Below are 230,686 nucleotides of genomic sequence, written 5' to 3' on the forward strand. Positions count from 1 at the left end.
ACATACGGCTTGCGTTCAGACGAGCGGTGAGAGCACCTTGCAAATCGTCAATAAGCGGTTGCCAGGAAAGACGTTGCGGCGCAATGATCAAGCCAGCGAAAATCGTTGCGAGGGTCTAAATTCAAAGTGTTCACGTTGATTTTTTCAGGGCAGAAAAGGGGCTGCCCGTTGCGGGTCTTATTGTGCGAACGTTTCTTTCATTCAAGGGATAAACAGAGCCCGTATGGATGGCTCGATTGCAACCGAGTCAGATGGAGCGCCCAGGCATGGGCTTGGGCAGACAGCGACACAAGGGGTGTCGCGGCACCGGCGATTGTTTGGTCGGGCCGAGGGTTCTGTGCAGAAGGAGAAGTTGAATGCCTTACCAACCGAATGACCTCCTGAGCCGTCATTTTCAAGAAAGCGGCCACGACCTCACCAGCAAGGTCGAAGAACAACTCAACCTGGTTTCACCCAACAGCCCCAACATCCCGATTTACCGCGACATGATCCTGACCGTGCTGCGCATGGCCCAGGAAGATCACAACCGCTGGAATGCCAAGATCACCCTGCAAACCTTGCGCGAACTCGAGCATGCCTTCCGTGTGTTGGAGCAGTTCAAGGGGCGACGCAAAGTCACTGTTTTCGGCTCGGCCCGCACCCCCATAGAACACCCGCTGTATGGTCTGGCCCGAGAACTGGGCGCCGCTCTGGCGCGCTCGGACATGATGGTCATCACCGGTGCCGGTGGCGGCATCATGGCGGCGGCCCATGAGGGTGCCGGCCTGGAACACAGCCTGGGATTCAATATCACCCTGCCCTTCGAGCAACACGCCAATCCCACGGTCAATGGCACCGCCAACCTGCTGCCCTTCCACTTTTTCTTTACCCGCAAGCTGTTCTTCGTCAAGGAAGCCGACGCACTGGTCCTGTGCCCAGGCGGTTTTGGCACGCTGGATGAAGCGCTGGAAGTACTGACCCTGATCCAGACCGGCAAAAGCCCGCTGGTACCCGTGGTGCTACTGGATGCGCCGGGCGGCACGTTCTGGCAAGGCGCGCTGGATTTCATTCACCATCAACTGGAGGAAAATCGCTACATCCTGCCGAGCGACATGAAGCTGTTGAGCATGGTCTACAGTGCCGAAGAAGCGGTGGAGCAGATCAACCAGTTTTACAGCAACTTCCACTCCAGCCGCTGGCTCAAGCATCAGTTCGTGATTCGCATGAACCACAAGCTCAGCGACCCGGCACTCGAACACATGCAGCAAGCATTCGCCGACCTGTGCCTGAGCGATCATTTCCATCAACACACCTACAGCGGCGAGGAGCACGACGAAGCGCAGTTCAGCCATCTGGCGCGACTGTCCTTCACCTTCAACGCCCGTGATCACGGCCGTCTGCGGGAATTGGTGGATTACATCAACCTGCCGGAAAACTGGGCCCAGTCCAAACCCCAGGCGCAACAACGCACACGGAAACCGTCCAAGGTAACGTGAGGCAAAAAAAACGGCCCGCTATCGAAATAGCGAGCCGCTTCAGTCAATCGTCCATCCCTCGGCCGCTGAACAAGCGGCTGATCATTTCCATGGAATATCCCCGATAACTCAGGAACCTGCCCTGTTTGGCGCGTTCCCGGGCGTCTATCGGTAAATGCCCGGCAAACTTGCGGCGCCAGGTGTCTTCCAGTTGTTCCTGCCAGTCGATACCACTCTCGCGCAAGGCAAGTTCGATGTCGGTACGTTGCAGGCCGCGCTGGCTCAACTCTTCGCGAATTCGCAAAGGGCCATAGCCGGAACGGGCACGGTAGGAAACGAAGCTCTCGAGGTAACGGGATTCAGACAACAGGCCCTCTTCCGTCAAGCGGTCGAGTGCTGTGTCGATCATTTCAGGGAGGGCGCCGCGCTGACGCAGTTTACGCGTCAGCTCGACTCGACCGTGCTCGCGTCGCGCGAGCAGGTCCATTGCGGTTCGCCGCACCGCGACGAGTGTATCGAGTACGGCGGTCATCGGATCGATCAGATATCAGCGTCAGCCAGGTCGTCAGCAGTCTCTTTGACCGGCGATGCTTTGACATCCGGTGCTGGAGACAGCAATTTGTCGCGCAGCTGCTTCTCAAGTTTCGCGGCGATCTCCGGGTTGTCCGCCAGGAACTTGGCCGAGTTGGCCTTGCCCTGACCGATCTTGGTGCCTTCGTAGGCATACCATGCACCGGATTTCTCGACGAAACCGTGCAGAACACCCAAGTCGATCATCTCACCGTTGAGGTAGATGCCCTTGCCGTAAAGAATCTGGAACTCGGCCTGACGGAACGGCGAAGCCACCTTGTTCTTCACAACCTTGACGCGGGTTTCGCTACCAACGACTTCATCACCTTCTTTCACCGCGCCAGTACGGCGGATGTCCAGACGAACCGAGGCGTAGAACTTCAGCGCGTTACCACCGGTGGTGGTTTCCGGGCTACCGAACATCACGCCGATCTTCATGCGGATCTGGTTGATGAAGATTACCAGGCAGTTGGCGTTCTTGATGTTACCGGTGATTTTACGCAGCGCCTGAGACATCAGACGGGCTTGCAGGCCCACGTGCATGTCGCCCATTTCGCCTTCGATTTCAGCCTTTGGCACCAGAGCGGCCACGGAGTCGACGATGATCACGTCAACCGCGTTGGAACGCACCAGCATGTCGGTGATTTCCAGGGCCTGTTCACCGGTGTCCGGCTGGGAAACCAGCAGGTCATCGACGTTGACGCCCAGTTTGCCAGCGTACTCAGGGTCGAGGGCGTGTTCGGCGTCGACGAAGGCGCAGGTCGCGCCGGCTTTTTGAGCCTGGGCGATCACCGACAGTGTCAGGGTGGTTTTACCGGAGGATTCAGGACCGTAGATTTCAACGATACGGCCTTTTGGCAGGCCGCCAATGCCGAGCGCGATGTCCAGACCCAGAGAGCCCGTGGAAATGGCCGGGATCGCCTGACGGTCCTGATCGCCCATACGCATTACGGCACCCTTGCCGAATTGACGTTCGATCTGACCCAGGGCCGCAGCCAAGGCTTTCTTCTTGTTGTCGTCCATTAAAGTCCTCACGTAATCAATAAGGCCTGACGGCCAACACCTGTATAAGTAGCCAGTATTATTCCACAGCGTTTCAGGATCGCCTACCCCTGATTTGAGATTTCTCCAGCGGCATGCCGCAGCAGCCCCTCTAGCGCGGCCTTCACCGTTTGTCGGCGGACCTCGTCACGGTTACCGGCAAAGTACTGGACCTCGCTGAACACCTGCTCACCGACGCCCCAGGCCAGCCACACCGTACCCACCGGCTTGCCCGGCGAGCCGCCATCCGGCCCCGCCACACCGCTGACCGCCACGGCAAAACGCGCCCGGTTTTTTTCCTGCGCGCCGCGAACCATGGCCTCGACCACCTCGCGACTGACCGCCCCGACGGTTGAAAACAACTCGGCCGGGACATTCAATTGCTGGGTTTTCTGGCGGTTGGAGTAGGTGACATAACCGGCCTCGAACCACGCCGAACTGCCCGGAATGCGGGTAATCGCCTCGCAAATCCCGCCTCCGGTGCAGGACTCGGCGGCAGTGACGTGGGCATTGAGAACCTGCAAGCGCCTGCCAAGTTCAGCGGCCAGCTGAGTGATATCTTTCACGACTCTCTCCTGATCGAGCGGAATGAGGCCTACCGTACACGAGCGGATCGCGCTTGCAAGGTTCGGGATCGATCAAAATGTTAGCGAGCGAGTGCCCTGACATAGGCCTGACAGGCCTGCAAGGCAATCAGTCCGCTGTCGCCGGCGTCGGTGATGGCGATAATTCGTTGAGCATGCGCCGGGTCAAGTCGGGCTCGCGGGGCGCCATGATCCATGCCGCCGGCGCCGGAGGCGGCTGGCACTGCACAGGTTGAGGCAGCGTCATGGGCATCGAGGAGGACTGACAGGCGCACATCAGCAGTGGCAAGACGATCGCGCAGGCGACCTTGATCACGTTCGGCATCGCTAAGCGCTCGATAATGGGTTTGTTCACTGACCGAAAGCCGTTGCTCCAGGGCCAGACGCTTGTCCTGTTCGGCCTGTTGCTCGGTGGCGGCGGCCAGGGTCAGTTGATTAAGGGTCTCGGCGTGCAGCCTGGCCTGCTCCGCCAGTTGCCGGCCGAAGCGCCAATCCTGAAACTGCCAGGCCAGAGCCGCCGAGCAACCGGCCAGCACCAGCATGCCGATCACTCGCCAGGAAATCAGGCCGAAGGCTGGCATAACACCGCCCTCGCCCGCGCCCAGAGTTCCAGGCGATCCTGCAAGCCGTTAAGCCCGCCGTTGATACGGCGAGTGATGCTGTTGAACTGGTCGCGGTCGGCCAGTTCATTCAGGCCGTTCTGCTCCCAGAACCACGCGGCGGACTCAGCCGCCCATTGCGGTTGCTCCAGCAGTTCAGGCAAGGCCAACAGGCGTTCATCGCCGAACAGGCCGAGGCTGCATTGGCGATAATTGTTGCGACCGGTGATCTGGATCAGGCCGCGGCCACGGTATTTTTGACCGTCGCCGTCCGGTTCCGGAGTGTTGCCCAAGCGGGCGGCCAGGGCGCCGGTGTCGTATTTGCTCAGGTATTGAGTGCCGCCCAGTTCACGTACGTACTGCAACTGCCCCGATTCGTGACCGACTTGCGCGAGGAAGGCGGCGATGCGTTTGGGGGTGCTGATGTTGCGGTGAGACATGGCGGTGTTCAGGGCGGAAATGAAAACGCCCGCTTGAGAGCGGGCGTCAGGGAATATGTGTTGCAACTGCGCTGAAGTGAGAGACATGGGTCATGTTCCATTTGCCGTTGTTTTAAACCAGACCGGCGCCAGGGGTTTGCTGAAGTCTTTTGGAAAGTTGGCTAGCGAGGGCCAGTCGCGCAGATCCTGCCGGTAATCCAACAGTTCATGATATTGATCGCTGCTCAAAGTCAACGGAGTGCCGGCAGCTTGCTCATCGCGATCACGGTCGACCAGCCATTGGCTGACGGCCAGTTCCTGGTTCCGCCACGCTCGGGCAACTGTGGCTGGTTCAGGTTCTGCCTCCGGAGCGTCTTCCAGCATGGCGAGCAGTGGCACACCACCACTCGCCAGCCATTGTTGGTATTCATCCCAGAAACGGTGATGCCGAGGCACGGTTGCTCCGTCAGGCAGACGAATGACAGTGGCCGGGTCTTTAGTGAGTTGATAGTGCATAGGGAAAACCTCCTTAAAGCTCGGCATCGGCGGTGGCGTGGATGTAATAAGTCTGAGTAACCAACCCGATATCGGAGTTATCTACCCAGGTGCCGCGAGTCGACACCCCAAGAGGTCGAGCATTAGCCGATGAAACTTCATCGCTCCCCGAACGCCATTGCCCAGCGACCCCCTTCGAAGTAGTGGTAAATAAACTGAGACTTGGAATAGCTCTCTTCTCAACCTTGAAGGTCCACTGAGCCAAGGGCTGTGAGGCAAAGCCCGTTTGCCCCTGTTTCACTGTGGATAACAGTGCACCGTAGGGACCTGTCATGCTTCCAGGCGGCAGATCCTGGCTATAGGTTTTTTCGTAATAACGCTGGCACAACATCAACTCATCGCCAGGGCTACGGAGTTCGAACGGCGTCGACACCCGCCCCTCTTCCAACTGGATCTGTGCCAGGTCTATCACCTGCAAAACATTCAAAGGCAGGTCGAAGGAGAGCCGCAGAAAGTCATTGCCGCTACTTCCCAACGTTTTGCCTGCCAGGGACGGTATTTGAATCGTCGCGCTGTATCGGGTCCAGGAAGTTTTGAGTTGAAAGCTGCCAACCGGCGTCACGGTATCCACACTACCGCCCGCTCCGAAATACTGCGCGACAGTCACATTGATCTGACGCGCCGTGTCGGCCTTGGCCCAGAACGTCAGCGTCGCGGTTTTCCCCGCCAAGGTCCTGACCGACTCGATAGCCTGGGAAATTTTATGCACGCTGGCGCCAACGCCCGCGGTGATTTGTTGCCAACGCAAAAAGTAACGGGGCTCATTGGGTACGTCGACCTGACCTAATGCGAAGTTCTGCCGGGAAATATTCACCCCGGCGTTCCCATTCCAGTCGCAACGAAAACGGTCAGCGATATAGGCACCGGTGTAAGGCCCCAAGTTGACCGTACCGCGCTGCCAGATATCGAAGTTGCCGTTAATCATCAGGTTCTTGCGATAAACCTGCACCGGAAAACTCTGTTGCGGGTCGAGTTTGGCCAACTCTTTAATGGCCAGGCTCAGTTGATCAGTTTGGTTCTCGGAAGGCATCAGCCCCGCGGCGGTGATGGCGTTGAGAATTTCCTGGGTGACGCTATTACCCCAGCTGGCTGGAATCAGGGAGCCAGGAGTTCCTGCTACCGGGTTTTCATCGGCAAATCTACCGTTGACCAGTCCTGCACTGGGGACGCTTTTTGGATAGTCCATTTGATCTACTCAAGTTGAAGGGCATCAACACAGGCAATGTAGTTACTCGGTCGAGCCTGGAACCTGAGGCCAGTCGATCTCTGCAGGAAAGGTTGCTTGCCGCTCAAGGCGATTTAACTCAACGCTGTAGAGTTTCCATTCCATCAATGCCAGTTGCTCATCGTGAGTGGCGTCGCCGATATCTTCGGCGTATTGAAGCGGGGCTATACGCAGGACTGCGTCACGAAGTAGCGCGTCTCGTTTGGTGAACACCTGATTCCTGACATCCGCCAACCGCGCCTGGTCGTCCAACTCCCAGGTGTTATCACGCCAGACATAATACTCACCCGGCCATGGAACCGTGGTAAAGGCGTCAGGCAATTCCCCAAGTTCACTCCAGATCTGCTGAGCCCCGCCCTCTTTGCGATACACCAGACCGCGCCGGTCGATGACTTCGCGCGGGACATTGTTGACCAGTACCCAAGTACGGCCCTGTTCCGGAGGCGGCAATTCAAATGAAAGTTCAACGGCATTACTGGGCAGTTGAATACCGATTCCCGGCGTCACGAAGAACTCCACCGGCCCCGACAAGGCGCCCGAGTTATCAATCAGATAATTAAACATGGACACCTCAGATAAGTTTGATACGGCCGGGATAGGCAATGTTGCGTCCGCGAGTCTCTGATCCGCCGGAAAATCCGGTAGCACCGGCTTGCCAAAGTGAGTAGTTGTTGGAGCCGCCGCCCATCATCTGTGTGCCGTAGGAACCGGCACCCGGCGTTGAGTGGTTGTGAGACTCGATTTGGCCGGCCTGCCAGCTACCCGCCGCACGGCTTGCATCCACCCCACGCGACTCATCAAGAACTCGCACAAACTCACCACGGGCCTCTGGGCTACGGAAGGTCGTGGCGCCGTCGCCCGAGGTCCACATACCCTCCTTACCCGCGCGCAACGCTTCGGTGGTGAGCATCCCCGACGCCTGCGCGTGATCCCAAACCCACGGCCACTCGGTACGATTGAGCAGAGATCCATTGAGCGCACCATATCCACCCGGCATCACCGTCGTAGAGGTCTCAAAAACTGCCCGTCCCAGCGTCGTACCGTCATACCGCCCAACAGGCCACCAGTTACCCAAGGCATCACTGCGCAGATGCCACCAATCGCCCGCCCCCATCAACACCAAAAACGGATAGCCACCCGCTCTCAGATGGGTGTGAAACTTGATGGAATCTGTTTCCGAACAGCGAACGACCAACCGATTACCAGTGTTATCCACCCGTCGCACGATCACATCACGAATCCCCAAACCGGTGTTGGCCACTGGCAGGGTAACGGTGGTGGCCCCAGGGTTTGCATCAATCAGCACCAGACCGAGCTCTTCCGGCGCCAGCAGCTTCGATGCCGCTAGCCGGGTCACCACCGAACGCGTCGGACTGCTCACACCGATAATCGCCTGAATCGCCTTCAACAACTGCCCCGTGTCCGCCTCCAACGGCGCCATCCCGGCGCCAGCCACCACACTCAAGATCTCCTGCGTAACGGCATTGCCCCACACCGCCGGAATCAACGACCCAGGCGAACCGGCGACGGGGTTTTCATCGACAAACTGGCCATTCACCAATCCGACGCTGGGGACGCTTTTTGGATAATCCATACGTCTATCGCTCCTCTGAAATAACAAATGAACCGTGTCGATGCGGTTGTCGGTGCAACCTCACCCACGTTTTTTTTCTGGAAATAAAAAGCCCACATTTAAGCGGGCTTGGGTCAAGCAGAACGAAGGGCTAGCGGCTAGCCGGCCTGACCGCTGGCGAGGTCTCGAATAGCCATCAAGGCCTCATCGCCGACGCTACGGGCCAGATCGATCTTGCCCTTGGCCGCGTGCACGCGGATTTGCGTTTTAGCCTTGAGGCGCAATGTGCGCAGGGTCAGCAGGTTGTCACTCAGCTGTGCGGCATTGCTCAGGATCTGCTCGGCGGCCTGCTTGGCCGTCCGGCCTTTAACGACCCATGCGGATACAGCCAGCGGCACGTCCTTTTTCGGGTAGCCCGCGTCCTGAAAGGCTTGGGCGTCAACGGCGGCCTGGGCATATTCCATGGCTTTGAGTGGATCACCGGCCAGAGCAGCGCGTGCGCTGTCTGCCGCGGCATCAACTTTGGCGCACAGGCGTTCGGTTTCCTGTTGCTCCAGCAGGGCGACTTTCGTGGCGTCCAGTACCCATTGTTCACCGTCCCAGTCATGGATGGCGGAAGGTTGTGCGGGACGCAGACCGTCCTCGAACTGATGAAGCTCTTGAATAACGTTCATCGAATCAACTCCCAGGAAAAACTGACATTGACTGCCGCCACGAAGTTGACCGCGATTCCAGTGACGTAATCAGACACGGGGTGGTTCTTGATCCCCATACTGAACAGCAATTCATCGCTGGCGGCGCTGGTAGAACCGAGCAGGTGCTCGGCCTGGTAGGACTGCCACAGCGAACGTACCTGGTTATGGTCAAAACTGGCGGTCAGCGTCGTGACCGTGACGTCGTTGACAAAGTTGTTGGTGAAGATCACGCACGGCAGCGGAGTCGTCCAACCCGTATCGTGATTGGAGCTGGTGGTCACCGCCGGTGATAGATAGCAATAGTTGCCACCAACCCAACCTGTTGGCGCAAACGCCACCGAGGAAATTTCCGTCGCCGAAGGTGTCGGGTTCCCCACCACCAGACGTGCCGCACGGGCATGGGGATCCAGAGGCAGGTAAACCACACCGTTGCCATTGACGGTTTGCGTCCACGCCAACCGGTTGCGGTTGTAGATCGGCCTGATGACCGGAACGGAACCCGGTGCTCCCGTCATCACCCAGGCAATGCAGATGTCCAGCGGCGTGGACTGAAAACCGCCCCCCGCCCCGCCATTGACAGTGCCCTTCAAACCTTCGGGCGCCGCGTCATAGATCGTTCCTCGCTGCATGTAGAACGTCAGCACACCACCGATCACTTGCGCCCTCAGGAAGTAGCCCGAGCTGGGCAACAGATCCACGCTGCTCCAGGCCGTGGTCATAAATGTACGGGAGCGCCCCAACTGCCCGGCCACGACTTCCTGACCGATACTGATGTACACGCCTGCCGGAATCGAAACCTTGCCACCGTTGGTCGAAACGGCGGCCGGGGTTACCGGCAGACGGGCATCGGCTGTTGCCACCGTCGGCAATGGCAAGGCCGTGAGGGGCAACGCCAGGTCCTGGTTCCAGCCCTTGGCGGTGACCGTCTGAATCGCTTGCAGCAACTGATCGCTTTTCGCCTCATCCGGCGTCAATTCCCCGGCCTTGATGACGTTCACAATCTCCTGCGTCACCCCATTCCCCCAGTCCGCCGGAATCAACGACCCCGGCGTCCCGGTCAACGGGTTTTCATCCACAAACTTCCCATTCACCAACCCGGCGCTGGGCACACTCTTCGGATAATCCATCCCTCTACTCCCTAGTCATAATTGATGTGCACCTTGGTATGCGCCGGTGCGCTGCGGTGGATCAGGCACTCCAGTGCCGAGCCCGGATTCACGCCGAAGCGCTCGCCCCAGTAACTGGCGCCAAAACGCCGCCCTAGCAGCAACCGCCCACCGGTATTGAGCGTCCACATGAACTGTGCTTCCCAGGTGCCCCAGTGCGCCGCACCGAAACGCGAGCGCCCCATGCGCGGGGCTTCCAGTTCGGTGATGGTGGCATTCGGGTAACCCTGGCTTTTGGCGATATCGAGGTAGTAGCCGACGGCCTGGCTGCCGACCGCGAGCAGGCGACGACGTACAGCAAGGCGGCGGTCGTCGAACAGTGGCGTGGCGCCCAGGCACGGGTCGGGCAGGTTCATTACCCGCTCCCAGTCCGGCACCAGTTCGCTGACACCGGCCGGGTCCATTTCATTGAGCAGGTCGGCGGCACGGGCATCGAGGCGCGCCAGTTCCTGGGCGACGCCTTCGAGCACTTCTTCAAGCTCAGGAACTTGTTCAGGGTCCCAGGCCGGCCCGCTGGGCAGCAGGCTGCGCAGTTGGGCGTGGTATTGCGCGGCGGTTCTTATGCCCCCCATACGCAACCTCCGAAGGTCAGCAGTTCGCTTTTGTTGGCGGGGACATCGGCGACGGGCGATGTGAGTGTGTGGTCGTATTCACCACTGGCGCTGCTGATCGCTTCACGGATGTGACTGATCAACAACTTCTGGCCGAGGTCGGCTTCACGGTTATGCAGGTCACGCAATTGCGCTTCGACCGCAGCACGCACCGCCGTGGTGTCGGGGTTCACGGTTAGGCGATAGACGACGGGGACCTGAACCGGCCGCTGCACATGCACCTCGGCGGTGACCGGGCGCAGAGGCTCGATGTAGGCCTGGACTTCAGCCAGTTGTTCGTCGTTCGGCACCGGTTGCAGATCGTCATCACGCATGATGAAAAGGCTGACTGTACCCGGCCCCAACAAACCGCCACGGCACCAGACGCGGGTCACGCCGGGGCACTCCAGAGCCCAGGTTTCATAGTCCTGGGCCGAACCGCCGTGAGGGATGACGCGGTAGGAGCGGATCACCCGCGCACGCAGCGATTCCAGGCTTTCCCTCGCCACACCGCCGCTGAGGCCCGACGCCAGCACGGTGAAGCTATTGCCGACGATACCCGCAATCGGCTGCACCGGAATCAGCGCCAGACCAGCCTCGGCATTGCCCAGGCTGCCAGCCTCGAGCGCGGCGATGGTGGTGGTGTTGAGGCCGTTGCTGGTGGTGCGCGCGGCGGTCACTTTGTAGGTGCGACCGTCGCTCGATTGCAGCAGGGTGTCGACGTCCAGCACGGCACCAGCGCTGGCGGTAAAGCTGACGCTGCCGCTGGCCGCTTGTGCGGCTTTGCGAGGCTGGTTCAGGCGCAGTGCGGCGATCCGTTCCAGGGTCGATTCATCGGCCTTGTCCGGGAGGATCTGCTCGGCGATCCAGTCCAGATAGCCATACAGGCCATAGGCGGCGCCACCGAGGGTGCGGGCCAGCACTTGCGCATCGGACTGGCGCAGCGAATCGCTGGCCAGGTCGCTTTGGGTGCGTTTGATCAGCACCGGCAGCGAAGGGGTTTCAAACGGCATAGATCACCTGCCAACTGTTATCAGGGTTGATGTCCAGGCGCTCGCCGTCGGCCAGGGTCAGGACCGTGCGCAGGTTCAGGCGCTGGGCGTCGAGGCGTTCGCTGATGATGTCGATGGCGCTGCAATGGCCGTCGTCGATCAGCCATTGCAGGGCTTCGCGGGCATAGAATTCGGCGTCCATCTGGGTTTGTCGGGTCAGCTTGACCCGGCGCAGCAGCCACAGCCGCGAACCGATGCGGTCGTCGGCCACCGTCGGAAAGGTGTCGCCCCACCAGCCGAAACGTTCTTCGTCATCGAGGGCATCGTCATCGGCGGCACGGCGCCAGGTGAACAGGCTGATCAGCACTGAACGGGTCAGGGCGGCGTGGAGGTTTTGGCTGATCAACATCACTGCCCTCCTGCCGGTACGCCGGTCTGGCCGTTGCCCGCTTGTACGCCGCTATGCACATGTTTGATCTGGCTGATGCCGCCGGCAATCTGATCGCCCTGGGAGACGATCTTGCCGGTCTGGGTCAGGGTCGGTGTGTCGATGTTCACCGCGCTGCTGGCGCGGATGTTCAGGGTGGAGGTTTCGATGTCGATGATCCGCCCGCGCTTGAAGTGGATTTTGTCGCCTTCATCGGTGTAGATCGCCACTTCGCCAGCGGCCAGGGACTGGAGGCGATAGCGACGGTCGGCGACCACCAGCACGATGGCGTGAGAGCGATCACCGCCCAGGAAGGTGGCGATACCTTCGGCGCCGGCCAGCGGATTGCTGGTGAAACCGTAGGGTTCGAAGTGCTCCATGTCGTCGTTCACTTCACCGGCGGTGAGGCGCATTTGCAGCGATTGAAGTTTGGTGGCCGAGTTGGCGAGCACGACAGTGCCGCGCGCCAGAAGGCGTGTCAGTAGGCTCATGGGTTGTTCTCAAGAGTCGGCGAAACACAGACAAACCTGTGGGAGCGGGCTTGCCCGCGATGGCGGTATGTCAGGCAAAGGAGCGTTGCAGCGAACACCGCTTTCGCGGGCAAGCCCGCTCCCACAGGGTTCGGCGTTGTTCACAGCATTGGCATTCCAGATGCCATTTAGGGTAAGTGTCGAGCTCAGGTTTTCTTCGGGGGCTCGGGATTAGCGTCGAAGGTATGCGGCGGTGCGACTTGCAGGGTGGTGACCGAGCCTTGCGCCGATAGCGAATACGTCACTTTGGAGATCAGCATGTCGTCATCGAACCCCAGCACCGGGTCCTTGACCCTGACCTGCGTGTTATGGCGCCACAGATCGCCGTTCGATTGCCGCCAGCCCTGCACCTGATAGGTGGTGGTTTTGGCCTTGCCCACGCGGGTGGCGCTTTCCCAGTTGGCCCGCTGCAAGGCGAGATCGGGATTGATCTGCATGCCTTCGTTGATCACCGTGACCCGCCGACGCTTGTAGCTCAGGTCGGCGGACACCGATTCAACCTCGCTGACCGCTGCCCCGCTCTTCTTGTCCGTGCCCTTGTGCTGGCCGATGACCCGGTATTCGGAGAACACCTGGCTGTAATCCATCGGCGCGTTAGCCGACAGTATATTTTTCCCCAGCTCCAGCGCATCACTGGCCCGGCCACCGCTACCAGGCTTGGCCAGCACCAACCGGCCCTGGGCATCATCGGTAGAAAACACCCGGAACAATGTCAGCAAGCGGTCGATGGATTGAAACACCGTTTCCCCCGGCACGATGGTGTGACTGCTGAGCCGGGCGGTCTCGGGAATTTCACTGACCACAAAGACCTTGTAGGTGATCGCCAGCGCTTCGACGATGCTCAACAGCGATTGCTCATGCCATTGGTTCGGGCGGTTGGTCGCGGCGCAATCCACCAGGTCCTGGGTACAGGAACTGCCTTCGATGTTCAGGCTGATCTGCCGCCCGTCATAACTGATCGGGGCCTTGAACACATACCCGGTCAGCACCAGATCCTGGCCGATGTGCACTTCACAGGCGTCACCGGGCTGGATCCGTTTGTCCACGGTCTGCCCCGGCCATTGCCAGGTGATATTGAGTTTAAAGGTGCGGAACTGGCGCTCCAGATCCGCAGTGATTTCCACGCTTTTCCAGCCGCCGTATTCCAGGCCGCCGACGGTCAGGGTGACCCGGTTATCCATGTCGTTCATGGCTCACTCCCCGGAGACTTTCACATCGTTCGGCGGCAGGAACAACGGATGGGCAACACCGTTGCGCTGAGTCACTTCCGTGACCCGCGTGGCATCGGCAAATTGCCGATAGGCCACGACGACGGCAGGCAAACTCTCCTGAAAGGATTTACTGACCAGCCGCACGCCGGATGACGCCACCGCCTTGAGGTGCGCATTCAACGCCTGCTTCACATCATTGATGGCCTGGTAGTGCGAGGGATTGGCCTTGTTCAATGCCAGTTGGAGCGCTTCGTTCAACTCCTTTTGCAACAACTGCAAATCGTCGGTGACCGGCACTTCCTGACGGGTGACCGGCTGCAGCGTCTGATGATCCAGCGACGGCCGCGAGACCAGTTTCACCGGTGTCGACGCCACTGGCATCGAGGCGACCCATTGCGCCACTTTGACCAGCAACGTGTCCTGCACCAGATCGGCCATGGCTTGCGCCGCGGCCGTGGTGTCCTTGCCGGTGGTGAGCTTCGGCGCATCGGCCTTGCGGATGGCTTCGAGCTGCTGGGACACGTCGGCAATCACGCCACGATAGCCCTCCTTCGCGAAGTCCTTGAGCGATTTGATATCGCCGAGCAATCCCTTGAATTCCGCCGCCACTTCCTTGGGCAATTCCTTGACCGCCTTGACCAGCTCGGTGATCTGCCGGTACTGCTCGATCAACGGTTTGAGCTGTTCCTTGATGACGTCATACACCCCGGTCAGGCTGTTGCGCAGATTGGCGATGCCGATTCGCGCGGCCTTGATCAGGGTCATGGCCTGTTCGAACCGCGCCACTGCCGAGCCCAGCAAGGTGTCGGCCTTGGCCAGCAGCACCTTCTGCGTGCTGACCGTGGCCGTCGGAAACGGCAGCGGTTCATCGGGGTAAAACTTCAGCGCAAAGGTCACCAGCCCGCCGTCCTGGCGGGTGTGGGTCATGTCGCATTCGCCAACCTTGACTTGTAGCCGCCCCAGCCACGGGTGCACCAGTTCGCCGCTGCCCGCCTCCAGCGCCTTGAGCAGCTTGTCGCGCTGCTCCAGGCAATCGGGACCGACGATGAACGCCGTCAGATCGTGGGTCTTCGCCTGCTGGCCAAGGCCCTCGAAAAACGGCAGGTCCCGCTGCGGGTACTCGTGCAACTGGCCCTTTTTACCGACCGGGGTTTTCGCCTGATCGACCCAGAAACCGACACCGCGAAAAGATGCCGGCAACAAACGGTCACGCCAGTTCATTGGAACCTCCCATAGACAGCGAGCGATAGCCGATGCGCGAATTGAGCGACAGCCCCGGTTGATTGGTTTGCGGTTGATCGGTGCGCAGGCCGGCCGGCGCGTTTTCGAAGCGCACGGTCAGGCCGCCTTCGAGTTGCGTGCGGTTGTTGGCGGCGCTTTGCTGGATCAGGGTGTTGGAGTTTTGGGTCAGAGAACCGGGCTGCATCGACGACTTGAGCGGCAAACTGCCGGGAGTCGCCAACGCGTTTGAGGGTTGCTCGGTAGCGGCATTAATGAACGCCGCCGCCGGCGCAAACTCACCCTTGCCATCGGCATTGGTTTTCTTTTGCACCTCGGTGAAGTCTTCGACCTTCCCGGTAATTTTGGCGATAAAGCCACCAACGCTGCCGCCCAGCATCTCCTGGATCGGCGCCAGAATGGCCCGGAGCTGTTCCGCTTTTTCACTGAAAAACTGAACCACAGATGCCCATGTTTCGCTCAGTGCGTCCAAGGGCGACCAAGTGAACAGGCCGCTGAGGTAGGAAAAGAACGCCTGCGCCCCAAGCTTGATTGACTCCCAGTACCCCGAGAACACGGCAGGCACCTGACCCCAAGCCGCGGCAATGGCGTCCAGCGGGACCCAGTCGAACAGGCTGCGCAGTTTCTCCTTCACCGGCACGGTCAGTGCCATGAGCAGATCCCAGATGGCCGCAAACAAACCGACAATGGCCCCCCAGTTGTTCAGGATCATTCCGTAAGGCGTCCAGGCAAACCACGCCTTGAGGAAATCGAATCCCGCACTCACGACTGCTTTGACTTGATCAAAAATGGCCGAGAAAACGCCGCTGATCGGCGCCCAGTAACTGACGACCTTTTGCCAGAGCCCGGCGAAGAACGTCGAAATCGGTTCCCAGTTGGCAATGATCAAACCGGCCGCCAGGGCAATGCCCATGGCAACCAACATGATCGGATTGGTCTTGAGCACCATGCTCATCAGATCGAACACCTGAGTGGCGCCGGTCACGGCGGTTTGCATCGCAGAGAACGCAATGGCCCCTGCCGCCAGGCCTTCGACCAGTTTCGGGTTGTCGTTGAGCAGACTGCCGACACCGGTCAGCAACGGCTCAAGACCGACCACTACCGCTCCGACCGCCGGCAACAGCGCGGCATCCACGGCGGCGGAGACTTTTTCCATCGACGCGCTGAACACATTCAGGTTCTGCGTGGCGGTTTTCGGCGCAGCGGGCATGTCGACCGTTTTGGCCGTCTCACTGACCTCGGCCAATTTGCCCTGGAACGCAGCAGACGCCTTGATCCCGTCCACGAACGGCGTGATCACGCTGCCGCCCTTGAACAGACCGCTGATGTCCAGTTTGCCGAGGCCGGTCTGCTCCAGGTTTTTCTTGAAGCTTTCGACTTTTGCCCGCAGGGCGCCGAGTTTGGGTGACAGTTCGTCGATGCCCGTGAGCAGCACCGAGGTTTTCTCTTTCGTTTGTGTGTCTGCCATCACTGCACCTGCTGCATCGCATTGATCCGTTGCGCGTGCTCCAGCGATTCGCGGAGCACATCCAGTGGCCTGGCCATCATCTGTTCGGGGTCAACCTTCCAGAACCAGGCCAGGTCATAGGCGACTGCGATCAGGTCGGTGATGGCGCCGACGCCGCACTCATGAAAAAACTCGCGACGGCCCAACTCAGCGCGTTGAGGTCAGCCAGGTCCAGCTGGTTGACCGACGACGGCGGGATGCCGGCGCACACGGCGATGTATTTGGCCGCGACGTCCATGTCGAGGCTGACCTCTTCGCTCTTGTCGATCTTGTACGGCAGCGCCTTGATCGCCCGCACTTCCTGCACCGTCGGGCGGCGCAGGTTGAGTTCGGTCAAGGGCTCGCCGTGGGCTTCGATCGCAACTTGAAGCTTCACGGCGTTGCTCATTGCCAGGTCCCCTTGATGCCTTCGAATTTCAGTTCGATGGTGGCGTCATCGCCTTTGGATACCGGCTCTTCCACCAGGTAGGCGCCGGCCAGCACGTAGACTTTGCCGTTGCTGAATTCGCAGGTGACGGTCATGTCGGAGCCTGCGATCAGTTGCTTGAGCGGGAAGTCCGCGGTGTGCAGCGCCGTCACTTTGAACGACGGCGCGATGTCGGTTTCCTTGTAGAAACCCGGCACGACGGTTTCCCGTTTAACGGCCATCAAGGGCGCTTCGCAGCCGCCATTGATGGTCAATTGAGCGCCGTCCACTTTGACGTAGCAGGTGCCCGCAATCAGTTGACCCATGGTGTTTCTCCCTTCAAATAAAAAGCCCACGCGGGGTGGGCTGAATTCACACAGTCAAGCGCAGCGATCAGGCGGCGGCGTCGTACTGCAGACGGAACTGGTTAAGCAGCGCGAACACGCGCAGGCCATTGATGTAATCCGGCGGGAACAGCACGTTGACCCGGCTCGGGTCCTGAACATCGCGCTCGACGATCAGGTGTTCGGCGAACAGCTCGGCGTTTTCCACGTGGCCTTCCAGTTCGAGCTTGGCGTACTGGGCGATCAGCTCACCGCGAAGGGTGCTCGGGGTGACGATGGGCTGGCCGGCACCGAAACGGGTGCCGTCGGAGGCCAGTTTGTGGCGACCGTATTTGCTGGTGATCACGCTTTGCAGGCGACGCACGATGAACGCCGACTGGTGCATGGTTTCACTGTCCAGGTAGGAGTTGTCTGCCTGGCCATAGGCGTTCTTCTGATAGGTGGTGATCGAACGCTGAATGCGCACGTAGCCGCCTTCGTAGTACGCGGTGGCGATGCCGTAGTTGAGCAACGACTGACGCTCGGTCAGGGTGAAACGCTCGCTCGCCGGTGCCGGGTCGAGACCTGGCAGGCTGCCGCTTTGGGTCGGACGGCTGGCGTCGGCCGAGATAAACACCGAGGTGCGCGCGGCCAGTGCGGCGGCCTGCACCCAGAACGGCTGCGGGACGCCCGGTTCCAGCGCCTGGATGGTCATGTGCTGGTCGTTACGCGCTTGCCCTGCCGCCACCAGAGTACCGATGGTGCCGCGCTTGGCGCTGTAGACGTGACCGAACAATTGCTTGGCCCAGGACCACCGACCGGTGCTGTCATCCATGACGGCTTGCCAGGTGTTGAGGGTCGACAGATCCGACCACGGCATGCAGATGAACTCGAACGGTTCATCGCCCAGCGCCGCCACGGCGGCCACTTGATCCGGCACACCGGCGCCGCCGGTCATGGCGGTGATGGCCGAGGTCAGGCCCGCCGGGGTTTCTTCGCCGTTGCTCTTGCCCAGGCGATTGAATTGCAGGCTGATGTCGTTGCCGCTGTCGCCAGTCCATTTGGCGCTCAGGGTGACCACACCTTCGACTGCCGCAGCAGTGACAGGCAGATCGGCGCTGGCGTTGATTTTCAGTGCCAGGGCCGTGGCCGCTTGCGCCGCGGTGGCGCCGTTGACGATGGCCGCCTGAACACGAACGCCACCGACGTACAGGTTGAGCACGCCGCTTTGGGTCGCTGCACCCGTCAGGGTCAGCACGCCTTTGGCAATGCTGCCCTCAGTGTTGTGCAACGGCAGGCACCAGATCTCGCCGATCGGGTCGGTCTTGCGCCAGGTTTCGTACATCGAGGCGAGCATCGAGCCCTGGCCGCCAATGCTTTTGGCCAGCGCCACGCTGGACACCAGCACCAGTTTGCCGGTGTCGGCCGGCGCAATGTTGTCGTTGACCTGAGCGACGATCAGGCGGCGCATGGCCGACGACGCGCTATTGGCAGCCGAGTTGTCCATTTCGGCATAGAACAACGGAACACGAATGTCCGCGGGGATGTTACTGAATCCGATCGCCATTATTTGGCTCCCTGTGGTTTCGCCGCTTTCACGGCTTTGGTAGTGATATCGCCATCGGCCAGACGTCGACGCCACCAGGCGTTGTCCGGCACTTCACGGCCCTCGAGGGGCAACAGATCGCCCGCTTCCGGGTCCGGCACGGCACGGCCCGGGGCCGGCAGCACGGTGATGCGTTTGCTCATGGGTTTACGTCTCCAGAGAAAGTCAGTTCCAGGCGCCCGTCGGGGCCTGGGCGTTGCAGATTGGGGTCCGCCGGATCGATCGCATCGACCCGCACGGTGACCCCGGTAAAGGACGACAAGCCGTCCAGTTCACGCTCGTGCCAGCTTTCTGCCGGTTGACCCGGCAGATTGCGGCCGAGCTGGAATTCGGTAAAAAAGCGCAGGCGGTAGAGCACGCGGCTGCTGTTGATGGAAACCAGTTCGCCGCCGTCATAGGCGATGGCGTCGTAGCCATTGCCGGGCTTGAAACCCACCAGTGCGCGCCACAGTTCGGCACGTAAGTCATGCAGTAGATCCAGCGCGTTTGTGGCGTCCGTGGTGTCGAGCACCAGGGTCACTTCGAAGCGGTCACGGATCGGTTGCAGCATCAGGTTTTGCGCCACGCTCTTGCTCGCCAGATCGGCAATCGGCACCACATAGGCGCAAGGTGTTTGCAGCGGGGTGTTGGCTTGCAGCGTGGCGAGATCGATGCCAGCGGCCACGCGATTGGCCAGGGTTGGGCATTGCTCACGCAACTGCGTGAGGATCGGGGTGATCTTCATGGAGGTGCTCCAGACTCGAATGAAAGGTGCCGCAGGAACGTGTGGGAGCGAGCCTGCTCGCGATAGCGGCGGGTCTGGCGCCATCGATGTTGAATGAGCGGCCATCTTCGCGAGCAGGCTCGCTCTCACAGGGCTCTGCGCGTTGGCTACAGGTTTGGATCAGGCGACGGTGTCAGCGCCTGGATCGAGGCAAGTCGCCTCGATCATGCAGCGATAGCTGTTGGTGCGATCACCGTTGGCGGTGACTTTGTCGATCGACCAGCGACCACGCATAAAGTCCGGCCACGTGTCGTCCAGCACTACCAGCCCTTCAGCCGAGAAGTCAGGATTGCCCGGACAGCTGATTTTCACCTTGAGCTTTTCACGGCCCATTTTGCGCACTTCACCTTCGCCGACCGCCTGCGCTTCTTCCGCGCTTTGGCAGCTCTGGCGCACGGTCTTGAACGGCGCGAGCCCGGTTTCAACCACCTGCAGCAAACCGGCTGCGGCATCCCACCAACTGATCTTGCAGCCCTGGCTTTTGCCCCGGGCGGAGTCATCGAGGGTGGCGGTGATGAACCCATGATCGCCGGGGCGATTGTTGTGGGTGACCGACAGTTTCACGTCCGGCAAAACTTTGCCCGACAACGATTTGACCTGGCCTGGCCGAGCCAGCACATACAGCTCATTGACCGGTTTGGCGATGGCGCCGTACTTGGTCGCCAAACGTGTGATGAAGCCCATGTCGGTTTCATTCGACTGGTCGATGTGTTCGACCTTTTTCAGCGCCAATGCCGGGTCCACCCTCGGCGAAAAGCCGTGCCTGGCCGTCAGCTCGCGAAACAATGCACCGAGGGTAGTCGGGCCATGACTGGCCGAACGACGCTGCTGAAATCCGCTCTCGTCCGCTGCACTGAACGGTGCGGCGGTAGCCACCAGTGACACACGAAACGGGAACAGCGTCGGCGTGCGTCGAGTCACCAGAAACTGGCCTTTATCCACCAGCCCGGACTCCAGATAACCCACGCGCAAGCCGACTTTCCCGCCCAGGCTCGGCAGCCCTTCAAGGCCTTCCAGGTCGAGTAGCAGGGTCAGTTGATCGGACTCGATACCGGCGGCATCGATGTGCTCCCAACTGATCAGACGCTGATTGATCAGGGCCGCATTGGCCCCGTAAATTTCTACCGCAGGCGTGAACCCCAGTGCCATGTAACCTCCTCAATCCCACGCTGTTACCGGTGTGGTCGCTACGAGTCTGGATTCAAGTTCCGGAAGCACCACCCAGATGCCGGCGGGCAGTACCGGACCTTGCTCGGCCAGCGTCGGGTTGAGACGCCACAGCGCCTCTTCGGCCAAATCGTCACAACGTTCAAGCTCTCGGTAGAGCAACAGATTCACCGAATCACCGGCCACCGTTCGTACCTTACGCATTGACGAATTCCTCCAATGTAATCGACCAACTGATCAACATCGCCGTGCCGTCATCAATCACGTCGCTTTGGGTTTCCGTCACATCGTTGATCCGCCATAAACCCCAGTTACGGCCAATGCCATCGACCAACGGCAGCGGTACTCTCATTGCTTGCAAGGCGCGCAATTCATCGAGCCGGTCCATCGCCACCGCGTACATCGCCTTGCCGGTTATCGTCAGGCTTTGCAGGCCTTGACCGGTCTGGCTGGACTTGGGCTTGCTGGTCAGAATATCCACCTTCACCCAGCCACCGTCCGACTTGCGCACCAGACCGCTGTAGGCGAAGTTGCGCGACAAGCCGAAAATGAACGTACCGAGTGCCATTTGCTGCCTCATCAAGCCACCCCGTCAGTCAGGGCCGTGTCACGTCGCACGGCGAGTTGGTTGGTCGTTGTCATCAGTCCGAATTGCCCGGAAATGTGCTGCACCACCAGGTTTGCCAGTTGAGTGGCGCTGGCTTGATCCTGACCATTGATATAAATGTTCGCGGTCAGTGCGTTTTGCTGACTGGCTGCCTGGGTGTTGGTCAGGTCTTTGCTGACCTGATCTGGAGCGGCGAGCTTGTCGGCGGGCGCGGCGAGTTTGTCACCCAACCAGGAACCCGATTCTCTCCCCATCCAGCTTCCCGCCAGTCCGCCGATGACCGCGCCGACCGCCCCGCCAATGGCAGTGCCTAAGACAGGGCCGAAAAAGCTACCCACGGTGGCGCCCATGGCAACACCTGCCGAAGCCCCCGCCCAACCGCCGCCAGCGGCTCCCAGGCCAGCGCCTGCCATCCGGGCATCGCCGTTCATCGCGCCTTCAACCACCTGGGGGGCGGCACTTAACGCGAATGCTCCAGGTATAAAACGGGTAACCGAGCCCAATGAAGCGCTCATGCCTGTCAGGGCACCGCTGGCACTAGCCCCGGCCTCAGCTTTCGCAGCGTTCGCAGGATCCGCTACAGCCTTGAACAACGTCCCCATCAGCGGTTTGATCGCCGCTGCAACCAGTACAACTGCTGCGGTGGCTTTAGGTGAGGTTTCAACCAATTCACTCAAGCCATCAACCAGCGAACCAAGGGAGTGGAGCGAGATTTCCGTCACCGGCGCCAGAGCATTACCCGTGGCCACCGACAGACGATCATTGCGCGCGCTCAAGATGTTCAACTGGCCTTGCTGGGTTTTCGACTGCGCGAGTGCGTCTTGCCTCACCGAGCCTTTGTCACCCAACTCCGATGTGGCGTACTGGGCTTTGTCTCTTACCTGCCAGAAAGCGCCATTCACATCGGCAAGGTTTTGCGCCATGCGCAGCGCCGCCTCATCACCATTGCCAAATAGCGTGGAGGCAAGCGTCGAGCGTTTCTCGGCAGGTTGCGCGTTCAAGGCCGCAAGCACCGACATCACCGTGCCAGGCGCCGCGTCCTTGTCACGCAAGCCGCTCGCCACCGCCTTCGGCTCCAGACCCAGCTGCTTCCAGGCCGCTTGCTCGGTTGCCGAGGCCTGATCACCCTTGCCCATCACAGTGGTGATGCTTTTTAGCGCTTCGCCGGCATCAGCCTTTTGCGTACCGGTTTTCAGCAGTGCCGCCGTCAACGCTGCGGCTTGCGCAGGGGACAGGCCCGCCGCCGTAGCAGCAGCACCGTCACGCTGCAAGACGGCACCGATGTCAGCCGCTTTTGCACCACCGGGTATCTTGCCCAGATGGTTGGTTGCATCCGCCAGGTCAAAGGCTTGAGCACCGTTGAGCTTCATGGAGGTGCGCCAGCCGACCATCATCTCGGCGACATCCATGGCCGGCATTTTGAACGCCGACGCGGCGACGCCAGCATCACTGGCAAAGCGCAGCAGCTCAAACTGTCGGTCCGAAGCATTGGGCAGATCGCTAGCGATTCCTGCCTTGGCAGCCAGACTTCCAATCCTCACCAAATCAACCGCCCTGGTCCCCCCGGCCGCCACCAGTGGAGCGATGGCGATGTGCTGGGTTGACTGCGCCATCTCTTCGCTCTGGCGCGGGGTAAATTGGGCGTCCCGCTTCAGATCGGCCCTGGCCGAATCCATCGCTATCGCGGGTTTAAGCAGGTCAGGCGGCTCGATACCGCCACCCGACTTGCCCGCACTCTTTTGCTCGCTGGCCGGCTCACTCTTGGCGCCGCCTCCCGTTGCCTGAGATAACAAACGTTGCGACGAAAGTTTCAAGGTCAACGACTCAATAGCCGTTGTCAGCAGACCGAGCTTGAGCCCGACGTCTTTCAGCGCCAGACCGAGGCCGGGCATCTGATCCCTGGCGGACGCGCCCGTACCTTGTGCTGACACAACGCTGGTGACTGCCGTGGTCAGGCTGGTATTACCGAACGCCAACCCACTGTCGTCGAGGGCTGCGAATTTGAGCGAATATCTATCGTCCGCCATCCCGCTCTACTCCTGTTTCACGCCAAGGCGAGTGATCGCGATGTCGTAGCGGCGCAATGCCTTGCCGGCGTCCCACTCCAGAATTTCCGCCTCACTTACCGAGTAAATGAGCGGCACCACATCGAGGATTACTTCGATGTCGCGCTCCGAAAGAAGTCCGCCGGTTTGTTTAAAAAATCGTCGATGCGCACCTGAAGCTGTGTCCAGTCGGGCACGGTCAGCAGGTCCAGATCGGGAAGCATCAGCCCGGTGCAATGGGCGGTGATGAACTCGGCGCGTTCTTTGGCCGTCTTGAGTTTTTTCATCGCCTTGGTGGCGCGCAGTACCGGTATTTCCAGGGTCAGCGAGGTCATGCTGCGGCCCGCTGCATTGAGCGGTTGCAGCAGTTGCACCTGGTCTGGGTCTACCGACTGTTCGCCCTGCGCTTGCTGCTCAAGAAAGTACGAAGCTGGGCGAGTCGACATCTCATGCACGTACTGCGCGATGCTCACGTAGTCCGGGCGTTTGAACTGATCGAGCTCCTTGACCGACAAACCGGTGGCCAGCCTGGCCAGTTCGAAAAACTGATCGTCCTCATCATCGCCGGCACGGGCCAGGGCCTCTTTCTGCGCGGCGTAGTACAACGGTTTGAGTTGGATCTGCTCGATTTCGGATCCGTCATCACCGGTAATCGGCGACAACAGTTCATGTTTGGGTGGCATCCAGGACATGTAGGAAATTCCTTGGTGATTCAAGAATGGGTGCTGCCACAATCCTTGTGGGAGCGAGCCTGCTCGCGATAACGTCAGGGCAGTCAACAATGATGTTGAATGTGATTCCCTCATCGCGAGCAGGCTCGCTCCCACAGGTTGTGCGCCTTGGCTGGCCTTGGTGTTACGGCAGCAACACGGCGCGGCGGGCGTCGCCGAGGATGTCGACGCCGTTGAGCACGAACTTTTGGGTGCGCACGTCGATGTCGATTACCGGGATGCCGTTTTCCAGACGGTTGTAGGTGCGGCAGGACAGCTCGAGGGTGGTCTTGGGTTTTTCGCCCATTTTCAGCGCGGCTTCCCCAAGAGACTTCAGCTTGCCGCCGACGGTGTGGTAAGTGAACCAGGTATTGCCGTCCTGATCCTGGCCGGCTTCACGTACGTTCAGCAGAATGTCGTCGCCTAGTTTTACACCCAGAGCGAGCATGATTTCCGGACCGGCGCCTTGCAGGATGAGGGTGGCGCCCAACACTTTGCCGCTCTTGGCCATTTCCTCGGCGATGAAGCGTCCGCCGGCCATCGGTTCCATGTCGAACTCGATCTTCGGCGGGGTGAATTCTTCCACCGTTGCCGACAACGGCAGGCCTTGCAGGGTGGCCGCGATGGCCTGTCTTACGCGGTTGGTAAACATTAGAGAACGTCCTCCAGGAACTGCTCGATGATTTCATCGCGGGCGTTGAGTTGATAAATCATGTGTTCGTTCGGCGCGTAGCGGCCGTAGTCGATGACCACGTACCAGGTGCCGTTTTTGTACTTCTCGACGCTGTTCAATTCCGGGTGCAGGTACACGCTGCCGCCGGGAATGGTTTCGTCGGCGACCAGGGTTTGCAGCCAGTCGTTGATGCGCTTGACCTCCTGATCCATGAACGACTTGGTCAAGTTCTTGGCCATGGCCTTCTGGCCGGCTTTCACCAGCTTGCGGCTGATCGCATCTTCAAGGCCGACGTAGCTGATGAACTTGCCGGTGATGGAACGGTTACCCAGCAGCGAGAAGCCGCCGAGGATCGTGCGAGCGTAGTAGCTGACGCCGTAGCGGTTGAGCAGATCGCCCTCGGTGGAGGTGTCGAGAATGTTGTATTCCACGACTCGCGAAACGTCTTCGGCGTAGGTCACCTGGTTGCCTGGGCTTTCCCACTGTTTGACCTTGGCCAATGCAGCGATGGCCAGGCTCGATGGCGCCAGGAACACGTTTTTCTTCGCCGCTTTGGAGTAAACCGCCGGCATGTTGTGCACCACCAGGCAACGGTCGAAACCGAGGTCCGCGCCGCCCAGTTCCTGGCTGTAAGTCACTTGATCGGCGACCGAGGCGTCCTTGCCGTCGAGTACCACCCGAGCCTTGATGCGTTTGCCGAACGAGGCGAACTCACTGGCCACCGCTTTGGTGCCGGTGAAACCCGGTGCGCCGATGATGGTCAAGTCTTCCGGCACACCGCCAAGTGCGGCCAGACCCAGTTTGCGACCAGTCGACGGCTCGATACCGCCGATCACGTTGTTCACGGTGTCGGCCGGGGTTGCGCCCTCTTCGACGATGACCACGTAGACCGGCACCTTGACCACTTTCAGGATCTGGAACACCGCGTGGAACAGCGTGCCCGACTCGGTGCCGGTCGGGTCCAGCAGTGCCTGGGTGGTGAAGCTGTTGATGCGGAACGGGGCGTTACGCGGGATCAACAGATCCGCTTTCGGCGCAGTGCCGACCAGACCGATGACGTTGTCACCCAGGCCACCCATGGCCTCGGGAGATTCAGTGGCATTGACGGTAATGCCGTTGTGCTCGAAGTTCAAAACCTCAGCCATGGTTATTCAGCCTTCTTGGCAGCGGCCTTTTTGGCCGGGTTGGATGTAGAGGCCGACTCTGCAGCCTCGGTTTTTTTCAGCTCCAGACGACCAGCGCTGCACAACGCACTGGCCTCCACATCGAGCAGGTCGAGCTCTTGGCCGACGCTCGACCAGTGGCCACCCCCGGTGGGGAATGGGAGGAGCACGGTGTAGGTTTGGCGTTGTGCCATTTGGGTTTCTCCAGATACGAAAAAGCCCCTTTGGAGGAAGGGGCTGTCGGGTGTTGTTTGATGTTTGGCGGATAAAAAAACGCCCCGTGAGTGCGGGGCGTTTATTGAGCAGCTGTGTTCGTTGTGGGTAGCGAAGAATCCGGCCAGCCTTCATCGAGCATTTCATTCGTGTAGGTGCCGGATTCAACGGTACGAAGCAAGATCAGCTCGCGGTCGAAACAAGCCTGGACGTGCTTCCGGACTGCCATGGCAATCGTGATGATCTGCGGCGCAACAATTTCGACAAATCCATTGGCCGTTTTGAAGTTGCAGCGATACTCCGGATCAAGGATCGCGGAAAGTCCGGTTCCGGCAATCAGTGCCTGGCTGTCGCGCGTTGTTTCGATTGCCAGGCCATCGACGGTGATGCCCGAAGCCTCACGCCTGTAGCGCTCATTGGCAATTAGTGCGGGGTAATCTGGACTAGCCTCAAGCGGCGGTACTTGGACGACCTCACCGTCGAGCAAAGCCCAAATGCCGCCACCATCGCTAATGGTCTGGTAAAACAGCTCGTCGCTTAACCGAATGGCGTTAGCCGGAACATTGTCACCGTGGATAGCTGAGTCATAACGACCGACAAGATGGCCGGCCTCATTGAACGTTGCATATTTCGCCATTTTTACTACCAGCCTATGCCGATCACAGTTGTAGGCGCCTGAGAACCCAGCGCCCCAGAAAGACCCATATTGGCAAGTTGCGCACCAGTAAGAGCACGGTTTCCTATTGAAAGGCTGTTATAGCCAAAGGTACTTACCGAGTAATTGGGCGCCAATGAGCAAGCGGCCAAGACAGTAGGAAAAGCGAGAGGCCAACTAAAGTTTGTATAGCCACCTTGCGTTGAGGGCATACCAATCGACACCCATTGAATAATGAAGCCCCCCAGCCAACTGGGGAAAACGATATATCCCGAACTGGCTTTGAGAATCGAAAAGCCCCAGCGCATTTTCTTCGGAGTGACGATTGTCACGTCATCCGTTCCGGCGTTAGCCTCGGCTTGCGTTGCGATCTTCGCAGTGCCCTGAGTGATTTCTGTGGCTTGCACGGACAAGGCTGCGAGCGCTGCAATATCAATATTCCCTTGATTGATCGGCGCGCTCCAAGCCTTGATGCACCACATAACCGCCAAGTTGCGCGGCCGAGCCTCCGCCCCTCCAGAACTATTGAAGCCTGGACCGAAGTTGAGGGTTACGGCCAAGTTGCCGTTGTCCACAACAACCGCGCCCGGATTGCTCCCCGACGCATTAGCGAAGGCCGGCATCCGGGTTACGGTATGGGAGTGCGCCTTGTTGTCATCAGCCTGCCAACTGCCGATTGCACGACCGGCATCGACACCGCGACCATGATCCCAGCCGCGCAAGAACTCGCCACGCGATTCAGGCAAACGGAAATTACCGCCCCCCTCATCCCCCTTGTTGAATACCGTGCCGAGGAACGCCGCGAGATCCGGATAGACCGCAATGCTCTTCACACTGCCATCAATCTCGAGAAATCCCGGCGGGACCTTATCCAAAGGAAACGGCACCATCGCGCCGACCGGCAGCGCCGAAGCCTCGGCAATCATCGCCTCGATTTCAGGCTTGGTGTACGTGTCCTTGATGCCAAACCCGGCCAGCGTTTCAGGATTCGTACCACCGGTAGCCCGACCGTACTTATCCACGGTCAGACTCTTATAAGTCCCCGGCTGAATCCCCGTCCGCCCGGCCAACATCTCAAATGTCAGCGCCGTCGTGCCCAGGGTTATCGGCCCGTTGGTAGTCAGGTGCCACAGCGAATCGCCGTTGGCGGTGCCCTCTTCGACCATCACGGTCAGGCCCGGCGTTACTTTGGCACTGGTATTGGCATCGTTCGCACGGGTCCAGGCACCATTGCCCACAACCCACAGGCCGTTGTCTTTCGCCAACGTCTGGTACGCCAGCAACACCCGATCACCCGCTACCGCCGCCACACCATCAATCTGCTGCGCGCCGTTCAACACCACATTGCCCGTGGCCGCGACACGAACCGACTGTTTACCATCGAGCTTACCCAGCTCTTCAGCGAGATAACTCATCACCCATGCACGAGTCGCTTTAACAACCGTGTCGTCAATCAACAACGTCACCAACGCCGCATTACTGGTCTCGAAAATCGAGCGAATGTAGAACTCTTTCCCCGACCCCGAAGTCGCCAACACCGGCTTGAACGACTCCGGATACTTGACGATGGCATACAGAATGCCGGTATCAGTCCACAGCCCAGCCTCACGCACATACCAGCCGCCTACTTCAGGCGGGATAGTCACTTCGGCCAACAACCAACTCGGATTTTTCTCATCCTGGAACAGTGCGTTTAGCGGCCCGCGCCACACTTCGCGTTTCAGTGCGGTGGCGGTTGCGGCCGGGTTATAAACCGCGCCGCCGCCGTCGCCGACGGAAATCTGCGACAGCTTGATCGGTGTGCCCGCCGCCTTGCAGGCGGTTTCGTAGGCGATCCCCGCATTGGTGAGCAGGGTGTAATAGTCGGCCATTTAGGACCCCTGTGGATAAATAGTGGAGGTTTCGACGGTGTAGAACCCGGCGGCCATAAAGGCCTGACCCGAGGCTTCAAGCCCTTCGATGACAAGCGGATAAACCGTGGTCAGCTCGCCGCACACCGTCGCGGCACCGATGACGTGAGTGCCGAATGCGCTCAAGCCGACAGAAACCTTCAAGGTGTCGCGTTCGCTTTTCGCATCCGCCAGGCGTCGGTCGAGACGGGCGTCGATTGCTTCGCTGTAGGGCTGCTCGGTAAAGGCCCTGACGGAAAAGCTGTAAGCCGGCCCGGGCGGCGTTTGCTCGTACCAGGCACGAATCTCCGGTGTCAGCCGCAAACCCTTGGCTGCGTTTTCCAGCGCCTTTCGTGTTCCGGCTTGCCGTGCGGTGGGCCAGGCGAGTTCTACTGTCAGGCGTTTTTCCGCCTCGGCCGCCTCGGAGCTCCACTCACTGACGCCGCGGTCCGCCGCGAGATACGGCAGAAATGCCAAGGGTGTTGCAACCGGATTCATCAGCTCGGGGAACGGCGGCGCGATGCGATCGAGCAATGTGCCGAAACCGAGATCAAGTGCCTTTTCCAGCGGTGAGCTGTTGGCCGGCAACAGGCTCGGGCGAGGTGTATCGTCACTCATAACGTATCCACCTCGACCTCGACGCCCGTGCAATACGGCGCTTGAAAAGCGCTCGTCACAATCGGCGTTACCGGCTCAAGGATTTGCAGCTGAACCGCACCGGCGCTGTGCAGCGTGTAGTCGATCCAGCTCGGATCCACCCGCCCTTCCAGCCGGTGACAAGAATCGGCATACGCCTGCAACTGCTGTTGCGCGGCGACCTTGGTCAGCCCCGAATCGGGACCTGCGTTGATCTTGGCCACGACCCGGATTTTGTAGGTCTTGATTTGCGCGGCCTGCACGATGACGAGATCCGTTTCCGGTCGTACATCTGGCCGGGCGAAATGCTGGCGAACACCGTCGAGCAGCGCTTGGGATGGCGTGCCATCACCCTCCCGGGAAAGCACCGTGACCGTGACTTCGCCTGGCGCGGTCCGGCGTCCATTACCGTCCTTGATCTGCGCGACATAGCCGTCCGGGTCGAAGGTGTAAGTGACCGTCACCACACCCGCCGCGGTGGTTTCCACCTTCACGACAGGCCGTTCGCCAAGGGTGAAGATCTCGCGCCGATACTGCATGCGAGAGCCAGCCGCCGGGGCATGGGGCGCCAGGTAATAACGCAACCGGGCGTCGTCGTCGCTCTCAAAAACCGGATCGATCGGCGGGAATGCCGCCGGGTCGCCCGGATCGAGCAGCTGACGTTCAAGTCCCATGTCCGCAAGGCGCGCATCGAGGTTGGTCCCGGTGGCCCACCACGCCAGCATCTGTTTGATGCGGGCGTTGTATTTACGCTCGTGGGTTTGCAGCCGCACACAAAACGCCTCAAGGGCCAGGGTCAGCAACTCGCTTTCGTTTTCAAGGCTAGCTGCAAGCTTGGCCGCGCTCTCGGGAGCACGGGCTCCGACGTACTCGACGACGAAGGTCTTGAACTCTGCGAGCAGATCCTCGAACGCTTCGACCGTGACGATGGCCGGTTCGGCCAACTGGTTCTGGCCAGGTATCAACATGCTCATGCCACCACCTCGAAGGTCTGATTGCGGTTTTTCCAGGTGCCGGCGAAGCGCAGCAACAACCCGGCACCGTAGCGGCTGGCCACAATGACCTGCGGCTCGAAATCGTCGATACCGTTGTGCTTGTTGTAGAACGCTTGGGCCGCATGGCTCTGGGCCAGAATCAGCAGGTCATCGCCGAGGTTCCTCCCCAGCAACTCAGTGAGTGCGCAGCCATACAAAGGGCGCTTCTGACGCGTGCCCAAAGGCGTGGTCAACGCCCGGGTGGCACGCTGCACAAATTGCAGCCAGTCATCGACCGTTGCGCCGGTGTTTCTATCGATTCCGATCATGGGAAGCTCTTTATGCGGTACTGATGACGCGACCCTGGTGATCCACCAACGGGCCGCTCAGGTGCACACCGGAAGCGTCGAGCCGCAGGCCGACGGCGCCCAGTTGCAATTCGATGGCCTCAGGCGTCATCGCCAGCCGCGCCGGGCCGATGCTCAACTCTAGGGATTCACGGGAGCCGGTGAACGCCGCCGGGCCGTTTTGCCAGCGCAGAACATGGCTGGCGTGGTCGTAACCGTTTTCCGTGCCGTCCTGATAGAGGCGACGCGTCAGCGATGCCTGTGTCGAGACGGGCGGAAACTGACCACCGTTGAGGCCGAACAACGCCACCGACTGCCCGCCGCCCTCGCCACCGCCATGGTTCAGCAGCAAACACTGCTCGCCCACGGAGGGGATCCGCGACTCGCTCTGTGCGCCGGCACTCGGGTTGAAAAACCGGATCGCCGGGGTGAGCAGCTCCCCATGGCTGACCTTGCAGGTGTTGCTGGCCGCATCGACCTCCTGGCACACACCGATGCGACAGAAACTGTCGGCACGCCGGTGCAGGTCTTCCATCTCGGTTTCCATTTCGGCCAGACGCTCGATGATCGGGCCCAGCTGCAGACGTAAAAGCGCATCAAACATGGGTCAGCCCTCGAGTGCGGTGTATTGATCCGGGTCGTCGATGTTCGACACCTCCCAGGTACGGGCAAATTTCGGGATGCCCAGCGGATCCTCGAGCAGCGTCGGGCCGAGGTACAGGGTTTGGGTAAATGAAACGGTCCAGGCGGTGTACTCCCGTGTTTCGCTGATGAACGTGGACGGGACACCCTCAATGTTCATGGGCGGATCGCATTGCTCGCCCGGCAGTGTCCAGCGGTTATCGACAACCAGGTTTTTCAACTCACTGGCCAGATCGCAAGCCGCCAACCCTGTGCCGGGCACCACGGCTTGCAGGGAAATGGTCAAGACGTGAGCAATGCGTCCGTCATTGGCACGGCTGCCTGGCGCATCACGTTCGATGGCGATCAGCACCCAGGGCTGATCGCCGGTGCCGTCGAAGTCTTGATGACTCCCGACCTTCAAGCCGGGAACGGTGCTGCGCAATGTCTCGGCAATGGCGGAAAACAGCTGCGACGGTTTTTCGATGACGGCGGGCATTCATGGCCTCCTGTTCCTGTAGCAACGCGAAGATCAGCGACGCCGGTTTACTGTTGGTCGGGACGAGAATCCCGCGGTGGCACTTCGCAAACGCCAATCCGCTTGGCGGCCCAGCGTTCGTAAAGCCCGATGGCCACGTCCGCCCCGGCCATCGCCGTGAGGCAACCAAAGGCACCGGCGGCCCAGATCGACACGCCGGCGGCGTACAGCAGCATGATTGCCGAGACGCCGCAGATCATGCAGGCCCCGGACCGCAGCGCCAGGCGCCGCAACAGCGACCAGCCACGGGCGCCCTCCTTGTCGGCACGCCACATTTCGCCGGATACCCCGCCCGCCACGGCGAGGAGGATGACTAGCCAGATCGGCATGTCCAGCAACGCTTGTTGCTCGTTTGTCATGTCACGCCTCCTGGGGGTGATTGATGAGTGATGGGGTGGTGTGTTTCGGATGCAGCCTTGGTGATCGACAGCCGACTACCAGTTCTGTTGATGTCAGGGGTTTTAAATAGGCTCAACGATTACGTTGTCGATAAAGGCAAAGTTGGCGTACGGGTTCTGTTCGTTGGAGAAGGCCAGGGTCGTTTGAGCCGTGGTAGCAGTGAAGTCGTAAGTGATGGTGCTCCACTCGACTGTTACACCGTTAGCGGACGGGGTGTTGAAGGTGACGGTTTGCCCAGCCACTTTCACCTGGATGACACCGTCGCCGGAGCGACCGGCGTAGCGCGAATTACCCGCGCTGAAGGTCAATCGGTACTGGGCGCCGACCGTGGTGGCAAAGTTCTGTTGAATGCCGCCGCCGTTTTCATAAACGTAGTTGGCCAGGTCGACAATCGCAACGCCATCCGCGGCGGTCGTACTGAAGTACTCGACACCGGACAGAAACGTCGTCCAACCCGTGATGAAGTTGGCTTGCTCCGTGGTATCCAGTGTGCAACTACCACCGCAACCTGGCTGTTCAAAGCTGCCGTTGACCAAAAGATTGGCGGCAACAGCGTTGCCCCCAGCGCCGAGCAGAGCAGCGGACAGCAACAGCGGGGCAACATATTTCTGGAAAACGTTCATGGTTCACCTATTGAGTTAATTGAGTTATTTGCACTGCTGATGCAGCGCTCATGTCGCTCATAGGCGATCGCTCGAGGCTCGCGGCCTTCACATGATTCAGCGTCCCGCATCGGGAACATTTGATCTGGAGCTCGGTGTACTCACCCATTCGGGCGAGAAGCTTTTTGCAATATCCACATCTGCAATCTTTCAACATCTGCAATGCCTTTTGTTTTCTGCCGGATCCTTCCTGTTGCTCTGGCGATGCCGAGACGAGGCTTGATGTGCCTGACGGTAAGCAGGCATTCCAAAAAGCCCGGTCGCCCAGGCTTTTCAGTAATGCACTTGTGTGATCTTTCGGCGCTACTGGCGCGGTACGGATCGATTCAAATTGTTTTTCCGACCGCGGTCCCTGCCCGCCGGATAACTGCTTCTGGTGCTTTACGCTGCACACCCGGGTCAGTTGCCAACCCTCTGAACCGTTGAGGCCGGTTCATCGCTGCCTTTGTTGTGGAACTAAAGAGCTTCGTTTCGAGCCGCCTTGTTGAGCGGCTTGAGACAAAGAATATGCATGTATGCATATACAGTCAATGCATAAATGCATTTATTTATGCACTGAAAATGCACGAACGCATGAAAGCCCCGCAGACAAAGGCGTTGGCGGTTTACGGCAGGCGAAAAAAAACCCGCCGGGGGGCGGGTTTTATCTGACAGCGGTGAGGTTAGCGGGCGTACATGCCCCACCAGAAGACGTGACCGAGGATGACAATTTGCTCTTCCTGGATTTCCTGGAAGCTGTAGTCCTCGTCCGGATGCTCATCGCGATTGAAGCTGCGCAGGCGAATCCCGGTCGGCAGGCGATAAAGCTGTTTCACCCGCAATTGGCCGTTGTGGTTGATGGCGTACAGGTCGCCGTCGACGATGTCGCCAATCCCGCATTTGCCAGCATTCACACCAACGGTGGCGCCATCGCGCAGCACCGGCAACATGCTGTTGCCACGCACGGTCACGCATTTGGCCTGGTCGAACTGCACACCGTTGTGGCGCAAACTGCGCTTGCCGAAGCGCAGGCTAGAGCGCTCGCTCTCTTCGATGACGAATCTTCCTGATCCAGCAGCCAATTCAACCTCGCGAAGAAAGGGGACCGACACCTCGTCGTCATCGACGGGTGTATCGTCGTCCCACAGGCTTATGTCCTTGAGTTCCGAATGCAATTCATCGCGCCCGGCGCTGGCAGCCGGCGCGACATCCGCGCGGCCCCGCAACTGATCGGTGCTCACGGAGAAGTATTCGGCAATCTTCGAAATGTGTTTATCCGAAGGATCGACGATCTTCCCGCTGAGGATGCGCGAGAGAGTGGATTGAGGCACGCCGGTGCGACGGTGAAGCTCCGTGGGGGAGATCCCGTGTTGGTCGAGCAGCGCTCTTAAGACGGTAGAAACATTGCGTTTTTGCATAACGCGCATAGTGCTTGATCTTTTTTCGGAAGACAAATGCTGATTTGCATAGATCGTGCATAGCCAGCGGAAATGTACTGCGGGGGTTTCATGCCTGCGTAGGTCGGACTGCTCATGTTAACCTTGCGCCCATCGCGGAAAAGCCGGGCCAACGCCCCTCCTTTGCCCCACACCTTTCAACGAATTTGCCTATATCCGATGAATAAAGCGCTCTCCGATCTATCCTCCCACACGCCGATGATGCAGCAATACTGGCGCCTTAAGAACCAGCACCCTGACCAGCTGATGTTCTATCGCATGGGCGACTTCTACGAAATCTTCTATGAAGACGCGAAGAAGGCCGCCAAGTTGCTGGACATCACGCTAACAGCTCGCGGGCAATCGGCGGGTCAGGCGATTCCGATGTGTGGGATTCCTTACCACGCCGCAGAAGGTTACCTGGCGAAACTGGTGAAGCTCGGCGAATCGGTGGTGATTTGTGAGCAGGTCGGCGACCCGGCCACCAGCAAAGGCCCGGTGGATCGTCAGGTGGTGCGGATCATCACGCCCGGCACGGTCAGCGATGAAGCGCTGCTGGATGAACGCCGGGACAACCTGATCGCGGCGGTACTGGGTGACGAGCGTCTGTTCGGCCTGGCGGTGCTGGACATCACCAGCGGCAACTTCACCGTGCTGGAGATCAAAGGCTGGGAAAACCTGCTGGCGGAACTTGAGCGGGTCAATCCAGTAGAGCTGATGATCCCGGACGACTGGCCGAAGGATCTGCCGGCGGAGAAACGTCGTGGGGTTCGTCGCCGTGCGCCGTGGGATTTCGAGCGCGACTCGGCTCTGAAAAGTCTTTGCCAGCAGTTTTCCACCCAGGACCTGAAAGGTTTCGGCTGCGAGAACCTGACCCTGGCGATTGGCGCCGCCGGTTGCCTGCTCAGCTACGCCAAGGAAACCCAGCGCACCGCCCTGCCGCACTTGCGCAGCCTGCGTCATGAACGCCTGGACGACACCGTGGTGCTGGACGGCGCGAGCCGTCGCAACCTGGAACTGGACACCAACCTGGCCGGCGGTCGCGACAACACCTTGCAATCGGTGGTCGACCGCTGCCAGACCGCCATGGGCAGCCGTCTGCTGACCCGCTGGTTGAACCGTCCGCTGCGGGATTTGACCGTATTGCTGGCACGCCAGACCTCGATCGCCTGCCTGCTCGACGGCTACCGCTTCGAAAAGCTGCAACCGCAGCTCAAGGAAATCGGTGACATCGAGCGGATTCTGGCGCGGATCGGCCTGCGTAATGCCCGTCCTCGTGACCTGGCGCGTCTGCGCGATGCTCTCGGTGCACTGCCAGCGTTGCAGGTGGCGATGGCCGAGCTTGAAGCCCCGCACATCATGCAACTGGCGATGACCACCAGCACCTACCCGGAACTGGCAGCGCTGCTGGAAAAGGCCATTATCGACAACCCGCCCGCTGTCATCCGTGACGGCGGCGTGTTGAAAACCGGTTACGACAGCGAACTCGACGAACTGCAATCGCTGAGCGAAAACGCCGGTCAGTTCCTGATCGATCTTGAAGCCCGGGAGAAGGCCCGCACTGGCCTGGCCAACCTGAAGGTCGGCTACAACCGCATTCACGGCTACTTCATCGAACTGCCGAGCAAGCAGGCCGAATCGGCGCCGGCCGACTATATCCGTCGCCAGACGCTCAAGGGCGCCGAGCGCTTCATCACCCCGGAACTGAAAGCGTTCGAAGACAAGGCGCTGTCGGCCAAGAGCCGCGCCCTGGCTCGCGAGAAGATGCTCTACGAAACGCTGCTCGAAGACCTGATCGCCCAGTTGCCGCCCTTGCAAGACACCGCCGCCGCACTGGCCGAACTGGACGTGCTGAGCAACCTCGCCGAGCGCGCACTGAACCTGGACCTGAACTGCCCGCGCTTCGTCAGCGAACCGTGCATGCGCATCAGCCAGGGTCGTCACCCGGTGGTCGAGCAAGTACTCACCACGCCGTTCGTGGCCAACGACCTGAGCCTCGACGACAACACCCGCATGCTGGTGATCACCGGCCCGAACATGGGCGGTAAATCCACCTACATGCGTCAGACCGCGTTGATCGTGTTGCTGGCACACATCGGCAGCTTCGTGCCGGCGGCCAGTTGCGAATTGTCCTTGGTCGACCGGATCTTCACCCGAATCGGTTCCAGCGATGACCTGGCCGGCGGGCGTTCGACCTTCATGGTCGAAATGAGCGAAACCGCGAACATCCTGCACAACGCCACCGAGCGCAGTCTGGTGCTGATGGACGAAGTCGGACGCGGTACCAGCACCTTCGACGGCCTGTCCCTGGCCTGGGCCGCCGCCGAGCGCCTGGCGCACCTGCGGGCCTACACACTGTTTGCCACCCACTATTTCGAGCTGACGGTGCTGCCGGAAGCCCAACCGCTGGTGGCCAACGTGCACCTCAATGCCACCGAGCACAACGAACGCATCGTGTTCCTGCACCACGTGCTGCCTGGCCCTGCCAGCCAGAGCTATGGCCTGGCGGTTGCGCAGTTGGCCGGTGTGCCGAGCGAAGTGATCGTGCGTGCTCGTGAACACCTGAGCCGGCTGGAATCCACAGCGTTGCCTCATGAAATGCCAGCGCCGGCCAAAGGCAAAACCGTGGCGCCACAGCAGAGCGACATGTTCGCCAGCCTGCCGCACCCGGTGCTGGATGAACTGGCCAAGCTCGACCTGGATGACCTGACACCGCGCAGGGCTTTGGAAATGCTCTATACATTAAAGACACGGATCTAACGCACTTGCCTGCAAGCTGTTAGAATCTCGCGCGGTTTGGGATGCTGCAGGCTAACAGCCTGGCCTGCAGACTATCGCTCCCGAACCTGGCGACCCCGTCCTGAAGGGGCTCCGCTGCCGCCGCCTGAGGAGAAAATTAGAAATGACCTTCGTCGTCACCGACAACTGCATCAAGTGCAAGTACACCGACTGCGTAGAAGTCTGTCCGGTGGACTGCTTTTACGAAGGCCCGAACTTCCTGGTGATTCACCCGGATGAGTGCATCGACTGCGCACTGTGCGAGCCAGAATGCCCTGCCGTGGCCATCTTCTCCGAAGATGAAGTTCCGGAAGATATGCAGGAATTCATTCAGCTGAACGTTGAGCTGGCGGAAATCTGGCCCAACATCACCGAGAAGAAAGAATCGCTGCCTGATGCCGAAGAGTGGGATGGCGTCAAAGGCAAGATCAAAGACCTCGAACGCTGATTACTCCCCGCGTTCTCGAAAAGGCCCTTTGCGGGCCTTTTTGCTTTTTCAAAGATCAAAAGAAAGATCAAAAGATCGCAGCCTGCGGCAGCTCCTACAGAGATTGCTCATGTTCGCGAAATCACGGGTGTACGTGGTTTGTGTAGGAGCTGCCGCAGGCTGCGATCTTTTGATATTTTGCTTTTCTGCAGGCAAAAAAAAGGGGCGGTTTGACCCGCCCACATTTCTTCCCTATTCCCTGTGTTCCTTTTCATCGTCCTGATGAATCGCATCCTGCGATATCCATTCCCCTCATCCTTGAAGGGCGTGTCTATCCGTCGACACAGTTCAAATACTAAAGCGTTCCCCACCAAGCGCAATCGGCCTTTATGGCTGAAACTACCTGTAATATGTCGTTAACCTAAAAAAATAATCATATAAATCAACTAGATAAACCGTGAGCACACGTTGAATAGACAACTGCCAGGGTGTAAAAATAGTGAACACTTACGAAAGAGTAAGCAAAGACTTACACCACAAGACTACAAACCTGAGGCGGCGCCAAAAACAATGCACCTCTCATATCCCAGACAGCAAAAAGCCCCGAACCAGTCAAACCAGTCGGGGCTTTTTGTTACCAGTTGAGCGAATGGCTTATTGGAACAGCGACTCACTCGACAGGCCGTTTTTCTCAAGAATCTCCCGAAGACGCTTGAGGCCTTCAACCTGGATTTGCCTGACCCGCTCCCGGGTCAGGCCGATTTCCAGGCCGACGTCTTCAAGGGTGCTGCTCTCGTGACCTCGCAAGCCGAAGCGGCGTATGACCACCTCGCGTTGTTTGTCGGTCAGTTCCGAGAGCCATTGATCGATGCTCTGCGACAGGTCGTCGTCCTGTAACAATTCGCACGGATCGGTTGGGCGGTCGTCGGTAAGGGTGTCCAGCAGGGTTTTATCCGAATCCGGACCCAGCGAGACGTCGACCGAAGAAACCCGCTCGTTCAGGCCGAGCATGCGCTTGACCTCGCCTACCGGTTTCTCCAGCAGGTTGGCGATTTCTTCGGGTGAGGGTTCGTGGTCGAGCTTTTGAGTCAGCTCCCGTGCAGCCCGCAGGTACACGTTGAGCTCTTTGACCACATGGATCGGCAACCGGATGGTCCGGGTCTGATTCATGATCGCGCGCTCGATGGTCTGACGAATCCACCAGGTGGCGTAGGTCGAAAAGCGGAAGCCGCGTTCGGGATCGAACTTTTCCACTGCCCGGATCAGGCCGAGGTTGCCCTCTTCGATCAGGTCCAGCAGCGACAGCCCACGATTGACGTAACGCCGGGCGATTTTCACCACCAGCCGCAGGTTGCTTTCAATCATGCGCTTGCGCCCGGCCGGGTCGCCACTTTGCGACAAGCGCGCAAAATGAACTTCTTCTTCCGGAGAGAGCAATGGGGAAAAGCCGATTTCGTTGAGGTACAGCTGCGTGGCATCGAGTGCCCGGGTGTAGTCGATGTACTTGTGTTGCTTTAGCGAAGCGGAGTGTCTGGATTTGGCACGAACGGAAGGTGGTGCATCCCCTTCATCATTCGACATCGAATCCGTAGCGATGCCGGTCTCCATCAGGAGAACCTCATCGTCGATGTCAAACTCCGGCACTTCTTTACTGAGAGCCATTGTTATAGTCCTTTGGTGAGTTCGACCTCAAGCTCAAGCGGCGCCTTTATCCCTGGCAACGCTGGAGCCTGTTCCCTCTACGTGACGGAACAGGCTGGCGCACAAATCAACGACGTGGCAGGAATTGCAGCGGATCTACAGGCTTACCTTGTCGGCGAATCTCAAAATGCAGTTTCACCCGGTCTGTACCCGTTGACCCCATTTCGGCAATTGTCTGTCCGACTTTGACCTGCTGCCCCTCCCGAACCAAAAGCCTGCGGTTATGACCGTAGGCACTGACGTAGGTATCGCTGTGTTTGATGATGACTAATTCGCCGTAGCCCCTTAAGCCACTCCCGGCGTATACCACCGTCCCATCAGACGCAGCTAAAACAGGCTGTCCCAAATCTCCGGCGATATCAATTCCTTTATTCAAACTACCGTTTGAAGAGAATTTTCCAATGAGAATGCCACTAGAAGGCCACCCCCAGCCCGTCGGGGCCGGACCGGCAGGAGGCAGTGGCGCGGGTGCCGGCTTGCTGGCGACGGACGGTGCAAGCACCGTTGTACTGGTCGTTTCGCCATTTGCCTGGCGTCGGATTACCGTGGTTTTACTCGACGAAGAAGGCGAGGAACTGGACGAACTCACGACTGCCGTTGGCGTTGAACCGCTGCGACCGTCAAAGCGAATCGTCTGACCCGGATGAATCGTATAAGGCGTAGGAATATTGTTCCTTGCCGCGAGGGCTTTGTAGTCCCAACCGTAGCGAAAGGCGATGGAGAACAAGGTGTCTTTGGGTCGAACAACGTACTGGCCGGTGGTCACGACCGGACGCTGGGCGACCGCGTTGTTACGTTCGACAACTCCCACACTACTCGATTTGGTACTGGAGCAACCGACCAGCAAGGTACTCAAGACAAGGCCAGTCACCAGACGCTGAAAGCTCGTTATACCCATTCGCTGCGCAACGACTGTGAGACTCACCCGCCGCTCCCTTTGTGGTGGCTGAAAATATGAATTGCCGTGTTCCGGCACAAAATGTCGCAAGTATAACGGGCCGAACAGGCTTTACCTTTAATGAAGCGATTTGCTTGGCGCACACGTTTGCTGCCTGACGATGAAACGTTTAACCAATCGATGCCGCTGTAAGACCCAGGCAATCGAAGAGAATTCAGCGCGCCAAAATAAATGCTCAGGCCAGCGGCCCGTTGAGCAATGGCACAAAGCGTACCGCCCCCAGAACACGCCTGGAAAAGCCCTGCTCTTCACGGATGATCAGCATCAATTGCTGCACCTCACCGGAGCCAACCGGAATCACCAGTCGCCCGCCCGGCGCCAACTGATCGAGCAGTGCCTGAGGCACGTCGGTGGCCACGGCGGTGACGATGATGCCGTTGTAAGGCGCCAGCGCCGGCCAGCCTTCCCAACCATCGCCCCAGCGAAATACCACGTTGCGCAAATTCAGTTCCACCAGGCGCTCCTTGGCCCGGTCTTGCAAAACCTTGATGCGCTCCACGGAAAAAACCCGCTCGACCAGCTGCGACAACACCGCCGTCTGGTAACCCGAACCGGTACCGATTTCCAGTACCTTGTCCAGCGGACCGGCCTCCAGCAGCAGCTCGCTCATGCGCGCCACCATATAAGGCTGGGAAATGGTCTGGTTATGCCCGATCGGCAACGCGGTATCTTCATAGGCGCGGTGTGCCAGCGCCTCGTCGACGAACAGGTGACGCGGCGTGCGGCGGATGACTTCCAGCACCTTGGCGTTGGACACCCCTTCTTCATAGAGACGCTGAATCAGGCGCTCGCGGGTTCGCTGAGAGGTCATTCCGATGCCGCGACGCAGAATGTCGTCTTGTTCACGAGTCATTTGCGCAGCCCCTCCAGCCAGCCATCGAGACAACTGAAGGCATCATTGAAGGTGCGATCCAGTTGCAGTGGCGTGATTGAAACATAGCCTTGCATCACCGCATGGAAATCGGTGCCCGGGCCGCCATCTTCAGCGTCCCCCGCTGCGGCGATCCAGTAACCCGACTTGCCGCGCGGATCAACCACTTTCATCGGCGCAGCCGCTCGGGCGCGATGACCGAGACGGGTCAGCTGGATACCGCGAATGTGATCCAGCGGCAAGTTGGGAATGTTCACGTTCAGTACCGTGCGCGGTGGCAGATCCAGGTCCGCGTGAGCCTCCACCAGTTTGCGCGCAAAATAGGCGGCGGTGGGAAGGTTCTCTACTTGCCGTGAGACGAACGAAAAAGCAAACGAAGGACGCTCCAGAAAACGCCCCTCAAGGGCCGCCGCCACGGTGCCGGAATACAGCACATCATCTCCCAGGTTCGCCCCCAGGTTGATACCGGAAACCACCATGTCCGGCTCGAACTCCAGCAAACCATTAAGGCCCAGGTGTACGCAGTCGGTGGGTGTGCCGTTGAGGCTGATAAAGCCGTTGGCCAGGGTTTGCGGGTGCAACGGACGGTCGAGCGTCAGCGAGCTGCTGGCGCCACTTTTGTCCTGGTCAGGGGCAATAACCACGCATTCGGTGTAATCCGCCAGCGCAGCATAAAGCGCGGCGAGACCGGGTGCGGCTACCCCATCGTCGTTAGAAATCAGAATACGCATGGGCTGTCCGTCTGCCCCACCGGCACCAGATCGACGAGTTCACGCACCAATACGGTGGCGAAGCATCCGGCCGGCAGGACGAATTCCAGTTGTAGAATGTCCAGCGAGGGATAATGCCACGTCAACCCGCCAATGGGCAGCCGCAGGATGCGACGTTCGTGGCTCATTCCGGCGTTGATCAACCAATCGCGCAGATCCGCTTCGCGCGCGGCGATCGCCTGTTCCAATTCATGGACAGCGCCCGCTGCGGGCGAGTCACCTTCGCCCCACTGCGGGCCGGTCGGGTGCAGGTCGAGAATCGCCAAACGCGGGTCGCTGCACTCGGCTTCACCCGCCGGGAAGAAGCTGCGGCTGTCGGTGAACGCCAACAGATCGCCCACCTGAGCTCGCTGCCAGGTGCCATCGGCGACGCGCGCCGCCAACACTTGATTGAACAGAAAACTGCGCGCAGTGGAAAGCAGCCGCGAACGCACATTGCGTTGCTCCGGCAGGGCCTTGCGCGCCGCCCAGGCACGGGCATCGACGACGTTGCCGCCGTCAAAGCCGAACCGCTGGGCGCCGAAATAATTGGGAATACCTTTCGTGGCGATCAGTTGCAGACGCTCTTCGATCGCCGCCTTGTCACCGCTGAACTGGGTCAAACGCAAGGTGAAACCGTTGGCCGAATGGGCTCCGCGTTGCAGTTTGCGTTTATGCCGACCGGTCTTGAGGATTTTCAGCGTATCGTTTTCCGCCGCCGACAGATCTGGATCGGCCTTGCCCGGCAGTTGCACGCTGAACCACTGGCGAGTCAGCGCCTGACGGTCCTTGAGCCCCGCATAGCTGACGGTACGCAACGGCACGCCCGCCGCCTTGGCGATCCGCCGCGCCGCTTCTTCGGTATTCAGACCGCGCTTTTCCACCCAGATCCACAGGTGTTCGCCGTCGCCGCTCAGGGGAATATCGAGGACTTCGTCGACCTGGAAATCTTCCGCCGTGGCTTTCAGAACCGCGCTGCCGAGGGCTTGACCATAGGCCCGCGGGCCGAGCAATTGCGCCTCGTTCATGCGCGCAGCAACAAGGCAACGGAGTGCACGGCAATGCCCTCTTCGCGACCGACAAAGCCAAGCTTTTCGGTGGTGGTAGCTTTCACATTCACTTGATCCAACTCAACTTGAAGATCTGCGGCAATCAGCGCGCGCATCGATTCGATATGCGGGGCCATTTTCGGGGCCTGGGCGACGATGGTGTTATCGACGTTGCCGACTTTCCAGCCCTTGGCGTGGATCAGTGCGACGACATGACGCAACAGCGCACGGCTGTCGGCGCCCTTGAATTGCGGGTCGGTGTCCGGGAAGTGCTTACCGATATCACCCAATGCGGCAGCACCGAGCAAGGCATCGCTCAAGGCGTGCAGCAGGACATCACCGTCGGAATGGGCAAGCAGCCCGAAGCTGTGTGCAATCCGCACACCGCCCAGCGTGATGAAATCGCCTTCACCGAAACGGTGCACATCATAGCCGTGGCCAATACGCATAAAAAAACGCCCCGATTTTTGTCAGGGCGTGATTCTACCTGCTTTGTCGGACATTAGGGTCTGTTGACGTTTGGTGGCGAGCCGCATTGCAGTGCCAAGTTGTGCGAGGCAAGGCGCGGGATGCAGCCAATGGTTGTTCCCTTGGCAAATCCCGCAACGCAGCATCGCGCAACTTGGCGCGCAACGCGGCCGTCACCGAACGTCAACAGCCCCTACGCGCTTAGCGCGCGCCCATGATGTTGCAAGTGGTCCTCGACAAAGCTGGCAATGAAGAAATAGCTATGGTCGTAGCCGGGTTGCAAGCGCAACGTCAGCGGATGACCAGCCAGTTTGGCCGTCTGTTGCAAGGCCTCAGGCTTTAGCTGGGTAGCCAGGAAATCGTCTCGATCACCTTGGTCGACCAACAGCGGCAGCTTCTCGTCAGCCTCGGCGATCAGCGCGCAGGCATCCCATTCTCGCCATTTCGAACGGTCTTCCCCCAGGTACCGGGAAAAGGCTTTCTGACCCCATGGGCAATCCATCGGATTGTTGATTGGCGAAAACGCCGACACCGACAGATAACGCCCCGGATTGCGCAACGCGCAGACCAGCGCGCCGTGGCCGCCCATGGAATGGCCGCTGATGCCACGCTTGTCCGATGCCGGGAAATGCGCTTCGACCAATGCCGGCAATTCCTGCACGACATAGTCATGCATCCGATAGTGCCGGGACCACGGTTCCTGCGTGGCATTCAGATAAAACCCGGCACCGAGACCGAAGTCCCAGGCGCCGTCCGGATCACCCGGCACGTCGGGACCGCGTGGGCTGGTGTCCGGTGCGACGATGATCAGCCCAAGCTCGGCGGCCATGCGCATGGCGCCGGCCTTCTGCATGAAGTTCTCGTCGGTGCAGGTCAGGCCGGACAACCAGTACAGCACCGGCAATTTGCCGCCCTGCTCCGCTTGCGGCGGCAGGTACACGGCAAACACCATGTCGCAGCCAAGTACATCGGAGCGGTGCCGGTAGCGTTTGTGCCAGCCGCCGAAGCTTTTCTGGCAGGAGATATTTTCCAGGCTCATGACCGACCTCAGAAATGGATGACGCTACGGATGCTTTTGCCTTCATGCATCAGGTCGAATGCCTTGTTGATATCTTCCAGCCCCATGGTGTGGGTAATGAAGGTATCCAGCGGGATCTCGCCGGTCTGGGCCATTTCAACATAGCTTGGCAACTCGGTACGACCGCGCACGCCACCGAATGCCGAACCGCGCCAGACACGACCGGTCACCAGCTGGAATGGACGGGTGGAGATTTCCTGACCGGCGCCGGCCACGCCGATGATCACCGACTCCCCCCAACCCTTGTGGCAGCACTCAAGTGCAGCACGCATCAATTGGACGTTGCCGATGCATTCGAAGGAAAAGTCGACGCCGCCATCGGTCATGTCGACGATCACTTCCTGAATCGGACGATCGAAATCTTTCGGGTTTACACAATCGGTAGCACCCAACTGCCTGGCGATCTCGAACTTGGCCGGGTTGATATCGATAGCGATGATCCGCCCGGCCTTGGCTTTGACCGCACCGATCACAGCCGACAGACCGATGCCGCCCAGGCCGAAGATGGCGACGGTGTCACCTGGTTTGACTTTGGCGGTGTTGATTACCGCGCCGATACCAGTGGTGACGCCACAACCCAGCAGGCAGACTTTTTCCAAGGGTGCTTCTTTAGGAATTTTGGCGACGGAGATTTCCGGCAGCACGGTGTACTCGGAGAAAGTCGAGGTGCCCATGTAGTGGAAAATCGTTTCGCCCTTGTAGGAAAAACGCGAAGTGCCATCCGGCATCAGGCCTTTACCCTGAGTCGCGCGAATCGCCTGACAGAGGTTGGTTTTGCCCGACAGACAGAATTTGCACTTGCCACATTCCGGGGTGTACAGCGGGATCACATGGTCACCGACCGCGACCGACGTCACGCCCTCGCCGATCGCTTCAACCACCGCGCCACCTTCATGCCCCAGGATCGAAGGAAAAATGCCTTCCGGATCCGCGCCCGAGAGGGTGTAGGCATCGGTATGGCAGACACCGGAAGCAACCACGCGCAGCAGAACTTCACCGGCCTTGGGCATGGCGACATCGACTTCAACGATCTCGAGGGGTTTCTTGGCCTCGAAGGCTACGGCGGCGCGCGACTTGATCATGCTGAATCTCCAGTGAATAAAAACGAGACAGGGAGTGTAATACAGCTGCTTGCGATGAATAATCAGTACAAAAGCAAAACATTATTGCCATACAGGGATAATCCTGATGTCCGAAAACCGCTGGGAAGGTATCGACGAGTTCGTCGCCGTCGCCGAATGCAGCCAATTCACTGCCGCGGCTGAACGCCTTGGGGTGTCTTCCTCCCACATCAGTCGCCAAATCGTACGGCTGGAAGAGCGCCTGCAAACCCGTTTGCTCTATCGCAGCACCCGTCGGGTCACGCTGACCGAGGCCGGGCAAACCTTTCTGCAACACTGCCAGCGCTTGCAGGACGGTCGCGAAGAAGCGTTGCGAGCCGTCGGTGATTTGACCAGCGAACCCAAAGGTATGTTGCGCATGACCTGCGCCGTGGCTTACGGCGAGCGATTCATCGTGCCTCTGGTCACTCGTTTCATGGGGCTGTATCCGCAACTGCGCGTTGACATCGAACTGAGCAATCATCCGCTCGATCTGGTGCATGAAGGCCTGGACCTGGCCATCCGCCTCGGCCGTCTGCAGGATTCAAGATTGGTCGCGACACGTCTGGCACCACGACGCATGTACCTGTGCGCCTCGCCGTCTTACCTGGAGCGGTATGGTCGCCCACACAGTTTGTCGGAACTGAGCCGCCATAACTGCCTCATCGGCAGCTCGGATATCTGGCAACTGGAACAGAACGGGCGGGAATTTTCCCAGCGAGTACAGGGAAACTGGCGCTGCAACAGTGGGCAAGCAGTGCTGGATGCGGCGCTACAAGGGGTTGGTTTGTGTCAGCTGCCGGATTATTACGTCCTGGAGCACTTGAAAAACGGCGAATTGATTTCGCTGCTGGAAGCCCACCAACCGCCGAATACAGCCGTGTGGGCGCTTTACCCACAGCAACGGCATCTGTCGCCGAAGGTGCGCAAGTTGGTGGATTACTTGAAGGCGGGGTTGGCCGAACGGCCGGAGTATCGAACTTAAGATAAAAAGATCGCAGCCTGCGGCAGCTCCTACAGGTATCGAGTACACCCGTTAATCCGAGGCGCACACGATCAATATAGAAGCTGCCGAAGGCTGCGATCTTTTAACGGCGGTTAGCCCAACGCTGCCGCAACCACTCAAGGTCTTCGGGGCGAGTGACCTTGATGTTATCGGATCGACCTTCGATCAGGCGCGGCGCCTGGCCCGACCACTCCATGGCCGAAGCTTCATCGGTGATGACAACGTCCGCCACCAGACTGTCTGCCAATGCCCGATGCAACGCGCCAAGGCGAAACATTTGCGGCGTATAGGCCTGCCAGATAACACTGCGATCCACCGTTTCCAGCACACGCCCATGCTTATCGACCCGCTTGAGGGTATCGCGCGCAGGCACCGCCAACAGACCACCCACCGGATCGTCGACCAGCTCACTGAGCAATTTATCGAGATCATCACGCGCCAGATTCGGTCGCGCAGCATCGTGAACCAACACCCAATCCTCATCGTCAGCGCCTTGGGCATGCAGATGCAGCAAGGCATTGAGCACCGACCCGGAACGCTCGGCGCCACCTTCAACCCGCTGAATACGCGGATCGGCAGCACACGCCAGGTTCGGCCAGTAAGGATCGTCGATAGCAAGACTGACCACCAACCCCTTCAGGGAAGGATGATCGAGAAAACAGCCAAGACTGTGTTCCAGAATAGTGCGCCCGCCCAGCTGCAAGTATTGCTTGGGACGGTCCGCGGCCATACGGGCACCGACACCCGCGGCAGGAATCACGGCCCAGAAGGCCGGTAACGACTCCATCATTGGGCCAACTGGTAAAGGGTTTCACCGTCCTTGACCATGCCCAACTCATGGCGAGCCCGCTCTTCAACGGTCTCCATGCCCTTTTTCAATTCGCTGACTTCGGCATCCATCACCCGATTGCGTTCCAGCAGCGCCTCGTTCTCGGCATGTTGGTCCGCAATCTGCTGCTTCAGCTCGGCCACTTGCGCCAGACTGCCATTACCCACCCACAGGCGGTACTGCAGGCCAGCCAGCAGCAAGAGCAAGACGAGGAACAACCAATTGGGACTGCGCATCGAATATCAGGTATCCAGTGAAAAAAGACAGCCATGCCAAAACTTTGAAGCTTCTGATAGCACGAAGCCTGGAAGAACCAGGCTTGTGCTCTTAAGGCATCAGATTAGTGGCAAATCCATCGCTGCTGCGATTTTTCCGACACAATCCGGTGTCTTTTTATCGTTTACCACTCAGCCGCGGAACTCGCTACGGCCGTTGTACTTGGCTTTGCCATTCAACTGCTCTTCGATACGCAGCAGTTGGTTGTACTTGGAAACGCGGTCGGAACGGCACAGAGAACCGGTTTTGATCTGGCCAGCCGAGGTGCCCACGGCCAGGTCGGCAATGGTCGAATCTTCGGTTTCGCCGGAGCGGTGCGAGATCACGGCGGTGTAACCAGCGGCCTTGGCCATCTGGATGGCTTCCAGGGTTTCGGTCAGAGTGCCGATCTGGTTGAACTTGATCAGGATCGAGTTGGCGATCTTTTTGTCGATGCCTTCTTTCAGGATCTTGGTGTTGGTCACGAACAGGTCGTCGCCAACCAGCTGAGTCTTCTCGCCGATCTTGTCGGTGAGGATTTTCCAGCCAGCCCAGTCGGACTCGTCCAGACCGTCTTCGATGGAGATGATCGGATAACGCTCGGTCAGACCTTTCAGGTAGTCGGCGAAACCTTCAGCGGTGAACACCTGGCCTTCACCGGACAGGTTGTACTTGCCGTCTTCGTAGAATTCGCTGGCCGCGCAGTCCAGCGCCAGGGTCACGTCGGTGCCCAGCTTGTAACCGGCGTTGGCCACGGCTTCGGAGATCACTTTCAAAGCGTCTTCGTTGGAGGCCAGGTTCGGCGCGAAACCACCTTCGTCACCAACGGCAGTGCTCAGGCCACGAGCCTTCAGAACGGCTTTGAGGTGATGGAAAATCTCGGTGCCCATGCGCAGACCTTCCGAGAAAGACTTGGCGCCAACCGGCTGAACCATGAATTCCTGGATGTCGACGTTGTTATCGGCGTGCTCGCCACCGTTGATGATGTTCATCATCGGAACCGGCATCGAGTAGACGCCTGGGGTGCCGTTCAGGTTGGCAATGTGTGCGTACAGCGGCAGGTCCTGGTCCTGTGCTGCTGCCTTGGCCGCGGCCAGGGAAACGGCGAGGATCGCGTTGGCGCCCAGGGTCGCTTTGTTTTCGGTGCCGTCGAGCTTGATCATCGCGTGATCCAGCGCTTTCTGGTCGCTTGGGTCTGTACCCAGCAACAGGTCGCGAATCGGACCGTTGATATTGGCTACAGCCTTGAGCACGCCCTTGCCCAGGTAACGGCTCTTGTCGCCATCACGCAGCTCGAGCGCTTCACGCGAGCCAGTGGAAGCACCGGACGGCGCGCAAGCGCTGCCGATGATGCCGTTATCGAGAAGCACGTCTGCTTCCACAGTGGGATTGCCACGGGAGTCGAGAACTTCACGACCTTTGATGTCGACGATTTTTGCCATTGTTGTAAACACTCCAAAGTTGACGAAAACGACACAGCTGAAGGAAATCTTTTATCGTCGGCAAGCGACAGACAGCGGGCAGGCTTGCGGACGATAAGGCTCAAGCCCGAGGGCCTGAGCATTAAACCGTGCGGTACTTTACCGGAGAATCGAGGTTTACGCGGTTTCTACCGTCGGAAAACTCTTCACCAGTTCGTCCAGTGCTTTGAGCTGGGCCAGGAAGGGTTCCAGTTTGTCCAGACGCAAGGCGCAAGGGCCGTCGCATTTGGCGTTGTCCGGGTCCGGGTGGGCTTCGAGGAACAGCCCGGCCAGCGACTGGCTCATGCCGGCCTTGGCCAGGTCGGTGACCTGGGCACGACGACCGCCAGCGGAATCGGAGCGACCACCAGGCATTTGCAGCGCGTGGGTCACGTCGAAGAACACCGGGTATTCGAACTGCTTCATGATGCCGAAGCCGAGCATGTCGACGACCAGGTTGTTGTAGCCGAAGCTCGAACCACGCTCGCAGAGGATCAACTGATCGTTACCGGCTTCTACGCATTTGTTCAGGATGTGTTTCATTTCCTGAGGCGCGAGGAACTGGGCTTTCTTGATGTTGATCACCGCGCCGGTCTTGGCCATCGCAACCACGAGGTCGGTCTGACGCGAAAGGAAGGCCGGCAGCTGGATGATGTCGCAGACTTCAGCCACGACCGCAGCCTGATCAGGCTCGTGGACGTCGGTGATGATCGGCACGCCGAAGGCTTGCTTGATGTCCTGGAAAATTCGCATGCCCTCTTCCAGGCCAGGGCCACGGTAAGAGGTCACAGAGGAACGGTTGGCCTTGTCGAAACTGGCCTTGAACACGTAAGGGATACCGAGTTTCTCGGTCACCTTTACGTACTCTTCGCAGACCTGCATCGCCATGTCGCGGCTTTCCAGTACGTTCATGCCACCGAACAGCACCATCGGCTTGTCGTTAGCGATCTCGATGTTGCCTACACGGATGATTTTCTGCGCCATGAAGTTCAAGCCTTCTTCTGATGTTGAGCCAAAGCGGCTTTGACGAAACCGCTGAACAACGGGTGACCGTCGCGTGGAGTAGAGGTGAACTCAGGGTGGAACTGGCAAGCGACGAACCATGGGTGATCCGGTGCTTCGACCACTTCAACCAACGCGCCATCACCGGAGCGACCGGAGATTTTCAGACCGGCTTCCATGATTTGCGGCAGCAGGTTGTTGTTCACTTCGTAGCGATGACGGTGACGCTCGACGATCACGTCCTTGGCGTAGCAATCGTGCACCAGGGAACCTGGCTCAAGCAGGCAATCCTGAGCGCCGAGGCGCATGGTGCCGCCCAGATCGGACGCTTCGGTACGGATTTCGACTGCGCCGGTGGCGTCTTCCCATTCGGTGATCAGACCCACGACCGGGTGACCGCTGGTGCGATCGAACTCGGTGGAGTTGGCGTCTTTCCAGCCCATGACGTTACGAGCGAACTCGATGACGGCCACTTGCATGCCCAGGCAGATGCCCAGGTACGGAACCTTGTTTTCGCGAGCGTATTGAACGGCAGTGATCTTGCCTTCGACACCACGCAGACCGAAGCCGCCTGGTACCAGAATCGCGTCGACGCCTTCCAGCAGCGCGGTGCCCTGGTTTTCGATGTCTTCGGAATCGATATAGCGCAGGTTGACCTTGGTGCGGTTGCTGATGCCGGCGTGACTCATCGCTTCGATCAGCGACTTGTAGGCGTCCAGCAGTTCCATGTACTTGCCGACCATGGCGATGGTGACTTCGTGCTCCGGGTTCAGCTTGGCGTCAACCACCGCTTCCCACTCGGACAGATCGGCGCTGTCGCATTGCAGGCCGAAACGCTCGACGACGAAATCATCCAGGCCCTGGGAGTGCAGAATGCCCGGGATCTTGTAGATGGTGTCGGCGTCTTCCAGCGCGATCACCGCACGTTCTTCAACGTTGGTGAACTGCGCGATCTTGCGACGCGAAGAGATATCGATCGGGTGATCGGAGCGGCATACCAGCACGTCTGGTTGCAGGCCAATGGAACGCAGTTCCTTGACCGAGTGCTGGGTCGGCTTGGTTTTGGTTTCGCCGGCAGTGGCGATGTACGGCACCAGCGTCAGGTGCATCAGCATCGCGCGCTTGGCGCCCACTTCGAAACGCAATTGACGGATCGCTTCGAGGAACGGTTGCGACTCGATGTCACCCACGGTGCCACCGATCTCGACCATGGCCACGTCGGCATCGCCGGCGCCCTTGATGATCCGGCGCTTGATTTCGTCGGTGATGTGCGGGATCACCTGAATGGTTGCGCCAAGGTAATCACCACGGCGCTCTTTGCGCAGGACGTGTTCGTAGACACGGCCGGTAGTGAAGTTGTTGTTCTGGGTCATGGTCGTGCGGATGAACCGCTCGTAGTGGCCCAGGTCCAGGTCGGTCTCGGCGCCGTCGTGGGTGACGAACACTTCACCGTGCTGGAACGGGCTCATGGTGCCCGGGTCAACGTTGATGTACGGGTCCAGCTTCAGCATGGTGACCTTAAGTCCCCGCGCCTCCAGGATGGCCGCCAATGAAGCCGAGGCAATGCCTTTCCCCAATGAAGAAACAACACCGCCCGTGACGAATATGTAGCGCGTCATGAAAAACCCTAGAAGTCTGCGTTAAAGCGGTCCGAGCCGCCGGGGAAAGCGAAGGAAGGCCGAAGCCCCCGATCACCTGCATTAATCACAGTGCACCTTTCAAAAAAACCGCCGCGTTGGGACAGACCGGCAGATGAAACACCGGTAGGTTGCTCGCTACACATTTTTTGGAATCGCCCAGCAAAGACTGCTTGGTAATCGGCAACTCCTGCGATTCAGGCGAATCCACAGAAGTTGTATCAAGAAGGGAGCGTAGTCTACCGGAAAGCCCCTTTCAGCTCAAACCTAGATCTTCGATCAGCGGCTGCCAATGCAAATACCAGCCACCCTGTACATCGCCATTTAGCCCCCGCAGGTTCGCCACCGCCAGCAATTGCTCGCCTCTGTAGACCAGCGGCAATCTGCCACGGGCGAAGCTCGGCAGGCCGCTTTCGTTGAGCAAACGCTTCAAGTCACGGTGGCCGCGATCGGGCAGATTCATGACCTCGCCGCCCTCACGATAGCGAATCTGCAACGGGCCATCGGGGATCTGACCGGTGAGTGTGAGCACACCGTTATCCGGCAACGCCAGTGATACCGAGGGATCAGCCCAGGATACCGGAGAGGATAGCGTACGCAGCCAACCACCTGACAACCACCAGAGACGCCCACCGGCCCGATGCAGCTCACCCGTCGCCAGCCGCCAGACGGGACGCGCATCACCGGTCGCATCGCGCAAACTCTCCCAACCCGACCAATGGTCACTGTCTGGCAAAGATGTCAGCGGTTTGAGCCAATGACTTAACGCGTTGCGCTGGCGCGCATCAGAGAGTGTTTCCAGTGGCGCCAGCTCCAGCGATGGCAAACCCAGCCAATCGAAATCACTGACGGTACTGGCGTGGGCCAGATCGATTTGTGCCAAGTCGTCGAGCAAGCCCTGGGCTTCACTCAGATGCGCGGCGCTGCGAGCCATGGTCGCCACCGCTTGCGGCCAGCGTGCGGTCAACACGGGGAACACCTGATGGCGCAGGTAATTGCGCGAGAACTGTCGGTCCTGGTTCGAAGGATCTTCGATCCAGCTCAACTGATGTTCAGTCGCGTAGGCCTCAAGCTCGGCGCGAGTGACATCAAGCAGCGGCCGCAGCAGATGCCCCCGCCCCAACGGACGCTCGCTCGGCATTCCCGACAAACCTCTCACTCCAGCCCCACGCAACAGCCGAAACAACAGGGTTTCCGCCTGATCGTCACGGTGCTGGCCAGTGAGCAGCACTTCACCGGCGCAAGTTGCCGCGATGAAGGCGCCATAACGCGCATCCCGCGCCGCACGCTCAAGGCTTGCGCCAGGCTCAACCTGAACGCGCACAACCTCCAGCGGCACTCCCAACGCATCACAGACCGACTGACAATGATCCGGCCACGCATCAGCCGCAGCCTGAAGGCCGTGGTGGACATGAATGGCGGTCAGCGCCGGCAGGGATTGGGCTTTCGCAAGGTGCGCGAGAAGGTGCAGCAGGACGGTGGAATCAAGACCACCGGAGAAAGCGACGCGCCAGGTTGTAGCATTGCGCCAAGGCGTGAGGTTGCGCAGGAGCCTGGCAGGCAGATCAATCGTGGGCTGACTCATATCGATCACTTCGCACAAATCAAATGTGGGAGCGGGCTTGCCCGCGAAGGCGGCGTAACAGCCAACACATTCGTTGAATGTTACATCGCTTTCGCGGGCAAGCCCGCTCCCACAGTTTTTTCTATGGTCAGCCGAATCTGCGTCAGATCAGAGACCGTAGCTCATCAGACGCTCGTAACGGCGGGCCAGCAGCGCGTCGTTGTCGAACTTCTTCAGCATCGCCAGTTGCGAGCTCAGCTCGGCACGGATCGAGGCAGCGGCAGCGGCCGGATCACGATGAGCGCCACCCAACGGCTCGCTGATCACTTTATCGACAATGCCCAGGCCTTTCAGGCGCTCGGCAGTGATGCCCATGGCTTCAGCGGCATCCGGAGCTTTCTCGGAAGTTTTCCACAGAATCGAGGCACAACCTTCCGGCGAAATCACCGCGTAGGTCGAGTATTGCAGCATGTTCAGCTGATCGCAGACGCCGATTGCCAGTGCACCACCGGAACCACCCTCACCGATCACGGTGGCGATGATTGGGGTTTTCAGGCGAGCCATGACGCGCAGGTTCCAGGCAATCGCTTCGCTCTGGTTGCGTTCTTCGGCATCGATGCCCGGGTAAGCGCCCGGGGTGTCGATGAAGGTCAGGATCGGCATTTTGAAACGCTCGGCCATTTCCATCAGGCGGCACGCCTTGCGGTAGCCCTCAGGGCGCGGCATGCCGAAGTTGCGGCGAACTTTCTCGCGCACTTCACGGCCTTTCTGGTGACCGATGATCATCACCGGCTGGTCGTCCAGACGGGCAACACCGCCAACAATGGCAGCGTCGTCGGAGAAGTGACGGTCGCCATGCAGTTCATCGAACTCAGTGAAGATGTGTTCGATGTAGTCCAGGGTGTACGGACGTTTCGGGTGACGCGCCAGGCGCGCGATCTGCCAGCTGGTCAGCTTGCCGAAGATGTCTTCGGTCAGCGTGTTGCTCTTGTCCTGCAGGCGGGAAATCTCATCGCCGATATTCAGCGAATTGTCATTACCGACCAAGCGCAACTCTTCGATCTTGGCTTGCAGGTCGGCGATCGGCTGTTCGAAATCCAGGAAATTCGGGTTCATAGGCGTCCGTCTTGGGTCGACGTCCAAGAGAGCTTGGGCCGGCCGGTTGTCTATTCGCGCCCTACCTTAAGGGACAGGCGCGTTCAGGTCGAGATTAAAAATTCGGGTCGGGATCAGGCGCGTTCCAATGGTAAAGAATGGCACCTGACCGTCAACGGTATTGGAGGAAGACGTTGTCTCGCCCAAACTGGTCACGCAGGGCTTGAATCAAGGCATCCGCCGGGTCGATCCGCCAGGTCTCGCCGAACTGCAACAAGGCCTTCGCATCGGGACTGGTGTACTCCATGGTGATCGGACACGCGCCGCGGTGACGCTTGAACAGCTCCCCCAGCCAGCGTAGCTGATCGCCTTTCAAATCCTTGGTGTGCAATTTCAGGCGCAGGCTTTCGGCCAGGTTGGTGCGCGCATCTTCCATGCTCATCACCCGCTTGACCCGCAGCCGCAGGCCGCCAGAGAAGTCGTCGTTGCTGACTTCACCTTCCACTACCACCATCGCATCGGTCTGCAACAGCGACTGCGCGGAATGGAAGGCGTCGGCAAACAACGAAGCTTCAATCCGCCCGGAGCGGTCGTCGAGGGTGATAAAGCCCATCTTGTCGCCCTTTTTGTTCTTCATCACTCGCAGGGCGATGATCATGCCCGCGACCGTCTGGGTATCGCGAGCCGGCTTCAGGTCGACGATGCGTTGACGGGCGAAGCGACGAATCTCGCCTTCGTATTCGTCGATCGGGTGGCCGGTGAGGTACAGGCCCAAGGTGTCTTTCTCGCCTTTCAGACGTTCCTTGAGGGTCAGTTCCTTGGCCTTGCGGTGATTGGCGTAGACATCGGCGTCTTCTTCAACGAACAGACCGCCAAACAGATCGGCATGACCACTGTCGTGAGTGCGAGCGGTTTGTTCGGCTGCCTTGATCGCTTCTTCCATGGCCGTCAACAAGACCGCGCGGTTACGATCGATGTTGGCCTGATAGGCTTTCTGCTCATCGTGAAAATACGGGCCAAGGCGGTCCAGGGCACCACTGCGGATCAAGCCGTCGAGGGTTCGTTTATTGATGCGTTTGAGGTCGACCCGCGCGCAGAAATCGAACAGGTCCTTGAACGGCCCGTCCTGCCGCGCCTCGGTAATCGCTTCGACCGGCCCCTCGCCCACCCCCTTGATAGCGCCCAGACCGTAAATGATGCGGCCTTCGTCGTTCACCGTGAACTTGAACTCCGAGGTGTTCACGTCCGGTGCGTCGAGGCGCAGCTTCATGGTCCGCACTTCTTCGATCAAGGTCACGACCTTGTCGGTGTTGTGCATATCCGCCGAGAGCACCGCGGCCATGAACGGCGCCGGGTAGTGGGCTTTCAGCCACGCGGTCTGGTACGACACCAGGCCGTAGGCGGCGGAGTGGGATTTGTTGAAGCCGTAACCGGCGAATTTTTCCACCAGGTCGAAAATGTTACCGGCCAGGTCAGCGTCGATATTGTTGGTGGCGCAACCTTCAATGAAACCGCCGCGCTGTTTGGCCATTTCTTCGGGTTTTTTCTTACCCATGGCTCGACGCAGCATGTCCGCGCCGCCGAGGGTGTAACCGGCCATGACCTGGGCAATCTGCATCACCTGTTCCTGATACAGGATGATGCCGTACGTCGGCGCCAGGACGGGCTTGAGGCCTTCGTACTGGTAGTCCGAGTGCGGGTACGCGAGCTCCGCGCGACCGTGCTTACGGTTGATGAAGTCGTCCACCATGCCCGATTGCAACGGGCCCGGACGGAACAGGGCCACCAGTGCGATCAAGTCTTCCAGGCAGTCGGGCTTGAGCTTTTTGATCAGCTCTTTCATGCCGCGCGACTCGAGCTGGAACACCGCGGTGGTTTCGGCTTTTTGCAGCAACGTGTAAGTCGGTTTGTCGTCCAGCGGAATAAAGGCGATATCCAGCGGCGGTTCGTTGACCTTGGCGCGCTCGCGGTTGATGGTTTTCAGCGCCCAGTCAATGATCGTCAGGGTCCGAAGCCCCAGGAAGTCGAACTTCACCAGACCGGCAGCCTCGACGTCGTCCTTGTCGAACTGGGTCACCAGACCGTCGCCCGCTTCGTCGCAATAGATCGGCGAGAAGTCGGTCAGCTTGGTCGGCGCGATTACCACACCACCGGCGTGTTTACCGACGTTACGCACAACGCCTTCGAGCTTGCGCGCCATTTCCCAGATTTCCGCGGCTTCTTCATCGACCTTGATGAAGTCGCGCAGGATTTCTTCCTGCTCGTAGGCTTTTTCCAGGGTCATGCCGACTTCGAACGGAATCATCTTCGACAGACGATCCGCCAGGCCGTAGGACTTGCCCTGCACTCGCGCCACGTCACGGACCACAGCCTTGGCCGCCATGGAACCGAAGGTGATGATCTGGCTTACCGCGTTACGGCCGTACTTCTCGGCCACGTAATCGATCACGCGGTCGCGACCGTCCATACAGAAGTCGACGTCGAAGTCGGGCATGGAAACCCGTTCCGGGTTAAGGAATCGTTCGAACAGCAGGTCATATTCCAGCGGGTCGAGGTCGGTGATCTTCTGCACGTAGGCCACCAGCGACCCGGCACCCGACCCACGGCCAGGACCGACCGGCACGCCGTTGTTCTTGGCCCACTGGATAAAGTCCATCACGATCAGGAAGTAACCGGGGAAGCCCATCTGGATGATGATATCCAGCTCGAAATTCAATCGGTCGACATAGACCTGACGCTTGGCTTCGTAGTCTTCGGTGGTGTCTTTGGGCAGTAGAACGGTGAGGCGCTCTTCCAGACCGTCGAACGAAACCTTGCGGAAATACTCATCGATGGTCATGCCATCGGGAATCGGGAAGTTGGGCAGGAAGTGCTTGCCCAGTTTCACTTCGATGTTGCAGCGCTTGGCGATCTCGACCGTGTTCTCCAGCGCGTCGGGCAGGTCGCTGAACAGCTCGGCCATTTCCTCTGCGCTTTTGAGGTATTGCTGATCGCTGTAATTTTTCGAACGTCGCGGATCGTCGAGGGCGCGGCCCTCACCGATGCAAACGCGGGTTTCGTGGGCTTCGAAGTCTTCCTGCTTGATGAAGCGCACGTCGTTGGTCGCTACCAGTGGCGCGCCGATTTTCTCGGCCAGGGCCACGGCGCCGTGCAGTTGTTCTTCATCATTGGGGCGGTTGGTGCGCTGGACTTCCAGATAGAAACGATCCGGGAACACCGACATCCATTCGCGAGCCAGGGTTTCGGCTTCGTCCGGGTTGCCACCGAGCATGGCCAGACCGATTTCGCCCTCTTTCGCCGCCGACAGCATGATCAAGCCTTCGCTGGCTTCGGCCACCCACTCGCGCTCGATGATGATCGAGCCATTGCGCTGGCCGTCGATGAAGCCGCGGGAGATCAGTTCGGTGAGGTTGCGATAACCCGTGGCGTTCATCGCCAGCAGGCTGATCCGGCTCAAGGGGTTGTCCGGATCCTTGTTCGACAGCCACAGGTCGGCGCCGCAGATCGGCTTGATCCCGGCGCCCATGGCGGCTTTATAGAATTTGACCAGGGAACACATGTTGTTCTGGTCGGTGACCGCCACGGCAGGCATGTTCATGCCGACCAGGGTCTTGACCAGCGGTTTGATCCGCACCAGACCGTCGACCAGGGAATATTCAGTGTGCAGGCGTAGATGAACGAATGATGCCGGCATAGTGATCCTGTCTAGAAACTAGAAACGTGAAGACAACAAGGCCCGGATTGTACCGGGCCTTGAGTAAAACATCAGCCTGCGACTAACCCTCGATCAGGTTTTCCCGCGCTTCATACGCCAAGCGTACCGGGGCGAACGAGCGCCGATGAATCGGTGTCGGCCCCAGACGCGTCAGCGCTTCCAGATGAACGGGCGTCGGGTAGCCTTTGTGGCCACCGATGCCGTAACCCGGGTAAATCAGTTCGAACGCCGCCATTTCACGATCACGGCTGACCTTGGCCAGAATCGACGCCGCGGCGATGGCTGGCACTTTGCCGTCACCCTGCACCACCGCTTCGGCACGCATCGAGAGTTTCGGGCACCGGTTGCCGTCGATCATCGCCAGTTTCGGCTGAATGTGCAGGCCTTCGACCGCGCGCTGCATGGCCAGCATCGTGGCATGGAGAATGTTCAGCTCGTCGATTTCTTCAACTTCGGCACGAGCGATGCACCAGCTCAGAGCTTTTTCGCAGATTTCGTCGTAGAGCTTTTCGCGGCGGGCTTCGGTGAGTTTCTTCGAATCGTTGAGGCCGAGAATCGGCCGGCTCGGATCGAGGATCACCGCCGCCGTCACCACGGCACCACACAGCGGGCCACGACCGACTTCATCAACACCCGCCACCAGATCTTCAACTTCATCGACCAGCATAAAATCCAGGCCCAGCTGCTTGCTTGCTTTGCTCATTATGCTCCGCCAATCAGGTTCAGCACCGCGTCCGCTGCCTGATTGGAGGCGTCCAGGCGCAGGGTTCGGTGGATTTCGTCGAAGCCTCGGGTCTGCTCCTGGCCACCTTCGATCAGTGGCGACAGGGTCTGGGCCAAGGCTTCGACCGTCGCATCGTCCTGCAACAACTCCGGCACCAGCAGACGCTGGGCCAGCAGGTTCGGCAAGGACACGTAAGGACTCTTCACCATCCGCTTGAGAATCCAGAACGTCAGCGGTGCCAAGCGATAAGCGACCACCATCGGCCGCTTGTACAGCAGTGCTTCCAGCGTTGCCGTTCCTGAAGCGATCAATACCGCATCGCACGCCGCCAATGCCTGGTGGGATTTGCCGTCGAGCAAGGTCAACGGCAAGTCGCGACCGACCAGCAGCTCTTCAAGCTGGGCCCGGCGTTCCGGGCTGGCGCACGGCATGACGAACCGCACGCCTGGACGCATGGCCCGCAGGCGCTGGGCGGTATCAAGGAACAGCGCGCCGAGGCGCCCGACCTCACCGCCACGACTGCCCGGCATCAGGGCGACCAACGGCCCGCCCGGCAAACCGAGTTCGGCCCGCGCAGCGGCGCGATCGGCCTCAAGCGGGATTGCATCGGCCAGGGAATGCCCGACAAACCGCACCGGCACGCCCTTCTCTTGATAAAATTTAGCTTCGAACGGGAACAGCGTCAGCATCAGGTCGCAACCTTCGCGAATCTTCAGCACCCGTTTTTGCCGCCAGGCCCAGACCGACGGGCTGACGTAATGCACCGTCTTGATCCCGGCCTGATGCAGCTTGAGTTCGATATTGAGATTGAAGTCCGGGGCATCGATACCGATGAACACGTCCGGCTTCTCGGCAATCAGGTCCGCAACCAATTTCTTGCGACGTGCCAACAGCTCGCGCAAACGGCCCAGCACTTCCACCAGCCCCATGACAGAAAGGCGTTCCATCGGGAAATAGGAGGTCAGGCCTTCGGCCTGCATCAGCGGACCGCCGACACCCATGAACTCGACCGCAGGATGCTGTGCCTTGAGCGCACGCATCAAACCCGCGCCCAGAATGTCACCGGAAGCCTCACCCGCCACCAGCGCAATACGCAGATTGGCCATGATTAGCGGGTGATGCCACGGGTCGAAGACTGGATGGAATCACGGAATACCGCGACTTCCGGGAACTGCAGCGAAGGTTCCGCCAGCTCGGCAAGCGCTTGCTCGACCGTCAGGCCCTGGCGGTAAACCACCTTGTAGGCACGACGCAGCGCGTGGATCGCGTCTTCGCTGAAACCGCGACGGCGCATGCCTTCGAAGTTCATGCTGCGGGCTTCGGCCGGGTTGCCGAATACCGTGACGTAGGCTGGAACGTCCTTGCCAATGGCGGTGCCCATGCCGGAAAAGCTGTGGGCACCAATGTGGCAATACTGGTGAACCAGGGTAAAACCGGACAGGATCGCCCAGTCCTCGACATGCACATGGCCCGCCAACGCGGTGTTGTTGACCAGAATGCAGTGATTACCGATGACGCTGTCATGGCCGATGTGGGCATAGGCCATGATCAGGTTGTGATCGCCGAGGGTCGTTTCCGAACGGTCCTGAATGGTCCCACGGTGAATCGTCACGCCTTCGCGGATGACGTTGTGATCACCGATGACCAGACGGGTTTCTTCGCCTTTGTATTTCAAATCGGGCGTGTCCTCGCCTACCGAAGAAAACTGGTAGATGCGGTTGTGCTTACCGATTCGGGTCGGGCCCTTGAGAATCACATGCGGCCCGATCACTGTTCCCTCGCCGATTTCCACACCTGCGCCGATGATCGACCAAGGGCCGACTTCGACGTCGTCGGCCAGAACGGCCGTCGGATCGATGATTGCGCGAGGGTCAATCAAACTCATAGCTTGCGTTCCGCGCAGATGATTTCAGCGGAGCAGACGGGTTTGCCATCGACCGAAGCCTGGCATTCGAATTTCCAGATCTGACGCTTGCAGCTGATGAACTTGGCTTCAAGGATCAGTTGGTCGCCCGGCAGCACTGGCTGACGAAAGCGCAATTTGTCGGAGCCGACGAAATAGTAAAGGGTGCCGTCGGCCGGTTTCACGTCGAGCATTTTGAAACCAAGGATCCCGGCAGCCTGAGCCATCGCTTCGATGATCAATACGCCCGGCATGATTGGATGCGCAGGGAAGTGACCATTGAAGAACGGCTCGTTGATGCTGACATTCTTGTAGGCGCGAATGCGCTTGTCTTCCACATCCAGATCCACGACCCGATCCACCAGCAGGAACGGGTAACGGTGAGGCAGGTATTCGCGAATCTCGTTGATGTCCATCATTTCGGGGGGAAGCCTATGTAAAGATTGGGAGCGCGCGACTGACGCGCACTCCTCTAGCAAATCAAGGAGGCAGTCTAGTGGCTGTGCACACTTGATATGGAAATGGTATCAGCCATCTGATGAAGCATTACCGTCAGGGGTCACGTCCCCTACACGCTTTTCCAGCTGTCGCAGACGTCGCGCGATGTCATCGAGCTGACGGATACGTGCCGCGCTTTTGCGCCATTCGGCTGCCGGTTGCATCGCCGTACCGGAAGAATAAGAGCCCGGCTCGGTAATCGAGTGGGTCACCATGGTCATCCCGGTCAGGAAAACGTTATCGCAAATGTCGATATGCCCCACCAGCCCTACGCCACCGGCGAGCATGCAATGCTTGCCGATTTTGGTGCTGCCGGAAATCCCCACACATGCGGCCATGGCAGTGTGGTCACCGACCTGGACGTTGTGGGCGATCTGAATCTGGTTGTCGAGCTTCACACCATTGCCGATGACGGTATCGGCCAACGCACCGCGATCGATAGCGGTATTTACACCTATTTCAACGTCGTCACCAATCGAGACGCCGCCGATCTGGGCGATTTTCTGCCAGACACCTTTCTCATTGGCAAAACCGAAGCCTTCACCGCCGAGCACGGCACCGGATTGAATCACGACCCGTTTGCCGACGCGCACGTCGTGATACAGCGTAACGCGCGGGGCCAGCCAGCCGCCCTCGCCGATTTCGCTGCGAGCGCCAATGAAGCAATGAGCCCCAACGGTCACACCAGCACCAATTCGCGCTGCGCTTTCGATCACCGCAAAGGCACCGATGCTCGCTGCCGGATCAACCACCGCATCCGCTGCCACCACGGCTGTCGGATGAATACCGGCAGGTGCCTTGGGCTTGGGATCGAACAAATGGGAAATGCGCGCGTAGGCCAGATACGGATCAGGCACCACCAGGGCATCACCGGCAAAACCTTCAGCGTCGGCGGCCTTCAGCAATACAGCTGCGGCCTGACTGCCAGTCAGGTATTTACGATATTGGGGGTTTGCCAGAAAGCTCAACTGAGCTGGGCCAGCCTCTTGCAAAGTGGCTAGCCCAGTAATTTCCTTCTTCGGGTCGCCACGTAAGGTGGCGCCGAGGAACTCGGCCAGCTGGCCGAGCTTGATAGTCGCTGTCATGGGTTACTTCAGCTGATTCATGCGCTCGATAACCTGGCGAGTGATGTCGTACTGAGGTTTGACATCAATCACTGCGCCACGCTCGAAGACCAGGTCAAAAGCACCTTTCTTGATGACTTCTTCCACAGCGCTGTCCAGTTTCGGCTTGAGCTGCTTCAGCATTTCACGGTCGGCAACGGCTTTGGCTTCGTTCAGCTCCTTGGACTGGAACTGGAAATCACGGGCCTTTTGCTTGAACTCAAGCTCCAGGCGCTCACGCTCGCCTTGCTGCATTTTGTCGCCACCGGCCATCAGACGGTCCTGGATACCCTTGGCGCTGCTTTCCAGGCTCTTGAGCTTGGTCAGTTGCGGGCCGAACTTCTTCTCGGCATCCACGGCGTATTTCTTCGCCGCGTCGGATTCCAGCAGCGCCATTTGATAGTTCAGAACGGCGATTTTCATGTCGGCAAAAGCCGGTCCTGCGACCAGTACGGTCGCCAGGAGAACCAATTGAGTCAACTTACGCACGATGCACTCCTACAAAATCCATTGTCGTTATCTTGGGTCAGACGCTTAGAACGTCTGGCCGAGGGAGAATTGGAACACTTGGGTTTCAGCCTCATCCGGTTTCTTGATCGGCATGGCCAACGCGAAACTCAGAGGCCCCAGTGCGGTAACCCAGGTCACACCTACACCGACAGAACTGGCCATGTTGCTCAGGCTGATGTCGTTGCACGCTGTTTGAGAGGTTGAACCGACATTTGCGTTTGTCGTTTTTTCGCACTTGGAGTCGAATACGTTACCCACATCCCAGAATACCGAAGTACGCAAGGAACGCTGATCCTTGACGAATGGCAGTGGGAAAAGCACTTCGACACCACCCTGGATCAGCACGTTACCACCGAACGGCAGCGGATCCTGATCCGGGTCGGCAAGTGTGCCGGTGTTACCCGTCACAGCCACGCCGCGGCTAGGGGTACTGCGAGGCCCCAGGGTACTGTCCTTGAAGCCACGCACCGAGTTGAAACCACCCGCGTAGTAATTTTCATAGAACGGCAAGCCATCGGTCGAACCGTAACCATCGCCATAGCCCAGCTCGGTGTGCAGGCGCATGGTGTAATTTTCGGTCAACGGCTGGAACAACTGGCCACGGTAATCGAGCTTGAAGAACGACAGGTCACTGCCAGGCGTCGTGGTTTCCAGGGTCAGACTCTGGGAATGACCGCGGGTCGCCAGTACGCCCTTGTTCAGGGTGGACTCGGACCAACCGGCCGAAGCCTTGAAGTTCAGGTAGCTGTCGCCTTCGCGGTTAACGAAGTCGAAAATCTCGTCAACGGTATACTGGCCAGTCTTGATCTTGTCCTGTTGCGCAGACAGACCGAAGGTCAGACGCGAAGTCTCGCTGATCGGGTAACCGACGCTCACGCCCGCACCCAGGCTGTCTACGGCATAGCTGGCCACGTCGGCATCGAGCTCATCGTAGTCGGTGGTGCGGTAGAAAGCGTTGTAACCCAGGCTCACACCGTCAGCAGTCCAGTAGGGGTCGACATAACCGAAGTTATAACGGCTCTGGTATTGGCTGCGGGTCAAACCGATACTGACCTTGTTACCGGTACCCAGGAAGTTGTTCTGGGTGATCGAACCACCGAGGATCAGGCCGGCGCTCTGGGCGAAACCGACGCTGGCGGTAATCGAACCGGAGGCCTGTTCTTCAACGCTGTAGTTCACGTCAACCTGGTCATCGACACCGGGTACGGCTGGTGTTTCGACGTTGACTTCCTTGAAGAAGCCCAGGCGTTCCAGGCGCGTCTTGGATTGATCGATCAGGTAGGTCGAAGCCCAGCCGCCTTCCATCTGACGCATTTCACGGCGCAGCACTTCGTCTTCTGACTTGGTGTTGCCACGGAAGTTGATGCGGTTCACATAAGCACGCTTGCCTGGATCGACAGCGAACGTGATATCGACCGTGTGGTCTTCATCGTGAGGCTGAGGCACGCCGTTGACGTTGGCGAAGGTGTAACCCTCGTTACCCAGGCGGCGGGTGATCAGTTCGGAGGTGGTGGTCATCAGCTTGCGCGAGAACACCTGGCCTTTCTGCACCAGCAGCAGGGACTTGACCTGGTCTTCAGGGACTTTCAGGTCACCGCTGAGCTTCACGTCACGAACGGTGTACTTCTCGCCTTCGTTGACGTTGACGGTGATATAGACGTGTTTCTTGTCCGGGGTGATGGACACCTGGGTCGAAGCGATATCCATATTGATATAGCCGCGGTCCAGATAGTAGGAACGCAGACGCTCCAGGTCACCGGAGAGTTTTTCACGGGCGTACTTGTCATCGTTCTTGAAAAACGACAGCCAGTTGCTGGTCTTGAGTTCGAACAGGTCGATCAGATCTTCATCAGGGAAGACGGTGTTGCCCACCACGTTGATGTGCTGGATCGCCGCAACGGTGCCCTCGTTGATATTGACCTTCAGGGCAACGCGGTTACGCGGCTGCGGCACCACTTCGGTGTCGACGGTAGCCGAGTAGCGGCCCTGAGCGACGTATTGACGCTGCAGCTCGTTACGCACACCTTCGAGGGTGGCGCGCTGGAAGATCTCGCCTTCGGCCAGACCGGATTGCTTGAGGCCCTTCATCAGGTCTTCAGTGGAGATCGCCTTGTTGCCTTCGATCTCGATACTGGCGACCGACGGCCGCTCGACTACCGTGATGACCAGGACGTTGCCTTCACGGCCCAGCTGGATATCTTGAAAGAACCCGGTTTTGAACAGCGCACGAGTGGATTCCACCAGGCGACGATCATCCGCCTGTTCGCCGACGTTCAACGGCAAGGCACCAAAGACACTACCCGCGGAGACCCGCTGGAGGCCATTGACGCGAATATCAGAGATAGTGAAGGACTCGGCGTGAACTTCGGCGATCATCAATACGGTGAGAACCGCAGTTAGCAGCAGACGTTTCATGAAGTCCTTTCTTATTCCAACTGGCAATAAAAACTGCCGCAAAATGCGGCAGATTCGCAATTCAGCGAAGCGTTACAGTCGACCCAGATCATTGACCAGAGCAAGCAACATCACCCCGACCACCAAACTGATACCGATCTGTATCCCCCAACCTTGCACCCGATCCGACAAGGGACGACCACGCGCCCACTCGATCAGATAAAACAACAAATGCCCCCCATCCAGCACAGGAATGGGCAGCAAATTCAGAACCCCCAGGCTAATACTCAGATAAGCAAGGAAATTCAGGAAATCAGCGAAGCCCGACTGGGCAGAAGCGCCCGCCACTTTAGCAATGGTTATCGGTCCACTCAAGTTTTTTACCGAGAGCTCGCCGAACAACATTTTCTTGAGCGAATCGAGGGTCAGTACGCTCATGGTCCAGGTGCGTCGGGCACCCTCCCCAATCGCAGCTACCGGACCGTAACTGACTTCGCGAATCATCTCTGGTGGCCAATCGACCGCTTTCACCCCCGCGCCCAGATAACCACTGGGTGCCTTGCTCTCGCCGCGAGCAGCCAGTGTCACAGGGACATCGATTTGAGCACCATCGCGCTCGACGCGCAGCATGATTTTGGTATCCGGATGCAGGCGGACGATGTCGACCACCTGCTGCCAGTCATCCAGCGCCTTGCCATCGAGGGCCAACAAGCGGTCGCCGGCTTTCAGGCCCGCAGCCTTCGCCGGCCCTTTCGGATCGAACTCGGCCAGGACCGGCGGCAACGCCGGACGCCAAGGTCGAATACCCAGCGAACGAATCGGATCCGGCTCATCAGCGCCCTTGAGCCACTTTTCCAATACCAGCTCACGAGGCGAATCCACCGTGGAGCCCTGTTCGCGGACCAACAATTGAAGGGAACCGCTTTCCCCCAGGCGACGGACCAGCTGCAAATTCACTGCGCCCCAGCCGGAGGTTGGCTCGCCATCGATGGCAACAATTTCCTGACCCGGACTCAAACCGGCCTTGGCGGCAATACTGCCGGACTCAACCGCGCCGATAACCGGGCGCACCTGCTCGCTGCCGAGCATTGCCAACGCCCAGAAAAACACCATCGCCAATAGAAAGTTGGCGATCGGACCGGCTGCCACGATAGCAATGCGCTGGCGGACGGACTTGCGATTGAAGGCTTGATCGAGCTGATCGGCCGGGACCTCGCCCTCGCGCTCGTCGAGCATTTTCACGTAGCCACCCAGCGGAATGGCGGCGACCACGAACTCAGTGCCCTTGCTGTCGTGCCAGCGCAGCAGCGGCATGCCGAAGCCCACAGAGAAACGCAGCACTTTGACCCCGCAGCGACGCGCGACCCAGAAATGGCCGAACTCGTGGAAGGTGACCAGCACGCCCAGCGCTACCAGGGTGCCGACAATCATATAGAGCGCGCTCATCTACTTTCTCCGCAATCCTATCAGTGCTGCATGGGGCGACGTATTGCAGCACTTATCGCCCGTGACGACTCAGCCATTGCCCGGCCAGTACCCGTGCCTTCGCATCGGCCGTAAACACTGCCTCGAGATCATCTACCGCAACCACAGGCTCGAGGCTCAACACTTCCTCGATGATACTCGCGATTTCCAGATAGCGAACCCGTCCGTCGAGAAAGGCCGCCACAGCCACTTCATTCGCCGCATTGAGCATGGCCGGCGCACTGTTGCCGGCCTCGGCGGCCTGACGCGCAAGGCGCAGGCAAGGGAAACGCTCTTCATCGGGCGCCTGGAAGTCCAGGCGAGCGATGGCGAACAGGTCCAGGGGTGCAACACCCGAGTCGATCCGCTCTGGCCAGGCCAGGGCATTGGCGATCGGCGTGCGCATGTCCGGATTGCCCAACTGCGCCAGTACCGAACCATCGATGTAGTCGACCAGCGAATGAATCACGCTCTGCGGGTGAATCACCACTTCGACCTGAGAAGGCGTAGCGTCGAACAGCCAGCAGGCTTCTATCAGCTCGAGCCCCTTGTTCATCATGCTGGCCGAATCCACCGATATCTTGCGCCCCATGGACCAGTTCGGGTGGGCACACGCTTGCTCAGGGGAAACATGCGCCAGTTCGGCCATGGGTGTCTGTCGGAACGGGCCGCCAGAGGCTGTCAGTAAAATCCGGCGTACACCGACCGCACCCAGTCCACGGGCGAAATCCTGCGGCATGCACTGGAAAATCGCGTTGTGCTCGCTATCAATCGGCAGCAACACCGAACCGCTTTTACGCACGGCCTGCATAAACAACGCACCGGACATCACCAGTGCTTCTTTATTGGCCAGAAGAATCTTCTTGCCGGCTTCGACCGCCGCCAGAGTCGGACGCAAGCCTGCCGCACCGACGATGGCCGCCATCACCGCATCGACTTCCGGATCGGAGGCGATCTGGCACAACCCTTCCTCCCCCACCAGAACGCGGGTCGACAGACCGGCCGCGCGCAAGTCGTCCTGCAAGCCTCGGGCAGCGCCAGCTTCCGGCACGACCGCGAAGCGCGGTGCATGACGCACACACAGCGCCAGCAAATCACTCAAGCGAGTGAAACCGCTCAAGGCAAAAACCTGATAGCGCTCGGGATGACGGGCGATGACGTCGAGGGTGCTCAGACCAATCGAACCGGTCGCCCCCAGCACGGTAATCTGCTGCGGGCGGCTCACGGCGCCGCCATCCACAGCAGCACGGCGAACACCGGAATCGCCGCCGTCAGGCTGTCGATGCGGTCCAGCACGCCGCCGTGGCCGGGTAGCAGATTACTGCTGTCCTTGATCCCCGACTGGCGCTTGAACATGCTTTCAGTGAGGTCGCCGACCACTGAAATGAATACGATAATTGCGGCACCGAACAGCCCCATCAGCATCTGAGCGAAACTCCAGTCCCGCACAAAACCGACGATTGCCGTGACCACCAGACTCAGCAGCAAGCCGCCGTAAACGCCTTCCCAGCTCTTGCCTGGGCTGACCTGTGGCGCCAGCTTGCGTTTGCCGAAGGCCCGGCCGGAGAAGTACGCGCCGATATCAGCACCCCAGACCAGCACCATCACCGCCATGATCTGCCAGTTACCCAGGGCGCCTTGCTTGATCCAGATCAGCCCTTGCCAGGCCGGCAACAGAATCAACAAACCGATCACCAGTTTGCAAGCTGCACTGGCCCAGTGCTCGCTAGACCGTGGATAGGTCAGCACCAGGTACGTGGCCACGCCCCACCAGAGCACCGAAGCGCCCAATACCCAAGGCGCGAGCCCCGGCAGGATGTGCATGACAAACAGAATCAACGCGACCACAGCCGCATAGGCGACACGGATCGACTGGGCAGCGAAACCTGCCAGGCGCGCCCATTCCCACGCACCAAGCGTCACCACCAGCCCGATGAACAGCGCAAAACCGGAGCCTTCGAGCAGGAAAAACCCGCACAGGGCAATCGGCAGCAGGATCAGCGCCGTGATGATTCGTTGTTTAAGCATTAAACCCGGGCCCCAGCCTCGACCTGCTCGCTCGTTTTACCGAAGCGACGCTGGCGAGAAGCGAAATCGGCTAGCGCGTTGCGCATGGCGTCGTGTTTGAAGTCCGGCCAGAACAGGTCGGAGAAGTACAACTCGGCGTAAGCCAGTTGCCACAGCAGGAAGTTACTGATGCGATGCTCACCACCGGTACGGATGCACAAGTCCGGCAACGGCAGATCACCGGTCGCCAGGCAGGTTTGCAAAAGTTCGGGGGTAATGTCTTCCGGACGCAGATGCCCGGCCTGAACTTCGCGCGCAAGACGCTGCGCGGCTTGCGCGATATCCCACTGGCCGCCGTAGTTGGCGGCGATCTGCAGAACAAAGCGGTTGGCGCCGACGGTCATCGCCTCGGCTTCGCGCATGGCGGCCTGAAGCTCCGGGTGAAAACGCGAACGATCGCCAATGATGCGCAAACTGATGTTGTTGTCGTTGAGGCGCTTGGCCTCACGACGCAGAGCCTTGAAGAACAGATCCATCAAGGCGCTGACCTCATCGGCAGGGCGCTGCCAGTTCTCGCTGGAAAAGGCGAACAAGGTGAGTACTTCGACCTTGGCCTCGGCACACACCTCAATCACCGCGCGCACCGCATCCACGCCCGCTTTATGCCCGGCGACACCCGGCATAAAGCGTTTCTTCGCCCAGCGATTATTGCCATCCATGATGATCGCGACATGGCGCGGCACCGCGGACGGCGCAGTCTGCTTGGTCTTATCCATGAAAAAACGACCCTTATACGGCCATCAGGTCTTTTTCTTTCTGCTTCACAGCCACTTCGATGTCTGCAATGAACTTGTCGGTCAGCTTCTGGATATCGTCAGCCGCACGACGCTCTTCGTCTTCACTGATCTCTTTCTCTTTGACCAGATCCTTGTACTGACCCAGTGCATCACGACGGATGTTGCGCACGGCAACACGGGCGTCTTCAGCGGCATCACGAGCTTGCTTGGTGAAGCCCTTGCGGGTTTCTTCGGTCAGGGCCGGCATGCTGATCAGCAGCAGTTCACCGAGGTTGGTCGGATTGAGGTTCAGGCCAGCGCTGCCGATCGCTTTATCCACAGCCCCCAACATGTTGCGCTCAAAGGCAACGACTTGCAGGGTACGAGCATCTTTAACAGTGATGTTGGCCACTTGCTTGATTGGGGTGTCGGAACCGTAATACGGCACCATCACGCCTTCCAGAATGCTTGGGTGCGCCTGGCCGGTACGGATACGACCGAAGTTGTGCGCCAGCGATTCCAGGGATTTCTGCATGCGCTCTTGAGCGTCTTTCTTGATTTCGTTGATCATTGTTGGCCTTCCTCGATCAGGGTCCCTTCAGCGCCGCCATGCACGATGTTCAGCAGGGCGCCGGGCTTGTTCATGTTAAATACGCGCAGCGGCATTTTGTGGTCGCGGCACAGACAAATGGCCGTCAGATCCATTACACCCAGCTTGCGATCCAGCACTTCATCGTAAGTCAGATGATCGAACTTCTCGGCATGCGGGTCTTTGAACGGGTCAGCGGTGTAGACGCCATCGACCTTGGTCGCCTTGAGCACGACATCGGCATCGATCTCGATCGCTCGCAGGCAGGCCGCCGAATCCGTAGTAAAGAACGGATTACCGGTACCGGCGGCGAAAATCACGACTTCCTTGGCGTTCAGGTGGCGCATGGCTTTGCGGCGATCGTAGTGATCGGTCACACCGACCATGGAAATGGCCGACATCACGATGGCCGAGATATTGGCACGTTCCAGCGCATCGCGCATCGCCAGGGCGTTCATCACAGTGGCCAGCATGCCCATGTGGTCGCCAGTCACCCGATCCATGCCCGCCGCACTGAGCGCCGCGCCACGGAACAGGTTGCCGCCGCCGATCACCAGACCGACCTGAACACCGATGCCGACCAGTTGGCCAACTTCCAGTGCCATGCGATCCAGAACTTTGGGGTCGATCCCGAACTCTTCCGAGCCCATCAGGGCCTCGCCGCTAAGCTTGAGTAGAATGCGTTTATAGCGAGCCTGATAACCACTGCCCTGCTGAGCCATTGCGAATCTCTCCTGCGGCGTATTTTAAAAATTCTTTGCGAGCTGTTTACAGCTGGCGCTCACTCTAGCTTGGCGCTGCTTCAGCGCCATCGGAACATGGCTTTGTAAGCCAGTTCCAAAAGGAAACCAAATAAAATTGGCAACCCCATCTGAAAAGAGGCTGCGCGCGTAAGCGGGCAGCCTCTTCAGGGCGACAGTTAAAAAACTGTCTTATTGCTTGGCGGCAGCCAGCTGTGCAGCAACTTCTTCGGCGAAGTTGTCAACTGGCTTCTCGATGCCTTCGCCAACCTTGAAGTAGGTGAAGGAAACGATTTCAGCGCCGGCTTTCTTGGCCAGAGCACCTACGGTGACTTCCGGGTTCATGACGAAAGCCTGCTCGACCAGACTGGCTTCAGCCAGGAACTTGGTGATACGACCGGCGATCATCTTCTCGACGATTTCAGCTGGCTTGCCTTTCATCTTGCCTTCGTTCAGAGACAGGAAGACGCCCTTCTCACGCTCGATGGCTTCTGGCGAAACCTGCGATGGCAGCAGGAACTCAGGATTGCTTGCCGCCACGTGCATGGCGATCTCTTTGGCGAGCTGAACATCACCACCCTTGAGAACAACAGCAACACCGATCTTGTTACCGTGCAGGTAGGTGCCGACAACGTCACCCTCTACGCGCGCCAGGCGACGGATGTTGACGTTTTCGCCAACCTTGGCCACCAGGGCTTCACGAGCCGATTCTTGAGCGGCGATCAGCGGAGCTGCGTCGGTCAGTTTTTCAGCGAAGGCTTTGTCTACGCTGGCAGCAACGAAGTTCTTGAAGTCATCTTGCAGAGCCAGGAAGTCGGTCTGCGAGTTGACTTCCAGCAGCACGGCTGATTTGTCGTCGGCCTTGATAGCGATCGCGCCTTCAGCAGCAACGTTGCCTGCTTTTTTGGCGGCCTTGATGGCGCCCGAAGCACGCATGTCATCAATGGCTTTTTCGATGTCGCCGCCAGCCTTGGTCAAGGCCTTTTTGCAATCCATCATGCCTTCGCCAGTACGCTCGCGCAGTTCTTTGACCAACGCTGCAGTAATCTCTGCCATTTTCAAATTCCTCTTGGATAGGTTTTCAACCATTCCACCCGATCGAACGGGCGTTCAATTCTTCCCGAACCACCCTTGTTAGCCGCTGCACGTTACAGATGCTGTAGCTGCGCTGCTCACAAATGGTTTTCGAGGTGGCAAAAAGGGGGCCAAGCCCCCTTTTTGCTTACTGAGTCAACGCCAGGGCGTCAATTACTCAGCTGCTGCTACCGGAGCTTCTTCAACGAACTGCTCGGTGCCGCCAGCAACGTGGTTGCGACCGCGGATTACAGCGTCAGCCATCGAACCCATGTACAGCTGGATAGCGCGGATTGCGTCATCGTTGCCTGGGATGATGTAGTCAACGCCTTCCGGGCTGCTGTTGGTATCGACTACGCCGATAACCGGGATGCCCAGCTTGTTGGCTTCGGTGATCGCGATGCGCTCGTGATCAACGTCGATAACGAACAGAGCGTCTGGCAGACCGCCCATGTCCTTGATACCACCCAGGGAACGATCCAGCTTCTCAAGATCGCGAGTGCGCATCAGCGCTTCTTTCTTGGTCAGCTTGGCGAAAGTACCGTCTTCGGCTTGCACTTCAAGGTCACGCAGACGCTTGATGGAAGCACGGATGGTTTTGAAGTTGGTCAGCATGCCGCCCAACCAGCGGTGATCGACGTACGGCGAACCGCAACGTGCTGCTTCTTCAGCAACGATCTTGCCAGCGGAACGCTTGGTGCCGACGAACAGAATCTTGTTTTTGCCCTGGGCCAGACGCTCTACGAAAGTCAGAGCTTCGTTGAACATTGGCAGGGTTTTTTCAAGGTTGATGATGTGGATCTTGTTACGCGCGCCGAAAATGTACTTACCCATTTTCGGGTTCCAGTAACGGGTCTGGTGACCGAAGTGCACACCGGCCTTCAGCATATCGCGCATGTTGACTTGGGACATGATAGTTCCTTAATAAGTCGGGTTTGGCCTCCACGTATCCCAATGACCAACCAGCAGCATCAGCTGAAGGCACCCAGGTCATCGTGTCGACACGTGTGTGGATTTAAGCTTTCCAGGGTATCCCCGGAAAGCGGCGCATTTTATATCACAAGGCAGAAAAAAACGGAACCCGGATTCTGAAAAGCCGGTGAATGCTTTTGCCCCCCGCCTTGGAATCTCCCCAGAATGCGCCATCCTATAGAGAGAAGCGATACACAGAGGCTCAGATTTGCGCTGATCGTCTGGTAGAATCGCGTTTTTCAGGGCTGCGACATTTGTCTGCGCAATGCCCATTTCGTTTTAGAAGGCGCCATTGAGCGCAGAGAGAGCCTGTATGACCGTCACCCTCAAAACCCCAGAGGACATCGCAAAAATGCGGATCGCCGGCAAATTGGCCGCCGACGTGCTGGAAATGATTGCCGATTATGTCAAACCGGGTGTCACCACCGAAGAGCTGGACCGCATCTGCCACGACTATATCGTCAATGAGCAGAAAGCCATCCCTGCCCCGCTCAACTACAAGGGCTTCCCGAAGTCGATCTGCACCTCGATCAACCACGTGGTCTGCCACGGCATCCCGAACGAGAAGCCATTGAAAGATGGCGACACCGTGAACATCGACGTCACCGTGATCAAGGACGGTTACCACGGCGATACCAGCCGCATGTTCCACGTCGGCACCGTGCCGGTCTGGGCCGAGCGTCTGTCCCAGGTGACTCAGGAATGCATGTACAAGGCCATCGAACTGGTCAAACCCGGCTGCCGCCTGGGCGATATCGGTGAAGTGATCCAGAAGCACGCGGAAAAGAACGGCTTCTCGGTGGTTCGCGAGTTCTGCGGCCATGGCATCGGCAAAGTGTTCCACGAAGAGCCGCAGATCCTGCACTACGGCCGCGCCGGCACCGGCATGGAACTGAAAGCCGGCATGACCTTTACCATCGAACCGATGATCAACCAGGGCAAGGCCGACACCAAGGTGCTGGGCGACGGCTGGACCGCCATCACCAAGGACCGCAAGCTGTCGGCGCAGTGGGAACACACCCTGCTGGTGACCGAAACCGGCTACGAGATCTTCACCCTGCGCAGCGACGACACCATCGCGCGCGTTTCGGCCTGATCCCGCCAGTTCCGTTCCCAGCCTTATAGAAAGGAAAGTCAATCGATGCCGCAGGTGGATCCCGAACTCTTCGACCGCGGCCAGTTCCAGGCTGAACTGGCCCTGAAGGCAAGCCCTATCGCTGCTTTCAAGAAGGCGATCCGTCAAGCCCGCGAGGTGCTCGACGAGCGGTTTCGCAGCGGCCGGGACATTCGCCGGCTGATCGAGGATCGTGCCTGGTTCGTCGATAACATCCTGCAAAAGGCCTGGGAACAATTCAACTGGAACTTCGATGCCGACATCGCGCTGGTCGCGGTCGGCGGCTACGGTCGTGGCGAGCTGCACCCCTACTCCGACATCGACCTGTTGATCCTGCTGGACAGCGCCGATCACGAAATTTTTCGTGATTCCATCGAGCGTTTTCTGACGTTGTTGTGGGACATTGGCCTGGAAGTCGGCCAGAGCGTGCGCTCGGTAGACGAATGCGCCGAGGAAGCCCGCGCCGACCTGACGGTGATCACCAACCTGATGGAAAGCCGCACCATTGCCGGCCCCGAGCGCCTGCGCCAGCGCATGCTGGACGTGACCAGCACCGCGCATATGTGGCCCAGTAAGGACTTCTTCCTGGCCAAGCGCGCCGAGCAGAAGGCCCGCCACCACAAGTACAACGACACCGAATACAACCTGGAACCCAACGTCAAGGGCTCCCCCGGCGGCTTGCGGGATATTCAGACGATCCTGTGGGTCGCCCGTCGCGAGTACGGCACTTTGAACCTGCGGGCTCTGGCGGGTGAAGGTTTCCTGGTAGAGAGCGAAAACGCCCTGCTGGCCTCGTCCCAGGAGTTTTTGTGGAAAGTGCGTTACGCCCTGCACATGCTCGCCGGCCGTTCCGAAGACCGCCTGCTGCTCGATCACCAGCGCACGATTGCCGGGCTGCTTGGATTCAACGGCGATGACGCCAAGCACGCCATCGAAAACTTCATGCAGCAGTACTACCGGGTGGTGATGAGCATCGCCCAACTCAGCGACCTGATCATCCAGCACTTCGAAGAAGTGATCCTGGCCCCCGAAGACGAAGCACCGCCACAGCCTATCAACTCGCGGTTCCAGCTGCACGACGGCTACATCGAGGCGCGTAGCGACAACGTTTTCCGCCGCACGCCGTTCGCCATGCTTGAGATATTCGTGCTGATGGCCCAGCAGCCGGAGATCAAGGGCGTGCGCGCCGACACCATCCGTCTGCTGCGCGAGAACCGCCATTTGATCGATGACGACTTCCGCAATGACATCCGCAACACCAGCCTGTTCATCGAGCTGTTCAAGTGCAAGATCGGCATCCACCGCAACCTGCGGCGGATGAACCGTTACGGCATCCTTGGGCGTTATCTGCCGGAGTTCGGCTTCATTGTCGGGCAGATGCAGCACGACCTGTTTCACATCTATACGGTCGACGCCCACACCCTGAATCTGATCAAGCATCTGCGTAAATTGCAGTACACCCAGGTGTCGGAAAAATTCCCGCTGGCCAGCAAGCTCATGGCCAAGCTGCCCAAACCCGAGCTGATCTATCTGGCCGGTCTGTATCACGACATCGGCAAGGGTCGGCATGGCGATCACTCGGAAATCGGCGCAGTGGATGCCGAAGCCTTTTGCCAGCGCCACCAGTTGCCGGTCTGGGACAGCCGCCTGATCGTCTGGCTGGTGCAGAACCACCTGATGATGTCGACCACCGCCCAGCGCAAGGACTTGTCCGACCCGCATGTGATCCACGATTTCGCGCAGATCGTCGGCGATGAAACCCGCCTTGATTATCTGTATGTGCTGACCGTTGCCGACATCAACGCGACCAACCCGTCGCTGTGGAATTCCTGGCGCGCGAGTCTGTTGCGCCAGCTTTACACCGAGACCAAGCGCGCCTTGCGTCGCGGCCTGGAAAATCCGGTGGATCGCGAAGAGCAGATCCGTCAGACCCAGAGCGCGGCGCTGGACATCCTGGTACGCGGCGGCACCGACCCGGACGACGTCGAGCAGCTCTGGGCGCAATTGGGCGATGACTACTTCCTGCGCCACACCGCTGGCGATGTGGCCTGGCACACCGAGGCAATCCTGCAGCAACCGGCCGACGGTGGTCCACTGGTGCTGATCAAGGAAACCACCCAGCGCGAGTTCGAGGGCGGCACACAGATTTTCATTTACGCACCGGATCAACACGACTTCTTCGCCGTGACCGTGGCCGCGATGGACCAGCTCAACCTGAACATTCACGACGCCCGGGTCATCACCTCCAGCAGCCAGTTCACCCTCGACACCTATATCGTGCTCGACACCGATGGCGACTCGATCGGCGACAACCCGGCGCGGGTCAAGCAGATCCGCGAAGGTCTGACCGAAGCCCTGCGCAATCCGGACGACTACCCAACGATTATTCAGCGCCGAGTACCGCGCCAACTCAAGCATTTTGCCTTTGCACCACAGGTAACGATCCACAACGACGCCCAGCGTCCGGTGACCGTGCTGGAACTCAGTGCGCCCGACCGTCCTGGCCTGCTGGCGCGAATCGGCACGATCTTCCTCGAGTTCGACCTGTCGTTGCAGAACGCCAAGATCGCCACCTTGGGTGAACGCGTGGAAGACGTGTTCTTCATCACCGACGCGAACAATCAGCCGCTGTCCGACCCGTTGCTGTGCAGCCGCTTGCAGGATGCAATCGTCGAACAGCTGAGCGTCAGCCAGGAACCCGATATCAAACTGTCGCGCATCAACATCTGAACCAACAATTTTCCCTGTGGGAGCGGGCTTGTGTGGCGAGGGAGCTTGCTCCCGCTGGGTCGCGAAGCGGCCCCAAAAGCTTTGCGACTGCTGCGCAGTCGAACGGGAGCAAGCTCCCTCACCACAAGCCCGCTCCCACATAAATAGAGGCCCCCATGAACAACGCTCTGAACCAGTTGCAGCCCTACCCGTTCGAAAAGCTCCGCGCCTTGCTCGGCAGCGTCACGCCAAATCCGGACAAACGCGCCATCGCGCTGTCCATTGGCGAACCGAAGCACCGCTCGCCAGGCTTTGTCGCCGAAGCCCTGGCAAGCAATCTGGATCAGATGGCCGTGTACCCGACCACCCTCGGCATCCCGGCCTTGCGCGAAGCTATCGCCGCCTGGTGCGAACGCCGTTTCAGCGTTCCTGCCGGCTGGCTCGACCCGGCGCGTAACGTGCTGCCGGTCAACGGCACCCGCGAAGCGCTGTTCGCCTTCACCCAGACCGTGGTCAACCGTGGGGACGATGCGCTGGTGGTCAGCCCGAACCCGTTCTATCAGATCTACGAAGGCGCGGCGTTCCTGGCCGGAGCCAAGCCACATTACCTGCCATGCCTGGACGAAAACGGCTTCAACCCGGATTTCGACGCCGTTTCGCCAGACATCTGGAAGCGCTGCCAGATCCTGTTCCTGTGCTCGCCGGGCAACCCGACCGGCGCGCTGATCCCGGTTGAAACCCTGAAAAAACTGATCGCCCTGGCCGACGAATACGACTTCGTGATCGCCGCCGACGAGTGCTACAGCGAACTGTACTTCGACGAACAGACCCCGCCGCCGGGCCTGCTCAGCGCCTGCGTGGAACTTGGCCGCAAGGATTTCAAACGCTGCGTGGTATTCCACAGCCTGTCCAAGCGCTCCAACCTGCCGGGCCTGCGCTCGGGGTTTGTCGCCGGTGATGCCGACATCCTCAAGGGTTTCCTGCTGTATCGCACTTACCACGGTTGCGCGATGCCAGTGCAGACGCAATTGGCCAGCGCTGCCGCGTGGAACGACGAAGTGCATGTGCGCGCCAACCGTGCGCTGTATCGCGAGAAATACGATGCGGTACTGGAAATCCTCAGCCCGGTAATGGATGTGCAGCGCCCGGATGGCGGTTTCTACCTGTGGCCGAACGTACAAGGCGACGACGCGACATTCTGCCGGGATCTGTTTGCCGAAGAGCATGTGACCGTGGTGCCGGGTTCCTACCTCTCCCGCGAAGTGGATGGTGTCAACCCGGGCGCCGGACGCGTGCGCATGGCGCTGGTCGCGCCGCTAGCGGAGTGCGTGGAAGCGGCTGAACGGATTCGCGCTTTCATTACTCGCCACAAGTAACCCGTGTATGCCCGTGCCAGGCAATCTGGCGCGGGCATTTTTCATATCAAGTTACAGTTCATATAACTTTATACCTCACCTGCCTGCTGACCGGACATTAGTCTTGTTGCAGCGCACCTTGCTGCGCCTGAATAACTCTTTACTCTGAACTTCACGGAAGAAGTCAACGATGAACGACCTTCAACACTGCAGGCTTATACAGTGGCCGGACGATCAAGCGGCTTATGACGCTGCCATTAACGAGAACCCTGCCAATGCCGGTTTCACCGGTACAACTCGCCGCAAACGCTCGGTGGTCAACTACTCGAAACTGTGGGCCAACGGTCGCACGTTGAAAATCGCCTTCATGGACAGTCCTGAGGCCGACCATAAGCAGAAGATCATCGGCGCAGCCAGCCAGTGGTTGCCGTATATCAACTTGAGCTTTGATTTTGTCGATGGCTTGCAAGGCGACATTCGGATCGCCACCAAGAACAACGACAACAGCTCAATGCTGGGCACCGATGCGCTATTGATTCACCCCGACTGGCCCACCATGAACCTGGGCGTCAAACCCGACCATGAAGACTTCGAGGTGATTGTGACTCACGAATTCGGCCATGCACTGGGGGCGATGCATGAACACCAGCATCCACAGGCAAACATCCCTTGGGACAAGCCGAAAGTGTATGAGTTTTACCAGAACCGCGAGATGAACCCACTCACTCGGGAAGAAGTGGACAGAAACCTGTTCGCGCCATTCAACACGGTGGATGCGATTTATACCTCCTACGACAGAAGATCCATCATGCACCACCCGGTGGCGAATACGTTGACGCTGGGCGACTGGGAAGTCTCGATCAACCGCAAGATCAGTAAAAAAGACAAGCGTTTGATGAAACTACTCTACCCAAAATAAACCAATCGACTCCCTCGCCCTTATCGAGCTTCATTAACAGTGTCCGCACGGCGCAATGCTCTGCGGGCAGCATTGAAGTGCCATATTAGCCCCTTAGACTGCTGGCTGACCGTCGCACCCATGTCGCACGGAACATCTGATGGCCAAGTCAAAAAGACAAACCCGACCACAGCCGACGCGAAACCGTCCGGTCATGGCATAATCCTTCACCTTTTATTTCCAGCACCTGCAAAGGGGGCAATTCCTTGACCGTTTCAAGCAAAACGTTGCACCTTTTCGGCATCAAAGCTTGCGACACCATGAAAAAGGCGCGCACCTGGCTTGATGAACACGCTGTCAGCTATGACTTCCATGATTACAAAGCAGTCGGAATCGACCGTGAACACCTGACTCAGTGGTGCGACGAGCACAGCTGGCAAGTGGTGTTGAACCGTGCAGGCACGACCTTTCGCAAGCTCGACGACGAACGCAAAGCCGATCTCGACCAGCCGAAAGCCATCGAACTGATGCTCGCACAACCTTCGATGATCAAGCGCCCGGTGCTTGATCTCGGTGACCGAACCCTGATTGGCTTCAAGCCAGATATCTACGCGGCAGCGCTCAAGTGAGGCCGCCCGTTCCATTTTGTTAGAGGTATCAACATGTCCACTACCCTGTTCAGCCTGGCCTTTGGTGTCGGCACTCAAAACCGTCAAGGCGCATGGCTGGAAGTGTTTTACGCGCAGCCACTGCTCAACCCGTCGGCCGAACTGGTCGCTGCCATTGCGCCGGTTCTGGGCTACACCGAAGGCAATCAGGCCATCGCGTTCAGCACCGCTCAGGCTTCGCAACTGGCTGAAGCCCTGAAAAGCGTCGACGCTGCACAAGCGGCACTGCTGACCCGTCTGGCCGAGAGCCACAAGCCGCTGGTCGCCACACTGCTGGCCGAAGACGCGCAACTGACCTCCACGCCTGAGGCTTACCTCAAGCTGCACTTGCTGTCCCATCGTCTGGTCAAGCCACATGGCTTGAACCTGGCCGGGATCTTCCCGTTGCTGCCGAACGTGGCCTGGACCAGCCAGGGCGCGATCGATCTGGCCGAACTGGCCGAACATCAACTGGAAGCCCGCCTGCGCGGCGAGTTGCTGGAAGTGTTCTCGGTGGACAAGTTCCCGAAAATGACCGACTACGTGGTTCCGGCCGGCGTGCGTATCGCTGACGCGGCCCGTATTCGTCTGGGGGCTTACGTGGGTGAAGGCACCACCGTGATGCACGAAGGTTTCGTCAACTTCAACGCCGGCACCGAAGGCCCGGGCATGATCGAAGGCCGTGTGTCGGCAGGCGTGTTCGTCGGCAAGGGCTCGGACCTGGGCGGCGGCTGCTCGACCATGGGCACCCTGTCGGGTGGCGGCAACATCGTGATCAAGGTCGGCGAAGGCTGCCTGATCGGCGCCAACGCCGGTATCGGCATCCCGTTGGGCGACCGCAACACCGTTGAGTCGGGCCTGTACGTGACGGCCGGCACCAAGGTTGCGCTGCTGGACGAGCACAACAAACTGGTCAAAGTGGTTAAAGCCCGTGAACTGGCCGGTCAGCCTGACCTGCTGTTCCGCCGCAATTCGGAGACCGGTGCCGTGGAGTGCAAAACCCACAAATCGGCCATCGAACTGAACGAAGCGCTGCACGCTCACAACTAAGCGTCGCATGATCACCTGTGGGAGCGGGCTTGCTCGCGAAGAGGCCCTTGAGGCCGCCAAAAGCTTCGCGGGCAAGCCCGGCTCCCACTGGGTTCGGCGTACCCCCACCAGGGCCCGATAGCATGATGATTCCCTCTCCCTGGCGCGCCGATTTTCCGGCCATCGCCGCATTGCAACGGCAAGACCAGACCTATCTGGACAACGCCGCCACCACGCAAAAACCTCAAGCCCTGCTGGATGCCCTGGCGCATTACTATGCCAACGGCGCGGCCAACGTGCATCGGGCGCAACACTTGCCCGGCGCCCATGCCACCCAGGCATTCGAGGACAGCCGCAGCAAAGTTGCTCAATGGCTCAATACCGGCGATTGCGGGCAGATTATCTTTACCCACGGCGCGACATCCGCGCTGAACCTCCTGGCCTATGGTCTGGAACACCTGTTCAATCCGGGCGATGAAATTGTCATCAGCGCGCTGGAGCATCACGCCAACCTGTTACCGTGGCAGCAACTGGCCCACCGTCGCGACTTGAAATTGGTGATTCTGCCGCTGAATGTCGACGGTTTGATTGACCTTGATGCCGCCGCGCAGTTGATCGGTCCGCGAACCCGTTTGCTGGCGGTCAGTCAGCTGTCCAACGTGCTTGGCGCCTGGCAACCGTTGCCCGCGCTGCTGGCGCTGGCCAAAGCGCACAACGCGCTGACCGTGGTCGACGGCGCTCAAGGCGTGGTCCATGGTCGGCACGACGTGCAGGCGCTGGGTTGTGACTTCTATGTATTTTCCAGCCACAAGCTCTACGGGCCCGATGGCCTGGGCGTGCTGTTCGGGCGCAACGAAGCGCTGCGGCAACTGCGCCCCTGGCAGTTCGGCGGCGAAATGGTGCTGGATGCCAACTACCACGACGCACGCTTTCGTCCAGCGCCGCTGGGGTTCGAGGCCGGTACGCCGCCGATCGCCAGTGTGATCGGTCTGGGCGCGACCCTGGACTACCTCGCAGGGCTGGATCAGGACGCCGTGTCCGCCCACGAAGCGGCGCTGCATGACTATTTGCTCAAAGGCCTTGAAGCGCGCAACGGCATTCGCCTGCTGGGCAAACCGCAACTGGCGCTGGCCTGTTTTGTCGTCGAAGGTGTGCATAACGCTGATCTGGCGCATTTGCTGACCGAACAGGGAATCGCCGTGCGCGCCGGTCATCATTGCGCCATGCCGTTGCTTAAAAGCTTTGAACTGGCCGGAGCGATTCGGGTGTCGCTGGCGTTGTACAACGACTCCGAAGACCTGGAGCGCTTCTTTGAAGCACTGGATCAGGCGCTGGAGTTGTTGCGATGACCTTGCCCGCCGATGCCGTCACGGCGCTGGACACATTTCAGAAGGCTGCGAGCTGGGAACAGCGGGCTCGGTTGCTGATGCAATGGGGCGAGCGTCTGCCTGCGTTGAGCGATGTGGATAAAGTCGAGGCCAACCGGGTGCATGGCTGTGAAAGCCAGGTGTGGCTGGTCGGTGCGTTGCAGGATGGGCATTGGCAATTCAGCGCCAGCAGCGATGCGCGCTTGATTCGCGGGTTGGTGGCGTTGTTGCTGGCGCGGGTTAACGGGTTGTCAGCGGTTGAGTTGCAGCAGGTGGATTTGCCGGAGTGGTTCAATCAGCTTGGACTGAGCCGGCAGCTTTCCCCGTCGCGCAGTAATGGCCTCAATGCCGTGCTCCAACGGATGCGGAGCCTGAGCGACATGTAGGAGCTGCCGAAGGCTGCGATCTTTTGATCTTTGGCGTCAGTGTTCACGCTAAAAAATCAAAAGATCGCAGCCTTCGGCAGCTTCTACGCGGGTTTATGCTTCAGCTTGGGTTTTAACCCGATCCGCCGGCCGTCGAACGCCTGCCACAATCTTATCCACAGCCTTGGTCGCCGCGACCATGCCGAACGTCGCCGTCACCATCATCACCGCGCCAAAGCCCCCGGCGCAGTCGAGCTTCACGCCATCACCGATAAAGCTCTTCTGCAGGCAAATGCTGCCATCGGGTTTCGGGTAGCGCAGTTGCTCGGTGGAAAACACACACGGCACACTGTAGTGACGGGTCACGGTACGGGAGAAGCCGTAGTCGCGGCGCAGCGTGGAACGCACTTTCGACGCCAGCGGGTCGTTGAACGTACGGTTCAGATCACAGACCTGAATCAGCGTCGGATCAATCTGCCCGCCCGCGCCGCCAGTGGTGATGATCTGGATCTTGCGCCGCTTGCACCAGGCGATCAGCGCCGCCTTGGCGTTGACGCTGTCAATGCAGTCGATCACGCAATCGATGTTCGGTGTGATGTACTCGGCCATGGTTTCGCGAGTGACGAAGTCCGCCACCGCGTGCACCGTGCAGTCCGGGTTGATCCCACGCAGGCGCTCAGCCATCACCTCGACCTTGGGTTTGCCGACGGTGCTGTCCAGCGCATGCAGCTGGCGATTGGCGTTGCTGACGCAGACGTCGTCCAGGTCGAACAGCGAAATCTCGCCCACACCACACCGGGCAACGGCTTCCGCCGCCCAGGAACCGACGCCACCGACGCCAACGATCGCCACATGGGCTGCGCGCAAGCGCTCCAGGCCGTCGATGCCATACAAACGGGCGATGCCAGCAAACCGCGGATCTTCTGTACTCATGACCATTACCCCAAAAACCGGCGCGCATTATAGGGCTGTCGGCGGCCAAGAGCACCTTTGGGCTGTGGACGGCAGTCTTGACGGCTTCAATTGACTACAAATTTATTGGAATTGAGCTACAGCGTCCCGGTCGAAGAACTTAAGTCGACCTGGATTGCCCAATGTCGGGCGTTTCCCTGTTCGCTGTACGGTCAGAGAACCTCCAGTGTAGGATGCGCGCCCCTGCCACCTGGCAGCCGGCCGCCAACCGTTCCTTCGTTCCACAGCCTTTGGAACCCGAAAAAGCTATGTCATCGCGTAAATTTGGACTCAACCTGGTCGTGGTGCTCGCCATCGCTGCCTTGTTTACCGGCTTCTGGGCGCTGGTCAATCGCCCGGTCACCGCCCCCAACTGGCCTGAACAGATCTCCGGCTTTTCGTACTCGCCGTTCCAGCAAGGCCAGTACCCACAGAAAGAGCAGTATCCGACCGACGATGAAATGCGTCGTGACCTGGAGATCATGAGCAAGCTGACGGACAACATCCGTACCTACTCAGTCGACGGCACGTTGCAAGACATCCCGAAACTGGCCGAAGAGTTCGGCCTGCGGGTCACCCTGGGGATCTGGATCAGCCCGGACCAGGAACGCAATGAGCGCGAGATTCTGCGCGCCATCGAACTGGCCAACACTTCCCGCAGCGTGGTTCGCGTGGTTGTAGGTAACGAGGCGATCTTCCGTAAGGAAATCACCGCCAAGGACCTGAGCGTGATCCTTGATCGTGTCCGTGCCGCCGTTAAAGTGCCGGTGACCACGTCCGAGCAGTGGCACGTCTGGGAAGAGCACCCTGAACTGGCCAAGCACGTCGACCTGATCGCTGCTCACGTTCTGCCCTACTGGGAGTTCATTCCGGTGGACAAGGCTGGTCAGTTCGTTCTCGACCGCGCCCGCGACCTGAAAAAAATGTTCCCGAAAAAGCCGCTGCTGCTCTCCGAGGTCGGCTGGCCGAGCAACGGCCGTATGCGCGGTGGCGCCGACGCGTCGCCGGCGGACCAGGCGATTTATCTGCGGACCTTGGTCAACAAGCTCAATCGCCAGGGCTTCAACTACTTCGTGATCGAAGCCTTTGACCAACCGTGGAAGGCCAGTGACGAAGGTTCGGTGGGCGCTTACTGGGGCGTTTTCAACGCCGCGCGCCAGCAGAAATTCAACTTTGAAGGCCCGGTCGTCGCGATCCCGCAATGGCGGGTGTTGGCTATCGGTTCGGTGGTGTTGGCTCTGCTGTCCCTGACCCTGCTGATGATCGACGGCTCGGCCTTGCGTCAACGTGGCCGCACCTTCCTGACCTTTATCGCGTTCCTGTGCGGTTCGGTGTTGGTATGGATCGGTTATGACTACAGCCAGCAATACAGCACCTGGTTCAGCCTGACGGTGGGTTTCTTGCTCGCCCTCGGTGCACTCGGGGTGTTTATCGTGCTGTTGACCGAGGCCCATGAATTGGCCGAAGCGGTCTGGACTCACAAGCGTCGACGTGAATTTCTGCCGGTGGTCGGCGATTCGGACTACCGACCGAAAGTGTCGATTCACGTACCTTGCTACAACGAGCCGCCGGAGATGGTCAAACAGACCCTCAACGCCCTGGCCAACCTCGACTATCCGGACTTCGAAGTCCTGATCATCGACAACAACACCAAGGACCCGGCGGTCTGGGAACCCGTGCGCGATTATTGCGAAACCCTCGGCCCGCGCTTCAAGTTCTTCCACGTGGCGCCATTGGCCGGATTCAAGGGCGGCGCGCTGAATTACCTGATTCCGCACACCGCCAAAGATGCCGAAGTGATTGCGGTGATCGACTCGGACTACTGCGTGCACCCGAACTGGCTCAAGCACATGGTGCCGCACTTCGCCGACCCGAAAATCGCCGTGGTGCAGTCACCGCAGGATTATCGCGACCAGAACGAAAGCACCTTCAAGAAGCTCTGCTACGCAGAATACAAAGGCTTCTTCCACATCGGCATGGTCACCCGCAACGACCGTGACGCGATCATCCAGCACGGCACCATGACCATGACCCGGCGCTCGGTGCTCGAGGAACTGGGCTGGGCCGACTGGTGCATCTGTGAAGACGCCGAGCTGGGCCTGCGGGTGTTCGAAAAAGGCTTGTCGGCGGCGTATTACCACGACAGCTACGGCAAAGGCCTGATGCCCGATACCTTTATCGACTTCAAGAAACAGCGTTTCCGCTGGGCCTATGGCGCGATTCAGATCATCAAGCGTCACACCGCCAGCCTGCTGCGCGGCAAGGACACCGAACTGACCCGTGGCCAACGCTACCACTTCCTCGCGGGCTGGCTGCCGTGGGTGGCGGACGGCATGAACATCTTCTTCACCGTCGGCGCGCTGTTGTGGTCGGCGGCGATGATCATCGTGCCGCAACGAGTCGATCCACCGCTGCTGATTTTCGCGATCCCGCCGTTGGCGCTGTTCGTGTTCAAGGTCGGCAAGATCATCTTCCTGTACCGCCGTGCAGTCGGCGTCAACCTGAAGGATGCGTTCTGCGCGGCATTGGCCGGGCTGGCGTTGTCGCACACCATCGCCAAAGCGGTGCTGTATGGCTTCTTCACCAGCAGCATTCCGTTCTTCCGTACACCGAAAAATGCCGATAACCACGGCTTCTGGGTGGCCATCTCGGAAGCACGCGAAGAGGTGTTCATCATGCTGCTGTTGTGGGGCGCAGCGCTGGGGATCTTCCTGGTGCAAGGCCTGCCGAGCAACGACATGCGCTTCTGGGTGACCATGTTGCTGGTGCAGTCGCTGCCGTACCTGGCCGCGCTGATCATGGCGTTCCTGTCGTCGCTGCCCAAACCTTCGACCGAAGCCGCGCCACTGCCGGCCGTCTAAATCAACACAGATGCACTAAACGGCGGCCAATGGCCGCCGTTTTGCTTTAAGATAACCGCCATTTTGCAGGCCTTGGCGGGACTCGGTTTAACGGCCGAACTCAATACCTGTGGGAGCGGGCGTGCTCGCGAAGCTTTTGGCGTCAGTGATGACGCCTTCGCGAGCAAGCCCGCCCCCACATTTAGACCGCGCCCATATTCAAGTTTTCCGGAGTTTCCCATGACGGCCCACGCCGACCTTTCGCCGACCCTTCAACTCGCCATCGATCTGATCCGCCGTCCGTCCGTGACGCCGGTCGACGCCGATTGCCAGAAGCAGATGATGCAGCGCCTGGGCGATGCCGGTTTTACGCTTGAACCGATGCGCATCGAAGATGTGGATAACTTCTGGGCGACCCACGGCAAACACGACGGCCCGGTGCTGTGCTTCGCCGGCCATACCGATGTGGTCCCGACCGGCCCGGTGCAAGCCTGGCAGATCGACCCGTTCGACGCGGTGATCGACGAGCACGGCATGCTGTGCGGCCGTGGCGCGGCGGACATGAAAGGCAGCCTCGCCGCCATGACCGTGGCAGCCGAGCGTTTCGTCGTCGACTATCCGGATCACAAGGGCAAGGTGGCATTCCTGATCACCAGCGACGAAGAAGGCCCGGCCCACCACGGCACCAAGGCTGTGATCGAACGCCTCGCCGCGCGCAAGGAACGCCTGGACTGGTGCATCGTCGGTGAACCGTCGAGCACCACACTGGTGGGCGATGTGGTCAAGAACGGCCGTCGCGGTTCCCTCGGCGCCAAATTGACCGTGCACGGCGTGCAGGGCCACGTGGCCTATCCGCACCTGGCGAAGAACCCGATCCACCTCGCCGCGCCGGCCCTGGCCGAACTCGCCGCCGAGCACTGGGACCACGGCAACGATTTCTTCCCGCCGACCAGTTTCCAGATTTCCAACGTCAATTCCGGCACCGGCGCGACCAACGTGATTCCGGGTGACCTGGTGGCGGTGTTCAACTTCCGCTTCTCCACCGAGTCCACAGTCGAAGGCCTGCAAAAACGCGTCGCCGATATCCTCGACAAGCACGGTCTGGACTGGCACATCGACTGGGCGCTGTCCGGCCTGCCGTTCCTCACAGAGCCGGGCGCGCTGCTCGATGCAGTGTCGGCGAGCATCAAGGACATCACCGGTCGTGACACCAAGGCGTCCACCAGCGGCGGCACGTCCGACGGACGTTTCATCGCGACCATGGGTACCCAAGTGGTCGAACTCGGGCCGGTCAATGCGACGATCCACCAGGTCAACGAGCGCGTACTGGCGGCCGACCTCGACGTGCTAACCGAAATCTACTACCAGACTTTGATCAAGTTGCTCGCCTGATGCTCGCCTGCCCGATCTGCAGCGAACCGCTGAACGCGGTGGACAACGGCGTGGCCTGCCCCGCCGGGCATCGTTTCGACCGCGCACGGCAGGGTTACCTGAACCTGCTGCCGGTGCAGCACAAGAACAGCCGTGACCCTGGGGATAACCAGGCGATGGTCGAAGCCCGACGCGACTTTTTGAACGCCGGCCATTACGCGCCAGTGGCCAAGCGTCTGGCGGAACTGGCCGCGCACTACGCGCCCCAGCGCTGGCTGGACATCGGTTGTGGCGAGGGTTATTACACCGCGCAAATCGCCGACGCCTTGCCCAACGCCGATGGCTATGCGCTGGACATCTCCCGGGAAGCGGTCAAACGCGCCTGCAAACGCAACCCGGCGCTAACCTGGTTGATCGCCAGCATGGCCAGGGTGCCGTTGGCCTCTGGCAGTTGCCAGTTTCTCGCCAGCGTGTTCAGCCCGCTGGACTGGGAAGAAGCCAAACGCCTGCTCAGCCCCGGCGGCGGCTTGATGAAAGTCGGACCGACCAGCGGCCACCTGATGGAATTGCGCGAGCGGCTGTACGACGAAGTGCGCGAGTACACCGACGACAAGCATCTGGCTTTGGTGCCGGAAGGCATGGCGCTGGCGCACAGTGAAACCCTGGAGTTCAAACTGACGCTGGTTAATGGTCAGGATCGCGCGAACCTGTTGGCCATGACGCCCCACGGCTGGCGCGCCAGTGCCGAACGCCGGGCGGCAGTCATTGAGCAGATCGAACCATTCGAGGTCACTGTGTCGATGCGCTACGATTATTTCGTTCTGCAATAACTCTTAATTTTTTGGTCTTGAGCAAACAGCTTGAGGCCGGCTAAATCCGCGAATGGATTTTTCAGACCCGCAGTGAGGACATCCATGCGCCAACCCGATATCGAGATTTACCTGAAAGACGCCGACGTCGACTACAAGGCCATCGCAGCCTGGCTCGGCGCGGCTTTAGGCCCGTGCACCGATTGGGTTCAGAAAGGCCAGACCTACAAGTGCAAGGCCGGCAACGTGCCGGTCACCTGGCTGCCGAAAGCCGTCGGCAAATGGAACAGCCTGTACCTGGAAAGCGACCAGACCCCATGGGAAGACGACATCGCCTGCGCCCGCGCTGCGTTTGCCGCGCTGAACGTCGAAGTACGTTGTGCGCCGGGCAGTTGGGTCGAGGAAGAAGGTGAGGAGACGGCCGATCGCTGGATGCGCATCAGCGCTGACGGTGAAGAAGAAATCACCTGGAAAACCGTCTGACACTGATCGTTCCCACGCGCCGCAAAGGAATGCCTCAACGGACGCTCCGCGTTCGGCTGTGAAAGGGACGCAGAGCGTCCCGGGCTGCATTCCCACGCAGAGCGTGGGAACGATCTTCAGAGACCCACCACATCCTCAGCCTGCAAACCCTTCTCCCCGGTCACCACCGCATACTCAACCTGCTGACCTTCAGTCAACGAGCGGTGCCCTTCGCCGCGGATCGCGCGGTAATGCACGAACACGTCCACCCCGTCCTCGCGCTGAATAAAGCCATAACCCTTGGCGTCATTGAACCACTTCACATTGCCGGTTTCGCGCGTTGCCATATCTGGTTACCCCTTGTTTTTATTTTGAACGGCCGAGTATATGACAGCCATCAAAACTCTCAACTCAAGTTTACTTAGCCGCTTTTTTGCCGATTTTCGGTGAATACGGCACACTATCGCCCGCCCGAGCAAACGCTCGGTTTTATTCACTTATGCAGATGCCGTATGACCCGTTCCCCGTTTCGCCGTCTTGTGTTTGGCACCCTGCGCCGACTGTTGTACCTCTGGGTTCGCTCAGAGACGATCAACCAGTCGTCGTTCACCCTCAACCTCGACCGCAGCCGGCCGGTGTTCTACGTCCTGCAAAACCCTTCACTGACCGACCTCGCCGTGGTCGATGCCGAATGCAGCAAGGCCGGCCTGCCCCGCCCGGTATTGCCGGTATCGGTGGGTGCGCTGGCAGAACCCGCCGCGTTCTTTTACCTGACGCCAGAGCCCGACTGGCTCGGCCGTCAGGACAAACGCGGCGCGCCGCCAACCCTGACCCGCCTGGTCAGCGCCCTGAGCCAGAACGCCGCCGAAGATGCGCAGATCATTCCGGTCAGCGTGTTCTGGGGCCAGTCGCCGGACAGCGAGTCGAGCCCGTGGAAACTGCTGTTCGCCGACAGCTGGGCCGTCACCGGGCGTCTGCGCCGGTTGCTAAGCATCATCGTGCTGGGCCGCAAGACCCGCGTGCAGTTCTCGGCGCCGATTCACCTGCGTGAACTGATCGAACACAACAAAGGCCACGAGCGCACCGTGCGCATGGCCCAGCGCATCCTGCGGGTGCACTTTCGCAACCTGAAAGCCGCGGTGATCGGCCCGGACATTTCCCACCGCCGCAATCTGGTCAAAGGCCTGCTCAATCAGCCCTTGGTCAAGCAAGCGATCCTCGATGAAGCCGAGCGCGAGAACATCTCCCCGGAGAAAGCCAAGGCCCAGGCCCTGCGCTACGGCAACGAGATCGCCTCGGACTACACCTACACCGCGATCCGTTTTCTGGAAGTGGTGCTGAGCTGGTTCTGGAACAAGATCTACGACGGGATCAAGGTCAACCACATCGAAGGTGTGCAGAAAGTCGCCCAAGGTCACGAAGTGATCTACGTGCCGTGCCATCGCAGCCATATCGACTACCTGCTGCTCTCCTATCTGCTGTTCCGCAACGGCCTGACCCCGCCCCACGTTGCCGCCGGGATCAACCTCAACATGCCGGTGATCGGCAGCCTGCTGCGCCGTGGCGGGGCGTTCTTCATGCGCCGCACCTTCAAGGGCAACCCGCTCTACACCTCGGTGTTCAACGAATACCTGCATACCCTGTTCACCAAGGGCTTCCCGGTCGAGTACTTCGTCGAGGGCGGCCGTTCGCGCACCGGGCGCATGCTGCAACCGAAAACCGGGATGCTCGCGATCACTCTGCGCAGCTTCCTGCGTTCATCGCGCATGCCGATCGTCTTCGTGCCGGTGTACATCGGCTATGAGCGTGTGCTGGAAGGCCGCACCTACCTCGGCGAATTGCGTGGCGCGAGCAAAAAGAAAGAATCGATCTTCGACATCTTCAAAGTCATCGGCGCACTCAAACAGCGCTTCGGTCAGGTCGCGGTCAACTTCGGTGAGCCGATCAAACTGGCGGAGTTCCTCGACAGCGAACAACCCGACTGGCGCCAACAGGAACTCGGCCCGCAATTCAAACCGGCCTGGCTCAACGAAACCACCAACCGCCTCGGCGAAAAAGTCGCACAGCATCTGAACGAAGCGGCGGCGATCAACCCGGTGAACCTGGTGGCCCTGGCGCTGCTATCCACCAGCCGCCTGGCGCTGGACGATCGCGCCATGGCGCGGGTGCTCGACTTGTATCTGGCGCTGTTGCGCAAGGTTCCTTATTCGCCGCACACCACCCTGCCGGACGGTGACGGTCGGGCACTGATCGAGCATGTGAAGGACATGGACCTGCTGTCCGAGCAGAGCGATGCGCTGGGCAAGATTCTGTACCTGGACGAACAAAACGCCGTCCTGATGACCTACTACCGCAACAACGTGCTGCACATCTTCGCGTTGCCGGCGTTGCTGGCGAGTTTCTTCCAGAACGCGTCGCGCATGAGCCGCGAGCAGATCCTGCGTTACACCCGTGCGCTGTATCCGTACTTGCAATCGGAACTGTTCATTCGCTGGACGCTGGACGAACTCGATAGCGTGATCGATCAATGGCTCGAAGCCTTCGTCGAGCAGGGCCTGCTGCGCTTCGAGAAGGACGTGTACCTGCGTCCGGCACCGAGCTCGCGGCATTTCGTGCTGCTGACGCTGCTGTCGAAAAGCATCGCCCAGACTTTGCAGCGCTTCTACATGACCGTTTCCCTGCTGCTCAACAGCGGCCAGAACAGCCTCAGCGCCGAAGAACTCGAAGACCTCTGTACGGTCATGGCCCAGCGCCTGTCGATCCTCCACGGCCTGAACGCCCCGGAGTTCTTCGACAAGAGTCTGTTCCGTCACTTCATCCAGACGATGCTAGACCTCGACGTGCTGCGCCGCGACGAAGCCGGCAAACTCAGCTATCACGAACTGCTCGGCGAACTGGCCGAAGGCGCAGCCAAACGGGTGTTGTCAGCGGAGATTCGCTTGTCGATCCGTCAAGTAGCCTTGCATCGCAGTGAAGATGCGGCGGATCAAGTCGCGGCTGCGGTGCAGACCGACTAAATTTCTACATCCGCCAACTCTCTTTTCTGAACCTTTTTCCGAACAAGGAAGCCGCCATGCTCCGCCCTACCCTTCGCTTCGCCGGCCTGTGCGCAGGCTTGATGATTTGCGCTAATGCCCTGGCACTGTCACTCAGTGACCTGTCGCAACAAGACGCCACCGGCGGTCTCAAGGACGCCCTGACCCAAGGTGCGCAACTGGCCGTCAAACAACTTGGCACGCCCGGCGGCTTCAGTAATAACCCGGACGTGAAAATCGAACTGCCGGGCAAACTGGGCAAAGTCGCGAAGAAAATGAAACAGTTCGGCATGGGTGACCAGGTCGATCAACTGGAAACCAGCATGAACAAAGCGGCTGAAGCGGCGGTGACGCAGGCCCAGCCGATTCTGGTGGATGCTGTGAAGAAGATGACCGTGGAAGATGCCAAGGGGATTCTCAGCGGCGGCAAGGATTCAGCCACCCAGTACCTGAGTAAAACCAGCCGCGAACAGATCCGCACCAAATTCCTGCCGATCGTCAAGCAAGCCACCGACCAGGTCGGCCTGGCCCAGCAGTACAACGCGTTCGCCGGACAAGCCGCGACACTGGGTGTGCTGGATGCGAAAAGTGCCAACATCGAAAGCTACGTGACCGAGCAGGCGTTGAACGGTTTGTTCGAGATGATTGGCAAGCAGGAAGAAAGCATTCGCCAGAACCCTGCGGCGGCGGCGACCAGTTTGGCGAAGAAAGTTTTCGGCACACTCTGAACCCTGTGGGAGCGGCGGCGCGGCGATCCGGCTTGCTCGCTCCCACATGGATTGCGCTTGACTGACGGGCATGACCGTCACACTTTGTCTCATCTTCAGTTATGCTCGCCGTTCGTCGTGAACGCTGGAGCCGCTGATCTTATGTCCCCCACTCGCCTGCTTGTCCCCCTCGCCTTTGCTCTGCTGAGCGCTTGCGCCACGCAGCCAAAACAGAACGTGACGGTGGAAAAACAAAGCGAATGCCCGGCGAAACTGCACAACGGGCAAAACCTGATCCTGACCCTGCCAAGCAACCCGACCACGGGTTACCGCTGGGCGATCCAGGATTCGGCCGGCGGCGTGTTGCGCGCGCTCAGCCCCGAGGTTTACAGCAACCCGGAAGACGCCGGGATCGTCGGCAGTGCCGGCCTCTCGACCTGGCGCTTCCAGGCCTTCGCCACCGGCACTGGCCGCTTGCGGCTGACTTACTCACAACCGTGGGCACCGGAAGTACCGGCCGTGAAAACCTTCGACTGCGCCATCGCGGTTAACTGATTGTGGGCTGGCTGATCCTGGCGCTGATGGGCGCGGTGACCTTTCTGTATGGCCTGAGCGTGCATGCCGCGTTGCTCTGCCTGCTGGTCAAACCGCTACCGGTGCTGGCCCTGCTCGGCTGGTTGCACGACGCACCGCCCAGCGACTATCGGCGCTGGATCAGCCTGGGTTTGATTTTCTCCTTGGTCGGCGATGTGTTGCTGGCATGGCCGCAAGACTTGTTCGTGTTTGGACTTGGAGCATTTTTGCTCGCGCATTTGGCGTATCTGAAGGCTTATTTGAGCGATTGCCAGCGTCTGGCGCTGTTGCCACTGGTACTGGCTCTCGGGGTTGGCGCACTCCTGCTGGGGATTTTGATTGCCCATGGGCTGGGTCCATTGCTGGTCCCGGTGATCGTCTACGGTCTGGCCATCAGCGCCATGCTCTGGCGCGCCCTGGCCCGACTCGGCACCGATGTGCCCAAACGCTCGGCGCTGCTGGCGGCGGCGGGAGCGGTGGCATTCGTGTTTTCTGACAGCGTGATTGGCATTAACCGGTTTGTGATGCCATTTCATGCCGCGCCGTACGTGATCATCCTCAGCTACTGGCTGGGGCAATGGGGGATTGCGGCTTCGGCGTTCGCCCAGAAACCGCGCTGAATTCTTCGCGAGCAAGCCCGCTCCCACATTTGATCAATGCTGAACATCTTTCTTGCGTCCGACTCAGAACCACTGTGTGAGCGGGCTTGCTCGCGAAAGCGGTATAGCTGAAGACACAGACCTCAACGCCCCACCACGGCGGTTTATCAGACAACCCGCGCATCCACACGCCAACTTGGCTAAAATGCCGGCCTTTTCCACCTATGCCGCTGGAACCGCCGTGAGCAAAGAATCCGATCGCCTTTTCGCCCAGCCCTTGGCCCAGGTACCTGACTTCGCCTTTAACGAGGACGTGGTGCGGGTGTTCCCGGACATGATCAAGCGCTCGGTGCCGGGTTATCCGACCATCGTTGAAAACCTCGGCGTGCTCGCCGCGCAGTTCGCTCAGCCCAACAGCGTGCTCTACGATTTGGGCTCGTCTTTGGGCGCCGTGACTCAGGCCTTGCGCCGTCACGTACGCACCGACGGTTGCCGGGTGATCGCTGTGGATAACTCCGCGGCCATGGTCGAACGTTGCCGCGAATACCTCAATGGCCAGGACTCGATGTTCCAGGAGTTGCTGCCGGTGGAAGTGATCGAGGGCGACATTCTTGCCCTGCAATTCCAGCCAGCTTCGGTGGTGGCGTTGAACTTCACCCTGCAATTCATCGCCCCGGACCAACGCACCGCACTGCTCTCGCGCATCCGCCAATCGCTATTGCCCGGTGGCGCGCTGATCCTCTCGGAGAAGCTGCGCTTCAACGACCCCGAAGAACACGCGCTGCTCACCGACCTGCACGTGGCCTTCAAGCGCGCCAACGGCTACAGCGAACTGGAAATCGCCCAGAAGCGCAGCGCCATCGAAAATGTCATGAAGCCCGACAGCCTCGAAGAACACCGCGAACGCCTGCTGGCCGCCGGGTTCTCGAAAGTCGTGCCGTGGTTCCAGTGTCTTAACTTTGCCTCGTTGATTGCCTTGCCATGATTGATCTGTCCCCCCTCGCCCGCCGTTTGGCCGGTACTCCGCTGGCCGAATGGGCCAATACCCTGCAAGCGCAACTCGACAAGAAAATGGAAAAAGGTCACGGCGACCTGGAACGCTGGCAAAGCGCGCTGGACGCGCTGCCGAAGATCCGGCCAAGCGAAGTCGACTTGTTGAACGGTTTGAAGCTGGACACCGATTGCGACTTTGAGACCCGCGCGCAAATGCGCACCGCGCTGATGGGGCTGTCGCCCTGGCGTAAAGGGCCGTTCGACCTGTTCGGCGTGCATGTCGACACCGAATGGCGTTCGGACTGGAAGTGGTCGCGGGTAGCTCCGCACCTGGACCTGAAAGGCAAACGCATCCTCGATGTCGGCTGTGGCAACGGTTACTACATGTGGCGCATGCTCGGCGCCGGGGCCGACAGCGTGATCGGCGTCGACCCGAACTGGCTGTTTTTCTGTCAGTTCCAGGCGGTGCAGCGTTACTTGTCCGAGCCCAATGCCTGGCATCTGCCCTTCCCTTTCGAAGACCTGCCGCCGAATCTGGAAGGCTTCGACACAGTGTTTTCCATGGGCGTGTTTTACCACCGCCGCTCGCCGATCGAGCATTTGCTGGCGCTGAAGGATTGCCTGGTCAAGGGCGGTGAACTGGTGTTGGAGACGCTGGTGATCGAAGGCGATCAGCAGCAGGTGTTGGTGCCGGAAGACCGTTACGCGCAAATGCGTAACGTCTGGTTCCTGCCGTCGGTGCCGGCGCTGGAACTGTGGCTGCGCCGCGCCGGTTTCAGCGATGTGCGATGCGTGGATGTCAGCGTGACCACGGTCGAGGAACAACGCGGGACGGAGTGGATGAAGTATCAGTCGTTGAGCGATTTCCTGGATCCGGATGATCACAGCAAGACGATCGAAGGGTTGCCAGCACCGATGCGTGCGGTGATTGTCGCCCGCAAGTAAAACCCCGATATCCCAAACGCCGGAAAAACCTGTGGGAGCGAGCTTGCTCGCGATAGCGGACTGACATTCAACATAGTCGTTGACTGAAAGGGCCTCATCGCGAGCAAGCTCGCTCCCACAGGGGTCGGTGTTTAGTCTGCTGGCCTGGCTCTACGCGCCTTGAAAAACTCGCTCAACACCGCGCCGCATTCCTCCGCCAACACCCCCCCCTCATACAACACCCGGTGATTCAGAAAGCCCTGGGTAAAGAACTGCCCCTGGCTCTGCACAATCCCGGCCTTGGGTTCCAGCGCGCCATACACCACCCGCGCGATCCGCGAATGCACGATCAGCCCGGCGCACATGCTGCACGGCTCAAGCGTCACGTAAAGCGTACTGCCCGGCAGGCGATAGTTGCTGGCGGCCTGGGCCGCGGCGCGGATCGCGACCATCTCGGCGTGGGCACTCGGGTCGTTGCCGCTGATCGGGCAATTGAAACCGCGCCCGATGATTTCACCGTCCTGCACCAGCACCGCGCCCACCGGCACTTCACCCAGGGCCGCGCCTTGAGCGGCCAGGGCCAGGGCTTCGCGCATGAAATCACGATCACGGCTGCGGTCGATGATCGCTGCGGGGCGAATCTGACGCATCACGCCACCTCGATGGCGGCCATCAGGCCGGTTTCCATGTGATCGATCACATGGCAATGGAACATCCAGACGCCCGGGTTATCCGCCACCAGCGCCACTTGCGCGCGCTCGTTCTTGCCCAACAGGTACGTGTCGGTGAAGTACGGGATGACCTTGTGCCGGTTCGAGGCAATGACCTTGAAGCTCATGCCATGCAGGTGGATCGGGTGCTGATACTGAGTCATGTTCTTCAATTCGAAAATATAGCTTTTGCCCTTTACGAGCTTGGCAATCGGTCGATCGGCGCAGGTCTTGTCGGTGATGTCCCAGGCCTTGCCGTTGATTTGCCACAGGCTGGGTGGCTTGCCGTTGTCGACGTTGACCGACACCGAGCCCACCCATTCAAAATTGAAGTTGAGTTTCTCGGCATTGGCCAGGTCCGGCTCGGCCACCGGGTTGGCGGGCAATGCCGGCGGCCACTCGGTCGGCGCGTCGGTGTTGGCCACCGAGCGGAAGGTGCCCAGGCGTACCGGGCCATTGCGCAGGGACAGTTCTTCGCCGGCTGGCGGGGCCTTGATCGCAAGGCAAATGCGCATGCCGGGGCCGAGCCAGTATTCCTTGCCCAGTGGGCGCGGTTCGATGGGATTGCCGTCCAGCGCGTAGATCTGCGCTTCGACGCCGGGGATGTTGAGGCGATAAGTCAGGGTGTTGTCGAGGTTGAGCACGCGTACGCGGGTGATCTGCCCGGCGGGCAAGTCGATCACCGCTTGCGAGACGCCATTGATGGTCGACAGGCGCCCGGCCGTACCGCCACGGGCCGCTTCGCGAGGAATGCTGAACGGCACGAAAGCGCCTTCTTCATCGACATGCCAGCTCTTGAGGCTCAAGGTCTTTTCGTACTTGAACCCGGTGGGCTCGCGCTCTTCGATGATCAACGGGCCGACCAGCCCGCGACCGAGTTCTTCGCTGCTGTTCACGTGCGGGTGATACCAGTAACTGCCGGCGTCGGGCACGCGGAATTTGTAGTCGAAGTATTCGCCCGGCAGCACCGGCAATTGCGACACGTACGGCACGCCGTCCATCTCCAGCGGCAGGCGGATGCCGTGCCAGTGAATGGTGGTCGCTACCGGCAGGTGGTTGATGAAGCGCACCCGCAGCCATTCGCCCTGACGCACGCGCAATTCAGTGCCCGGCGCCGATGGACCGAACGCCCAGGCCTGGGTCTTGTGCCCGGCCACCAGCTCGACGTCCAACGGTGCGGCGATCAGCTCATAGTCGTGGCCGGCGTCAGCGTCAGCCATTTTGCCCAGCCAGTAACGCGACGCGCCACCGGCTCCGACACCAACGACAACAAGACCGGCCAGGCCACCGAGGATTTGGCGACGGGTAAAGGACATGAAATCTACTACCTCACGTATCAGCCACAGGCGCGGGGCCTGCAAAAGGCGAATACGATACACCTGCGGTTGAGAAACAGTAAGGGCAGCGCGGCGGATGGTCACAGACCTTGGAGAGGCCCTTTGAAAGATCGCAGCCTTCGGCAGCTCCTACATTTGATCGGCGTACACCCTGTAGGAGCTGCCGAAGGCTGCGATCTTTTCGGGGTCGCGCGGTATGTCTGATGCAATGCGATTGCAGAATGTGTGGCCGCTTCGCTGATCGTTACTTAGTAGCCGCCAATCAGGGAATCACCCTACATCCATTTCCACCTTTCCCGACTTCTTTCCTGATCGATCCCCCGCAAAGTCCCCGCGCCTTATTTTCATGCGTTGTTGGAGCACGTCGCACGCATCGAACAAGAACTCGCTGTTATCTCTGAGACGGATAGATTTTATGACCGCTTCGCGCTCAATCGCGGGCAAGCCACGCTCCCACAGGATTGAAGTTGTTCCCCTATTTGGCGGTCTGCCTCGATTCCGTAGGAGCGAGGCTTGCCCGCGAAGGCGGTCTTACAGTCGGCGAAACTTCTGGGCAATGTCGTCGGAAGTTTCCTTCAAAACGTATCGGTCTCCATGAACTGGTGTGAAGTGAGATCCGTGGATAGTCTTTGGCTGTCACTGCGAATGCAGTGGCAGGGTGTAGGAGCCCTCTCTCATGGTGCAACAGCTTTGTCGTTTGATTGCGGCGCTTAATTCGTGTCCGTAAGATCGTTCGCGGCGGCTGTGCGCGGGACACGCTTCGGCGTGGCCGAGGTCCATGAGTGCTCGGTACTCCTACTCCTGCGCATGGCTGCCACCCAAACCTGTAGGAGGGTGCGTTGGCAGCTCATATTCATACTCATGGAAATTACAAATGACGACGCTAACGCCAGACCCACCCTACGAAAAACCAATTCCCCACCCCGACAACTGCTTCATGGCGCTCACCAGCAACTGCACCGACATGCCCACGCTGTTCGTCGATACCCACGCGCCGATCGATGTTTTGTATGACGCTGCCAGCTATCGAATTCGCGCAGTCACTCAAGTGCTTGAGAACCTGTCCATGCGCGGCTCGGTCGAGTGTGATTCGGTGATCCTCAGCGACTTCGCTTTGCTCTGCGCCATTCCGTTGCGGGATGGGTGCGATGTGCTGGATGTAATTGGGCGGCGGTTGCGGGCTCGGCCATTGGAGTAGCGTCGAGCTGCTTTTTGTGGCGAGGGAGCTTGCTCCCTCGCCACAAGAGCAAGATCAAAAGATCGCAGCCTTCGGCAGCTCCTACGGGAGTTTGCGTCGGGAGAGGGGCCGCTTCGCGACCCACAAAGGTCCGGTTATGGCTGAAGGCCGGTGATCAGATGAACCACTCCATCCTCCAGCATCATCACTCCCGGCACTCCAGCCGCTGTCAACGCCTGCCGATCCATCCGCGTCACATCCCGTAACTCCACCCGCATCCGGGTTAGCGCCACGGGCTGATGCGACTTGAGGTTATCCACACCGCCCAGTGCGGCCACGACATTCGGCGCCAACCCGGAAACGGCTTGAGCCACCGCTTTCGGCTCATCCACCACCAGATCCGGGGTCAACGCCTTCCAGAACGCCCGTTGCATTTTCTCGAACATGCTCAGTTCTCCAGAACCAGTGAAGTATCGACCGTCGCCTCATGGTGCAGCCGCAACGCCTCGCGTACCTGCTCGGCACTTTCCAGCCCCAGCACTTGCTGGGCGATGGCCTGGCAATCCAGCAGGTCCACTTCGCGGACCGCCGCTTTGATCGCCGGAATCAACGGCACACTCACCGACAGCTCATCCACGCCAAGCCCCAGCAACAGCGGCACCGCCAGTTTTTCCGACGCCAGGGCGCCGCACACGCCGACCCATTTGCCATGGGCATGAGCGGCTTTCACCGTGTTGGCGATCAGGCGCAGCACCGACGGATGAAAACTGTCGGCCTGACTGGCCAGCCGTGGGTGATCGCGGTCCATGGCCAGGGTGTATTGGGTCAGGTCGTTGGTGCCGATGGAGAAGAAATCCACTTCGGGCGCAAACAGGTCAGCCATCAGCGCCGCCGCCGGCACTTCGATCATGATCCCCAGTTTCGGCAGTTCCGTGAGGCCCAATGCCAGCGCCTCTTCTTCAAGCAGCTGACGGGCCAGCCGCAGCTCCGACAGCTGCGTAACCATCGGCAGCATGATGTGCAGGCGAGCCAGCCCGGCGCTGCTCAAAATTGCCTTGAACTGATCGCGCAACAGCTGCGGACGCTCCAGGCACAGACGAATTCCGCGCATGCCCAGGAACGGGTTGGTTTCGCGGTCCATCGGCACGTAGGCCAATGGTTTGTCACCGCCGACATCCAGGGTTCGCACCACCAGATTACGCGCTGGCCCTAATGCTCGGGCGATAGCGCTGTAGGTGGATGCTTGCTCGTCATGGCTTGGCGCGTGATTGCGATCCAGATAAAGAAACTCCGAACGCAGCAGACCGACGCCCTCGCCGCCTAGCGCCATGGCCTGTTCGGCTTCGGCCAGCGAAGCGATGTTGGCGGTGATTTCAACGTGATGCCCATCGCGGGTACAGGCAGCCAGCGCAGCATTTTCCAGCTCGTATTGCTGGCGTTTCTTTTGTCGCTGACGATTGGCTTGCAACTGCTCAATGGCAACCTGCGCGGGATCCAGCTGCAACTCGCCCTTGTCGGCATCGAGCAAAACCCGGGTGCCATTGGCCAGTGCCAGCACCTGAACCGGCAACCCGCAGATCGCCGGCAAGCCGAAGGCCCGCGCGAGGATCGCCACGTGGCTGGTGGCGCCACCGCCGACCGTCGCGAAACCCAGCACCTTGCGCGTGTCCAGGCCAGCCGTCTGGGAGGGTGTCAGTTGCTCGGCAATCAAAATCGCCCCTTCCGGCAACTCCATCGCCTGATCCTCTACGCCGAGAATCAGCTTGAGCACCCGTTGACCGACGTCGGCCAAATCCGCTGCCCGTTCGGCCAGCAAGGCATTGCCGAGTTTTTTGAACAAGGCAGCCGTCGACTCCGTGGCTGCGCGCCAGGCAAAACCGGCGCTTTTGCCGGCGTCGATCAGTGCCAGGGCCTGATCCAGCAGGCTTGGGTCTTCGAGCAGTTCCTGATGCGCCTTGAAGATATCTGCCTGGGCGTCACCCGTGGCCTGGTCACGCAACTGCTGCAGGCCTAGAACCGCCGCCGCCAACGCCCGTGACAGGCGCTCGCGCTCAACTTGCGCGCCCCGACCGGATTCAATGACTTCAAGGGTCTGCTGCGCAATCTGCACCACCTGGCCAAACGCCGACCCCGCCGATGCACAGACTCCGCGCAGCACCTTCAGCGATGAGGCCTCAGCGGCAACCGGCTCAACCTCTGCCATCACCGTCACGGCTTCCCCGCAACCGGCAGCCAGCAACTCGGCCAGAGTCTTGATCGCCACTTCAGCATCTGCGCCCGCCGCGCTGACTTGCACAATGTCGCCATGAGCGGTCTGCAACGCCATGATCGCCACCAGGGATTTGGCGTTCGCGCTGTCCTGCTGTTTATGCAGACAAATACTCGCCGAAAAACCTTTCGCCGCCTGGGCAAACACCGCCGCAGGGCGAGCGTGCAAGCCATTGAGATTGGGCAGCATCAGCGGTTTGGAGAACAGCGCCTCGCCCTCCTCCGGCATCTGCTCATCGGCCGCCACTTCGGATGGATTCAGACTCAGCAGTGGCTGACCGCTTTGCACCACGCCCGTTTCAGGTGTCAGCCAGGTGAACGGCTCACCGCTGACCACCAGCATCAAGGTCAACAAACTACGGGCGTTCAAGGCAATGTAATCGGCATCGAACCCGATCAGCGCCTGCCCCACCTCAACCCGCTGACCTTCCTCCACCAACCGGGTGAAGCCCTTGCCGGCCAGGTTCACGGTGTCTAGGCCGATGTGCATCAACACCTGCACGCCGTTCTCGTCGGTGATGCTGACGGCATGCCCGCTGACCTGCACATTGCTGATCACTCCAGCCAGCGGTGCGCACAAGGTGGATGAGGTCGGGTCGATACACAGACCGTCACCGATCACGCGACTGGAAAACACCTGATCGGGCACCTGGTCCAGCGGCATCAGCACGCCGGACAAAGGTGCCAGCAGTTGCAATTGTTGGGGTGTGGCCATGACGTCACCTGCTGTTTTGTTCTGTATAAAAGACGCTGCGATCTCGTGGTACCCGGTAGGAGCTGCCGAAGGCTGTGATCTGTTGGCGCCCGCAAGGACGTCAAGATCAAAAGATCGCAGCCTTCGGCAGCTCCTACCGGGTCATGCGGCGTTTATTTCCACCAATACTCGACCTGCAACCCGACGTTCGAACCGTGTCGCGCCGTGCCGAAAGCGCCGGTGTCGGACAATGCCGAGCCCGCCGCCAGTTCATTGGCCGCCCGTTTGGCCGCCTCGTTCCAGCTGGCATAGGTGTAATACAGGCGCACCTCGGGGCGCGCCCAGAATTCCGGGCCCTTGGGCGACCAGGTCGGGGCGATGGTGAACTTGCTCAGTTTGCGCGTGCCGCCTGTGGCCTCGACCTGATCGTGGCCCAGTTCGGTCACCAGTTTGATTTGCTCGGTGATCGCATAGGCCGGGCGAATCCCGAGGGAAATCCAGTTCTGGTCGGCGCCGTCCGGGCGAATGTCTTTCTGATAGACCGCTTCGACTTGCCCGCCGAAACGCGGCGTCACCTGCCAGTCGAAGAACTCGACCACGCGGTAGCTCTTGTTACTGTCATCCAGCTTCACGTTACCGGTATAACCCAACCCGGTGCCGGGGCCTTCGCCGTACTGAAAGGCCAGTTTGTTCTTGCCGCCCAGAAAGCCCTTCTGCACATGCTGGGTGGTGATCGCCCAACCGCGATGGGCGTCGCGGCTGTCGGGTTTGTCGATGTAGCTCAGACCGAACTCCAGCTCACCGCCAGGGTTGGTGTTGAAGCCGGCGACGTTGAAATCGTGACGGTTGATGTAGTCCTTCTGGTACAGGTTGTCCTTGCGCGAGAAGGCGTAGCTGTACTTCAGATCGCCGATCAACACATCTTCGATCCCGCCGCCGGTGGCGCTCTGGTTCCAGTAGTAGAAGTCGGAAATATGGATGTCGTTGCGCTTGTAGTAACGTCGACCGGCCCACAGCGAGCCGCCGTTCAAGCCGGGCATGTTCGACCATTGCGCATACAGCTGCGGCATGCGCACCGAGCCGTTGTCGCCCTTGAACGTCAGGCTGCGGTCGTATTGGTTATACAGCGAGGCCATGCCGTCGACACTGAGCACCGAACCATCGTCCAGCGTGAACAGATCCTGACGCAATTCCAGCTCCGCATACTGTTCGCATTCGTTGCCTAGCCGGTATTTCGACTGTGCGCCCGGCAATTGAAAGCACGACTGGGAACTGCTGTTGACCGAGGTGCCGACACCGCTACGCAAATAGCCGGCGAGTTCCAGCGCCTGGGCCGACAACGGTAATCCCAGGCACACACCCACGACTGCAAGGCTACGATTTATTGTTGTTTTCAAGAACCACCTCGTTATTTTTATTGTGCGATGCAGCAAAACCGGCGCGCAAAACTCCCCCGCGCAGCGTTCTGCGTGTTTGTTTTGAAACAGTGTTTTAGTCGTTGCTCAAGTGCAGAACGAACGACTCATAAGGCCGTAGAAACACTTGCCGGTTTCGTGGCGGACAGTCCGGGTAGTTACTGATCACCAGACTTTGAACCATCGATTCATTGATCACTTCACACGGCAGCTCGACTTCGCACGGCAAGCCATAGAAGTTGTTCAGCACCAGCAAACGCTCGCCAAGGCCCTCACGCACGTACGCCCAAATTTGTGTGTGCTCAGGCAACAACTGCCGATACACGCCGTCAGACATCAGCGTTTCACTGTGGCGCAGGGCAATCAGCTGACGGTAGTGATGCAGCACCGAATCCGGATCGTCGAGTTGGTGGGCGACGTTGATTTGCGTGGCATTGGCCGGCACCCCGATCCAGGGCTCGACCGCACTGAAACCAGCGTTCGGCTCGGCGTTCCAGTGCATCGGCGTGCGGCCGTTGTCCCGGGACTTCTGCATGATCGCCGCCATGTTGTCGGCGTCGCTGCTACCTGCCTCACGCTTGAGCCGGAAGATGTTCAGGGTCTCGACATCGCGGTACTGATCGATGTGATCGAACCCCGGATTGGTCATGCCCAGCTCTTCGCCTTGATACACAAACGGCGTGCCCTGGAGAAAATGCAGCGCGGTGCCGAGCATCTTCGCCGACACCACCCGGTGCTCGCCATCATCACCAAAGCGCGAAACCACACGCGGCTGATCATGGTTACACCAGAACAGCGCGTTCCACCCCCCGCCAGCCTGCATGCCGGTCTGCCAGTCGGAGAGGATGCGCTTGAGTTCGAGGAAATCGAAATCGGCGCGAATCCACTTTTGCAGGTTCGGGTAATCAACCTTCAAGTGATGAAAGTTGAAAGTCATCGACAGCTCTTTCGACTCCGGTCGTGAGTAGCGAATGCAGTGTTCCAGGCTGGTGGAGGACATCTCGCCGACGTTGATCAGGTCGTGACCTTCGAAGACTTCGCGGTGCATCTGCTGCAAGTACTCGTGGACGTTCGGGCCGTCGGTGTAGAAACGCCGACCGTCGGTGTTGTCCTCAGGGAAGTTCGCCGGTTTGGAAATCAGGTTGATCACGTCCAGACGGAAACCGCCCACGCCCTTGTCGCGCCAGAAACGCATCATCTTGAAGACTTCGGCGCGTACCGTGGGGTTGTCCCAGTTCAGGTCGGCCTGCGTGTGGTCGAACAAGTGCAGGTAATACTGACCGGTCTGGGCTTCGTACTCCCAGGCTGAACCGCCGAACTTGGATTCCCAGTTGTTCGGCTGGTCGCGCCAGATATAAAAATCGCGGTAAGGGTTATCGAGGCTGCTGCGAGCCTGCTGGAACCAGGTGTGTTCGATCGAGGTGTGGTTGACCACGATGTCGAGCATCAGTTTGATCCCGCGCTTGGCGGCTTCGGCGATCAGCAGTTCGCAGTCGGCCATGGTCCCGTAGCTCGGGTCGATGGCGTAGTAATCGCTGATGTCGTATCCGTTGTCGCGCTGGGGCGAACGCAGGAACGGCGTAATCCACAGGCAATCGACACCCAGCCAGTGCAGGTAGTCGAGCTTGGCCACGACGCCGAGCAAGTCCCCCGTGGGGTTGCCGGCGTGGCTGTGAAAACTCTTCGGGTAGATCTGGTAGATCACCGAACGTTGCCAGTCTTGCATGGCGCTATTCCTTCAATAGGTTTGTATCGGCCTGAGGGCCCCTTCGCGAGCAGGCTCGCTTCCACTGTTGATTGCGCTCCAATGTGGGAGCGAGCCTGCTCGCGATAGCAATCTGTCAGGCAACGCGATACCCAGGCCGGACAATCTTCATGCTCAACCCGCAGGTCAAAACAAACGGCACAACCATGGCAATCACCATCCCGGCCACGAACATCGGGATGAACTGCGGGATGATCGAGATGAAACCGGGCAAGCCGCCGACGCCGATCGCCGAGGCCTGGACCTTGTTCAGCGACAGGAAGATGCAGCCCAGCGCCGAGCCGATCAGGGCCGCATAGAACGGAAATTTGTAGCGCAGGTTGACCCCGAACATGGCCGGTTCGGTGATGCCGAAGTAGGCAGAAATCGCCGAGGTCGAGGCCATGCTTTTGTCCCGTACATTGCGGGTCATGTAGAACACTCCCAGTGCCGCGCTGCCTTGGGCGAGGTTGGACATGACGATCATCGGCCAGATGAAGGTGCCACCCTGGGTGGAGATCAGTTGCAAGTCGACCGCGAGAAACATGTGGTGCATGCCGGTGATTACCAGCGGTGCGTAGAGCAGGCCGAAAATCGCGCCACCGACCATGGGCGCCAGGTCGAACAGGGTGACCACGCCTTCGGTGATGATAATCCCCAGATGGCGGGTCACCGGGCCAATCACCGCCAGCGCCAGCACACCGGTGACGACGATGGTGGTGATCGGCACCACCAGCAATTGCACCGCGTTAGGCACCCGTGCCCGCAGCCATTTTTCGATGACACTCATCACATAGGCCGCCAGCAGGATCGGCAGGATTTGCCCCTGATAACCGACCTTCTCGATCTGAAACAGGCCGAGGATGTCGAAGTACGGCAGGCTTTGCCCCTCCAGCCCGGCCACCGCTTTGCCGTAGTTCCAGGCATTGAGCAGATCCGGGTGCACCAGCATCAGGCCGAGCACGATGCCAAGGATTTCGCTGCCGCCAAAGCGCTTGGCCGCCGACCAGCCCACCAGTGCCGGGAGAAACACAAACGAGGTATTGGCCATCAGGTTGATCAGGCTCCAGAGGCCATCAAGCGTCGGGTAGGCCTCCAGGAGGGTCTTGCCCTCGATGAACATGCCCTTGGCGCCGATCAGGTTGTTGATGCCCATCAGCAGGCCGGCAATGATCAGCGCCGGGAGGATCGGCATGAACACGTCGGAAAACACCCGCACCAATCGCTGAATCGGGTGGATCTTGTCGACGCTTTTTTGTTTAACGTCGGCGATGGTCGAGGCGGCGAGACCGGTTTGCCGGCGCAGCTCGGCGTAGACCTTTTCCACTTCGCCGGGGCCAATCACCACTTGGAACAGGCCGCCGGTAAAGAATGAACCTTTGACCAGATCGATCTGGTTCAGCGTGGCGCTGTTGACCAGGCTCGGGTCCTTGAGGGCCAGGCGCAGACGTGTGACACAGTGCGCGGCCTGCTCGAGGTTGTCGCTGCCACCGAGGCTGTGCAGCAGCTCGGTGACGATGTTCGGATAGTCATGGCTCATGCTTGTTCTTCCGCTGTAGTTTTTTGTTATTGGCAGCACGCCGAAGCGAAAAGTACTCGTCTGTACGAGTTAAAGCAACAACTCGTACAGACGAGTTCGGTTTTGTTTATCCTGAACCCGACAGGCGGCGATATTTCCTACCTCCGAAGTCAAAGAAACCCAAAGCCGCATGGACAAACCCCTACCCTGCCCTTAAGGTTCAAAACCTTGAGCACAACGCGGCACAGAGCCATCCCCATGAGTAAATACAACCAGATCTACAGCGATCTGCTTGCCAGCATCACCACCGAACGTCTGGAACGCGGCGCCCGATTGCCTTCCGAAACCGAACTGATGGACAGCTATCAGGCCAGTCGCGGCACGGTGCGCAAGGCCATCGAGCAATTGCAGGAGCGCGGTTTCGCCCAGAAAGTCCACGGCAAAGGCACCTTCGTGCTGTCGACCAACCCGATCGAGTTTCAGCTCGGTGGCATCGTCAGCTTCCAGGAAACCTACCCACGACTGGGCAACGACGTCAGCACCGAGGTGGTCGAATTCACCCAGATCCCCCTCGAAGGCCCGCTGCTCGAACACATCAAGGCTGAAACAGGCAGCCTGATCACGCGGATCAAGCGGGTGCGGCGGATCGACGGCAAACGGGTGATTCTGGACATCAACCATTTCGTCAGCGACGTGATTCCCGGCCTGTCCCGAGACATCGCCGAGCAATCGATCTACGCCTTCATCGAGCAGACCCTGCAACTGCAAATCGCCTACGCCCAGCGCACCATCGAAGCAGTGCCCCGCAGCAAGGACGACCAGCAACACCTGGATCTCGACGACCAGAGCCATGTGATCGTGGTCAGCAACCAGACGTTTTTGCAGGATGGCAGGCAGTTCGAGTACACCGAGTCACGGCATACCCTGGATAAGTTCTATTTCTCGGATGTGGCACGGCGCTGAGATGCGCTACGGCCGGATAAAGGGAAATGAAGGCGGTCGTGTGCGTTTAACTTGCACGAACAAATAGGATGGGATGTGTTAGCTGCCTGACACTGGCAGCTAACAATCAATCGAACTTGTAACCCCTGCGCTTATCGAACTCCTGATACTTCTGCGAAATGGCCGGGTCATCGAAGGTTCCTTCAATAGTGTCCACCGAAACGAGTCCATTAAGCCCCTTAACTGACTGAATGGCGACTTCCCATTCGCCCGGATCCAGAGGCGGCTCGATAAAGTCTTTCAAGTAATCATCCAGGATTCCCTTGTCGGGCGTCTCGATCTCGCTACTTAACGCCGACAGGTAAGCGGACTTTGTCGTCCTGCTCCAGTTGATTGAAAACCCTGCTCGATCACACAACACCGAGTGAACCACGAGCATCGTTCGGCCATTGCCATCCAGGAACGGATGACCATAGGCAAAAAAACCCATCACTACACCGGGAGACTTTCTGAGCAAAACCTTGTTCTGGCCGAGACGAAGCCCTTCTTCTACAGCCCTTTTTGCCTCAAACGGAGGACAGAAGTATGTCTCGGCCTTGGAAATGGCCAAATCGGGAGAAGTGCTCAGTCTGTCCTTGCCAGCCCAAGGATAAAGATCCCCAAACAGAAGTTTGTGAACGTGTAAAAAATCAACGTAAGTGATTGTTCTCTTCTTGATCAAGTAAGCCATGGCATCAGACAGGTTCGCGGTAAACAAGTCGTGCTCAAGGTGTTTGACAATGTTGAGGTCTTTTTCACCCACAACATTTCTGAGATATCCCTTCGCGTCGAAATCCTTGAATGGGTCAAACACTCTTTCTTTCTCTCAAATAGTTGGCGAGTAGATGAACCGCTTCTGTGCCGGAGACCTTTTTCTCTTTTTTCAACGCAATGACCAACTGCTCAATTGAGTCGGTACGAACATCATCCCCAGCCAATCTCGAGACATTCTCCGCCCATTCATCGGCATATGTTTTGACGTAGGAAACCTTGCTGAACTCGGCCAGATCCAGCACGTACCGTTTGAGGCCAACAGTCGGGATGATCAAGTCACCGGTTTTAGGATGACGCCTTACTGTATTTTTCGCTTTCCGGGAGGGTGCCCGTTCATTGATGTAAACCACCGATCTTCCGCCCAGCGACAATTTGCGGCGGATTCGGCGATTGCCCTGCACGCATATTTTCGCTTCCTTGCGGGCGGCCGAACGGCGCTGTTCTGAAGGCGTCGTTTGCACTGAAGCGCTCATGCCTAACCGTCTAAATGCTTCGACCGCCAGTGTTTCAAGATCCTCGACAGGCGTAATGAGTCCGGTGTCAGGATTTCTGAACGCTTTGGCATAAACACCAATGCCCATCCGAACAATTACGCCCTTTTTCTGCAGCTCATCGAGAGCGACGGAAACTTGAGAGTGACCACCCAGCGATGCAACATCCGCGCGCAGGATCACATTACCCGACGTGTGCTGGATGGCCATCCGCATACGTTCTTCAAGCTTCATGTTCAATCCTCCCGACAGCGAGCGAATACTTTACCACCTGTCGAAGCAAAACTTCTGCTGGCTATGTCGCTCACTTTATACGCAACAGAAACAGACGTTTCAAAAGCAGCGAAGCATAACCCCCCCCTGACCGAGACCGGTTCAGGGGCTTTACGCAACGATGACTCTAGTGAGGGATCATTCCCACTCAATCGTCGCCGGCGTCTTGCTCGACACGTCATAAGTGACGCGGGAGATGCCTTCGATTTCATTGATGATCCGGCCGCTGACGGTTTCCAGCAGTTCGTAAGGCAGGTGTGCCCAACGCGCGGTCATGAAGTCGATGGTTTCCACGGCACGCAGGGCAACGACCCAGGCGTAACGATGGCCGTTGCCAACCACGCCAACCGATTTCACCGACTGGAACACCACGAACGCCTGGCTGACCTTGTGGGAACTTCGCCGACTTTGAAGGCACACTTGGCCAATAACGCCGCCACTTGTCTGGACGATGGACAAGCGATTTGTCGCTCATCAGCCCCTATTCTTCTGGCGAAGCAGCTTGTTACCGTTGAGGTATGCAGCAACCCGACAAACAGAGACAACCTCCCGTAGAATGCCTTCGTGGCTATGGAACACCTTCCTTCTAAACCTCTATGACCTAGGGGTTCCGCTCTCCACACCGCGCCTGCTTCTTGCAGGCGTTTTTATATCGGCTGTAGACACGATGCTGCAGCTCGTTCACGACGGCGGCCAAGGGAGAAAATCAAGGATGAATCAGGAGCTGTTCCTGCGTCGCCGTACCAAAGTTCACGTCCCGATGGGCACTGGCGGTGCCACGCGCGCTCAGGTCGCGTCGGCTGTCCGGGAAGTCGCGGCGTTCCGATGTGTACTATCAGAGCCTCTGATTGAGCAAATCGGCATGTTGTCCGCGACAGAACTCAAGCACTGGCTGCGCGACATTGTCGGAGTGCTTCGGCGGGAAACTGGCGCTCATGTGCACCACCGGCCGTTTTATCCTGACTTTCCAGAGCAAGTTCTGACGGCCTCAGAGGCGGAGTTGTACCTTAACGCCGTCATGCACTACCTCACGCTTCGGCGTTTACCACTGACTGAACAGTCTCGACCTGCGATGCTTGAAGGCAACTTCATATCCCGCGTTATCGAACCGGGAAGCGTCTCTGAGTTCGAGTCACTGCTCGAGCCGCTGGTTTCATCGCACACCTCGCTCTCCGAAGAGGAAACTGCCGATGTAGTCTGGTTTGTCCGAGAGTACAAAAGCAATGTGTTCCGTCTGCTGCCTGAGGCCGTCTCGTTCCGGGAGATCCGTGCACAGCTTGGCGGCGCGCTTATCCTGAATGTAGTCAACGATGCACGGGTGGACGCATTCCTGGAGCGAAACGTCGAAACGGCGACCGACGTGCTACGACTTGCGGTCGCGCTGAATGGAGGAGACGTGTCACTGACGGCAGCTTCGACACGTTTCACAGCGATGAAGCGCTCGGTGCGCCGTCTGCTGTTGCGTCTACTCGACCACATACCCAACGCTGTAGAAGACGTGATGCGCCATGCTGAGCGCTGGAAACGTCTGGCTGAAGTACTGCATCCGGGCGACTACGCCGATAAGTACCCACGAGCGCTAGCCGCCATCACGGCAGCGCGTCGCAACGAAGCGCCAGCCTCATTTGGATCACGTGTCGAAACATTGCTTGCCCAGCGTCACATCGCCACGCTTATGCCCATACTACAGAGCCGTCCTGGTGAGTTCGCACGACGGCTGGACGCGACCCTGCGGCGCGCGACGGAACCAGAGTCGGTTCTCGACGCGTTCGAGGCTGTTGCGACACAAGTGTCCTCACCTGTCCTGCTGCAGTTGCTGGCCCAATTACGTGCTCCGCGCCCCCTGCCCCTGCGGGCGTTCACACCGAAAGGTGCATTTGCCAAAGTCTATGGCATCAAGGATCGACGCGAACCTCTCACACCCGACGTGTTGGCTCGCGCAGCCCGAATCTGCGAGGACGCCCTCGTAATGCGTTTTGCGTCGCTGCCGCCACTAGGCCGCTGTTTCATCGATCCAGCATTACGCGAATACAGGGTGCCGCTGGCGCAGCGTGCCTCATCGAAGTCGCTACGTACGCTGGTGCGGGGCAGTCGGTTGCCTATGCCTGACACACGTTTCATTCGCCTGTTCCTGTGGTGGAAGAACGGTCGTGAACGCACGGACATCGACTTGTCCGCCGCATTTTTCGACGCCAACTTCGTGTTCACACAGACGGTCGCGTACTACAACCTGAAGGGTTTCGGCGGCTACCACAGCGGCGACATCGTCGACGCGCCCGACGGGGCTTCGGAGTTCATCGACCTCGACCTTGATGTCCTCGTCGGGAAGGGTATCCGCTATGTCGTCACGTCTATCAACTCATTCACCGAGCAGCCGTACTGCGATCTTCCAGAATGCTTCGCTGGCTGGATGGCTCGCGCCGACACGGCGTCGGGTGAAGCATTCGAGCCGCGATCCGTGTTCGACCGTATCGATATCGCATCCGACACAGTTATCTGTCTGCCATTCGTGATGGACTTGCAGGAACGACGCATGATTTGGGCCGATCTGGGGCTCACTTCATCTCCGCGGTGGAACAACGTCCAGAACAACCTCAGTGGGATATCGTTGATGCTGCGGGCTTTGGTGCATACACCACGGCCAGATTTGGAAACTCTGTTCGACTTACATGTTCGAGCACGGGGGGAACGAGTGGCTTCGCCGCAGCAGGCACAGGCGGTGTTTGCGCCTGATCAAGGGATAACGCCGTTCGATACGGATTTGATTCGATCACAGTTTCTCTGATACCTACGCCAGCCTTTGCCATCTACTGAAAACGACGACTCTTGCTTCGGTGCTTTCCACCCAAAAACAAAAATGCCAGTCAGCATAACTGACTGGCATTGGCTAAAAACCCTCCTGCGCCCCTCCGAATCTAACGTTGAACTCTAGAGGGTGCCGGCTTTGTGGGTCGCCTCATCACTCCCACTCAATCGTCGCCGGCGGCTTGCTCGACACGTCGTAAGTAACGCGGGAGATGCCTTCGATTTCGTTGATGATGCGGCCGCTGACGGTTTCCAGCAGTTCGTAAGGCAGGTGTGCCCAACGCGCGGTCATGAAGTCGATGGTTTCTACGGCACGCAGGGCTACGACCCAGGCGTAACGACGGCCATCGCCGACCACGCCAACCGATTTCACCGGCTGGAACACCACGAACGCCTGGCTGACCTTGTGGTACCAGTCGGCTTTACGCAGCTCTTCGATGAAGATGTGGTCGGCGCGACGCAGCAGGTCGGCGTATTCCTTCTTCACTTCGCCGAGGATCCGCACACCCAGGCCCGGGCCCGGGAACGGGTGACGGTAGACCATGTCGTACGGCAGGCCGAGTTCCAGGCCCAGACGACGGACTTCGTCCTTGAACAGCTCGCGCAGGGGTTCAACCAGCTTGAGGTTCATTTCTTCCGGCAGGCCGCCCACGTTGTGGTGCGACTTGATCACGTGAGCCTTGCCGCTTTTGGCGCCAGCCGACTCGATCACGTCCGGGTAAATGGTGCCTTGGGCGAGGTACTTGATGTTATCCAGTTTGTTGGACTGGGCATCGAAAACGTCGATGAAGGTACGGCCGATGATCTTGCGTTTTTTCTCTGGGTCGCTTTCGCCAGCCAGGTTGTTCAGGAACTGGTCCTCGGCGTTGGCGCGGATCACTTTGACGCCCATGTTCTCGGCGAACATGGCCATCACTTGCTCGCCTTCGTGCAGACGCAACAGGCCGTTGTCGACGAACACGCAAGTCAGCTGGTCGCCGATGGCCTTGTGCAGCAACGCGGCAACCACCGAGGAGTCAACGCCGCCGGACAGGCCGAGCAATACGTTGTCGGTGCCAACCTGGGCGCGGACCTGAGCGATGGCGTCTTCAGCAATCTTCGAAGGTGTCCACAGGGCTTCGCAGCCGCAGATGTCGAGGATGAAGCGCGAGAGGATGCGACCGCCCTGCTTGGTGTGGGTCACTTCCGGGTGGAACTGCACGCCGTAGTAGCCGCGAGCATCGTTGAACATGCCGGCGATCGGGCAGCTCGGGGTGCTGGCCAGGATGTGGAAGTCTTCCGGCATCTTGGTGACCTTGTCACCGTGGCTCATCCACACGTCGAGGCCGAACAGGCCATCGGCGTCGATGTGGTCTTCGATGCCATCGAGCAGGCGGCTCTTGCCAACCACGTCAACGCGGGCATAACCGAACTCACGCAGCTCGGAACCTTCGACCTTGCCACCCAGCTGTTCAGCCATGGTTTGCATGCCGTAGCAGATACCGAAGACCGGTACGCCCAGGTCAAACACCGCTTGCGGGCAGCGCGGGCTGTCGGCTACATGCACGGACTCGGGGCCGCCGGCGAGAATGACGCCTTTTGGAGCGAATTCGCGAATCGCTTCGTCGTCCATGTCGAACGGATGCAGTTCGCAGTACACGCCGATTTCACGCACGCGGCGGGCGATCAGCTGGGTGTACTGGGAACCGAAATCGAGGATCAGGATGCGGTGAGCGTGAATGTCGAGGGCCATGATTCAGTCTCGTCTAAGTAATTCAGAAACAGTCGTGATTCAGAAACAACTCGGGGCTGAATAGAACAGCCCCGGTTGCTTAACGATTTGCTTGAAGCCTCAACCTACGCGGTAGTTTGGCGCTTCTTTGGTGATTTGCACGTCGTGGACGTGGGACTCGGCCATGCCAGCGCCGGTGATCCGCACGAACTCAGGCTTGGTGCGCATTTCTTCGATATTGGCGCTACCGGTGTAGCCCATGGAAGAACGCAGGCCGCCCATCAGTTGATGGATGATGGCGCTCAGGGTGCCCTTGTACGGAACACGCCCTTCGATGCCTTCCGGAACCAGTTTCTCGGCGCCTGCCGAGGAGTCCTGGAAGTAACGGTCGGAGGAACCTTGAGCCTGGGACATGGCGCCCAGCGAACCCATGCCGCGGTAAGCCTTGTACGAACGGCCCTGGAACAGTTCGATCTCACCTGGCGCTTCTTCAGTACCGGCGAACATCGAGCCCATCATCACGCAGGACGCACCGGCAACGATGGCCTTGGACAGGTCACCGGAGAAACGGATGCCGCCGTCGGCGATCAACGGAACGCCTGTGCCTTCGAGGGCAGCGGCGACGTTGGCGATGGCACTGATTTGCGGGACGCCGACACCGGCGACGATACGGGTGGTGCAGATCGAGCCAGGGCCAATACCGACCTTGACTGCGTCAGCGCCGGCTTCGGCCAGGGCCTTGGCGGCAGCGCCGGTGGCGATGTTGCCGCCGATGACCTGCACTTCAGGGAAGTTCTGCTTGACCCAGCGAACGCGGTCGATCACGCCTTTGGAATGACCGTGAGCAGTGTCGACCACTACCACGTCAACACCCGCATGGACCAGGGCAGCTACGCGGTCACCGGTGTCTTTACCGGTACCGACTGCAGCGCCAACGCGCAGACGACCTTGATCGTCCTTGCTGGCCAGCGGGTAAGCCTTGGCTTTTTCGATGTCGTTGACGGTCATCATGCCTTTGAGGGCGAATTTGTCGTCGACGATCAGCACGCGTTCGATACGGTGCTTGTGCAACAGCTCACGGACGTCGTTCTTGTTGGCGCCTTCCTTGACCGTGACCAGACGCTCTTTAGGCGTCATCACTTCACGGACGCTGGCGTCCATGCGGTTTTCGAAGCGCACGTCACGGGAAGTGACGATGCCGACCAGGTCGCCATCGTGCAGTACCGGAACGCCGGAGATGTTGTGCAGGCGAGTCAGTTCGAACAGTTCACGAACCGTGGCGTCAGCCTCGATGGTGATCGGGTCCTTGACCACGCCGGCTTCGTAACGCTTGACCTTACGCACTTCGGCAGCTTGCTGCTCGATGGTCATGTTCTTGTGGATGATACCGATGCCACCTTCCTGAGCCATGGCAATTGCCAGACGGGCTTCAGTAACGGTGTCCATGGCAGCAGAAACCAGTGGAATATTCAGCTCGATGCCACGGGTAAGGCGGGTCTTGAGACTGACTTCGTTAGGAAGAACCTCGGAATAACCGGGCACTAAAAGAATGTCGTCGAAGGTCAGAGCTTCTTGGCTGATACGCAGCATCGCGGGGGCTCCCGAGCGGGAAAATGGAAGCGCGCCATTATAGTCAGACACCCCTTCGGGTTCAATGTAAAACTCTGTCTATTATCGACGCAGTGATCGACGGAGGTTTTGGCACACAAATCCCGTAGGAGCGAAGCTTGCCCGCGAAGGGGCCATCACTGGCGCCAAAAGCTTCGCGGGCAAGCCTCGCTCCTACAGTTACAGTTCGACCTTGACCCAACTCACCGGCTGATCCAGCCAATCGGCAAATTCGTCGATAAAGCTCTGCTTGAACCCAGCCTCAAGCCAGTTGTTGAAGATGAAACCCAGGTTGGAAAAGCCGCACTCCTGCAAGAACAGAAACCCGTTGATGTCGTCTTCATGTCCGCATTCAGGACAGGTGAAGTTATCGGTGCGCCCTGGCATCCAGTCTTCCAGGCTTTCGAACAGCGCTTCGCCGATTTCCTTGCGGCATTCAGCGCAGCCGGCTTCTTCGAGGAAGCCCTTGGCCGGTGTATAGATGCAGCGTTTGGTGATGATCTCCAGGCCATTGATCGGCTCGCCGAACGGCAGCGCGTCAGGGTGCAGGACCACGGCGCGGGCGCCGTCGGCGATGGCGTGGGCCATGCGATTGCCGGTGCGGCCACAGGTGGTCAGCTCTTCTTTAATGATGTTCTTGCGCACCAGCCAACGCACGACCGCCCTGGCCCGGGGTTCGTGTACCGGCAGTGTGGAGATTTTCGGGACGATGATGCTTTGCGAATTCATGGTGCAAGCCTACTGCGTCAAATAGATGTTTCTGCGGTGTGTCGATTGGCGCCTTCGCGGGCAAGCCCGCTCCCACATTTTATCTTTGGTGGTCACAAACGATGTGGTCACAGGAGATCCATGTGGGAGCGGGCTTGCCCGCGAAGGCGTCAGGGCGGCCGGCAGCTTAATCCCTGACGAAATCCGGTCAAGTACTCAAATAACGCCCGATCAAGGCAATCCCGCTGGCCAGCACCAACCAGGTCACCAGCCGCACGAATGCCTCGCGGGACAATTTCATGGTCAATCGCCGACCGATCCACAACCCCAGCGCCATCGCCGGCAACAAACACAGCGCCAATACCAACAAGGGTAGCTCGGCATACACCCCGGCGACGGCAAACAGGCTCAAACGCACCACGGTGCTGCAACTGATCAGTGCACTCTGTGTTGCCCGGGCCGCGTCCTTGGGCAACCGACTGTTCAAATAGATCGCATATAAAAAGCCGCCACTACCAAACAGCGCCCCGAACATCCCGCCCACCGTGCCCATCGGCACCGCCCAGCCGGCGGACAATTGCGCCGGACGGGTTTTAATCCACAGGCTATAAATCGCATAGGCGCTGATGAACAGCCCCATCAACAGCAGCAATATGTCGGATTTCAGGTTCAGCAGAAAAATCACCCCCAACGTGCAACCCACCGCCATGCACGGCAGCAGTCGCAGCAACTCGGGGCGAGCCACATTCCGTCGCGAGGGCAACAGATTGCCGAACGCCGCGACGAAATCCAGCAAGACCAGCAGCGGTACGATTTTCGACAGCGGCATGAACAGAATCAGAATCGGCCCCGCCACCAGCGCAGTGCCGAAACCGGCGATGCCGAACACGATGTAAGCCAGGGCAACGCCCAGCCCGATCACCAGCCAGTCCACCGCACCCCACGGCCATTGGCTCAACAACTCCAGCACATTCATCGACACGGTTTCCTTTTGTTCCTGCGATGACTTTAGCCAGCGCCAAGCGTTGCGACTAATATCTTCAAAGTCGACCAGCCATCTCGAAAAGGCATGCCTTGTGCTTTCAACCCGTCAATTGCGTTATTTCGTGGAAATCGCCGAGTGCGGCAGCTTCAGCGCTGCGGCCGAACGACTGTTTATTGCTCAATCAGCCTTGAGCCGGCAGATCAAGGACATGGAAACCCGCCTGCAAACCCCGCTGTTCGAACGCACCGCGCGCCAGCCCCGACTGACGGCGGCGGGTGAAGCCTTCTTGCCTCGGGCCAGAAACCTGCTGAACGAACTGACCAAAGCCAGCGAGATGGCCACTCAGGTGGGCACCGGTCAACTGGGTGTGTTGCGCCTGAGCCATTCCAGCACCGTGCCCATGAGCGGTCGGCTGCTGCGAGGCATCAGCGTCTATCTGGATCAACACGTTGGTGTGTCCATGGACATCGTCAAGCTGTCCTCCGAGGCGCAACTGGAAAAATTGGCCGAAGGTCGCCTCGATGTGGGCCTGTTACGCCTGCCAGTGCTGCGTCAGCGTGAAGGCGTGCAGATTGTTCCACTGTACAGCGAACGTCTGTTACTGGCGGTTCCACCGAATCATCGGCTGGCGGTGGATAAGTCCGCGCAAGGCATCGATCTGGCGCAGTTGAAGAACGAAGCGTTCATTTCCATCCCTCATCCCCAGCGTGGTGGCCTGAGCTATCTATCCGCCGAGTTATGCATGCGCCAGGGGTTCTTTCCCCGGGCGGCTCGGGTGGTGTCGCGTAAAACCACGCAACTGCAATTGATCCAGGCCGGGTTCGGCATTGCGCTGTTACCGGAATCGATGCAGGACATCGCGCCGCCGGATATCCACTTTCTCCCCTTGGCCGATCCGGATTGCCACAGCACCGTCGCCCTCGCCTGCCGGCAAGATCCCACCGCGCTGGTTCAGCAATTCATCAAAACTTGCACAACCCACTGTGGGAGCGGGCTTGCTCGCGAAAGCGGTGGGTCATTCAACAATGATGGCGACTGACATGACCTCTTCGCGAGCAAGCCCGCTCCCACAGGGGATTTGTGTTGATTCATGGAGATTGATGGACGAATGCCTTTATCATGCGCCCCATGATTAAAGATCCCTTTGCAAGACTCGGCCTGGACCGTGAAGTCCTGACTGTCAGCCAGCTCAACGGCCGCGCGCGGGTGTTGCTCGAAGACGTGTTCAGCAACATCTGGGTCGAAGGCGAAATCTCCAACCTCGCCCGCCCGGCGTCCGGCCATGTGTATTTCACCCTCAAGGACAGCGGCGCCCAGGTGCGTTGTGCGCTATTCCGGCAGAACGCCGCGCGGGTTCGCCAAGCGTTGAAGGACGGCTTGGCGGTCAAGGTTCGCGGCAAGGTTTCGCTGTTTGAAGGCCGTGGCGATTACCAACTGATTCTCGACACCGTGGAACCGGCCGGTGACGGCGCCCTGCGTCTGGCCTTCGATGCATTAAAGGAAAAGCTCAGTGCCGAAGGCCTGTTCAGCGCCGAGCGTAAAGTGCCGCTGCCGGCGCACCCGCAACGCATCGGCATCATCAGCTCGCCCACTGGCGCGGTGATCCGCGACATCATCAGTGTGTTCCGCCGCCGCGCGCCGCAGATCCAACTGACGCTGATCCCCACCGCCGTGCAAGGCCGCGAAGCCACCGCGCAGATTGTCCGTGCACTGAAACTGGCGGATGCCCGCGGTTTCGACGCGTTGATCCTGGCCCGTGGCGGCGGCTCGCTGGAAGACCTCTGGTGTTTCAACGAAGAAGCCGTGGCCCGCGCCGTGGATGCCTGCGTGACGCCGATTGTCAGCGCCGTCGGCCACGAAACCGACGTGTCGATCAGTGACTTCGTCGCCGACGTCCGCGCCCCGACACCGTCCGCCGCCGCCGAACTGCTCGCGCCGGATTCCAGCGATCTGGTGCGGCGGGTCGAAAGCCTGCACCGACGACTGGTGATGCGCATGCGTGACCGCTTGATGCGCGATCGTCTGCGTCTGGAAGGCATCTCTCGCCGCCTGCGCCATCCCGGTGAACGCCTGCGTCAGCAAGCACAACGTCTGGATGATCTGGACATGCGCATGCGCCGCGCTTTCGAACGCAATCTCAATACCCGCCGCGAACGTTTGATCCGCCTGGAAACCCGCCTCGCCGGGCAACATCCCGGGCGGCAACTGGCGATGCTTCGCCAGCGCCTCGACAGCCTTGCCGAACGCCTGCCCCGGGCCATGCGTGAAGGGCTTAAATCCCGCCGCCTGCAACTGCAAAGTCAGATGCAGACGCTGCACGTGGTCAGCCCGTTGGCGACCCTCGCTCGTGGTTACAGCATTCTGCTGGACGAGCGCGGCAACGCGATCCGCAGCGCCGCGCAAACCCACACCGGCCAGCGCCTGAAAGCCAAACTCGGCGACGGCGAACTGCAAGTGCGGGTCGAAGACAATCACCTGACGCCTGTCACCCTTTCTTTACTGGATTGATCCATGCCGCGTTTTTTCGCTCCGCTGCTGTTGCTGTGCCTGACCTTCAACGCCCACGCCGACAGTTACATCACCCGCCTGTTGAACAAACCGGTGCCGGGCGGCGTGGCGGTGGTGGATCTGGGCAGCTCCGCCCAGGCGCCGAAAGCCAGTTATCAAGGCAAACCGGTGTTGGTGGTCAAGGAACAGAACAACTGGCTGGCCATCGTCGGTGTGCCGCTGACCGTCAAACCGGGCAATCAGTCGCTGAGCACCGGTGGTCGCAACCTGAGCTTCACCGTCGGCAGCAAGAAATACCCGGAACAGCACATCACCCTGAAGAATACGCAGCAGGTCAATCCGAACCCGGAAAATCTCAAGCGTATCGAAGGCGAGTTGGCCGAGCAGATCCAGGCCTACCGCAGCTTCAGCCCGAACACCCCGAGCAACCTGCTGCTGGACAAACCGGTCAACGGGCCGCTGTCGAGCAAGTTCGGCGTGCGCCGCTTCTTTAATGGCGAAGAACGCAACCCCCATGCCGGCCTCGACTTTGCGGTACCCGCCGGCACGCCGATCAAGACCCCGGCCGCCGGCAAGGTGATCCTGATCGGGAATTACTTCTTCAACGGCAATACGGTGTTCGTCGATCACGGCCAGGGCTTTATCAGCATGTTCTGTCACATGTCGAAGATCGATGTGACGGTGGGGCAGCAGCTGGCTCGCGGCGGTGTGGTCGGGAAAGTTGGCGCCACCGGACGTGCGACCGGGCCGCATATGCACTGGAACGTCAGCCTGAACGATGCGCGGGTGGATCCGGCGATTTTTATTGGGGCGTTTCAGCCTTAAATAGTTGTTGAGGCTGATGGCCTCATCGCGAGCAGGCTCGCTCCCACAGTGGATTTCGTCGTACACAATATCTGTGTCTCATGAAGATCAAATGTGGGAGCGAGCCTGCTCGCGAAATCGGCCTCATTGGCACCGCTTATTCCGCTTCAAGGCCCTCAATCCCATGGACCTCCCTGTGCGCCAGACGTTCCTTGATCCAGGCCTGGGTTTCCTCCGAGAAACCAGTCAATTCTTCAGATGTGATCAGCTCATGAGTACACAGCCCCAGCAAGTGAGCAGGCGCCTCATTGCGTGAGTGACTGAAAACGCCAAACGCCCAATACAGTTCCTGCTGGCCGGCCTTCAGCCTTTCTTCACTGGCTTCAATACGCTCATAAGGCGCCAGGCTTTTATCCAGCACCGTACGCTCGACCGCCCCCATGATCCGGATACACATCCGCTCATGGGCTATCGGACGCAGTACGCTATAGAGCTTCCAATCCGATTCGTTCATTGCCGACTCCTGCTTCCCAGTCGTCTGGTTGAGGCTTTAAGAATAGCTGCACCGGCCGAGACGACGTCGACAAGTTTCAATTGCGCATCGCTCAAACCTCGAGCAAGCATCAATACAATCGCCGTCATTCACCGCAATAAAATCTCAATAAACTCGGCTTTTCGAGTATTCCTCTCAATTTTTTTCGACTGCTTGCCATCCTTCCCCCCGCGGTTAGGGTTGAAGGCATGAAAACCTCTCACACCCTCATTCAGCTCCGCCAGCACCGCAGCCTGTGCCTCGTCAGCGCACGACTGCCAGGCTGAATCGCGGTGCCTCGTCTTACGCTTTATCCCCAAAACATTTGATCCACCGGCAGGCCGCCTTTTTTCGGCCCACACAATAAGGATTTTCCGATGAGCATGCTCAAAGACCCGTCTTCGAAATACCGCGCGTTCCCGACCATCAACCTGCCGGACCGCACCTGGCCATCGAAGACCATCGACGTCGCGCCGATCTGGTGCAGCTCGGACCTTCGTGACGGCAACCAGTCGCTGATCGAGCCAATGGACGCGGTCAAGAAGCTGCGTTTCTGGAAAACCCTGGTGCAGGTCGGCGTGAAAGAAATCGAAGCCTCGTTCCCGGCCGCTTCGCAAACCGACTTCGACTTCGTGCGTACCCTGATCGAAGACGGCCACATCCCGGACGACACCACCATTCAGGTGCTGACCCAGGGCCGTGAAGATTTGATCGAGCGCACCTTCGAATCCCTGCGCGGGGCGAAGAAAGCCATCGTTCACCTGTACAACGCGACCTCCCCCTCTTTCCGCCGCATTGTCTTCAACCAGGACAAGGAAGGGGTCAAGGCCATCGCCGTGAACGCCGCCAAGCTGTTCGTCAAATATGCCGCCCAGCAGCCAAACACCGAGTGGACCTTCGAGTACTCGCCAGAAACCTTCAGCGCCACCGAGCTGGAGTTCGCCAAGGAAGTCTGCGACGCGGTGATCGACGTGTGGAACCCGACACCTGAGCACAAGGTGATCCTCAACCTGCCTGCCACCGTCGAATGCGCCACCCCGAACATCTATGCCGACCAGATCGAATGGTTCGGCCGTCACATCAACCGCCGTGACAGCGTGATCATCAGCCTGCACACCCACAACGACCGTGGCACTGGCGTGGCCGCCACCGAACTGGGCCTGATGGCCGGCGCCGACCGTGTCGAAGGCTGCCTGTTCGGCAACGGCGAGCGTACAGGTAACGTCGATCTGGTCACCGTGGCATTGAACCTCTACACCCAGGGCGTCGACCCTGAGCTGGACTTCTCCGACATCGACGGCGTGCGCAAAGTCGTCGAAGAGTGCAACCAGATTGCGGTGCATCCACGTCACCCGTACGTCGGCGACCTGGTTCACACCGCGTTCTCCGGCTCCCACCAGGATGCGATCCGCAAGGGCTTCGCCCAGCAGCAACCGGACGCCCTGTGGGAAGTGCCGTACCTGCCGATCGACCCGGCCGACATCGGCCGCAGCTACGAGGCAGTGATTCGCGTCAACAGCCAGTCGGGCAAGGGCGGTATCGCTTACCTGCTGGAACAGGAATACGGCATCAGCTTGCCGCGCCGCATGCAGATCGAGTTCAGCCAGGTCGTGCAGCGTGAAACCGATCGCCTGGGCCTGGAGATGACAGCCCAGCAGATCCACGCGCTGCTGCACAGCGAGTACTTGCAGGCCAACACCCCGTACGCGCTGGTCAGCCATCGCTTGCAGGAAGAAAACGGTCACAGCGCCGTGGAAGTCGAAGTTTCCAGCAAAGGCCAGGGCGAAACCAACCTGCACTGGCGTGGCAAGGGCAACGGTGCTCTGGAAGCACTGGTGGCCGGTCTGCCGATCCCGGTGGAAATCATGGACTACAACGAACACGCCATCGGCGCGGGCACCAATGCCAAGGCTGCGGCCTACATTGAACTGCGCGTGAACGGTGAGCGTGCGGTGCATGGTGTGGGCATCGATGAGAACTTCACCACCGCCAGCTTCAAGGCCCTGTTCAGCGCGCTGAACCGCTCCCTGAGCCAGCCGGAAGCAAAAGCGGCGTAAAGAGCCCTGCGCTGCAATGCAAAAGGCCCCGGGGTGTGAACCTCGGGGCCTTTTTGTTGATCGTTCCTACGCTCCGCGTGGGAATGCCTCAAGGGACGCTCCGCGTCCAGTGACGCGGAGCGTCACGGGCTGCATTCCCACGCAGAGCGTGGGAACGATCGGTTACGTGAACTCGAAGGTATCCGCATCCAGGTTCGCCGGGAATCGCGTGCGATAAGCCGCCAGATCCGCAGCACTCAGAACGACCTGAAACACGCCATCCGCTTCGCCCGCACTGAGTAGCGTCTCCCCCTGAAAATCCAGGACCTGACTGTCACCGGTATACGCAAAACCTTTGCCATCAGTACCGATGCGATTTACCGCCGCCACATAGCAGAGGTTTTCGATCCCCCGAGCGGGCAGCAAACGGTTCCAGTGCTGACGCCGAGCCCCCGGCCAGTTGGCCGTGTACAACAACAAGTCAGTGTCTTGCGGATCGCGGCTCCAGACCGGGAAGCGCAGGTCGTAGCAAATCAGCGGCCGCACTCGCCAGCCCTTCAATTCGAACTGCACCTGACGCTCGCCCGGGGTGTAGTGGTTGTTCTCGCCCGCCATGCGGAACAGGTGACGCTTGTCGTAATGCCACACCTCCCCGTCCGGCCGCGCCCACAACAGACGGTTGCGATGGCTGCCGTCAACCGCCTGGACGATGATGCTGCCGGTCACCACCGCGCCCAGCTTCGCGGCCTGAGCCCGCAACCATTTACTGGTGGGGCCATTTTCCGGCTCGGCGAGGGTTTCCGACTCCATGGAGAAACCGGTGGTGAACATCTCCGGCAGGATAATCAGATCAGCGCCGCGCGCCTGTTCCAGCAATGGCTCGAAATGCTCCAGATTGGCCTGACGATCATGCCAGGCCAAGGTGGTCTGGATCAGCGCGATATTCAGATTGGGCAGATTACTCAGATCACGCATAGCTTTGCCGCTGCTTCGCGCAGGGTCTCCTCGCGTTTGGCAAAGCACAGACGCACCAGGCGCTGGCCTTCGGGTGGAGTCTGGTAGAACACCGAGATCGGGATGCTCGCCACGCCATGTTCGCGGGTCATCCACAGCGCCATCTCGACGTCATTGAGGTCAGGGCGGATCTGCGAATAATCGACCAATTGGAAGTAAGTACCGGCCACGCGAGTGAAACTGAAACGCGACGGCGTCAGCAGATCGCAGAACAGATCGCGCTTGGCCTGATAGAAGCCCGGTAACTCTTCGACGTGTTCCGGGTGCTCGGCCATGTAATCGGCCAACGCATACTGCAACGGCGTCACGCCACAGAAACTGACGTACTGGTGCACCTTGCGCAGTTCCGCGGTAAGGGCTGGCGGCGCCACGACATAACCGGTTTTCCAACCGGTGACGTGGTACGTCTTGCCGAACGAACTGACCACGAAAGCGCGCTGATACAGCTCTTCATGGGCCAATACGCTGGCGTGAGGCACGCCGTCGAACACCAGGTGTTCATAGACCTCGTCGCTGATCACATAGATGTCGCGGTCGCGGATCAACGCCGCCAACTGATCCAGTTCGGCACGGCTGATCAGCGCACCGCTTGGGTTGTGTGGGGTATTGAGGATAATCATCCGCGTGCGTGGGCTCAGGGCTTCGGCGAGCTTCTGGAAGTCGATGGCGAAGTCGTTCAGGCCGAGTTGCACATGCACACAGCGACCACCGGCCAGCTCAACCGAGGGCTCGTAGCTGTCGTAGCACGGATCGAAAACGATCACTTCATCGCCGCTGTGGATCACCGCCTGAATGGCGCAGAAGATCGCCTGGGTCGCGCCAGGGGTGACCGTCACTTCTCTGTCGGCATCGACATGGGCGCCGTAGCTGCGAGCGATCTTCGCCGCAATCTGCTGACGCAACGCGGGCAGGCCGGTCATCGGCGAATACTGGTTGTGGCCACTGGCGATATGCCGCCCCACCGCATCGCGCAGAGCCTGCGGGCCGTCGAAATCGGGAAACCCCTGGGACAGATTGATCGCCCCGGTTTGCGCCGCGAGCTGAGACATCTGCGTGAAGATAGTGATGCCGACATTCGGCAGCTTACTGGTGATCATCGGTGATTCCCTGCTCTACACCCGGCTCTACGGCGGCACGGGGGAGTTCGAGGATAGCCCATCCGGCGCCCATAAAAAAAGGGCGCCAACCGGCGCCCTTCTTCTAATACATTCACCGCATAACCTGTGGCGAGGGGGCTTGCCCCCGTTGGGTGGCATAGCCGCCCCCAAACCCTGCACTGCGGTCTGTCAGATAAACCGCTGTGCGGGTTTTACGACTGCTTCGCAGCCGAACGGGGGCAAGCCCCCTCGCCACAAATGCGCCCACGCCAGCGGCGTGGGCAAGTCGTGAATCAACGCTTATCGCGGCGCTTCTTGTCGGCTTTCTTGTGGTGACTCATCAAACGACGCTTCTTGTTGACCTGGCGGTCGGTAAGCGAGTTCTTGTTGCCTTCATACGGGTTCTCGCCGCCCTTGAACTCGATACGGATCGGCGTACCGACCAGTTTGAGCACACGACGGTACGTGTTTTCCAGGTAGCGGACGTAAGACTTCGGCACCTTCTCGATCTGGTTACCGTGGATCACGATGATCGGCGGGTTCGCGCCACCCAAGTGGGCATAACGCAGTTTGATCCGACGGTTGTTGACCATCGGTGGCGCGTGCTCGCCGACCGCATCTTCCAGAATCTGGGTCAGGCGGTTGGTCGGCCAACGGGTGACCGCAGACTTGAACGAGTTCTGTACCGACGCGTAGAGGTTGCCTACGCCAGTGCCGTGCAGGGCCGAGATGAAGTGGATATCGGCGAAGTCGACGAAGAACAGTCGACGTTGCAGCTCGACTTTCACGAAGTCGCGCTCGCTCGGCGTCATGCCATCCCACTTGTTGATCGCGATAACCAGAGCACGACCGGCTTCAAGGGCAAAGCCCAGCAGGTTGAGGTCGTGATCCACCACGCCTTCGCGGGCGTCCATCACGAAGATCACCACGTTGGCGTCTTTGATCGCTTGCAGGGTTTTGACCACGGAGAACTTTTCGACTTCTTCGTGGATCTTGCCGCGCTTGCGCACACCGGCGGTGTCGATCAGCGTGTACTTCTCGTCGTTACGCTCGAACGGGATGTAGATACTGTCGCGGGTGGTGCCAGGCTGGTCATACACGATGACCCGGTCTTCACCGAGCATGCGGTTGACCAGGGTCGACTTGCCGACGTTCGGACGACCGATGATGGCGATCTTGATACCGTCTTTTTCGCTTGGGCCAGGAATGCGCTTGGCTTCCTCACCTTCGGCAACGATTTCTTCTTCGCCTTCTTCCGGTTCTTCGTCGTCTTTCGGGAAGTCGCTCAGGGCGATTTCCAGCATCTGGGTGATACCACGACCGTGGGCACCGGCGATCGGGATCGCGTGGCCCATGCCCAGCGGGGCGAATTCGGCGCGGGCCATTTCAGGGTCGATGTTGTCGACCTTGTTGGCGACCACATAGGAACGCTTGTTACGCTTGCGCAAGTGCTCGGCGATCATCTGGTCGGCCGCGGTGAAACCGGCCTTGGCATCTACCAGAAACAGAACGACATCCGCTTCTTCAATGGCCAGCAGCGACTGCTCGGCCATTTTTTCGTCCATACCGTGCTCGTCACCGGAGATACCGCCGGTGTCGACCAGAATGTAGGAACGCCCTTGCCACTTGGCCTCACCGTATTGGCGATCACGGGTCAGACCGGACAAGTCGCCGACGATGGCGTCGCGAGTCCTGGTCAGGCGGTTGAACAAGGTGGACTTGCCGACGTTCGGTCGGCCCACCAGGGCGATTACGGGAACCATGCGGCTCTCCACTTCGTTATTTCAGAAAATACAAAAGCCGCTGCGAGGCAGCGGCTGGTGCTCGGGGCAGCGCTTGGAAGCGCTGCGAGCCTTGCAGAACAAGGCCGCTTGGGGGTTAAACCCCAAGCATAGTCTTTACTTGATGGTCAGGGCTTCCAGTTTGCCGCTGTTGCCATACACATAAATAGTGTCACCCATCACCAGCGGACGGGCACGCAGGCCATCGCTGTCGATGCGCTCGCGGCCGACGAAACGACCGTCCACCTGACTCAGCAGGTGCAGGTAACCTTCCAGGTCACCGACTGCAACGTAGCTGGAGAACACTTCCGGAGCCGACAGTTGACGGCGGGCCAGCGAATCGTTGCTCCACAACGCAGTGGTGGAACGTTCGTCGACGCCTTCAACAGTGCCCGAAGACAGGCTCACGTAGACGCTGCCAAAACCCTGAGCGACGCCGGCATAGCTGGACGCATCACGCTGCCAGAGCTGACGACCGCTTTCCAGGTCCAGTGCCGCAACGCGACCCTGGTAGCTGGCGACATACAGCGTACCGCCGGACAGCAGCAAGCCACCGTCGATATCGACCACACGCTCCAATTCCGAACGACCTTGTGGAATCGCTACGCGCTGTTCCCACACCGGCACGCCGTTGGACACATCCAGAGCAACTACTTTACCGGTCGACAGACCAGCCACCGCGAGGCGGTTGGTGACGATCGGTGCGCTGGTGCCGCGCAGGGTCAGGACCGCTGGCGTGCTGTCATACAACCAGCGCTGGTTGCCGGTAGCGGCGTCCAGGCCGATCAGACGGTCATCCTGGGTCTGAACCACAACAACATCACCGTTGGTGGCCGGCGGCGCGAGAACTTCGCTGGTCACGCGAGCGCGCCATTTCTCTTCACCGCTACTGGCGTCCAGGGCAACGATTTCACCCTTGATCGTGCCGATCATGACCAGGCCATAACCCACGCCAACGGCGCCGGAGACAGGCAGTTCGAGATCTTTCTTCCATTTGACGTCGCCATTGCTGCGATCCATCGCCATCACCACACCGGTGACGTCGGCGGCATAGATGGTATCGCCATCGATCGCCGGAACCAGCATGTTGTAGGTTTCGCCCTGACCGTTACCGATCGAACGACTCCACTGCTTTTGCAGAACCACTTCTTCTTTGAAGTCGGTCAGCTCGGCCGGTGGCAGTTCTTTTTTGCTGTTGCTGCTGCAACCCGCGGCCAGAATGGCCAGAGCCAGCAATGCTGCATGTTTCCAACGGATCACGTCACGCATCCCCTTTGGCCAGGTCGTCCAGCTTGATTTGTAGGCCACCGACCGCCGCTTCATCCGACAGTGCCGCCTTGGCTTTTTGATACGCCGCGTTCGCTTCGTCGGTACGACCCAACTGCACCAGCAGGTCGCCTTTGAGCTCTTCGCGAGTGGCCAGGAAGGCCTTGTCGGCATCGCCTTCGAGCAGTTTCAGGGCTTCATCGACCTTGTTCTGCGCGGCCAGCACCTGCGCCAGGCGCTGACGGGCGATTTCGCCCAACGCCGGGTTGGCCGGTTTGGCGACAATGGCTTTCAGCTCGCTGGCTGCGTCGTCCAGCTTGCCGCTGTCGACCGCGACTTTCGCCACGAACAGGCTGCCATATTGCGCGTATGCGGTGCCGCCGAATTCGCTATTGAGCTTGCCGGCCAGTTCCGAAACACGTGCAGCATCAGGCTTGCCGTCAGGCGTCAGCGTGGTTTCGAGCAATTGCTGATAGAGAATCGAGGCGCCTTGCGACTGATTGCTCTGATACTTCTGAAAGGCCTGCCAGCCGAACACGATGACCAGCGCCAACAGGCCGCCAGTGACCAGGGGCTTGCCGTTGCGTGTCCACCAGTCCTTCAACTCCGCCAGATGTTCGTCTTCGGTACTCGACACCCCAATACTCCTTAATCGCTAAATCGGCTGTTTGACAGCTTCAACCCTGCACGACGCAGGTGGCCAGGTGTGCAGCAAGCGCATCCCAGGCAATGCTTTGTTGTTCGCCCTGGCCACGCAGGGGTTTGAAACCTACCACTTGCTGGGCCATTTCGTCGTCACCGAGGATCAGCGCGTACAGCGCGCCGCTCTTGTCAGCTTTCTTGAACTGGCTTTTGAAGCTGCCGGCGCCGGCATTGACCTGCAGGCGCAGGTTGGGCAATTGATCACGAACACGCTCGCTCAGGGCCAGACCGGCCAGCTCGGCGGCTTCACCGAAGGCGCAGAGGTAGACATCGACCTGACGGGAGATCTCTTCGGGGATCTGCTCCAGGGTTTCAAGCAGCAGCACCAGACGCTCGATGCCCATGGCGAAGCCGACGCCCGTGGTCGGCTTGCCGCCCATCTGCTCCACCAGACCATCGTAACGACCACCGGCACACACGGTGCCCTGGGCGCCCAACTTGTCGGTGACCCATTCGAAAACGGTCTTGCTGTAGTAATCCAGCCCGCGAACCAGCTTCGGGTTGATCACATAAGGAATGCCCGCGGCGTCCAGACGAGCCTTGAGGCCCTCGAAGTGAACGCGAGACTCTTCGTCGAGGTAGTCGGCCATTTTCGGCGCGTCGACCAGCGCCGCTTGAGTGTCGGCGTTCTTGGTGTCCAGAACCCGCAGCGGGTTGGTCTTCAGTCGGCGCTGGCTGTCTTCGTCCAGTTGATCCAGGCGAGCGGACAGGTATTCGACCAGCGCTTCGCGATAACGAGCGCGAGATTCGGCAGTGCCCAGGCTGTTGAGCTCGAGCTTGACCGCATCGCGGATACCCAGCTCGCCCCACAGGCGCCAGGTCAGCACGATCAGCTCGGCGTCGATGTCCGGACCGTCAAGATTGAAGACTTCGCAGCCGATCTGGTGGAACTGGCGATAACGACCTTTCTGCGGACGTTCGTGACGGAACATCGGGCCGATGTACCAGAGTTTCTGCACCTGACCGCCGCCGGTGATGCCGTGCTCGAGTACCGCACGCACGCACGCCGCCGTACCTTCTGGGCGCAGGGTCAGGGAATCGCCGTTGCGGTCGTCGAAGGTGTACATCTCTTTTTCGACGATGTCGGTCACTTCACCGATGGAGCGTTTGAACAGCTCGGTGAACTCGACGATCGGCATGCGAATCTGCTTGTAACCGTAGTTATCCAGCAGACGCGAGACGGTGCCCTCGAAATGACGCCAAAGGGGAGTCTGTTCGGGCAGGATGTCGTTCATGCCACGAATGGCTTGCAGAGACTTGCTCACTTTAAATCCTTAAATTCATTCGGCTCTTTAGTCAGAGTCAGCCGCGAGCGATTACAGCTGCGTCAGCTTCGACCTTTTCGGCCGCTTTCTGGCGGATCAAGCGTTCGAGCTCATCCACCAGATTGTCATTCGTCAGTTTCTGCGACGGCTTGCCGTCGATGTAAATCAGGTTTGGCGTGCCGCCAGTCAAGCCGATATGGGCTTCCTTGGCTTCGCCCGGCCCGTTGACCACGCAACCGATCACCGCAACATCCAGCGGCACCAGCAGGTCTTCGAGACGCCCTTCCAGCTCATTCATGGTTTTGACCACATCGAAGTTCTGCCGCGAGCAGCTCGGGCAGGCGATGAAGTTGATGCCACGGGAACGCAGGTGCAGGGATTTGAGAATGTCGTAGCCGACTTTCACTTCCTCGACCGGGTCAGCCGCCAACGAGATGCGAATAGTATCGCCAATCCCTTCGGCGAGCAGCATACCGAGGCCCACGGCGGATTTCACTGTACCTGAACGCAAACCACCGGCTTCGGTGATACCCAGGTGCAACGGCTGGACGATTTCTTTGGCCAGCAAGCGGTAAGCGGCGACGGCCATGAACACGTCGGAGGCTTTCACGCTGACCTTGAAGTCCTGGAAGTTCAGACGCTCAAGGTGTTCGACGTGACGCAGGGCGGACTCGACCAGCGCAGCGGGGGTCGGTTCGCCGTATTTCTTTTGCAGGTCTTTTTCCAGGGAACCGGCGTTGACGCCGATGCGGATCGGAATCCCGCGATCACGGGCGGCATCGACCACCGCACGCACGCGGTCTTCACGACCGATGTTGCCCGGGTTGATCCGCAGGCAGTCAACGCCCAGTTCGGCTACCCGCAAAGCGATCTTGTAGTCGAAGTGGATGTCGGCCACCAACGGCACTTTGACCAGTTGCTTGATTTTGCCGAAGGCTTCGGCGGCGTCCATGTCCGGCACGGAAATGCGCACGATATCGACGCCAGCGGCTTCCAGACGATTGATCTGGGCCACGGTGGCGGCCACGTCATTGGTGTCGCTGTTGGTCATGCTCTGCACAGCGATAGGCGCATCGCCGCCCACGGGCACGTTACCCACCCAGATCTTGCGGGATTCGCGACGTTTGATTGGAGATTCGCCGTGCATGACTTATTGACCCAACTTCAGGCGAGCAGTCTCGCCACTGGTGAACGGAGCGACATCAACCACCTGTCCGTTGTAGCTGACCTGCGCGCCACGGGCGAAGCCCAGACGCACGGCAAAGGGCGGTTTGCCGCTGACGGAAACATTTTCGCCTTTACGCTTGAGACCACTCAACAACACCTTGCCGGTGCCGTCGGTCACTTGCGTCCAGCAATCGGCGGTGAATTGCAGTTGAACCTGGCCTTGACCCGCTACCGGAGCTGCTGGAGCAGAAGCTGGAACGGTCGGCGCAACCGGAGCAGTCGCAACCGCTGCCGGTACAGCAGGAACAGCAGGAACAGCCGGGGCTGGCGCTGCTGGTGTCGCGACAACCGGAGCAGTGTTGTGGGCCGGAGCCGCAGGTGTTGCTACCGGGGCTGCCGGAGCTGGAGTTGGAGCTGGAGTTGGAGCCGGTGCGCTCGCTACGGCGCTGGCTGGTTCCTCTGCCGATGTCTCGGCCTGCGGCAATGCTAGAGGCGTTTCACCTTCAGCCTCACCTTGCGCGACGGCCTGATCTTCCGGCTCGTCCAGCGGATGGATCTGAGTGGTGCCGTCGGCGCCTTCGACTTCAACGTGTTCCGGAGCCAGGCTGACCAGGTCCTTGGTACGCAATGAGGTTTGATCCTGCCACCAGACGAAACCACCGCCAATCACCGCGATCAGCAACAGCAGGCTGACAACTCGCAAAATGGTGTGGGAAACCCGAACCGGTTCTTCGATACGTCCCAGGCTGTGGACGTTGCTGCCCTGGGAGTCGGTGCCGGTGGATTGATCGAACTGTTGGACCAGAACGGTCTGGTCCATGCCCAGCAATTTGGCGTACGCGCGAATATAGCCACGAGCAAAGGTGTGCCCAGGCAGCTTGTCGAAAGCGCCGGCTTCCAGATTGCTCAGGGAATTGACGGTGAGGTTGAGCTTGAGGGCCACTTCGGCCAGCGACCAGCCATTGCTTTCGCGGGCCTGGCGCAAGGTCTCACCGGGGTTAACGCGATTCGCTGCTACAACTTCGGGATGCGCCGCTTTCATCATTGCTCCGACAGGTATTGCTGATATTCCGGCGTACCGGGATAGAGTCGTTTTAATTGCAGGCCAAAACTGGCGGCCTTGTCACGATCTTCGAACACTTTTGCCAGCCGAACGCCGAGCAATAGACTACGTGCATTTTGCTCGGTGAGCAGGCTAAAACGGTCGTAATAGTCACGCGCGGGCACATAATGCCTGTCTTCGTAAGACAACTCAGCCATTTCCAACAATGCACGTGGCTGCTGGCGATTCAAACGCAGGGCTTTTTCCAGTTGCTGGCGAGCCAGGTCCCGCTGGCCAAGCTTTGATGCGGTCATGCCCAGGTTTTCGAAAACCCGTGAACGCTCAGGATACAGGGTATCGGCGGCGGCCTGTTCGAAGCGTTCGTACGCCTCTTTGTAACGTTTCTCTTCGAACAGAAAGCTGCCGTAGTTATTCAGGATTCGCGCATCGGCGGGACGGGAAGACAGCGCCTTGCGAAAATGCTGATCGGCCAGTTCCGGCTCCATCTCGGCCTGGAACACCAATCCCAGGGCCGCGTTGGCGTCAGGATCCGAGTCATCCAGCTCCAGAGCCTTCTTCAACGGGACTTTGGCGCGCTCGGTCATGCCCTGCTGCAAATACCCCAATCCCAGCTGCACGTAGGCGGCACGCGCTTCATCACGGCCCTTGCTGGTCTTCATCGGGTTGAAATCGCCCGACAGGACACAACCAGCACAAAGGCTGGCCAACAGCACAAGCAGCGCGAAGCGCAGGGACATAGAGATCCTCTCTTAATTATTGTTCACAGCGTTTTGCGGCATATCGTTCTCGGCGCTCAACTCACGCACGGCGATATAACGTTCGCTGCGACGGGTGCGATCCAGCACCTGCCCTACCAATTGGCCACACGCGGCATCGATGTCTTCACCGCGGGTGGTGCGAACAGTGACGTTGAAGCCTGCATGGTGAAGCTGATCCTGGAAACGGCGAATCGCGTTGTTGCTCGGACGCTCGTAACCGGAGTGCGGGAACGGGTTGAACGGAATCAGGTTGATCTTGCACGGAATGTTCTTGAGCAACTCGATCATTTCGACCGCGTGTTCGACCTTGTCGTTGATGTCCTTGAGCAAGGTGTACTCAATGGTCAATACGCGCTTTTCGCCCAGGGACGACATGTAGCGCTGGCACGACTCCAGAAGCATCTTAAGCGGATACTTCTTGTTGATCGGCACCAATTGGTTACGCAATGCGTCATTCGGCGCGTGCAGGGACAACGCCAGGGAGACGTCGATGTGCTTGGACAGCTCATCGATCATCGGCACCACACCCGAAGTAGACAAGGTTACGCGGCGCTTGGAGATGCCATAGCCCAGGTCATCCATCATCAGATGCATGGCGGCCACGACGTTGTCGAAGTTCAGCAGCGGCTCACCCATGCCCATCATCACCACGTTGGTGATGGCACGGTCGACGGTTGCCGGGACGCTGCCAAAGGATTTGTTGGCAATCCACACCTGGCCGATGACTTCGGCGGCGGTGAGGTTGCTATTGAAACCTTGCTTGCCGGTGGAGCAGAAACTGCAATCCAGGGCACAGCCTGCCTGGGACGAAACGCACAAGGTGCCGCGTTTGCCCTGGGGAATGTAAACGGTCTCGACGCAGCTGCCGGACGCCACGCGCACCACCCATTTACGGGTGCCGTCGCTGGAGATGTCCTCGCTGACCACTTCCGGACCACGAATTTCAGCAACAACCTTGAGCTTTTCGCGCAAGGCCTTGCTGACGTTCGTCATGGCGTCGAAATCATCGACGCCAAAGTGGTGAATCCATTTCATTACCTGACCGGCACGGAAACGCTTCTCCCCGATTGAGTCGAAGAATTTTTCCATTTCCAGCTGGGTCAGACCCAGCAGGTTGGTTTTTACAGTCGATGTAGTCATGGATTCACCTTCACTCTTAAGCCAATGCTTAGCGAGTGGTTACTTCAGTAGCTGCGAAGAAGTACGAGATTTCGCGAGCAGCAGCGGCTTCGGAGTCCGAACCGTGTACGGCGTTGGCGTCGATGGAATCAGCGAAGTCAGCGCGGATGGTGCCGGCAGCAGCTTCTTTAGGGTTGGTAGCGCCCATCAGCTCACGGTTCAGAGCGATAGCGTTTTCGCCTTCCAGAACCTGAACGACAACCGGACCGGAAATCATGAAAGCAACCAGGTCGCCGAAGAAACCACGAGCGCTGTGCTCAGCGTAGAAGCCTTCAGCTTCAGCTTTGGACAGTTGCTTCAGTTTCGAAGCTACAACGCGCAGGCCAGCTTTTTCGAAACGAGTGGTGATCTCGCCGATAACGTTTTTTGCAACAGCGTCAGGCTTGATGATGGAGAAAGTACGTTGAACAGCCATGGTGTAACTCCAGAAACGGTAATTTGTGAAAAATTAAACCCGCGAATTATACGCGGGTTCTTTGGTATTGCCTAACTGCGTACGGTGCAGACTCAGTCTGCTTCATCGATCCAGGCGGCCTGAATGGCTTCAAGCACCTTCTCGCCACCGCGGGTTGGATCATCACTGAACTCCGGCAATGCCAGCACCCATTGGTGCAGATCGACGAAGTTCACGTAACGCGGGTCCACATCCGGCTTTGACTCAGCCAGCTGGATCGCGATTTCCAGCACATCAACCCATTTCAGGCTCATGAAAGCTCCTTGAATCAGTGCGGCGCTTCGGCTGCATGGTTGAGCGAGTATTTCGGAATTTCGATGGTCAGGTCTTCAGTCCCGACTTTTGCCTGACAGGCCAGGCGTGACTGAGCTTCCAGCCCCCAAGCCTTATCAAGATAGTCCTCCTCCAGCTCATCAGCCTCTTCCAGCGAATCGAAACCTTCGCGAACGATGCAGTGACAAGTGGTGCACGCACAGACGCCGCCACAGGCGCTTTCCATCTCGATATGGTGTTCATGGGCCAATTCGAGGATGGAGATGCCTGGCTCAGCCTCCACAACCATGCCTTCCGGGCAAAACTTCTCGTGTGGCAGAAAAATGACCTGCGGCATCAATTATTCCTCGATTTCATTCAGATTGCGCCCCGCCAGAGCGGCTTTCACCGTCGAGTCCAGGCGGCGGGCAGCAAAGGCATCGGTCACTTGCGACAGACGCTTGGTCTGCTGCTCGATGGCGTAACCATCGGTACCTTTCATCAATTCGGTCAGTTCCTGCATCTGCAATTCGATGACCATGCGCTCTTCGGCGTCGAGCAGGCGTTCGCCGTCGACATCCAGAGCGCCCTGCACTGCTTCGATCAGGCGCTGGGCATCGACCTGCTGCTCACGCAATACGCGGGCGACCTTGTCGTCATTGGCGTGCTGGAACGAATCCTTGAGCATTTTGGCGATTTCGCCGTCGGTCAGGCCGTAGGACGGTTTGACCTGGATGCTGGCCTCAACGCCCGAACCCAACTCCCGGGCCGAGACACTGAGCAGACCGTCGGCGTCGACCTGGAAGGTCACGCGAATTTTCGCCGCACCGGCCACCATCGCCGGAATACCGCGCAATTCGAAGCGCGCCAGGGAACGGCAGTCGCTGATCAACTCACGCTCGCCCTGCAATACGTGAATCGCCATGGCCGACTGGCCATCTTTATAAGTGGTGAAGTCCTGAGCCCGGGCGACAGGGATGGTGGTGTTGCGCGGAATCACCTTCTCCATCAAGCCGCCCATGGTTTCCAGCCCCAGGGACAACGGAATCACGTCGAGCAACAGCAGTTCGCCGCCGTCACGCTTGTTGCCGGCCAGGGTATCGGCCTGGATCGCGGCACCAATGGCCACCACTTGATCCGGATCGATTTCGGTCAGCGGTTCGCGACCAAAGGCTTGCGCAACAGCTTCGCGAACGCGGGGCACGCGAGTCGAGCCGCCGACCATGACCACAGCGTGCACGTCGTCCAGCTCGATGCCGGAATCACGCACCGCGCGGCGACAGGCTTTCAGGCTGCGAGCAACCATCGGCTCGATCAGCGCATTGAACGCTTCACGGGTCAGCCCGGCCTTCCAGTCGCCATACGCGACTTCAACGGACGAGGAGTTGGTCAGGGCTTCTTTGGCTGCACACGCGATTTGCAACAGATTGCGTTGCGCACCCGGATCGAGGTCGGCCGACAGACCGGCACTCTCGATGATCCAGCCAGCAATGGCGTGATCGAAGTCATCGCCACCCAAAGCGCTGTCGCCGCCGGTAGCCAGCACTTCGAATACACCGCCGGTCAGACGCAGAATCGAAATATCGAAGGTGCCACCGCCCAGGTCATAAATGGCAACCAGGCCTTCAGCCTGTTGATCCAGACCGTAAGCCACCGCAGCAGCGGTCGGCTCATTGAGCAAGCGCAGCACGTTCAGGCCGGCCAGTTTGGCCGCATCTTTGGTGGCTTGACGCTGAGCATCATCGAAATAGGCCGGAACGGTGATCACCGCGCCGACCAATTCGCCACCCAAGGTCGCTTCAGCACGCTGACGCAGCACCTTGAGGATATCGGCGGAGACTTCGACCGGGCTTTTCGGGCCTTGCACCGTATCGATGAACGGCATATGCGACTCGCCATCGACAAAACGATACGGCAGCTGATCGCCCAATTGCTTGACGTCGGACAAACCACGCCCCATCAAGCGCTTGACCGACAGCACAGTGTTCAAAGGATCGGTAGCGGCGGCCAGCTTGGCCGAGTCGCCGACTTCGACATGATCGGCGTGATAGCGCACAGCCGACGGCAGGATAACCCGCCCTTGCGCATCAGCCAGAGGCTCGGAAAGACCACTGCGCAATGCAGCGACCAGCGAATTGGTAGTGCCCAAGTCGATCCCCACAGCCAGACGACGCTGGTGCGGTTGAGGACTTTGGCCGGGTTCGGCGATCTGCAGTAGGGCCATCGTGATCAGGACTTATCTGTATATCAGGCGTGCGACCGGAGCGGCACTGGGTTAATCGTCGAGGCGCTCTTCTAACTGGCGCACTTCGTGGGTGAGCTTGTCGAGGAACTGCATGCGCCGCATCAGGCGTTCGGCCCGCTCACGTTGCGCTGCATCATCCCAACAGGCTGCGAAGCTTTCGTTCAGTTCATCCTGGGCTGCTTTCAGGCGGCGCTTGAATGCTGCAATACCGGCCATGTCGGCGCTGTCTTGCAGGTCTTCGAGCTCTTCACGCAGCTCCATTTGCTGCAGAAGAAACTCCGGATCATGCACCGTGACCTCCAGCGGCAGCTCGCGACCACCCAGGGCGAGCAGGTAACGCGCGCGCTTGGGGGGACTTTTGAGCGTCTGGTAGGCCTCGTTGAGGCTTGCGGATTGCTCTAGCGCCAGCCGCTGCTCACGCTCGGAAGCGTCTGCAAAGCGGTCCGGATGAACACCGCGCGCCAACTCACGATAGCGCGTGGCCAACTGATCGAGATCCAGACGGAAGCTCGGCTTCAGTTCAAATAAAGCGAAATGACAAGGAGTACCCACAAGCAGCCTCAGATGTTGAAGCTTTCGCCGCAGCCACATTCACCGCGTACGTTGGGATTGTTGAACTTGAAACCTTCGTTCAACCCTTCCTTGACGAAATCGAGCTCGGTGCCGTCCAGGTATGCCAGGCTTTTCGGATCGATGATCACTTTCTCGCCGTGACTTTCGAACACTTGATCGTCCGCGCCCACCTCATCGACAAACTCCAGCACATAGGCAAGGCCGGAACAGCCCGTGGTGCGAACACCCAGACGAATCCCATCACCCTTGCCGCGCCCGTCGAGGGAGCGTCGCACGTGTTGAGCAGCCGCTTCTGTCATGCTGATAGCCATCGGTGACTCCTTACTCGTCGCCAAACCTTGAAAGTCAGATCAAGCCTTTCTTCTGCTTGTAGTCGCGAACGGCCGCCTTGATAGCGTCTTCAGCGAGTACGGAACAGTGAATTTTCACTGGCGGCAGGGCCAGTTCTTCGGCCAGCTGAGTGTTCTTGATGGTCTCTGCTTCATCCAGAGTCTTGCCTTTCATCCACTCGGTCGCCAGGGAGCTGGAGGCGATCGCCGAACCGCAACCGTAAGTCTTGAACTTGGCGTCTTCGATGATGCCTTGCTCGTTGACCTTGATCTGCAGACGCATCACGTCACCGCACGCCGGTGCGCCGACCATGCCGGTGCCGACATCAGGATCTTCCGCGTCCATCTTGCCGACGTTGCGCGGGTTCTCGTAGTGGTCGATGACCTTTTCGCTGTAAGCCATGATTCTTAATCCTCACTCATCAGGAGTCGCTCTTGAAACCCTGCAAATCGCCGATTCGCAGGGCCGGTTGCGGCGACTTGAATATCAGTGTGCCGCCCACTCGATTTTCGAAATGTCGACGCCATCTTTGTACATGTCCCACAGCGGCGACAAGGTGCGCAGCTTGGTAACGGCCTCGCAGACTTTCTGCGCGGCGTAGTCGATTTCTTCTTCGGTGGTGAAACGGCCGAAGGTGAAGCGAATCGAGCTGTGCGCCAGTTCGTCGTTGCGGCCCAGGGCGCGCAGGACGTACGAAGGCTCAAGCGATGCCGAGGTGCAGGCCGAACCGGACGAAACCGCCAGATCCTTGAGCGCCATGATCAGCGACTCGCCTTCAACGTAGTTGAAGCTCAAGTTCAGATTGTGCGGCACGCGAGCGGTCATGCTGCCGTTGACGTACAGCTCTTCCAGGCCTTCGACCTGCTTGAAGAAACGGTCGCTCAGGGCTTTGATGCGTGCATTCTCGGCAGCCATGTCTTCCTTGGCCACACGGAACGCTTCGCCCATGCCGACGATCTGGTGAGTCGCCAGGGTGCCGGAACGCATGCCACGTTCGTGACCGCCGCCATGCATGGTCGCTTCGATGCGAACACGCGGCTTGCGGCTGACGTACAGTGCGCCGATGCCTTTAGGGCCGTAGGTTTTGTGGGCGGAGAACGACATCATGTCGACTTTCAGTTTCGACAGGTCGATCTCGACCTTGCCGGTGGACTGAGCGGCGTCGACGTGGAACAGGATCCCCTTGGAGCGGGTCAGTTCGCCGATGGCTGCGATGTCGTTGATGGTGCCGATTTCGTTGTTCACGTGCATGATCGACACCAGGATCGTGTCATCGCGCAGGGCAGCTTCGACCATCTCCGGAGTTACCAGACCATCTTCGCGAGGATCGAGGTAAGTCACTTCGAAACCTTCACGCTCCAGTTGGCGCATGGTGTCGAGGACAGCCTTGTGCTCAATCTTGGTGGTGATCAGGTGTTTGCCTTTGGTGGAGTAGAAATGCGCCGCACCCTTGATTGCCAGATTGTCGGATTCGGTGGCACCGGAGGTCCAGACGATTTCACGCGGGTCGGCGTTAACCAGGTCAGCGACCTGACGGCGAGCGTTCTCGACGGACTCTTCAGCTTTCCAGCCGAACACGTGGGAACGGGACGCCGGGTTACCGAAGTTTCCGTCGACCAGCAGGCATTCACTCATCTTTTGCGCGACACGCGGATCAACCGGGGTGGTCGCAGAGTAATCAAGGTAAATCGGCAATTTCATGGACTATCTCCTAATCAGGCTGGCTGGCGTGCCGCTAGCTCTTTGGCTGTCATTCGACGGCGGACGCTTCAATCTTGTCCAGGCGTGGCGCCTTGCTGTTGCAACGGCGCTGGTCCTGACGCTGGGCTACTTCTTGCACCTCACGGCGAGTAACAAGGTCAGCCAAGCTGATACCGCTCAGAAATTCGTGAATCTGCAGGCTCAGATCGCACCACAAGTGGTGGGTCAGACAGGTGTCGCCGGAATGGCAATCACCCTGGCCCTGGCATTTGGTTGCATCGACCGATTCGTTGACCGCATCGATCACTTGGGCGACCTGGATGCCCTGCATGTCGCGGGACAGTTGGTAGCCACCGCCCGGACCGCGAACACTGGACACCAGATTGCTACGGCGCAATTTGGCGAAAAGCTGCTCGAGGTAGGACAGGGAGATGCCTTGGCGCTCGGAGATATCGGCCAGGGACACCGGCCCGTGCTGCGCGTGTAACGCCAGGTCAAGCATGGCGGTCACGGCGTATCGGCCTTTTGTAGTCAGTCGCATGGACAATTACCACGGAGTTCGGAATGGGGCGAGTATGCAATTCCCGAGTATTTAAGTCAACTATAAGACCTAGTGCTTTACTCAGGTTTACCCGCAAAAGAGCGCGCGCATCATAGCAAAGGCTGGCCGCGAACAGCCAGCAATTGCGCGCTCTCGCTCTTCGCGAGCAAGCCCCACACATTGGATCGTCTGTGGGTACAGATTTGTGCACGACAGAAATCAAGTGTGGGAGCGGGCTTGCTCGCGAAGGGGCCAGCTCGATTTAACCGGCCTGACTCTGATCCTTGTCTTTCACACAGGCAAAATCTTCTTCGCGCAGCTCAGGCAGATCCTTCGCACAATAGTTGCTACCCAGATCCTTCAGCGCGCCGCACATCCCCTCCAGACGACCATCGACCGCCTGCAAGTGATCGAGCAGCTGACCGATCGCCCGTGCCACCGGGTCCGGCATGTCCTCGCCGACGCCGTACGCATCGAAGCCGATCTTCTCGGCCATGGCCTTGCGCTTGGCATCCTGCTCATCATCGGACTTGACGATGATCCGCCCCGGAATCCCCACCACTGTCGCCCCAGGCGGAACCGCCTTGGTGACCACTGCATTGGAACCGACCTTGGCCCCGGCACCGACCGTGAACGGGCCGAGCACCTTGGCACCCGCGCCGACCACCACGCCATCCTCCAGAGTCGGGTGACGCTTGCCCTTGTTCCAACTGGTGCCGCCGAGGGTCACGCCCTGGTAAAGGGTGACGTCGTTGCCAATCTCGGCGGTCTCACCAATAACGATGCCCATGCCATGGTCGATAAAGAAACGACGACCGACTTTGGCCCCCGGATGAATCTCGATCCCGGTCAACCAGCGACCGAAGTTCGACACCAGGCGCGCGAGCCATTTCCAACCCGTGCCCCACAACGCCGACGACAGACGATGGATCCAGATGGCGTGCATGCCCGGGTAGCATGTCAGGACCTCGAAAGCATTACGCGCCGCCGGATCACGATGGAAAACACTCTGGATATCTTCACGCAAACGCTCGAACATCATTAATCCTTCCGCTGTAGAAGCTCGCCACGGGCCGCTTTCTGGGTTTCCGTGAGGATGCCACGCAATATATTCATTTCCGCCCGGCTGACCGAGCTGCGTCCGTACAACCGGCGCAGGCGCGCCATCAAGTGCCGTGGTTTTTCCGGATCAAGGAATTCGATGGCCACCAGGGTTTGCTCCAGGTGCTCATAGAATCGCTCCAGCTCATCCATGGTCGCCAGCTCACCACTTTTGGTGGAAGCCACTTCATCCTTCTCGACCTTGCTCGGCTGACCCAGGGCCGCGAGCCAGGACATACGCACTTCATAGCTCAACACCTGCACCGCCGCCCCAAGGTTCAACGAACTGAACTCGGGGTCTGATGGGATGTGCACGTGATAATGACATCGCTGCAGCTCTTCATTGGTCAAGCCGGAGTCTTCACGACCGAACACCAGCGCGATCTCGGCACCCTGCCCCGCCTCTTCGACCACCCTCACACCGCATTCGCGGGGATCGAGCAACGGCCAGGGAATGCGACGGTCACGAGCGCTGGTACCGAGCACCAGATTGCAGCCAACCAAGGCATCTTCCAGGGTGGCGACGACTTGCGCGTTTTCAAGGATGTCGCCAGCACCGGACGCACGTGCATCGGCCTCGTGGTGCGGGAACAACCGCGGTTCGACCAGCACCAGCCGCGACAGGCCCATGTTCTTCATGGCACGCGCAGCACCGCCGATATTTCCGGGGTGGCTGGTATTGACCAGGACGACACGAATGTTTTGCAGCAAGGGAGGCGCTCTCGAACACTTTAATAGGGAGCAGAATCTTACAGCGCCTCCTACCGTTAAGCTATGAAAGCGAACACCGACCTTCACCTGTAGAAACTTTCTGATAGAATGCCCGGCTTTCTTTAACAACCTTAGGTGACACATCCATGCAGCCCATGCTGAATATCGCGCTGCGCGCCGCCCGCAGCGCCAGTGAATTGATCTTCCGCTCCATCGAGCGCCTGGATACCATCAAGGTCGACGAAAAAGACGCCAAGGATTACGTATCCGAGGTGGATCGCGCCGCCGAACAGAAAATCATTGATGCGCTGCGCAAGGCCTACCCGAATCACTCGATCATGGGTGAAGAAACCGGCATGCACGCCGGCAGCGGTATCGAAGGCGAAGAATACCTTTGGATTATCGATCCACTGGACGGCACCACCAACTTCCTGCGTGGCATTCCTCACTTCGCGGTCAGCATCGCCTGCAAATACCGTGGCCGCCTGGAACACGCCGTTGTTCTGGACCCGGTTCGCCAGGAAGAATTCACCGCCAGCCGTGGTCGCGGCGCCCAGCTGAACGGTCGTCGCCTGCGCGTCAGCGGCCGCACCAGCCTGGATGGCGCCCTGCTGGGCACCGGCTTCCCGTTCCGCGATGACCAGATGGACAACCTCGACAACTACCTGGGCATGTTCCGCGCCCTGGTCGGCCAGACCGCTGGCATCCGCCGTGCCGGCTCGGCGAGCCTGGACCTGGCCTACGTGGCTGCCGGCCGTTTCGACGCTTTCTGGGAGTCGGGCCTGTCCGAATGGGACATGGCCGCAGGCGCCCTGCTGATTCAGGAAGCTGGCGGCCTGGTGAGCGACTTCACCGGTGGTCACGACTTCCTCGAGAAAGGCCACGTCGTCGCCGGCAACACCAAGTGCTTCAAGGCAGTACTGACGGCGATCCAGCCGCATCTGCCAGCTTCGCTGAAGCGCTAAGCGCTCAAGCCCCCCCCCAAGAAAACGCCCCGACTTGTTCGGGGCGTTTTTTTTTGCGCAAAAAAAATCCCCATCCATATGGGAGCGGGCTTGCTCGCGAAGGCAGCGTGTTATTCAACACATGTATCGACTGGCAACCCGCCTTCGCGAGCAAGCCCGCCCCCACAGGTTCCTCGCTCTAAATGACCAGCATTAGATGCAGCCATAACGAAAAATGCCCCGTATCTTTCGATACGAGGCATTTTCTTGAAGAACCAGCCTGAACAGACTGACTCTTCTGCATCGGAAGCTGGACTTAAGCCAGTTTTTCCTTGATGCGAGCTGCTTTACCGGACAGGTCACGCAGGTAGTACAGCTTGGCTTTACGTACGTCACCGCGACGCTTAACGGCCATGCTGTCGATTTGCGGGCTGTAGGTCTGGAAAGTACGCTCTACGCCAACACCGTTGGAGATTTTACGAACGGTGAAAGCACTGTTTACGCCGCGGTTACGCTTGGCGATAACTACGCCTTCGAACGCTTGCAGACGCGAACGATCGCCTTCCTTCACTTTCACCTGAACGACAATGGTGTCGCCCGGGGCAAAGGTAGGGATCTCTTTGGTCATCTGCTCTGCTTCGAGTGCAAGGATGATTTTGTTAGTCATGCTGTGCTCCTAAGGTAAATCGTCGGATCTACCATCGATACGTTGTTAACTATCGTCCCGCTCGCGGATGTATTCCTCGAGCAGCTTCTTCTCTTCTCCAGAAAGCGAGCGGCTTTCCAGAAGATCGGCGCGTCGTTCATAGGTCCGACCAAGGGACTGCTGTAAACGCCAACGCCGGATGTGCGCGTGATTGCCACTTAGCAATACGTCGGGAACACGCTGATCCGCATACACCTCCGGTCGGGTGTAGTGCGGGCAATCCAGCAAACCATCCGTAAAGGAATCTTCCTCGGCGGAGTCCGCATGCCCTAAAGCTCCAGGCAGCAGTCGTGTAACCGCATCGATCAGGACCATCGCCGGCAGCTCGCCGCCAGACAGTACATAGTCGCCAATCGACCACTCTTCATCGACATGAGCATCAATAAAACGCTCGTCAATGCCTTCATAGCGGCCGGCAATCAGGATCAATGCATCCAGATTCGCCAACTCGCGCACCGCCGACTGAGTCAGTTGACGGCCTTGGGGGGACAGGTAAATTACCTTCGCCGCCTCCCCGGCTGCTGCCTTGGCCTGAACCAGAGCATCTTCCAGGGGCTTGATCTTCATCACCATGCCCGGACCACCGCCAAATGGGCGATCATCCACAGTGTGATGTCGATCCGTCGTGTAGTCTCGCGGATTCCAACAGGTGAGCTGCAACAGCCCCTGCTTCACCGCCCGACTGGTGATGCCGTACTCGCTGATGGCGGAGAACATCTCGGGAAACAAACTGATCACTTCTACGCGCAGGTTAGCCACGTTTAGAAGTCCGCATCCCATTCCACCTTCATCTCGCCTGCGGCAAGGTCGACAGCCAACACGCATTGCTCCGTATAGGGCAACAGGCGTTCGCGATCATCCAGGCTGCCAGCGCAAGGCTTGACCACCATTACATCATTGGCGCCGGTCTCCAGAAGATGATCGATTTTCCCGAGCAATTGCCCGAGTTGATCAATAACCTTCAGACCTTCCAGCTGGTACCAGTAGTACTCGCCATCGGTCAATTCAGGGAACAGGTTGCGCGGCACACAGATCTCATAACCGGCCAGAAGACGTGCTTCTTCACGATCATCGAGACCCTTGAGCTTTGCGACCAGGAACTTGTCGTTCCCACGTCCGCTGACCAGCTCGACCTGTTTCACATTGCCTTCACGCTTGAGCGTCCAGGTTTTGTACTGCAACAGGTTTTCAGTCGGATCAGTAAAGGAATACACCTTCACTTCGCCGCGAACGCCATGAACAGAATAAATTTTGCCAATAACGATCAAATCATCGGCAACAGCTGGCGTCGCGCTCATATTGCTCAGGCCGCAGCCTTGGCAGATTCCTTCAACAACTGAGCAACGCGCTCAGAAGGTTGTGCACCAACGCTCAGCCAGTAGGCTACGCGCTCTTGGTTCACGGACAGACGAACTTCTTGACCACGAGCAACAGGGTTGAAGAAACCAACCTGTTCCTTGTGCGAACCGTCGCGCGGGTTGCGGCTGTCGGTTACGGTCAAGTGGTAAAACGGGCGCTTTTTGGAGCCGCCAAGGGCAAGACGGATTGTTAGCATGTGAACATCGTTCCTGTAGTCGGTGCTGCAAATCTAAAGGCACAGCGGGCATAGGTGCCCGAAAGGCCGCATATTCTAAGGAATATCCGGACTTTTGCAAATGTCTTTTTCCGGCGACCTATCGGTCGCCATCCAGATTTGCTATAGAGCCGTTGGTTAAAACGGCAAGTCAGCTCCCGCCAATGGCGGGTTTGCTGGAAAATCCACGTTGCCGTGGATAGCGCCGACATCACTGCCGGCGCGAATCTTTTACATCTTGGGCATGCCGCCGCCGGGCAACATACCGCCCATGCCGCGCATCATTTTGGCCATTCCGCCTTTCGCGGAGAATTTCTTCATCATCTTCTGCATCTGCTTGTGCTGCTTGATCAAGCGACCGATGTCCTGCACCTGAGTGCCGGAACCCATGGCGATCCGGCGCTTGCGCGAACCGCTGATCAGCTCAGGGTCGCGGCGCTCGGCCGGGGTCATGGAATTGATAATGGCTTCCATCTGCTTGAACTGCTTCTCTGCCGCGCCCTGGGCGTTGCCCATCTGCGCCAGATTCACGCCGCCGATGTTCGGCAGTTTGTCCATGAGGCCGCCGAGGCCGCCCATGTTTTTCATCTGTTGCAGCTGATCACGGAAGTCTTCGAGATCGAAGCCCTTGCCCTTCTTCAGCTTCTTGGCCAGTTTATCGGCCTTGTCTTTGTCGAGGGTCTGTTCGGCTTGCTCGATCAGGCTGAGTACGTCGCCCATACCGAGGATGCGCGAAGCGATACGCTCAGGGTGGAACGGTTCGAGCGCTTCGCTCTTCTCGCCCATACCGATGAACTTGATCGGCTTGCCGGTAATGGCACGTACCGACAACGCGGCACCGCCACGGGCATCGCCGTCGACCTTGGTCAGGATCACACCGGTCAGCGGCAGCGCATCGCCAAAGGCCTTGGCCGTGTTGGCGGCGTCCTGGCCGGTCATGGCGTCGACCACGAACAGGGTTTCGACCGGGTTGATCGCGGCGTGCAACGCCTTGATCTCGCCCATCATCTCTTCGTCGATGTGCAGGCGACCAGCGGTGTCGACGATGACCACGTCGATGAATTTCAGTTTGGCTTCTTTAATAGCCGCTTGTGCGATGTCGACCGGTTTCTGGCTAAGGTCGGACGGAAAGAACGTCACGCCGATGTCGTTGGCCAGGGTTTCCAGCTGCTTGATCGCCGCCGGACGGTAAACGTCCGCGGACACGACCATGACCGACTTCTTCTTGCGCTCTTTAAGGAAGCGCGCCAGTTTGCCGGCGGTGGTGGTTTTACCCGCGCCCTGCAAACCTGCCATCAATACGACAGCAGGAGGAACGGCGCTGAGGTTCAAGTCTTCGTTGGCCGCACCCATCAGGCTTTCGAGTTCGGCCTGGACGATTTTCACGAAGGCCTGGCCCGGCGTCAGGCTGCGCGACACCTCGGTGCCGACAGCGCGCTCCTTGACCGAATTGACGAAGTCCTTGACCACCGGCAGGGCGACGTCGGCTTCGAGTAACGCCATGCGAACTTCGCGCAGGGTGTCTTTGATGTTGTCCTCGGTCAGCTTGGCCTTGCCGGTGACATGGCGCAGCGTCTGCGAGAGACGGTCGGTTAAGTTTTCAAACATTGCGCGATCCTTTCAGGCCCTGTGTAGACCGGGATAATGGCGGCCCAGACCGGAATCAACATGTGCTCGGCGAGCCTGCGGCGTGGGCAGGTCGCGGATTATAGCGAAGACTGCGTCTGGCGGACACCTCGCCGTCAGCTTGCATGGTCTTTCGTGCGATGTGGGTTCTATGCCAAACTCAGCGCCTTTCGGGCTTGCCTAACAGGATTTATGCTCCCCTTGTCACCCAGTTTGCTTACCACCCTCGCCGCCGCCTGCTTATATGCCGCTGCGACCCTCTATCAGGGCACCCGTCTGGCCACCGGCGCCAAGGCGAACAAGCGCCTGCTGGTCACGCTCGGCGTGCTGGCCTTGCTGGCCCACAGCGTCAGCCTGGTTACCTATCTGCTGACACCGATCGGCCTGGCCCTGGACTTTTTCAGCGCCGCCAGCCTGATTGCCGCAGCGGTCATTGCCCTGACCCTGCTGGCCTGCTCGCGGATTCCGGTGGAAAACCTGCTTCTGTTGCTGTTCCCGCTAGGCGCCGCCACCGTGCTACTGGCACAGTTCGCCCCCGCCGGCACGGTGCAGATCATTGATGAAGAGCCAGGCATCCTCGCCCACATCCTCTTGTCGATCCTCGCTTACGGCATGTTCACCATCGCGGTGTTCCAGGCCTTGCTGCTGCTGGTTCAGGACCATCAGCTCAAACACAAGCATCCGTCCGGGTTGATCAAGAACTTCCCGCCACTGCAAACCATGGAAAGCCTGCTGTTCGGTTTCCTCTGGGCCGGCTGGAGCCTGCTGTCGCTGTCGCTGATCTCCGGCTGGCTGTTCGTCGAGAACCTGTTCGCCCAGCACCTGGTGCATAAAACCCTGCTGGCGTGCCTGGCCTGGATCGTGTTCAGCGTACTGCTATGGGGGCGCAACCGCCTCGGCTGGCGCGGACACAAAGCCATCCGCTGGACCCTTGCCGGTTTCTGCCTGCTGATGCTGGCGTATTTCGGCAGCAAGCTGGTCCGCGAATACATTCTGCATATCTGACGGGCGGCATTAATGGACGACTTGCCCATAGGGCCGATGCTCGCGGTGCTGGCCCTGCTGACTTTATGGTCGGGACTGTTTACCGCCATCGAAGTTGCACAGCAGCAGTTGCTGGCCCAGCGCATGGCCTCGCGCTCCAGCGACAAACCGGTGGCCAAACTGAGCTTCCCGCTCAACAGTCTGATCCTCTGCAACACCCTGTGCCGTGCGCTGGTGGTGGTCATCAGCACCTTGCTGGCGATTTTCACCTGGGCACAAAACGGCCCATGGATTGCCTGCCTCGGTGCCGGCGCGGTGTTGCTGGTGTTCGCCGACTACCTGCCGCGAACCCTTGCCGTCCGCTATCCGGATGTTGTTCTGGCCTTGGGCAACACTCTGCTCGGCATACCGTTGAAAATCGTCTACCCGGCCGCCTGGCTGCTCAATGGCATCAGCCAACTGCTGATGCGGCCGTTCGCCCGCAAAGTCAGCGTGGTACAGCAAAGCGAAGACGAGGCTCCGGCAGATCGCCACGACGATCACGAACATGCGGCCTATCGCCCACTGTCAGGTATCCACGCGCTGGATAACATCACGGTCAACGACATTCTGGTACCACGCAGCGACGTCGACGGGATCAACCTGGACGACTCCCTCGAAGAAATCATCGAACAACTGCGTCACAACAAGCGCACCCGCCTGCCGGTATTCCACAGTGACATCAACCAGGTAGAAGCAGTGCTCAACACCCGGCAGATCCGTCATCTGCTGCCGGATTCAAGCCTCACACTGGAAGCACTGCTGGCGGCCAGTCACGAACCGTACTTCGTGCCGGAAAGCACCCCGTTGCAGCTGCAATTGCTGAATTTCCACAAGCAGCAGCGGCGTTTGGGCATGGTGGTCGACGAGTACGGCGAAGTGCTGGGCATCGTCACCCTGGAAGACATTCTTGAAGAAATCGTCGGTGAGTTCGAAAACCAACACAGCCTGGATAACCCGCACATCCACCCGCAGGCCGATGGCCGACTGGTGATTGACGGTGCAGCGTCCATCCGCGAGCTGAACAAGAGCCTCGGCTGGCACCTGCCCAGCGACGGCCCGAAAACCCTCAACGGGTTGGTGACCGAGGCGCTGGAGACGATTCCGGACAGTGCGGTTTGCCTGAAGATCGGCCGATATCGGCTGGAGATTCTGGAGACGGAAGAGAATCGTGTCACGCGCGTGCTGATCTGGCATACCAGCTCAGTGCCTGCCCTTTCTAAAATCTGACACGATCCCTTGCTCCCGCTGGACTTTGAAGCAGGCCTGATCACAGACAGCGCGATTACCCTGAGAGAATGTATTCAGCCGTTTGCGGCCGCTACCTGCCCGAGCGGGAGCAAGCTCCCTCGCCACAAAAGTCATCGCATCCTCCAAGCCGCTTGTTGAATCATTAGCCGCCTTCCTATAATCGAGCGGCTTACCAAGCCCCGCCATACCCCGTGCTACCCGCACTCTGCGTTAACCCCACATCCCTGGGTATTCGACCATAATAATTCGCTCCACTGGGCCACATGACTGTCAGGGATAACCGCATGACGACCAGCACAACGTTCAGCGACACCACGCCTGCCCAACCGACGAACTCCGCCACCCGCGTGGCCACTGCGAGTTTCATCGGCACTGCCATCGAGTTCTACGACTTCTACGTTTATGCCACTGCCGCGGCGCTGGTGATCGGGCCGGTGTTCTTTCCGCAATCCTCCGGCACCGCCCAAATGCTGTCGGCGTTCCTCACCTTCGGTATCGCCTTCCTTGCACGGCCACTGGGGTCGGCGCTGTTCGGCCACTTCGGTGACCGCATCGGGCGTAAATCGACACTGGTCGCGTCCCTGCTGCTGATGGGCGTATGTACCACGCTGATCGGCGTGTTGCCGGGTTACGACAGCATTGGTGCCTGGGCGCCGATCCTGCTCTGCGTGCTGCGCTTCGGCCAGGGCCTGGGGTTGGGCGGTGAATGGGGCGGCGCCGCATTGCTGGCCACGGAGAACGCGCCCAAAGGCAAGCGCGCCTGGTTCGGCATGTTCCCGCAACTCGGCCCGTCGATCGGGTTTCTGGCGGCCAACGGCCTGTTCCTGACCTTGGCCATGAGTCTGAACGACGAGCAGTTCCGTTCGTGGGGCTGGCGGATTCCGTTCCTGCTCAGTGCCGCGCTGGTGATGGTGGGCTTGTACGTACGCCTCAAGCTCCACGAAACCCCGGTGTTCGCCAACGCCATGGCTCGCCAGGAGCGAGTGAAGGTCCCGCTGGTCGAGCTGTTCAGTCAGTACTGGGCGCCAATGCTGCTGGGGGCCGGCTCGATGGTGGTGTGCTACGCACTGTTCTACATCTCAACGGTGTTTTCGCTGAGTTACGGCGTATCGACACTCGGTTACACCCGCGAAACCTTCCTCGCCCTGCTGTGCTTCGCCGTGCTGTTCATGGCAGCCGCAACACCGCTGTCGGCCTGGGCCAGTGATCGTTTCGGGCGTAAACCGGTGCTGATCATCGGTGGCGTGCTGGCGATTCTGTCCGGATTCTTGATGGAACCGCTGCTGACCCAAGGCTCGACCTGGGGCGTGGCGCTGTTCCTGTGCATCGAACTGTTCCTGATGGGCGTGACGTTTGCGCCGATGGGCGCGCTGCTGCCGGAGCTGTTTCCGACCCACGTGCGCTATACCGGCGCATCGGCGGCCTACAACCTGGGCGGCATTGTCGGAGCCTCGGCGGCGCCGTTCTTTGCGCAGAAACTGGTGGCAATGGGCGGTTTGAGTTATGTCGGCGGGTATGTGTCGGGGGCGGCGGTGCTGAGCTTGATAGCGGTGCTGTGCCTGAAGGAGACGCGTAACAACGATTTGAATCGGGTGGCCTGACAGGCCGCCATCGCGAGTAGGCTCGCTCCCACAGGGGACCACGTTCTGTCAGAAAGAATGCGGTTCAATGTGGGAGCGAGCCTGCTCGCGAATGGCGCGACGCGGTTTAGAGCTCTACAACAACAGCCTGAGAAGCGCGGGTCGCTTTCGCACGAGCCGCTTCAATCGACACATCCCGCGCCAACGCCACCCCCATCCGACGCTGGCCATTGACCTCAGGCTTGCCGAACAGACGCAACGCGGTATCCGGCTCGCTCAACGCAGCACCCAGGTTGGCGAATGCAGTCTGAGTCGACTGCCCTTCCACCAGAATCACTGCCGAAGCCGATGGGCCGAACTGACGGATCAATGGAATCGGCAGGCCCAGGATCGCCCGTGCGTGCAGCGCAAACTGCGACAGGTCCTGGGAAATCAGGGTCACCAGACCGGTGTCATGCGGGCGCGGCGAGACTTCGCTGAACCAGACTTGATCACCCTTGATGAACAACTCGACGCCAAACAGACCACGGCCGCCCAAGGCTTCGGTCACGGCTTTGGCAACGCGCTCGGATTCCGCCAGAGCAACCGGGCTCATGGCTTGTGGCTGCCAGGATTCCTGATAGTCGCCCTTCTCCTGACGGTGACCCACAGGCGCACAGAACGTCGTGCCGCCAACGTGACGCACGGTCAGCAGGGTGATTTCGTAGTCAAAGTCGATGAAACCTTCGATGATCACGCGACCTTTACCGGCGCGGCCACCCTCTTGAGCGTAATCCCAGGCCTTCTGCACGTCATCGACGCTGCGCAGCAGGCTCTGGCCTTTGCCCGAGGAACTCATGACCGGTTTGACCACGCACGGGAAACCCAGGTCTTCGACTGCCTTGCGGTAATCCTCGAAGGTGTCGGCGAAGTGGTACGGCGACGTTGGCAGGTCCAGCTCTTCTGCGGCCAGACGACGAATGCCTTCGCGGTTCATGGTCAGCTGTGCGGCGCGAGCGGTCGGGATCACGGTGAAGCCTTCGGACTCCAGCTCCACCAGGGTCGCGGTGGCGATGGCTTCGATTTCCGGCACGATGAAGTGCGGCTTCTCGGCTTCGATCACCGCACGCAGGGCAGCCCCGTCGAGCATGTTGATCACATGGCTGCGATGGGCGACTTGCATGGCCGGCGCGTTGGCGTAGCGATCCACGGCAATCACTTCAACGCCCAGGCGTTGCAGCTCGATCACCACTTCCTTGCCCAACTCACCACAGCCACACAGCAATACGCGGGTCGCGGTTGGCGACAATGGAGTTCCGATACGGGTCATCTCAGGTCCTCAAGAAGCGGATCATCGAGGGAAGCACGCTTCCCGTGGGGAGAAAGCGCGGCATTTTACATGAACCTGAGGGTTTGGCTTCAGCTGGCGACGGCCTGTTTGCGCAGACGCCAGGCCATGGCCAACCAGACCACGGTGACGCCCGCGAACTTCGAGCCCAGCGCAGTGATGATCACGCCCGGAGTGAGCGCATCGATCATGCCGAAGAAGATGAAAGTGTCCAGCGGGATGCTCAGGGCCGAACTTATCCACAGGCGGTCGTGCAACGGACGCCGGGTGACGCTGAACACCAGCCAGTCGATACACTCGGACACCGCAAACCCCGTGGCGCTGGCGAGTGCAATGGACGGGTCGGAGGTGACGTAGGACAGCACCAGCGCCACCAGCATCGCCGCGATCGCACCGTGGCCGAAGCGGGTTTGCACCATGTCGCGCAGCACGAACACCAGACCACCCCAGGCCGACCAGATAATGTCCAGGTGCGGGGCGGTGGAAAAGGCGTAATTGATCAGCACGACGCTGCCGATGTAGGCGATCAGGAAGAGCATGGGGCGTGGGGTACCTGTCAATTTTGTGCACAGGGTACTCCATCTTCAGCGCACAGATAACCTGTGGCGAGGGAGCTTGCTCCCGCTGGGTTGCGAAGCGGCCCTGAAATCAGCGGACGCGGTGTGTCAGCTAGAACGTCGTCGGTTTAGGGGCTGCTTCGCAGCCCGGCGGGAGCAAGCTCCCTCGCCACAAAAGCACCAAATGACTCAGGATTTGGAGGGCAACATCCAGATCAACCCACTCGATTTGGCCCGCTCATGACACAACCCCAACACCTTGCGCCGCTCTGCGTTGTCCATCCGGCTCCAGCGGGTGATTTCTTCCACCGTGCGCTGACACCCGGTGCAAATGTCATCTTCATCCAGCGCACAAATGCTCACGCATGGCGACGGGACCGGTCGTTCAGTGGTGCTCATTCTTCCTGCTCGACCAGATCGCGGGCATAACGCTGCGAGTTGTGCACATAGTGGGCGGCGCTGGCTTCGAGCATCTTCTTTTGCAGCTCGGTCAACTCGCGCACCACCTTGCCCGGCGAACCCATGACCAGTGAACCATCCGGAATTTCCTTGCCCTCGCCGATCAGCGAATTGGCGCCGATGATGCAGTTCTTGCCGATTTTCGCGCCGTTGAGGATCACCGCGTTGATGCCGATCAGGCTGTAATCGCCCACTGTGCAACCGTGAAGCATGGCGTTATGGCCGATGGTCACACCAGTCCCAATGGTTAGCGGGTAGCCCATGTCGGTGTGCATCACGGTGCCGTCCTGCACGTTGCTGTTCTTGCCGATCAGGATCAATTCGTTGTCGCCACGCAACACGGCGTTGAACCAGACGTTGGCGCCCTCTTCCAGTTTGACCTTGCCCACCAGCACGGCATTAGGTGCGACCCAGCTCTGCGGATGGGTATCGACGCGGGCGTCGCCCAGGCGGTATTTCATCTTATGGTCCTCAAGGCCAGGCTGGCTCACTAGCGAAAAGCCGGATTCACGCCATACGCGCGATGGCTTCAGGTTTTGATAAAACTCTTGGGTGGTTGATGCAGGCTGATTTTCGCGTCATAGAGCAAGTTGATCAACTCAACAATCATGATTGCCGTCAGCCCCCAGATCTTGTACTCGCCATAACGGTAGCTCGGCACGTACCAACTGTGGCCCTGATAGTCGATGCGGTGAGTGTGCTCTCGCGGGTCCTTGCGGAAGAACTCCAGCGGCACGCTGAACACTGCGGCGATCTCTGCATCGTTGGCCAGGTATTCGACGAAATCCGGAATCACGCCGACATAGGGCGTGACCTTGATACCGTGCAGGGAGATCAGTGGGCTCAGCGGGCCGATCACTTCGACCAGCCCCGGTGGCAGGCCGATTTCTTCTTCGGCTTCGCGCAAGGCGGTAAAAATCAGGTCAGGGTCTTCGGGGTCTCGTCGACCGCCGGGGAAGGCAACTTCGCCGCCATGGGTCGAGAGCCCGCTGGCACGAAGGGTCAGGACCAGTTCCGGTTCGTCACTGCGCGTGATAGGCACCAATACCGCGGCTTCGGGGAAACGCAGGTCGGTTTCCAGCGTACGCGGCGTGTGATTGCTTACCCGGTGCAGTAGCTCGTCCAGCATGAGTCTTCTCGATCTGTGCCTTACCCTGCATCATGCACCAATCGCACCGGCCGCCCAAGCCCCGAACAGCCTCATGTCGCGAAACGACAACTTGCCGACCGACACCGCTGCACGCCAAGATAGGCGCAGCATTCAGGAACCCAAGCATGAAATTTTGCAGTCAATGCGGCAACCCGGTGACCCAGCGCATTCCCGAAGGCGATTCGCGCCTGCGTTTTGTCTGCGACAGCTGTCATACCATTCATTACCAGAACCCCAATATCGTGGCCGGTTGCGTGCCGACCTGGGGCTCGAAGGTGTTGCTGTGCCGTCGCGCCATCGAGCCACGGCTCGGTTACTGGACCCTGCCCGCCGGTTTCATGGAAAACGGTGAGACCATCGAACAGGCCGCCATTCGCGAGACCGCCGAAGAAGCTTGTGCCCGGGTACGTAACCTGAGCATCTATACGCTGATCGACGTGCCACACATCAGCCAGGTGCATGTATTCTTTCGCGCCGAGCTGATAGACCTGGATTTTGCCGCCGGCCCCGAGAGCCTGGAAGTGCAGCTTTTCGAAGAAGCCGACATTCCTTGGGGCGAACTGGCTTTCCGCACGGTGGGCCGTACTTTAGAATGCTTCTTCGCTGACCGGCGGGCCGAGGTCTACCCCGTGCGGTCCGAATCGATCCCGCCGCTTGTTCAGGCTGTCATCACTTGATTTCAATGTCGGCCTCTTTGCAAGCGCTAAAAGATTGCAGCCTTCGGCAGCTCCTGCAAAAACATCTATAACTAAAATAGTCGCGACACTTCTAGGGATATCGTTTCAATGCGCTGGTTGCTTGCCCTGTTTTGCTTGTCGTTCGTCGCCATCTCCCAGGCTTCCGTTGCGGAAACCCTGGACGGCAAAGTCATCGAAAAAGTTCTGGTTCTCAAGTCCGCCCACCAATTGCAATTGATCAACGACGGCAAGCCGATCAAGACCTATCGCATTTCCCTGGGCAAACGCCCCATCGGCCCAAAACTGATGGAAGGTGATAAACGCACCCCCGAAGGCTTTTACTGGGTGGACTGGCGCAAGATCAGCGACCGTTTCAACCTGGCGATGCACATTTCCTACCCTAATATCAGCGACTCTGCCCGCGCCCGGCGCGACGGTGTCGAGCCTGGCGGCATGATCATGATCCATGGCACTCCGGACACCGAAGAGAACCCTGAAGACCTGTTCCACACGCTGGACTGGACCGACGGCTGCATCGCCATGCGTAACATGGACATGCGCGAAGTCTGGGGCCTGGTGTCTGACGGCACGATGATCGAAATCCGCCCGTAACCCCAAAATTCACAGCATCGTGAAGAGCTTTTGTGGCTAGAGGGCTTGCCTGTGGCAGCTCCTATATAGGTACACAAAACTCTGTAGAAGCTGCGATCTTTTCGAGGCAACACACCGCAAAAAGCCCGCTGAAAATCATATCTTCAGCGGGCTTTTTCATGCCCGGTTATCCCTGCGGACACACCTGATCCAGCAACCGATTCACCGACAACTCCGCCAGGGAAATCATCTACTGAATCCCTAATGCCAGATTGCATGTCGGCCCGGTGAGATCGAACGCCAACTCACTGGCCATGACATCCGCCGAGGCCAGGGTTTCACAGGCATGGGCCAGCAGGGTTTCGGAATCGACGTTGGGGGCGATGACGAAAATCGTGCTTGGACGCTGGTTGGCTTTGGCCTTCTTCTCGGAAGGTGGCGGGATAAATTGGTCGGCTAGAAGGCCGCCAAGATCAAAAGATCGAAGATCAGGCACAGCAGTCAAATCCCGGACAACAAAAAACCCGCTGAAATCACTTCAGCGGGTTTCTCATTCAGCAGTCAGAAGAATCAGAAGTCTTCCAACCGCCACACCTCGTATGCCGGTACTTCGTAGGGATGGCTCTCTTTCAGAGCCACCACCACCGCCCGAATCAACTCATCGCTGACCACCAGCTCAACCTTCCATTCCTCAACCTGCTCGACCTGACCAGCCTCGCCAATGAACGGCTGACTGCCATCCAATGGACGAAACTGACCCAAGCCAAACACCTGCCAGGCGCAATGATCATAAGCCCCGATCCGCCCGCCACCGGCGGCGAACACAGCGCTTTTGACCACCTCGACATGACTGGCCGGAACAAAAAAGCATAGCTTGTACATGGCGCTTGGCTCACCTGCTCTTAGTTAACCCAGACGCGAGCGTTACGGAACATACGCATCCAAGGTGCGTCTTCGTTCCAGTCTTCCGAACGCCACGAGTTCTGCACCGCGCGGAACACACGCTCCGGATGCGGCATCATGATGGTCACGCGACCGTCGCGGCTGGTCAAACCGGTGATCCCGCGCGGCGAGCCGTTCGGGTTGGCCGGGTACTTCTCGGTGACCTTGCCGTGGTTGTCGACGAAACGCATTGCCACGCAACCCGACAGATCGGCTTGCAGCAACGCTTCTTCGCTGGCGAATTCGGCATGGCCTTCACCGTGGGCGATGGCGATCGGCATGCGCGAACCGGCCATGCCCTGCAGGAAGATCGAGTTCGACTCCTGGATCTGTACCATGGCCACGCGGGCTTCGAACTGCTCGGAACGGTTACGCACGAAGTGCGGCCAGAACTCGCTGCCCGGGATCAGCTCGTGCAGGTTGGACATCATCTGGCAACCATTGCACACGCCGAGGGTAAAGCTGTCGGTGCGTTCGAAGAAGCCCTGGAAGGCATCGCGAGCGCGGCTATTGAACAGCGCGGATTTGGCCCAGCCTTCACCGGCACCCAGTACGTCGCCGTAGGAGAAACCGCCGCAAGCCACCAGACCTTTGAACTCGTTCAGGTCGACGCGGCCGGCCAGAATGTCGCTCATGTGCACGTCGATCGCGTTAAAACCGGCGCGGTCGAACGCGGCCGCCATTTCCACCTGACCGTTGACGCCCTGCTCACGCAGCACGGCAACCTGTGGGCGGATGCCTTTCTTGATGTAAGGCGCCGCAACGTCCTGGTTGACGTCGTAGCTGAGCTTGACGCTCAGGCCCGGGTTGTCTTCTTCCAGCAGCACGTCGAACTCTTGTTCGGCGCAGTCGGCGTTATCACGCAGACGCTGGATCTGGTAGCTGGTTTCAGCCCACTGACGTTGCAACAGACGGCGTTGACCTTCGAATACGGTATCGCCGTTGAAAGTGATGCTGATCTCGCCGTTGTTCATCGGCTGACCGATCACCGACACGCAATCGCCCAGGCCAGCGGCGCTGAACTGCGCGAGGATGTCCGCGGTGGCGTCCTGGCGAACCTGGATCACAGCGCCCAGCTCTTCGTTGAACAGGATCGCGGCGATGTCGGCGGAGGTTTCTGCCAGACCGTCGAGGTTCAGGCTCAGACCGCAGTGGCCGGCAAACGCCATTTCCACCACGCTGGTCAGCAGACCACCGTCGGAACGGTCGTGGTAAGCCAGCAGGTGACCGTCGGCGTTGAGGCCCTGGATCACGGCGAAGAAGGCTTTCAGGTCTTCGGCGTCATCGACGTCCGGTGCCTGTTTGCCGAGCTTGCCGTGAACCTGAGCGAGGATCGAGGCGCCCATGCGGTTCTGACCACGACCGAGGTCGATCAGGATCAGGTCGGTGGTGCCCTTGTCCATGCGCAGTTGCGGGGTCAGGGTCTGACGGATGTCAGCCACTGGCGCGAAACCGGTCACGATCAGCGACATCGGCGAAGTTACCGCCTTATCGACACCTTCGTCGTTCCAGCGGGTGGCCATGGACATGGAATCCTTGCCCACCGGAATGGTAATGCCCAGCTCAGGGCACAGCTCCATGCCGACCGCTTTCACGGTGTCGTACAGACGCGCGTCTTCACCCGGGTGACCGGCGGCGGACATCCAGTTCGCCGACAGTTTGATGTCGGAGATCTTGGCGATGCGCGAGGCGGCGATGTTGGTCAGGGTTTCGCCGATGGCCATGCGGCCCGACGCCGGAGCGTCCAGCAGGGCCAGCGGAGTGCGCTCGCCCATCGCCATGGCTTCACCGGTGTAGACGTCGAAGCTGGTCGCAGTGACGGCAACGTCGGCCACCGGAACCTGCCAAGGGCCGACCATCTGATCACGGGCCACGAGGCCGGTGATGGTACGGTCGCCGATGGTGATCAGGAAGCTCTTGCTGGCCACGGCCGGGTGATGCAGGACGCGCTCGACGCAGTTGGCGATGTCGAGGGTCGACGGATCGAAATCATCGCCCAGCTCGTTTTCACGAACCACCGAACGGTGCATGCGCGGGGCTTTACCCAGCAGCACTTCCAGCGGCATGTCCACCGGGCTGTTGCCGAAGTGGCTGTCGGTCACGGTCAGTTGCGGCTCGGCAGTGGCTTCGCCGACCACGGCAAACGGGCAACGCTCGCGTTCGCAGATCGCCTGGAAGCGTTCGAAGTCCGCAGGCCCCACCGCCAGAACGTAGCGCTCCTGGGATTCGTTACTCCAGATTTCGTGCGGGGCCATGCCCGGCTCGTCGTTTGGAATGTTGCGCAGTTCGAAACGGCCACCACGGTCGCCATCGTTGACCAGTTCCGGGAAGGCGTTGGACAGACCGCCCGCGCCGACGTCGTGGATGAAGCTGATCGGGTTGTGTTCACCCAACTGCCAGCAACGGTCGATGACTTCCTGGCAGCGGCGTTCCATTTCCGGGTTTTCACGTTGTACGGAAGCAAAGTCCAGGTCCGCCGAGCTGGTGCCGGTGGCCATGGAGGAAGCCGCGCCGCCGCCCAGACCGATCAGCATCGCCGGGCCGCCGAGCACGATCAGCTTGGAGCCCACGACGATTTCGCCTTTCTGGACGTGTTCTTCACGGATGTTGCCCATACCGCCGGCCAGCATGATCGGCTTGTGGTAACCGCGAACTTCGTCGCCATGAGGCGTGGTGATCGACTGTTCGAACGTACGGAAGTAGCCGGTCAGCGCCGGACGACCGAATTCATTGTTGAATGCAGCGCCGCCCAACGGACCTTCGATCATGATGTCCAGCGCGGTAACGATGCGCTCGGGTTTGCCGTACGGCACTTCCCACGGCTGTTCGAAGCCCGGGATCTGCAGGTTCGACACGGTGAAACCGGTCAGGCCAGCCTTTGGCTTGGCGCCGCGTCCGGTGGCGCCTTCGTCGCGAATCTCGCCACCGGAACCGGTGGATGCGCCCGGGAACGGGGCAATCGCGGTCGGGTGGTTGTGAGTTTCAACTTTCATCAGGATGTGCACCGGCTCCTGCACCGCGCCGTACTGGCGGGTTTCAGGGTCCGGGAAGAAACGGCCGGCGACTGAGCCGACGATGACCGAGGCGTTGTCCTTATAAGCCGACAAAACACCTTCGCTGTGCATCTGGTAGGTGTTCTTGATCATGCCAAACAGGCTTTTTTCCTGGCTCTGACCGTCGATGTCCCAACTGGCGTTGAAGATCTTGTGACGGCAATGCTCGGAGTTGGCCTGGGCGAACATCATCAGTTCGATGTCGTGCGGGTTGCGCTTCAAACCAACGAAGGCGTTGACCAGGTAGTCGATTTCGTCTTCGGCCAGGGCCAGGCCCAGCTCGGTGTTGGCTTTTTCCAGCGCGGCGCGGCCGCCGCCCAGCACGTCGATCGCGGTCAGCGGTTTTGGCTCGGCGTGGCTGAACAGGCCGGCGGCTTGTTCAAGGTTGTCCAATACGATCTGGGTCATGCGGTCATGCAAGGCGCCTGCGATCAGCTGCGCTTCGGCATCGCTGAACTGGCCGGCGACGTAGAACGCGATACCGCGCTCCAGGCGCTGGATCTTGGTCAGGCCGCAGTTGCGAGCGATGTCGCTGGCTTTACTGGACCACGGCGAGATGGTGCCGAAACGCGGCAACACCAGGAACAGACGACCGGTGGGCTCTTGTACCGGAACGCTAGGACCGTACTTCAGAAGGCGCGCGAGCACCTGCTGTTCGTCGCCGGTCAGGACGCCGGTAACTTCGGCGAAGTGAGCGAATTCAGCATACAAGCCGCTGACAGCTGGAACCTTCTGGCTCAGTTGCTCAAGGAGTTTGCTGTGGCGAAAGGCAGAAAGGGCAGGAGCGCCGCGCAGGATCAACATCTTCGGGACAGCCTCGGGAAGGGGTGTGCTTTGAGGCCGTGCATTCTAGCCTAAACCGCCCGCGACATCACCCGAAACGGTACACGCGGCTGTACCCGAACGTCGGGCCGGGTATTCGGGCCTTGAGCAGGTGCGTGCCGAGGGTTATTTTTTCAGCCACAAAATGCGGTCCTGGCCCATTCCTGCGGGCTCCAAGCGGGTTTTAGACTCTCTAGCAGACAAGCCCTTCGCTGTCGATATATGGCGCTCGTGGTCCTTTGCGTATACTGCGCAAATGTTTTCCCCAACGGCTTTGCGTCCGCGGTACGCCAAATGGCTGATCGCAACCGGACTCTTCCTGATGCTCAGTGGCTGTGTTGATAAACCCAACACGCTGGAGCGCGTAAAGGAGGATGGCGTGCTGCGGGTGGTTACCCGTAACAGTCCCGCCACCTACTTTCAGGATCGCAACGGTGAAACCGGCTTCGAATACGAGCTGGTGAAGCGCTTCGCCGACGATCTGGGGGTCGAACTCAAGATCGAAACCGCCGACAACCTCGACGACCTGTTCAATCAGGTGGGCAAGCCGAATGGCCCGGTGCTGGCGGCTGCCGGCCTGGTCAGCAGCGAGGAACGCAAAAAACAGGTGCGGTTTTCCCACTCCTATCTCGAGGTCACTCCGCAGATCATCTATCGCAACGGCCAATCGCGGCCGACAGACGAGAAGGATCTGGTGGGCAAGAAGATCATGGTGCTCAAGGGCAGCACCCACGCCGAGCAATTGGCGGAGCTGAAAAAGAAACTTCCCGGTATCGAATACGAAGAGTCCGACGCGGTTGAAGTCGTCGACCTGTTGCGGATGGTGGACGAAGGTCAGATCGATCTGACCCTGGTCGATTCAAATGAAGTCGCGATGAACCAGGTCTACTTCCCCAACATACAAGTGGCCTTCGACCTCGGTGATGCCAGCAACCAGAGCTGGGCGGTGGCCGCTGGCGACGACAACAGCTTGCTCAACGAGATCAATGCCTACCTCGACAAGGTGAAGAAAAACGGCACCTTGCAACGTCTCAAAGACCGCTATTACGGGCATGTCGACGTACTGGGCTACATGGGCGCCACCACCTTCGCCCAACACTTGCAGCAACGCTTGCCTAAATACGAACAGCATTTCAAGGCGTACGCCAAGAAAGAGAAAGTCGACTGGCGCCTGCTGGCGGCGATCGGTTATCAGGAGTCGCTGTGGCAAGCGGCCGTCACGTCGAAGACCGGCGTGCGCGGCCTGATGATGCTGACCCAGAACACGGCGCAGGCCATGGGCGTCTCCAACCGACTGGACCCTAAACAAAGCATCATGGGTGGCGCCAAGTACCTCGCCTACATGAAGGATCAGTTGGATGAGTCGATCCAGGAGCCAGATCGCACATGGTTTGCACTGGCGGCCTACAACGTCGGCAGCGGTCATCTGGATGACGCGCGCAAACTGGCGGCCAAGGAAGGACTGAACCCGGACAAGTGGCTGGACGTGAAGAAGATCCTGCCGCGTCTGTCCGAGAAAAAGTGGTTCAGCAAAACCCGTTATGGCTACGCCCGTGGCGGCGAGCCGGTGCATTTCGTGGCGAACATCCGTCGCTACTACGACATCCTGACGTGGGTCACGCAGCCGCAGCTTGAAGGCAATCAGGTCGCTGAAGGCAACCTGCACGTGCCGGGGGTCGACAAGACCAAGCCAAGCCAGGAAACCCCGCCGCTTTAAGTCTTTGCTGCCTTCAAAGACGCCATCGCGGGCAAGCCACGCTCCCACAGGTCCGCGTCGAATATTCAACTGTCGTTCAACTCGGACCTGTGGGAGCGTGGCTTGCCCGCGAAGGCAGCGCCGCCGATCTAGCCTTTCAACGCAGCCGCCAGAATCAGCGCCTTCATTTCCGATACAGCCGACTTGAACCCGACGAACAACGCATGGGCCACCAACGCATGGCCGATGTTCAGTTCGTTGATGCCTTTGATCGCCGCAACCGCTTCGACGTTGTGATAGTGCAGACCGTGGCCCGCGTTGACGATGAGGCCCTGGGCCAGACCGAATGCCACGCCATCCGCCACGCGCTTGAGCTCTTCGGCGACGTCGGTTGGCGTCTCGGCGTCCGCATAACGCCCGGTGTGCAATTCAATGGCCGGCGCCCCGACACGGCGGGACGCTTCGATCTGCCGCTCGTCAGCGTCGATGAACAGCGACACTTCACAGCCGATCTTCGCCAGGCGATCCACCGCCGCCTTGATCCGCGCCTCCTGCCCCGCCACATCCAGACCGCCTTCAGTGGTCAGCTCCTGACGGGTTTCCGGGACCAGGCAAATGTGTGCCGGGCGGATGCGCTCGGCGAACGCCATCATTTCTTCGGTGACGCCCATTTCGAAGTTCATGCGGGTTTGCAGCACGTCCTTGAGCAGCAGCACATCGCGCTCCTGGATGTGCCGACGGTCTTCGCGCAGGTGCACGGTGATACCGTCAGCGCCCGCCTCTTCCGCGTCCAGCGCTGCCTTGACCGGATCCGGGTAGCGAGTACCCCGGGCCTGACGCAGGGTGGCAACGTGGTCGATGTTCACGCCAAGAAGAATGCGATTGCTGGTGGTCACGGAAGCGCTCCTGAGTTTAAAGATTCGGTGCACAGCATACGGGGAGACTACGGCTTTCGAAACAACTCGCGACTGACTAGAGGACGACCACCCAGATGAACGGCCAATGCCTGACGCATCAAACGCTTGGCGGCGGACAGCGCACCGGGCGCGGACCAGTCGGCGTCAGCCATGGCCAACAGTTCGGCGCCATTGAACAGGCCCGGCTGCAACAGATAGACCCTCTCCAGGCCTGCATCCACTTGCAACCGATAGAGGCCGTCCGGTGCGATGGGGTCGCCGTGGATGTCGGCGTTCAGGGCAAAGCCATAACCGAGGTCGTCGAGCAGACGCCATTCGAAGGAGCGCAGCAACGGCTCCAGCGGACGGCCTTCGGCCAGGGCGAGCAAGGTCGCGGCGTAGTGATCGAAGACGGCGGGATGCGGGTCTTCGGCGGGCAGCAGGCGAATCAGCAATTCGTTGAGATAGAGCCCGCTGAACAGCGCCTCGCCGTTGAGCCAGGTGGAAACACCGGCGCTTTCCATGCGGCCGACATTTTTCAGTTCACCCCGCCCCCGAAACTCGACTTCCAGCGGCACGAACGGCCGCGCCAACGTCCCGGCCTTGCCCCGTGCGCTACGCAACACCGCCCGCAACCGACCTTGCGGCGTAAGGAAATCCACCAACGCACTGCTTTCGCGGTAGGCGCGGGAGTGGAGCACGTAGGCGGGTTGGCCGATTGGCGCGGTGGTCGACATGGAAATCGCAGTTCTCAATGAAAGAGCGCAGTTCTACAAACAACCAAAACCAATGTGGGAGCGGGCTTGCCCGCGATGGCGGACTTACATTCAACATCTCTGCTGAATGTTACATCCTCATCGCGGGCAAGCCCGCTCCCACAAGGTTCTACGGTGCAGCGCAGACCGGGTTTACAGGTCGCCGTAACCCAGCGAACGCAGGGCGCGCTCGTCATCGGACCAGCCGCCTTTCACTTTGACCCAGAGGTTAAGCATGATCTTGGAGTCGAACAGCAGCTCCATGTCCTTGCGCGCCTCGGTGCCGATGCGCTTGATGCGCTCGCCCTTGTCACCAATGATGATTTTCTTCTGGCCGTCACGCTCGACAAGGATCAAGGCATGAATGTGCAGGGTTTTGCCTTGCTGCTTGAACTCTTCGATTTCCACGGTGATCTGGTACGGCAGCTCGGCGCCCAACTGGCGCATGATTTTCTCGCGCACCAGTTCTGCGGCGAGGAAGCGGCTGCTGCGGTCGGTGATCTGGTCTTCCGGGAAGAAGTGATCGTTTTCCGGCAGGTGCTCGGCGATCACTCGCTCCAGCGTGTCGAGGTTGTGCCCGTGCTGGGCCGAGATCGGCATGATCTGCGCGTTCGGCAACTGTTCCTGCAACCAGGTCAGGTGCGGCATCAGCTCGGATTTGTCTTCGATGCGGTCGGTCTTGTTCAGCGCCACGATCAGCGGGCCGGTCACATACTGGACGCGCTCGAGGACCATCTGGTCTTCGTCGGTCCACTTGGTGCGGTCAACCACGAAGATCACTACATCGACGTCTTTCAACGCCGCCGAAGCGGTCTTGTTCATGTAACGGTTCAGGGCCTTTTCGCCGCCCTTGTGCATGCCCGGTGTGTCGACGTAAATCGCTTGAACGGCGCCTTCGGTCTTGATGCCGAGCATGTTGTGACGGGTGGTCTGAGGCTTGCGCGAGGTGATCGCCAGTTTCTGACCCAGAATGTGGTTCAGCAGCGTGGACTTGCCCACGTTGGGACGGCCGACGATGGCAACATAGCCACAGCGAGTTGCGGTTGAATCAGTCATTGCCATTCTCCACACCCAGGGCAATCAGTGCTGCGGCGGCCGCTACCTGTTCGGCAATACGACGACTCACACCCTGACCTCGGCTTTTTTCATTCAGTAAGATGATTTCACATTCGACGAAGAACGTCCGGCAATGTGGTTCGCCCTGGATATCCACCACTTCGTAACGCGGCAGCTCACAACCACGGGACTGCAGGAATTCCTGCAGGCGGGTTTTCGGATCTTTGTTGGTGTCGACCAGCGTCAGGCCTTCGAACTCTCCGGCCAGCCAGGCCAGCACGCGCTCGCGCGCCACGTCCATGCCGGCGTCCAGGTAGATCGCACCGATCAGCGCCTCGAGGGCATCAGCCAGAATCGACTCACGACGGAAACCACCGCTTTTCAATTCGCCGGAGCCCAGGCGCAGGTATTCGCCCAGGTCGAAACCACGGGCCAGTACGGCCAGGGTCTCACCTTTCACCAGGCGTGCGCGCAAACGCGACAACTGGCCTTCGCGGGCCAGCGGGAAGCGATCGAACAGCGCCTCGCCAGCGACGAAATTGAGGATGGCATCACCGAGGAATTCCAGGCGTTCGTTGTTGCGCCCGGCAAAGCTGCGGTGAGTCAGGGCCAGGACCATCAGCTCCTGATCCTTGAAGGTGTAGCCGAGCTGACGCTCTAGACGGCTTAAGGAGACGCTCACGGTTTACCCACGCTGAGTTCGTGGTTGGATTCCACCGCCTGGGCTTTGATGCGGCGCAGGCTTGGGACAATTAACGCTGTGTTCAAAAATAACGTCCTGAATATCGTTGTTTTCATGCTTCTGCCGCCGATTGTGCCGACTCCAGAAATGCATTCGGCGCTGTGTTCAACAGCGCCGTGTGTGATTACTTGATCAGGCCAACCCGCGAGAAATTCGGCAGGTGACTGAGTTTGGGTTCCGGCCAGCTCATCCAGACTGCGAAGGCCTTGCCGACGATATTCTTGTCGGGAACCATGCCCAGCAGATCCTTGGGAATGCTCGGATCATCCCAGTAGCGACTGTCGTTCGAGTTGTCGCGGTTGTCGCCCATCATGAAGTAGTGCCCGGCAGGCACGGTCCACGAATGATCCGGCGTTGCGCGATAGCGGCTCATTTCCTTGCGGATCAAGTGCTCGGCGACGCCGAGTTTTTCCTTGTAGAGCTCGGCGCTGCCCAACGTACCCGGCTCGGAGCCGACCAGTTGTTCGGCGATCGACTCACCGTTGACGAACAGGCGCTTGTCAGCGGTGTAGCGAATCTGGTCGCCCGGCAGGCCCACCACACGCTTGATGTAGTTGACGTTCGGGTCGCTCGGGTAGCGGAACACCATCACATCACCGCGCTGCGGATCACCGACTTCGATGACTTTCTTGTCGATCACCGGCAAGCGGATCCCATAAGAAAACTTGTTCACCAGAATGAAGTCGCCGACGTCCAGAGTCGGTTTCATCGAGCCGGACGGAATCTGGAATGGCTCCACCAGGAACGAACGCAGCACCAGCACGATGAACAACACCGGGAAGAACGACTTGCCGTATTCAACCAGCAGCGGCTCTTTGTTCAGTTTCTCGACCACCACCATGTCAGCCTGGCTGACGCTACCCTGATAAGAGTTGATGGCAGCCCGGCGCCGTGGCGCCAGGAACAACAGATCGAGCAACGCCAACAGGCCGCAGACGAACACGGCGATGACCAGCAACAGCGGGAAATTTAGTGACATAGGACCTAACTATCCAACCTGAGCACTGCAAGGAAGGCTTCTTGTGGAATTTCCACGTTACCGACCTGCTTCATGCGTTTTTTACCGGCCTTTTGCTTTTCCAACAGCTTGCGCTTACGGCTAACGTCACCACCGTAGCATTTGGCCAATACGTTCTTTCTGAGTGCCTTGACGGTTGTCCGCGCCACAATCTGCCCGCCAATGGCGGCCTGGATTGCCACGTCGAACATCTGCCGCGGAATCAGCTCTTTCATTTTCTCGGTCAGCTGGCGACCTTTGTAATGCGCATTGTCACGGTGCACGATCAACGCCAGGGCGTCGACCTTATCGCCGTTGATCAGCACATCCAGTTTCACCAGATTAGCCGATTGGTAACGATCGAAATGGTAATCCAGCGAAGCATAGCCACGGCTGGTGGACTTCAGGCGGTCGAAGAAGTCGAGGACCACTTCGTTCATCGGCAGATCGTAGGTCACCTGGACCTGGGTGCCGAGGAACAGCATGTCATGCTGAATGCCACGCTTCTCGATGCACAGGGTAATGACGTTGCCCAAATGCTCTTGCGGCACAAGAATATTGGCCCGCACGATCGGTTCGCGCATGTCTTCGATCGAAGAAATATCCGGCAGCTTCGACGGGTTGTCGACGTAGATCGTTTCGCCAGTCTTGAGCAGCAGCTCGAAGATTACCGTCGGCGCCGTGGTGATCAGGTCCAGGTCGTACTCGCGTTCCAGGCGCTCCTGGATGATCTCCATATGCAGCATGCCGAGGAACCCGCAACGGAAGCCGAAGCCCAGGGCGTCGGAGCTTTCCGGGGTGTACTGCAAGGACGAGTCGTTCAGCGTGAGCTTTTGCAGGGCTTCACGGAAATCTTCGAAGTCGTCGGAGCTGACCGGGAACAGACCGGCGTAGACCTGCGGCTGAATGCGTTTGAAGCCTGGCAGCACGTCGACGTCCGGCGTGGAGCTCAAGGTCAGGGTGTCACCCACCGGCGCACCGTGAATGTCTTTGATACCGGCAATGATGAAGCCTACTTCGCCGGCCTTCAGGTCCACGGTGGCAGTGTGTTTCGGATTGAAGACACCGACGCTGTCCACCAGGTGGATCTTGCCGGTGGACTTGACCAGAATCTTGTCGCCCTTCTTCACACGACCGTGGCGCACGCGGACCAGGGAAACAACACCCAGGTAGTTGTCGAACCAGGAGTCGATGATCAACGCTTGCAGCGGGTCTTCGATGTTGCCCGTCGGCGCGGGAATGGTGTGAACCAGGCGCTCGAGCACTTCATCGACGCCCAGACCGGTCTTGGCACTGCACGTGACCGCGTCGGTGGCATCGATGCCGATGATTTTTTCGATTTCTTCTTTGACACGGTCCGGATCGGCCTGTGGCAGGTCGATCTTGTTCAGGACCGGCATGACTTCCAGGCCCTGCTCGATCGCCGTGTAGCAGTTGGCAACCGATTGAGCCTCGACGCCCTGACCGGCATCGACCACCAGCAACGCACCTTCACAGGCCGCCAGCGACCGGCTGACTTCATAGGTGAAGTCGACGTGGCCGGGGGTGTCAATGAAGTTCAGCTGGTAGTTGATGCCATCGCGGGCTTTGTAATACAGGGTGACGCTGTGGGCCTTGATGGTGATCCCGCGTTCACGTTCCAGGTCCATGGAGTCCAGCACCTGGGCTTCCATTTCGCGCTCGGCAAGGCCGCCACACATCTGGATGAAGCGATCGGCCAGCGTCGACTTGCCATGGTCAATGTGGGCGATGATGGAGAAATTGCGGATATGACTCAAATCACTCACGGATCAACACTCAAAAAGGCTGCAGGCATAGCCCGCCGAAAAATAGCCGGGAATTGTACCTGATCCACGGCGCAAGCGTCACGTTCGCAGGTCAGACGGCGCCTACAAAAACGCCCCGGTCTTGCGACAGGGGCGTTTTGAGTGACAAGCAAGACCGGAAAAACCCGCGATCAACCGGCCCGACGCAACAACCAGACCCCGGCCAGGGCGCAGACACCGGCCGGCACCAGCACCGCAAACAGCGGCGAGAAACCGAATACCTGGCTCGAAGGCCCGAGCAAATCCTGGACGATGCGGAAGGTGAAGCCAACCAGCACGCCGGTGAAGACCCGCTGACCAAGGGTTACCGAACGCAGCGGACCGAAGATGAAGGAAATCGCCATCAACACCAATGCAGCGGTCACCAGCGGCTGCAACACCTTGACCCAAAACGCCAGCCAGTAACGACCGTTGCTCAGCCCCTGGTCAGCCAGGTAGTGGATATAACTCCACAGACCGCTGATCGACAACGACTCGGGCGCCATTACCACGGTACTCAGCAGCTGCGGGCTCAGGGCTACTTCCCAGCGCTCTACCGGGGCAGTCACCACTTCGGTGCTCTTGTCATGGAACAACGTGGTCGTGACATCCGTCAGCTGCCAGTGATCCGTGTCGAATTCCGCGCGTTTGGCGAAGCTCGAAGACAACATGTGGCGTTGATCGTCGAAGCGATAACGGGTCACGCCATACAGCAAACCATTAGGTTGCACAGAGTTGACGTGAATGAACTCGTCACCCTGGCGATGCCACAGACCGTGCTTGGCGCTTTGCGCATCGCCACTGCCCTGGGCCAGCGAGCGGTTGGCCTGAGCGGTGACTTCCGTGGCCGGCGCGACGTATTCGCCAATCACCAGCCCCACCGCCATCAAAAGCAGCATCGGCTTCATGACAGCCCAGACGATCCGCCCGAGCGACACGCCCGCGGCGCGCATGATGGTCAGCTCGCTGTGGCTGGCCAGGCTGCCGAGGCCGATCAGGCAACCGATCAGCGCCGCCATCGGCAACATGTCGTACAGACGGCGTGGAGCGGTCAACAGCACATAGCTCAGGACATCCATCAGCGTGTAGGTATCGCTGACCTCACTCATTTCATCGATGAAGGCAAACAGCGTGGCCAGACCGAGGATGATCCCCAGCACTGCCAGGATCGCGACGAACACGCTGCTACCGATGTAGCGATCGAGCTTATCCACGGGCCACCTCCAGCGCACTGCGGCGACTCGCCATTTTCAAGCGCAGCGGCTCCCAGTACAGCAAGCCCAGGCCGATGGCCAGGAAGATCGCATGCACCCACCACAAGCCCAATGCTGACGGGATCTTGCCCTTCTCGAGGGCACCGCGAGCGGCAATCAGGATGGTCAGGTAAGCCATATAAAGAAGAATCGCCGGCAGCAGCTTGAGGAAACGGCCCTGACGCGGATTGACGCGCGACAGCGGCACCGCCATCAGGGTCACGATGAAGACCAGCAACGGCAGGGACAGACGCCATTGCAGTTCGGTACGCGAGCGGAGGTCATCATTGCCCAGCAAGGAGCTGGTGGGCATCGCATCGCGGTCGGTCACTTCGTCACTGACTTCCGGCTTGGGCAGCAATACACCGTACTCGTCGTATTTGATGGCGCGGTAGTCGGCCTGCCCCGGATTACCGTCGTAGCGGTAGCCGTTGTCGAGAATCAGATACCGATTGCCGTCGGGGCGAATTTCCTGACGGCCCTTCTCGGCCACCAGCACGGAAATCCCGCGATCCTTTTTGTCGGAATTTATATTTTTTTGCGAAATGAACACGCCGCCCAGATTGATGCGGTCATCCGACAGTTGTTCGGTGTAGGTCACTCGAGTGCCGTCGCGCAAGGCCTGGAAGCGGCCTGGTTCGAGGGTATCGAACTCAGTCATCGCGTCCTGCTTGTTCAGCAGCAGCTGGAACTGGTTGGCACCTTGTGGCGCCAGGCTCAGGCTCAGCCACGCCACCACCAGCGCAACCAGGGTGGCCGGAAAAAGGGTCATGGCGAACAGACGCTGTTGACTCATGCCAGTGGCAGACAACACGGTCATTTCACTTTCAAGATAAAGACGACCGTAGGCCAGCAAAATCCCGAGAAACAACCCCAAAGGCAGGATCAACTGCAGGAAACCCGGCAGACGGAACCCCATGATCAGGAACAACGACCCAGGATCCAGAAGGCCTGAGGCCGCCTGGGCGAGGTATTTGATAAAGCGTCCGCTCATGATGATGACCAGCAGCACGGCGCTGACGGCGCTCAAGGTCAACAGGACTTCGCGGGATAGATAACGGAAGACAATCAAACCAGACACTCCAGGGTTGTCAGGCTAAGCGGCCAAACAAACAAACATATCAGCCGGCCCGCAGGGCAGAGCCGCCGAAAAAGATGGCGCATTATCCTGTGATTGGGTGCGCCTGTCACTGCGCATGCTCAAGCAGGCGCCTGAACCACTGAAGTTCGCGCAACCGAGGGTTGTCAGGCGCAGGCAGCGAGGTTCAAACTGCGGCCTTTGTCGCGGGCAATGCACCGGCTTCTTTCTACTTATAAGCAAGCCTCTGCGCGTCGCGCACTTTGACCATTAATTCAGGGACCCGGACATGGAACTGGTTGTAAAAAGCGTTAGCCCGGAAACGTTGAAGACCGCCACACTGGTGGTCTCCGTCCGCGAAGACCGCAAGCTCGGCAGCGTTGCCAAACAACTCGACGAACTGAGCGGCGGCGCCATCAGTGCGGTGCTCAAGCGCGGCGACCTGGCCGGCAAAGTCGGCCAAAGCCTGTTGCTGCACAGCCTGCCCAACCTCAAGGCCGAACGCGTGCTGCTGGTGGGCGTGGGCAAGGATGAAGAACTGGGCGATCGCCCGTTCCGCAAAATCATCGCCGGCATCCTCAATACCCTGAAAGGCCTGGGTGGCAGCGATGCAGTGCTGGCGCTGGACGAAGTGGTGGTCAAGGGTCGTGACAGCTATGGCAAGACCCGCCTGCTGGCCGAAACCCTGGTGGACGGCGAGTACACCTTCGACCAGTTCAAGAGCCAGAAAGCCGACCCGCGCTCCCTGAAGAAGGTCACTCTAGTGACCATCAAGGCTGCACAGGCTGAAGTCGAACGCGCGGTGGCCCACGCCACCGCGATCGCCAACGGCATGGCCTTCACCCGTAATCTGGGCAACCTGCCGCCCAACATCTGCCACCCGACGTTCCTTGGCGAGCAAGCCAAGGGCCTGGGCAAAGAATTCAAGAACCTGAAAGTCGAAGTCCTCGATGAGAAGAAGATCAAGGACCTGGGCATGGGCTCGTTCTACGCCGTCGGCCAGGGCAGCGCCCAGCCACCGCGCCTGATCGTCATGCAATACAACGGCGGCAAGAAATCCGAGAAGCCGTACGCACTAGTCGGCAAAGGCATCACCTTCGACACCGGCGGCATCAGCCTCAAGCCCGGCGCCGGCATGGATGAAATGAAGTACGACATGGGCGGCTCCGCCAGCGTGTTCGGCACCCTGCGTGCCGTGCTTGAGCTGAAATTGCCGATCAACCTGGTGTGCATCCTGGCCTGCGCCGAGAACATGCCGAGCGGCAACGCTGCGCGTCCGGGCGACATCGTCACCACCATGAGCGGCCAGACCGTGGAAATCCTCAACACCGACGCCGAAGGCCGCCTGGTGCTGTGCGATGCCCTGACCTACTCCGAACGCTTCAAGCCGCAAGCGGTGATCGACATCGCCACCCTGACCGGCGCTTGTGTCGTCGCACTGGGCTCTCACACCTCGGGCCTGCTGGGCAACAACGACGAGCTGATCGGCCAACTGCTGAGCGCCGGCCAATCCGCCGACGACCGCGCCTGGCAACTGCCGCTGTTCGATGAATATCAAGAACAGCTGGACAGCCCGTTCGCCGACATCGCCAACATTGGCGGCCCGAAAGCCGGCGCCATCACCGCCGCCTGCTTCCTGTCGCGCTTCACCAAGAACCTGAACTGGGCGCACCTGGACATCGCCGGCACAGCCTGGACCAGCGGCGGCAAGGACAAGGGCGCCACTGGCCGTCCGGTTCCCCTGCTGACCCAATACCTGCTGGACCGCGCCAAAGCCTGAAACCGATGACCTTGAGCAGCGTCACTTTCCGGTGACGCCACTCAGGGCTCAGGAACCGCAATGACCAAAGTCGACTTCTATATCCTGCCCAGCGCCGATCCTTCGGCGCGGCTGGATTTCGCCTGCAAGCTCACCGAAAAAGCCTGGCGCATGGGCCACCGCATTTACCTGCATTGCAGCGATGCCACCCAGCGTGACGATCTCGATGCGCGTTTGTGGGCGTTCAAGGGCGAAAGCTTCGTGCCCCACGGCCCCGCCGAAAGCGAGCCGGAAGGTTTGATTGTCCTGGGTCTTGGCGATGACTGCGGTCAACATCAGGATCTGCTGGTCAATCTCGACCTGAAAGTCCCGGCCTTTGCCAAACAGTTCGCCCGCGTGGCGGAAGTGGTGGTGGAAGATCCGGCGATTCGTGCGGCTGCGCGGGAGAGTTTCCGTTTCTACCGCGAACAGGGCTATCCTCTGCAAGATCACCGTTTACAGCGACTCTGAGCATTCCGATGGACACTCCAAAACAGCCGCAACAGTCCGCGCATCTGCTGGATGACCTCGAGTCGATCCGCCAATTGCTCGGCGATGACAACCTGCAACCGCCCTTGCTGACCGACACGGTCATTGAAGGTGATCAGGAACAGATTCCCATGCTGTTCGACACCCTCGGCAATACGCCGCAGGTCGAACCGCCGCCCCCTGCCCCTGCTGCCCAACCGGCTCCCGCCGCCAGCAAAGGCCCCGACGCGCTGCTGCACCTGGACAGCGAACTACGCGCCGCCGCGCAATTGATCATGCAAGACGTGATCGACGACTTCGCCCCGCACATTGAAACCGAAATCAAACGCCGGCTGGATGCGCGGCTGGAACGGTTGTTGAGCCAGTACGAATAAACTTGAGTCGAGCGGGCTTCTGTGGCGAGGGAGCTTGCTCCCGCTCGGCTGCGAAGCAGTCGCAAAGCCTGAGCATGGGGTGTACCTGACACACCCGACTTGCAGATATTGGGGCCGCTTCGCGCCCCAGCGGGAGCAAGCTCCCTCGCCACAGGTCCATTCCACACATTAATCTGCGCCCGATCCACACCTGCTCGCCCTACGCCCCACGCCCCGCTATACTTCCCGGCTTTTCCTGAATAAATGCCAATAGGGTCCCGCCGCGCATGGATAAGACCTACCAGCCGCACGCCATTGAAACTTCCTGGTACAACACCTGGGAGTCCGAGAACTACTTCGCCCCACAAGGCGAGGGCGAGTCCTACACCATCATGATCCCGCCGCCGAACGTCACCGGCAGCCTGCACATGGGTCACGGCTTCAACAACGCGATCATGGACGCCCTGATCCGTTTCCGCCGCATGCAGGGTCGCAACACCCTGTGGCAGCCGGGCACCGACCACGCCGGTATCGCCACGCAAATGCTGGTGGAGCGCCAACTTGAAGCCCAGGGCCAGAATCGCCACGATCTGGGCCGCGAGAAATTCCTCGAGAAAGTCTGGGAATGGAAGGATCAGTCCGGCGGCAACATCAGCCGTCAGATCCGCCGCCTCGGTTCGTCCGTGGACTGGAGCCGTGAGCGCTTCACCATGGACGACGGTCTCTCGGAAGCGGTTAAAGAAGCGTTCGTGCGCCTGCACGAAGACGGCCTGATCTACCGCGGCAAGCGTCTGGTCAACTGGGACACCAAGCTGCACACGGCGATTTCCGACCTCGAAGTGGAAAACCATGACGAGAAAGGTTTCCTGTGGAACCTGAAGTACCCGCTGGCCGACGGCGCCAAAACCGCTGAAGGCAAGGATTACCTGATCGTCGCGACCACTCGCCCGGAAACCATGCTCGGCGACTCCGCCGTGGCGGTTAACCCGAACGATGAGCGCTACCAAGCCTTGATCGGCAAATTCGTCGAACTGCCGCTGGTTGGCCGTCGCATCCCGATCATCGCCGACGATTACTGCGACCCTGAATTCGGCACCGGCTGCGTGAAAATCACCCCGGCCCACGATTTCAACGACTACGAAGTCGGCAAACGCCACAACCTGCCACTGCTGAACATCTTCGACAAAAATGCCGACGTGCTGCCGGCAGCCCAGGTGTTCAACCTCGATGGCAGCGTCAACGAGCAGATCGACGGCACGCTACCCGCCGAATTCGTCGGCCTCAACCGCTTCCAGGCCCGCAAGGAAATCGTGGCCGCGTTCGAAGCCGCCGGCCTTCTGGTCAGCGTCGACGATCATGCCCTGAAAGTACCGAAAGGCGACCGCTCCGGCACCATCATCGAGCCGTGGCTGACCGATCAGTGGTACGTCTCCACCAAGCCATTGGCCGAACCGGCCATCGCTGCGGTGGAAGACGGCCGCATCCAGTTCGTGCCCAAGCAGTACGAAAACATGTACTTCTCGTGGATGCGCGACATCCAGGATTGGTGCATCAGCCGTCAGTTGTGGTGGGGCCACCGGATTCCGGCCTGGTACGACGAGTCGGGCAAGGTCTATGTCGGTCGCGACGAAGCCGAAGTACGTGCCAAGCACAATTTGGGCGCCGACGTTGCGCTGCAACAGGACAACGACGTTCTGGATACCTGGTTCAGTTCGGGCCTGTGGACCTTCTCCACGCTCGGCTGGCCGGAGCAGACCGAATTCCTGAAGAAATTCCACTCCACCGACGTGCTGGTCACCGGTTTCGACATCATTTTCTTCTGGGTTGCCCGGATGATCATGCTCACCATGCACTTGGTGAAGAACGAAGACGGCACGCCGCAGGTTCCGTTCAAGACTGTTTATGTGCACGGTCTGGTACGTGATGGCCAGGGCCAGAAGATGTCCAAGTCCAAGGGCAACGTCCTGGACCCGCTGGACATCATCGACGGCATCGAGCTGGAAGCGCTGGTGCAGAAACGCACCTCTGGCATGATGCAGCCGAAACTGGCGAAGAAGATCGAGAAGCAGACCCGCGACGAGTTCGCCGAGGGCATCGCCAGCTACGGCACCGACGCCCTGCGCTTCACCTTCTGCTCGCTGGCATCCACCGGCCGCGACATCAAGTTCGACATGGGCCGCGTCGAAGGCTATCGCAACTTCTGCAACAAGATCTGGAACGCCGCGCGCTACGTGCTGGACAAAGGTGAAGACTGCGGCCAGAACGGCGAAGCCTACGAGCTGTCTCTGGCGGATCGCTGGATCATCTCGCAGTTGCAGCGTACTGAAGCCGAAGTGACCCGTCAGCTCGATCAGTTCCGTTTCGACCTGGCCGCACAAGCCTTGTACGAGTTCATCTGGAACCAGTATTGCGACTGGTACCTGGAACTGTCCAAGCCTGTGCTGTGGGATGAGAACGCGCCGGTCGAACGTCAGCGCGGCACCCGTCGCACCCTGGTTCGCGTGCTGGAAGTCGCGCTGCGTCTGGCGCATCCATTCATGCCGTTCATTACCGAAGAGATCTGGCAGCGCGTCGCGCCGCTGGCCGGTATCGAAGGCAAGACGATCATGCTGCAAGCGTGGCCAGTGGCCGTTGAGGCACGCATCGATCAGGCCGCCGAAGACGACATCGAATGGCTCAAGGGCCTGATGCTCGGCACGCGCAACATCCGTGGCGAAATGAACATCGGCCCGGGCAAGCCGCTGAACCTGTTCCTGAAAAACGTCAGCGCCGAGGATCAGCGCCGCCTCACCGAGAACGAAGCCCTGCTGAAGAAACTGGCGCGCCTCGAATCGATCACTGTGTTGGCTGCTGGCGAAGAAGCACCGCTGTCCGCCACCGCACTGGTCGGCGAGATGGAAGTGTTGGTGCCGATGGCCGGTCTGATCGACAAGGACGCCGAACTGGCCCGTCTGGACAAGGAAATCCTGCGTCTGCAGGGCGAAGTGCAGCGCGTGGGCGGCAAGCTGTCCAACGCCGGTTTCGTTGATAAGGCCCCGGCCGAAGTCATCGAGAAGGAACGTGCCAAACTGGCCGAAGCTGAACAGGCTTTGGGCAAACTGGCCGAGCAGCATGCGCGGATTGCCAGCCTGTAACGGCACGTCGCAATGAAACAGGGAGGCCCATGTGGCCTCCCTTTTTCATGTCCGCCCCTTTCCCCCAAACACCGCTCCCACACTTGATCGGCGTTGCCCGCACTTTTGTCATCAATACCGAGCCGATGTGGGACAATACCCGCCACTTTTAGCCATACCCGAATCGATCACACCCATGAACGCCCCCCGCCCCCCCAAACCTGCGCGTAAAAAGCCTGAATCCGCGACCCCGGCCAAAGCCATGGAGCCCCGCGAGAAGGCTAGCCTGCATCCGCGCAATCGCCACCAGGGTCGTTACGACTTCCCGGCGCTGATCAAGAGCACGCCGGAACTGGCGAAGTTCGTGATCATCAACCCGTACGGCAAGGAAAGCATCGACTTCGCCAGCCCGGATGCGGTTCGGGTGTTCAACCGGGCGCTGCTCAAGTCGTTCTACGGCATCGCCCATTGGGACATCCCGGCCGATTACCTGTGCCCGCCGGTTCCGGGCCGGGCCGACTACGTTCACTTCCTGGCCGACTTGCTGGCCAGCGTCAACGACGGCGAAATCCCTCGCGGCGCGCCGGTCAAGGTGCTCGATATCGGCATGGGCGCCAACTGCGTCTATCCGCTGATCGGCTACAGCGACTATCGCTGGCACTTCCTCGGCTCGGAAATCGACCCGACGGCGGTGGCCTCCGCCAAAGCCATCGTGCAGTCCAACGGGTTGAACAAAGCCATCCAGCTACGCCAGCAAAGCAACCCCAAGCACATTCTGCTGGGCCTGCTCGAGCCCGGCGAACGCTTTGACCTGACCATGTGCAACCCGCCGTTCCACGCCTCGATGGACGAGGCAACCAAGGGCAGCGAGCGTAAATGGCGCGCGCTGGGTCGCGCCGACCCAAAACGCAAACTGCCGGTACTGAACTTTGGCGGTCAATCGGCCGAACTGTGGTGTGAAGGTGGCGAAGCACGGTTTGTAACGCAACTGATCGCCGAGAGCGCGCACTTTCAACACAAAGTGCTTTGGTTCAGCACCCTGGTCTCAAAAGCCTCAAACCTGCCGGCGATCCAGACGGCGCTGAAAAAGGCCGGCGTATTGGAAAGCCAGGTCGTGGAAATGTCCCAAGGGCAGAAGCAAAGCCGCTTCGTCGCCTGGACCTTCCAGACTAAATCCGAGCAACAGGTTTGGCGCGAACGCTGGGCGCGTAAAAGCTGATTAACTGCTGACAAGCCAAATGTCTGAGCGCTGAAATCCCTGTGGGAGCGGGCTTGCCCGCGAAGGCAGTGTGTCAGGCGTCAAAGAGGGCGACTGACACGCCGCCATCGCGGGCAAGTCGAATCGTCGCACCGCCGCTCCCACAAGGATCAGTGGTGTTTGAAGAATTTATGGCACAAAAAAACCGTGCCCGGATTGCTCCGGAGCACGGTTTTTTTAATAAATCTTACTTGTTAACAGCGTCGGTCAGGCCTTTGGCCACAACCAGCTTGATAACATTCTTGGCCGGGATTTCGATGGCTGCGCCAGTCGAAGGGTTACGGCCAGTGCGGGCAGGACGCGAGGTCACTTTCAGCTTGCCGATACCTGGCAGAGTGATTTCGCCGCCGTTTTCCAGCTGATCGGCAACGATTTGGCCCAGTTGGTCCAGAGCGTTACGCGCGGTGGTTTTTGGCGCGTCGATAGCTTCAGCGATGTCGGCGATCAGTTGGTCTTTAGTAAGAGCCATGTAGTGTTCCTTCCCTATCAAATTCATATGGATTGCAGAGTGCAGTGTCAGCCATCGAGCCCGATCTTCTGGATCTGGCACCCTCGGGCATAACCACGAAGAGTCGGGGTTATAGATACCGAAATCAGGGTTTGGTTCGACCTGACAAATGCTGAATGCACGCTTAACGCAGTGACTTCGCGTAAGACCGGGCAAAACTAGCACAGAGACGGGGAAATATCCGCTTCTTGCTAGCCATTTGGTCAGCTTTATTGCTCTAAAACAGGAAAAAACTGCATAAGGACCGCCGCGCGCCCCGGATTTGCCCTTCACCCTCCCCGCAGGAGCTGTCGAAGGCTGCGATCTTTTGATCTTGTTTTTAAAATCAAAGTCAAAGGATCGCAGCCTTCGGCAGCTCCTACGGGGACACGCTACGGCGTGGTTACAGCGCCAAAACCAGAGATTGCGGTACACTGGGCGCTTTTTCGGGGGAGCACGCCCTCCTCTCTTCAACCAGCCGAGAAGCCCATGCCGATCCGTCATTGCATCGTCCACCTGATCGACAAAAAACCCGACGGCACACCCGCAGTTCTTCACGCACGCGACTCTGAACTGGCTGAATCCGCGGCCATCGAGAACATGCTCGCCGACCTGAACGAAAGCTATAACGCCAAACAGGGCAAAGCCTGGGGACTGTTCCATCCAGAGTCCGGCGCGTTTCCGTTCAGCGGCTGGCTGAAGGAGTACCTCGATGGCGGTAAGGATTTCACGGCCTTCAGCCGTGTTGCGGTAGAACATCTGCAAAAGCTGATGGAAGAATCCAACCTCTCGGTCGGTGGTCATGTGCTGTTCGCGCATTACCAGCAAGGCATGACCGATTACCTGGCCATCGCCCTGCTGCACCACAGCGAAGGCGTGGCCGTGACCGATCAACTGGACGTGACCCCGTCCCGGCACCTGGATCTGGGCCAACTGCACCTGGCAGCGCGGATCAACGTCTCCGAGTGGCAGAATAACAAGCAGTCCAAGCAATACATCTCGTTCATCAAAGGCAAGAACGGCAAGAAGGTTTCGGAGTACTTCCGCGACTTCATCGGCTGCCAGGAAGGCGTCGACGGCCCCGGCGAAACCCGCACCCTGCTCAAGGCCTTCAGTGACTTCGTCGAAAGCGAAGACCTGCCGGAAGAGTCTGCCCGCGAAAAGACCAAGACCCTGGTGGATTACGCCAGCAGTCAGGCCAAACTCGGCGAACCGATGGGCCTGGAAGAACTCTCGGAGCTGATCGACGAAGAACGCCCGAAGGCGTTCTACGATCACATCCGCAACAAGGATTACGGCCTGTCTCCCGAGATTCCGGCGGATAAGCGCACCCTGAACCAGTTCCGCCGCTTCACCGGCCGCGCCGAGGGCTTGTCCATCAGCTTCGAAGCGCACCTGCTCGGCTCGAAGATCGAATATGACGAAGAAGCCGGCACGCTGATCATCAAGGGCCTGCCGACCCAATTGACCGACCAGCTCAAGCGACGCAACTGATGCTCGGCGGCGTGTTGAAGAAATGCCTGCTGATCCTGCTGGTGGTCGTTGTTTACCAGAACTGGGGAAAGATCGAGCGGGTGCTTCACCCCTCCCAAGTGGTGTCCGAGCAGACCCAGGCCAGGGCCAACGTCGTGCTCTATGCCACCGATTGGTGCGGCTACTGCAAGCTGACCCGGCGCTTTCTCGACCAGAAGGGCATTCCGTACAAGGAGTTCGATATCGAGAAGGATGCCGTGGCGCGCAAAGCTTATGAGGCGCTGGGGGGACGCGGGATTCCGTTGATCGATGTGAATGGAACGTTGATCCGCGGGTATGACCCGGACCAGGTTCTCGCTGCGTTGAAATAACCATCAGCTTCACACAATCCTTGTGGCGAGGGAGCTTGCTCCCGCTTGAGTGCGCAGCGCTCACAAGATAGTTGGGCCTGCTACGCAGCCCAGCGGGAGCAAGCTCCCTCGCCACAGGTCGAAACAAACCCAATCATCCGCGATGTCAGGTTACTGCGCGTCGATGCGAAACCCGAACCGCGGAAAGTGCACATGCACGACGCCGGCCCGTTCGTCTTCACGACGCAGAATCAATTCTTCGCTGCCCGCAAACAGCAATTCACCCGCCACCGGATCAACCCCGTAATCGGTCGCTGCAATCACCACCTGCTGGCCGACCTCGAATCCGTTCGGCTCATCAAACTGCTCATCTGGTAACGCGGCCGGCGTGGCATTGCGGGCAATCTCTAGCGCTTGCTCGGCCGTCATCTCACTGAACGCGCCATGACCAAAGCCCATCACACGGCCAAACCATGCCGAAACGGCCGGATAAGCCTCCACCAACGGTGACGTCACGTGCGTCGCCTTGAGGAACCACAGCGAGTGAGCCAGGGCGAAGTCGGCAATCGATGGCTCACCGAACAGGAAGTCCCCTTGTTCGCGCTGAAGCTGCTGCTCCAGACGCGCCATGATCGTTGGCCATTGATGCCGAGCCTGTTCGGCAGACGGCCGTATGGCGCTGCCACCGCTGAACAAGCCGGCGCGATCGGCCAGGAATGCCTTGATCGCTTCCGGCGATAATTTGCCGAAGCGCACCGCCACCGACTCTGGCTGGAACACCAGGCTGACCGCATGCTGGAACACCACCGAATCGGCCCACGCGGCGAAGGTCGCCGTGACCATTTCCTGGCCTTCCGGGAAAAACGCCGGTGAAGCCTTTTCCTGCTCCAGACGACGAGCGATCAACGCGGTGTCGCAATAGACATCAGCACCGATCTGCAAGACCGGCGTCTTGCGGTAGCCGCCGGTCAGGGCCGTCAGATCGGGTTTGGGCATCACCGGCGAGATCATCACAGAACGCCAGGACAGCCCCTTGAAGCCCAGCAGCAAGCGGGCTTTTTCAGCGAAAGGGGACGTCGGGTAATGATGCAGAATCAACTCGGACATGCTCGGCTCCGCCGCTCGGATAAGGAACCCGCAGCTTAGCGCGCAATCGGCAAGCAGCCTACCCATCTGCCTGATGGGCGCTTATCAGTCAGATTGATAAGCCCGCAGCCGCGCTCGCCACCAGACATTCCTTGGCGCTTTTCTTGAGTTTTTTGATCAAGCGTTCCTGGCGCAGTGCTTCGCTTTTATCGCGGCAGGCTTCGGTGTAGACCAATGCCACGGCCGGACTGGACAGGAAGAAGCGCGCGCCTTTGCCACTTTGGTGGGTGGCGAAGCGGCGGACCGGATCATCACTGATCCCGCAATAGAGCGAACCGTTGGCCGCGCGAACGAGGTAGACGAACCAGGGTTTGCTGGCGGGCACCGACGGTTCGGCGGCAATGACGGAAGATTCGCTCGAAGTGCTCACGTGACGATCAAGGCTTGAAAGAAAACAAGCCGCGATCTTATCAGCGACTGGCCTGGAATGCCTTCAGCCCCTTCAACGCCTGGGCCCGAACGGCGTTTCTCACCGCCGGGGTCCAGCCCAACAACAGCCCTTTGAAACCCAGCGCCTGACGGGACCAGCGCCACAGATCAAAACTGTCGTGGTGCTCACAGATTTTGCCGTCGCGAAACACGAAACGCGCCTGAATGTCGTTGACCACTATATTGCCGGTCTGGCTGAACAGGTACGTCGCCACCCAATGGGCACCGCCGGTGCGCTCATCGCTGCGCACGTTATCGAAGGTCAGGGAGAAATCCTTGGCCCGGGTGGTGAGCATGCGCCACATGTCGCCGGCATCGCGCCCGCGCAGTTCGCCGAACGCCGGATCACTGAACACCACGTCGTCGGTGTAGCAGGCGCTCATGGCTTCGGCATCCAGTCGCTGGAAAGCTTGGTAGAAGCGGGTGATCAAGACGTTGTGGGCATCACTCATGGACAGGCTCCCTCTGGATGTGCAAATAGATGCGCAAAATGGCTACGAAAGATTGCCTGCACGATAGTCAACAAATGCGCGGAACACTATCGACATTCGTGGCCCGAATACCGACACTGCGCCAGTGTCAGACTTTCTCGCTTTGAACCTGAACGTATAGCGAACGCCCGGCACCGAGTCCGGCGATGATCGCGCCGAGGCCGATCACGCCGAAAATCCAGCCCAAGGCGCTCCAGCCGCCGGTCCAGTCATGCACCACACCGACCGCGAACGGGCCCATGGACGCCAGGGTGTATCCGAAGCCCTGGGCCATGCTCGACAGGTTGGCCGCGACATGAGCATCGCGCGAGCGCAGCACGATCAGGGTCAAGGCCAGGCTGAACGTAGCGCCCTGCCCCAACCCCAGCAGGATCGCCCAACCCCACAGGCCATCGATCGGTGCATAGAGGCAACCGAACAAACCGCCGAGCGTCATTGCCATCACGATCACGATCGCCAGTCGCTGATCCTTGCCACGGGTCGCCAGCCATGGCGCTGCCAGCGAGCTGATCAACTGGACAATCACCGAGCCCGAGAGCACCAGACCGGCCTGCGTCGGTGTCAGCCCCCGCCCGATCAGGATCGACGGTAGCCAACCGAACACGATGTAGGCCAAAGAAGATTGCAGGCCCATGTACAAGGTCACTTGCCAGGCCAGCGGATCGCGCAACAGGCCTCGGACTCGATAGGCAACGTGATGCGCGCCGTGTTTCTGACCGACTTGCGGCAGCCAGAAAATCGCCGCGACCAACGCTGGAACCACCCAGAAGCCAAGACCCAGGGCCCAGCTTTTGTCGAAATGTTCGCTCAACGGCACGGTTGCCCCTGCCGCCATGGCCGCGCCCAGGCACAGCGCCATGGTGTAGACGCCGGTCATGGTGCCGGCCTGTTTCGGGAAGTCGCGTTTGACTATGCCGGGTAGCAGCACGCCGATCACCCCGATACTGGCGCCGGCCAACACGCTACCGGCGAACAGGCCGACCTCGCCGAACGAACTGCGCAAAATGATCCCGCCGGCCAGCATCAGAAGAACCCCCAACACCACCCGCTCGGCACCAAAACGGCGCGCCAGCACCGGCGCCAATGGCGCGAACAGACCGAGGCAAAGCACTGGCAAGGTTGTCAGCAAACCGGCCTGGGCCGCCGATAACTCCAGCGTCTTCGAGACCTCGCTGAGCATCGGCGCCATGCTCGACAGCGCCGGTCGCAGGTTCAGCGCCACCAGAATCAGGCCGAGCAACAACAGCCACGGCCGCCTCAGAATCGGATGACGTTGCTGGACCTCTGCATCATCGGCCTCGGCGTCGATCAGCAACTCTTCGAGCTCCGCCGTGCGTTTTAGCTCAGTGATGTTGCTGTTGCTGGCCTGCTGGCTGGACATGGCGCCCTCGGTTTCAAGGTTCATTGATCAACTGCCTCGTCAGGGCTTTGGCCCGCTCCGGGTCGCGTTGTTCCACAGCATCGAGCAGTTCGATATGCAGGTCGAACACCGCTTGGCGGCGGGGAGTGACGTTCAGGGTCTGACGCAAGTGCGCACCGACGATGCTGGAGAAGTAGCGATACAGCTCGCTGAGGGTCGGGTTATGCGCCGCGTCCACCAGACGGCGGTGGAACACCAGATCGCAAGCAATGTAGGTGTCCAGATCGCCATGGTAGTGACTGCCGCTGACGCCTAGCGCTTCGCGCAATGCCACCAGGTCTTCATCGGTACGGCGTAGCGCCGCCAGACCAATGGCTTCGACTTCCAGAATGTGCCGGGTTTCCCGAGCCTGTTCCTGAGAGCAACGGGACAGCGCCTTCAGGGTGTCCAGCGGATCGACCACCGCTCGCAGATAACTGCCGTCGCCCTGACGAATCTCGATCAACCCGGAAAACGCCAACACACGCATGGCTTCACGCACGGTGTTGCGGCTGATGCCCAGCTCAGTCGCCAGTTCCGGCTCGGTGGGCAAGCGCTGGCCGACCGTCCAGACACCTTGATTGATGCGCAGGCGTAACTGGTCCAGGGCCTGATCGACCAAGGATCGTTTAATTAATGGAGAAATGTCTGACATGGAATTCGCCCTTTCATCCAATCATAGGATGAATTTTCTGACATGTTAGTCAGCTTCGTCCGAGAGGACAACCGCCTAGGGTTAGAAGGCAGGAAACGGAGCGGGATTTTCGATTGTTAAAATTACCCTTTAAGGGTAATTTTCATCTCAGAGTTGAAGTGTCTTATGGAAAAGAACACACCTCACTACGACTTGGCGGTGGTCAAGGCGGAGGTTGCCAGGATGGGGGTCCACGCTTTTACTAACAAAGCATTGGAGACAGGCCGGAGCATGGGACTCACTTACCAGAGCATGCAAAAGGTCATTTATGCATTGGAGAGAAGGATGCTCTACAAATCCATGACCACTTATTTGGATCACCGAACCTGGCAGGACGTCTACCACACGCAACTTAATGATCAGGAGATTTACATTAAAGTGACCTACTGCCCCGGCGGTGGCGCCCCAGTGATCTCCTTTAAGGAGAAAAACCAATGAACATACGGCAATGCATGAGCTGTGGCGCCCACGACGGCATGCATCACTTCGTCGATCGCAGTCTCACCGTCAATTACAAACAAATGTCGCGACTGGTGCCTGATCTTGCTGGGTGGGAGTGCAAGGTGTGCGGTGAAATCATCTTCGATGACACCACAGACAGCGCCCAGCGATATGTCGATACAGGCGACAAGCTGCTGGAAGACTGCTTTCAAATCATGGGGTCCGAGATAAAACGTATCCGCCGCAAATTGCACCTCACACAGAAAGAAGCGGTGAAGCTACTCTCCGGTGGTGGGCACAATGCTTTTTCCCGCTATGAGCGCGGCGAGTTAGCCCCGCCTCAGCCGCTGTTTACGCTGATGCGCTTGCTTGACCGTCACCCACACCTGATGGCCGAGGTGCACGCGCTCAGCGAGGGCGCCGATTTAAAGCAGCTGTTGGCGACACGTTATCCAGAACAAGAAACCGTCCTGACGCAATAACCCAGACAAAAATAAACCCGGAACATAGTCCGGGTTTATTTCACTGCCTGGCGCCAATCAATGCAGAATCTGGCTCAAGAACAGCTTCGTACGCTCGTTCTGCGGGTTGTCGAAGAAGTCGTTCGGCGCAGCCTGCTCGACGATCTCACCCTTGTCCATGAAGATCACGCGGTTGGCCACGGTACGGGCGAAGCCCATTTCGTGGGTCACGCAGAGCATGGTCATGCCGTCTTCGGCCAGGCCGATCATGGTGTCCAGAACCTCTTTCACCATCTCTGGGTCGAGTGCCGAAGTCGGTTCGTCGAACAGCATGATTTTCGGTTTCATGCACAGGGCACGGGCAATGGCCACACGCTGTTGCTGACCGCCCGACAGTTGCCCCGGGTATTTGTTCGCCTGCTCCGGAATGCGTACGCGTTCCAGGTAATGCATGGCGATTTCTTCGGCCTTGCGCTTGGGCATCTTGCGTACCCACATCGGCGCCAGGGTGCAGTTCTGCAGGATGGTCAGGTGCGGGAACAGGTTGAAGTGCTGGAACACCATGCCGACTTCACGGCGGATCGCTTCGATCTGCTTGAGGTCGTTGGTCAGTTCCACGCCATCGACCACGATGCGGCCCTGCTGGTGCTCTTCCAGACGGTTGAGGCAACGGATGGTGGTGGATTTGCCGGAACCCGACGGGCCGCACAAAACGATACGCTCGCCTTGCTTGACGTTCAGGTTGATGTCTTTCAACACGTGGAACTGGCCGTACCACTTGTTCACGCCCTGCATCTGAATAATGCCTTCGGGGCTCACTGTCTTTTTGATTGCTTCGCTCATCAGAGAACTTCCTAAATTAGGTACTGCTTTAGCGCTTGTGGCCAGTGTCCAGCTTGCGTTCCAAATGCATGGAATAGCGGGACATACCAAAACAGAAAATCCAGAACACCAGGGCCGCGAACACATAGCCTTCAGTGGCCATGCCCAGCCATTTCGGGTCGGCGGCGGCTTGCTTGACGCTGTTGAGCAGGTCGAACAGGCCGATGATGATCACCAGGCTCGTGTCCTTGAACAGCGCAATGAAGGTGTTGACGATGCCAGGGATCACCAGCTTCAGGGCTTGCGGCAGAATCACCAGGCCCATGCTGCGCCAGTAACCGAGGCCCATCGCCGCCGCCGCTTCGTACTGACCTTTGGGGATCGCTTGCAGACCGCCACGCACCACTTCAGCGATGTAGGCCGACTGGAACAGGATCACGCCGATCAGCGCCCGCAGCAGTTTGTCGAAGTTCATGCCTTCGGGCAGGAACAACGGCAACATCACCGAAGACATGAACAGCACCGTGATCAACGGCACGCCGCGCCAGAACTCGATGAAGGTCACGCAGACCACACGAATCGCCGGCATGTTCGAACGCCGGCCCAAGGCCAGAACGATACCCAGCGGCAATGCTCCGACGATACCGACGGTAGCAATTACCAGGGTCAGCATCAGGCCACCCCACTGGCTGGTCGCCACGGTGCTCAGACCGAACAAGCCACCGTGCAGCAGGAGGTAGGCAATGATCGGATAGAGCACCAGAAAGCTCAGACCGTAGATTGCCTTGTGTGGAACGCGTGCGACGAACAACGGCGCCACGCCAATCACCGCCAGCCACACAGTCAGGTCCACGCGCCAGCGCAGGTCTGTCGGGTAGTAACCGTACATGAACTGGCCGAAGCGCTGCTGGATGAACACCCAGCAGGCGCCCTCCTTGGTGCAATCGGCGCGAGTGGTGCCGACCCAGTTGGCGTCGAGAATCGCCCAGCTCACGATAGGCGGAACTATCAGGTAAATCAGATAGAACGCGAACAGCGTCAGCAGGGTGTTGATCCAGCTGGAGAACATGTGCGCCCGCATCCACGCCACGACACCGATGCTGCTGCTCGGTGGTGGCATGTCGGGTTTGAAAGTATGAGTCGTCATGCGCTTTTCCTTACCGCTCGATCAGCGCAATGCGCTTGTTGTACCAGTTCATCAGCAGGGAAATGCTGATACTGATCGCCAGGTACACGCTCATGGTGATGGCAATGACTTCGATCGCCTGCCCGGTCTGGTTCAGCACCGTACCGGCAAACAACGACACCATCTCCGGATAACCGATACCGGCTGCCAGTGAAGAGTTTTTCGCCAGGTTCAGGTATTGGCTGGTCAGCGGTGGAATGATCACGCGCAGGGCTTGCGGGATGATCACCTTGCGCAGGGTCGGACCGTTGCGCAGCCCCAACGAGTGGGCGGCTTCGGTCTGGCCGTGGCTCACCGACTTGATGCCTGAACGCACGATCTCGGCGATGAATGCCGCGGTGTACACCGTCAAGGCCAGCGTCAGCGCCAGCAGCTCCGGGATCAGCACCCAGCCACCGACGAAGTTGAAGCCCTTGAGCTCTGGCATTTCCCAGTGCAGCGGCGCGCCGAAGATCAAGGCGCACAGCGCAGGGATCACCAGGAACAGCGCCAGGCCGACCCAGAACTTGTGGAACGGCACACCGGTGGCTTCGAAACGCTTGGTCGCCCAGCGGCTCATCAGCACGATGGCAACGATGGCCACGACGACGCTCACCACAAACGGCCAGAAACCGTCCGCCGCCAACGCTGCGGGCATGTTCAAGCCACGGCTGCTGACGAAGAAAGTGTCGCCGAAGTTATGGCTGTTGCGTGGCCCCGGCATGGTCAGGAACACGGCGAAGTACCAGAACAGGATTTGCAGCAGCGGCGGAATGTTACGGAAGACCTCTACATAAACCGTCGCCAGCTTGGCAATGATCCAGTTCTTCGACAGCCGTGCCACACCGACGATGAACCCGAGGATCGTCGCCAGGATCACACCGATAAAGGTGACCAGCAGGGTGTTGAGCAAGCCGATGACAAACACCCGGGCATAGCTGTCCGATTCGGTGTAGTCGATCAGGTGCTGAGCGATGCCGAAACCGGCGCTGCGCTCCAGAAAACTGAAACCGGAGGTAATGCCCCGGTGTTGCAGGTTTGTTTGAGTGTTGTCGAACAGGTACCAACCCATCCCGACCACGGCGACAACCGTGATGATCTGAAACAGCCACGCACGCACTCGTGGATCGCTGAGGCTGAGCCTCTGCTTTGGTGCGCCGATTGAATTTTGCATGAAGTGCCCCGGAAATAATGGAACAGAACATCACCCGGTGGTTGGCCCACCGGGTGATAGAACCATCAGCGCACTGGTGGTGCGTATTGAATGCCGCCGTTGGTCCACAGGGCGTTCAAGCCACGGTCGATTTCCAGCGCAGTACTCTTGCCGAGGTTTTTATCGAAGACTTCGCCGTAGTTACCGACTTGCTTGACGATTTTAACCACCCAGTCTTTCGGCAGTTTCAGATCCTTGCCGTATTCACCGTCGCCACCCAGCAGACGGGCAACGTCCGGGTTCTTGGTCGACTTGGCTTCGGCTTCGACATTCTTCGAAGTGATGCCTGCTTCTTCAGCGTTGAGCATGGCGTAACCCGTCCAGCGCACGATTGCCAGCCACTCATCGTCGCCATTACGCACGACCGGACCCAAAGGCTCTTTGGAAATGGTTTCCGGCAGAACGACGTAGTCTTTTGGCGAGGCCAGTTTGCTGCGCTGTGCGTACAACTGGGACTTGTCGGAGGTCAGTACGTCGCAACGACCGGATTCCAGCGACTTGGCGCTTTCATCGGAGGTGTCGAAGGTGATCGGGGTGTACTTCAGGCCATTGGCGCGGAAGTAGTCGGACACGTTCAGCTCGGTGGTGGTACCGGCTTGAATACAGATGGTCGCGCCATCCAGTTCCTTGGCACTTTTCACGCCCAGCTTGCTGTTGGCCAGGAAGCCTACGCCGTCGTAATAAGTGATGAAGCCAGGAAACTTCAGGCCCATGCCCGCGTCACGGGAACTGGTCATGGTGGAGTTGCGCGACAGCACGTCGATTTCGCCGGATTGCAGAGCAGTGAAACGCTCCTTGGCATTCAACTGGCTGAATTTGACCTTGGTCGCGTCGCCGAATACGGCAGCAGCCACAGCGCGGCAGAAGTCAGCATCGATACCCACAATCTTGCCGGTAGAGTCCGGAACCGAGAAACCCGGCAGACCGTCACTCACGCCACACTGTACGAAACCTTTCTTCTGCACTGCATCCAGGGTTGCACCCGCCTGAGCGAACCCACTGACACCGAGCACTGCGGCTGCAGTCACGATGGCCAGGGTGGATTTCAACATCTTCATTCAAACCTCCAGTTTTGCTCTTGTTGTGTCGGAGCTTGAGCCCTGTCGCACCCTTATGAGGCGTTGTTGACCCGTGTTGGCTTTTTTTAGGGTCAACCGATGCAGGACCGTCGCTATGAGTCTAGTAGGAGAAAATCCACATCATGGATAACTCCCTTCTCACCAATCGGCCGAACGGGCGGTAGCCCTTTCACGTTCGCGAAGCCCGTAGCGGCCCTTGGCGAACATCCATCACCGGATTCTTTGCTATCCCACGACCAGCCGTACACTGATAGTGTTACCGCCAGGCATAAGATTGGTTGCACAGGTATCCCTATAGCAAAGCCCGTACCAGACCGCTCGCCAAAGCGATTCAGCGACAGGTCAATAGCAAAACTTTCAGCCTTGCGACATCTTTTTAACTAATCAACCCATTGCGCACTCCAACCTCGCACTTAAATGAAAGCGCATGCACAAATATGGAGCACCCATGACCGAGCCCTTGATTCTTCAACCCGTCAAGCCCGCAGACGCCTGCGTTATCTGGCTGCACGGGCTGGGCGCCGACCGCTACGACTTTTTGCCGGTGGCCGAAGCGCTGCAGGAAAGCCTGCTGACTACCCGCTTCGTATTGCCTCAAGCTCCGACCCGTGCTGTCACCATCAATGGCGGCTACGAAATGCCGAGTTGGTACGACATATTGGCCATGAGCCCGGCGCGCGCGATCAGCCGCGAGCAGTTGGAAACGTCCGCGCAACGGGTCTTTGATTTGATCGAAGAGCAGAAGGCCAGCGGAATAGACGCCTCGCGCATCTTTATCGCGGGGTTTTCCCAAGGTGGTGCCGTGGTATTGCACACGGCCTTTGTGAAATGGCAGGGACCGCTGGGTGGCGTACTTGCCCTCTCTACTTATGCGCCGACTTTCAGCGATGAACTGGAGCTTTCCGCCAGCCAGCAGCGCATTCCGGTGCTTTCATTGCACGGCCAGTACGATGACGTGGTTCAAAACTCCATGGGCCGGACCGCCTACGAGTATTTAAAGCAGCGCGGTGTCACCGTGACATGGCAGGAATACCCAATGGGCCACGAAGTGTTACCCGAAGAAATTCGTGACATCGGCGTCTGGCTCGCCGAGCGTTTGCGTTAAAAGCTACCCATTGATCCATCCCACTACGCCGCGCCCGATTCTTGCATTACACTGGCCGGCGTATATTCCTTAACCAATTGATGAGATGACCGTGCTCAAAGCACTCAAGAAAATGTTCGGTAAAAGCGAGGCTGAGCAGCTCGCGCCAGGCTCCAGCGCTCCTTCTCATACGCCCAGCCACCGCACCGACGGTAATCAGCCTGGCAGGACCGCAACCGTAGCGGCACCGAAGCACGAGCCGGTGACCACACCAACCGCCCCCTCTGCCCCGGCCATTTCCTCTGAACAGCCGCGCAGCGAAGCCCCGAAACCGGCAAAACCGCGTCGCGAACCGAAGCCAAAGGCACCGGTTATCCCGTGGAAACTCGAAGACTTCGTCGTCGAGCCCCAGGAAGGCAAAACCCGCTTCCACGATTTCAAGCTCGCCCCCGAACTGATGCACGCCATTCAGGACCTGGGCTTTCCGTATTGCACGCCGATCCAGGCGCAGGTGCTTGGCTTCACCCTCGCGGGCAAAGACGCCATCGGTCGCGCCCAGACCGGCACTGGCAAAACCGCCGCCTTCCTGATTTCGATCATCACCCAGCTGCTGCAAACCCCGCCGCCCAAAGAGCGCTACATGGGTGAACCGCGGGCACTGATCATCGCCCCGACCCGGGAGCTGGTGGTGCAGATCGCCAAGGACGCAGCCGACCTGACCAAATACACCGGCCTCAACGTCATGACGTTTGTCGGCGGCATGGACTTCGACAAGCAACTCAAGCACCTCGAAGCCCGTCACTGCGACATCCTCGTGGCCACTCCGGGCCGCTTGCTCGACTTCAACCAGCGCGGCGACGTGCATCTGGACATGGTCGAAGTCATGGTGCTGGACGAAGCCGACCGGATGCTCGACATGGGTTTCATCCCGCAAGTGCGCCAGATCATTCGCCAGACCCCACCGAAGAACGAGCGTCAGACGCTGCTGTTCTCCGCGACCTTCACCGACGACGTGATGAACCTGGCCAAGCAATGGACCACCGACCCGTCGATCGTCGAGATCGAAGCGCAGAACGTGGCCAGCGAAAACGTCGAGCAACACATCTACGCGGTGGCCGGCGCCGACAAATACAAACTGCTCTATAACCTGGTCAACGATAACGGCTGGGAACGGGTGATGGTCTTTGCCAACCGCAAGGACGAAGTGCGGCGCATCGAAGAACGCCTGGTGCGCGATGGCGTCAATGCGGCGCAACTGTCTGGCGATGTGCCGCAGCACAAGCGCATCAAGACCCTGGAAGGTTTCCGCGAAGGCAAGATCCGCGTGCTGGTGGCCACCGATGTGGCCGGTCGCGGCATTCACATCGACGGCATCAGCCATGTGATCAACTTCACCCTGCCGGAAGTCCCGGACGACTACGTGCACCGCATCGGCCGTACCGGCCGTGCCGGCGCCGATGGTGTGTCCATCAGCTTTGCCGGTGAAGACGACTCCTACCAGCTACCGTCCATCGAGGCGCTGCTGGGTCGCAAGATCAGTTGTGAAACGCCACCGACGCATCTGTTGCGGGCGGTTGAGCGCAAGCGCCCGTAACCCGGGCCGCAGGACAAAAGGCGCAGCCGGAAACGGACTGCGCTTTTTTTTCGTCCGGTTTTTTCAACAGGAGCTTGCCCGAGACAACTAAAAGTCCATAATGGACAAATTAGTTTACCTTCAGCGCCCGGAGCCGACCATGTCCAGCACGCCTTACGTGATCACCCAACCTCAGGCCCGCGAACTGCTGGCGCAAGTCGACGTGCCGCAGATCCTGCGCAAGCTGTTCCGTGACCTGGCCGCCGGGCAAGCCGTGCAACCGGCGCAGCAGCTAGTGGAATTCCCGAAAGGTGCCGGGGACTTCATCAACTACCTGGGGGTGCTGGCCGAAGACGGGGTGTATGGCGTCAAGACGTCGCCTTACATCGTGCGTGAACAAGGCCCATTGGTGACCGCCTGGACGCTGTTGATGTCGATGCAGACCGGCCAGCCGCTGCTGCTCTGCGATGCCGGTGAACTGACCACGGCACGCACCGCAGCGACAACGGCGGTGGCGGTCGATGCCCTCGCGCCGCTGAAGGCCCGGCGCCTGGCGATCATCGGCAGCGGCAAAGTGGCCCAGGCGCACCTGCACTACGTCAAGGACCTGCGGGACTGGCAAAGCATCAGCCTCTATTCACCGAGCCTGAGCGGCAAAAACGCCGAACCCCTGGCACAGCTCAAAAACCTCGATCCACGCTTGACCATCGCCGACAGTCGCGAAGCCGCGATTCAAGACGCCGACGTGATCATGCTCTGCACCTCGTCGGCAGGCCCGGTGATCGACCCGTCCATCTTGAGCAAACCGGCGCTGATCACCTCCATCAGCACCAACGCCCCGCGCGCCCATGAAGTGCCGCCGCAGAGCCTCCATGACATGCAGGTGTTCTGTGACTATCGTCAGACCACCCCAGGCTCGGCCGGTGAGATGCTGATCGCCGGTGAACAGCATGGCTGGGACAAGCGCTTGATTATCGGCGACCTGCCCGACTTGCTCAGCGAAAAAGTACAGCGCCCCGAGTACGACCGCTCGGTGTTCTTCCGCTCCATCGGCCTGGGTCTGGAAGACATCGCACTGGCCAATGCCCTTTATCAATTACAGCGCTAGCACCTCGATCCTGTGGGAGCGGGCTTGCCCGCGATGCAGACGCCGCGGTCGGTCTGCTAAACCGCGGTGATGCCATCGCGGGCAAGCCCGGCTCCCACAGGGTCCCTCTATATCAATGGCATCGCGCCCCTTCAGGAGACGTTCATGAGCCAGGCAGACTTCATCATCATCGGCGGCGGGATTGCCGGCGCTTCCACCGGTTTCTGGCTGTCGCAGCACGGGCGGGTGATTGTGCTCGAACGCGAATCCCATCCGGCTTATCACTCCACCGGACGCTCGGCTGCGCTGTACACCGCCGCCTACGGCACCCCACAGGTTCGGGCATTGACCCAGGCCAGCCGGGATTTCTTCGATGCCCCGCCAGCCGGTTTCTGCGAGCACCCGCTGCTGACCCCGCGCGGCGAGATGACCGTCGACTTCACGGGCGATCCGGCCGAGCTGAACAATCAATACCTGAGCGCCAAAGCCACGGTGCCGGAAATGCAATTGCTCAGCGCCGACGAAGCCTGTGCGCGCCTGCCGATCCTGCGTCGGGAAAAAGTCCACGGCGCGATCTACGATCCGACCGCCAGTGACATCGATACCGATGCCCTGCATCAGGGCTATCTGCGCGGTATCCGGCGCAATAAAGGCGAGGTTCATGCCGACAGCGAAGTGCTGAGCCTGACCCGGGATGCCGAAGGGCTGTGGCAGGTTCAAACCAAGGGTCAGACCTTCAGCGCCCCGATCATCATCAACGCCGCCGGCGCCTGGGCCGACAAGGTTGGCGAACTGGCCGGCGCCCGACCTCTGGGCCTGCAACCCAAACGCCGGGCAGCCTTTATCTTCGCCGGCCCCGAGGGCCTGGATATTCATGACTGGCCAATGCTGGTCAGCCTTGATGAATCCTTCTATATGAAGCCCGACGCCGGCATGTTCCTCGGCTCACCGGCCAACGCCGACCCGGTAGAACCTCATGACGTGCAGCCGGAAGAGCTGGACATCGCCATGGGCATCTACCAGATCGAAGAAGCCACCACCCTGACTATCCGCCGCCCGACCCGTACCTGGGCCGGCCTGCGCAGTTTCGTGCACGACGGGGATTTGCTGTCCGGCTTCGATCAGCAGGTGCCGGGACTGTTCTGGGTCGCGGCGCAAGGCGGCTATGGCATCCAGACGTCTCCAGCCATGGGCCAGGCCAGTGCTGCACTGGTACGCGGTGAAGCCTTGCCCGAGCAACTGACCCGTTTCGGTCTGGACGCCGAGATGCTCTCCCCCGCCCGCCTGGGTTGAACCTGATCCTGCCCCTCAGGTGACGTGCCCACACGATTGCGGCAAACTTCCAGCGCCCCTTTTTTACGGGGCGCTGACGCTGCCTGGAGCTCCACTGTATGAATGCACCTGAAAAAGACTCGGCCCTGGACAACGTCTCCATGGACAACTTCCGCGCGATTGCCGATGCAATCGCCACGTTGTTCTTCCCTCACGCCGAGGTGGTGCTGCATGACCTGCGCACGCAAAAGGTTGATTACATTGCCAACAACCTGTCCAAACGGGAAATCGGCGACGACTCGTCGCTGGAAGACATGCTCAGCGAAGATGTCACTGAACGAAACATCGGGCCGTACGAAAAGCTCAACTGGGACGGCCAGAAGATTCGCAGCCTCAGCAGCGTGCTGCGCGACAGCGACGGTCATCCGCTGGCGGTGCTGTGCATCAACCTGAATATCTCGTTGTTCGAAAACGCGAAAGCGGCGCTGGATTTGTTCCTGTCGCCGACCAAGCTGATTCCGCAACCGGACTCACTGTTTCGCGATGACTGGCAAGAGCGTATCAACACCTTCCTGCACGCCTGGCTGCGCGAGCGTCAGTTGAGCCTGAATGTGCTGACCCGCGACCACAAACGTGAACTGGTGCTGGCCCTGCACGCCGAAGGCGCCTTCAAAGGCAAAAGCGCCTCCAACTATGTGGCCAATGTGCTGAACATGGGCCGGGCGACGGTGTACAAGCATTTGAAGGAATTGAAGGGCTGAGCGCTGGGATGCGTGTTGTCTGCCAGGGCCCCCTCGCGAGCAGGCCCGCTTGTGTCTTGCGCAGGACTTAGACTGAGGGTGAGAGCCTGCTCGCGATGGCGATCGATCAATCGCCGTAGATGTCGGACTTGAAGTACTTCTCTGAAATCTTCTGGTATTCGCCACTGGCGCGAATGCCGTCGATGGCCGCGTTCAGTTCACTGACCAATTCGGTGTTGCCCTTGCGCACCGCAATCCCGGCGCCCTCGCCCACGTATTTCGGATCCTTGAGCTCCGGTCCGACAAACGCGTAGCCTTTGCCTCGCGGCATCAACAGGAAGTCATTCAGTGGAATGGTGTCGGCAAAAATGGCATCGAGGCGACCGGCCGCCAGATCCATGTAGATTTCTTCGTTGTTGCCGTAGCGCTTGACGTTGATGCCCTTCGGCTCGAAAACCTCGGTGGCATAACGGTCGGTGGTGGTTGCGCGCTGCACGCCGATCGTCTTGCCCTTGAGGCTGGCGTACTGGTCATCCACGATCGCGCCTTCCTTCATCACCAAACGCGATGATGTGAAGTAGTACTTGTGGGTGAAGTCCACCGACTTCTTGCGGTCTTCGTTGATCGTCATGGACGACAGCGCCATGTCGATTTTCTTCACTTTCAGGGAAGGAATCAGACCGTCGAATTCGCCTTCAACCCACACACACTTGACCTTCATCTGCGCGCACAGGGCATTGCCGATATCGTAGTCGAAACCGACAATTTCGCCTTTATCGGTTTTGGACGCGAACGGCGGATAAGCCGCTTCAATACCGATGCGCAGGCTCTTCTCGGCGGCGAACAGGCTACTGCACGCCAACAGGCTCAGGGCCAGACCGGTAATGAGGGGGAATTTCTTCATGTTCGTTCTCTCGCGGGTTGTTGTTGGTTTGGCAAGACAGAAGAAAGAGCTGAAACGGGGAAACGCCTTTTTTTGTACTTATAATTCCATACTGGACTTTTATGTATTAACCGTCAATCAAACGAACAGGGTTGGGCCTGGCCGATGGTCGGGTGGTGAGTCAGGGAGTTATCGGCTGAAGCGGAAGACCTCTTCGCGGGCAAGCCCGCTCCCACAATAGATCTGTGTGCGCATAACCCTGTGGGAGCGGGCTTGCCCGCGAAGACGGCCTAAAGAACAACAAAGCAGCAACAGACTGCTTACTTGTTCCAGCGATCCGCCGCCGCATGATCGCTGTCGCGCCCTTCAACCCAGCGCGGGCCATCGCGGGTGTTTTCCTTCTTCCAGAACGGTGCGCGGGTTTTCAGGTAGTCCATGACAAAGGCGCAGGCATCGAACGCCGCCTGGCGGTGGGCGCTGGCGGCACCGACAAAGACGATCGGCTCGCCCGGCTCCAGAGCGCCAATACGGTGCAGCACTTCCAACTTCAACAGCGGCCAGCGCTCCTCGGCCTCCGTGGAAATCTTGCCCAGGGCTTTTTCGGTCATGCCCGGATAGTGCTCCAGAAACATCCCGGCGACGTCGAGGCCGTCATTGAAGTCGCGCACGTAGCCGACAAAACTCACCACCGCACCGACGCCCACGTTCGCTGCGTGCATGGCGTTGACTTCCGCGCCGGGGTCGAACGCGGTGGACTGCACGCGAATCGCCATGGCTCAGCCTCCGGTCACGGTCGGGAAAAACGCCACTTCATCGCCATCGCTCACCGGTTCGTCGAGCTGGCAGAGGTCTTCGTTGCGGGCGCACATCAGGTTCTGCTCGATCAGCACCTCGGCGCCGTCACATTGGGCCAGCAGCACGCGCACATCATCGACCGTGGCGAAATCACCTTCAACCGTCACCGAATCCACGCCGAGCGCCTCACGGTAACGGGCGAAAAACTTCACGGTAACGTTCATGGCTGATCCGCCTGGAAATGGCCGCTCTTGCCACCGAGTTTTTCCAGCAGCCGCACGCTCTCGATGGTCATGCCACGATCCACGGCCTTGCACATGTCATAGATAGTCAGCGCCGCCACGCTGGCGGCAGTCAGCGCTTCCATCTCGACGCCGGTCTGCCCGGACAACTTGCAGCGCGCCACGATGCGCACGGTGTCGTCGCCTTCGGCACTGAGTTCGACCTTGACGCCAGTGAGCATCAACGGGTGGCACAGGGGAATCAGATCGCTGGTTTTCTTCGCCGCCTGGATGCCGGCGATCCGCGCCACGGCGAACACGTCACCCTTGGGATGGCCGCCGCTGACGATCATCTGCAGGGTTTCGGGCAGCATGCGCACCAGCGCTTGGGCCGTCGCTTCACGGAACGTCACGGCTTTTTCGGTGACGTCGACCATATTGGCGCGACCTTGGGAATCGAGATGAGTCAGCACAGGGTTACTCCTGATCAGGAGCATCGATTGTAAACCTGCGGGTCAATTTTCCGCACGCTTGATTATGCGTTTACACCGAACCCTGTGGGAGCGAGGCTTGCCCGCGATGCAGACGCTGCGGTTCAACAGGGACACCTCGGTGATGCCATCGCGGGCAAGCCCGCTCCCACAGGTTATTCGTCGGGCATAAAAAACCGGGCGGCTTTGGGCCGCCCGGTTCTATTGAAGCGATTACAGATGCGATTCGGCGTATTCGGCCAGAATCGAACGTGGCACCCCTTGCAGGGTGATGTGTACACCGTTGGGGAAGTCTTTGAAGCGTTCGGTCAGGTACGTCAGCCCGGAGCTGGTCGCGGACAGGTAAGGGGTGTCGATCTGCGCCAGGTTGCCCAGGCACACCACTTTGGAACCGGCGCCGGCACGGGTGATGATGGTTTTCATCTGGTGCGGCGTGAGGTTCTGGCATTCATCGATCAGGATCAGGCTCTGCTGGAAGCTGCGGCCTCGAATGTAGTTGAGGGATTTGAACTGCAACGGCACTTTGCTGAGGATGTAGTCGACGCTGCCATGGGTGTTTTCGTCATCCATGTGCAAGGCTTCGAGGTTGTCGGTGATGGCGCCAAGCCAAGGCTCCATTTTTTCCGCTTCGGTGCCGGGCAGGAAGCCGATTTCCTGGTCCAGGCCCTGCACGCTGCGGGTGGCGATGATGCGCCGGTAGCGTTTGCTGACCATGGTCTGTTCGATGGCCGCCGCCAGGGCCAGGATGGTTTTACCGGAACCGGCCGCGCCGGACAGGTTGACCAGATGAATATCCGGATCGAGCAAGGCGTACAGCGCCAGGCTTTGATAGATATCACGCGGTTTCAGGCCCCAGGCTTCCTGGTGCAACAGAGGTTCCTGATGCAGGTCGAGAATCAGCAACTTGTCGACCTGGATTTCCTTGATCCAGCCGACAAAGCCCTGTTCGTCGATGATGAACTCATTGACGTGTACGGCGGGCAGGTTGTCGATCAGCTGTACCTGATGCCAGGTGCGGCCATGATCCTGCCGGGTTTCGACTTTGCTCACCCGGTCCCAGAAGGAGCCGGTCATGTTGTGGTAGCCATTGGGCAGCAGGGATACGTCGTCGACCAGTTGGTCGGTGCTGTAGTCCTCGGCCGCAATCCCGCAGGCCCGCGCCTTGAGGCGCATGTTGATGTCTTTGGTGACCAGCACCACGGGCAGTTTCGGATCGCGCGCGTGCAGGTCGATCAACTGGTTGATGATGATGTTGTCGTTCAGGTGCTCGGGCAGAATGATGTTCGGCTCGGCACGCTTGCTCATCAGAATTGACAGCAAGCCCTTCGGCCCGCTCTTGCCGCGCTGAATCGGCACGCCCTGTTCAACGTCCTCCGGTGAAGCATCACCCAGGGTCTTATCGATCAGCCGGATGGCCTGACGGCATTCGGCGGCCACGCTGTGATGCCCGCTCTTGAGCTTGTCCAGCTCTTCAAGCACGGTCATCGGGATGGCGACGTGGTGTTCTTCGAAATTAAGCAGGGCGTTTGGATCGTGAATCAATACGTTGGTATCGAGTACATAAAGGATTGGCTGGTTGGAAGAAGGGCTACGTCCGTGGTCATCCATACTCGGTCACCTTATGTGGGAGCCAGTCGACGCAATACCGTTACAGTGCTGCGCCTCGAAGTGGCCACCGAATTCACCTGCGGGGACTCAAGTGAACTGCACACAAGCTGGGTCTTGGAAGACGCCACCTGTGTTGCAGGTTTCGGCGGTCTGTCTTCGTAATACTCCAAAACCTGTGACAGAAAAAAGCACTTTGACGCTTTTTTGAAGTTTATTTTGCAGAATGACCAATAGCACTTGGCGGACTGCCACCACCCCGCTAAAGTCGGAAGTCCGCCTGCACCGAAATCTCTCTCAAAAACGCCCCCGGCTCAATGTTTACGGGCTTTCTCCGTTTCAGCGAAACGCGTCCTGACAATGCTCCCAACCGATCCCGCTTGGCGCCGTTTGTGTAATGAGCCAGGGCATCGCAGTTTTCAGCGCATCCTGCTTCACATTGAAGTTGATCACCCCGTGCCGCCACAGCAGCATCAGGGTCAACACCCGTTGTGCACTCTGGTTGCCCTTGAGCTTGCCGGCGCCGTCCTGGGCGTCGATGTCCCACAACGCCACTTGCAAACCCTGAGACGTGAAGAAGCCTTCAGCATCGGACCGACGCTGGCCATCGGGTGGACGAAACAGCGGTACGTAATTCTCCGGCAGCTTGCCTTTGACCAGCTCGACGCTGCGCCGTACCGAATCCTGCCAGTCTTGCCAGTGGCTGTGAGAGCGGAACTCCCAACCCTGTACACCCACGCATTGCTGCGAATAAGTGCCTTGCAGGCTGGTCACCGAACGCTCGGCCAGACGGGCCTGAATGTCCTTGCCGAGGACGAAGAACGTAGCGCTCATGTTCGATTTGCGCAGGTACTCGGTGACCCAGGCCGTGTTATCGGGCGTGGCATTGGCGGCACTGTCGAAGGTCAGCAGGAACAGGCGGTCATTCATGGCATCGCCATTGCGTTCATAGTCGCCAAAACGATCGACTTCGCTGCTGGTCTGCGGGAACAGCGCGGCCTTGCGCAACTGCTCGTCCAGGTACTGCGCGTGGAACAACCGGCTCGGCTCGGCCCACTTGATGTAATAGCTGTCGTCGCTGACCTGAAACTTGGCCGCTTGCTCACGCAAGGTGTCCATGTCCTCGACCAGAAAACAGAAGGAGGCATCCTGATCGCAACTGCGCTGGGCGAAGTTGTAGTTGGTCAGCAAACGCTGCCACAAGTGCTGACGCAGCTGGTTGACCGACGCCAGATTGAGGGTGCGCAGGCCCAGACGTTGAGCCAGGCTCGCTTCGTCCAGCGATTCACTGGCCAGCAGGACACGGGCGAACATGAGGATTTCGGCCCGCGAGGCGACGTCGAACAGCGTCGGGCTGCTGAGCTGCTCAGGCCAGGTGCTGCGATCCAGCGTCGCCACATCGCCCGGCGCCGCCAGGGCGCCAAAGCTCAACAGCCAGGCAAAGAATAGAAAAACGATACGCAATGGGATGCCTCCATAACAAAACCCGCGCGGCACTATATCCGATCCAACACCCTTCCCCGAAGTAACGACGATCCCCCAGGGTTTTACCGGTAGCCACCGATCATCACCTATGACCTTGATAGCTGGAGTCAACACAGACAACCCCCTAGAATCGCCCCCACGATTAAAGGAGACGACTTCATGCTGATGGTGATTTCCCCCGCCAAGACCCTCGACTACGAAACACCGCCGGCGACCCCGCGTTTCACTCAGCCACAATACCTCGACCATTCCCAGGAGCTGATCCTGCAACTGCGCGACCTGACGCCGGCGCAGATCAGCGAGCTGATGCATGTCTCCGACAAAATTGGCGGCCTCAATGCCGCGCGCTTCGGCAGCTGGACCCCGGCCTTCACCCCAGCCAACGCCAAGCAAGCCTTGCTGGCGTTCAAGGGCGACGTTTATACCGGCCTGAACGCACAAACCTTCAGCGATGCTGACTTCGACTACGCCCAGCAACACTTGCGCATGCTCTCCGGCCTGTACGGCCTGCTGCGCCCTCTGGACCTGATGCAGCCCTATCGGCTGGAGATGGGCACCAAACTGGCCAATGCCCGGGGCAAGGACCTGTATGCCTTCTGGGGCACGCGAATCAGCGAATGGTTGAACGAAGCGTTAGCCGATCAGGGCGACGATGTGCTGCTGAACCTGGCCTCCAATGAGTACTTCTCGGCAGTCAAACGCAGTGCCTTGAACGCGCGCATCATCAATACCGAATTCAAGGACCTGAAGAACGGCCAATACAAGATCATCAGTTTCTACGCGAAAAAAGCCCGCGGCATGATGAGTCGCTTCGTCATCGAAGAACGCATCAATGACCCGGCCGCCCTCAAGCAGTTCGACGTTCAGGGTTATCGCTACAGCAGCGAGCAGTCTAAACCGGACAATCTGGTGTTCCTGCGCGATCACGCGCCGGAGTAATGGAAACCTGCACCAGGTCGGCGCACGACATTGGTTACTTCGTCGTGCGCCGCTCCGTTGATACTCGAATAACTCCCGCCTTTTCGCCGCTTTATTGGCGCCAAAAATCAAGCACTCGAATTTCTAACTTTAGTTTCACTCGACATTGATCATTTTTTTCAGTAGTGGCACTGAAAATTTTTATCTGTAGTGGCAAAAAAGTACCCAAGACAACAATCACCCTATATATAAAGGGCGAAACGGCAAGTGCTATCAATATGAGAGCAGTGCCATCTTTTTCCATATTTCAAGAAATTTCAGAATTCGCGATGGGCGGACTGGAACTATGTCTAAATGCGCCGCTCATACCACCGGTAACGATTCTCTCGGCGCTTGTACGAGATAACTTACGCAGAGAAGAGATTTACATAGCGAAGTTGTCACACGAACTTCTGCTTACTAATCCCTAATTTGGGCAACACATGAAGGACAGGAGATAACGTATCAATACTATCCCCTACAAGGCCACGGCCACGCCCCTATAAACGTGCTCACCCGAGCACCCAACCGCTTGATTTACGGGCTTCTGGCCTGGCATTGAGCGCGCAAGGCCTTTGCACGAACGTCCTCTGATCAGAGGGTCGGCTGCATAACAGGGCACATCATAATAACAAGGCCTGATTGCGCACATCTTGAGTGCACTTATTTAGACACTCGGAACTTAGTATGCCTGCACACGACACTGTAGCGCCTGTAAGGCGCACTTGCGAGTGCACTATGACCGCTGAACACCATTAACTCCGGCCATGTAATGGCTTGTTGAACACAGTCTTGATTAACTGAGAGGTAATTGCGATGCGCATCAGCATATTTGGTTTGGGTTACGTCGGCGCAGTCTGTGCCGGTTGCCTGTCTGCACGGGGCCATGACGTCGTTGGCGTCGATGTCGCCAAAGACAAAATCGATATGATCAACGCTGGTAAATCGCCGATCGTTGAACCGGGCCTGGGCGAACTTCTGCAGCAGGGTATCGAGACGGGCAAATTGCGCGGCACGACCAACTTCGCCGAAGCGATTCGCGACACCGACCTGTCGATGATCTGCGTCGGTACGCCGAGCAAGAAGAACGGCGACCTGGAACTGAACTACATCGAAGCCGTGTGCCGCGAGATCGGTTTTGTCCTGCGTGATAAAACCACCCGCCACACCATTGTGGTTCGCAGCACCGTGTTGCCGGGCACCGTGGCAAACGTGGTAATCCCGATCCTCGAAGATTGCTCCGGCAAGAAGGCAGGCGTCGACTTCGGCGTTGCAGTGAACCCTGAGTTCCTGCGTGAAAGCACCGCGATCGCCGACTACGACCAGCCGCCAATGACCGTCATCGGCGAGTTCGACAAGGCTTCGGGTGACGTTCTGCAATCGCTGTACGAAGAACTCGACGCTCCGATCATCCGCAAGGACATCGCTGTCGCCGAGATGATCAAGTACACCTGCAACGTGTGGCACGCCACCAAAGTGACCTTCGCCAACGAGATCGGCAACATCGCCAAGGCCGTCGGTGTCGATGGTCGTGAAGTGATGGAAGTGGTCTGCCAGGACAAGACGCTGAACCTGTCCCAGTACTACATGCGCCCGGGCTTCGCATTCGGCGGCTCTTGCCTGCCAAAAGACGTGCGCGCCCTGACCTATCGCGCCGGTTCCCTGGACGTGGAAGCACCGCTGCTGAACTCGCTGATGCGCAGCAACGAATCCCAGGTGCAGAACGCGTTCGACATCGTCTCCAGCCACGACAAACGCAAAGTCGCCCTGCTGGGTCTGAGCTTCAAGGCCGGCACCGACGACCTGCGCGAAAGCCCACTGGTTGATCTGGCCGAAATGCTGATCGGCAAAGGCTACGACCTGAGCATCTACGACAGCAACGTCGAGTACGCCCGTGTCCACGGTGCGAACAAGGATTACATCGAGTCGAAGATCCCTCACGTCTCGTCCTTGCTCAACTCGGACTTCGACGACGTGATCAACAACTCCGACGTGATCATCCTCGGCAACCGTGACGAGAAATTCCGCGCCCTGGCGCAGCAAGCTCCACACGGCAAGCAAGTGATCGACCTGGTCGGCTTCATGTCTCAAGCCACCAGCGTCAGCAAGCGCACCGAAGGTATCTGCTGGTAACACGCCTGTAGGAGCTGTCGAGTGAAACGAGGCTGCGATCTTTCCTAGGGCACTTGAGTCCTGAGTGAACCCAAAGACAAAGATCAAAAGATCGCAGCCTGCGGCAGCTCCTACCGGGATTTCTGGCGTCACCCAGAGCGGGTGTCGCCAGTTTTCACAGGCCTGCCTTAACCCCATCGGGCCACCCCACAGGCTCGCCCGAGATCGAGACGGATGCAGATTATGCACAGGCTAAAGCACGGCCTACTTCAAGCCGCCGGTTGGCTGTTTTACCTAAGTTTACTGATGGGCATCGCCATGGCGCTGCCTGTGTCCACGTTCGACTCCGAGTCGAAGGACTTCATCTTCCTGATCGGTATCGTCGGTATCTGGCGCTACTCGATGGGTGCCACGCACTTTCTGCGCGGCATGCTGTTTCTATACGTGGTCTACCCGCACCTGCGGCGCAAAGTGCGCAAGCTGGGTAAAGCGGCAGACCCGTCCCATGTATTTCTGATGGTCACCAGCTTCCGTATCGACGCGCTGACCACCGCGCAGGTCTACAGCTCGGTGATCCGCGAGGCCATCGACTGCGGCCTGCCGACCACCGTGGTGTGTTCCATCGTCGAAATGTCCGATGAGCTGCTGGTCAAGAGCCTCTGGAAGCGCATGAACCCACCCGCGAGCGTCAAGCTCGACTTCGTGCGCATTCCCGGCACCGGCAAGCGCGATGGCCTGGCCTACGGTTTCCGCGCCATCTCCCGCCACCTGCCGGACGACCGCGCCGTGGTTGCAGTGATCGATGGCGACACCGTGCTGGCCGAAGGCGTCGTGCTCAAGACCGTGCCGTGGTTCCAGCTGTTCGGCAATGTCGGCGGCCTGACCACCAACGAGTTCTGCGAAGTGCGCGGCGGCTACATCATGAGCGAATGGCACAAACTGCGATTCGCCCAGCGTCACATCAACATGTGCTCCATGGCCCTGTCCAAGCGCGTGCTGACCATGACCGGCCGGATGTCGGTGTTCCGCGCCTCCGTGGTGACCGACCCGGACTTCATCGCCGACGTGGAAAGTGACTCGCTGCAACACTGGCGCCTGGGCCGCTTCAAGTTCCTGACCGGTGACGACAAGTCGAGCTGGTTCAGCCTGATGCGCCTGGGCTACGACACGTTCTACGTGCCCGACGCCGCGATCCATACCGTGGAACACCCACCGGAAAAGAGCTTCATCAAGGCCAGTCGCAAACTGATGTTCCGCTGGTACGGCAACAACCTGCGGCAGAACTCCCGCGCCCTTGGCCTGGGGATGAAACGCCTCGGTCTGTTCACCTCGGTGGTGCTGTTCGACCAGCGCGTGTCGATGTGGACGTCCTTGCTGGGCCTGACCGTGGCGCTCATCGCCACCTTCAAGTACGGCACCGCGTTCATCCTGGTTTACCTGCTGTGGATCGGCATCACCCGTCTGATCCTGACCGTGCTGCTGTCCTGTTCCGGTCACCGGATCGGCCCGGCTTACCCGGCGATTCTCTATTACAACCAGATCGTCGGCGCGCTGGTGAAGATCTACGTGTTCTTCCGCCTCGACCAACAATCCTGGACCCGCCAGGACACCAAATTGACCCGTGATCTCGCCAGCTTTCAACGTTGGTTCAACACCTGGTCGTCTCGGACCATGACCTTCTCCGCCGGCAGCATTTTTGTCGCCGTGCTGCTGATGATGGTCTGACCGAACTCGCCTGAATTAACTAGGAAATCGCCCATATGAATACCGCCGTCAACAGCAACGTAGTGCACGAATCCGAAGCCCAGCGCCAACACGCACGCGTGAAAATCCCGGCCAAGCTGCGTTTCTTCGGTCCTGATCGGACTCCGGTTGAAGCCCGCGTCATCGACCTTTCCGCTGGCGGCCTGGCGTTCAACGCCGGTCAGCTGCCGCTGAAGGTCGGCGATGTGCACAAGGCCCGCCTGCAATTCGTCATCGATAACCTCGGCCTGGCCATGGACGTGGAATTGCAAATCCGCTCCGTCGATCGCCAGACCGGTCGCACCGGTTGCCAGTTCCAGAACCTGGAACCCCGGGACATTTCCACCCTGCGCCACCTGATCACCTCGCACCTGGCCGGCGACATCGTCAGCGTGGGTGAAATGCTCGCGACCCTGCAGCGCGACAACTTCACCAAGGCGCGCAAGGTCAAGGACGGCGGCCACGGCATGACGCCGCTCGGCCGTCTGAAAGCGGTGACCTTCAGCGCCGGTATCTTCGTGGTCGGCCTGGTGGCGTTCGGTTTCATTATCAAATCGGTGTACGGCATGTACTTCGTCAGCCACGCGCAGGCTGGCCTGGTCAGCGTGCAAGGCATGAACATCACCATGCCGCGCGACGGCACCGTGCAGAGCCTGATCAAGGCTGACGGCGTGGCCGCCAAAGGCGCACCGCTGGCGACCTTCAGCACCAGCATGCTCGACATACTCAAGGGCCATCTGGACGAAGATCAACTGCAACCGTCCAAGGTCGAAGAACTGTTCGGCAAGCAAATGACCGGCACCCTGACGTCGCCGTGCGATTGCACCGTGGCTCAGCAACTGGTGGCTAACGGTCAATACGCCAGCAAAGGCGATGTGATCTTCCAGCTGGTGCCGCGCAACACCGAAGCCAACGTTGAGGCACGCTTCTCCTATCGCCAGTTCGGCGACGTGCGCCCAGGTACTTCGGTCAGCTTCCAGATCGCCGGCGAAGACCAGACCCGTACCGGCAAGATCGTCAGCAGCACCAGCCTGAAAAGCGCCGACCTGTCGTCCGACATCCGCGTGCAGATCAAACCTGACGAGCCACTGGACAGCGCCTTCGCCGGTCGCCCGGTGGAAGTGAACAGCACCCGTGGCCCGAACCTGAACTGGCTGATCAACAAAGCCATGGCCGCCGGTCTTTAAACAGAGGACATGCCCGTGACGATCATCAGTCTCCTGAAAACGCCGCGAATCCTGTGGGAGCGGGCTTGCCCGCGATTGGATAAACGCGGTCTTTCTGAAGCACCGAGCCGCCTGAATCGCGGGCAAGCCCGCTCCCACAGTGGTTATGTGGTGTGCTCGCTGGCTTTGGCCGTGAGCCTGGCCGGTTGCGCCGGCCTGCCCGACCAGCGTCTGGCCAATGAAGCCCTCAAGCGCGGCGACACCGCGCTGGCGGCGCAGAATTACCAGCAACTGGCAGACCTGGGCTACAGCGAAGCCCAGGTTGGCCTGGCCGATCTGCAGGTCGACAGCCGCGACCCGGCACAAATCAAAAAGGCCGAGGCGACTTACCGCGCCGCAGCCAGTGTCTCGCCGCGGGCTCAGGCTCGCCTGGGTCGCCTGCTGGTGGCCAAACCCGGCGCCACCGAAGCCGAACACCACGAAGCCGAAGCACTGTTGAAGAAAGCCGCGACCAATGGTGAAGGCAATACCCTGATCCCGCTGGCAATGCTGTACCTGCAATACCCGCACAGTTTCCCGAACGTGAACGCACAGCAGCAGATCAGCCAATGGCGCACCGAAGGCAAGCCCGAAGCGGGTCTGGCCCAGGTGCTGCTCTATCGCACCCAGGGCACTTACGACCAGCACCTGGATGACGTGGAAAAAATCTGCAAGGCGGCGTTGAACACCACCGACATCTGCTACGTCGAACTGGCCACGGTCTATCAGAAAAAAGCCCAGCCAGAACAAACGGCCGAGCTGATCAAGCAGATGCAAGCCGCTCACAGCCGTGGCGCCGTCTCTGCGCAACGGGTGGACAGCGTGGCCCGCGTACTGGGCGATGCAAGTCTGGGCAAGACCGACGAAAAAACCGCTCAGTCGCTGCTCGAAGGTATCGCCCCTGGCTACCCGGCGTCCTGGGTCAGCCTGGCGCAACTGCTCTACGACTTCCCTGAACTGGGCGACGTCGACACCATGATGAAGTACCTCGACAACGGCCGCGCCGCCGACCAGCCGCGCGCGGAACTGTTGCTCGGCAAGCTCTACTACGAAGGCAAAATGGTGCCGGCCGACGCCAAGGTCGCCGAAGAGCACTTCCAGAAAGCCGTCGGCAAGGAAGTCGCCGCCGATTACTACCTCGGCCAGATTTACCGCCGTGGTTACCTGGGCAAGGTCTATCCGCAGAAAGCCCTGGATCACCTGCTGACCGCTGCGCGCAACGGCCAGAACAGCGCCGATTTCGCCATCGCCCAACTGTTCTCCCAAGGCAAGGGCACCCGGCCCGACCCGGTCAACGCTTACGTCTTCAGCCAATTGGCCAAGGCTCAAGGCACTCCGCAAGCCACTGAGCTTGCGCAAACAATCGAAGCGCAACTGCCGCCTGACCGGCTGGCCGAGGCCCAACGCCTGCTCAAACAAGAGCAAGCCATTCGTAGCACCGTGAGTCCGGACACGCTGGAACTGCACGCCCTGCAAGAAGAAGACGGCGAGGAATCCCTATGAAGCTCAATCCATTCGTGCAGGCCGGTATTGGCCTGACATTCGCCCTGCTGTGGTCGTGCCCGACCCTGGCGGCCCTGACCGAAGACAAGAATTTCGGCCTCGAAGTCAAAGTTACCGGCCAGTCCGAAGACGACCGTGACCTGGGTACTGCCAGTGGCGGTGACGTAAACGGCGTCGGCCTCGACCTGCGTCCGTGGGTATACGGCGAGAGCGGCGCGTGGAGCGCCTACGCCATGGGCCAGGCCGTGACATCCACCGATATCATCGAAACGGACACCCTGCAACAGTCCGACAACAGCGGTACCCAGACCACCGACAACGGTGATCGCAAAACCAAGAAGAACTACCTGGCAATGCGCGAGTTCTGGGTCGGCTACAGCGGCCTCACACCCTACCCTGGCGAGATCCTCAAGCTCGGTCGCCAACGCCTGCGCAACGACGACGGCCAATGGCGCGACACCAACATCGAAGCCCTGAACTGGACCTTCGACACCACCCTGTTGCGCGCCAACGTCGGCGTCGCCGAACGCTTCAGCGAATACCGCACCGACCTGAAAGAACTGGCACCCAAGGACAAGGATCGCCTGCACGTTTTCGGCGACGTCGCCGCCCAATGGTCGCCGGGTAACTGGGTCGGCATTCGCGGTCATCACACCCACGATGACGGCAAGCTCGACTATCCGGAGCCGGGCGTTGCCGGCGATTCTCTGGACAAGAAACAAAACGGCGACATCAGCTGGCTCGGCCTTACCGCCGACAGCGATGCCTACAACTGGCGCAACACCAACACCGTCAACTACTGGGGCAGCATCACCGGCATGAGCGGCGACCGTGACACGGTCAACCCGTTGAATGCCGACGGCACCCGCCCGGCAGAAGCCAAGCGTGGCGAAGACCTGAACGGCTGGGCCACCGACGTGGGTGTGCGTCTGCGCCTCGATCCGCAGTGGCAAGTCGGCGCAGCCTATGCCCGCGCCAGCGCCGAGTACGAACAGACCGGCCTGGAAAGCAACCGTTCGAACTACACCGGTACGCGCTCGCGGGTTCACCGTTTCGGCGAAGCCTTCCGTGGCGAAATGAACAACATGCAGACCGCTACCCTGTTCGGCTCGTGGATGCTCAACGACGAATACGACGCCAGCCTGATCTACCACAAGTTCTGGCGCGTGGACGGCAACAAGCCGGTGGGCAGCAACGGCATCAACGCCGTCGAAAACAACACCGACGACGTGACCGGCGCGATCCTCTCCAGCACCTCCCTGCCGCTGGAAGATGGCAACAAGGACCTCGGTCAGGAAATGGACGTGGTCGTCACCAAGTACTTCAAGCAGGGCCTGCTGCCCGCCTCCTTGAGCCAATCAATCGATGAGCCTTCGGCCCTGGTGCGTGTGCGTGGCGGTGTGTTCAAGCCCGGTGACGCGTATGGCAAAGGCGTCGACTCGTACATGCACCGCGCGTTTGTCGACGTGGTCTGGCGCTTCTGATGCAAACCGCGAAGGGAGTGCCCGACATGAACAGTGCCAAGAAAGGCTCGATCAGCCTGCTGGCCGGCGCGCTGCTGCTGGCCAGCACGGCGGCCTTCGCCACCGTTGAACCGGCCAAGTCTGTGCACCAGCCTGAACAGCAGAGCAAATCGGCGACCATGGCCAAGGGACTGCAACAGGCCAAGACCTACACCGTCAGCAGCGCGCCAACCGCGCCGCTGGACCTGGCCAAGCCAGAACTGCCGGACACCTCTGGCTACACCGCCGAAGCCATCGCCGCGAAAATCGTGCGCACCAAACCCGGCAAGATCAGCGTGCGCCGGATGATGCAGGAAGACGCCCTGAAGGACTTCATCGGCGGCGACAACAAGATGGCCGAGTGGGTGGTGCGTCAGCATGGCATCCCGCAGGCGATCTTTGTCGACGACGGCTACATGAACCTCAAGGACTTGGCGAAGAAGCTGCCCAAGCAGTACTTCAGCGAAACCTCGCCGGGCGTGTTCCTGGCGAAGTTGCCGATCGTGGTGGGTAACAAGGGCATTCTGGAAATCGACAAGCAGACCCAGGAATTGCGCCTGTCCCAAGAGGCCGGTTCGTTCCTGGTCAACGACGGCCAGTTGTTCGTGCGTGATACCAAAATCACTGGCTGGAGCGAGAAGGCAAACGGCCCGGCGGCCTTCAAGTCGCCCAAGGAATTCCGTCCATTCCTGCTGTCCTGGGGTGGCACCGAGACCTACATCGCCAACAGCAAGATCGCCAGTTTCGGTTACGCCAACAGTAAGTCCTACGGCGTGAGTATTTCCCAATACACGCCGAACATGGCCAAGGTGCTCAAGCGCCCTGAACCGACCGGCTGGATCGTCGGCTCCGAGTTCTCGGACATGTGGTACGGCTTCTACTGCTATGAAACCCGCGACTTCGTGGTCAAGGGCAACACCTACAAAGACAACATCGTCTACGGCATCGACCCCCATGACCGTTCCCACGGTCTGATCATCGCCGACAACACGGTGTTCGGGACCAAGAAGAAGCACGGGATCATTATTTCCCGTGAGGTCAACGACAGCTTCATCTTCAACAACCGCAGCTACGACAACAAGCTGTCGGGCCTGGTGATCGACCGTAACAGTGTGAACAACCTGATCGCCTACAACGAGATCTACAAGAACCACACCGACGGCATCACCCTCTACGAGAGTGCCGACAATCTGTTGTGGGGCAACAAGGTGATCAGCAACCGACGCCACGGCATCCGTATTCGTAACAGCGTGAACATTCGCCTGTACGAAAACGTCTCGATGGCCAACGGCCTGACCGGTGTCTACGGGCACATCAAAGACCTGACCGACACCGACCGGGACATCAAGCTCGACCCGTTCGACGCCGAGGTGTCGCTGATCGTGGTCGGCGGTGAACTGGCCGCCAATGGCAGCGGACCGCTGTCGATCGACTCGCCGCTGAGCGTGGAGTTGTATCGCGTGTCGATGCTCGCGCCGACCAAATCCAGCGGCATCAGCTTCTCCGGGATTCTCGGCGAGCGCCAGGATGAAATTCTCGACCTGCTGGTGCGCCAGCAGAAAGCCGTGCTGATCGACCCTGTCGAACGCCAGACCGAAATGCGGGACTGAGGATAATTTTATGCACCCACACTTGATCAAATTACTCAGCCTGTCGGCCCTGACCGCGGGCATTCTCGCGGCCAGCACTGGCGTGCGTGCCGAAGACGCCAAAGCACCGAGCTTCAACGCCGAGCCGTGCTGCAGCCTGTGCCCGGCAGCCCACGACCCGAAGAACTACACCACCCGCTATCAGCAGAACTTCACCACGCTGGTGCAGGCGCAAGGCGACTGGCTATTCCGTACGCAAGAAGACTTGCGCACCGAGTTCGACACCACGCCCGCCGGCTACAAACGCCTGAAACAACTGCACGAAGCGTTCAAGAGCAGAGGTGTGGAGCTGGTCATCGTTTACCAGCCGACCCGTGGCCTGGTGAACCGCAACAAGCTGAACCCGGAAGAAAAAGCCAGATACGATTTTGACAAGGCACTGACCAACTACAAGAGCATGCTCGGGCGTTTCGCGCAGATGGGCTACGTGGTCCCGGACCTGTCGCCGCTGACCAACGAATCGCTGCCCGACACCCTGCCAGCCCACGATTTCTACTTCCGCGGCGACCAGCACTGGACGCCGTATGGCGCCCAGCGCACGGCTAAAATCGTCGCCGAGAAGGTCAAGCAATTGCCGGCCTTCGCCGACGTTCCCAAGCGTGAATTCGAGACCCATAAGTCGGGTCGCATGGGCAAGACCGGAACGTTACACAACATGGCGGGTCAACTCTGTGGCACCAGCTACGCGATCCAGTACATGGATCAGTTCACCACCGAGCCCAAGGGCGAAGCGGCGGATGGCGATCTGTTCAGTGATTCCGGCAATCCGGAAATCACCCTGGTCGGCACCAGTCACAGCGGCAAGAACTACAACTTCGCCGGTTTCCTCGAAGAGGCCATCGGCGCCGACATCCTCAACGTAGCGTTCCCCGGCGGCGGCCTGGAAGGATCGATGCTGCAGTACCTGGGCAGCGAAGAGTTCCAGACCAAACCACCGAAGATTCTCATCTGGGAATTCTCGCCGCTTTATCGCCTCGACCAGGAAACCATCTACCGCCAGATGATGGCGCTGCTGGACAACGGTTGCGAAGGCAAAGACGCACAGATGAGCGCCAGCGCCACGCTGAAGCCGGGCAAAAACGAATTGATGGTCAACAGCAAGAACCTGGACCTGCGCAACAGCAGCCACCAGGTCGATATCCGCTTCGCCGACACCTCGGTGAAAACCTTGCAAGCCACCCTCTGGTACATGAATGGGCGCCACGAGGACATCAAGATCGACAAACCGGAAACCTCCGATACCGACGGGCGTTTCGCCTTCGAGTTGCGCACGGACGAAGACTGGGCCTCGCAGAATCTGCTGGCCGTCGAAGTCCAGGGGCCTGAAAAAGCAGGTACCGCGCCGCAGAAAGTCGAAGCGAAAATCTGCAAACGCAACGTGTTCTCCGGCGCCGAGCAGCGTACCGCTCAAGCCGGGCAATGAGGCTACCTCTTATGAACTGCATGCAAACCCGAACGCTGAAAAAGTTACTCGCGCCGTCCCTGCTGACGCTGGCGATGTTCGCCGGCGCCACCCAGGCCGCCGCGCCACTGCGCCCGCCACAGGGTTACTTCGCGCCGATTGAAAAAGTCAAAGCCGGCGACAAGAGCGAAGGCTGCGACGCGATGCCGACGCCCTACACTGGCGCCCTGCAATTTCGTAGCAAATACGAAGGTTCCGACAAGGCCCGTTCGACCCTGAACGAGGCATCGGAAAAAGCCTTCCGCGAGACCACCGCCGACATCACCAAGATCGAGCGCGGCACCAGCAAGCGGGTGATGCAGTTCATGCGTGACGGTCGCCCGGAACAGCTGGAGTGCACGCTCAACTGGCTGGCTACTTGGGCTCGGGCGGATGCGTTGATGTCCAAGGACTTCAACCACACCGGCAAGTCCATGCGCAAATGGGCCTTGGGCAGCATGGCTTCGTCCTACGTCCGCCTGAAATTCTCTGACTCGCATCCACTGGCCACCCACCAGGAAGAAGCGCAGGTGATTGAAGCCTGGTTCAGCAAAATGGCCGATCAGGTGGTCAGCGATTGGGACAACCTCCCGCTCGAACAAACCAACAACCACTCGTACTGGGCCGCCTGGTCGGTGATGGCCACGTCGGTCGCCACCAACCGCCGCGACCTGTTCGATTGGGCCGTCAAGGAATACAAGGTCGGCGCCAATCAGGTCGACGCCCAAGGCTTCCTGCCCAACGAACTCAAGCGTCAGCAACGCGCCCTCGCCTATCACAACTATGCCCTGCCGCCGCTGGCGATGATCGCCAGTTTCGCTCAGGTCAACGGTGTGGATTTGCGCCAGGAAAACAACGGGGCCTTGAAACGCCTGGGCGATCGCGTGCTCGCAGGGGTGAAAGACCCGGATGAATTCGAGAAGAAGAACGGCAAGGACCAGGACATGACCGACCTCAAGGTCGACTCGAAATTTGCCTGGCTCGAGCCGTTCTGCTCGCTCTACACCTGCACGCCGGATGTGCTGGCGCAGAAACACAAAATGCAGCCGTTCAAGACCTTCCGCCTCGGTGGGGATTTGACCAAGGTCTACGACCCGGCCAGCGCAAAAGCCAACAAAGGCTCTTAGGGTTGATCGTTCCCACGCTCCGCGTGGGAATGCAGCCCGTGACGCTCCGCGTCACATGCCGAAGCGGACGCAGAGCGTCCAGTGAGGCATTCCCACGCAGAGCGTGGGAACGATCGTAACTCTCCAGATTTTCGTGGGGGGTTTGGGGGGGCCGTTGGCCCTTGACTGTTGGTTAAACATGGAGAGATCGGGATGGTATTTTCATCCAACGTGTTCCTGTTTCTGTTCTTGCCGATCTTTCTCGGCTTGTACTACTTGAGCGGGCAACGCTATCGCAACCTGCTGCTGCTGATCGCCAGCTACGTGTTCTACGCCTGGTGGCGTGTGGACTTCCTTGCGCTGTTCGCAGCCGTCACGCTGTGGAACTACTGGATCGGCCTGAAAGTCGGTGCGGCAGGCGTTCGGACCAAACCGGCCCAACGCTGGTTGCTCCTGGGCGTGGGCGTCGACCTGTGCATCCTCGGCTACTTCAAGTACGCCAACTTCGGCGTGGACAGCATCAACGCGATGATGACCTCGGTCGGTCTTTCGCCGTTCATTCTGACCCATGTGCTGTTGCCGATCGGGATCTCGTTCTACATCTTCGAGTCCATCAGCTACATCATCGACGTCTACCGTGGTGATACCCCGGCGACCCGCAACCTGATCGACTTTGCCGCATTCGTGGCGATCTTCCCGCACCTGATCGCGGGCCCCGTGTTGCGTTTCCGTGACCTGGCCGACCAGTTCAACAACCGCACCCACACCCTCGACAAGTTCTCCGAAGGTGCCACGCGGTTCATGCAGGGCTTCATCAAGAAGGTCTTCATCGCCGACACCCTGGCGGTGGTGGCCGACCATTGCTTCGCCTTGCAGAACCCGACCACGGGCGACGCCTGGCTCGGCGCCCTGGCCTACACCGCGCAGCTGTACTTCGACTTCTCCGGCTACAGCGACATGGCGATTGGTCTGGGCTTGATGATGGGTTTCCGCTTCATGGAAAACTTCAAACAGCCGTACATCAGCCAGTCGATTACCGAGTTCTGGCGTCGCTGGCACATCAGCCTGTCGACCTGGTTGCGTGACTATCTGTACATCACCCTCGGCGGTAACCGTAAAGGCACGCTGATGACCTATCGCAACCTGTTCCTGACCATGCTGCTTGGCGGTCTGTGGCACGGCGCGAACATCACCTACATCGTCTGGGGCGCCTGGCACGGCATGTGGCTGGCGATCGAAAAAGCCCTCGGCCTGAACACCTCGCCGCGCAGCATCAACCCGATCCGTTGGGCCCTGACCTCCCTGCTTGTCGTCATGGGCTGGGTGATCTTCCGCTCGGAAAACCTGCACGTCGCCGGTCGCATGTACGGCGCGATGTTCAGCTTCGGCGAATGGTCGCTGTCGGAACTCAACCAGGCCAGCCTCACCGGTCTGCAAGTGGCGACCCTGGTGGTGGCCTACGTCACCCTGGCGTTCTTCGGCATCCGTGATTTCTACACCAACCGGCCACCGGTCAAGACCAGGCCTGCCGTAAACGTCGAGGCCGATGGCCCTGCCGCAGCGACGCCTGGAATGATCAAAGCCGTACCGGGTGACAACCCGGCCAGCATCCACGAACCGGGTTACACCGTCGGCGTTGAAGCGACTGTGCAACCGGCCTACTGGGTCGCGGACTGGCCGCGTTATGTGATGCGCACGCTGGTGCTGCTGCTGTTCATCGCCTCGATTCTCAAACTCTCGGCGCAAAGCTTCTCGCCGTTCCTTTACTTCCAGTTCTGAGGGATCTGACCATGACCCGCTCATTACGCATCTTCTACATCGCCCTGTTCCTGGTGACCTTGCTGGCCTTGGGCGTGTGGTCGGTACGCAGCTTCTTCGGCTTCAGTACCAACGCCGATGCCACCGTGCTCAACGGGCGTTGGACCAAAGCCGTCGAGACGCACTACGACGACGAGTTCCCGATCAAGCGCCTGGGCACCAACCTTTGGGCCGCGCTGGACTTCAAACTGTTCAACGAAGGTCGTCCGGGCGTGGTGCTCGGTCGCGATCAGTGGCTCTACAGCGATGAAGAGTTTCACCCGATCGTCAACGAAGAGTTGAACCTGCAAGGCAACTACGCGCTGGTCGAAGGCGTGCGCCAGGAACTGAAAGAGAAAGGCGTGCAACTGGTGATGGCCATTGTCCCGGCCAAGACGCGTCTGTACCCGGAACACCTGGGTGAAGTGAAGCCGGCGAGTATCCACGCCAATTTGTACCAGGACTTCCACGCTCGTGTGGCAGCCGACAAGATCCTCGCCCCTGACCTGCTCGGCCCGCTGCAAAAGGCCAAGCAAGGCGGTCAGCAAGTGTTCCTGCGTACCGACACCCACTGGACCCCGGAAGGCGCGCAAATCGCTGCCCAGACCCTGGCCAAAACCATTGCCGACAAAGCTCCGCTCAGCGGCGAACCGCAAAACTTCATCACCGAGCCTGCGGAGAAGGTGACGCACAAGGGTGACCTGAGGTTGTTCCTGCCGCTGGACCCGCTGTTCGAAAACCTGATGCCGGCGCCAGAACCTTTGCAAAAGCGCAACACCGTGGCGGCCCAGGACCAGCCCGCCGGTGATGACGCCCTGTTCGCCAACACTGAAGTGCCGGTGGCCCTGATCGGCACCAGCTACAGCGCCAACCCGAACTGGAACTTCGTCGGCGCGCTGAAAGAAGCGTTGCACAGCGACGTGGTCAGCTACGCCGAAGACGGCCACGGTCCGATTCTGCCGATGCTCAGCTACCTGAAAAGCGATGCCTTCAAGAACAGCCCGCCACAAGTGCTGATCTGGGAGTTTCCTGAACGATATCTGCCTGTGAACAACGAAATCGGTGACGCCGACCCACAGTGGGTCGCAGAGCTTAAACAAGCCGGCGCACGCCAACAAAACGTAGCTGCAAACACTAAATCCGAGACGCCCGACCGGGCGCAAAACTGAAAGAGAGAGGTACTACCATGACTTTCACTACTACTCCTCGCCGTCTCGCCAAGACCTTCGCCCTCGTCGCCGGCATGAGCGTGCTGTCGATGCAGGCGTTCGCCGGTGGCGACGCCGCCCTCTACGGCCCGACCGCACCAAAAGGCTCGAGCTTCGTGCGGGTCTACAATGCCGGCAATGCTGAAGTCAGCGCCACCGTCGGTACCACCAACCTGAACGAAGTCGCGCCGCTGTCCAGCACCGACTTCAGCTTCATGCCGGGCGGCGACTACAGCGCCAAGGTCGGCAGCCAGACCCTGCCGGTGAAACTGGCCGGCGATCACTATTACACCCTGGTCAACAACGCCAGCGGCGCGCCGCAACTGATCGAAGAGCCACCGTTCAAGAACAAGCAGAAATCCCTGGTACGCGTGCAGAACCTGAGCGACAAGGCCCTGACCCTGAAAACCGCCGACGGCAAGACCGAAGTCATTCCGTCCGTGGCGGCCAAGGGCCGTGGCGAGCGTGAAATCAACCCGGTGAAAGTCAGCCTGGCACTGTACGACGGCGCCACCAAAGTCGGCGACGTGAAACCGGTTGCCCTGGAGCGTGGTGAAGCCGCGGTGCTGTACGTCACCGGCAACGGCAGCAGCCTGTCGCCAGTCTGGGTCAAACGCCCGGTGTCGACGCGCTAACACATTTGCCGGATTGACCCATATCCCTGTGGGAGCGGGCTTGCCCGCGATGCAGACAACTCGGTGCAACAGATACTCCGAGGTGATGCCATCGCAGGCAAGCCAGCTCCCACAGGAGACCCAGGCGTCAATTCGGACACGGAACAAGAACAAGAGTGAAACGACAGAACGTTCGTGGCTCTAACCAATCGATTTTAAAGGAGTAACAACATGATTCCGGTGATCTTGTCAGGTGGTAGCGGCTCACGTCTTTGGCCGCTTTCGCGCAAGCAATTCCCCAAGCAATTCCTCGCCCTGACCGGCGAACAAACGCTGTTCCAGCAAACCCTGGAACGCCTGGTGTTCGAAGGCATGGACACCCCGATCGTGGTCTGCAACAAGGACCATCGCTTCATCGTCAACGAGCAGCTGGGCGCCCGCAACCTGGACGTGCAGCGCGTGCTGATGGAACCCTTCGGCCGTAACACCGCACCAGCCGTGGCCCTGACCGCGATGATGCTGGTCAATGAAGGTCGCGACGAGCTGATGCTGGTGCTGCCGGCCGACCACGTGCTGGAAGACCAGAAAGCCCTGCAACGCGCCCTGGCCCTGGCCACCGTGGCGGCCGAGCGTGGCGAGATGGTGCTGTTCGGCGTGCCGGCGACCAAACCGGAAACCGGTTACGGCTACATCAAATCCACCAACGATGCCCTGCTGCCGGAAGGCGTCAGCCGTGTCTCGCACTTCGTCGAAAAACCCGACGTGAAACGCGCCACCGAATTCGTCCAGTCCGGTGGTTACTTCTGGAACAGCGGCATGTTCCTGTTCCGCGCCAGCCGTTTCCTCGAAGAGCTGAAAAAACACGATCCGGACATCTACGACACCTGCGTACTGACACTGGAACGTAGTGCACAAGACGCCGACACCGTCGACATCGACCCCGCCACCTTCGCTTGCTGCCCGGACAATTCCATCGACTACTCGGTGATGGAAAAAACCCAGCGCGCCTGCGTGGTGCCGCTGACCGCAGGCTGGAGCGATGTCGGTTGCTGGTCGTCGCTGTGGGAAGTCAATGAAAAAGACGCCAACGGTAACGTCACCAAAGGCGACGTGGTCATCCAGGACAGCAAGAACTGCATGATCCACGGCAACGGCAAACTGGTGTCGGTGATCGGCCTGGAAAACATCGTGGTCGTCGAAACCAAGGACGCCATGATGATTGTCCACAAGGACAAGGTCCAAGGCGTGAAGCAGATGGTCAACACCCTCAACGAGCAGGGCCGCAGCGAAACCCAGACCCACTGCGAAGTCTATCGTCCGTGGGGCTCCTACGACTCGGTGGACATGGGCGGCCGCTTCCAGGTCAAGCGTATCTCGGTCAAGCCGGGCGCGTGCCTGTCGCTGCAGATGCACCACCACCGCGCCGAACACTGGATCGTGGTCAGCGGTACCGCCGAAGTGACCTGCGACGAAAACGTGTTCCTGCTGACTGAAAACCAGTCGACCTACATCCCGATCGCCTCGGTCCACCGTCTGCGCAACCCGGGCAAGATTCCACTCGAGATCATCGAAGTGCAATCGGGTAGCTACCTGGGCGAAGACGATATCGAGCGGTTCGAAGATATCTACGGTCGTTCCACCCCGATCGAACGCGGCGTATCGGTGAAAACCATCGCGCAGTGATTGACCGGTAAAACAAAAAGCCCCCGTCCAGCCCGCTGCGTCCCTATCCGCAGGGGGTTGGGCGGGGGCTTTTTACATCAGGGTCACCATGATTAAAAAGGTATCCATTGATTGCTCTTCGCGGGCCTGTAAGCGACGATGTGAGCGCTCGGAATCGGAGTAATGAAGGTCATTTCCACAGTCATGGGGGGAATCATTGCAACGAACTCGGACTGATCCAGTGTGTCGCCACTCATCAACACTCTGGTACCCAACTTTCCTTTGGGAATGAATTTGAAAGGTGACCCGAGCCCCAGCGTTTGATCATTGATGGCTCGCTCTTTCAAACCCGGAATTTCCATCCGGTACAGGAAAGCTCTTGTGTCACCGTACCCTCCTGAGTCTTCATCCATGCCGGTGGACACGTAACCCGCAACGGGGCTTCTAACGTGCTCCTGGGCCAGGGTGTTGATCCCTTTGGTCACAGCGGCCTGCCTGAACTCCTCTTTGATTTTTGACCCTCTGTTATCCCTGGGGAAAAAACCACCCGCGGTACGGATCTGGTCGGGGTCACGATTGTCCCCCCTCATGGCCACACCCCCCCCTCGTGGGCCAATCGACAATGAATGCGAGCCGACAACCATTGAATCGGTCGCGTATGAAGGGAGCGCCCCCGTAGACGGAGACGCCGTGGGCAACGCAATTGGCGCCGGTGGTCGTTGGGGAGCTTCCTTTTTCGCTGGCGCAGCTACATTCATCTGAACCGGGCTGGATCGCGTGGGCACGGGTGGGCGGGGAGGCGCAGACGGAAGTGCTCCCGGCCTCAGCGGGATCGGGGGACGTGCAGGTGCCGGAGCCCCGGATGCATAGGCTCCATCAGAAAGTCCTGTCATGCTTGAAACCAAACTGCCCTTTGCCTTGTCGGGATTAAGCCCGTTTTCATCAACCAGGCCTACCGGGTTGTTTCGAACCATCCGATACAGGTTCAAACCATCAACCGTTCCTGCCGGATCCGGCTTCAACCACCGCTGCAACCACGGGATGTAATAGCGATATCCATAGTAATAAAGCCCCGTTGCATCCCGCTCCTTGCCCGAGTAACGAACGGTTTTGTAACTGACCTCGATCACATCATCCCCGGCCAGGCAGGCCGTCTCGCCGAACGGGTAAAAGGTTTCCCGGCTGATGATCCGTGCATCAGCGGCCAACTCCAGGCTGATCGAACCCAAATGATCGGTGAAGCCATATCGATACTGGTCGTTTGTTCCCGAAGGCGGAGTGCTCTCCCAGTGCAACACCCGCACGCTGTTGAGTCCGGCCTGGGCGGTGATCACCTGCAGCACCTCGCCGGTACCGTTATCGGTGCGCCACTCCAGCCCCGGCAAGTAACGCACGTCAGCGACCACAGTCCGGGCGTTGGTCTGCAACGAGCGGATTTTACGTATGCGCTGGCCGCCGCCATCGTAGAGATACGACTCCCTGTCATTGCGCCCGGAAGCACGTTCCACCGGGCTGACCGATTGCAGCTGGTTGCGCAGATCCCACGTCAGAAAGCGCCTCTGGTCCAGCTCCAGCAAATTGCCCTTGGCGTCGAACGCGGCGGCGATTTCGTCTTCAGTCGGTGGCACGCCGTTACGATATGGCAGGCAGCGGTTGCTGTAGCGGGCGGCTTTCAAATCGCGCCCGTGGTCTTGCGCGCCGACGTGGGTCAGTTTCAACAGATTGCCGCCTGCGTCATAGCGGTAGGTCTGGCGGTAGTTGCCGACAGCCGCCGGGTCGGTGCGGCGGACCGACTCGGGCCCTTGATTGGGACCGCCCGCCTCCCAGCCAGAGGCCTCGATCAGCTGGTACAGGCTGTCGTAGCTGAAGCGATTGATCGGGTCGATACGCTGGTTGGCGAAGTAGCGGATGGGCAACGCCTGATCCTCGATGCTCAACACATTGCCCATCGGGTCATAGTCGTAGATCAGATGCTGCAACATTCGGGTGCCGGCATCCTGTACCCGACGTTCCATCAACAGACCATCTTCGGGACGGTAAACGAGGGTCGTTTGCACTGCGTTGCCCGTTGTTTCGTGCTCGACCTGCCCCTGCGCGCTGTACTGGATATCGCTGACCAGCACTTGCCAGGCGGTCAGTCCATGGAGTCGCAGACGAGTTTCACGCAACAGACCATCAAGGGTCAGACTGAAGACCTGACGATTGCCCTTGGCATCGGTCCGCTCCAACCCATCACCCAGTGGGCCGAACCGCCATGCGGATGTCGCGCCCAAACCGGGTTCGAGCAGCCGTTGGCGATCATTGATCAGTTCCGGCCAGTCGGGGGTGACCGGATCGAGAGTGAAGTGCCGAGTGTTTTCGACACATTGGCCGCTGATCGCAAACGCGTCGAACAGCACACTGCCCGCCGGGTCATCGTGGCGAATCAGTTGGCCGTATTGGTTATGGTCCTGATTACCCTGGCCAGGACAACCATACTCAAAACGTTCGACACAGCGACGCGGCTGCGCAGCGCCCTGCTCGAACACTGCCACTGGCCTCAGTAAATCGTCATATTCAACCTCGCGACAGGTTTCGCGGCTGTCCCGGCCCAACAACACTTCGTCGGCCAAGCCATACAGGTTGATCTGCGTTCCGGCGTCGACGCTGTCCGTGCGCAGCGCGTTCCCGGACAGCGAGTACACCGTGGTCAGATTGGCCGGTGCCAGGGGATCGCCCACCTGCAGCGCCCACAATCGCGGATCCCACTGTTTCACCGCCCGCCCTGCGCCATCGTGAACAGTGCGGCTGATGCGGGCCTCGGTGGGCAGGTTGTCGACGGCCCGCCAATAATCAACCGAACGAATTGATAAACCACGCGGATCGACGACCGTCAGCGTGGGTGTCTTGTGGTGCATTCCCATTGTTACCGCCCATCGAATAACTGCCCTGTTGGCCAATGTCTTCTAACGCTTCGAGCGCAGGGCTGGCTACTGTCAGAAATTACAGTGCAGGCCAGCGGTGCAATCCCTTGCTCGCCGAATGTCCATTCCCGTGCCCCTTCGGTAGGATGGTGGTCATGAGTTAAAGGAGCGTTCAAACATGTTCATCGGCGTCCTGCTGGTCATCACCTGGCTGATCCTGCTGCTGCGCTACCCGGCCAAGGCCGTGCCGGTTTCCATGGCCGCCGCTGTCGGATTGGGCCTGGTGGCGACGTGGGTGTTCTGGATGGACAACCGCGAGGTCAAGCAACTGGCACGTCTTGAGCTGCGCATCACCTACGCGCCCGAACACTGCCCGGCGGATCGGCCGTTGCAGCTGAAAATGAACAACGGCAACGACGTGCCGCTGACCGAGTTACGCTGGCGCATCGCGGCGTATGCGCCGGGCGATACGGTGAACCTGGCCGACAATCAATACGCCGCACCGCGTTATCGCGGCCCCGGCGAATTGCAGGCCGGCGGCACTTGGGAAGACTGCTTGCCGATGCCGCCCCTGCGCCCTGGTTACCGTCCGCAAACCCTGGAGTTTCGCGCCGAGCGTTTGCAGGGTAGTTTCTCCGACTGATTCCCCCTCTTCTCTTGCACAAGGACCGCGCCATGCCCGTTGCGTTGATTACCGGTTGTTCCAGCGGCATTGGCCGCGCCCTCGCCGATGTGTTCAAAGGGGCCGGATACGAAGTCTGGGCCAGCGCCCGCAAGGCTGAAGATGTGGCCGCGTTAACCGCCGCCGGTTTCACGGCCGTACAACTGGACGTCAACGACGGCCCGGCACTTGAACAGCTGAGCGAGCGGATCAATCAGCAACACGGCGGCCTCGATGTGCTGATCAACAATGCCGGCTATGGCGCCATGGGGCCGCTGCTCGACGGTGGTGTGCCGGCGATGCAGCGCCAATTCGAAACCAATGTGTTCGCGATTGTTGGCGTGACCCGCGCGCTGTTCCCGGTGTTGCGTCGGGCCAAAGGGATCGTGGTAAACATCGGCAGCGTTTCCGGGGTGTTGGTCACACCGTTTGCCGGCGCGTATTGCGCCTCGAAAGCCGCTGTCCATGCCTTGAGCGATGCATTGCGCATGGAGCTGGCGCCGTTCGGTATCCATGTGATGGAAGTGCAGCCAGGCGCGATCGAGTCCAGCTTCGCCAAGAATGCCGGGCATGAGGTGGAGCAGTTGATCACCGAGCAATCGCCGTGGTTTGCGCTACGCGAAGGTATTCGTGCGCGGGCCAAGGCCTCACAGGACAAACCGACGCCGGCCGGGGAGTTTGCCGCTGAGCTGCTCAAAGCAGTGCAACAGAGCAAACCGCCACGGCTGATCCGCATTGGCAATGGCAGTTGGGCATTGCCGCTGTTGACAACGTTGCTGCCCAAGGGCTTGCTGGAGTCGACCTTGATGAAGCGCTTCGGTTTGAATCGCCAACTCTGAGCGTGGCAAACCGGTCTAATCGCGCCAGACCGTCACGATCATCATCAGACTGAGCAGTGCCATGGCGCCCATGGCGAGGCTCAGGCCCAGAGTGAAAAAGTGCCGGGTATCACTTCACGAGGATCGGCCGGATTGTGGAATACGGTCACCTTGTCCCCAGCCTCAACGCCGGAAAACTCGTCTCTGAACTCATGAATGACCGGTGTGCCGTAGGCCGTGACAAAGGCAACTTTTCTGACGTAGGTATAGCTGTGACCGCTCTGCACGCCGATAATTCGAGAGTTTGATGTACTCACGACTTCAGCGTGTGCCTTGACTCCCCTGATTCTGAGATCAAAGAAATCGTACCCTTGTAAACGGCACCGGCCGTGCTCAGCAGCATCCGACCGAAGAACAAACCTGCTATGTACTTCATCCACGCGCTCCTTGCGGGTTTTGAAGGGGCGGCAATATAGCGACTGGACATCACAACAACAATTCGATCACACCGCCGGTGCCGCATCCACACAGGTTTGTATGTCCGGGTGCTTTCAGTAGAATGCGCGCACTTGAGACAAGTCGACGCGTTTACGCCGACTCAAGCAGCATGGAATCGCTGGCATTAAAATTGAAGCACGGATTGCTTTGCCTTCCCGCTCTTCCCCTGCCCGTTCCATGCGACCTTTATTCAATCGCAGATCAGGGAATATCCATTGAACGTTTTCAACGTGCTGCCACTGGCCTTTGTTGCCTTGTTGGCCGGCTGCAGCGTCGGCTCCGAACAGACCACCAGCAAAGAGCCCTCCCTCAACGACACGCTGCCCAAGCTGACCTTGCAAAGTGTGCTGCCGTCACCGTCCAGCAATGAACAGTGCAATGCGCAAATGGACAGCGACATTCTGTTCGGCCTCGGTTTTCAACTATACGGCGATCAGGAATGGGACACCGCCAAAAGCTGCCTGGAACTGGCCGCGCCGAAACACCCTCGCGCCTTCTGCTATCTGTCGATGATCGCCGGCCAGGACGAAAGCAAAACCCCGGATCAACGCAACAGCGACGCCTTTAATTACATGGCCTATTCGGCGATGCAGAATGACTGGTGCGCAGAATACGGTCTGTATCAGGCCTACCAATACGGCAGCAGCGGAGCCAAGCAAGATCCTGCGATGGCCAGCCGTTGGCTTGAGCGTTCTTCGGTGCATGGTTACCCCGAGGCTCAGAAGGAACTGATCAAGCAGTACGAAGAGCAAGGCAACCTGGTCGCCGCCTACGCCTGGACAAAGATCATGGCCAAGGACGATGGCTCGTCAGCTGCCGATACCCTAAAAACGAAGATGACCGCCGCGCAAATCACCGACGGTGAAAAGCGTTACACGGAGCTCGCTGGCCAGGTCACCAGCAAAAAAGCCATGTACGCCGAAGCGCGGGAAGAAGACGTCGGCCGTTACTCCGCCGAAATCTACCAAGACTATCCGGACACCTTCAAAGGCCTGTCGTCTGCCGAGCGCTACGACTACGTGAAGCAGTCGATGTACAAAGCCATTGACCTGCCGTTCACCAAGAGCCGTGGCCACGTGCTGAGCTATATCGTGATCAATCGCGCCGCACAGCTGAAAAAACCTGACGCAAATATCGCGAATGACCAGAAGATCGTCGCCCTCATGGAAGATGACGAGTTGTCGGTGGCTGAAACGATCAAGCATGGCTTGCTGGTGGTCAACAAGTTCTACAGGTAAACCGATACAGCGGTGGCGAGGGAGCTTGCTCCCTCGTTCCATGCTCGCTGTTACCTCATTGCAGTCTGGAAATTTTCATTGAAATCGCTAAACGTACTGCCATTGATCATGGCCAGCCTGTTGGTCGGCTGCGGGGCTTCACCGGAGGAGACGCTAAATCACGGACTGCCGCAGTTGACCATTGAACAGGCCCTGCCTGAAGCAGTCGCCAACCGGTACTGCAATCAGAGAATGGACACGGAGTTGTTGTACGGCATCGGCACCTTGCTGGATGACATTGGGGAACAACTGGAAGCAAAAAATTGCATGATCATGGCCGCCCCCGACTATCCGATAATTTTCTGCTACCTGGCCGTTAACGTAAGCCAGCGACAAAGCCCCGAAAACAATCGGGAAGCCTTCAACTACCTGGCTTACGCCGCGTCGAAAAATGAACGCTGCGCAGAATGGGCCCTGTACCACATCTATAACGTCGGCACGTTCGACAAGCCTGCCAACAAGGCGCTGTCCCGGTATTGGCTGGAACGTGCGGCGCTGGATGCCGACCAGGATTCCCAGACAGCCATGGTCGAGCTCAATCGTGCGCAGAACAATCTGCCTGTCGCTTATGCCTGGGCCAGAGTCCAGGGAGATGCCGAAGAGCTTGGCGCATTGAAAGCCACAATGGCTGCGGCGCAAATCAACGCAGGCGATCAGCACTACAACGAACTGCTCGGCAAAATGATCCCGATAGACGTGGTAATTGCCCAAGGTCGACAGGAAAATATCGCCAAGTTTTCAGCCGATCTTCACATGCATCATCCAGAGGCCTTCGAAGGCCTTTCCGTTGCTGAGCGGCATGCCTTCATGTCGAAGGTCGTGGACATTTTGCATCAGGCCGACGACTTCTCCGAACACCGCCAACTGTACTCCTATGTACTGATTTCCCGACGTGCCGGCCTCACCGATGCGCCCGTGGATCTATGGCAGAATCCGACGCTGCGCACCTTGCTGAACAATAGAAGAATGAGCGTGGAGGACACCGTAGCCGAGGCGCTGGTCTTCCTCAGCAAGAGCCAACAACAGCCTTTGGCCCACGACGTGCCTGCGCCACGGACGTAATGCCTCAACCGCGATCAAGGAGTATCCATTGAGATGCAAAAACCTGCTGCCGCTGGCATTGGCCACCGCGCTTGTCGGCTGCGGCACGCCATCGCCAGACGAGGCGCTGAACGCCACCCTGCCCAAGCTCAGCCTCAAGGAGCTGTTACCGCAAGCCGTCGCCAACGAGTATTGCAACCTCTACATGGACAGCGATCTGCTCTACGGCATCGGCTACCAGTTGTACAACGACGAGAAGCCCGAGCAAGCCCGCAGTTGCCTTATCATGGCCGCGCCCATCCATGACCGGGCCTTGTGTTATCTGGCAAGCATCGCGGAACAGGACACGAGCAAGGACAGCGCCCAGCGCGACCGAGAAGCCTTCAGCTATATGGCGTATTCCGCGGTCAGAAATGACTCGTGCGCCGAGTTCGGCATGTTCCAGAACTTTGCCTATGGCATGCGCGGACAGACGCCGGACACCGACCTCGGTTTACGTTGGCTGGAACGCTCGGCACGCCATGGCGATCCGGACGCCCAGCAAACCCTGATTCGTATGCATACCAACAAAGCCAATCTGCCCGTGGCTTACAGTTGGGCAAGAGTCCTCGACGACACGGCACAGATCGACTCGCTGAAACAACGAATGAACCCGCAGCAACTCAGCGAAGGAGAAAAAGGTTACGAGCAACTGAGCAAGAACGTGATCAGCAAGGACGAGGTGCGCAAGGAAGCGCGAGAGGAAAACACTGCGGTGTACTCGGCGAACATCCATATGCAGTTCCCCTACACCTTCAAGGGATTGTCGCAGAAAGATCGCCATGCCTTTATGGAGAACGCACTGGCCACGGTGAGTGCTCGTCCCGAGTTCAGCACCCGTAATCAGTTTTACGCGTATGTGATCATTTCACGACAGGCTCAGTTGCACGGCACCAATGCCGACGTCCTGCAGAATCCGCAGGTTATGGCGCTGCTCAGTGACAAAGAACTGGACGTGGCTGAGGCAGTGAACAAGGCCGAAGTCATCCTCAGCCAGGCGCGACGGTAAGACGCCTTACCGACGAAGAAGCCCGTGGTTCAGACCAGGCCTCTTCTCAGCAAACACAAAACCTGTGGAAGTGGGTTTGCCTGCGATGGCAGCGACTCGGTCTACCTAGTTCTCCACAACGTCCTGCTTCACCACTACCGTGCACGTAATTCCCGCCGCCAACAGCACCCCGTCCGGCACTTCATCAATGTGAATCCGCACCGGCACTCGCTGTGCCAGGCGCACCCAGTTAAAGGTCGGATTTACATCGGCGATCAGCTCGCGGCTTTCCGGGTTATCACGGTCGTAGATTCCGCGAGAAATGCTTTCCACATGCCCCTTGAGCACTTCGCCACTCATCAATTGCATGTCGGCTTTATCGCCCACGCGTACATGCGGCAGTTTGGTTTCTTCGAAGAAGCCATAAACCCAGAACGAGTTCATGTCGACCACGGCCATTTTCGCTTCGCCGATGCGTGCGTAGTCACCGCGATGGACGTTGAGGTTGGTCACGTAGCCGTCCACCGCTGCACGTACTTCGGTGCGTTTGAGGTTCAGTTCGGCGGCGTCCAGTTGTGCCTGGGCATGTTGGTAATCAGCCAGGGCCGAGTCAGCGATATTGCTGGCGTCATCACGGTTTTCCCTGGAGATCACCAGGTTGTCGAGGTCGGCGCGGCGACGGGCGTTGACCTTGCGCATCTCCCACGTCGCCTTGCGCGACGCTACCAGGCTCTGTGCCTGTTTCACCGCGATGCGGTAGTGCTCAGGGTCGATGCGCATCAGCAAGTCGCCCTTTTTCACCAACTGGTTGTCGCGCACCGGCACCTCCACCACCTCTCCGGTAACGTCGGCGGCGACGTTGATGATGTCGGCGCGCACCCGGCCGTCACGGGTCCAGGGGGTGTTCATGTAATGCACCCACAGGGTCCGGCCGGTCCACAGGGCGAGGGCCAGCACCAGCAGGGTCGCGAGCAGGCTGAAAAGCTTTTTCATCAGGGCCTTCTTCAGAAATAGAGAGTCAGTGATAGAGAGTCAACGGTAAACAGTCAGCGCCAGGGCGCCGAACAGACAGGTAAACAGGCTCAGGCGCAACAGCGCCGGGTGCCAGAAGAAACGGTACAGATCGAACCCGGACAAAAACCGGTCAAGGGCCCAGGCCAACGCCGCCGCAATGAAAAACATCAGGGTCATGGTCGGCATGTACACGCCGTGGAAGGCGATTTCACGAGGCATGTTCAAGTCCTTGGGGCTTGGCAGTGGTGTATGAGGCCAGAGGCGATTGCGGGTCGAGCAACGAGGTACGGATGAAATGCAGGTAGCTCTTCACCCGGCGCAATGCAGAGGTATCGAAGTGTGGCGCGAAGGGTTCGTCGGTGGCCTGCACGCGGCCGATCGCGTGGTCGACCGCGACCAGCGCCCGCTCCAGATTGCTCTGGCCCGGTTGCAGAAACAGTCGCACCAGCGAACGCCCCATCACCCGGATGGACTGGCGCCACGGTTGGGATTCGGCATACGCCGGGTGCACCGGCAGAATCGCTTGTTCCTTACGCAGTTCGATAATCGCGTGGCCGACTTCCAGCACCACCAACATCCAGCGCAGCAAGTCCCGTTGCACCTGCGGCTGTCCCGCTGCCAGACCGTAAGCCTGATGCAAAAGGTCGCGGGTGCGACTTTCGAAACTCGACGCCAAACCCTTGAGTCTGCCGCTGATGGCGTACACCACTTGCCCGCGCAAATCCTGCTCCAGCCGCCGCCACAACCAGCGGCTGTTGGGCGGCAGAATGATCGCGCCGGCCGCCGCGCACACCAGCATGCCCATGATCATGGCGATGTAGTCGTTGATGAAGGCGTAAGGGTTGTAGACCGTGAGGTTGTCCGGCACGGAACCTGTGCTGAAGAAGATCAGCAACCCCAGGCCAACCCCGGCGTATTGCGGCCGTGAAGTGAAGAACGACCCGAGCACGATCACTGGCGCGAGCATCACGCAGAGCAACGGAAAACCGTCGATCCAGGGGAAGATGAAAAACATCTCGACGAAACCGATCAGCGCCCCGAGCAACGTCCCGCAGGCCATCTGAAACGCCATGCGCTTGGGGTTCGGTGTCGCCGCAGAAAGGCCGACGGTGGCGGCGGCGATCAGGGTCATGGTCGCCCCGCTCGGCCATGCGGTGGCCACCCAATAACTGCCGAGCACCACGAGGATGAACGCTGCGCGAATGCCCGATGCCGCCGAGGCCAGCCAGTTGGTTTGCGGGGTGAAGGGCTCATCCCAACGTTCACGTTCGTGGCTGTGATCGGCCAGGGACGCGTGGGTCTGTGCATAACTGTGCAGGTCGTCGACGAAGCGATAGAGCAGTTCGTAGGCCGTGTGAAAATCCAGCTGCTCGGCGTCGCTCGGGCCGCTCTCCTGAAAGGTCGCCCGCAGGCTGCGCACGCGCGCCGGCAAGTTTTCCTTATAGGTCGACAACGCGGTGGCCAAGCGTGCCGCGTCGGGGCTGGTCAAGGCGCGACCGCTGAAACCGTCGAGCACTTCGGCCAGGTCCTGCAACCCCGTTTTGATCGCCGCGACCACGTGATCGGTGCCGCTGCCGCGCAGGCGTTCAAGCAACTGATGCAGGGCATTGAAGCGCGTGGTGATGCCCATGAATTCGCTGTTCAAGCGACTGAGCCGCCCGTTGCGCCGACGCATGTGCGGGTCTTCGAACACGGTGACGCTGCGCAGCCCTTCAAGGCCCACCGCCTCGGCAATGAACCGCACATTGCTCGCTTCAAACGCCTCGCGCTGACTGCGACCGCGCAAGCCATCGGTGACAAACAAGGCGAACACACCGAAGCGCTGATACAAGGCGTTGCGCATCGCGGCGCTGGCGGTTTGCGGCAGAATCGCGGCGCTGACCAGCGTCGAGCAGAGAATCCCCAGGGAGATTTCCAATACGCGCCAGACCGCCGCCATGAATGCGCCGTCCGGATGCGCCAGGGCAGGCAGTCCAACCATCGCCGCCGTATAACCGGCGAGCACAAATCCGTAGGCGCGGAAGTTGCGATAACGCGCCGCGCCAGCCGTGCAGAGGCCGACCCAGATCGCCAGCGAGCCGAGGAACAGTTCGGTGTTCTGCGCAAATAAGGCAATCAGCGCGACCATCACCGCCGACCCGGCCAACGTGCCGAGGAAGCGATAGAAACTCTTGGCGAACACCTGGCCGCTTTGCGGTTGCATGACGATGAACACGGTAATCATCGCGGTGCGCGGTTGCGGCAATTCCAGGCGCATGGCCAGCCACAGCGTGAGGAATGCGGCGAACAGCACTTTGAAAATGTAGACCCAGGTCACGCCGTCGCTACGCGCCCAGTCGAAAAAACCCCGGCGCCATTCAAGGGAATACAGCCAGCGCAAAGGTGCGGGCAAGGGAGTCATGGAATTTTGCTCATTGAAATTCAGTCAGGTCGCGGAACCTGTGGGAGCGAGCCTGCTCGCGATGACGATTTCACATTCAACATTGATGTCGACTGACACACCGCTATCGCGAGCAGGCTCGCTCCCACAGGTTTTGTGTTCAACGCAAAAGAACCGGGGTTTTCGGGGGTTGGGTTTTCTCGGCATTCGGCACGTCGTTGCCAGCGCCGAGGCCTCCGCCCAAAGCAGTCACCAATTCCGCGTGAGCACTCAAGCGTGCGGCCTGAACCTGCTGCTGCACCTGTTGCTGCTTGAACAGCAACGTCTGCGCATTGAGCACGTTGAGGTAATCGGTGAGCCCACGCTGATACGCAATCATCGCGATGTCGTAGGTCTTCT

General features: G+C 59.5%; 222 protein-coding genes and 1 pseudogene (1 of these 223 cut by a window edge). 68 read left to right on the forward strand and 155 right to left on the reverse strand.

Going from position 1 to position 230,686, the window contains the following annotated elements:
- Positions 1–356 precede the first annotated feature (356 nt).
- Complete coding sequence (locus LOY38_RS23795) at positions 357–1,475, forward strand: TIGR00730 family Rossman fold protein (protein WP_258697308.1); 1,119 nt, start codon at positions 357–359, stop codon at positions 1,473–1,475.
- A 43-nt stretch (positions 1,476–1,518) separates the two neighbouring features.
- On the opposite strand, the gene recX is transcribed toward LOY38_RS23795, so the two are convergent.
- From recX to LOY38_RS24010, 43 genes are all read right to left on the reverse strand, one after another.
- Positions 1,519–1,986: a recombination regulator RecX gene (recX, locus tag LOY38_RS23800; protein WP_258697309.1), complete on the reverse strand. Its 468-nt coding sequence runs from the start codon at positions 1,984–1,986 to the stop codon at positions 1,519–1,521.
- Positions 1,987–1,994: 8 nt separating this feature from the next.
- A complete protein-coding gene (gene recA / locus LOY38_RS23805) occupies positions 1,995–3,047 on the reverse strand; it encodes a recombinase RecA (RefSeq protein ID WP_008072704.1) in 1,053 nt (350 codons plus the stop codon).
- Between the two features lie 83 nt (positions 3,048–3,130).
- Positions 3,131–3,631 (reverse strand): CinA family protein, encoded by a 501-nt coding sequence (locus LOY38_RS23810; RefSeq protein ID WP_258697310.1) that lies wholly within the window; start codon positions 3,629–3,631, stop codon positions 3,131–3,133.
- 80 nt (positions 3,632–3,711) lie between these two features.
- On the reverse strand, positions 3,712–4,230 hold the full coding sequence (locus LOY38_RS23815) for a lysis protein (RefSeq protein ID WP_258697311.1): 519 nt from the start codon (positions 4,228–4,230) through the stop codon (positions 3,712–3,714).
- Complete coding sequence (locus LOY38_RS23820; protein ID WP_258697312.1) at positions 4,212–4,775, reverse strand: glycoside hydrolase family 19 protein; 564 nt, start codon at positions 4,773–4,775, stop codon at positions 4,212–4,214. The genes LOY38_RS23815 and LOY38_RS23820 overlap by 19 nt, the downstream gene beginning before the upstream one ends.
- A gap of 3 nt (positions 4,776–4,778) precedes the next feature.
- On the reverse strand, positions 4,779–5,183 hold the full coding sequence (locus tag LOY38_RS23825) for a phage tail assembly chaperone (RefSeq protein WP_258697313.1): 405 nt from the start codon (positions 5,181–5,183) through the stop codon (positions 4,779–4,781).
- A 13-nt stretch (positions 5,184–5,196) separates the two neighbouring features.
- Positions 5,197–6,408 carry a carbohydrate binding domain-containing protein gene (locus tag LOY38_RS23830; protein WP_258697314.1) on the reverse strand — a complete coding sequence of 404 codons (1,212 nt, stop codon included), beginning with the start codon at positions 6,406–6,408 and terminating at the stop codon, positions 5,197–5,199.
- Between the two features lie 42 nt (positions 6,409–6,450).
- Positions 6,451–7,011 (reverse strand): tail fiber assembly protein, encoded by a 561-nt coding sequence (locus tag LOY38_RS23835; protein ID WP_258697315.1) that lies wholly within the window; start codon positions 7,009–7,011, stop codon positions 6,451–6,453.
- A gap of 7 nt (positions 7,012–7,018) precedes the next feature.
- Complete coding sequence (locus tag LOY38_RS23840; protein ID WP_258697316.1) at positions 7,019–8,041, reverse strand: phage tail protein; 1,023 nt, start codon at positions 8,039–8,041, stop codon at positions 7,019–7,021.
- Between the two features lie 137 nt (positions 8,042–8,178).
- Positions 8,179–8,694, reverse strand: a complete 516-nt coding sequence (locus LOY38_RS23845; RefSeq protein WP_258697317.1) for a phage tail protein — start codon at positions 8,692–8,694, stop codon at positions 8,179–8,181.
- Positions 8,691–9,842 (reverse strand): phage tail protein, encoded by a 1,152-nt coding sequence (locus tag LOY38_RS23850; RefSeq protein ID WP_258697318.1) that lies wholly within the window; start codon positions 9,840–9,842, stop codon positions 8,691–8,693. The genes LOY38_RS23845 and LOY38_RS23850 overlap by 4 nt, the downstream gene beginning before the upstream one ends.
- A gap of 11 nt (positions 9,843–9,853) precedes the next feature.
- On the reverse strand, positions 9,854–10,453 hold the full coding sequence (locus tag LOY38_RS23855) for a YmfQ family protein (protein ID WP_258697319.1): 600 nt from the start codon (positions 10,451–10,453) through the stop codon (positions 9,854–9,856).
- Positions 10,441–11,484 carry a baseplate J/gp47 family protein gene (locus tag LOY38_RS23860; RefSeq protein WP_258697320.1) on the reverse strand — a complete coding sequence of 348 codons (1,044 nt, stop codon included), beginning with the start codon at positions 11,482–11,484 and terminating at the stop codon, positions 10,441–10,443. The genes LOY38_RS23855 and LOY38_RS23860 overlap by 13 nt, the downstream gene beginning before the upstream one ends.
- On the reverse strand, positions 11,474–11,872 hold the full coding sequence (locus tag LOY38_RS23865; protein WP_123719829.1) for a phage GP46 family protein: 399 nt from the start codon (positions 11,870–11,872) through the stop codon (positions 11,474–11,476). The genes LOY38_RS23860 and LOY38_RS23865 overlap by 11 nt, the downstream gene beginning before the upstream one ends.
- Positions 11,872–12,381, reverse strand: a complete 510-nt coding sequence (locus tag LOY38_RS23870; RefSeq protein WP_258697321.1) for a phage baseplate assembly protein V — start codon at positions 12,379–12,381, stop codon at positions 11,872–11,874. Before LOY38_RS23870 ends, LOY38_RS23865 begins: the two co-directional genes overlap by 1 nt.
- Positions 12,382–12,566: 185 nt before the next feature.
- Positions 12,567–13,610, reverse strand: a complete 1,044-nt coding sequence (locus LOY38_RS23875) for a phage baseplate assembly protein (RefSeq protein WP_258697322.1) — start codon at positions 13,608–13,610, stop codon at positions 12,567–12,569.
- Between the two features lie 3 nt (positions 13,611–13,613).
- The gene (locus tag LOY38_RS23880; protein ID WP_258697323.1) at positions 13,614–14,852 is read right to left on the reverse strand and encodes a DNA circularization protein; all 1,239 of its coding nucleotides are present in this window, start codon (positions 14,850–14,852) and stop codon (positions 13,614–13,616) included.
- Positions 14,839–16,338, reverse strand: coding sequence for a phage tail protein (locus LOY38_RS23885; RefSeq protein ID WP_258697324.1), 1,500 nt, complete (start codon positions 16,336–16,338; stop codon positions 14,839–14,841). The genes LOY38_RS23880 and LOY38_RS23885 overlap by 14 nt, the downstream gene beginning before the upstream one ends.
- Positions 16,338–16,523 carry a hypothetical protein gene (locus LOY38_RS23890; RefSeq protein WP_105340307.1) on the reverse strand — a complete coding sequence of 62 codons (186 nt, stop codon included), beginning with the start codon at positions 16,521–16,523 and terminating at the stop codon, positions 16,338–16,340. The genes LOY38_RS23885 and LOY38_RS23890 overlap by 1 nt, the downstream gene beginning before the upstream one ends.
- Positions 16,469–16,765 (reverse strand): phage tail assembly protein, encoded by a 297-nt coding sequence (locus LOY38_RS23895; RefSeq protein WP_007907223.1) that lies wholly within the window; start codon positions 16,763–16,765, stop codon positions 16,469–16,471. Before LOY38_RS23895 ends, LOY38_RS23890 begins: the two co-directional genes overlap by 55 nt.
- Positions 16,762–17,109: a phage tail tube protein gene (locus LOY38_RS23900; RefSeq protein WP_018926973.1), complete on the reverse strand. Its 348-nt coding sequence runs from the start codon at positions 17,107–17,109 to the stop codon at positions 16,762–16,764. The genes LOY38_RS23895 and LOY38_RS23900 overlap by 4 nt, the downstream gene beginning before the upstream one ends.
- A gap of 67 nt (positions 17,110–17,176) precedes the next feature.
- Positions 17,177–18,673, reverse strand: coding sequence for a phage tail sheath subtilisin-like domain-containing protein (locus LOY38_RS23905; RefSeq protein WP_258697325.1), 1,497 nt, complete (start codon positions 18,671–18,673; stop codon positions 17,177–17,179).
- Positions 18,673–18,855 carry a DUF2635 domain-containing protein gene (locus LOY38_RS23910; protein ID WP_003198311.1) on the reverse strand — a complete coding sequence of 61 codons (183 nt, stop codon included), beginning with the start codon at positions 18,853–18,855 and terminating at the stop codon, positions 18,673–18,675. The genes LOY38_RS23905 and LOY38_RS23910 overlap by 1 nt, the downstream gene beginning before the upstream one ends.
- Positions 18,852–19,436 carry a hypothetical protein gene (locus LOY38_RS23915; RefSeq protein ID WP_258697326.1) on the reverse strand — a complete coding sequence of 195 codons (585 nt, stop codon included), beginning with the start codon at positions 19,434–19,436 and terminating at the stop codon, positions 18,852–18,854. The genes LOY38_RS23910 and LOY38_RS23915 overlap by 4 nt, the downstream gene beginning before the upstream one ends.
- 159 nt (positions 19,437–19,595) lie before the next feature.
- Complete coding sequence (locus LOY38_RS23920; RefSeq protein ID WP_258697327.1) at positions 19,596–20,624, reverse strand: phage late control D family protein; 1,029 nt, start codon at positions 20,622–20,624, stop codon at positions 19,596–19,598.
- A gap of 9 nt (positions 20,625–20,633) precedes the next feature.
- On the reverse strand, positions 20,634–20,846 hold the full coding sequence (locus LOY38_RS23925) for a tail protein X (protein ID WP_258697328.1): 213 nt from the start codon (positions 20,844–20,846) through the stop codon (positions 20,634–20,636).
- Positions 20,839–21,222 (reverse strand): phage tail protein, encoded by a 384-nt coding sequence (locus tag LOY38_RS23930; protein ID WP_258697329.1) that lies wholly within the window; start codon positions 21,220–21,222, stop codon positions 20,839–20,841. The genes LOY38_RS23925 and LOY38_RS23930 overlap by 8 nt, the downstream gene beginning before the upstream one ends.
- Positions 21,222–23,276 (reverse strand): phage tail tape measure protein, encoded by a 2,055-nt coding sequence (locus LOY38_RS23935; RefSeq protein WP_258697330.1) that lies wholly within the window; start codon positions 23,274–23,276, stop codon positions 21,222–21,224. Before LOY38_RS23935 ends, LOY38_RS23930 begins: the two co-directional genes overlap by 1 nt.
- Positions 23,277–23,404: 128 nt before the next feature.
- Entirely contained in the window at positions 23,405–23,986 is a 582-nt protein-coding gene (locus LOY38_RS23940) for a phage tail assembly protein (protein WP_258697331.1), read from the reverse strand.
- 163 nt (positions 23,987–24,149) lie between these two features.
- Positions 24,150–24,656, reverse strand: coding sequence for a phage major tail tube protein (locus tag LOY38_RS23945; protein ID WP_253419256.1), 507 nt, complete (start codon positions 24,654–24,656; stop codon positions 24,150–24,152).
- The gene (locus LOY38_RS23950) at positions 24,656–25,822 is read right to left on the reverse strand and encodes a phage tail protein (protein ID WP_258697332.1); all 1,167 of its coding nucleotides are present in this window, start codon (positions 25,820–25,822) and stop codon (positions 24,656–24,658) included. The genes LOY38_RS23945 and LOY38_RS23950 overlap by 1 nt, the downstream gene beginning before the upstream one ends.
- A 2-nt stretch (positions 25,823–25,824) precedes the next feature.
- Positions 25,825–26,034: a hypothetical protein gene (locus tag LOY38_RS23955; RefSeq protein WP_258697333.1), complete on the reverse strand. Its 210-nt coding sequence runs from the start codon at positions 26,032–26,034 to the stop codon at positions 25,825–25,827.
- Between the two features lie 101 nt (positions 26,035–26,135).
- Complete coding sequence (locus tag LOY38_RS23960) at positions 26,136–26,690, reverse strand: DUF4376 domain-containing protein (RefSeq protein ID WP_258697334.1); 555 nt, start codon at positions 26,688–26,690, stop codon at positions 26,136–26,138.
- Positions 26,691–26,695: 5 nt separating this feature from the next.
- Positions 26,696–28,579: a phage tail protein gene (locus LOY38_RS23965; protein WP_258697335.1), complete on the reverse strand. Its 1,884-nt coding sequence runs from the start codon at positions 28,577–28,579 to the stop codon at positions 26,696–26,698.
- Positions 28,580–29,215: a phage tail protein I gene (locus LOY38_RS23970; protein WP_258697336.1), complete on the reverse strand. Its 636-nt coding sequence runs from the start codon at positions 29,213–29,215 to the stop codon at positions 28,580–28,582. It abuts the gene before it with no gap.
- Positions 29,212–30,207 carry a baseplate J/gp47 family protein gene (locus LOY38_RS23975; RefSeq protein ID WP_258697337.1) on the reverse strand — a complete coding sequence of 332 codons (996 nt, stop codon included), beginning with the start codon at positions 30,205–30,207 and terminating at the stop codon, positions 29,212–29,214. Before LOY38_RS23975 ends, LOY38_RS23970 begins: the two co-directional genes overlap by 4 nt.
- Positions 30,204–30,536 (reverse strand): phage baseplate protein, encoded by a 333-nt coding sequence (locus tag LOY38_RS23980; protein WP_258697338.1) that lies wholly within the window; start codon positions 30,534–30,536, stop codon positions 30,204–30,206. Before LOY38_RS23980 ends, LOY38_RS23975 begins: the two co-directional genes overlap by 4 nt.
- Positions 30,537–30,546: 10 nt before the next feature.
- Positions 30,547–31,158 carry a phage baseplate assembly protein V gene (locus LOY38_RS23985; protein ID WP_258697339.1) on the reverse strand — a complete coding sequence of 204 codons (612 nt, stop codon included), beginning with the start codon at positions 31,156–31,158 and terminating at the stop codon, positions 30,547–30,549.
- A gap of 3 nt (positions 31,159–31,161) precedes the next feature.
- On the reverse strand, positions 31,162–31,674 hold the full coding sequence (locus LOY38_RS23990) for a hypothetical protein (RefSeq protein WP_258697340.1): 513 nt from the start codon (positions 31,672–31,674) through the stop codon (positions 31,162–31,164).
- Between the two features lie 47 nt (positions 31,675–31,721).
- Complete coding sequence (locus LOY38_RS23995; RefSeq protein WP_258697341.1) at positions 31,722–32,072, reverse strand: phage holin family protein; 351 nt, start codon at positions 32,070–32,072, stop codon at positions 31,722–31,724.
- Between the two features lie 102 nt (positions 32,073–32,174).
- Entirely contained in the window at positions 32,175–32,735 is a 561-nt protein-coding gene (locus LOY38_RS24000; protein ID WP_258697342.1) for a DUF642 domain-containing protein, read from the reverse strand.
- A gap of 7 nt (positions 32,736–32,742) precedes the next feature.
- Positions 32,743–32,931: a Com family DNA-binding transcriptional regulator gene (locus tag LOY38_RS24005; protein ID WP_258700786.1), complete on the reverse strand. Its 189-nt coding sequence runs from the start codon at positions 32,929–32,931 to the stop codon at positions 32,743–32,745.
- A 505-nt stretch (positions 32,932–33,436) separates the two neighbouring features.
- Complete coding sequence (locus LOY38_RS24010) at positions 33,437–34,171, reverse strand: XRE family transcriptional regulator (protein WP_258700787.1); 735 nt, start codon at positions 34,169–34,171, stop codon at positions 33,437–33,439.
- Positions 34,172–34,369: 198 nt separating this feature from the next.
- On the opposite strand from LOY38_RS24010, the gene mutS reads away from it, so the two are divergent.
- Positions 34,370–36,949, forward strand: a complete 2,580-nt coding sequence (gene mutS / locus LOY38_RS24015) for a DNA mismatch repair protein MutS (protein ID WP_258697343.1) — start codon at positions 34,370–34,372, stop codon at positions 36,947–36,949.
- A gap of 142 nt (positions 36,950–37,091) precedes the next feature.
- Positions 37,092–37,415 carry a ferredoxin FdxA gene (gene fdxA / locus LOY38_RS24020; protein ID WP_003222178.1) on the forward strand — a complete coding sequence of 108 codons (324 nt, stop codon included), beginning with the start codon at positions 37,092–37,094 and terminating at the stop codon, positions 37,413–37,415.
- A 633-nt stretch (positions 37,416–38,048) separates the two neighbouring features.
- Here fdxA and rpoS read toward each other — a convergent pair.
- The 8 genes from rpoS to LOY38_RS24060 form a co-directional block, all read right to left on the reverse strand.
- Entirely contained in the window at positions 38,049–39,056 is a 1,008-nt protein-coding gene (gene rpoS / locus LOY38_RS24025) for an RNA polymerase sigma factor RpoS (protein ID WP_105340288.1), read from the reverse strand.
- A 106-nt stretch (positions 39,057–39,162) separates the two neighbouring features.
- On the reverse strand, positions 39,163–40,020 hold the full coding sequence (locus tag LOY38_RS24030) for a peptidoglycan DD-metalloendopeptidase family protein (protein ID WP_258697344.1): 858 nt from the start codon (positions 40,018–40,020) through the stop codon (positions 39,163–39,165).
- 208 nt (positions 40,021–40,228) lie between these two features.
- Positions 40,229–40,864, reverse strand: a complete 636-nt coding sequence (locus tag LOY38_RS24035; protein ID WP_173861137.1) for a protein-L-isoaspartate(D-aspartate) O-methyltransferase — start codon at positions 40,862–40,864, stop codon at positions 40,229–40,231.
- Between the two features lie 38 nt (positions 40,865–40,902).
- Positions 40,903–41,655, reverse strand: coding sequence for a 5'/3'-nucleotidase SurE (surE, locus tag LOY38_RS24040; protein ID WP_258697345.1), 753 nt, complete (start codon positions 41,653–41,655; stop codon positions 40,903–40,905).
- Positions 41,643–42,701, reverse strand: coding sequence for a tRNA pseudouridine(13) synthase TruD (truD, locus tag LOY38_RS24045; RefSeq protein ID WP_258697346.1), 1,059 nt, complete (start codon positions 42,699–42,701; stop codon positions 41,643–41,645). The genes surE and truD overlap by 13 nt, the downstream gene beginning before the upstream one ends.
- Positions 42,698–43,171 carry a 2-C-methyl-D-erythritol 2,4-cyclodiphosphate synthase gene (ispF, locus tag LOY38_RS24050; RefSeq protein WP_018927000.1) on the reverse strand — a complete coding sequence of 158 codons (474 nt, stop codon included), beginning with the start codon at positions 43,169–43,171 and terminating at the stop codon, positions 42,698–42,700. Before ispF ends, truD begins: the two co-directional genes overlap by 4 nt.
- Before the next feature lie 212 nt (positions 43,172–43,383).
- The gene (fghA, locus tag LOY38_RS24055; RefSeq protein ID WP_258697347.1) at positions 43,384–44,229 is read right to left on the reverse strand and encodes an S-formylglutathione hydrolase; all 846 of its coding nucleotides are present in this window, start codon (positions 44,227–44,229) and stop codon (positions 43,384–43,386) included.
- An 8-nt stretch (positions 44,230–44,237) separates the two neighbouring features.
- Entirely contained in the window at positions 44,238–45,350 is a 1,113-nt protein-coding gene (locus tag LOY38_RS24060) for an S-(hydroxymethyl)glutathione dehydrogenase/class III alcohol dehydrogenase (protein ID WP_018927002.1), read from the reverse strand.
- A 106-nt stretch (positions 45,351–45,456) separates the two neighbouring features.
- Between LOY38_RS24060 and LOY38_RS24065 the strand changes: the two genes are divergently transcribed.
- Complete coding sequence (locus tag LOY38_RS24065; protein ID WP_258697348.1) at positions 45,457–46,353, forward strand: LysR substrate-binding domain-containing protein; 897 nt, start codon at positions 45,457–45,459, stop codon at positions 46,351–46,353.
- 103 nt (positions 46,354–46,456) lie between these two features.
- Here LOY38_RS24065 and ispD read toward each other — a convergent pair whose 3' ends face one another.
- The 23 genes from ispD to rpsB all read right to left on the reverse strand — a co-directional run bounded on the left by ispD (position 46,457) and on the right by rpsB (position 72,625).
- Complete coding sequence (gene ispD / locus LOY38_RS24070; protein WP_258697349.1) at positions 46,457–47,164, reverse strand: 2-C-methyl-D-erythritol 4-phosphate cytidylyltransferase; 708 nt, start codon at positions 47,162–47,164, stop codon at positions 46,457–46,459.
- Positions 47,161–47,439 carry a cell division protein FtsB gene (gene ftsB / locus LOY38_RS24075; protein ID WP_007907178.1) on the reverse strand — a complete coding sequence of 93 codons (279 nt, stop codon included), beginning with the start codon at positions 47,437–47,439 and terminating at the stop codon, positions 47,161–47,163. The genes ispD and ftsB overlap by 4 nt, the downstream gene beginning before the upstream one ends.
- Positions 47,440–47,610: 171 nt before the next feature.
- On the reverse strand, positions 47,611–48,900 hold the full coding sequence (gene eno, locus LOY38_RS24080; RefSeq protein WP_093436567.1) for a phosphopyruvate hydratase: 1,290 nt from the start codon (positions 48,898–48,900) through the stop codon (positions 47,611–47,613).
- Positions 48,901–49,056: 156 nt separating this feature from the next.
- Positions 49,057–49,902 (reverse strand): 3-deoxy-8-phosphooctulonate synthase, encoded by an 846-nt coding sequence (kdsA, locus tag LOY38_RS24085; protein WP_258697350.1) that lies wholly within the window; start codon positions 49,900–49,902, stop codon positions 49,057–49,059.
- A 5-nt stretch (positions 49,903–49,907) separates the two neighbouring features.
- Positions 49,908–51,539: a CTP synthase gene (locus LOY38_RS24090; RefSeq protein ID WP_258697351.1), complete on the reverse strand. Its 1,632-nt coding sequence runs from the start codon at positions 51,537–51,539 to the stop codon at positions 49,908–49,910.
- A 274-nt stretch (positions 51,540–51,813) separates the two neighbouring features.
- Positions 51,814–53,142, reverse strand: a complete 1,329-nt coding sequence (tilS, locus tag LOY38_RS24095) for a tRNA lysidine(34) synthetase TilS (protein ID WP_258697352.1) — start codon at positions 53,140–53,142, stop codon at positions 51,814–51,816.
- A 147-nt stretch (positions 53,143–53,289) separates the two neighbouring features.
- A complete protein-coding gene (locus LOY38_RS24100) occupies positions 53,290–54,237 on the reverse strand; it encodes an acetyl-CoA carboxylase carboxyltransferase subunit alpha (protein ID WP_258697353.1) in 948 nt (315 codons plus the stop codon).
- A gap of 151 nt (positions 54,238–54,388) precedes the next feature.
- Positions 54,389–57,910: a DNA polymerase III subunit alpha gene (dnaE, locus tag LOY38_RS24105; RefSeq protein WP_258697354.1), complete on the reverse strand. Its 3,522-nt coding sequence runs from the start codon at positions 57,908–57,910 to the stop codon at positions 54,389–54,391.
- An 82-nt stretch (positions 57,911–57,992) separates the two neighbouring features.
- Positions 57,993–58,634: a ribonuclease HII gene (gene rnhB / locus LOY38_RS24110; RefSeq protein WP_258697355.1), complete on the reverse strand. Its 642-nt coding sequence runs from the start codon at positions 58,632–58,634 to the stop codon at positions 57,993–57,995.
- Positions 58,634–59,761: a lipid-A-disaccharide synthase gene (gene lpxB / locus LOY38_RS24115; RefSeq protein WP_258697356.1), complete on the reverse strand. Its 1,128-nt coding sequence runs from the start codon at positions 59,759–59,761 to the stop codon at positions 58,634–58,636. The genes rnhB and lpxB overlap by 1 nt, the downstream gene beginning before the upstream one ends.
- Before the next feature lie 2 nt (positions 59,762–59,763).
- Entirely contained in the window at positions 59,764–60,540 is a 777-nt protein-coding gene (gene lpxA, locus LOY38_RS24120) for an acyl-ACP--UDP-N-acetylglucosamine O-acyltransferase (RefSeq protein WP_205887353.1), read from the reverse strand.
- Positions 60,537–60,977, reverse strand: coding sequence for a 3-hydroxyacyl-ACP dehydratase FabZ (gene fabZ, locus LOY38_RS24125; protein ID WP_258697357.1), 441 nt, complete (start codon positions 60,975–60,977; stop codon positions 60,537–60,539). Before fabZ ends, lpxA begins: the two co-directional genes overlap by 4 nt.
- Before the next feature lie 108 nt (positions 60,978–61,085).
- On the reverse strand, positions 61,086–62,141 hold the full coding sequence (gene lpxD, locus LOY38_RS24130; protein WP_258697358.1) for a UDP-3-O-(3-hydroxymyristoyl)glucosamine N-acyltransferase: 1,056 nt from the start codon (positions 62,139–62,141) through the stop codon (positions 61,086–61,088).
- A gap of 3 nt (positions 62,142–62,144) precedes the next feature.
- The gene (locus LOY38_RS24135) at positions 62,145–62,648 is read right to left on the reverse strand and encodes an OmpH family outer membrane protein (RefSeq protein WP_007907155.1); all 504 of its coding nucleotides are present in this window, start codon (positions 62,646–62,648) and stop codon (positions 62,145–62,147) included.
- A 45-nt stretch (positions 62,649–62,693) separates the two neighbouring features.
- Positions 62,694–65,084, reverse strand: a complete 2,391-nt coding sequence (bamA, locus tag LOY38_RS24140; RefSeq protein WP_258697359.1) for an outer membrane protein assembly factor BamA — start codon at positions 65,082–65,084, stop codon at positions 62,694–62,696.
- A 72-nt stretch (positions 65,085–65,156) separates the two neighbouring features.
- A complete protein-coding gene (gene rseP, locus LOY38_RS24145) occupies positions 65,157–66,509 on the reverse strand; it encodes a sigma E protease regulator RseP (protein WP_258697360.1) in 1,353 nt (450 codons plus the stop codon).
- A gap of 52 nt (positions 66,510–66,561) precedes the next feature.
- Positions 66,562–67,752: a 1-deoxy-D-xylulose-5-phosphate reductoisomerase gene (gene ispC, locus LOY38_RS24150; protein WP_258697361.1), complete on the reverse strand. Its 1,191-nt coding sequence runs from the start codon at positions 67,750–67,752 to the stop codon at positions 66,562–66,564.
- A complete protein-coding gene (locus tag LOY38_RS24155; protein ID WP_258697362.1) occupies positions 67,749–68,555 on the reverse strand; it encodes a phosphatidate cytidylyltransferase in 807 nt (268 codons plus the stop codon). The genes ispC and LOY38_RS24155 overlap by 4 nt, the downstream gene beginning before the upstream one ends.
- Positions 68,555–69,310 (reverse strand): polyprenyl diphosphate synthase, encoded by a 756-nt coding sequence (gene uppS, locus LOY38_RS24160; RefSeq protein ID WP_008015050.1) that lies wholly within the window; start codon positions 69,308–69,310, stop codon positions 68,555–68,557. Before uppS ends, LOY38_RS24155 begins: the two co-directional genes overlap by 1 nt.
- 13 nt (positions 69,311–69,323) lie before the next feature.
- Positions 69,324–69,881 (reverse strand): ribosome recycling factor, encoded by a 558-nt coding sequence (gene frr, locus LOY38_RS24165; protein ID WP_258697363.1) that lies wholly within the window; start codon positions 69,879–69,881, stop codon positions 69,324–69,326.
- Entirely contained in the window at positions 69,878–70,621 is a 744-nt protein-coding gene (gene pyrH, locus LOY38_RS24170; protein ID WP_003172271.1) for a UMP kinase, read from the reverse strand. The genes frr and pyrH overlap by 4 nt, the downstream gene beginning before the upstream one ends.
- A gap of 210 nt (positions 70,622–70,831) precedes the next feature.
- Entirely contained in the window at positions 70,832–71,695 is an 864-nt protein-coding gene (tsf, locus tag LOY38_RS24175; RefSeq protein ID WP_258697364.1) for a translation elongation factor Ts, read from the reverse strand.
- A 192-nt stretch (positions 71,696–71,887) separates the two neighbouring features.
- On the reverse strand, positions 71,888–72,625 hold the full coding sequence (gene rpsB, locus LOY38_RS24180) for a 30S ribosomal protein S2 (protein ID WP_003219330.1): 738 nt from the start codon (positions 72,623–72,625) through the stop codon (positions 71,888–71,890).
- Between the two features lie 373 nt (positions 72,626–72,998).
- Between rpsB and map the strand changes: the two genes are divergently transcribed.
- From map to LOY38_RS24220, 8 genes are all read left to right on the forward strand, one after another.
- A complete protein-coding gene (gene map, locus LOY38_RS24185) occupies positions 72,999–73,781 on the forward strand; it encodes a type I methionyl aminopeptidase (protein ID WP_030127993.1) in 783 nt (260 codons plus the stop codon).
- Positions 73,782–73,826: 45 nt separating this feature from the next.
- Positions 73,827–76,529, forward strand: a complete 2,703-nt coding sequence (locus tag LOY38_RS24190) for a [protein-PII] uridylyltransferase (RefSeq protein WP_258697365.1) — start codon at positions 73,827–73,829, stop codon at positions 76,527–76,529.
- A gap of 155 nt (positions 76,530–76,684) precedes the next feature.
- Positions 76,685–77,884: a succinyldiaminopimelate transaminase gene (gene dapC, locus LOY38_RS24195; RefSeq protein WP_258697366.1), complete on the forward strand. Its 1,200-nt coding sequence runs from the start codon at positions 76,685–76,687 to the stop codon at positions 77,882–77,884.
- 169 nt (positions 77,885–78,053) lie between these two features.
- Positions 78,054–78,782 carry a peptidase M12 gene (locus LOY38_RS24200; protein WP_258697367.1) on the forward strand — a complete coding sequence of 243 codons (729 nt, stop codon included), beginning with the start codon at positions 78,054–78,056 and terminating at the stop codon, positions 78,780–78,782.
- 245 nt (positions 78,783–79,027) lie between these two features.
- Positions 79,028–79,390 carry an ArsC family reductase gene (locus LOY38_RS24205; RefSeq protein WP_258697368.1) on the forward strand — a complete coding sequence of 121 codons (363 nt, stop codon included), beginning with the start codon at positions 79,028–79,030 and terminating at the stop codon, positions 79,388–79,390.
- A 33-nt stretch (positions 79,391–79,423) separates the two neighbouring features.
- The gene (gene dapD, locus LOY38_RS24210; protein WP_258697369.1) at positions 79,424–80,458 is read left to right on the forward strand and encodes a 2,3,4,5-tetrahydropyridine-2,6-dicarboxylate N-succinyltransferase; all 1,035 of its coding nucleotides are present in this window, start codon (positions 79,424–79,426) and stop codon (positions 80,456–80,458) included.
- Positions 80,459–80,580: 122 nt separating this feature from the next.
- Positions 80,581–81,786, forward strand: a complete 1,206-nt coding sequence (locus LOY38_RS24215; protein ID WP_258697370.1) for an aminotransferase class V-fold PLP-dependent enzyme — start codon at positions 80,581–80,583, stop codon at positions 81,784–81,786.
- On the forward strand, positions 81,783–82,190 hold the full coding sequence (locus tag LOY38_RS24220) for a SufE family protein (RefSeq protein WP_258697371.1): 408 nt from the start codon (positions 81,783–81,785) through the stop codon (positions 82,188–82,190). The genes LOY38_RS24215 and LOY38_RS24220 overlap by 4 nt, the downstream gene beginning before the upstream one ends.
- 93 nt (positions 82,191–82,283) lie before the next feature.
- Here LOY38_RS24220 and tcdA read toward each other — a convergent pair whose 3' ends face one another.
- The gene (gene tcdA, locus LOY38_RS24225; RefSeq protein WP_258697372.1) at positions 82,284–83,108 is read right to left on the reverse strand and encodes a tRNA cyclic N6-threonylcarbamoyladenosine(37) synthase TcdA; all 825 of its coding nucleotides are present in this window, start codon (positions 83,106–83,108) and stop codon (positions 82,284–82,286) included.
- Between the two features lie 281 nt (positions 83,109–83,389).
- Between tcdA and LOY38_RS24230 the strand changes: the two genes are divergently transcribed.
- From LOY38_RS24230 to LOY38_RS24245, 4 genes are all read left to right on the forward strand, one after another.
- The gene (locus LOY38_RS24230) at positions 83,390–85,981 is read left to right on the forward strand and encodes a glycosyltransferase (protein ID WP_258697373.1); all 2,592 of its coding nucleotides are present in this window, start codon (positions 83,390–83,392) and stop codon (positions 85,979–85,981) included.
- A gap of 219 nt (positions 85,982–86,200) precedes the next feature.
- The gene (gene dapE / locus LOY38_RS24235; protein ID WP_258697374.1) at positions 86,201–87,352 is read left to right on the forward strand and encodes a succinyl-diaminopimelate desuccinylase; all 1,152 of its coding nucleotides are present in this window, start codon (positions 86,201–86,203) and stop codon (positions 87,350–87,352) included.
- Entirely contained in the window at positions 87,352–88,161 is an 810-nt protein-coding gene (locus LOY38_RS24240) for a putative RNA methyltransferase (RefSeq protein WP_258697375.1), read from the forward strand. Before dapE ends, LOY38_RS24240 begins: the two co-directional genes overlap by 1 nt.
- An 84-nt stretch (positions 88,162–88,245) precedes the next feature.
- Complete coding sequence (locus tag LOY38_RS24245) at positions 88,246–88,623, forward strand: hypothetical protein (protein WP_258697376.1); 378 nt, start codon at positions 88,246–88,248, stop codon at positions 88,621–88,623.
- A 116-nt stretch (positions 88,624–88,739) separates the two neighbouring features.
- On the opposite strand, the gene LOY38_RS24250 is transcribed toward LOY38_RS24245, so the two are convergent.
- On the reverse strand, positions 88,740–88,949 hold the full coding sequence (locus LOY38_RS24250) for a cold-shock protein (protein ID WP_007964248.1): 210 nt from the start codon (positions 88,947–88,949) through the stop codon (positions 88,740–88,742).
- Between the two features lie 165 nt (positions 88,950–89,114).
- On the opposite strand from LOY38_RS24250, the gene plsB reads away from it, so the two are divergent.
- The 6 genes from plsB to cmoB all read left to right on the forward strand — a co-directional run bounded on the left by plsB (position 89,115) and on the right by cmoB (position 95,454).
- The gene (plsB, locus tag LOY38_RS24255) at positions 89,115–91,619 is read left to right on the forward strand and encodes a glycerol-3-phosphate 1-O-acyltransferase PlsB (RefSeq protein WP_258697377.1); all 2,505 of its coding nucleotides are present in this window, start codon (positions 89,115–89,117) and stop codon (positions 91,617–91,619) included.
- A gap of 56 nt (positions 91,620–91,675) precedes the next feature.
- Positions 91,676–92,365 (forward strand): DUF4197 domain-containing protein, encoded by a 690-nt coding sequence (locus LOY38_RS24260; RefSeq protein ID WP_258697378.1) that lies wholly within the window; start codon positions 91,676–91,678, stop codon positions 92,363–92,365.
- 141 nt (positions 92,366–92,506) lie between these two features.
- Complete coding sequence (locus LOY38_RS24265) at positions 92,507–92,899, forward strand: protease inhibitor I42 family protein (protein WP_258697379.1); 393 nt, start codon at positions 92,507–92,509, stop codon at positions 92,897–92,899.
- A gap of 2 nt (positions 92,900–92,901) precedes the next feature.
- On the forward strand, positions 92,902–93,537 hold the full coding sequence (locus LOY38_RS24270; protein WP_258697380.1) for a lysoplasmalogenase: 636 nt from the start codon (positions 92,902–92,904) through the stop codon (positions 93,535–93,537).
- Positions 93,538–93,721: 184 nt separating this feature from the next.
- On the forward strand, positions 93,722–94,501 hold the full coding sequence (gene cmoA, locus LOY38_RS24275; protein ID WP_258697381.1) for a carboxy-S-adenosyl-L-methionine synthase CmoA: 780 nt from the start codon (positions 93,722–93,724) through the stop codon (positions 94,499–94,501).
- Positions 94,498–95,454, forward strand: a complete 957-nt coding sequence (gene cmoB, locus LOY38_RS24280) for a tRNA 5-methoxyuridine(34)/uridine 5-oxyacetic acid(34) synthase CmoB (RefSeq protein WP_258697382.1) — start codon at positions 94,498–94,500, stop codon at positions 95,452–95,454. The genes cmoA and cmoB overlap by 4 nt, the downstream gene beginning before the upstream one ends.
- Positions 95,455–95,585: 131 nt before the next feature.
- On the opposite strand, the gene tadA is transcribed toward cmoB, so the two are convergent.
- Together tadA and LOY38_RS24290 are read right to left on the reverse strand one after the other, a co-directional pair.
- Entirely contained in the window at positions 95,586–96,083 is a 498-nt protein-coding gene (gene tadA / locus LOY38_RS24285) for a tRNA adenosine(34) deaminase TadA (RefSeq protein WP_258697383.1), read from the reverse strand.
- The gene (locus tag LOY38_RS24290) at positions 96,083–97,459 is read right to left on the reverse strand and encodes a multicopper oxidase family protein (protein ID WP_258697384.1); all 1,377 of its coding nucleotides are present in this window, start codon (positions 97,457–97,459) and stop codon (positions 96,083–96,085) included. The genes tadA and LOY38_RS24290 overlap by 1 nt, the downstream gene beginning before the upstream one ends.
- Positions 97,460–98,354: 895 nt before the next feature.
- Between LOY38_RS24290 and LOY38_RS24295 the strand changes: the two genes are divergently transcribed.
- The gene (locus LOY38_RS24295; RefSeq protein WP_258697385.1) at positions 98,355–98,678 is read left to right on the forward strand and encodes a hypothetical protein; all 324 of its coding nucleotides are present in this window, start codon (positions 98,355–98,357) and stop codon (positions 98,676–98,678) included.
- A 134-nt stretch (positions 98,679–98,812) separates the two neighbouring features.
- Here LOY38_RS24295 and LOY38_RS24300 read toward each other — a convergent pair whose 3' ends face one another.
- The 5 genes from LOY38_RS24300 to treP form a co-directional block, all read right to left on the reverse strand.
- Entirely contained in the window at positions 98,813–99,103 is a 291-nt protein-coding gene (locus LOY38_RS24300; protein ID WP_258697386.1) for a PTS transporter subunit EIIB, read from the reverse strand.
- A gap of 2 nt (positions 99,104–99,105) precedes the next feature.
- The gene (ptsP, locus tag LOY38_RS24305; RefSeq protein WP_258697387.1) at positions 99,106–101,640 is read right to left on the reverse strand and encodes a phosphoenolpyruvate--protein phosphotransferase; all 2,535 of its coding nucleotides are present in this window, start codon (positions 101,638–101,640) and stop codon (positions 99,106–99,108) included.
- A 152-nt stretch (positions 101,641–101,792) separates the two neighbouring features.
- Positions 101,793–103,016, reverse strand: a complete 1,224-nt coding sequence (locus LOY38_RS24310; RefSeq protein WP_258697388.1) for a carbohydrate porin — start codon at positions 103,014–103,016, stop codon at positions 101,793–101,795.
- A 94-nt stretch (positions 103,017–103,110) separates the two neighbouring features.
- Positions 103,111–104,760, reverse strand: coding sequence for an alpha,alpha-phosphotrehalase (treC, locus tag LOY38_RS24315; RefSeq protein WP_258697389.1), 1,650 nt, complete (start codon positions 104,758–104,760; stop codon positions 103,111–103,113).
- 115 nt (positions 104,761–104,875) lie between these two features.
- Positions 104,876–106,318: a PTS system trehalose-specific EIIBC component gene (gene treP, locus LOY38_RS24320; protein WP_258697390.1), complete on the reverse strand. Its 1,443-nt coding sequence runs from the start codon at positions 106,316–106,318 to the stop codon at positions 104,876–104,878.
- Positions 106,319–106,555: 237 nt separating this feature from the next.
- On the opposite strand from treP, the gene treR reads away from it, so the two are divergent.
- Positions 106,556–107,260, forward strand: coding sequence for a trehalose operon repressor (treR, locus tag LOY38_RS24325; RefSeq protein WP_258697391.1), 705 nt, complete (start codon positions 106,556–106,558; stop codon positions 107,258–107,260).
- Positions 107,261–107,366: 106 nt separating this feature from the next.
- Here the strand turns inward: treR and LOY38_RS24330 are convergent, their stop codons facing one another.
- From LOY38_RS24330 to LOY38_RS24340, 3 genes are all read right to left on the reverse strand, one after another.
- Positions 107,367–108,092 carry a Fic family protein gene (locus tag LOY38_RS24330; RefSeq protein ID WP_258697392.1) on the reverse strand — a complete coding sequence of 242 codons (726 nt, stop codon included), beginning with the start codon at positions 108,090–108,092 and terminating at the stop codon, positions 107,367–107,369.
- Entirely contained in the window at positions 108,085–108,777 is a 693-nt protein-coding gene (locus tag LOY38_RS24335) for a hypothetical protein (protein ID WP_258697393.1), read from the reverse strand. The genes LOY38_RS24330 and LOY38_RS24335 overlap by 8 nt, the downstream gene beginning before the upstream one ends.
- Positions 108,778–108,954: 177 nt before the next feature.
- The gene (locus LOY38_RS24340; RefSeq protein ID WP_258697394.1) at positions 108,955–109,275 is read right to left on the reverse strand and encodes a hypothetical protein; all 321 of its coding nucleotides are present in this window, start codon (positions 109,273–109,275) and stop codon (positions 108,955–108,957) included.
- Positions 109,276–109,528: 253 nt separating this feature from the next.
- On the opposite strand from LOY38_RS24340, the gene LOY38_RS24345 reads away from it, so the two are divergent.
- Positions 109,529–111,601, forward strand: a complete 2,073-nt coding sequence (locus LOY38_RS24345; RefSeq protein ID WP_258697395.1) for a TerD family protein — start codon at positions 109,529–109,531, stop codon at positions 111,599–111,601.
- A gap of 174 nt (positions 111,602–111,775) precedes the next feature.
- On the opposite strand, the gene guaA is transcribed toward LOY38_RS24345, so the two are convergent.
- The 4 genes from guaA to LOY38_RS24365 all read right to left on the reverse strand — a co-directional run bounded on the left by guaA (position 111,776) and on the right by LOY38_RS24365 (position 116,624).
- Positions 111,776–113,353: a glutamine-hydrolyzing GMP synthase gene (guaA, locus tag LOY38_RS24350; RefSeq protein WP_258697396.1), complete on the reverse strand. Its 1,578-nt coding sequence runs from the start codon at positions 113,351–113,353 to the stop codon at positions 111,776–111,778.
- Positions 113,354–113,452: 99 nt separating this feature from the next.
- Positions 113,453–114,922, reverse strand: coding sequence for an IMP dehydrogenase (guaB, locus tag LOY38_RS24355; RefSeq protein ID WP_258697397.1), 1,470 nt, complete (start codon positions 114,920–114,922; stop codon positions 113,453–113,455).
- A gap of 198 nt (positions 114,923–115,120) precedes the next feature.
- On the reverse strand, positions 115,121–115,669 hold the full coding sequence (locus tag LOY38_RS24360; RefSeq protein WP_258697398.1) for a sugar ABC transporter ATPase: 549 nt from the start codon (positions 115,667–115,669) through the stop codon (positions 115,121–115,123).
- Between the two features lie 187 nt (positions 115,670–115,856).
- On the reverse strand, positions 115,857–116,624 hold the full coding sequence (locus LOY38_RS24365) for a sulfite exporter TauE/SafE family protein (protein ID WP_258697399.1): 768 nt from the start codon (positions 116,622–116,624) through the stop codon (positions 115,857–115,859).
- Positions 116,625–116,724: 100 nt separating this feature from the next.
- Here LOY38_RS24365 and LOY38_RS24370 point away from each other — a divergent pair, with 100 nt between their 5' ends.
- From LOY38_RS24370 to LOY38_RS24380, 3 genes are all read left to right on the forward strand, one after another.
- Positions 116,725–117,672 carry a LysR family transcriptional regulator gene (locus LOY38_RS24370; RefSeq protein WP_258697400.1) on the forward strand — a complete coding sequence of 316 codons (948 nt, stop codon included), beginning with the start codon at positions 116,725–116,727 and terminating at the stop codon, positions 117,670–117,672.
- An 89-nt stretch (positions 117,673–117,761) separates the two neighbouring features.
- A complete protein-coding gene (gene xseA / locus LOY38_RS24375; protein ID WP_258700788.1) occupies positions 117,762–119,141 on the forward strand; it encodes an exodeoxyribonuclease VII large subunit in 1,380 nt (459 codons plus the stop codon).
- Positions 119,142–119,144: 3 nt separating this feature from the next.
- Positions 119,145–119,966, forward strand: a complete 822-nt coding sequence (locus LOY38_RS24380) for a M23 family metallopeptidase (protein WP_258697401.1) — start codon at positions 119,145–119,147, stop codon at positions 119,964–119,966.
- A gap of 136 nt (positions 119,967–120,102) precedes the next feature.
- On the opposite strand, the gene LOY38_RS24385 is transcribed toward LOY38_RS24380, so the two are convergent.
- Positions 120,103–120,459 carry a hypothetical protein gene (locus tag LOY38_RS24385; RefSeq protein ID WP_258697402.1) on the reverse strand — a complete coding sequence of 119 codons (357 nt, stop codon included), beginning with the start codon at positions 120,457–120,459 and terminating at the stop codon, positions 120,103–120,105.
- A 395-nt stretch (positions 120,460–120,854) separates the two neighbouring features.
- On the opposite strand from LOY38_RS24385, the gene leuA reads away from it, so the two are divergent.
- Positions 120,855–122,534, forward strand: a complete 1,680-nt coding sequence (leuA, locus tag LOY38_RS24390; protein WP_258697403.1) for a 2-isopropylmalate synthase — start codon at positions 120,855–120,857, stop codon at positions 122,532–122,534.
- A gap of 162 nt (positions 122,535–122,696) precedes the next feature.
- Here the strand turns inward: leuA and LOY38_RS24395 are convergent, their stop codons facing one another.
- The 21 genes from LOY38_RS24395 to trmJ form a co-directional block, all read right to left on the reverse strand.
- Positions 122,697–123,488 carry an amidohydrolase gene (locus LOY38_RS24395; protein ID WP_258697404.1) on the reverse strand — a complete coding sequence of 264 codons (792 nt, stop codon included), beginning with the start codon at positions 123,486–123,488 and terminating at the stop codon, positions 122,697–122,699.
- Complete coding sequence (locus tag LOY38_RS24400) at positions 123,476–124,624, reverse strand: pyridoxal phosphate-dependent aminotransferase (RefSeq protein WP_258697405.1); 1,149 nt, start codon at positions 124,622–124,624, stop codon at positions 123,476–123,478. Before LOY38_RS24400 ends, LOY38_RS24395 begins: the two co-directional genes overlap by 13 nt.
- Before the next feature lie 293 nt (positions 124,625–124,917).
- Positions 124,918–126,387 carry a ribosome biogenesis GTPase Der gene (gene der, locus LOY38_RS24405; RefSeq protein WP_258697406.1) on the reverse strand — a complete coding sequence of 490 codons (1,470 nt, stop codon included), beginning with the start codon at positions 126,385–126,387 and terminating at the stop codon, positions 124,918–124,920.
- A gap of 135 nt (positions 126,388–126,522) precedes the next feature.
- Complete coding sequence (bamB, locus tag LOY38_RS24410) at positions 126,523–127,674, reverse strand: outer membrane protein assembly factor BamB (protein ID WP_258697407.1); 1,152 nt, start codon at positions 127,672–127,674, stop codon at positions 126,523–126,525.
- Positions 127,667–128,308 carry a tetratricopeptide repeat protein gene (locus LOY38_RS24415; protein WP_258697408.1) on the reverse strand — a complete coding sequence of 214 codons (642 nt, stop codon included), beginning with the start codon at positions 128,306–128,308 and terminating at the stop codon, positions 127,667–127,669. Before LOY38_RS24415 ends, bamB begins: the two co-directional genes overlap by 8 nt.
- A 40-nt stretch (positions 128,309–128,348) precedes the next feature.
- Positions 128,349–129,638 carry a histidine--tRNA ligase gene (gene hisS, locus LOY38_RS24420; protein ID WP_258697409.1) on the reverse strand — a complete coding sequence of 430 codons (1,290 nt, stop codon included), beginning with the start codon at positions 129,636–129,638 and terminating at the stop codon, positions 128,349–128,351.
- A 37-nt stretch (positions 129,639–129,675) separates the two neighbouring features.
- Positions 129,676–130,785 (reverse strand): flavodoxin-dependent (E)-4-hydroxy-3-methylbut-2-enyl-diphosphate synthase, encoded by a 1,110-nt coding sequence (gene ispG, locus LOY38_RS24425; protein ID WP_010457850.1) that lies wholly within the window; start codon positions 130,783–130,785, stop codon positions 129,676–129,678.
- Positions 130,786–130,788: 3 nt separating this feature from the next.
- Positions 130,789–131,847, reverse strand: a complete 1,059-nt coding sequence (locus tag LOY38_RS24430; protein WP_258697410.1) for a RodZ domain-containing protein — start codon at positions 131,845–131,847, stop codon at positions 130,789–130,791.
- Positions 131,847–132,605 (reverse strand): type IV pilus biogenesis/stability protein PilW, encoded by a 759-nt coding sequence (pilW, locus tag LOY38_RS24435; RefSeq protein ID WP_258697411.1) that lies wholly within the window; start codon positions 132,603–132,605, stop codon positions 131,847–131,849. The genes LOY38_RS24430 and pilW overlap by 1 nt, the downstream gene beginning before the upstream one ends.
- Positions 132,606–132,617: 12 nt before the next feature.
- Positions 132,618–133,766 carry a 23S rRNA (adenine(2503)-C(2))-methyltransferase RlmN gene (gene rlmN, locus LOY38_RS24440; RefSeq protein WP_258697412.1) on the reverse strand — a complete coding sequence of 383 codons (1,149 nt, stop codon included), beginning with the start codon at positions 133,764–133,766 and terminating at the stop codon, positions 132,618–132,620.
- Positions 133,767–133,794: 28 nt separating this feature from the next.
- Positions 133,795–134,220 (reverse strand): nucleoside-diphosphate kinase, encoded by a 426-nt coding sequence (gene ndk / locus LOY38_RS24445; RefSeq protein WP_007916882.1) that lies wholly within the window; start codon positions 134,218–134,220, stop codon positions 133,795–133,797.
- A 92-nt stretch (positions 134,221–134,312) separates the two neighbouring features.
- Complete coding sequence (gene iscX / locus LOY38_RS24450) at positions 134,313–134,513, reverse strand: Fe-S cluster assembly protein IscX (protein WP_258697413.1); 201 nt, start codon at positions 134,511–134,513, stop codon at positions 134,313–134,315.
- A gap of 14 nt (positions 134,514–134,527) precedes the next feature.
- Entirely contained in the window at positions 134,528–134,869 is a 342-nt protein-coding gene (fdx, locus tag LOY38_RS24455; protein WP_008070976.1) for an ISC system 2Fe-2S type ferredoxin, read from the reverse strand.
- Between the two features lie 3 nt (positions 134,870–134,872).
- Positions 134,873–136,735 (reverse strand): Fe-S protein assembly chaperone HscA, encoded by a 1,863-nt coding sequence (gene hscA, locus LOY38_RS24460; RefSeq protein WP_258697414.1) that lies wholly within the window; start codon positions 136,733–136,735, stop codon positions 134,873–134,875.
- Positions 136,736–136,786: 51 nt separating this feature from the next.
- Positions 136,787–137,308: a co-chaperone HscB gene (gene hscB / locus LOY38_RS24465; RefSeq protein WP_258700789.1), complete on the reverse strand. Its 522-nt coding sequence runs from the start codon at positions 137,306–137,308 to the stop codon at positions 136,787–136,789.
- An 8-nt stretch (positions 137,309–137,316) separates the two neighbouring features.
- A complete protein-coding gene (gene iscA / locus LOY38_RS24470; RefSeq protein ID WP_123425091.1) occupies positions 137,317–137,640 on the reverse strand; it encodes an iron-sulfur cluster assembly protein IscA in 324 nt (107 codons plus the stop codon).
- Between the two features lie 34 nt (positions 137,641–137,674).
- The gene (gene iscU / locus LOY38_RS24475) at positions 137,675–138,061 is read right to left on the reverse strand and encodes a Fe-S cluster assembly scaffold IscU (RefSeq protein ID WP_003443374.1); all 387 of its coding nucleotides are present in this window, start codon (positions 138,059–138,061) and stop codon (positions 137,675–137,677) included.
- Positions 138,062–138,145: 84 nt separating this feature from the next.
- Positions 138,146–139,360, reverse strand: coding sequence for an IscS subfamily cysteine desulfurase (locus LOY38_RS24480; RefSeq protein WP_258697415.1), 1,215 nt, complete (start codon positions 139,358–139,360; stop codon positions 138,146–138,148).
- 49 nt (positions 139,361–139,409) lie between these two features.
- Positions 139,410–139,901: a Fe-S cluster assembly transcriptional regulator IscR gene (gene iscR / locus LOY38_RS24485; protein WP_003227911.1), complete on the reverse strand. Its 492-nt coding sequence runs from the start codon at positions 139,899–139,901 to the stop codon at positions 139,410–139,412.
- Between the two features lie 262 nt (positions 139,902–140,163).
- The gene (gene cysE / locus LOY38_RS24490) at positions 140,164–140,940 is read right to left on the reverse strand and encodes a serine O-acetyltransferase (protein WP_258700790.1); all 777 of its coding nucleotides are present in this window, start codon (positions 140,938–140,940) and stop codon (positions 140,164–140,166) included.
- 2 nt (positions 140,941–140,942) lie between these two features.
- Complete coding sequence (trmJ, locus tag LOY38_RS24495; protein ID WP_258697416.1) at positions 140,943–141,713, reverse strand: tRNA (cytosine(32)/uridine(32)-2'-O)-methyltransferase TrmJ; 771 nt, start codon at positions 141,711–141,713, stop codon at positions 140,943–140,945.
- 146 nt (positions 141,714–141,859) lie between these two features.
- Between trmJ and suhB the strand changes: the two genes are divergently transcribed.
- On the forward strand, positions 141,860–142,678 hold the full coding sequence (gene suhB / locus LOY38_RS24500) for an inositol-phosphate phosphatase (RefSeq protein ID WP_085709393.1): 819 nt from the start codon (positions 141,860–141,862) through the stop codon (positions 142,676–142,678).
- Between the two features lie 295 nt (positions 142,679–142,973).
- On the opposite strand, the gene rplS is transcribed toward suhB, so the two are convergent.
- From rplS to ffh, 5 genes are all read right to left on the reverse strand, one after another.
- Positions 142,974–143,324 carry a 50S ribosomal protein L19 gene (gene rplS / locus LOY38_RS24505; protein ID WP_003175895.1) on the reverse strand — a complete coding sequence of 117 codons (351 nt, stop codon included), beginning with the start codon at positions 143,322–143,324 and terminating at the stop codon, positions 142,974–142,976.
- Positions 143,325–143,369: 45 nt separating this feature from the next.
- Entirely contained in the window at positions 143,370–144,143 is a 774-nt protein-coding gene (gene trmD / locus LOY38_RS24510) for a tRNA (guanosine(37)-N1)-methyltransferase TrmD (RefSeq protein WP_172901170.1), read from the reverse strand.
- Positions 144,125–144,661: a ribosome maturation factor RimM gene (gene rimM / locus LOY38_RS24515; RefSeq protein WP_007897576.1), complete on the reverse strand. Its 537-nt coding sequence runs from the start codon at positions 144,659–144,661 to the stop codon at positions 144,125–144,127. The genes trmD and rimM overlap by 19 nt, the downstream gene beginning before the upstream one ends.
- 5 nt (positions 144,662–144,666) lie before the next feature.
- Complete coding sequence (rpsP, locus tag LOY38_RS24520) at positions 144,667–144,918, reverse strand: 30S ribosomal protein S16 (protein WP_003198088.1); 252 nt, start codon at positions 144,916–144,918, stop codon at positions 144,667–144,669.
- A 249-nt stretch (positions 144,919–145,167) separates the two neighbouring features.
- On the reverse strand, positions 145,168–146,544 hold the full coding sequence (ffh, locus tag LOY38_RS24525; RefSeq protein WP_258697417.1) for a signal recognition particle protein: 1,377 nt from the start codon (positions 146,542–146,544) through the stop codon (positions 145,168–145,170).
- A gap of 210 nt (positions 146,545–146,754) precedes the next feature.
- Here ffh and LOY38_RS24530 point away from each other — a divergent pair, with 210 nt between their 5' ends.
- The 3 genes from LOY38_RS24530 to LOY38_RS24540 all read left to right on the forward strand — a co-directional run bounded on the left by LOY38_RS24530 (position 146,755) and on the right by LOY38_RS24540 (position 150,437).
- The gene (locus LOY38_RS24530; protein WP_258697418.1) at positions 146,755–147,567 is read left to right on the forward strand and encodes an inner membrane protein YpjD; all 813 of its coding nucleotides are present in this window, start codon (positions 146,755–146,757) and stop codon (positions 147,565–147,567) included.
- A 12-nt stretch (positions 147,568–147,579) separates the two neighbouring features.
- Entirely contained in the window at positions 147,580–148,815 is a 1,236-nt protein-coding gene (locus LOY38_RS24535; protein ID WP_258697419.1) for a transporter associated domain-containing protein, read from the forward strand.
- A gap of 305 nt (positions 148,816–149,120) precedes the next feature.
- Positions 149,121–150,437 (forward strand): MFS transporter, encoded by a 1,317-nt coding sequence (locus LOY38_RS24540; RefSeq protein WP_258697420.1) that lies wholly within the window; start codon positions 149,121–149,123, stop codon positions 150,435–150,437.
- A gap of 106 nt (positions 150,438–150,543) precedes the next feature.
- On the opposite strand, the gene purT is transcribed toward LOY38_RS24540, so the two are convergent.
- From purT to LOY38_RS24565, 5 genes are all read right to left on the reverse strand, one after another.
- The gene (gene purT / locus LOY38_RS24545; RefSeq protein ID WP_258697421.1) at positions 150,544–151,725 is read right to left on the reverse strand and encodes a formate-dependent phosphoribosylglycinamide formyltransferase; all 1,182 of its coding nucleotides are present in this window, start codon (positions 151,723–151,725) and stop codon (positions 150,544–150,546) included.
- 89 nt (positions 151,726–151,814) lie between these two features.
- The gene (locus LOY38_RS24550) at positions 151,815–152,282 is read right to left on the reverse strand and encodes a preQ0 transporter (protein ID WP_258697422.1); all 468 of its coding nucleotides are present in this window, start codon (positions 152,280–152,282) and stop codon (positions 151,815–151,817) included.
- Positions 152,283–152,489: 207 nt separating this feature from the next.
- On the reverse strand, positions 152,490–152,699 hold the full coding sequence (locus LOY38_RS24555; protein ID WP_258697423.1) for a DUF1289 domain-containing protein: 210 nt from the start codon (positions 152,697–152,699) through the stop codon (positions 152,490–152,492).
- Positions 152,696–153,220 carry a gamma carbonic anhydrase family protein gene (locus LOY38_RS24560; RefSeq protein WP_258697424.1) on the reverse strand — a complete coding sequence of 175 codons (525 nt, stop codon included), beginning with the start codon at positions 153,218–153,220 and terminating at the stop codon, positions 152,696–152,698. Before LOY38_RS24560 ends, LOY38_RS24555 begins: the two co-directional genes overlap by 4 nt.
- A 68-nt stretch (positions 153,221–153,288) precedes the next feature.
- Positions 153,289–153,888, reverse strand: coding sequence for a CoA pyrophosphatase (locus LOY38_RS24565; protein WP_052966546.1), 600 nt, complete (start codon positions 153,886–153,888; stop codon positions 153,289–153,291).
- A gap of 146 nt (positions 153,889–154,034) precedes the next feature.
- Here LOY38_RS24565 and LOY38_RS24570 point away from each other — a divergent pair, with 146 nt between their 5' ends.
- Positions 154,035–154,586, forward strand: coding sequence for an NUDIX hydrolase (locus LOY38_RS24570; RefSeq protein ID WP_258697425.1), 552 nt, complete (start codon positions 154,035–154,037; stop codon positions 154,584–154,586).
- 108 nt (positions 154,587–154,694) lie between these two features.
- Positions 154,695–155,198 carry a murein L,D-transpeptidase family protein gene (locus tag LOY38_RS24575; RefSeq protein ID WP_258697426.1) on the forward strand — a complete coding sequence of 168 codons (504 nt, stop codon included), beginning with the start codon at positions 154,695–154,697 and terminating at the stop codon, positions 155,196–155,198.
- A gap of 232 nt (positions 155,199–155,430) precedes the next feature.
- Here the strand turns inward: LOY38_RS24575 and LOY38_RS24580 are convergent.
- The 3 genes and pseudogenes from LOY38_RS24580 to purL form a co-directional block, all read right to left on the reverse strand.
- Positions 155,431–155,622: pseudogene (locus LOY38_RS24580) on the reverse strand (DUF6124 family protein); the annotation flags it as partial.
- A 125-nt stretch (positions 155,623–155,747) separates the two neighbouring features.
- The gene (locus LOY38_RS24585; RefSeq protein WP_258697427.1) at positions 155,748–156,059 is read right to left on the reverse strand and encodes a YqfO family protein; all 312 of its coding nucleotides are present in this window, start codon (positions 156,057–156,059) and stop codon (positions 155,748–155,750) included.
- Between the two features lie 20 nt (positions 156,060–156,079).
- Positions 156,080–159,976: a phosphoribosylformylglycinamidine synthase gene (gene purL, locus LOY38_RS24590; protein WP_258697428.1), complete on the reverse strand. Its 3,897-nt coding sequence runs from the start codon at positions 159,974–159,976 to the stop codon at positions 156,080–156,082.
- A gap of 274 nt (positions 159,977–160,250) precedes the next feature.
- Between purL and mltF the strand changes: the two genes are divergently transcribed.
- Complete coding sequence (gene mltF, locus LOY38_RS24595) at positions 160,251–161,711, forward strand: membrane-bound lytic murein transglycosylase MltF (protein WP_258697429.1); 1,461 nt, start codon at positions 160,251–160,253, stop codon at positions 161,709–161,711.
- 128 nt (positions 161,712–161,839) lie between these two features.
- Here the strand turns inward: mltF and pdxJ are convergent, their stop codons facing one another.
- The 8 genes from pdxJ to lptF all read right to left on the reverse strand — a co-directional run bounded on the left by pdxJ (position 161,840) and on the right by lptF (position 170,266).
- Positions 161,840–162,586 (reverse strand): pyridoxine 5'-phosphate synthase, encoded by a 747-nt coding sequence (gene pdxJ, locus LOY38_RS24600; protein WP_008151581.1) that lies wholly within the window; start codon positions 162,584–162,586, stop codon positions 161,840–161,842.
- A gap of 47 nt (positions 162,587–162,633) precedes the next feature.
- Positions 162,634–163,323, reverse strand: coding sequence for a DNA repair protein RecO (recO, locus tag LOY38_RS24605; protein ID WP_258697430.1), 690 nt, complete (start codon positions 163,321–163,323; stop codon positions 162,634–162,636).
- A gap of 171 nt (positions 163,324–163,494) precedes the next feature.
- A complete protein-coding gene (era, locus tag LOY38_RS24610; RefSeq protein ID WP_150746885.1) occupies positions 163,495–164,397 on the reverse strand; it encodes a GTPase Era in 903 nt (300 codons plus the stop codon).
- Entirely contained in the window at positions 164,390–165,079 is a 690-nt protein-coding gene (gene rnc / locus LOY38_RS24615) for a ribonuclease III (RefSeq protein WP_030129801.1), read from the reverse strand. The genes era and rnc overlap by 8 nt, the downstream gene beginning before the upstream one ends.
- Before the next feature lie 184 nt (positions 165,080–165,263).
- The gene (gene lepB, locus LOY38_RS24620) at positions 165,264–166,118 is read right to left on the reverse strand and encodes a signal peptidase I (protein WP_109628119.1); all 855 of its coding nucleotides are present in this window, start codon (positions 166,116–166,118) and stop codon (positions 165,264–165,266) included.
- 5 nt (positions 166,119–166,123) lie between these two features.
- Entirely contained in the window at positions 166,124–167,923 is a 1,800-nt protein-coding gene (gene lepA, locus LOY38_RS24625; protein WP_258697431.1) for a translation elongation factor 4, read from the reverse strand.
- 170 nt (positions 167,924–168,093) lie between these two features.
- Positions 168,094–169,155 carry an LPS export ABC transporter permease LptG gene (lptG, locus tag LOY38_RS24630; protein ID WP_258697432.1) on the reverse strand — a complete coding sequence of 354 codons (1,062 nt, stop codon included), beginning with the start codon at positions 169,153–169,155 and terminating at the stop codon, positions 168,094–168,096.
- Complete coding sequence (gene lptF, locus LOY38_RS24635) at positions 169,148–170,266, reverse strand: LPS export ABC transporter permease LptF (protein ID WP_258697433.1); 1,119 nt, start codon at positions 170,264–170,266, stop codon at positions 169,148–169,150. Before lptF ends, lptG begins: the two co-directional genes overlap by 8 nt.
- A gap of 295 nt (positions 170,267–170,561) precedes the next feature.
- Here lptF and LOY38_RS24640 point away from each other — a divergent pair, with 295 nt between their 5' ends.
- From LOY38_RS24640 to rlmF, 5 genes are all read left to right on the forward strand, one after another.
- Positions 170,562–172,052, forward strand: a complete 1,491-nt coding sequence (locus LOY38_RS24640; RefSeq protein ID WP_258697434.1) for a leucyl aminopeptidase — start codon at positions 170,562–170,564, stop codon at positions 172,050–172,052.
- Between the two features lie 60 nt (positions 172,053–172,112).
- Complete coding sequence (locus LOY38_RS24645; RefSeq protein WP_258697435.1) at positions 172,113–172,541, forward strand: DNA polymerase III subunit chi; 429 nt, start codon at positions 172,113–172,115, stop codon at positions 172,539–172,541.
- Positions 172,542–172,549: 8 nt separating this feature from the next.
- Positions 172,550–172,933: a DNA polymerase III subunit chi gene (locus LOY38_RS24650; RefSeq protein WP_258697436.1), complete on the forward strand. Its 384-nt coding sequence runs from the start codon at positions 172,550–172,552 to the stop codon at positions 172,931–172,933.
- Positions 172,934–173,199: 266 nt separating this feature from the next.
- Entirely contained in the window at positions 173,200–176,046 is a 2,847-nt protein-coding gene (locus LOY38_RS24655; protein ID WP_258697437.1) for a valine--tRNA ligase, read from the forward strand.
- A 175-nt stretch (positions 176,047–176,221) separates the two neighbouring features.
- A complete protein-coding gene (rlmF, locus tag LOY38_RS24660; protein WP_258697438.1) occupies positions 176,222–177,244 on the forward strand; it encodes a 23S rRNA (adenine(1618)-N(6))-methyltransferase RlmF in 1,023 nt (340 codons plus the stop codon).
- A 226-nt stretch (positions 177,245–177,470) separates the two neighbouring features.
- Here the strand turns inward: rlmF and LOY38_RS24665 are convergent, their stop codons facing one another.
- A complete protein-coding gene (locus LOY38_RS24665) occupies positions 177,471–177,752 on the reverse strand; it encodes an HU family DNA-binding protein (RefSeq protein WP_258697439.1) in 282 nt (93 codons plus the stop codon).
- Between the two features lie 507 nt (positions 177,753–178,259).
- Here LOY38_RS24665 and yejK point away from each other — a divergent pair.
- Together yejK and LOY38_RS24675 are read left to right on the forward strand one after the other, a co-directional pair.
- Positions 178,260–179,264 (forward strand): nucleoid-associated protein YejK, encoded by a 1,005-nt coding sequence (gene yejK / locus LOY38_RS24670; RefSeq protein ID WP_258697440.1) that lies wholly within the window; start codon positions 178,260–178,262, stop codon positions 179,262–179,264.
- Positions 179,264–179,614: a glutaredoxin family protein gene (locus LOY38_RS24675; protein WP_258697441.1), complete on the forward strand. Its 351-nt coding sequence runs from the start codon at positions 179,264–179,266 to the stop codon at positions 179,612–179,614. Before yejK ends, LOY38_RS24675 begins: the two co-directional genes overlap by 1 nt.
- A 150-nt stretch (positions 179,615–179,764) precedes the next feature.
- On the opposite strand, the gene LOY38_RS24680 is transcribed toward LOY38_RS24675, so the two are convergent.
- From LOY38_RS24680 to LOY38_RS24700, 5 genes are all read right to left on the reverse strand, one after another.
- Positions 179,765–180,700, reverse strand: a complete 936-nt coding sequence (locus LOY38_RS24680) for a glutathione S-transferase family protein (protein ID WP_258697442.1) — start codon at positions 180,698–180,700, stop codon at positions 179,765–179,767.
- A gap of 88 nt (positions 180,701–180,788) precedes the next feature.
- On the reverse strand, positions 180,789–181,109 hold the full coding sequence (locus LOY38_RS24685; RefSeq protein WP_258697443.1) for a GIY-YIG nuclease family protein: 321 nt from the start codon (positions 181,107–181,109) through the stop codon (positions 180,789–180,791).
- Positions 181,110–181,149: 40 nt separating this feature from the next.
- A complete protein-coding gene (locus LOY38_RS24690) occupies positions 181,150–181,620 on the reverse strand; it encodes a nuclear transport factor 2 family protein (RefSeq protein WP_258697444.1) in 471 nt (156 codons plus the stop codon).
- 127 nt (positions 181,621–181,747) lie between these two features.
- Positions 181,748–183,064 carry a CynX/NimT family MFS transporter gene (locus LOY38_RS24695; RefSeq protein ID WP_258697445.1) on the reverse strand — a complete coding sequence of 439 codons (1,317 nt, stop codon included), beginning with the start codon at positions 183,062–183,064 and terminating at the stop codon, positions 181,748–181,750.
- Positions 183,054–183,713: a FadR/GntR family transcriptional regulator gene (locus LOY38_RS24700; RefSeq protein ID WP_258697446.1), complete on the reverse strand. Its 660-nt coding sequence runs from the start codon at positions 183,711–183,713 to the stop codon at positions 183,054–183,056. Before LOY38_RS24700 ends, LOY38_RS24695 begins: the two co-directional genes overlap by 11 nt.
- A gap of 165 nt (positions 183,714–183,878) precedes the next feature.
- On the opposite strand from LOY38_RS24700, the gene LOY38_RS24705 reads away from it, so the two are divergent.
- Together LOY38_RS24705 and LOY38_RS24710 are read left to right on the forward strand one after the other, a co-directional pair.
- Positions 183,879–184,190, forward strand: a complete 312-nt coding sequence (locus tag LOY38_RS24705; protein ID WP_258697447.1) for a type II toxin-antitoxin system MqsR family toxin — start codon at positions 183,879–183,881, stop codon at positions 184,188–184,190.
- Positions 184,187–184,675, forward strand: coding sequence for a type II toxin-antitoxin system MqsA family antitoxin (locus LOY38_RS24710; RefSeq protein WP_258697448.1), 489 nt, complete (start codon positions 184,187–184,189; stop codon positions 184,673–184,675). The genes LOY38_RS24705 and LOY38_RS24710 overlap by 4 nt, the downstream gene beginning before the upstream one ends.
- Before the next feature lie 57 nt (positions 184,676–184,732).
- On the opposite strand, the gene LOY38_RS24715 is transcribed toward LOY38_RS24710, so the two are convergent.
- The 4 genes from LOY38_RS24715 to LOY38_RS24730 form a co-directional block, all read right to left on the reverse strand.
- Positions 184,733–185,497, reverse strand: a complete 765-nt coding sequence (locus tag LOY38_RS24715) for an amino acid ABC transporter ATP-binding protein (protein WP_258697449.1) — start codon at positions 185,495–185,497, stop codon at positions 184,733–184,735.
- A 28-nt stretch (positions 185,498–185,525) separates the two neighbouring features.
- Positions 185,526–186,623, reverse strand: a complete 1,098-nt coding sequence (locus tag LOY38_RS24720; RefSeq protein ID WP_123358171.1) for an amino acid ABC transporter permease — start codon at positions 186,621–186,623, stop codon at positions 185,526–185,528.
- 10 nt (positions 186,624–186,633) lie between these two features.
- Complete coding sequence (locus tag LOY38_RS24725) at positions 186,634–187,815, reverse strand: amino acid ABC transporter permease (protein ID WP_258697450.1); 1,182 nt, start codon at positions 187,813–187,815, stop codon at positions 186,634–186,636.
- Between the two features lie 65 nt (positions 187,816–187,880).
- A complete protein-coding gene (locus LOY38_RS24730; RefSeq protein WP_258697451.1) occupies positions 187,881–188,912 on the reverse strand; it encodes an amino acid ABC transporter substrate-binding protein in 1,032 nt (343 codons plus the stop codon).
- 469 nt (positions 188,913–189,381) lie between these two features.
- On the opposite strand from LOY38_RS24730, the gene LOY38_RS24735 reads away from it, so the two are divergent.
- From LOY38_RS24735 to LOY38_RS24755, 5 genes are all read left to right on the forward strand, one after another.
- The gene (locus tag LOY38_RS24735) at positions 189,382–190,038 is read left to right on the forward strand and encodes an alpha/beta hydrolase (RefSeq protein ID WP_258697452.1); all 657 of its coding nucleotides are present in this window, start codon (positions 189,382–189,384) and stop codon (positions 190,036–190,038) included.
- A gap of 85 nt (positions 190,039–190,123) precedes the next feature.
- On the forward strand, positions 190,124–191,611 hold the full coding sequence (gene rhlB, locus LOY38_RS24740) for an ATP-dependent RNA helicase RhlB (RefSeq protein ID WP_258697453.1): 1,488 nt from the start codon (positions 190,124–190,126) through the stop codon (positions 191,609–191,611).
- A 139-nt stretch (positions 191,612–191,750) separates the two neighbouring features.
- Positions 191,751–192,698: an ornithine cyclodeaminase family protein gene (locus LOY38_RS24745; RefSeq protein ID WP_258697454.1), complete on the forward strand. Its 948-nt coding sequence runs from the start codon at positions 191,751–191,753 to the stop codon at positions 192,696–192,698.
- Positions 192,699–192,842: 144 nt separating this feature from the next.
- On the forward strand, positions 192,843–193,970 hold the full coding sequence (locus tag LOY38_RS24750) for an FAD-binding oxidoreductase (protein ID WP_258697455.1): 1,128 nt from the start codon (positions 192,843–192,845) through the stop codon (positions 193,968–193,970).
- 98 nt (positions 193,971–194,068) lie between these two features.
- A complete protein-coding gene (locus tag LOY38_RS24755; protein WP_258697456.1) occupies positions 194,069–194,710 on the forward strand; it encodes a transcriptional regulator in 642 nt (213 codons plus the stop codon).
- 106 nt (positions 194,711–194,816) lie between these two features.
- Here LOY38_RS24755 and LOY38_RS24760 read toward each other — a convergent pair whose 3' ends face one another.
- The 6 genes from LOY38_RS24760 to LOY38_RS24785 all read right to left on the reverse strand — a co-directional run bounded on the left by LOY38_RS24760 (position 194,817) and on the right by LOY38_RS24785 (position 200,148).
- Positions 194,817–195,593, reverse strand: coding sequence for an ABC transporter substrate-binding protein (locus LOY38_RS24760; protein ID WP_258697457.1), 777 nt, complete (start codon positions 195,591–195,593; stop codon positions 194,817–194,819).
- 299 nt (positions 195,594–195,892) lie between these two features.
- Complete coding sequence (moaE, locus tag LOY38_RS24765; protein ID WP_258697458.1) at positions 195,893–196,345, reverse strand: molybdopterin synthase catalytic subunit MoaE; 453 nt, start codon at positions 196,343–196,345, stop codon at positions 195,893–195,895.
- A 3-nt stretch (positions 196,346–196,348) separates the two neighbouring features.
- Entirely contained in the window at positions 196,349–196,591 is a 243-nt protein-coding gene (locus LOY38_RS24770; RefSeq protein WP_258697459.1) for a MoaD/ThiS family protein, read from the reverse strand.
- Positions 196,588–197,061, reverse strand: a complete 474-nt coding sequence (moaC, locus tag LOY38_RS24775; RefSeq protein WP_059406245.1) for a cyclic pyranopterin monophosphate synthase MoaC — start codon at positions 197,059–197,061, stop codon at positions 196,588–196,590. Before moaC ends, LOY38_RS24770 begins: the two co-directional genes overlap by 4 nt.
- A gap of 231 nt (positions 197,062–197,292) precedes the next feature.
- On the reverse strand, positions 197,293–198,687 hold the full coding sequence (locus LOY38_RS24780) for a PhoH family protein (protein WP_258697460.1): 1,395 nt from the start codon (positions 198,685–198,687) through the stop codon (positions 197,293–197,295).
- 336 nt (positions 198,688–199,023) lie between these two features.
- A complete protein-coding gene (locus tag LOY38_RS24785) occupies positions 199,024–200,148 on the reverse strand; it encodes a polysaccharide deacetylase family protein (RefSeq protein WP_258697461.1) in 1,125 nt (374 codons plus the stop codon).
- A gap of 180 nt (positions 200,149–200,328) precedes the next feature.
- On the opposite strand from LOY38_RS24785, the gene yaaA reads away from it, so the two are divergent.
- The 13 genes from yaaA to LOY38_RS24850 all read left to right on the forward strand — a co-directional run bounded on the left by yaaA (position 200,329) and on the right by LOY38_RS24850 (position 218,689).
- On the forward strand, positions 200,329–201,108 hold the full coding sequence (gene yaaA, locus LOY38_RS24790) for a peroxide stress protein YaaA (protein WP_258697462.1): 780 nt from the start codon (positions 200,329–200,331) through the stop codon (positions 201,106–201,108).
- A gap of 834 nt (positions 201,109–201,942) precedes the next feature.
- Complete coding sequence (locus tag LOY38_RS24795; RefSeq protein ID WP_258697463.1) at positions 201,943–203,259, forward strand: nucleotide sugar dehydrogenase; 1,317 nt, start codon at positions 201,943–201,945, stop codon at positions 203,257–203,259.
- 222 nt (positions 203,260–203,481) lie between these two features.
- Positions 203,482–204,963: a mannuronan synthase gene (gene alg8 / locus LOY38_RS24800; RefSeq protein ID WP_408980541.1), complete on the forward strand. Its 1,482-nt coding sequence runs from the start codon at positions 203,482–203,484 to the stop codon at positions 204,961–204,963.
- A 35-nt stretch (positions 204,964–204,998) separates the two neighbouring features.
- Positions 204,999–206,168: an alginate biosynthesis protein Alg44 gene (locus LOY38_RS24805; protein ID WP_258697464.1), complete on the forward strand. Its 1,170-nt coding sequence runs from the start codon at positions 204,999–205,001 to the stop codon at positions 206,166–206,168.
- A 9-nt stretch (positions 206,169–206,177) separates the two neighbouring features.
- Positions 206,178–207,689 (forward strand): alginate biosynthesis TPR repeat lipoprotein AlgK, encoded by a 1,512-nt coding sequence (gene algK, locus LOY38_RS24810; RefSeq protein ID WP_258697465.1) that lies wholly within the window; start codon positions 206,178–206,180, stop codon positions 207,687–207,689.
- Positions 207,686–209,173 (forward strand): alginate export family protein, encoded by a 1,488-nt coding sequence (locus tag LOY38_RS24815; RefSeq protein WP_258697466.1) that lies wholly within the window; start codon positions 207,686–207,688, stop codon positions 209,171–209,173. The genes algK and LOY38_RS24815 overlap by 4 nt, the downstream gene beginning before the upstream one ends.
- A gap of 26 nt (positions 209,174–209,199) precedes the next feature.
- Positions 209,200–210,801: a mannuronan 5-epimerase AlgG gene (gene algG, locus LOY38_RS24820; protein WP_258697467.1), complete on the forward strand. Its 1,602-nt coding sequence runs from the start codon at positions 209,200–209,202 to the stop codon at positions 210,799–210,801.
- Between the two features lie 10 nt (positions 210,802–210,811).
- Entirely contained in the window at positions 210,812–212,263 is a 1,452-nt protein-coding gene (locus LOY38_RS24825) for an alginate O-acetyltransferase (RefSeq protein ID WP_258697468.1), read from the forward strand.
- Between the two features lie 11 nt (positions 212,264–212,274).
- The gene (locus tag LOY38_RS24830; RefSeq protein ID WP_258697469.1) at positions 212,275–213,408 is read left to right on the forward strand and encodes a mannuronate-specific alginate lyase; all 1,134 of its coding nucleotides are present in this window, start codon (positions 212,275–212,277) and stop codon (positions 213,406–213,408) included.
- A 192-nt stretch (positions 213,409–213,600) separates the two neighbouring features.
- Positions 213,601–215,166, forward strand: a complete 1,566-nt coding sequence (locus tag LOY38_RS24835; RefSeq protein ID WP_258697470.1) for an MBOAT family protein — start codon at positions 213,601–213,603, stop codon at positions 215,164–215,166.
- Between the two features lie 11 nt (positions 215,167–215,177).
- Positions 215,178–216,353: an alginate O-acetyltransferase gene (locus tag LOY38_RS24840; protein ID WP_258697471.1), complete on the forward strand. Its 1,176-nt coding sequence runs from the start codon at positions 215,178–215,180 to the stop codon at positions 216,351–216,353.
- Between the two features lie 17 nt (positions 216,354–216,370).
- Positions 216,371–217,027, forward strand: a complete 657-nt coding sequence (locus LOY38_RS24845; protein WP_258697472.1) for an alginate O-acetyltransferase AlgF — start codon at positions 216,371–216,373, stop codon at positions 217,025–217,027.
- A gap of 210 nt (positions 217,028–217,237) precedes the next feature.
- The gene (locus tag LOY38_RS24850) at positions 217,238–218,689 is read left to right on the forward strand and encodes a mannose-1-phosphate guanylyltransferase/mannose-6-phosphate isomerase (RefSeq protein ID WP_258697473.1); all 1,452 of its coding nucleotides are present in this window, start codon (positions 217,238–217,240) and stop codon (positions 218,687–218,689) included.
- A gap of 92 nt (positions 218,690–218,781) precedes the next feature.
- Here the strand turns inward: LOY38_RS24850 and LOY38_RS24855 are convergent, their stop codons facing one another.
- Positions 218,782–221,571 (reverse strand): RHS repeat domain-containing protein, encoded by a 2,790-nt coding sequence (locus LOY38_RS24855; protein ID WP_258697474.1) that lies wholly within the window; start codon positions 221,569–221,571, stop codon positions 218,782–218,784.
- Between the two features lie 178 nt (positions 221,572–221,749).
- Here LOY38_RS24855 and LOY38_RS24860 point away from each other — a divergent pair, with 178 nt between their 5' ends.
- Together LOY38_RS24860 and LOY38_RS24865 are read left to right on the forward strand one after the other, a co-directional pair.
- The gene (locus LOY38_RS24860) at positions 221,750–222,214 is read left to right on the forward strand and encodes a multidrug transporter (RefSeq protein WP_258697475.1); all 465 of its coding nucleotides are present in this window, start codon (positions 221,750–221,752) and stop codon (positions 222,212–222,214) included.
- A 32-nt stretch (positions 222,215–222,246) separates the two neighbouring features.
- Positions 222,247–223,071 (forward strand): SDR family oxidoreductase, encoded by an 825-nt coding sequence (locus LOY38_RS24865; protein WP_258697476.1) that lies wholly within the window; start codon positions 222,247–222,249, stop codon positions 223,069–223,071.
- A gap of 80 nt (positions 223,072–223,151) precedes the next feature.
- Here the strand turns inward: LOY38_RS24865 and LOY38_RS24870 are convergent, their stop codons facing one another.
- Entirely contained in the window at positions 223,152–223,490 is a 339-nt protein-coding gene (locus tag LOY38_RS24870) for a DUF3592 domain-containing protein (protein ID WP_258697477.1), read from the reverse strand.
- Between the two features lie 273 nt (positions 223,491–223,763).
- On the opposite strand from LOY38_RS24870, the gene LOY38_RS24875 reads away from it, so the two are divergent.
- The 3 genes from LOY38_RS24875 (at position 223,764) to LOY38_RS24885 (ending at position 226,914) form a co-directional block, all read left to right on the forward strand.
- Positions 223,764–224,786 (forward strand): sel1 repeat family protein, encoded by a 1,023-nt coding sequence (locus tag LOY38_RS24875; RefSeq protein WP_258697478.1) that lies wholly within the window; start codon positions 223,764–223,766, stop codon positions 224,784–224,786.
- A gap of 78 nt (positions 224,787–224,864) precedes the next feature.
- On the forward strand, positions 224,865–225,887 hold the full coding sequence (locus tag LOY38_RS24880) for a sel1 repeat family protein (RefSeq protein ID WP_258697479.1): 1,023 nt from the start codon (positions 224,865–224,867) through the stop codon (positions 225,885–225,887).
- Positions 225,888–225,915: 28 nt separating this feature from the next.
- Positions 225,916–226,914 (forward strand): hypothetical protein, encoded by a 999-nt coding sequence (locus tag LOY38_RS24885; protein WP_258697480.1) that lies wholly within the window; start codon positions 225,916–225,918, stop codon positions 226,912–226,914.
- Positions 226,915–227,019: 105 nt separating this feature from the next.
- On the opposite strand, the gene LOY38_RS24890 is transcribed toward LOY38_RS24885, so the two are convergent.
- From LOY38_RS24890 to LOY38_RS24905, 4 genes are all read right to left on the reverse strand, one after another.
- Positions 227,020–227,886: an HlyD family secretion protein gene (locus LOY38_RS24890; protein ID WP_258697481.1), complete on the reverse strand. Its 867-nt coding sequence runs from the start codon at positions 227,884–227,886 to the stop codon at positions 227,020–227,022.
- A gap of 39 nt (positions 227,887–227,925) precedes the next feature.
- The gene (locus tag LOY38_RS24895) at positions 227,926–228,126 is read right to left on the reverse strand and encodes a DUF1656 domain-containing protein (protein ID WP_007896379.1); all 201 of its coding nucleotides are present in this window, start codon (positions 228,124–228,126) and stop codon (positions 227,926–227,928) included.
- Entirely contained in the window at positions 228,116–230,308 is a 2,193-nt protein-coding gene (locus tag LOY38_RS24900; RefSeq protein ID WP_258697482.1) for an FUSC family protein, read from the reverse strand. The genes LOY38_RS24895 and LOY38_RS24900 overlap by 11 nt, the downstream gene beginning before the upstream one ends.
- 139 nt (positions 230,309–230,447) lie before the next feature.
- Positions 230,448–230,686 carry the 3' portion of an efflux transporter outer membrane subunit gene (locus LOY38_RS24905; RefSeq protein WP_258697483.1) on the reverse strand. 1,261 nt of this gene lie beyond the right edge of the window, so only the last 239 of its 1,500 coding nucleotides appear in the window; its start codon lies beyond the right edge, outside the window — the gene reads right to left on this strand; it ends in the stop codon at positions 230,448–230,450.

Source organism: Pseudomonas sp. B21-015 (assembly GCF_024749285.1).
Classification (GTDB): Bacteria; Pseudomonadota; Gammaproteobacteria; order Pseudomonadales; family Pseudomonadaceae; genus Aquipseudomonas.

Bases quoted from the DNA above. Each gene is read 5' to 3' on its own strand.
- LOY38_RS23795 (WP_258697308.1), top strand. From the start codon at position 357: ATGCCTTACCAACCGAATGACCTCCTGAGCCGTCATTTTCAAGAAAGC.
- recX (WP_258697309.1), bottom strand. From the start codon at position 1,986: ATGACCGCCGTACTCGATACACTCGTCGCGGTGCGGCGAACCGCAATG.
- recA (WP_008072704.1), bottom strand. From the start codon at position 3,047: ATGGACGACAACAAGAAGAAAGCCTTGGCTGCGGCCCTGGGTCAGATC.
- LOY38_RS23815 (WP_258697311.1), bottom strand. From the start codon at position 4,230: ATGCCAGCCTTCGGCCTGATTTCCTGGCGAGTGATCGGCATGCTGGTG.
- LOY38_RS23820 (WP_258697312.1), bottom strand. From the start codon at position 4,775: ATGTCTCTCACTTCAGCGCAGTTGCAACACATATTCCCTGACGCCCGC.
- LOY38_RS23825 (WP_258697313.1), bottom strand. From the start codon at position 5,183: ATGCACTATCAACTCACTAAAGACCCGGCCACTGTCATTCGTCTGCCT.
- LOY38_RS23830 (WP_258697314.1), bottom strand. From the start codon at position 6,408: ATGGACTATCCAAAAAGCGTCCCCAGTGCAGGACTGGTCAACGGTAGA.
- LOY38_RS23835 (WP_258697315.1), bottom strand. From the start codon at position 7,011: ATGTTTAATTATCTGATTGATAACTCGGGCGCCTTGTCGGGGCCGGTG.
- LOY38_RS23840 (WP_258697316.1), bottom strand. From the start codon at position 8,041: ATGGATTATCCAAAAAGCGTCCCCAGCGTCGGATTGGTGAATGGCCAG.
- LOY38_RS23845 (WP_258697317.1), bottom strand. From the start codon at position 8,694: ATGAACGTTATTCAAGAGCTTCATCAGTTCGAGGACGGTCTGCGTCCC.
- LOY38_RS23850 (WP_258697318.1), bottom strand. From the start codon at position 9,842: ATGGATTATCCGAAGAGTGTGCCCAGCGCCGGGTTGGTGAATGGGAAG.
- LOY38_RS23855 (WP_258697319.1), bottom strand. From the start codon at position 10,453: ATGGGGGGCATAAGAACCGCCGCGCAATACCACGCCCAACTGCGCAGC.
- LOY38_RS23860 (WP_258697320.1), bottom strand. From the start codon at position 11,484: ATGCCGTTTGAAACCCCTTCGCTGCCGGTGCTGATCAAACGCACCCAA.
- LOY38_RS23865 (WP_123719829.1), bottom strand. From the start codon at position 11,872: ATGTTGATCAGCCAAAACCTCCACGCCGCCCTGACCCGTTCAGTGCTG.
- LOY38_RS23870 (WP_258697321.1), bottom strand. From the start codon at position 12,381: ATGAGCCTACTGACACGCCTTCTGGCGCGCGGCACTGTCGTGCTCGCC.
- LOY38_RS23875 (WP_258697322.1), bottom strand. From the start codon at position 13,610: ATGAACGACATGGATAACCGGGTCACCCTGACCGTCGGCGGCCTGGAA.
- LOY38_RS23880 (WP_258697323.1), bottom strand. From the start codon at position 14,852: ATGAACTGGCGTGACCGTTTGTTGCCGGCATCTTTTCGCGGTGTCGGT.
- LOY38_RS23885 (WP_258697324.1), bottom strand. From the start codon at position 16,338: ATGGCAGACACACAAACGAAAGAGAAAACCTCGGTGCTGCTCACGGGC.
- LOY38_RS23895 (WP_007907223.1), bottom strand. From the start codon at position 16,765: ATGAGCAACGCCGTGAAGCTTCAAGTTGCGATCGAAGCCCACGGCGAG.
- LOY38_RS23900 (WP_018926973.1), bottom strand. From the start codon at position 17,109: ATGGGTCAACTGATTGCGGGCACCTGCTACGTCAAAGTGGACGGCGCT.
- LOY38_RS23905 (WP_258697325.1), bottom strand. From the start codon at position 18,673: ATGGCGATCGGATTCAGTAACATCCCCGCGGACATTCGTGTTCCGTTG.
- LOY38_RS23910 (WP_003198311.1), bottom strand. From the start codon at position 18,855: ATGAGCAAACGCATCACCGTGCTGCCGGCCCCGGGCCGTGCCGTGCCG.
- LOY38_RS23915 (WP_258697326.1), bottom strand. From the start codon at position 19,436: ATGAAGATCACCCCGATCCTCACGCAGTTGCGTGAGCAATGCCCAACC.
- LOY38_RS23920 (WP_258697327.1), bottom strand. From the start codon at position 20,624: ATGGCACTGGGGTTCACGCCTGCGGTAGAAATTTACGGGGCCAATGCG.
- LOY38_RS23925 (WP_258697328.1), bottom strand. From the start codon at position 20,846: ATGCGTAAGGTACGAACGGTGGCCGGTGATTCGGTGAATCTGTTGCTC.
- LOY38_RS23930 (WP_258697329.1), bottom strand. From the start codon at position 21,222: ATGAGGCAGCAAATGGCACTCGGTACGTTCATTTTCGGCTTGTCGCGC.
- LOY38_RS23935 (WP_258697330.1), bottom strand. From the start codon at position 23,276: ATGGCGGACGATAGATATTCGCTCAAATTCGCAGCCCTCGACGACAGT.
- LOY38_RS23940 (WP_258697331.1), bottom strand. From the start codon at position 23,986: ATGTCCTGGATGCCACCCAAACATGAACTGTTGTCGCCGATTACCGGT.
- LOY38_RS23945 (WP_253419256.1), bottom strand. From the start codon at position 24,656: ATGTTTACCAACCGCGTAAGACAGGCCATCGCGGCCACCCTGCAAGGC.
- LOY38_RS23950 (WP_258697332.1), bottom strand. From the start codon at position 25,822: ATGGCTGAGGTTTTGAACTTCGAGCACAACGGCATTACCGTCAATGCC.
- LOY38_RS23955 (WP_258697333.1), bottom strand. From the start codon at position 26,034: ATGGCACAACGCCAAACCTACACCGTGCTCCTCCCATTCCCCACCGGG.
- LOY38_RS23960 (WP_258697334.1), bottom strand. From the start codon at position 26,690: ATGGCGAAATATGCAACGTTCAATGAGGCCGGCCATCTTGTCGGTCGT.
- LOY38_RS23965 (WP_258697335.1), bottom strand. From the start codon at position 28,579: ATGGCCGACTATTACACCCTGCTCACCAATGCGGGGATCGCCTACGAA.
- LOY38_RS23970 (WP_258697336.1), bottom strand. From the start codon at position 29,215: ATGAGTGACGATACACCTCGCCCGAGCCTGTTGCCGGCCAACAGCTCA.
- LOY38_RS23975 (WP_258697337.1), bottom strand. From the start codon at position 30,207: ATGAGCATGTTGATACCTGGCCAGAACCAGTTGGCCGAACCGGCCATC.
- LOY38_RS23980 (WP_258697338.1), bottom strand. From the start codon at position 30,536: ATGATCGGAATCGATAGAAACACCGGCGCAACGGTCGATGACTGGCTG.
- LOY38_RS23985 (WP_258697339.1), bottom strand. From the start codon at position 31,158: ATGTTTGATGCGCTTTTACGTCTGCAGCTGGGCCCGATCATCGAGCGT.
- LOY38_RS23990 (WP_258697340.1), bottom strand. From the start codon at position 31,674: ATGCCCGCCGTCATCGAAAAACCGTCGCAGCTGTTTTCCGCCATTGCC.
- LOY38_RS23995 (WP_258697341.1), bottom strand. From the start codon at position 32,072: ATGACAAACGAGCAACAAGCGTTGCTGGACATGCCGATCTGGCTAGTC.
- LOY38_RS24000 (WP_258697342.1), bottom strand. From the start codon at position 32,735: ATGAACGTTTTCCAGAAATATGTTGCCCCGCTGTTGCTGTCCGCTGCT.
- LOY38_RS24005 (WP_258700786.1), bottom strand. From the start codon at position 32,931: ATGTTGAAAGATTGCAGATGTGGATATTGCAAAAAGCTTCTCGCCCGA.
- LOY38_RS24010 (WP_258700787.1), bottom strand. From the start codon at position 34,171: ATGCAAAAACGCAATGTTTCTACCGTCTTAAGAGCGCTGCTCGACCAA.
- mutS (WP_258697343.1), top strand. From the start codon at position 34,370: ATGAATAAAGCGCTCTCCGATCTATCCTCCCACACGCCGATGATGCAG.
- fdxA (WP_003222178.1), top strand. From the start codon at position 37,092: ATGACCTTCGTCGTCACCGACAACTGCATCAAGTGCAAGTACACCGAC.
- rpoS (WP_105340288.1), bottom strand. From the start codon at position 39,056: ATGGCTCTCAGTAAAGAAGTGCCGGAGTTTGACATCGACGATGAGGTT.
- LOY38_RS24035 (WP_173861137.1), bottom strand. From the start codon at position 40,864: ATGACCTCTCAGCGAACCCGCGAGCGCCTGATTCAGCGTCTCTATGAA.
- surE (WP_258697345.1), bottom strand. From the start codon at position 41,655: ATGCGTATTCTGATTTCTAACGACGATGGGGTAGCCGCACCCGGTCTC.
- truD (WP_258697346.1), bottom strand. From the start codon at position 42,701: ATGAACGAGGCGCAATTGCTCGGCCCGCGGGCCTATGGTCAAGCCCTC.
- ispF (WP_018927000.1), bottom strand. From the start codon at position 43,171: ATGCGTATTGGCCACGGCTATGATGTGCACCGTTTCGGTGAAGGCGAT.
- fghA (WP_258697347.1), bottom strand. From the start codon at position 44,229: ATGAGCCTGGAAAATATCTCCTGCCAGAAAAGCTTCGGCGGCTGGCAC.
- LOY38_RS24060 (WP_018927002.1), bottom strand. From the start codon at position 45,350: ATGATCAAGTCGCGCGCCGCCGTAGCCTTCGAGGCCAAGAAACCCCTC.
- LOY38_RS24065 (WP_258697348.1), top strand. From the start codon at position 45,457: ATGTCCGAAAACCGCTGGGAAGGTATCGACGAGTTCGTCGCCGTCGCC.
- ispD (WP_258697349.1), bottom strand. From the start codon at position 47,164: ATGATGGAGTCGTTACCGGCCTTCTGGGCCGTGATTCCTGCCGCGGGT.
- ftsB (WP_007907178.1), bottom strand. From the start codon at position 47,439: ATGCGCAGTCCCAATTGGTTGTTCCTCGTCTTGCTCTTGCTGCTGGCT.
- eno (WP_093436567.1), bottom strand. From the start codon at position 48,900: ATGGCAAAAATCGTCGACATCAAAGGTCGTGAAGTTCTCGACTCCCGT.
- kdsA (WP_258697350.1), bottom strand. From the start codon at position 49,902: ATGGCGCAGAAAATCATCCGTGTAGGCAACATCGAGATCGCTAACGAC.
- LOY38_RS24090 (WP_258697351.1), bottom strand. From the start codon at position 51,539: ATGACGCGCTACATATTCGTCACGGGCGGTGTTGTTTCTTCATTGGGG.
- tilS (WP_258697352.1), bottom strand. From the start codon at position 53,142: ATGAGTCAGCCCACGATTGATCTGCCTGCCAGGCTCCTGCGCAACCTC.
- LOY38_RS24100 (WP_258697353.1), bottom strand. From the start codon at position 54,237: ATGAACCCGAATTTCCTGGATTTCGAACAGCCGATCGCCGACCTGCAA.
- dnaE (WP_258697354.1), bottom strand. From the start codon at position 57,910: ATGCCGGCATCATTCGTTCATCTACGCCTGCACACTGAATATTCCCTG.
- rnhB (WP_258697355.1), bottom strand. From the start codon at position 58,634: ATGAGCAAAGCAAGCAAGCAGCTGGGCCTGGATTTTATGCTGGTCGAT.
- lpxB (WP_258697356.1), bottom strand. From the start codon at position 59,761: ATGGCCAATCTGCGTATTGCGCTGGTGGCGGGTGAGGCTTCCGGTGAC.
- lpxA (WP_205887353.1), bottom strand. From the start codon at position 60,540: ATGAGTTTGATTGACCCTCGCGCAATCATCGATCCGACGGCCGTTCTG.
- fabZ (WP_258697357.1), bottom strand. From the start codon at position 60,977: ATGATGGACATCAACGAGATTCGCGAATACCTGCCTCACCGTTACCCG.
- lpxD (WP_258697358.1), bottom strand. From the start codon at position 62,141: ATGACAGCGACTATCAAGCTCGGCCAGCTGGCCGAGTTCCTCGGCGCC.
- bamA (WP_258697359.1), bottom strand. From the start codon at position 65,084: ATGAAACGTCTGCTGCTAACTGCGGTTCTCACCGTATTGATGATCGCC.
- rseP (WP_258697360.1), bottom strand. From the start codon at position 66,509: ATGAGCGCGCTCTATATGATTGTCGGCACCCTGGTAGCGCTGGGCGTG.
- LOY38_RS24155 (WP_258697362.1), bottom strand. From the start codon at position 68,555: ATGCTTAAACAACGAATCATCACGGCGCTGATCCTGCTGCCGATTGCC.
- uppS (WP_008015050.1), bottom strand. From the start codon at position 69,310: ATGGATAAGACCAAGCAGACTGCGCCGTCCGCGGTGCCGCGCCATGTC.
- frr (WP_258697363.1), bottom strand. From the start codon at position 69,881: ATGATCAACGAAATCAAGAAAGACGCTCAAGAGCGCATGCAGAAATCC.
- pyrH (WP_003172271.1), bottom strand. From the start codon at position 70,621: ATGGCTCAGCAGGGCAGTGGTTATCAGGCTCGCTATAAACGCATTCTA.
- tsf (WP_258697364.1), bottom strand. From the start codon at position 71,695: ATGGCAGAGATTACTGCAGCGTTGGTCAAAGAACTGCGCGAGCGTACT.
- rpsB (WP_003219330.1), bottom strand. From the start codon at position 72,625: ATGTCCCAAGTCAACATGCGCGATATGCTGAAGGCCGGTGTGCACTTC.
- map (WP_030127993.1), top strand. From the start codon at position 72,999: ATGACCGTCACCCTCAAAACCCCAGAGGACATCGCAAAAATGCGGATC.
- LOY38_RS24190 (WP_258697365.1), top strand. From the start codon at position 73,827: ATGCCGCAGGTGGATCCCGAACTCTTCGACCGCGGCCAGTTCCAGGCT.
- dapC (WP_258697366.1), top strand. From the start codon at position 76,685: ATGAACAACGCTCTGAACCAGTTGCAGCCCTACCCGTTCGAAAAGCTC.
- LOY38_RS24200 (WP_258697367.1), top strand. From the start codon at position 78,054: ATGAACGACCTTCAACACTGCAGGCTTATACAGTGGCCGGACGATCAA.
- dapD (WP_258697369.1), top strand. From the start codon at position 79,424: ATGTCCACTACCCTGTTCAGCCTGGCCTTTGGTGTCGGCACTCAAAAC.
- LOY38_RS24215 (WP_258697370.1), top strand. From the start codon at position 80,581: ATGATGATTCCCTCTCCCTGGCGCGCCGATTTTCCGGCCATCGCCGCA.
- LOY38_RS24220 (WP_258697371.1), top strand. From the start codon at position 81,783: ATGACCTTGCCCGCCGATGCCGTCACGGCGCTGGACACATTTCAGAAG.
- tcdA (WP_258697372.1), bottom strand. From the start codon at position 83,108: ATGGTCATGAGTACAGAAGATCCGCGGTTTGCTGGCATCGCCCGTTTG.
- LOY38_RS24230 (WP_258697373.1), top strand. From the start codon at position 83,390: ATGTCATCGCGTAAATTTGGACTCAACCTGGTCGTGGTGCTCGCCATC.
- dapE (WP_258697374.1), top strand. From the start codon at position 86,201: ATGACGGCCCACGCCGACCTTTCGCCGACCCTTCAACTCGCCATCGAT.
- LOY38_RS24240 (WP_258697375.1), top strand. From the start codon at position 87,352: ATGCTCGCCTGCCCGATCTGCAGCGAACCGCTGAACGCGGTGGACAAC.
- LOY38_RS24245 (WP_258697376.1), top strand. From the start codon at position 88,246: ATGCGCCAACCCGATATCGAGATTTACCTGAAAGACGCCGACGTCGAC.
- LOY38_RS24250 (WP_007964248.1), bottom strand. From the start codon at position 88,949: ATGGCAACGCGCGAAACCGGCAATGTGAAGTGGTTCAATGACGCCAAG.
- plsB (WP_258697377.1), top strand. From the start codon at position 89,115: ATGACCCGTTCCCCGTTTCGCCGTCTTGTGTTTGGCACCCTGCGCCGA.
- LOY38_RS24260 (WP_258697378.1), top strand. From the start codon at position 91,676: ATGCTCCGCCCTACCCTTCGCTTCGCCGGCCTGTGCGCAGGCTTGATG.
- LOY38_RS24265 (WP_258697379.1), top strand. From the start codon at position 92,507: ATGTCCCCCACTCGCCTGCTTGTCCCCCTCGCCTTTGCTCTGCTGAGC.
- cmoA (WP_258697381.1), top strand. From the start codon at position 93,722: ATGCCGGCCTTTTCCACCTATGCCGCTGGAACCGCCGTGAGCAAAGAA.
- cmoB (WP_258697382.1), top strand. From the start codon at position 94,498: ATGATTGATCTGTCCCCCCTCGCCCGCCGTTTGGCCGGTACTCCGCTG.
- tadA (WP_258697383.1), bottom strand. From the start codon at position 96,083: ATGCGTCAGATTCGCCCCGCAGCGATCATCGACCGCAGCCGTGATCGT.
- LOY38_RS24290 (WP_258697384.1), bottom strand. From the start codon at position 97,459: ATGTCCTTTACCCGTCGCCAAATCCTCGGTGGCCTGGCCGGTCTTGTT.
- LOY38_RS24295 (WP_258697385.1), top strand. From the start codon at position 98,355: ATGACGACGCTAACGCCAGACCCACCCTACGAAAAACCAATTCCCCAC.
- LOY38_RS24300 (WP_258697386.1), bottom strand. From the start codon at position 99,103: ATGTTCGAGAAAATGCAACGGGCGTTCTGGAAGGCGTTGACCCCGGAT.
- ptsP (WP_258697387.1), bottom strand. From the start codon at position 101,640: ATGGCCACACCCCAACAATTGCAACTGCTGGCACCTTTGTCCGGCGTG.
- treC (WP_258697389.1), bottom strand. From the start codon at position 104,760: ATGCAAGACTGGCAACGTTCGGTGATCTACCAGATCTACCCGAAGAGT.
- treP (WP_258697390.1), bottom strand. From the start codon at position 106,318: ATGAGCCATGACTATCCGAACATCGTCACCGAGCTGCTGCACAGCCTC.
- treR (WP_258697391.1), top strand. From the start codon at position 106,556: ATGAGTAAATACAACCAGATCTACAGCGATCTGCTTGCCAGCATCACC.
- LOY38_RS24335 (WP_258697393.1), bottom strand. From the start codon at position 108,777: ATGAAGCTTGAAGAACGTATGCGGATGGCCATCCAGCACACGTCGGGT.
- LOY38_RS24345 (WP_258697395.1), top strand. From the start codon at position 109,529: ATGAATCAGGAGCTGTTCCTGCGTCGCCGTACCAAAGTTCACGTCCCG.
- guaA (WP_258697396.1), bottom strand. From the start codon at position 113,353: ATGGCCCTCGACATTCACGCTCACCGCATCCTGATCCTCGATTTCGGT.
- guaB (WP_258697397.1), bottom strand. From the start codon at position 114,922: ATGCTGCGTATCAGCCAAGAAGCTCTGACCTTCGACGACATTCTTTTA.
- LOY38_RS24360 (WP_258697398.1), bottom strand. From the start codon at position 115,669: ATGAATTCGCAAAGCATCATCGTCCCGAAAATCTCCACACTGCCGGTA.
- LOY38_RS24365 (WP_258697399.1), bottom strand. From the start codon at position 116,624: ATGAATGTGCTGGAGTTGTTGAGCCAATGGCCGTGGGGTGCGGTGGAC.
- xseA (WP_258700788.1), top strand. From the start codon at position 117,762: ATGATTAAAGATCCCTTTGCAAGACTCGGCCTGGACCGTGAAGTCCTG.
- LOY38_RS24380 (WP_258697401.1), top strand. From the start codon at position 119,145: ATGCCGCGTTTTTTCGCTCCGCTGCTGTTGCTGTGCCTGACCTTCAAC.
- LOY38_RS24385 (WP_258697402.1), bottom strand. From the start codon at position 120,459: ATGAACGAATCGGATTGGAAGCTCTATAGCGTACTGCGTCCGATAGCC.
- leuA (WP_258697403.1), top strand. From the start codon at position 120,855: ATGAGCATGCTCAAAGACCCGTCTTCGAAATACCGCGCGTTCCCGACC.
- LOY38_RS24395 (WP_258697404.1), bottom strand. From the start codon at position 123,488: ATGCGTGATCTGAGTAATCTGCCCAATCTGAATATCGCGCTGATCCAG.
- LOY38_RS24400 (WP_258697405.1), bottom strand. From the start codon at position 124,624: ATGATCACCAGTAAGCTGCCGAATGTCGGCATCACTATCTTCACGCAG.
- der (WP_258697406.1), bottom strand. From the start codon at position 126,387: ATGGTTCCCGTAATCGCCCTGGTGGGCCGACCGAACGTCGGCAAGTCC.
- bamB (WP_258697407.1), bottom strand. From the start codon at position 127,674: ATGCGTGACGTGATCCGTTGGAAACATGCAGCATTGCTGGCTCTGGCC.
- ispG (WP_010457850.1), bottom strand. From the start codon at position 130,785: ATGCACGGCGAATCTCCAATCAAACGTCGCGAATCCCGCAAGATCTGG.
- LOY38_RS24430 (WP_258697410.1), bottom strand. From the start codon at position 131,847: ATGAAAGCGGCGCATCCCGAAGTTGTAGCAGCGAATCGCGTTAACCCC.
- pilW (WP_258697411.1), bottom strand. From the start codon at position 132,605: ATGTCCCTGCGCTTCGCGCTGCTTGTGCTGTTGGCCAGCCTTTGTGCT.
- rlmN (WP_258697412.1), bottom strand. From the start codon at position 133,766: ATGACTACATCGACTGTAAAAACCAACCTGCTGGGTCTGACCCAGCTG.
- ndk (WP_007916882.1), bottom strand. From the start codon at position 134,220: ATGGCTGTTCAACGTACTTTCTCCATCATCAAGCCTGACGCTGTTGCA.
- iscX (WP_258697413.1), bottom strand. From the start codon at position 134,513: ATGAGCCTGAAATGGGTTGATGTGCTGGAAATCGCGATCCAGCTGGCT.
- fdx (WP_008070976.1), bottom strand. From the start codon at position 134,869: ATGCCGCAGGTCATTTTTCTGCCACACGAGAAGTTTTGCCCGGAAGGC.
- hscA (WP_258697414.1), bottom strand. From the start codon at position 136,735: ATGGCCCTACTGCAGATCGCCGAACCCGGCCAAAGTCCTCAACCGCAC.
- iscA (WP_123425091.1), bottom strand. From the start codon at position 137,640: ATGGCTATCAGCATGACAGAAGCGGCTGCTCAACACGTGCGACGCTCC.
- iscU (WP_003443374.1), bottom strand. From the start codon at position 138,061: ATGGCTTACAGCGAAAAGGTCATCGACCACTACGAGAACCCGCGCAAC.
- LOY38_RS24480 (WP_258697415.1), bottom strand. From the start codon at position 139,360: ATGAAATTGCCGATTTACCTTGATTACTCTGCGACCACCCCGGTTGAT.
- iscR (WP_003227911.1), bottom strand. From the start codon at position 139,901: ATGCGACTGACTACAAAAGGCCGATACGCCGTGACCGCCATGCTTGAC.
- cysE (WP_258700790.1), bottom strand. From the start codon at position 140,940: ATGTTCGAGCGTTTGCGTGAAGATATCCAGAGTGTTTTCCATCGTGAT.
- suhB (WP_085709393.1), top strand. From the start codon at position 141,860: ATGCAGCCCATGCTGAATATCGCGCTGCGCGCCGCCCGCAGCGCCAGT.
- rplS (WP_003175895.1), bottom strand. From the start codon at position 143,324: ATGACTAACAAAATCATCCTTGCACTCGAAGCAGAGCAGATGACCAAA.
- trmD (WP_172901170.1), bottom strand. From the start codon at position 144,143: ATGGGATGCGGACTTCTAAACGTGGCTAACCTGCGCGTAGAAGTGATC.
- rimM (WP_007897576.1), bottom strand. From the start codon at position 144,661: ATGAGCGCGACGCCAGCTGTTGCCGATGATTTGATCGTTATTGGCAAA.
- rpsP (WP_003198088.1), bottom strand. From the start codon at position 144,918: ATGCTAACAATCCGTCTTGCCCTTGGCGGCTCCAAAAAGCGCCCGTTT.
- ffh (WP_258697417.1), bottom strand. From the start codon at position 146,544: ATGTTTGAAAACTTAACCGACCGTCTCTCGCAGACGCTGCGCCATGTC.
- LOY38_RS24530 (WP_258697418.1), top strand. From the start codon at position 146,755: ATGCTCCCCTTGTCACCCAGTTTGCTTACCACCCTCGCCGCCGCCTGC.
- LOY38_RS24535 (WP_258697419.1), top strand. From the start codon at position 147,580: ATGGACGACTTGCCCATAGGGCCGATGCTCGCGGTGCTGGCCCTGCTG.
- LOY38_RS24540 (WP_258697420.1), top strand. From the start codon at position 149,121: ATGACGACCAGCACAACGTTCAGCGACACCACGCCTGCCCAACCGACG.
- purT (WP_258697421.1), bottom strand. From the start codon at position 151,725: ATGACCCGTATCGGAACTCCATTGTCGCCAACCGCGACCCGCGTATTG.
- LOY38_RS24550 (WP_258697422.1), bottom strand. From the start codon at position 152,282: ATGCTCTTCCTGATCGCCTACATCGGCAGCGTCGTGCTGATCAATTAC.
- LOY38_RS24555 (WP_258697423.1), bottom strand. From the start codon at position 152,699: ATGAGCACCACTGAACGACCGGTCCCGTCGCCATGCGTGAGCATTTGT.
- LOY38_RS24560 (WP_258697424.1), bottom strand. From the start codon at position 153,220: ATGAAATACCGCCTGGGCGACGCCCGCGTCGATACCCATCCGCAGAGC.
- LOY38_RS24565 (WP_052966546.1), bottom strand. From the start codon at position 153,888: ATGCTGGACGAGCTACTGCACCGGGTAAGCAATCACACGCCGCGTACG.
- LOY38_RS24570 (WP_258697425.1), top strand. From the start codon at position 154,035: ATGAAATTTTGCAGTCAATGCGGCAACCCGGTGACCCAGCGCATTCCC.
- LOY38_RS24575 (WP_258697426.1), top strand. From the start codon at position 154,695: ATGCGCTGGTTGCTTGCCCTGTTTTGCTTGTCGTTCGTCGCCATCTCC.
- LOY38_RS24585 (WP_258697427.1), bottom strand. From the start codon at position 156,059: ATGTACAAGCTATGCTTTTTTGTTCCGGCCAGTCATGTCGAGGTGGTC.
- purL (WP_258697428.1), bottom strand. From the start codon at position 159,976: ATGTTGATCCTGCGCGGCGCTCCTGCCCTTTCTGCCTTTCGCCACAGC.
- mltF (WP_258697429.1), top strand. From the start codon at position 160,251: ATGTTTTCCCCAACGGCTTTGCGTCCGCGGTACGCCAAATGGCTGATC.
- recO (WP_258697430.1), bottom strand. From the start codon at position 163,323: ATGTCGACCACCGCGCCAATCGGCCAACCCGCCTACGTGCTCCACTCC.
- era (WP_150746885.1), bottom strand. From the start codon at position 164,397: ATGACTGATTCAACCGCAACTCGCTGTGGCTATGTTGCCATCGTCGGC.
- lepB (WP_109628119.1), bottom strand. From the start codon at position 166,118: ATGTCACTAAATTTCCCGCTGTTGCTGGTCATCGCCGTGTTCGTCTGC.
- LOY38_RS24640 (WP_258697434.1), top strand. From the start codon at position 170,562: ATGGAACTGGTTGTAAAAAGCGTTAGCCCGGAAACGTTGAAGACCGCC.
- LOY38_RS24645 (WP_258697435.1), top strand. From the start codon at position 172,113: ATGACCAAAGTCGACTTCTATATCCTGCCCAGCGCCGATCCTTCGGCG.
- LOY38_RS24650 (WP_258697436.1), top strand. From the start codon at position 172,550: ATGGACACTCCAAAACAGCCGCAACAGTCCGCGCATCTGCTGGATGAC.
- LOY38_RS24655 (WP_258697437.1), top strand. From the start codon at position 173,200: ATGGATAAGACCTACCAGCCGCACGCCATTGAAACTTCCTGGTACAAC.
- rlmF (WP_258697438.1), top strand. From the start codon at position 176,222: ATGAACGCCCCCCGCCCCCCCAAACCTGCGCGTAAAAAGCCTGAATCC.
- LOY38_RS24665 (WP_258697439.1), bottom strand. From the start codon at position 177,752: ATGGCTCTTACTAAAGACCAACTGATCGCCGACATCGCTGAAGCTATC.
- yejK (WP_258697440.1), top strand. From the start codon at position 178,260: ATGCCGATCCGTCATTGCATCGTCCACCTGATCGACAAAAAACCCGAC.
- LOY38_RS24675 (WP_258697441.1), top strand. From the start codon at position 179,264: ATGCTCGGCGGCGTGTTGAAGAAATGCCTGCTGATCCTGCTGGTGGTC.
- LOY38_RS24680 (WP_258697442.1), bottom strand. From the start codon at position 180,700: ATGTCCGAGTTGATTCTGCATCATTACCCGACGTCCCCTTTCGCTGAA.
- LOY38_RS24690 (WP_258697444.1), bottom strand. From the start codon at position 181,620: ATGAGTGATGCCCACAACGTCTTGATCACCCGCTTCTACCAAGCTTTC.
- LOY38_RS24695 (WP_258697445.1), bottom strand. From the start codon at position 183,064: ATGAACCTTGAAACCGAGGGCGCCATGTCCAGCCAGCAGGCCAGCAAC.
- LOY38_RS24700 (WP_258697446.1), bottom strand. From the start codon at position 183,713: ATGTCAGACATTTCTCCATTAATTAAACGATCCTTGGTCGATCAGGCC.
- LOY38_RS24705 (WP_258697447.1), top strand. From the start codon at position 183,879: ATGGAAAAGAACACACCTCACTACGACTTGGCGGTGGTCAAGGCGGAG.
- LOY38_RS24710 (WP_258697448.1), top strand. From the start codon at position 184,187: ATGAACATACGGCAATGCATGAGCTGTGGCGCCCACGACGGCATGCAT.
- LOY38_RS24715 (WP_258697449.1), bottom strand. From the start codon at position 185,497: ATGAGCGAAGCAATCAAAAAGACAGTGAGCCCCGAAGGCATTATTCAG.
- LOY38_RS24720 (WP_123358171.1), bottom strand. From the start codon at position 186,623: ATGACGACTCATACTTTCAAACCCGACATGCCACCACCGAGCAGCAGC.
- LOY38_RS24725 (WP_258697450.1), bottom strand. From the start codon at position 187,815: ATGCAAAATTCAATCGGCGCACCAAAGCAGAGGCTCAGCCTCAGCGAT.
- LOY38_RS24730 (WP_258697451.1), bottom strand. From the start codon at position 188,912: ATGAAGATGTTGAAATCCACCCTGGCCATCGTGACTGCAGCCGCAGTG.
- LOY38_RS24735 (WP_258697452.1), top strand. From the start codon at position 189,382: ATGACCGAGCCCTTGATTCTTCAACCCGTCAAGCCCGCAGACGCCTGC.
- rhlB (WP_258697453.1), top strand. From the start codon at position 190,124: ATGACCGTGCTCAAAGCACTCAAGAAAATGTTCGGTAAAAGCGAGGCT.
- LOY38_RS24745 (WP_258697454.1), top strand. From the start codon at position 191,751: ATGTCCAGCACGCCTTACGTGATCACCCAACCTCAGGCCCGCGAACTG.
- LOY38_RS24750 (WP_258697455.1), top strand. From the start codon at position 192,843: ATGAGCCAGGCAGACTTCATCATCATCGGCGGCGGGATTGCCGGCGCT.
- LOY38_RS24755 (WP_258697456.1), top strand. From the start codon at position 194,069: ATGAATGCACCTGAAAAAGACTCGGCCCTGGACAACGTCTCCATGGAC.
- LOY38_RS24760 (WP_258697457.1), bottom strand. From the start codon at position 195,593: ATGAAGAAATTCCCCCTCATTACCGGTCTGGCCCTGAGCCTGTTGGCG.
- moaE (WP_258697458.1), bottom strand. From the start codon at position 196,345: ATGGCGATTCGCGTGCAGTCCACCGCGTTCGACCCCGGCGCGGAAGTC.
- LOY38_RS24770 (WP_258697459.1), bottom strand. From the start codon at position 196,591: ATGAACGTTACCGTGAAGTTTTTCGCCCGTTACCGTGAGGCGCTCGGC.
- LOY38_RS24780 (WP_258697460.1), bottom strand. From the start codon at position 198,687: ATGGATGACCACGGACGTAGCCCTTCTTCCAACCAGCCAATCCTTTAT.
- yaaA (WP_258697462.1), top strand. From the start codon at position 200,329: ATGCTGATGGTGATTTCCCCCGCCAAGACCCTCGACTACGAAACACCG.
- LOY38_RS24795 (WP_258697463.1), top strand. From the start codon at position 201,943: ATGCGCATCAGCATATTTGGTTTGGGTTACGTCGGCGCAGTCTGTGCC.
- alg8 (WP_408980541.1), top strand. From the start codon at position 203,482: ATGCACAGGCTAAAGCACGGCCTACTTCAAGCCGCCGGTTGGCTGTTT.
- LOY38_RS24805 (WP_258697464.1), top strand. From the start codon at position 204,999: ATGAATACCGCCGTCAACAGCAACGTAGTGCACGAATCCGAAGCCCAG.
- algK (WP_258697465.1), top strand. From the start codon at position 206,178: ATGCCCGTGACGATCATCAGTCTCCTGAAAACGCCGCGAATCCTGTGG.
- LOY38_RS24815 (WP_258697466.1), top strand. From the start codon at position 207,686: ATGAAGCTCAATCCATTCGTGCAGGCCGGTATTGGCCTGACATTCGCC.
- algG (WP_258697467.1), top strand. From the start codon at position 209,200: ATGAACAGTGCCAAGAAAGGCTCGATCAGCCTGCTGGCCGGCGCGCTG.
- LOY38_RS24825 (WP_258697468.1), top strand. From the start codon at position 210,812: ATGCACCCACACTTGATCAAATTACTCAGCCTGTCGGCCCTGACCGCG.
- LOY38_RS24830 (WP_258697469.1), top strand. From the start codon at position 212,275: ATGAACTGCATGCAAACCCGAACGCTGAAAAAGTTACTCGCGCCGTCC.
- LOY38_RS24835 (WP_258697470.1), top strand. From the start codon at position 213,601: ATGGTATTTTCATCCAACGTGTTCCTGTTTCTGTTCTTGCCGATCTTT.
- LOY38_RS24840 (WP_258697471.1), top strand. From the start codon at position 215,178: ATGACCCGCTCATTACGCATCTTCTACATCGCCCTGTTCCTGGTGACC.
- LOY38_RS24845 (WP_258697472.1), top strand. From the start codon at position 216,371: ATGACTTTCACTACTACTCCTCGCCGTCTCGCCAAGACCTTCGCCCTC.
- LOY38_RS24850 (WP_258697473.1), top strand. From the start codon at position 217,238: ATGATTCCGGTGATCTTGTCAGGTGGTAGCGGCTCACGTCTTTGGCCG.
- LOY38_RS24855 (WP_258697474.1), bottom strand. From the start codon at position 221,571: ATGGGAATGCACCACAAGACACCCACGCTGACGGTCGTCGATCCGCGT.
- LOY38_RS24860 (WP_258697475.1), top strand. From the start codon at position 221,750: ATGTTCATCGGCGTCCTGCTGGTCATCACCTGGCTGATCCTGCTGCTG.
- LOY38_RS24865 (WP_258697476.1), top strand. From the start codon at position 222,247: ATGCCCGTTGCGTTGATTACCGGTTGTTCCAGCGGCATTGGCCGCGCC.
- LOY38_RS24890 (WP_258697481.1), bottom strand. From the start codon at position 227,886: ATGAAAAAGCTTTTCAGCCTGCTCGCGACCCTGCTGGTGCTGGCCCTC.
- LOY38_RS24895 (WP_007896379.1), bottom strand. From the start codon at position 228,126: ATGCCTCGTGAAATCGCCTTCCACGGCGTGTACATGCCGACCATGACC.
- LOY38_RS24900 (WP_258697482.1), bottom strand. From the start codon at position 230,308: ATGACTCCCTTGCCCGCACCTTTGCGCTGGCTGTATTCCCTTGAATGG.